General features: G+C 64.5%; 194 protein-coding genes, 1 other RNA gene and 2 pseudogenes (1 of these 197 only partly in view). 115 read left to right on the forward strand and 82 right to left on the reverse strand.

The genetic code is table 11. The features are described from left to right. The 10 genes from EN874_RS34395 to EN874_RS15500 form a co-directional block, all read right to left on the reverse strand. Positions 1–1,767: cadherin repeat domain-containing protein (locus tag EN874_RS34395; RefSeq protein WP_245513581.1), on the reverse strand; the 1,767-nt coding region annotated here is incomplete at its 3' end. A gap of 160 nt (positions 1,768–1,927) precedes the next feature. Then, positions 1,928–3,433 (reverse strand): lipopolysaccharide biosynthesis protein, encoded by a 1,506-nt coding sequence (locus tag EN874_RS15460; protein ID WP_245513582.1) that lies wholly within the window; start codon positions 3,431–3,433, stop codon positions 1,928–1,930. 74 nt (positions 3,434–3,507) lie between these two features. Then, positions 3,508–4,455 (reverse strand): sulfotransferase, encoded by a 948-nt coding sequence (locus tag EN874_RS15465; protein ID WP_127425518.1) that lies wholly within the window; start codon positions 4,453–4,455, stop codon positions 3,508–3,510. A gap of 68 nt (positions 4,456–4,523) precedes the next feature. After that, positions 4,524–5,843 carry an HlyD family type I secretion periplasmic adaptor subunit gene (locus EN874_RS15470; protein ID WP_127425519.1) on the reverse strand — a complete coding sequence of 440 codons (1,320 nt, stop codon included), beginning with the start codon at positions 5,841–5,843 and terminating at the stop codon, positions 4,524–4,526. Then, entirely contained in the window at positions 5,840–7,702 is a 1,863-nt protein-coding gene (locus EN874_RS15475) for a type I secretion system permease/ATPase (protein WP_127425810.1), read from the reverse strand. The genes EN874_RS15470 and EN874_RS15475 overlap by 4 nt, the downstream gene beginning before the upstream one ends. A 391-nt stretch (positions 7,703–8,093) precedes the next feature. Continuing rightward, entirely contained in the window at positions 8,094–9,455 is a 1,362-nt protein-coding gene (locus EN874_RS15480) for a polysaccharide biosynthesis/export family protein (protein WP_245513583.1), read from the reverse strand. A gap of 139 nt (positions 9,456–9,594) precedes the next feature. Further along, complete coding sequence (locus EN874_RS15485) at positions 9,595–10,815, reverse strand: glycosyltransferase (protein WP_127425520.1); 1,221 nt, start codon at positions 10,813–10,815, stop codon at positions 9,595–9,597. A 169-nt stretch (positions 10,816–10,984) separates the two neighbouring features. Continuing rightward, positions 10,985–12,541 carry a hypothetical protein gene (locus EN874_RS15490; protein WP_245513584.1) on the reverse strand — a complete coding sequence of 519 codons (1,557 nt, stop codon included), beginning with the start codon at positions 12,539–12,541 and terminating at the stop codon, positions 10,985–10,987. 457 nt (positions 12,542–12,998) lie between these two features. Further along, entirely contained in the window at positions 12,999–13,562 is a 564-nt protein-coding gene (locus tag EN874_RS15495; RefSeq protein WP_127425521.1) for a transcription termination/antitermination NusG family protein, read from the reverse strand. Between the two features lie 21 nt (positions 13,563–13,583). Next, positions 13,584–15,674, reverse strand: a complete 2,091-nt coding sequence (locus EN874_RS15500; RefSeq protein ID WP_127425522.1) for a polysaccharide biosynthesis tyrosine autokinase — start codon at positions 15,672–15,674, stop codon at positions 13,584–13,586. Positions 15,675–16,086: 412 nt separating this feature from the next. Between EN874_RS15500 and EN874_RS15505 the strand changes: the two genes are divergently transcribed. Both EN874_RS15505 and EN874_RS15510 read left to right on the forward strand, forming a co-directional pair. Next, a complete protein-coding gene (locus EN874_RS15505; RefSeq protein WP_127425523.1) occupies positions 16,087–16,716 on the forward strand; it encodes a hypothetical protein in 630 nt (209 codons plus the stop codon). 502 nt (positions 16,717–17,218) lie between these two features. Then, entirely contained in the window at positions 17,219–17,833 is a 615-nt protein-coding gene (locus tag EN874_RS15510) for a Crp/Fnr family transcriptional regulator (RefSeq protein ID WP_168247501.1), read from the forward strand. Positions 17,834–17,999: 166 nt separating this feature from the next. Here the strand turns inward: EN874_RS15510 and EN874_RS15515 are convergent, their stop codons facing one another. Beyond that, positions 18,000–19,151, reverse strand: a complete 1,152-nt coding sequence (locus EN874_RS15515) for an NAD(P)/FAD-dependent oxidoreductase (protein WP_127425525.1) — start codon at positions 19,149–19,151, stop codon at positions 18,000–18,002. 226 nt (positions 19,152–19,377) lie between these two features. Here EN874_RS15515 and EN874_RS15520 point away from each other — a divergent pair, with 226 nt between their 5' ends. Together EN874_RS15520 and EN874_RS15525 are read left to right on the forward strand one after the other, a co-directional pair. Then, complete coding sequence (locus EN874_RS15520) at positions 19,378–20,754, forward strand: aspartate aminotransferase family protein (protein WP_127425526.1); 1,377 nt, start codon at positions 19,378–19,380, stop codon at positions 20,752–20,754. Positions 20,755–21,003: 249 nt separating this feature from the next. Then, positions 21,004–21,987 (forward strand): GlxA family transcriptional regulator, encoded by a 984-nt coding sequence (locus EN874_RS15525; protein ID WP_127425527.1) that lies wholly within the window; start codon positions 21,004–21,006, stop codon positions 21,985–21,987. Positions 21,988–22,054: 67 nt separating this feature from the next. Here EN874_RS15525 and EN874_RS15530 read toward each other — a convergent pair whose 3' ends face one another. The 11 genes from EN874_RS15530 to EN874_RS15575 form a co-directional block, all read right to left on the reverse strand. Further along, complete coding sequence (locus tag EN874_RS15530) at positions 22,055–24,724, reverse strand: nitrate reductase (RefSeq protein WP_127425528.1); 2,670 nt, start codon at positions 24,722–24,724, stop codon at positions 22,055–22,057. 3 nt (positions 24,725–24,727) lie between these two features. Beyond that, positions 24,728–25,057 carry a nitrite reductase small subunit NirD gene (gene nirD, locus EN874_RS15535; protein ID WP_127425529.1) on the reverse strand — a complete coding sequence of 110 codons (330 nt, stop codon included), beginning with the start codon at positions 25,055–25,057 and terminating at the stop codon, positions 24,728–24,730. 20 nt (positions 25,058–25,077) lie between these two features. Beyond that, on the reverse strand, positions 25,078–27,528 hold the full coding sequence (gene nirB / locus EN874_RS15540; protein ID WP_127425530.1) for a nitrite reductase large subunit NirB: 2,451 nt from the start codon (positions 27,526–27,528) through the stop codon (positions 25,078–25,080). Positions 27,529–27,544: 16 nt separating this feature from the next. Continuing rightward, positions 27,545–28,846 carry a nitrate/nitrite transporter gene (locus tag EN874_RS15545; protein WP_127425531.1) on the reverse strand — a complete coding sequence of 434 codons (1,302 nt, stop codon included), beginning with the start codon at positions 28,844–28,846 and terminating at the stop codon, positions 27,545–27,547. Positions 28,847–28,908: 62 nt separating this feature from the next. Next, complete coding sequence (locus EN874_RS33700) at positions 28,909–29,073, reverse strand: hypothetical protein (RefSeq protein ID WP_168247502.1); 165 nt, start codon at positions 29,071–29,073, stop codon at positions 28,909–28,911. Between the two features lie 230 nt (positions 29,074–29,303). Then, positions 29,304–29,486 (reverse strand): hypothetical protein, encoded by a 183-nt coding sequence (locus EN874_RS15550; RefSeq protein WP_127425532.1) that lies wholly within the window; start codon positions 29,484–29,486, stop codon positions 29,304–29,306. Positions 29,487–29,490: 4 nt separating this feature from the next. Beyond that, the gene (locus EN874_RS15555; protein WP_127425533.1) at positions 29,491–30,288 is read right to left on the reverse strand and encodes an ABC transporter ATP-binding protein; all 798 of its coding nucleotides are present in this window, start codon (positions 30,286–30,288) and stop codon (positions 29,491–29,493) included. 10 nt (positions 30,289–30,298) lie between these two features. Continuing rightward, positions 30,299–31,189 (reverse strand): nitrate ABC transporter permease, encoded by an 891-nt coding sequence (gene ntrB, locus EN874_RS15560; RefSeq protein ID WP_127425534.1) that lies wholly within the window; start codon positions 31,187–31,189, stop codon positions 30,299–30,301. Between the two features lie 119 nt (positions 31,190–31,308). Further along, entirely contained in the window at positions 31,309–32,625 is a 1,317-nt protein-coding gene (locus EN874_RS15565) for a CmpA/NrtA family ABC transporter substrate-binding protein (RefSeq protein ID WP_127425535.1), read from the reverse strand. A 359-nt stretch (positions 32,626–32,984) separates the two neighbouring features. Continuing rightward, positions 32,985–34,208 carry a CmpA/NrtA family ABC transporter substrate-binding protein gene (locus EN874_RS15570; protein WP_168247510.1) on the reverse strand — a complete coding sequence of 408 codons (1,224 nt, stop codon included), beginning with the start codon at positions 34,206–34,208 and terminating at the stop codon, positions 32,985–32,987. Between the two features lie 2 nt (positions 34,209–34,210). Then, positions 34,211–34,813 (reverse strand): ANTAR domain-containing response regulator, encoded by a 603-nt coding sequence (locus tag EN874_RS15575; RefSeq protein ID WP_126088317.1) that lies wholly within the window; start codon positions 34,811–34,813, stop codon positions 34,211–34,213. 280 nt (positions 34,814–35,093) lie between these two features. Between EN874_RS15575 and EN874_RS15580 the strand changes: the two genes are divergently transcribed. From EN874_RS15580 to EN874_RS15610, 7 genes and pseudogenes are all read left to right on the forward strand, one after another. After that, positions 35,094–35,972 (forward strand): AraC family transcriptional regulator, encoded by an 879-nt coding sequence (locus EN874_RS15580; RefSeq protein WP_127425537.1) that lies wholly within the window; start codon positions 35,094–35,096, stop codon positions 35,970–35,972. 214 nt (positions 35,973–36,186) lie between these two features. After that, complete coding sequence (locus tag EN874_RS15585; RefSeq protein WP_127425538.1) at positions 36,187–37,254, forward strand: sugar ABC transporter substrate-binding protein; 1,068 nt, start codon at positions 36,187–36,189, stop codon at positions 37,252–37,254. 190 nt (positions 37,255–37,444) lie between these two features. After that, on the forward strand, positions 37,445–38,260 hold the full coding sequence (locus EN874_RS15590) for an ATP-binding cassette domain-containing protein (RefSeq protein ID WP_127425539.1): 816 nt from the start codon (positions 37,445–37,447) through the stop codon (positions 38,258–38,260). Continuing rightward, on the forward strand, positions 38,257–39,501 hold the full coding sequence (locus EN874_RS15595) for a sugar ABC transporter permease (protein ID WP_127425540.1): 1,245 nt from the start codon (positions 38,257–38,259) through the stop codon (positions 39,499–39,501). The genes EN874_RS15590 and EN874_RS15595 overlap by 4 nt, the downstream gene beginning before the upstream one ends. 38 nt (positions 39,502–39,539) lie before the next feature. Continuing rightward, on the forward strand, positions 39,540–40,268 hold the full coding sequence (locus tag EN874_RS15600; RefSeq protein ID WP_127425541.1) for an SDR family oxidoreductase: 729 nt from the start codon (positions 39,540–39,542) through the stop codon (positions 40,266–40,268). A 6-nt stretch (positions 40,269–40,274) separates the two neighbouring features. Beyond that, positions 40,275–40,661 (forward strand): annotated as a pseudogene (locus tag EN874_RS15605) (SDR family oxidoreductase); the annotation flags it as partial. Between the two features lie 39 nt (positions 40,662–40,700). Beyond that, positions 40,701–41,471, forward strand: a complete 771-nt coding sequence (locus EN874_RS15610) for an L-iditol 2-dehydrogenase (RefSeq protein WP_127425542.1) — start codon at positions 40,701–40,703, stop codon at positions 41,469–41,471. Between the two features lie 14 nt (positions 41,472–41,485). Here EN874_RS15610 and EN874_RS15615 read toward each other — a convergent pair whose 3' ends face one another. The 5 genes from EN874_RS15615 to EN874_RS15635 form a co-directional block, all read right to left on the reverse strand. Continuing rightward, positions 41,486–42,883 carry a hypothetical protein gene (locus EN874_RS15615; RefSeq protein ID WP_127425543.1) on the reverse strand — a complete coding sequence of 466 codons (1,398 nt, stop codon included), beginning with the start codon at positions 42,881–42,883 and terminating at the stop codon, positions 41,486–41,488. Then, positions 42,880–45,750 (reverse strand): peroxidase family protein, encoded by a 2,871-nt coding sequence (locus EN874_RS15620; protein WP_127425813.1) that lies wholly within the window; start codon positions 45,748–45,750, stop codon positions 42,880–42,882. Before EN874_RS15620 ends, EN874_RS15615 begins: the two co-directional genes overlap by 4 nt. Before the next feature lie 20 nt (positions 45,751–45,770). Then, entirely contained in the window at positions 45,771–47,480 is a 1,710-nt protein-coding gene (locus EN874_RS15625) for a thiamine pyrophosphate-binding protein (protein ID WP_127425544.1), read from the reverse strand. Positions 47,481–47,705: 225 nt separating this feature from the next. Then, positions 47,706–48,950: an FAD-dependent oxidoreductase gene (locus EN874_RS15630; RefSeq protein WP_127425545.1), complete on the reverse strand. Its 1,245-nt coding sequence runs from the start codon at positions 48,948–48,950 to the stop codon at positions 47,706–47,708. A gap of 9 nt (positions 48,951–48,959) precedes the next feature. After that, entirely contained in the window at positions 48,960–50,348 is a 1,389-nt protein-coding gene (locus tag EN874_RS15635; protein ID WP_127425546.1) for a PLP-dependent aminotransferase family protein, read from the reverse strand. A gap of 298 nt (positions 50,349–50,646) precedes the next feature. On the opposite strand from EN874_RS15635, the gene EN874_RS15640 reads away from it, so the two are divergent. The 8 genes from EN874_RS15640 (at position 50,647) to otsB (ending at position 61,067) form a co-directional block, all read left to right on the forward strand. Beyond that, positions 50,647–51,798, forward strand: coding sequence for an ABC transporter ATP-binding protein (locus EN874_RS15640; protein WP_127425547.1), 1,152 nt, complete (start codon positions 50,647–50,649; stop codon positions 51,796–51,798). Position 51,799: 1 nt separating this feature from the next. After that, positions 51,800–52,852 (forward strand): ABC transporter substrate-binding protein, encoded by a 1,053-nt coding sequence (locus tag EN874_RS15645; protein ID WP_127425548.1) that lies wholly within the window; start codon positions 51,800–51,802, stop codon positions 52,850–52,852. Between the two features lie 19 nt (positions 52,853–52,871). After that, the gene (locus EN874_RS15650) at positions 52,872–54,155 is read left to right on the forward strand and encodes an ABC transporter permease (RefSeq protein WP_127425549.1); all 1,284 of its coding nucleotides are present in this window, start codon (positions 52,872–52,874) and stop codon (positions 54,153–54,155) included. 2 nt (positions 54,156–54,157) lie between these two features. Next, on the forward strand, positions 54,158–54,976 hold the full coding sequence (locus tag EN874_RS15655; protein ID WP_127425550.1) for an ABC transporter permease: 819 nt from the start codon (positions 54,158–54,160) through the stop codon (positions 54,974–54,976). 105 nt (positions 54,977–55,081) lie between these two features. Then, a complete protein-coding gene (locus EN874_RS15660) occupies positions 55,082–56,140 on the forward strand; it encodes a glycosyltransferase family 4 protein (protein ID WP_127425551.1) in 1,059 nt (352 codons plus the stop codon). A gap of 42 nt (positions 56,141–56,182) precedes the next feature. Then, positions 56,183–58,345 carry an amylo-alpha-1,6-glucosidase gene (locus EN874_RS15665; protein WP_127425552.1) on the forward strand — a complete coding sequence of 721 codons (2,163 nt, stop codon included), beginning with the start codon at positions 56,183–56,185 and terminating at the stop codon, positions 58,343–58,345. Positions 58,346–58,494: 149 nt separating this feature from the next. Further along, positions 58,495–60,288 (forward strand): trehalose-6-phosphate synthase, encoded by a 1,794-nt coding sequence (locus tag EN874_RS15670; RefSeq protein ID WP_126088333.1) that lies wholly within the window; start codon positions 58,495–58,497, stop codon positions 60,286–60,288. After that, a complete protein-coding gene (gene otsB / locus EN874_RS15675; protein ID WP_127425553.1) occupies positions 60,285–61,067 on the forward strand; it encodes a trehalose-phosphatase in 783 nt (260 codons plus the stop codon). Before EN874_RS15670 ends, otsB begins: the two co-directional genes overlap by 4 nt. 76 nt (positions 61,068–61,143) lie before the next feature. On the opposite strand, the gene EN874_RS15680 is transcribed toward otsB, so the two are convergent. Further along, the gene (locus EN874_RS15680; protein ID WP_127425554.1) at positions 61,144–61,449 is read right to left on the reverse strand and encodes a hypothetical protein; all 306 of its coding nucleotides are present in this window, start codon (positions 61,447–61,449) and stop codon (positions 61,144–61,146) included. A 201-nt stretch (positions 61,450–61,650) separates the two neighbouring features. Then, positions 61,651–62,682 (reverse strand): hydroxyacid dehydrogenase, encoded by a 1,032-nt coding sequence (locus tag EN874_RS15685; protein ID WP_127425814.1) that lies wholly within the window; start codon positions 62,680–62,682, stop codon positions 61,651–61,653. Positions 62,683–62,826: 144 nt separating this feature from the next. On the opposite strand from EN874_RS15685, the gene EN874_RS15690 reads away from it, so the two are divergent. The 5 genes from EN874_RS15690 (at position 62,827) to EN874_RS15710 (ending at position 67,733) form a co-directional block, all read left to right on the forward strand. Then, positions 62,827–63,900 (forward strand): LacI family DNA-binding transcriptional regulator, encoded by a 1,074-nt coding sequence (locus EN874_RS15690; protein ID WP_127425555.1) that lies wholly within the window; start codon positions 62,827–62,829, stop codon positions 63,898–63,900. Positions 63,901–64,027: 127 nt separating this feature from the next. Further along, on the forward strand, positions 64,028–64,963 hold the full coding sequence (locus tag EN874_RS15695; RefSeq protein WP_210235996.1) for a substrate-binding domain-containing protein: 936 nt from the start codon (positions 64,028–64,030) through the stop codon (positions 64,961–64,963). Between the two features lie 147 nt (positions 64,964–65,110). Then, positions 65,111–66,103: an ABC transporter permease gene (locus tag EN874_RS15700; RefSeq protein ID WP_127425557.1), complete on the forward strand. Its 993-nt coding sequence runs from the start codon at positions 65,111–65,113 to the stop codon at positions 66,101–66,103. Beyond that, positions 66,100–66,882, forward strand: a complete 783-nt coding sequence (locus tag EN874_RS15705; RefSeq protein ID WP_127425558.1) for an ATP-binding cassette domain-containing protein — start codon at positions 66,100–66,102, stop codon at positions 66,880–66,882. The genes EN874_RS15700 and EN874_RS15705 overlap by 4 nt, the downstream gene beginning before the upstream one ends. Continuing rightward, positions 66,879–67,733, forward strand: coding sequence for a sugar phosphate isomerase/epimerase family protein (locus EN874_RS15710; RefSeq protein WP_127425559.1), 855 nt, complete (start codon positions 66,879–66,881; stop codon positions 67,731–67,733). Before EN874_RS15705 ends, EN874_RS15710 begins: the two co-directional genes overlap by 4 nt. A gap of 8 nt (positions 67,734–67,741) precedes the next feature. Here the strand turns inward: EN874_RS15710 and EN874_RS15715 are convergent, their stop codons facing one another. After that, positions 67,742–69,403 (reverse strand): sulfatase-like hydrolase/transferase, encoded by a 1,662-nt coding sequence (locus EN874_RS15715; protein WP_127425560.1) that lies wholly within the window; start codon positions 69,401–69,403, stop codon positions 67,742–67,744. Between the two features lie 125 nt (positions 69,404–69,528). Here EN874_RS15715 and pcaD point away from each other — a divergent pair, with 125 nt between their 5' ends. From pcaD to pobA, 6 genes are read left to right on the forward strand one after another with little or no spacing between them, the layout of a single operon-like run. Beyond that, positions 69,529–70,341, forward strand: coding sequence for a 3-oxoadipate enol-lactonase (pcaD, locus tag EN874_RS15720; RefSeq protein WP_127425561.1), 813 nt, complete (start codon positions 69,529–69,531; stop codon positions 70,339–70,341). Further along, positions 70,334–70,738, forward strand: a complete 405-nt coding sequence (gene pcaC / locus EN874_RS15725) for a 4-carboxymuconolactone decarboxylase (protein WP_127425562.1) — start codon at positions 70,334–70,336, stop codon at positions 70,736–70,738. The genes pcaD and pcaC overlap by 8 nt, the downstream gene beginning before the upstream one ends. Next, on the forward strand, positions 70,731–71,483 hold the full coding sequence (pcaH, locus tag EN874_RS15730) for a protocatechuate 3,4-dioxygenase subunit beta (RefSeq protein ID WP_127425563.1): 753 nt from the start codon (positions 70,731–70,733) through the stop codon (positions 71,481–71,483). Before pcaC ends, pcaH begins: the two co-directional genes overlap by 8 nt. After that, the gene (gene pcaG, locus EN874_RS15735) at positions 71,483–72,097 is read left to right on the forward strand and encodes a protocatechuate 3,4-dioxygenase subunit alpha (RefSeq protein ID WP_127425564.1); all 615 of its coding nucleotides are present in this window, start codon (positions 71,483–71,485) and stop codon (positions 72,095–72,097) included. Before pcaH ends, pcaG begins: the two co-directional genes overlap by 1 nt. Positions 72,098–72,108: 11 nt before the next feature. Beyond that, the gene (locus tag EN874_RS15740; protein WP_127425565.1) at positions 72,109–73,161 is read left to right on the forward strand and encodes a 3-carboxy-cis,cis-muconate cycloisomerase; all 1,053 of its coding nucleotides are present in this window, start codon (positions 72,109–72,111) and stop codon (positions 73,159–73,161) included. After that, positions 73,161–74,333, forward strand: coding sequence for a 4-hydroxybenzoate 3-monooxygenase (gene pobA / locus EN874_RS15745; protein ID WP_127425566.1), 1,173 nt, complete (start codon positions 73,161–73,163; stop codon positions 74,331–74,333). Before EN874_RS15740 ends, pobA begins: the two co-directional genes overlap by 1 nt. A 13-nt stretch (positions 74,334–74,346) precedes the next feature. Here the strand turns inward: pobA and pcaF are convergent, their stop codons facing one another. The 3 genes from pcaF to EN874_RS15760 are packed head-to-tail and all read right to left on the reverse strand — an operon-like array spanning position 74,347 to position 77,210. Beyond that, the gene (pcaF, locus tag EN874_RS15750) at positions 74,347–75,552 is read right to left on the reverse strand and encodes a 3-oxoadipyl-CoA thiolase (protein ID WP_127425567.1); all 1,206 of its coding nucleotides are present in this window, start codon (positions 75,550–75,552) and stop codon (positions 74,347–74,349) included. Further along, on the reverse strand, positions 75,553–76,356 hold the full coding sequence (locus tag EN874_RS15755) for a CoA-transferase subunit beta (protein WP_126088348.1): 804 nt from the start codon (positions 76,354–76,356) through the stop codon (positions 75,553–75,555). It lies immediately after the preceding gene. Beyond that, a complete protein-coding gene (locus EN874_RS15760; RefSeq protein ID WP_127425568.1) occupies positions 76,353–77,210 on the reverse strand; it encodes a CoA transferase subunit A in 858 nt (285 codons plus the stop codon). The genes EN874_RS15755 and EN874_RS15760 overlap by 4 nt, the downstream gene beginning before the upstream one ends. Positions 77,211–77,318: 108 nt before the next feature. Between EN874_RS15760 and EN874_RS15765 the strand changes: the two genes are divergently transcribed. From EN874_RS15765 to EN874_RS15830, 14 genes are all read left to right on the forward strand, one after another. After that, positions 77,319–78,089, forward strand: a complete 771-nt coding sequence (locus tag EN874_RS15765; protein ID WP_127425569.1) for an IclR family transcriptional regulator C-terminal domain-containing protein — start codon at positions 77,319–77,321, stop codon at positions 78,087–78,089. 111 nt (positions 78,090–78,200) lie between these two features. Beyond that, complete coding sequence (locus tag EN874_RS15770) at positions 78,201–79,394, forward strand: MFS transporter (RefSeq protein WP_127425570.1); 1,194 nt, start codon at positions 78,201–78,203, stop codon at positions 79,392–79,394. Between the two features lie 126 nt (positions 79,395–79,520). Then, the gene (locus EN874_RS15775; protein WP_127425571.1) at positions 79,521–80,246 is read left to right on the forward strand and encodes a GntR family transcriptional regulator; all 726 of its coding nucleotides are present in this window, start codon (positions 79,521–79,523) and stop codon (positions 80,244–80,246) included. 2 nt (positions 80,247–80,248) lie between these two features. Then, entirely contained in the window at positions 80,249–81,274 is a 1,026-nt protein-coding gene (locus tag EN874_RS15780; protein WP_127425572.1) for an ADP-ribosylglycohydrolase family protein, read from the forward strand. Then, the gene (locus EN874_RS15785) at positions 81,274–82,248 is read left to right on the forward strand and encodes a PfkB family carbohydrate kinase (protein ID WP_127425573.1); all 975 of its coding nucleotides are present in this window, start codon (positions 81,274–81,276) and stop codon (positions 82,246–82,248) included. The genes EN874_RS15780 and EN874_RS15785 overlap by 1 nt, the downstream gene beginning before the upstream one ends. Before the next feature lie 40 nt (positions 82,249–82,288). Continuing rightward, a complete protein-coding gene (locus tag EN874_RS15790; RefSeq protein ID WP_127425574.1) occupies positions 82,289–83,353 on the forward strand; it encodes an ABC transporter substrate-binding protein in 1,065 nt (354 codons plus the stop codon). A 31-nt stretch (positions 83,354–83,384) separates the two neighbouring features. Beyond that, positions 83,385–84,254, forward strand: coding sequence for an ABC transporter permease (locus EN874_RS15795; RefSeq protein ID WP_127425575.1), 870 nt, complete (start codon positions 83,385–83,387; stop codon positions 84,252–84,254). After that, on the forward strand, positions 84,254–85,042 hold the full coding sequence (locus EN874_RS15800) for an ABC transporter permease (protein WP_127425576.1): 789 nt from the start codon (positions 84,254–84,256) through the stop codon (positions 85,040–85,042). Before EN874_RS15795 ends, EN874_RS15800 begins: the two co-directional genes overlap by 1 nt. Next, on the forward strand, positions 85,042–86,109 hold the full coding sequence (locus tag EN874_RS15805) for an ABC transporter ATP-binding protein (RefSeq protein WP_127425577.1): 1,068 nt from the start codon (positions 85,042–85,044) through the stop codon (positions 86,107–86,109). The genes EN874_RS15800 and EN874_RS15805 overlap by 1 nt, the downstream gene beginning before the upstream one ends. 86 nt (positions 86,110–86,195) lie before the next feature. Beyond that, the gene (locus EN874_RS15810; protein ID WP_127425578.1) at positions 86,196–87,284 is read left to right on the forward strand and encodes a Gfo/Idh/MocA family oxidoreductase; all 1,089 of its coding nucleotides are present in this window, start codon (positions 86,196–86,198) and stop codon (positions 87,282–87,284) included. Positions 87,285–87,335: 51 nt separating this feature from the next. After that, on the forward strand, positions 87,336–88,250 hold the full coding sequence (locus EN874_RS15815; RefSeq protein WP_127425579.1) for a sugar phosphate isomerase/epimerase: 915 nt from the start codon (positions 87,336–87,338) through the stop codon (positions 88,248–88,250). 17 nt (positions 88,251–88,267) lie between these two features. Beyond that, positions 88,268–89,461: a fatty acid desaturase family protein gene (locus EN874_RS15820; protein ID WP_245513586.1), complete on the forward strand. Its 1,194-nt coding sequence runs from the start codon at positions 88,268–88,270 to the stop codon at positions 89,459–89,461. Further along, positions 89,407–89,721, forward strand: a complete 315-nt coding sequence (locus tag EN874_RS15825) for a MocE family 2Fe-2S type ferredoxin (protein ID WP_127425580.1) — start codon at positions 89,407–89,409, stop codon at positions 89,719–89,721. Before EN874_RS15820 ends, EN874_RS15825 begins: the two co-directional genes overlap by 55 nt. Positions 89,722–89,757: 36 nt before the next feature. Next, the gene (locus EN874_RS15830; protein WP_127425581.1) at positions 89,758–90,561 is read left to right on the forward strand and encodes a 3-methyl-2-oxobutanoate hydroxymethyltransferase; all 804 of its coding nucleotides are present in this window, start codon (positions 89,758–89,760) and stop codon (positions 90,559–90,561) included. Between the two features lie 98 nt (positions 90,562–90,659). Here EN874_RS15830 and hutH read toward each other — a convergent pair whose 3' ends face one another. Both hutH and EN874_RS15840 read right to left on the reverse strand, forming a co-directional pair. Continuing rightward, positions 90,660–92,165 carry a histidine ammonia-lyase gene (gene hutH / locus EN874_RS15835; RefSeq protein ID WP_127425582.1) on the reverse strand — a complete coding sequence of 502 codons (1,506 nt, stop codon included), beginning with the start codon at positions 92,163–92,165 and terminating at the stop codon, positions 90,660–90,662. After that, on the reverse strand, positions 92,162–93,163 hold the full coding sequence (locus tag EN874_RS15840) for an ornithine cyclodeaminase family protein (protein ID WP_127425583.1): 1,002 nt from the start codon (positions 93,161–93,163) through the stop codon (positions 92,162–92,164). The genes hutH and EN874_RS15840 overlap by 4 nt, the downstream gene beginning before the upstream one ends. 114 nt (positions 93,164–93,277) lie before the next feature. Here EN874_RS15840 and EN874_RS15845 point away from each other — a divergent pair, with 114 nt between their 5' ends. Together EN874_RS15845 and EN874_RS15850 are read left to right on the forward strand one after the other, a co-directional pair. After that, positions 93,278–94,720 (forward strand): DHA2 family efflux MFS transporter permease subunit, encoded by a 1,443-nt coding sequence (locus EN874_RS15845; RefSeq protein ID WP_127425815.1) that lies wholly within the window; start codon positions 93,278–93,280, stop codon positions 94,718–94,720. A gap of 115 nt (positions 94,721–94,835) precedes the next feature. Continuing rightward, complete coding sequence (locus tag EN874_RS15850; RefSeq protein WP_127425584.1) at positions 94,836–95,243, forward strand: carboxymuconolactone decarboxylase family protein; 408 nt, start codon at positions 94,836–94,838, stop codon at positions 95,241–95,243. Between the two features lie 42 nt (positions 95,244–95,285). On the opposite strand, the gene EN874_RS15855 is transcribed toward EN874_RS15850, so the two are convergent. The 11 genes from EN874_RS15855 to EN874_RS15905 all read right to left on the reverse strand — a co-directional run bounded on the left by EN874_RS15855 (position 95,286) and on the right by EN874_RS15905 (position 105,395). Then, positions 95,286–96,173, reverse strand: coding sequence for an amidohydrolase (locus tag EN874_RS15855; RefSeq protein ID WP_168247504.1), 888 nt, complete (start codon positions 96,171–96,173; stop codon positions 95,286–95,288). Beyond that, the gene (locus tag EN874_RS15860) at positions 96,173–97,291 is read right to left on the reverse strand and encodes a VWA domain-containing protein (RefSeq protein WP_245516060.1); all 1,119 of its coding nucleotides are present in this window, start codon (positions 97,289–97,291) and stop codon (positions 96,173–96,175) included. The genes EN874_RS15855 and EN874_RS15860 overlap by 1 nt, the downstream gene beginning before the upstream one ends. Before the next feature lie 146 nt (positions 97,292–97,437). Next, entirely contained in the window at positions 97,438–98,319 is an 882-nt protein-coding gene (locus tag EN874_RS15865) for a MoxR family ATPase (protein ID WP_127425586.1), read from the reverse strand. An 8-nt stretch (positions 98,320–98,327) separates the two neighbouring features. Continuing rightward, a complete protein-coding gene (locus EN874_RS34840) occupies positions 98,328–99,332 on the reverse strand; it encodes a molybdopterin cofactor-binding domain-containing protein (protein WP_127425587.1) in 1,005 nt (334 codons plus the stop codon). A 1-nt stretch (position 99,333) separates the two neighbouring features. After that, complete coding sequence (locus EN874_RS34845; protein WP_127425588.1) at positions 99,334–100,701, reverse strand: xanthine dehydrogenase family protein molybdopterin-binding subunit; 1,368 nt, start codon at positions 100,699–100,701, stop codon at positions 99,334–99,336. An 11-nt stretch (positions 100,702–100,712) separates the two neighbouring features. Further along, positions 100,713–101,195: a (2Fe-2S)-binding protein gene (locus EN874_RS15880; protein WP_127425589.1), complete on the reverse strand. Its 483-nt coding sequence runs from the start codon at positions 101,193–101,195 to the stop codon at positions 100,713–100,715. A gap of 59 nt (positions 101,196–101,254) precedes the next feature. After that, the gene (locus EN874_RS15885) at positions 101,255–102,049 is read right to left on the reverse strand and encodes an FAD binding domain-containing protein (RefSeq protein ID WP_127425590.1); all 795 of its coding nucleotides are present in this window, start codon (positions 102,047–102,049) and stop codon (positions 101,255–101,257) included. Positions 102,050–102,064: 15 nt separating this feature from the next. After that, on the reverse strand, positions 102,065–102,508 hold the full coding sequence (locus tag EN874_RS15890) for an SRPBCC family protein (RefSeq protein WP_127425591.1): 444 nt from the start codon (positions 102,506–102,508) through the stop codon (positions 102,065–102,067). A gap of 114 nt (positions 102,509–102,622) precedes the next feature. Continuing rightward, positions 102,623–103,450: an AraC family transcriptional regulator gene (locus tag EN874_RS15895; protein ID WP_127425592.1), complete on the reverse strand. Its 828-nt coding sequence runs from the start codon at positions 103,448–103,450 to the stop codon at positions 102,623–102,625. Positions 103,451–103,597: 147 nt separating this feature from the next. Continuing rightward, the gene (locus EN874_RS15900) at positions 103,598–104,596 is read right to left on the reverse strand and encodes an ABC transporter permease (RefSeq protein WP_127425593.1); all 999 of its coding nucleotides are present in this window, start codon (positions 104,594–104,596) and stop codon (positions 103,598–103,600) included. Positions 104,597–104,651: 55 nt separating this feature from the next. Further along, the gene (locus EN874_RS15905; RefSeq protein ID WP_126088378.1) at positions 104,652–105,395 is read right to left on the reverse strand and encodes an ATP-binding cassette domain-containing protein; all 744 of its coding nucleotides are present in this window, start codon (positions 105,393–105,395) and stop codon (positions 104,652–104,654) included. Between the two features lie 450 nt (positions 105,396–105,845). Here EN874_RS15905 and EN874_RS15910 point away from each other — a divergent pair, with 450 nt between their 5' ends. Both EN874_RS15910 and EN874_RS15915 read left to right on the forward strand, forming a co-directional pair. After that, positions 105,846–106,835: a sugar-binding protein gene (locus EN874_RS15910; RefSeq protein ID WP_127425594.1), complete on the forward strand. Its 990-nt coding sequence runs from the start codon at positions 105,846–105,848 to the stop codon at positions 106,833–106,835. 161 nt (positions 106,836–106,996) lie between these two features. After that, the gene (locus EN874_RS15915; protein ID WP_127425595.1) at positions 106,997–107,764 is read left to right on the forward strand and encodes a FadR/GntR family transcriptional regulator; all 768 of its coding nucleotides are present in this window, start codon (positions 106,997–106,999) and stop codon (positions 107,762–107,764) included. A 20-nt stretch (positions 107,765–107,784) separates the two neighbouring features. On the opposite strand, the gene EN874_RS15920 is transcribed toward EN874_RS15915, so the two are convergent. Beyond that, positions 107,785–108,855, reverse strand: coding sequence for an NAD(P)-dependent oxidoreductase (locus EN874_RS15920; RefSeq protein ID WP_348631730.1), 1,071 nt, complete (start codon positions 108,853–108,855; stop codon positions 107,785–107,787). Positions 108,856–108,881: 26 nt separating this feature from the next. Between EN874_RS15920 and EN874_RS15925 the strand changes: the two genes are divergently transcribed. Beyond that, positions 108,882–109,778, forward strand: coding sequence for an NAD(P)-dependent oxidoreductase (locus tag EN874_RS15925; RefSeq protein ID WP_127425596.1), 897 nt, complete (start codon positions 108,882–108,884; stop codon positions 109,776–109,778). 101 nt (positions 109,779–109,879) lie between these two features. Then, positions 109,880–110,659 (forward strand): FadR/GntR family transcriptional regulator, encoded by a 780-nt coding sequence (locus tag EN874_RS15930; protein ID WP_127425597.1) that lies wholly within the window; start codon positions 109,880–109,882, stop codon positions 110,657–110,659. On the opposite strand, the gene EN874_RS15935 is transcribed toward EN874_RS15930, so the two are convergent. Next, entirely contained in the window at positions 110,660–110,947 is a 288-nt protein-coding gene (locus EN874_RS15935) for a DUF3175 domain-containing protein (RefSeq protein WP_126088384.1), read from the reverse strand. It lies immediately after the preceding gene. A 218-nt stretch (positions 110,948–111,165) separates the two neighbouring features. Here EN874_RS15935 and EN874_RS15940 point away from each other — a divergent pair, with 218 nt between their 5' ends. From EN874_RS15940 to EN874_RS15985, 10 genes are all read left to right on the forward strand, one after another. Next, entirely contained in the window at positions 111,166–112,338 is a 1,173-nt protein-coding gene (locus tag EN874_RS15940) for an MFS transporter (protein ID WP_245513597.1), read from the forward strand. A 242-nt stretch (positions 112,339–112,580) separates the two neighbouring features. Continuing rightward, entirely contained in the window at positions 112,581–113,663 is a 1,083-nt protein-coding gene (locus tag EN874_RS15945; protein ID WP_127425599.1) for a substrate-binding domain-containing protein, read from the forward strand. Positions 113,664–113,740: 77 nt separating this feature from the next. Beyond that, the gene (locus EN874_RS15950) at positions 113,741–115,990 is read left to right on the forward strand and encodes an ABC transporter permease (protein ID WP_127425600.1); all 2,250 of its coding nucleotides are present in this window, start codon (positions 113,741–113,743) and stop codon (positions 115,988–115,990) included. Then, a complete protein-coding gene (locus EN874_RS15955) occupies positions 115,983–116,765 on the forward strand; it encodes an ATP-binding cassette domain-containing protein (RefSeq protein WP_127425601.1) in 783 nt (260 codons plus the stop codon). Before EN874_RS15950 ends, EN874_RS15955 begins: the two co-directional genes overlap by 8 nt. Before the next feature lie 192 nt (positions 116,766–116,957). Next, positions 116,958–117,986 carry a LacI family DNA-binding transcriptional regulator gene (locus EN874_RS15960; protein WP_127425602.1) on the forward strand — a complete coding sequence of 343 codons (1,029 nt, stop codon included), beginning with the start codon at positions 116,958–116,960 and terminating at the stop codon, positions 117,984–117,986. 294 nt (positions 117,987–118,280) lie between these two features. Next, a complete protein-coding gene (locus EN874_RS15965) occupies positions 118,281–119,405 on the forward strand; it encodes a sugar ABC transporter substrate-binding protein (protein ID WP_127425603.1) in 1,125 nt (374 codons plus the stop codon). A 78-nt stretch (positions 119,406–119,483) separates the two neighbouring features. After that, positions 119,484–121,031: a sugar ABC transporter ATP-binding protein gene (locus tag EN874_RS15970; protein ID WP_127425604.1), complete on the forward strand. Its 1,548-nt coding sequence runs from the start codon at positions 119,484–119,486 to the stop codon at positions 121,029–121,031. Beyond that, positions 121,028–122,008 carry an ABC transporter permease gene (locus EN874_RS15975; protein ID WP_127425605.1) on the forward strand — a complete coding sequence of 327 codons (981 nt, stop codon included), beginning with the start codon at positions 121,028–121,030 and terminating at the stop codon, positions 122,006–122,008. Before EN874_RS15970 ends, EN874_RS15975 begins: the two co-directional genes overlap by 4 nt. After that, the gene (locus EN874_RS15980) at positions 122,005–122,991 is read left to right on the forward strand and encodes an ABC transporter permease (RefSeq protein WP_126088392.1); all 987 of its coding nucleotides are present in this window, start codon (positions 122,005–122,007) and stop codon (positions 122,989–122,991) included. The genes EN874_RS15975 and EN874_RS15980 overlap by 4 nt, the downstream gene beginning before the upstream one ends. A gap of 14 nt (positions 122,992–123,005) precedes the next feature. Next, a complete protein-coding gene (locus tag EN874_RS15985; RefSeq protein ID WP_245513588.1) occupies positions 123,006–123,515 on the forward strand; it encodes a gluconokinase in 510 nt (169 codons plus the stop codon). A 69-nt stretch (positions 123,516–123,584) separates the two neighbouring features. Here the strand turns inward: EN874_RS15985 and EN874_RS15990 are convergent, their stop codons facing one another. From EN874_RS15990 to EN874_RS16035, 10 genes are all read right to left on the reverse strand, one after another. Continuing rightward, positions 123,585–124,736 carry a hypothetical protein gene (locus tag EN874_RS15990; protein ID WP_127425606.1) on the reverse strand — a complete coding sequence of 384 codons (1,152 nt, stop codon included), beginning with the start codon at positions 124,734–124,736 and terminating at the stop codon, positions 123,585–123,587. Between the two features lie 96 nt (positions 124,737–124,832). After that, complete coding sequence (locus tag EN874_RS15995; protein ID WP_126088394.1) at positions 124,833–125,282, reverse strand: Rrf2 family transcriptional regulator; 450 nt, start codon at positions 125,280–125,282, stop codon at positions 124,833–124,835. A 247-nt stretch (positions 125,283–125,529) separates the two neighbouring features. Continuing rightward, positions 125,530–126,516 (reverse strand): sulfate ABC transporter substrate-binding protein, encoded by a 987-nt coding sequence (locus EN874_RS16000; RefSeq protein WP_127425607.1) that lies wholly within the window; start codon positions 126,514–126,516, stop codon positions 125,530–125,532. A gap of 205 nt (positions 126,517–126,721) precedes the next feature. Beyond that, positions 126,722–127,762: a sulfate/molybdate ABC transporter ATP-binding protein gene (locus tag EN874_RS16005; RefSeq protein ID WP_127425608.1), complete on the reverse strand. Its 1,041-nt coding sequence runs from the start codon at positions 127,760–127,762 to the stop codon at positions 126,722–126,724. 13 nt (positions 127,763–127,775) lie between these two features. Next, the gene (gene cysW / locus EN874_RS16010) at positions 127,776–128,660 is read right to left on the reverse strand and encodes a sulfate ABC transporter permease subunit CysW (protein WP_127425609.1); all 885 of its coding nucleotides are present in this window, start codon (positions 128,658–128,660) and stop codon (positions 127,776–127,778) included. Further along, positions 128,653–129,504: a sulfate ABC transporter permease subunit CysT gene (gene cysT, locus EN874_RS16015; protein ID WP_127425610.1), complete on the reverse strand. Its 852-nt coding sequence runs from the start codon at positions 129,502–129,504 to the stop codon at positions 128,653–128,655. Before cysT ends, cysW begins: the two co-directional genes overlap by 8 nt. A 110-nt stretch (positions 129,505–129,614) precedes the next feature. Further along, positions 129,615–130,643: a sulfate ABC transporter substrate-binding protein gene (locus tag EN874_RS16020; RefSeq protein ID WP_127425611.1), complete on the reverse strand. Its 1,029-nt coding sequence runs from the start codon at positions 130,641–130,643 to the stop codon at positions 129,615–129,617. A 236-nt stretch (positions 130,644–130,879) separates the two neighbouring features. Then, complete coding sequence (locus EN874_RS16025; protein ID WP_245513589.1) at positions 130,880–131,536, reverse strand: M15 family metallopeptidase; 657 nt, start codon at positions 131,534–131,536, stop codon at positions 130,880–130,882. Positions 131,537–131,603: 67 nt separating this feature from the next. Further along, positions 131,604–133,694, reverse strand: a complete 2,091-nt coding sequence (gene pbpC / locus EN874_RS16030) for a penicillin-binding protein 1C (protein WP_245513590.1) — start codon at positions 133,692–133,694, stop codon at positions 131,604–131,606. Positions 133,695–133,827: 133 nt separating this feature from the next. Continuing rightward, the gene (locus tag EN874_RS16035; protein ID WP_127425614.1) at positions 133,828–139,320 is read right to left on the reverse strand and encodes an alpha-2-macroglobulin family protein; all 5,493 of its coding nucleotides are present in this window, start codon (positions 139,318–139,320) and stop codon (positions 133,828–133,830) included. A 278-nt stretch (positions 139,321–139,598) separates the two neighbouring features. On the opposite strand from EN874_RS16035, the gene EN874_RS16040 reads away from it, so the two are divergent. From EN874_RS16040 to EN874_RS16065, 6 genes are all read left to right on the forward strand, one after another. Beyond that, positions 139,599–141,527, forward strand: a complete 1,929-nt coding sequence (locus EN874_RS16040; RefSeq protein WP_127425615.1) for an autotransporter assembly complex family protein — start codon at positions 139,599–139,601, stop codon at positions 141,525–141,527. Positions 141,528–141,529: 2 nt separating this feature from the next. Then, positions 141,530–147,577 (forward strand): translocation/assembly module TamB domain-containing protein, encoded by a 6,048-nt coding sequence (locus tag EN874_RS16045; RefSeq protein WP_127425616.1) that lies wholly within the window; start codon positions 141,530–141,532, stop codon positions 147,575–147,577. A gap of 274 nt (positions 147,578–147,851) precedes the next feature. Then, positions 147,852–149,507: an ABC transporter substrate-binding protein gene (locus EN874_RS16050; protein WP_127425617.1), complete on the forward strand. Its 1,656-nt coding sequence runs from the start codon at positions 147,852–147,854 to the stop codon at positions 149,505–149,507. Between the two features lie 224 nt (positions 149,508–149,731). Next, positions 149,732–150,766: an ABC transporter permease gene (locus EN874_RS16055; protein ID WP_127425618.1), complete on the forward strand. Its 1,035-nt coding sequence runs from the start codon at positions 149,732–149,734 to the stop codon at positions 150,764–150,766. A gap of 12 nt (positions 150,767–150,778) precedes the next feature. Next, positions 150,779–151,936, forward strand: coding sequence for an ABC transporter permease (locus tag EN874_RS16060; protein WP_127425619.1), 1,158 nt, complete (start codon positions 150,779–150,781; stop codon positions 151,934–151,936). 47 nt (positions 151,937–151,983) lie between these two features. Then, complete coding sequence (locus EN874_RS16065; RefSeq protein ID WP_127425620.1) at positions 151,984–154,194, forward strand: ABC transporter ATP-binding protein; 2,211 nt, start codon at positions 151,984–151,986, stop codon at positions 154,192–154,194. A 95-nt stretch (positions 154,195–154,289) separates the two neighbouring features. On the opposite strand, the gene EN874_RS16070 is transcribed toward EN874_RS16065, so the two are convergent. Continuing rightward, positions 154,290–154,880: a transglycosylase SLT domain-containing protein gene (locus EN874_RS16070; protein WP_126088409.1), complete on the reverse strand. Its 591-nt coding sequence runs from the start codon at positions 154,878–154,880 to the stop codon at positions 154,290–154,292. Positions 154,881–155,091: 211 nt separating this feature from the next. On the opposite strand from EN874_RS16070, the gene EN874_RS16075 reads away from it, so the two are divergent. Both EN874_RS16075 and EN874_RS16080 read left to right on the forward strand, forming a co-directional pair. Beyond that, positions 155,092–156,630, forward strand: a complete 1,539-nt coding sequence (locus EN874_RS16075) for a trimethylamine methyltransferase family protein (protein ID WP_127425818.1) — start codon at positions 155,092–155,094, stop codon at positions 156,628–156,630. A 64-nt stretch (positions 156,631–156,694) separates the two neighbouring features. After that, complete coding sequence (locus tag EN874_RS16080; RefSeq protein ID WP_127425621.1) at positions 156,695–159,121, forward strand: FAD-dependent oxidoreductase; 2,427 nt, start codon at positions 156,695–156,697, stop codon at positions 159,119–159,121. 21 nt (positions 159,122–159,142) lie between these two features. On the opposite strand, the gene EN874_RS16085 is transcribed toward EN874_RS16080, so the two are convergent. After that, positions 159,143–159,541, reverse strand: a complete 399-nt coding sequence (locus tag EN874_RS16085; RefSeq protein ID WP_127425622.1) for a DoxX family protein — start codon at positions 159,539–159,541, stop codon at positions 159,143–159,145. A gap of 184 nt (positions 159,542–159,725) precedes the next feature. Here EN874_RS16085 and EN874_RS16090 point away from each other — a divergent pair, with 184 nt between their 5' ends. Continuing rightward, positions 159,726–160,232, forward strand: coding sequence for a hypothetical protein (locus tag EN874_RS16090; RefSeq protein WP_127425623.1), 507 nt, complete (start codon positions 159,726–159,728; stop codon positions 160,230–160,232). Between the two features lie 143 nt (positions 160,233–160,375). Here EN874_RS16090 and EN874_RS16095 read toward each other — a convergent pair whose 3' ends face one another. Further along, on the reverse strand, positions 160,376–161,152 hold the full coding sequence (locus EN874_RS16095; RefSeq protein ID WP_127425624.1) for a VOC family protein: 777 nt from the start codon (positions 161,150–161,152) through the stop codon (positions 160,376–160,378). A 178-nt stretch (positions 161,153–161,330) separates the two neighbouring features. On the opposite strand from EN874_RS16095, the gene EN874_RS16100 reads away from it, so the two are divergent. From EN874_RS16100 to EN874_RS16130, 7 genes are all read left to right on the forward strand, one after another. Then, entirely contained in the window at positions 161,331–162,065 is a 735-nt protein-coding gene (locus EN874_RS16100; protein ID WP_127425625.1) for a gamma-glutamylcyclotransferase, read from the forward strand. A gap of 114 nt (positions 162,066–162,179) precedes the next feature. Then, positions 162,180–163,544 (forward strand): NAD(P)-dependent oxidoreductase, encoded by a 1,365-nt coding sequence (locus tag EN874_RS16105; RefSeq protein ID WP_127425626.1) that lies wholly within the window; start codon positions 162,180–162,182, stop codon positions 163,542–163,544. Between the two features lie 2 nt (positions 163,545–163,546). After that, the gene (gene preA, locus EN874_RS16110; RefSeq protein ID WP_127425819.1) at positions 163,547–164,860 is read left to right on the forward strand and encodes an NAD-dependent dihydropyrimidine dehydrogenase subunit PreA; all 1,314 of its coding nucleotides are present in this window, start codon (positions 163,547–163,549) and stop codon (positions 164,858–164,860) included. 108 nt (positions 164,861–164,968) lie between these two features. After that, positions 164,969–165,487, forward strand: a complete 519-nt coding sequence (locus EN874_RS16115) for an Rrf2 family transcriptional regulator (RefSeq protein ID WP_127425627.1) — start codon at positions 164,969–164,971, stop codon at positions 165,485–165,487. A gap of 39 nt (positions 165,488–165,526) precedes the next feature. Then, positions 165,527–165,985: a carboxymuconolactone decarboxylase family protein gene (locus EN874_RS16120; protein WP_127425628.1), complete on the forward strand. Its 459-nt coding sequence runs from the start codon at positions 165,527–165,529 to the stop codon at positions 165,983–165,985. A 64-nt stretch (positions 165,986–166,049) separates the two neighbouring features. Beyond that, the gene (locus EN874_RS16125; RefSeq protein ID WP_127425629.1) at positions 166,050–166,427 is read left to right on the forward strand and encodes a DoxX family protein; all 378 of its coding nucleotides are present in this window, start codon (positions 166,050–166,052) and stop codon (positions 166,425–166,427) included. A gap of 99 nt (positions 166,428–166,526) precedes the next feature. Further along, entirely contained in the window at positions 166,527–167,021 is a 495-nt protein-coding gene (locus EN874_RS16130) for a DUF3592 domain-containing protein (protein ID WP_127425630.1), read from the forward strand. A 4-nt stretch (positions 167,022–167,025) separates the two neighbouring features. On the opposite strand, the gene EN874_RS16135 is transcribed toward EN874_RS16130, so the two are convergent. Together EN874_RS16135 and EN874_RS16140 are read right to left on the reverse strand one after the other, a co-directional pair. Beyond that, entirely contained in the window at positions 167,026–167,748 is a 723-nt protein-coding gene (locus EN874_RS16135) for an SDR family oxidoreductase (protein WP_127425631.1), read from the reverse strand. Then, positions 167,745–168,590, reverse strand: a complete 846-nt coding sequence (locus EN874_RS16140; RefSeq protein WP_127425632.1) for an SDR family oxidoreductase — start codon at positions 168,588–168,590, stop codon at positions 167,745–167,747. The genes EN874_RS16135 and EN874_RS16140 overlap by 4 nt, the downstream gene beginning before the upstream one ends. A 102-nt stretch (positions 168,591–168,692) precedes the next feature. Between EN874_RS16140 and EN874_RS16145 the strand changes: the two genes are divergently transcribed. Further along, a complete protein-coding gene (locus tag EN874_RS16145) occupies positions 168,693–169,565 on the forward strand; it encodes a helix-turn-helix transcriptional regulator (protein WP_127425633.1) in 873 nt (290 codons plus the stop codon). Between the two features lie 11 nt (positions 169,566–169,576). On the opposite strand, the gene EN874_RS16150 is transcribed toward EN874_RS16145, so the two are convergent. Continuing rightward, positions 169,577–170,206, reverse strand: a complete 630-nt coding sequence (locus EN874_RS16150; RefSeq protein ID WP_127425634.1) for a TetR family transcriptional regulator C-terminal domain-containing protein — start codon at positions 170,204–170,206, stop codon at positions 169,577–169,579. Between the two features lie 239 nt (positions 170,207–170,445). On the opposite strand from EN874_RS16150, the gene EN874_RS16155 reads away from it, so the two are divergent. The 4 genes from EN874_RS16155 (at position 170,446) to EN874_RS16170 (ending at position 174,994) form a co-directional block, all read left to right on the forward strand. Next, on the forward strand, positions 170,446–171,774 hold the full coding sequence (locus EN874_RS16155) for an aspartate aminotransferase family protein (RefSeq protein WP_127425635.1): 1,329 nt from the start codon (positions 170,446–170,448) through the stop codon (positions 171,772–171,774). Between the two features lie 70 nt (positions 171,775–171,844). Beyond that, on the forward strand, positions 171,845–173,095 hold the full coding sequence (locus EN874_RS16160) for a Zn-dependent hydrolase (RefSeq protein ID WP_127425636.1): 1,251 nt from the start codon (positions 171,845–171,847) through the stop codon (positions 173,093–173,095). Positions 173,096–173,162: 67 nt separating this feature from the next. After that, entirely contained in the window at positions 173,163–174,614 is a 1,452-nt protein-coding gene (hydA, locus tag EN874_RS16165; protein ID WP_127425637.1) for a dihydropyrimidinase, read from the forward strand. A gap of 2 nt (positions 174,615–174,616) precedes the next feature. Next, entirely contained in the window at positions 174,617–174,994 is a 378-nt protein-coding gene (locus tag EN874_RS16170) for a hypothetical protein (protein WP_127425638.1), read from the forward strand. A 17-nt stretch (positions 174,995–175,011) separates the two neighbouring features. Here the strand turns inward: EN874_RS16170 and EN874_RS16175 are convergent, their stop codons facing one another. Beyond that, on the reverse strand, positions 175,012–175,422 hold the full coding sequence (locus EN874_RS16175; protein WP_189343863.1) for a cupin domain-containing protein: 411 nt from the start codon (positions 175,420–175,422) through the stop codon (positions 175,012–175,014). A gap of 110 nt (positions 175,423–175,532) precedes the next feature. Between EN874_RS16175 and EN874_RS16180 the strand changes: the two genes are divergently transcribed. The 4 genes from EN874_RS16180 (at position 175,533) to EN874_RS16200 (ending at position 179,758) form a co-directional block, all read left to right on the forward strand. Beyond that, entirely contained in the window at positions 175,533–176,324 is a 792-nt protein-coding gene (locus tag EN874_RS16180; RefSeq protein ID WP_127425639.1) for an ABC transporter ATP-binding protein, read from the forward strand. A gap of 391 nt (positions 176,325–176,715) precedes the next feature. Then, positions 176,716–177,594 carry an ABC transporter permease gene (locus EN874_RS16190; protein ID WP_127425640.1) on the forward strand — a complete coding sequence of 293 codons (879 nt, stop codon included), beginning with the start codon at positions 176,716–176,718 and terminating at the stop codon, positions 177,592–177,594. Next, entirely contained in the window at positions 177,591–178,745 is a 1,155-nt protein-coding gene (locus tag EN874_RS16195) for an ABC transporter permease (protein ID WP_127425641.1), read from the forward strand. The genes EN874_RS16190 and EN874_RS16195 overlap by 4 nt, the downstream gene beginning before the upstream one ends. A gap of 41 nt (positions 178,746–178,786) precedes the next feature. Beyond that, positions 178,787–179,758, forward strand: coding sequence for an ABC transporter substrate-binding protein (locus EN874_RS16200; RefSeq protein WP_127425642.1), 972 nt, complete (start codon positions 178,787–178,789; stop codon positions 179,756–179,758). Positions 179,759–179,796: 38 nt separating this feature from the next. On the opposite strand, the gene EN874_RS16205 is transcribed toward EN874_RS16200, so the two are convergent. Then, the gene (locus EN874_RS16205; protein ID WP_126088435.1) at positions 179,797–180,255 is read right to left on the reverse strand and encodes an Lrp/AsnC family transcriptional regulator; all 459 of its coding nucleotides are present in this window, start codon (positions 180,253–180,255) and stop codon (positions 179,797–179,799) included. 123 nt (positions 180,256–180,378) lie between these two features. Between EN874_RS16205 and EN874_RS16210 the strand changes: the two genes are divergently transcribed. Beyond that, entirely contained in the window at positions 180,379–181,662 is a 1,284-nt protein-coding gene (locus EN874_RS16210) for a cystathionine gamma-synthase family protein (RefSeq protein ID WP_127425643.1), read from the forward strand. Positions 181,663–181,825: 163 nt separating this feature from the next. Further along, positions 181,826–182,272, forward strand: coding sequence for a CHRD domain-containing protein (locus EN874_RS16215; RefSeq protein ID WP_126088437.1), 447 nt, complete (start codon positions 181,826–181,828; stop codon positions 182,270–182,272). A gap of 50 nt (positions 182,273–182,322) precedes the next feature. Here EN874_RS16215 and EN874_RS16220 read toward each other — a convergent pair whose 3' ends face one another. The 3 genes from EN874_RS16220 to EN874_RS16230 form a co-directional block, all read right to left on the reverse strand. After that, positions 182,323–183,972, reverse strand: a complete 1,650-nt coding sequence (locus tag EN874_RS16220) for a thiamine pyrophosphate-binding protein (protein WP_127425644.1) — start codon at positions 183,970–183,972, stop codon at positions 182,323–182,325. Then, the gene (locus tag EN874_RS16225) at positions 183,969–185,144 is read right to left on the reverse strand and encodes a CaiB/BaiF CoA-transferase family protein (RefSeq protein ID WP_127425645.1); all 1,176 of its coding nucleotides are present in this window, start codon (positions 185,142–185,144) and stop codon (positions 183,969–183,971) included. Before EN874_RS16225 ends, EN874_RS16220 begins: the two co-directional genes overlap by 4 nt. A gap of 82 nt (positions 185,145–185,226) precedes the next feature. Then, positions 185,227–186,159 carry an alpha/beta hydrolase gene (locus EN874_RS16230; protein WP_127425646.1) on the reverse strand — a complete coding sequence of 311 codons (933 nt, stop codon included), beginning with the start codon at positions 186,157–186,159 and terminating at the stop codon, positions 185,227–185,229. 200 nt (positions 186,160–186,359) lie between these two features. Between EN874_RS16230 and EN874_RS16235 the strand changes: the two genes are divergently transcribed. Beyond that, positions 186,360–187,370, forward strand: coding sequence for a ribonuclease (locus EN874_RS16235; RefSeq protein ID WP_127425647.1), 1,011 nt, complete (start codon positions 186,360–186,362; stop codon positions 187,368–187,370). 30 nt (positions 187,371–187,400) lie between these two features. Here the strand turns inward: EN874_RS16235 and EN874_RS16240 are convergent, their stop codons facing one another. Next, entirely contained in the window at positions 187,401–188,678 is a 1,278-nt protein-coding gene (locus tag EN874_RS16240; RefSeq protein WP_127425648.1) for a GGDEF domain-containing protein, read from the reverse strand. A 266-nt stretch (positions 188,679–188,944) separates the two neighbouring features. On the opposite strand from EN874_RS16240, the gene ettA reads away from it, so the two are divergent. The 3 genes from ettA to EN874_RS16255 all read left to right on the forward strand — a co-directional run bounded on the left by ettA (position 188,945) and on the right by EN874_RS16255 (position 192,676). After that, positions 188,945–190,594, forward strand: coding sequence for an energy-dependent translational throttle protein EttA (gene ettA, locus EN874_RS16245; protein WP_127425649.1), 1,650 nt, complete (start codon positions 188,945–188,947; stop codon positions 190,592–190,594). Between the two features lie 46 nt (positions 190,595–190,640). Beyond that, positions 190,641–191,408, forward strand: coding sequence for a trans-aconitate 2-methyltransferase (gene tam, locus EN874_RS16250; RefSeq protein ID WP_127425650.1), 768 nt, complete (start codon positions 190,641–190,643; stop codon positions 191,406–191,408). Positions 191,409–191,554: 146 nt separating this feature from the next. Next, positions 191,555–192,676 carry a beta-ketoacyl-ACP synthase III gene (locus EN874_RS16255; RefSeq protein ID WP_127425651.1) on the forward strand — a complete coding sequence of 374 codons (1,122 nt, stop codon included), beginning with the start codon at positions 191,555–191,557 and terminating at the stop codon, positions 192,674–192,676. On the opposite strand, the gene EN874_RS16260 is transcribed toward EN874_RS16255, so the two are convergent. Then, the gene (locus tag EN874_RS16260; protein WP_245513591.1) at positions 192,640–193,098 is read right to left on the reverse strand and encodes an isoprenylcysteine carboxylmethyltransferase family protein; all 459 of its coding nucleotides are present in this window, start codon (positions 193,096–193,098) and stop codon (positions 192,640–192,642) included. The genes EN874_RS16255 and EN874_RS16260 overlap by 37 nt on opposite strands. Before the next feature lie 360 nt (positions 193,099–193,458). Between EN874_RS16260 and EN874_RS33705 the strand changes: the two genes are divergently transcribed. Next, on the forward strand, positions 193,459–193,605 hold the full coding sequence (locus EN874_RS33705) for a hypothetical protein (protein WP_168247492.1): 147 nt from the start codon (positions 193,459–193,461) through the stop codon (positions 193,603–193,605). Between the two features lie 4 nt (positions 193,606–193,609). Beyond that, the gene (locus EN874_RS16265; RefSeq protein WP_127425652.1) at positions 193,610–194,227 is read left to right on the forward strand and encodes an MOSC domain-containing protein; all 618 of its coding nucleotides are present in this window, start codon (positions 193,610–193,612) and stop codon (positions 194,225–194,227) included. Between the two features lie 138 nt (positions 194,228–194,365). On the opposite strand, the gene EN874_RS16270 is transcribed toward EN874_RS16265, so the two are convergent. The 3 genes from EN874_RS16270 to tsaA form a co-directional block, all read right to left on the reverse strand. Then, positions 194,366–195,208: an SDR family oxidoreductase gene (locus EN874_RS16270; protein WP_127425653.1), complete on the reverse strand. Its 843-nt coding sequence runs from the start codon at positions 195,206–195,208 to the stop codon at positions 194,366–194,368. Positions 195,209–195,358: 150 nt separating this feature from the next. After that, positions 195,359–195,673: a DUF2293 domain-containing protein gene (locus EN874_RS16275; protein WP_127425654.1), complete on the reverse strand. Its 315-nt coding sequence runs from the start codon at positions 195,671–195,673 to the stop codon at positions 195,359–195,361. After that, entirely contained in the window at positions 195,670–196,176 is a 507-nt protein-coding gene (gene tsaA, locus EN874_RS16280; protein WP_127425655.1) for a tRNA (N6-threonylcarbamoyladenosine(37)-N6)-methyltransferase TrmO, read from the reverse strand. The genes EN874_RS16275 and tsaA overlap by 4 nt, the downstream gene beginning before the upstream one ends. Before the next feature lie 136 nt (positions 196,177–196,312). Between tsaA and EN874_RS16285 the strand changes: the two genes are divergently transcribed. Both EN874_RS16285 and metF read left to right on the forward strand, forming a co-directional pair. Continuing rightward, on the forward strand, positions 196,313–197,335 hold the full coding sequence (locus EN874_RS16285) for a metalloregulator ArsR/SmtB family transcription factor (protein ID WP_126088451.1): 1,023 nt from the start codon (positions 196,313–196,315) through the stop codon (positions 197,333–197,335). Then, positions 197,335–198,252 (forward strand): methylenetetrahydrofolate reductase [NAD(P)H], encoded by a 918-nt coding sequence (gene metF, locus EN874_RS16290; RefSeq protein WP_127425656.1) that lies wholly within the window; start codon positions 197,335–197,337, stop codon positions 198,250–198,252. The genes EN874_RS16285 and metF overlap by 1 nt, the downstream gene beginning before the upstream one ends. 423 nt (positions 198,253–198,675) lie before the next feature. Here metF and EN874_RS16295 read toward each other — a convergent pair whose 3' ends face one another. Then, positions 198,676–199,596 carry a DMT family transporter gene (locus EN874_RS16295; protein WP_127425657.1) on the reverse strand — a complete coding sequence of 307 codons (921 nt, stop codon included), beginning with the start codon at positions 199,594–199,596 and terminating at the stop codon, positions 198,676–198,678. A 211-nt stretch (positions 199,597–199,807) separates the two neighbouring features. Here EN874_RS16295 and EN874_RS16300 point away from each other — a divergent pair, with 211 nt between their 5' ends. Next, positions 199,808–201,028, forward strand: a complete 1,221-nt coding sequence (locus tag EN874_RS16300; RefSeq protein ID WP_127425658.1) for an alanine racemase — start codon at positions 199,808–199,810, stop codon at positions 201,026–201,028. On the opposite strand, the gene EN874_RS16305 is transcribed toward EN874_RS16300, so the two are convergent. Beyond that, the gene (locus EN874_RS16305; RefSeq protein ID WP_210235997.1) at positions 201,025–201,696 is read right to left on the reverse strand and encodes an SDR family oxidoreductase; all 672 of its coding nucleotides are present in this window, start codon (positions 201,694–201,696) and stop codon (positions 201,025–201,027) included. The two genes, EN874_RS16300 and EN874_RS16305, sit on opposite strands and share 4 nt — an antisense overlap. 181 nt (positions 201,697–201,877) lie before the next feature. Here EN874_RS16305 and EN874_RS16310 point away from each other — a divergent pair, with 181 nt between their 5' ends. Next, positions 201,878–202,774 (forward strand): LysR family transcriptional regulator, encoded by an 897-nt coding sequence (locus EN874_RS16310; protein WP_127425659.1) that lies wholly within the window; start codon positions 201,878–201,880, stop codon positions 202,772–202,774. Between the two features lie 17 nt (positions 202,775–202,791). On the opposite strand, the gene EN874_RS16315 is transcribed toward EN874_RS16310, so the two are convergent. Beyond that, a complete protein-coding gene (locus EN874_RS16315; protein WP_127425660.1) occupies positions 202,792–203,970 on the reverse strand; it encodes a lytic murein transglycosylase in 1,179 nt (392 codons plus the stop codon). A 173-nt stretch (positions 203,971–204,143) separates the two neighbouring features. Further along, on the reverse strand, positions 204,144–204,935 hold the full coding sequence (locus EN874_RS16320; RefSeq protein ID WP_127425661.1) for a GH25 family lysozyme: 792 nt from the start codon (positions 204,933–204,935) through the stop codon (positions 204,144–204,146). A gap of 280 nt (positions 204,936–205,215) precedes the next feature. On the opposite strand from EN874_RS16320, the pseudogene EN874_RS16325 reads away from it, so the two are divergent. Then, positions 205,216–206,585, forward strand: a pseudogene (locus tag EN874_RS16325) (serine hydrolase). 6 nt (positions 206,586–206,591) lie between these two features. On the opposite strand, the gene EN874_RS16330 reads toward EN874_RS16325, so the two are convergent. The 3 genes from EN874_RS16330 to EN874_RS16340 are packed head-to-tail and all read right to left on the reverse strand — an operon-like array spanning position 206,592 to position 212,196. Further along, positions 206,592–207,257, reverse strand: coding sequence for a class I SAM-dependent methyltransferase (locus tag EN874_RS16330; RefSeq protein WP_127425662.1), 666 nt, complete (start codon positions 207,255–207,257; stop codon positions 206,592–206,594). After that, positions 207,254–208,552: a DUF3419 family protein gene (locus tag EN874_RS16335; protein ID WP_127425663.1), complete on the reverse strand. Its 1,299-nt coding sequence runs from the start codon at positions 208,550–208,552 to the stop codon at positions 207,254–207,256. Before EN874_RS16335 ends, EN874_RS16330 begins: the two co-directional genes overlap by 4 nt. 32 nt (positions 208,553–208,584) lie before the next feature. Further along, on the reverse strand, positions 208,585–212,196 hold the full coding sequence (locus tag EN874_RS16340) for a hydantoinase B/oxoprolinase family protein (RefSeq protein ID WP_127425820.1): 3,612 nt from the start codon (positions 212,194–212,196) through the stop codon (positions 208,585–208,587). Between the two features lie 188 nt (positions 212,197–212,384). Between EN874_RS16340 and EN874_RS16345 the strand changes: the two genes are divergently transcribed. The 5 genes from EN874_RS16345 (at position 212,385) to rnpB (ending at position 215,621) form a co-directional block, all read left to right on the forward strand. Then, positions 212,385–212,591 carry a hypothetical protein gene (locus tag EN874_RS16345; RefSeq protein WP_126088462.1) on the forward strand — a complete coding sequence of 69 codons (207 nt, stop codon included), beginning with the start codon at positions 212,385–212,387 and terminating at the stop codon, positions 212,589–212,591. Positions 212,592–212,728: 137 nt separating this feature from the next. Further along, a complete protein-coding gene (locus EN874_RS16350; protein ID WP_127425664.1) occupies positions 212,729–213,448 on the forward strand; it encodes a DnaJ family molecular chaperone in 720 nt (239 codons plus the stop codon). Further along, complete coding sequence (locus EN874_RS16355; RefSeq protein ID WP_127425665.1) at positions 213,445–214,212, forward strand: N-acetylmuramoyl-L-alanine amidase; 768 nt, start codon at positions 213,445–213,447, stop codon at positions 214,210–214,212. The genes EN874_RS16350 and EN874_RS16355 overlap by 4 nt, the downstream gene beginning before the upstream one ends. 185 nt (positions 214,213–214,397) lie before the next feature. Beyond that, positions 214,398–215,108 carry a transglycosylase SLT domain-containing protein gene (locus EN874_RS16360; RefSeq protein ID WP_127425666.1) on the forward strand — a complete coding sequence of 237 codons (711 nt, stop codon included), beginning with the start codon at positions 214,398–214,400 and terminating at the stop codon, positions 215,106–215,108. A gap of 112 nt (positions 215,109–215,220) precedes the next feature. Then, an RNA gene (gene rnpB / locus EN874_RS16365) (RNase P RNA component class A) lies at positions 215,221–215,621 on the forward strand. Between the two features lie 100 nt (positions 215,622–215,721). Here the strand turns inward: rnpB and EN874_RS16370 are convergent. After that, complete coding sequence (locus tag EN874_RS16370) at positions 215,722–216,837, reverse strand: cystathionine gamma-lyase (RefSeq protein WP_127425667.1); 1,116 nt, start codon at positions 216,835–216,837, stop codon at positions 215,722–215,724. Between the two features lie 391 nt (positions 216,838–217,228). On the opposite strand from EN874_RS16370, the gene mraZ reads away from it, so the two are divergent. The 12 genes in view from mraZ to murB are tightly spaced (at most 54 nt apart) and all read left to right on the forward strand, a layout consistent with a single transcriptional unit that may run on beyond the window. Then, on the forward strand, positions 217,229–217,687 hold the full coding sequence (mraZ, locus tag EN874_RS16375; RefSeq protein WP_126088468.1) for a division/cell wall cluster transcriptional repressor MraZ: 459 nt from the start codon (positions 217,229–217,231) through the stop codon (positions 217,685–217,687). After that, positions 217,684–218,700, forward strand: a complete 1,017-nt coding sequence (gene rsmH, locus EN874_RS16380) for a 16S rRNA (cytosine(1402)-N(4))-methyltransferase RsmH (RefSeq protein ID WP_127425668.1) — start codon at positions 217,684–217,686, stop codon at positions 218,698–218,700. The genes mraZ and rsmH overlap by 4 nt, the downstream gene beginning before the upstream one ends. 4 nt (positions 218,701–218,704) lie before the next feature. Beyond that, complete coding sequence (locus EN874_RS16385) at positions 218,705–219,100, forward strand: hypothetical protein (protein ID WP_126088470.1); 396 nt, start codon at positions 218,705–218,707, stop codon at positions 219,098–219,100. Then, on the forward strand, positions 219,097–220,821 hold the full coding sequence (locus EN874_RS16390) for a penicillin-binding protein 2 (RefSeq protein WP_127425669.1): 1,725 nt from the start codon (positions 219,097–219,099) through the stop codon (positions 220,819–220,821). Before EN874_RS16385 ends, EN874_RS16390 begins: the two co-directional genes overlap by 4 nt. A 54-nt stretch (positions 220,822–220,875) precedes the next feature. Continuing rightward, positions 220,876–222,330, forward strand: a complete 1,455-nt coding sequence (locus EN874_RS16395; protein ID WP_127425670.1) for a UDP-N-acetylmuramoyl-L-alanyl-D-glutamate--2,6-diaminopimelate ligase — start codon at positions 220,876–220,878, stop codon at positions 222,328–222,330. After that, positions 222,327–223,760, forward strand: a complete 1,434-nt coding sequence (locus EN874_RS16400) for a UDP-N-acetylmuramoylalanyl-D-glutamyl-2,6-diaminopimelate--D-alanyl-D-alanine ligase (protein ID WP_127425671.1) — start codon at positions 222,327–222,329, stop codon at positions 223,758–223,760. The genes EN874_RS16395 and EN874_RS16400 overlap by 4 nt, the downstream gene beginning before the upstream one ends. A 26-nt stretch (positions 223,761–223,786) precedes the next feature. Beyond that, the gene (gene mraY, locus EN874_RS16405; RefSeq protein ID WP_095812511.1) at positions 223,787–224,869 is read left to right on the forward strand and encodes a phospho-N-acetylmuramoyl-pentapeptide-transferase; all 1,083 of its coding nucleotides are present in this window, start codon (positions 223,787–223,789) and stop codon (positions 224,867–224,869) included. An 8-nt stretch (positions 224,870–224,877) separates the two neighbouring features. After that, positions 224,878–226,278 carry a UDP-N-acetylmuramoyl-L-alanine--D-glutamate ligase gene (gene murD / locus EN874_RS16410; protein ID WP_127425672.1) on the forward strand — a complete coding sequence of 467 codons (1,401 nt, stop codon included), beginning with the start codon at positions 224,878–224,880 and terminating at the stop codon, positions 226,276–226,278. Continuing rightward, the gene (ftsW, locus tag EN874_RS16415; protein WP_127425673.1) at positions 226,278–227,429 is read left to right on the forward strand and encodes a putative lipid II flippase FtsW; all 1,152 of its coding nucleotides are present in this window, start codon (positions 226,278–226,280) and stop codon (positions 227,427–227,429) included. The genes murD and ftsW overlap by 1 nt, the downstream gene beginning before the upstream one ends. 6 nt (positions 227,430–227,435) lie before the next feature. After that, a complete protein-coding gene (gene murG, locus EN874_RS16420; protein ID WP_127425674.1) occupies positions 227,436–228,560 on the forward strand; it encodes an undecaprenyldiphospho-muramoylpentapeptide beta-N-acetylglucosaminyltransferase in 1,125 nt (374 codons plus the stop codon). Further along, complete coding sequence (murC, locus tag EN874_RS16425; protein WP_127425675.1) at positions 228,557–229,963, forward strand: UDP-N-acetylmuramate--L-alanine ligase; 1,407 nt, start codon at positions 228,557–228,559, stop codon at positions 229,961–229,963. The genes murG and murC overlap by 4 nt, the downstream gene beginning before the upstream one ends. Next, positions 229,960–230,686 carry the 5' portion of a UDP-N-acetylmuramate dehydrogenase gene (gene murB, locus EN874_RS16430; protein WP_127425676.1) on the forward strand. 239 nt of this gene lie beyond the right edge of the window, so the window shows 727 of its 966 coding nt (coding positions 1–727); it begins with the start codon at positions 229,960–229,962; its stop codon lies beyond the right edge, outside the window. Before murC ends, murB begins: the two co-directional genes overlap by 4 nt.

A 230,686-nucleotide genomic window follows, 5' to 3' on the forward strand; every position in this document is an offset into this window, starting at 1 on the left:
GACGGTGAAGGCATGAGTGTCGGTGCTGCCGTCGGACGAGGTCGCTGTGACGTGGAGATTGATCGTCGGCTCGGACTGGGCATTGAGCGTGCCGGTGCCCGATCGCGTGATGACGCCGGTGCTGGAATTGATGGCAAAGCGCGAGTCGTCGATCGTGTAGGCGACCGTCGAGCCGGCATCGGGATCCTTGGCCGAGGCGGTGATGCCGACGGCAGTACCGGCGGCGGCATTCTGGAAAATCTGGTTGGCCGCGGTGTTGGCATCCGGCGAAGTGTTGAACTTTACCGGCTCCGGGCTGTCGAGGACGGCGAGCGTGAAGCTCTTGTTGGCGGTGCTGCCGTCCGACGAGGTCGCCGTCACCGTCAGGTTGATCGACGGCTGGGTCTCGAAGTCGAGCGTGCCGACGGCCGAGCGCGTGACGACACCGGTGCTGGAATTGATGGCAAAGCGCGCATCGTTGATGCTGTAGGTGACGCTCGATCCGGCATCGGGATCGGTGGCCGAGGCGGTGATCCCGGTTGCGGCACCAGCCGCGGCGAGCTCGGCGATCTGGTTGGCGCCAGGGTTGGAGTCGGGCGGAGTGTTGAAGGTCACCGGCAACTGGCTGGCCGTGACGCTGACGGTGAAGGCATGAGTGTCGGTGCTGCCGTCGGACGAGGTCGCTGTGACGTGGAGATTGATCGTCGGCTCGGACTGGGCATTGAGCGTGCCGGTGCCCGATCGCGTGATGACGCCGGTGCTGGAATTGATGGCAAAGCGCGTGTCGTCGATCGTGTAGGCGACCGTCGAGCCGGCATCGGGATCCGAGGCCGAGGCGGTGATGCCGACGGCAGTACCGGCGGCGGCATTCTGGAGGATCTGATTGGCCGCGGTGTTGGCATCGGGCGGAGTGTCGAACTTTACCGGCTCCGGGCTGTCGAGGACGGCGAGCGTGAAGCTCTTGTTGGCGGTGCTGCCGTCCGAAGAGGTCGCCGTCACCGTCAGGTTGATCGACGGCTGGGTCTCGAAGTCGAGCGTGCCGACGGCCGAGCGCGTGACGACACCGGTGCTGGAATTGATGGCAAAGCGCGCATCGTTGATGCTGTAGGTGACGCTCGATCCGGCATCGGGATCGGTGGCCGAGGCGGTGATCCCTGTAGGGTCGCCGGCCGCGGCGAGCTCGGCGATCTGGTTGGTGTCGGAATTGGCATCGGGCGGTGTGTTGAAGGCCACCGGATTTCCGGATCCGGGCAGGACATATTCGATGTGCAGCAGCGGTGCGCTGGCGGGGTTGTATTCGTATGAATCGGCCGTGCGCGTGCCGGTGCCGGTGATGACAAACGCCATGTCGTTGAGCGCGGCCCAGCCCGAGCGGTTGACGATCTCCTGGACGATCGCGGAGAGGTCGGGCGTGCGCTCGGCCAGCCCCTGTTCGCCTATCGTGGTCCAGGGGTCGGGGACCCAGGCTGTGGATGCAGAGGTCCTGGGAAGGGATGACACGTTGAAGGCCGCGGCGGTGAAGGGGCTGGCATCGTCGGTGTCGTCGCCCTGGATCAGCAGCGAGGCCGCGTCGATCTTCACCTCGTTGGCCTGGAACTGGATGTAGGCGCTGGTGATGATGGCGCCTTGCGGGATGTCGATGCCGGTGAAGCGGATGCCGACCGTCTGGCGGGTGCTGCTGTCATAGCCCAGCTCCAGGTCGTTGATGTTGGTTCCGATCGTGCCGGAGCCCTTCTCCTCGACATCGTCGCCTGCTGTCGCCACTCTCGTTTCGAATAGTTCAGCCATGACAGGTCTCCCTTTCCGCATTTTCCTCGATTGATGACGGAATCCCTACGCGCCCGACCGGGCATCACCGCCGATCCCATGAACGAGCACGGCAGCGATGACGTTGCGAGTGAAGAACATGAAATCCATGGCCGGACGACCGGGCGAGTTGCGTCCTTGGTCAGTCTGTTGCCTGCTTCATCCTTGGCCACGTGGGCACCACTGCCGCGAGCAAGCGCAGCAGCGACAGGCCTTCGCGCCCAAGGAACAGCGACGGCAGGAGCCAGCACAGCAGCAGGCCCCCCACAGACGCCAGCAACGCCGTATCGATGAGCAGCGGAAGAGGAGATAGCTGGAAGGCGCGCAGCCATTCCACGAATGCCCAGGCGCCGGTTCCGACAACGCCCGTGAGCGCGAGGCCGGGTAGGTGCGCCAGGAAGAAATCCGCCCAAGTCATCCCGGTCACGCGGAGGCTCAACTGTCCCATGAGGAAGAAGTTGGCACCGAATGCCAGGCCGACACCGAACGCCACCCCTTCCACGCCCCAGCGTTGCCCTACGAAGGCTCCGACGAAGACACCGACGGTGAAAACGGCTTGGCGCCAGGCTCGTGCGTACACCGTTCCGGTTGCCCGCGAGACGGAGTCGCTAAGCTTGTAGCTCGTGCGGAACAGCATGCTGAACGCCAGGATCTGGAGCGGGGCGACTACACCTTCCCATCCCCGTCCGAGAATGACCCGAACCAATTCGGGCGCGACGATCGCCACCACCACGCTGGCCGGCAGGACGAGCAGGGCGCAACCGGCAACCGCGCTGCGGTAGGCGCGAGCAAGCCGCACGGGCTCTTCCTGGACCAGCGCCATGGTCGGGAACAGCACGCGATCGAGGACCTGGCCGACGATGACCGCCGGAGTTGTCATGAGCTGGGACGACAAGCCGTAGACGCCGAGCGCATCGGCGCCCAGGTAGCGGCCCACGACAAGCCTGTCCACCTGAGTGGCGAGGTAGTTGCAGACCCGCGCAATGGTGAAGCCGCTTCCGAAATAGAGCAGTTCGAAAATCGCGCTCCGCTCGAGCAACGGCCGCATCGGGTGTCGCTGGCCGGCGAGAAGCACGATCGTGCGGAACAACTGCTGGACCAGGAGCGCTGCGACAAGCGCCCAGATGCCGAAGCCGAGCCAAGCCAGCACCGGACCGACGACCACATAACCGATCGCGAAAGCGACCGCGTCGACGACAGCGAGCCAACGGAACCGCAATGCACGCTGGGCCGAGGCCAACGCCACCATGGAGGCTCCCTGGAAAAGAAAGATGAAGCAGACCGCGCGCACGATCGGTGTGAGATCGGCGAGGCGAAGAAGGCTGGCAATCGCGGGTGCCATCGCCCATACCAGAGCAGACACGGTAAGACCGAGGAGGAGCGACAAGGTATACCCGACACGAAGGTGCCGTTCCTCGAGCACCGGCCGCTGCACGATCGCAGGCGTAATGCCAAGCCCCTGGAAAATGGCCGAAAACTTGATGACGATCAGCGCCGCAGAGTAAAGGCCGAACTCATTGGGTGAGAGCAGCCGGGCCAGCAGGAGGAGAGCGAAAAGCTCAGCAACCGCCAACGCGCCCATGGACAGGCCCGTCCAGAACATGCCCACGACACTGCGTTTCGCCAGTCCGCGCCGGATGTCGCCCACGCCAATCTCCACTTGCTCCGTTGCTTACTCGACCGACCAAAAGCCGGCAGCCAATGCGTCTTCCCTGAAGCCGCTCAGCGGGAGGACCGGATATCCGGATGGCCGTGCTGAAACGCCAATGGAGCCCGCGTCGGCCGCGAGCCGTGTTCAACGAGAAGGGAGGGGATCTCGTAGCGGTAAAACGCCATCTCATCCCGGACCTCCGGGACGATGGCCGCCAATTCGCCAGGATCCAGGCGGAGCCACTTCTGCTGGCGGCCGGGATCAATCATCTGCTTGGCGGTGCGAACGATCTCGCCGCTGCAATTCAGCCCGCAATGCTCAAAGATGCGCTGCAAGACCAGCTCGGGATCCTGGATTAGATCCTCATAGCGGAACGAGAGTACACGGCCGTTGCCCAGCCTGGCGAGATCTTCTCGAGCCATTCGATTGCCGCGCGCCCACTGACGCGCGATCACTGTCAATTTTTCATGCTGCTGCAAATCGCGATCTATTCCCCTGTAGCGTGGCCCGTAGATCGATGTATATTTTCTTCGCAGTATCCTTTTAGTGACTATCTGCCTTATGACATCTCCGGCATAATAGTGAACTTGCGTGATCGGTGTCTCTCTCAAGAGTCGCAGCATACCTTTAAAGCTCTTTGCACGCTGCCACTTAAGCTCCATGGAGCTTATATAGGAGAATGGATTTCTCGTGATATATAGAAATATGGCTTCCGGGAAGATCTGATGGATAAATGGCACGCGCAAGACGTTGGCGGGCGTGTTTTCCATGATTTGCCGGTTGCCATGCCGTAGCTGATATTCGAGGAATCGGTTGCGAATGTAACGGATGACCTTTTCGGTGGCGTCGGCTTCGACAAATTCGTCATGTCGCCGCGCTGGATCGGCATAGAGCCACAATGTTTTCGGTTCGTACCAGGTAACGACATCCGGGTGCAGCCCGATCAATTTCTGCGTTATGGTGGTGCCCGAACGATAGTTGCCGATCAGGAAGATCGGAGGTTTCAGTTCTGTTGCCATCTTGATGGGTCTCCCTTGCCACAGGTGAGAAGACTGCGCCGACCCGCGCGACGAGCTGCAGCGCGTAGCTACTGGTCCCTGAACGCGCGCATCATCTGGTCCGTCAAAGGCTTCATCAGGTATGAGAGAACCTTGCGGTCGCCAGTCCGTATGAACGCTTCCACGGGCATGCCGGGAATGAGCGAGACAGGGCCGAGTCTCTTAAAGTCCTTCGGGTCGGGCGTGATGCGCACCGCGTAGTAGATTTCGTTGGTATGCTGATCGCGCGTCACGTCGGCCGCGATCATGGAGACCACACCTTCCGTTTCGGGCGTGGTGCGGACGTTGAAGGCGGTGAAGCGAAGAAGCGCGCGCTGACCGATCAAGAGCTGGTCGATGTCCTGGGGCGCAGCCTTCACCTCGACCGCGAGAGCATCTGTGTCGGGCACGATCAGCATGATCGGCTCCCCCGCGCCGATCACGCCACCAACGGTATGGATCGAGGATTGGTGGACCGTGCCGCTGGCGGGGGCGCGAATATCGATGTGCGACAGCTGGTCCTCGGCGGTGACCTTTTTCTCCTCGAACTCGGCGATCTTGGCTTCGACCTCCCGCAGTTCGCTCCCGGTCTCGCTGGCGAACTCCTTGTCGAGCTGCAGGATCTGGATCTCGATTTCGGCGATCGCCCCCTTTGCCTGCGCCATGCTCGACAAAAGTTGCGCCCGTTCACCCGCGATCCGTGTCGCCTCGCGCTCATATTCGGTCAGCTTCGACTTGAGGGTGAGCCTCATTTCGACAAGACTGCGGATGTCGGCGAGCTCGTCATTGATCAGCTCGATCTCCTTCGTCTTTGCCGATTCCTGCGCCGAATAGCCTTCGATCTGCTTCCCGAGTTGCTCGATGCGTTCGCGCAATCGCGCCTTGTTGCCCGACACCTCGGTTCGACGAAGCTCGAACAGCCGTTGTTCGCTGGCCACCGTGGCAGCTATCTCAGGGTCGTTCATTCCCGCGGCAAGCACCGGAGCAAGCGTCATGCGGTCGCTGCCGTCACGCTCGGCCTCGAGCCGGGACTTTCGCGCATAGAGCTCATCCAGGTTCTTCGTCACGTAAGCCAGGCTGGCGCGCGGAACGGTGTCGCTGAGCTGGACCAGAATATCTCCGGCCCTGACGCGGTCGCCGTCGCGCACGAAGATCTTGCCGACCACGCCGCCGGTCGGGTGTTGAACTTTCTTCTCGCTGCTGTCGACGACCACCGCGCCGCGTGAAATCACTGCTCCCGAAATGTCCACCGTCCCGGCCCAGACTCCCATTCCGCCGACGAGCAATGCGACGATGGTCATTCCGCCCAGCAGATTGCGGCGGATGGATCGCCGGTTGGAAAGCGACCTGTTCGAAAGGGCAGCCGTCATTTCCCCGTTTCCATGTCCGGGGTGTTCATCAACTCGGCGGTCGGGGTGAGCTTGAAAACCGGCTGCAGGCCCGCGGTGGCGACCTGTGGCACAGGCATGAGTTTCGACAGCACGCTTTCCCTCGTGCCGAACATCTGCATCTGGCCCTCTTTCATCACGAGCAGGAAATCCACCGTGCCGAGAATGTTGGGCCGATGCGCCACGATCGCTACGATGCCGCCGCGCGCCTTGGTTGCAAGGATGGCCCCGGCAAGCGCGATCTCACCTTCGCTGTCGAGATTCGAGTTGGGTTCGTCCAGGACCACCAGGAACGGATCGCCATAGAGCGCGCGTGCGAGGGCAACGCGCTGGCGCTGGCCGGCCGAGAGCGCGGTTCCGCCCTCTCCGATCTGCGTCTCGTAGCCGTTGGGAAGACCGATGATGAGCTGATGGACGCCCGCGGCGCGGGCGGCGGCGACAATGGCCTGCGGATCCGCCCCAGGATCGAAGCGGGCAATATTGGCGGCAACCGTTCCCGCAAACAGTTCGACGTCCTGCGGAAGGTAGCCGATGTAGCGGCCAAGGCGCTCCGACGACCACTGATCCAGCGCGGCGCCGTCCAGCTTGATGCGGCCTGCCAGCGGTCGCCAGGCGCCGACCAGCCCGCGAACGAGACTCGATTTGCCGGAACCGCTTGGTCCTATGATGCCGAGCACCGAGCCGGCGTCCAGGCTGAATTCCATACCTTGCACGATGATGCGTTGCGAGCCCGGCGCACCGATCGCGATGCGCTCCACCGTCAGAGTCGAGCCGGGCACCGGAAGCGCCATCGGCAGAGCGTCTTGCGGCAATCGGGCGAGCAATTTCGCCAGCCTGCTCCAGCTCTGGCGCGCGGCGACGAAGTTGCGCCAATGGGCGATGGCAAGATCGACGGGCGCCAGCGCACGGCCTGCAAGTATGGAGCCGGCGATGATGATCCCCGAGGTGGCTTCGCCCTGGATCACAAGCCAGGCGCCCACGCCCAGCATTGCCGACTGCAGCATCAGCCGCAAGGCGCGGGCGAAGCTGCCGAAGCCGCCAACGATATCGCTGACACGCTGCTGCTGCGTAAGATGTTCGCGGCTCGCTTCGCGCCAGTGGTCGTGCAGGCGTTTGCCCATGCCCATCGCCGCAAGCACCTCCGCGTTGCGGCGGCTGGCCTCGGCCAAGCTGTTGCGCCTCACGCCGCTTAGTGACGCGGCGCCCATCGGTCTGCGCGAAAGGATCTCGGTCGCGACCGTCAGCGTCACCAGCACGAACGCGCCACAGGCGGCAGTCGTCCCGAGGGTTGGATGAAGGCTCCAGATGATCGCCAGATAGAAGGGCAGCCACGGAAGATCGAATAGCGTGCCGGGCCCGGCACTCGACAGAAAAGTACGGATGCTGTCGAGATCGCGTTGCGGCTGCAATCCATCGCCCTGCTGGCCGATGTACAAGGGCAGCCTCGAAACGGCGGTGAATACGCGTCCCCCGACGGCTTCGTCCAGTTCCGCGCCGATACGGATCATGATGCGGCCACGCACGAGGTCGATGACGGCCTGCCCGACAAACAAAACGCCGGCCAATATCGCCATGGCTACCAGGGTCGGGACACTGCGGCTCGGCAGCACGCGGTCGTAGACCTGCAGCATGAACATCGCGCCGGTCAGCATGAGGATGTTGCTGACGCCGCTGAAAACCGCGACGCCCGCGAACGCCGCCTTGCAGGAGCGCAACGCGCAGGCCAGTTCCGAGCCGGGCGCCGGCTCCGGCTCCGGGGCCGAGGAACGGGCGCCGGCGTTCGCGAACGCAGCTCGCAAGTCGCCTCTTCGTCTCCGCCTTGCGCCGCGGAGGGCTGCCATGAGCAAGCCCAGGGCCGCGCCCGCCGCGAAAACAGGGAGAGCACCCGGACCGGCCAGCCAGGCCAGCGGACCGGAAAAATAGCGCCAGCCGGCCTCGAGGACCGTCCAGGGTTGCGTCTGCGAGACCCCGGCCGGATCAAGGCGCGGCAGGAACGCCGCTCCCGCAAGGGCAGCGGCGAGGAGGAGCAGGATCGCAGCTGGAATGCGCGATCGGACGATGAGACGGCGGCGCGGTGTCCGGCGCGACGTTTTGCGGCGCGCCGGCGCGCGGACGAGGTCCGGCCGCATCCGCTTCTTTTCGATATGGGAATGCGCCCGGTGAGGACGGGTTCCAAAGGCCGTCAATGCTGCGCCAAGGATCACGATCGAAGTTCCGAAGATCGGCGTCGTGCTATTGGCCGACGGCGCCGGACTGGATGGCGGGATTTTGCGCATTGGTGGACGCTCCCGAATCCGGAGCGTAGAAGCCCTTGTTGGCCACAACGGAAACCTCGATCACGTCGCCGGCTCTCACTTCCGTATTTTCATCAGCGACGATGTCGTGGGCTGCCTTCTGGTCGCGTCTGAAAATCGAAATCTTCACCGAGCCCTGCAGGTCATCGAAGGTTCTCTGCTCGCCATAGGTGAAGATGAAAAGAAGCTTGTCGGCAACGTATCTTATTTGACTTTGAGTTTTTCCAAGCTCGACCTGCGTGTCCTGGGTCTGGGCGATCAAGTCCATTTCATGACTTTGGTGCTTCTTTCGCAGCTCGCTTTCCGCGTTCAGCATCGCCTGCTGCGCCTGTTGCTGCTGCAGTTCCGTCTGAGCCAGTTCGGCTCGATAGCTGGTATGCGCCCTTTCCGCCGTCATGACATTCGAGTTCGTCACCAAACCCTTTTCACGCAGAGACCGGGCAGACTGCAGTTCTTCCAATTGAATGTTCGCGGTCTTTTCCCGTTCTTCACGGCTGGCGGCAACCATGGTTGCTTCCTTCTTCGCCCGATCAAGCGAAGCCTCGAGGTAGGAAATGTCGTCCCGGTACGCGGCCAGCCGCGCGTCCAACTGGGCTTGTTCGGACGCGATGATGTCGGCAATCAACTTTCCGCCGAACTCGACCGGCGGATCCGGCGGCGCAACGAAGGATTTATTTTGGCTTTCCGCTTGGAGCCGGGCGAGCCGAACCTTCAGGCGATATTCTTCGATCGCCAGATTCGCGCGTATGCTTCGCAGATCGGCTATTTCCAGGGCCGGCTCCGTGTTTCCCACGGCAGTGGCGCGAAACCCGCCTGCTATGGCAAGCGCGTGGCGAACCGTTATTCCCGGTTGAAATGGGTAGGATCCAGGGTGAGCCACCGTTCCGGAGATAAAGAACGGCCGGTACTGGCCGATCTCAACCTTCACGAATGGCTTGAGGATGAGCTTCTGCTGCTGAAATGCGTGTTGAATGGCCTGTGAGAGGGCAACGGTCGTGAGGCCGCGCGCTTGAATATCGCCCAACATTGGAAGCGATATCGAGCCCCGATCATCGACCACGACCTCCAGCGGATAGGATTCCTCGCCGATCACCGACACGCGCAGGATGTCACCGGTGTCGAAGGTATATCCATCCGCACGGGAGGCGCCCGCAGCAAGCAGGACAAAGACAACGGCGAGAGTGCCGATTGTCGCGAGGATGCGGCCGACCGCGGGTTCGCGTTTGGAAAACAGCCGTCGGCACCAGTCCTTCATTGGCAAGGGCCTGGAAGGAAATTGCTGGTCTGCACGCATACGCATCGTCGGTACTCCGGTTGTCCAGCCTGCCGCCGTCGGGACCGATCGACATTCGTCGGCCGGCGCGTGACAGGCGGATATCTGTTCAGTTTGAGAGGTAAGCCTTGGAATTCCGCGCATCGTCGAAGGAGCGGGACGACGGTCAAAAACCGTGCAGCCCGAAGGTTTGCCCGGCGAGGCGGTCGCGAATTCGCGCCTTGTCCGGCCTTTCAGGCGAAACGGCGGACTCCAGCACGGATTGATAAATCTGCTCGACACTCTCGCACATGGACTCCAGGCCCCAGGACGACAGGTCTGTGCGTTTCGCGCCATCGGCCAGCCGAGCGCGATGGTGCTGGTTCTCGAGGAGATCGGCGACGGCTGCCGCGGCGGCGCCCACATCCTCGGCCGGCGTCACAATTCCGTTCACGCCATGCTGGACAACCTCTTCCACGCCGGGCAAGTGCGAGACCACGCTGGCTCGACCACCCGCCAGATACTGCATCATGACGCGAGGCAATCCTTCTCGCATCGACGTCAGCACGCACACGTCCGCCAGGCTGATCAGTCGTTCGGGCTCGCTGTGGTAGCCGATCATGCGAACGTTGTTCGCGTACCGGGATCGTTCAATCGCCGATTCAACGTCCGATCGCGCCGGTCCGTCGCCGGCAAGCAGCAGTCGCACGTCCGGAATTCGGTCGACGACCTGCCCGAATGCTTCAATGAACTCGACGTGGCGTTTTCTCGGCTCCAGCGCGGCCAGCATCAGGACCACCGGCGGCTTTGGCTCCCCGGCGGCCGTCCCCAGCAGCAGATGCGGCTCTTGCGGCCACCGCGCGCTCGCGAAGCGTGCCAGATCGAAGCCGGAGTGGACGACATGGTGCTGGTCGGGGCTGCCCAAATGATTGGCGATGCAGATGTCGCGCATAGCCTGGCTGACATCGATGAAAGCGCGCGTGAACCTCGCGGCCAGGCGTTCGGCGGCGAGGAACATCAGCCTCTGCCCGCTGCCCACATGCACGAAAGGCAGGATGTGCACGCCATGTACGATGCCAGGGACATCGGCTTCCCTGGCAGCCAGGCGGCCGACGATGCCGGCTTTGCTTTGATGCGTGTGCACGATGTCGGGCCGCCAATCACGCATAAGGCGGGTGAGTCGCCCGAAGGCAGAAATGTCGCGGGACGGCGAAATCGGGTTGATGAGTTTTTCCAGGGTCACCACTCGAAGGGCTCCGGTAAGGGATGCCCGTAGCTTCGGGTCGTATTCGGCGCCATGAACCAGGAGCACTTCGTGGCCATGCCGCGCCTGAGCGAGACAGCAGGCCAACGTATTCTCCTCGGAGCCGGCCCGAAGCAGTCTGGTAAGCACATGGACGATCTTCATTTGCTTGTACCTCAGGGACATGAAATCCGGGGGCGGCGCATTCGGGAGATCGAGCGCATCGAGCGGGAGCGTCCGAACTCCTTCCGGGGCTTTTCGGGCGCGGGCCGGGATCGCGGGAAAACTGAAAGCTCGGGATGATGCGAGGCGGATCGACCGCCTGTTTTGCCTCTCAGAGAGACAGCCAGATATGCCTGAACAGTTCGCGGCCGACCGCGTCTATGCCGGCGCTTGCGTCAACGGTTCGGATTTCCTTGTCCTGCGCCCGCAGTTCCGCCATCAGCGACAGCCGCGCATCGAACGCTTCTTTCCTGAGGTCCCCGGGCTTTCGCTGTTCGGAGACGGCAAAATCTGAAACGAGGTGCAAAACGAGGTGTGGGCGGCGTTCCGCCATCTTCCGATAGAGTCGCTGCTCAAGCCGGGCGAGGGCGGACAAGCCTGGGACCGAGAACAGGCGAGCGGGGATGGTCGGTCCGTCCAGATATCCCCTGCAGAGCGCCTGCGGCCACCTGTCGCAAATGACAATCAGGCCGCGCGTCGCCCATCGATGTGCACGGTTCACGACTATGTATCGCTCAAACGCGATCAGGACTGCCCATAGCGCCAACGCGGCAGCGACAACTCCTCCCTTCGACCAAGCTCGGCCGGAGGCATCTTTTCCATCGTTCTCGGCCAGGGACTTCAGGCGGCGCCTATAGGGAAAGACCACGCTCTGCAGCGCCTTGCGAAGCCACCATCCATTGCCGTCGCCGGTTCCCACATAGGCTTGCGCGCACCCGAACTTCCAGCCGAATGTCTGCCTCAGCCGGCCAGCCTGAGTGCTCTTGCCCATGCCATCGGGACCTATCAGGGCGACAACGAATCCACCAGCGGCGGGCCGTCGCTTTGGTGGCAGGCGCCCCGGCATCCAGCGCTGAAGGAGCCTCAGGGAGAGATAGCAGGCCTTGCGTGCCAGATGGACCGCAGCATCGGCGATTGCGAAGCGTCCCGTGTAACCGCACATTTCGCGGATCGAACGCCGGAGCGTGGCCAAGTCGCCGCGGTGGGCGGCCAAACCCTCGGCGCTCTGCCGGAACCTGCAGCGCACCGTTTCTGTGCCGCCAAATGTGCACCCCACGACTTGCAAACCTTGCTCGTCGCACGGCAACGGCAGTCGTGTAAAATGTTGCTTCCAACCATCGTCGACGGCGATCCATTGCTTCCACGGCAGGGCCCAGGCCCGGAACGCGAAACGGGCAATCGCTATTCGAAGCTCGTCTTCGGGGGAGACCACCGGAACCGACAAGCCGTCGATACAAATCGACTCCCAGCGCGTGATCGCCGCGTAGTCGAAGGCCGGATAGCGCTTGCGAAACTCCCGGCCGACCCGGGCTCCGATGTGCATGTCGAGATGGAGATACCGGCCACGCGAGAAATCAGGCACGAACCAGTCCTCTCTGCCGGCGCAGACATTGTCGTAGCAGGAGAGGCTCACGCTGCGCCGACCGTGCAATCGGCACACGATCGAGCAGAAGGCCGGGTAGTCATGCTTGTCCAAAAGGACATCGAGATCGTCCCAGCCGGCAAATCCGTCATGCAGGGACGCGAGATCCTGAATTATCCCGTACTTCAGGCCGGCTTCATTGAATGCCCGAAACAGTTCGCCGGCAATCGGCAGTGCCGTTTCGATCGGCCTGAATGGAGCGTGTCCGTCGGTTTGATACGCTGCCGCATCCGATTGGCTGTCCAACGCGCCCGCGCCAAGCGTCTTGGCCGAGGCTGAACCATTCGCTCCCGGCGCCGACGTTTCCGCCAGGATCCCTGCCTTGGCCTCTGGCGCCCAGCGGCGATACTGTTGCGGCTGCAGACGATCCGGAAGGTCTCCGGGCCCGGCCGGACGGGAGGCTGCCGATGTGGACTTGTGTGGAGTTTGCAAGGGATTTCCCGTGATTGATCGCCGGCGAGCGTCATTCGTTCGTCGCCGCCGCAAACGTCATGGAATTGGCGTGAGATCAGTCCAACCCCTCGGTGGGCCGATGTCTCTGAGATATTGCAAGCTCAATCGTCTCAATGCCGGGCCGCAGGTTCTGACGGCGCCTTCGCAGGCTGCCGCACCGCGGGTGAATTGGTTGCCAACTCATCGCTCCCAGCCGAATGGTTTCGGCATCTTCCGGAATAAAAAGGTCAGTGAAACCCACCAAGTAATTTCAAGAAACTATGGACAATTTGTCCCTATCAATAGTGATAGGAATCGATCGGTTCATAATGTCGAGAAGAATTCTGACCGCGCCAGCGCTTCCGACATGATCAAGAATTCCAAGCTGGTCCGAAAACGGGCCATCTATGATCCTGATCCTCTGGCCCGGCCTCAACAGGATGTCCGGGTGCAAAATCCCGTCGTCGTCGGTTACCGATATCAATGACTCAACCACGCCGTAAGGCGCCGGTATCGGCATTCCCTTGCTCATGACCAGCCTTCGGACGCCGACCGTCGAGTTGATCGGGTACCAGCTCTGCTGATGCACAGCCAGTGAGACGAACAGATAGCAGTCGAAATACGCGCTTGAGACGGTCCTGACGCTGCGGGCGTGGCGGACGGTTCGCCTGCGTTTGGGCAGATAGGTGCGGAAGTTCTGTGACAGCAGGTGCCGCTCGGCCAGGCTCTCGGAATGCTGGTGCGTCTGGACCACGCACCAGCGCGCAGCTTCGCCGTCGTGACTTTTTCCCACCGTCTCCGGAAAGCGATTGTCGTATAGGTCAGGGCGCAACATGGCGAAATACTGCCTGCTCCTCTAATTGAGATAGTAACTGTCCGAGACGCTGCTTTCGAGCGACGTGTAACGGCCGTATCTCGGCAGTTTTGGTTCGTCCACCATCGTCAGGGCAATGCCGGCAAGCTTGGACCGATCGCCAAGGTGTCGAATTCCTTCGGCAACGGCCTCACGCGAGGTTTCCCGCCACCTCACTACGAAGACGACCTTGTCGACGTGCCTCGCCAGGATCGAGGCATCGGCCGCGGGTCCGACAGGCGGTGCGTCAATGATCACCGTGTCGAATTTCCCCCGAACCTCATCGAGCAGCGAGCGCATTCTGGCCGAAGCAAGAAGGGCAGGCGGGTTGCGGGTCCTTGCTCCTGCCGGCAACAGCGAGATCCCCGAGCGTTCGTCCAGGTGGATTGCGTTTGCGGCCTTCACCGGCAACGTCAGAAGATCGACCAATCCGACCTTGTCAGCCATGCCGAAGAAGGCCGTGGTGGCCGAAAGGCGCAGGTCCGCGTCGATGACCAGAACCCGTTCGCCGTCGGCAGCGGCCGAGCAGGCCAGGCTCAATACCAGGGTTGTCTTGCCTTCGCCGGGCATCGCCGACGTCACGAGCATCAGGCGCGGCGAAGGGTCCAGTTCCGACGTTGTCTGGATACCGAGGCGAAGCCGCCGCACCGCTTCGCTGTACCTGGATAGCGGTTTGCGCTCGAGATAGGCCACAGGCTGGGCCCGAACGTCCTTCGACCAGCCCGACATCCTTGGCATCGACGCAAGAACCGGAACGGCCAGTTCGTCCTCGATCTGCTTCTTTGCCATGAAGCCGGCAGCAAAAAGCTCACGCAGAACGGCTCCGGCGCCCCCGAAGAAGATGCCGAAGACCAGACCCAAAGCCGCAAAAAGAGGCCTGTTCGGGAAGCTTGGCGAACCCGGGATACTGGCATCGGTGATCACGCGGACGCCGCTGTTGAGGAGAGTGGATTTCTCCTCGGTAAGCTTGGCGCGTGAGAGGAACGTCTCAAAGAGTTCCTTGTTCGCGGCGGCGATCCTCTCCAGATCGCGCAGCTGGACGCCAACCTGACCTTCGACTTCGGATCGGTTGGACACCGAGTCCAAGGCGCGAGTGAGAGAAGCTTCCCGGGCTTCGGCGGAGTCGACCTCATTCTTCAGATTGCCGATGAGGCGCTGGACTTCGGCGGCGATCTGTCCCTCGATGTCGCGACGTTCGGCCTGAGCCGACAGGACATCGGGGTGACGTTCGCCATATTTCAATTGAAGGTCGGCTTCCCGCCGGGTCACTCCAGAGAGCTGAGCGCGAAGTGCATTGATCACGACGGACTGCAACACGTCCGGTATCGACTGGATGTCGCCTCCAGCAGCCTGCAACTTTTCAACCTGTTGATACTGTGCCCGTTTCGCCGACAGTTCGGCGCGAGCATTGATCAAGGCGACGTTCAATTCGGACAGTTGCTGGTCAGTCAGGCTGCCTGCCGGCGTCGCCAGTAGGTTGTGATCGATCCGAAACTTCTGGACAGCCTGTTCGGAACGGCTGAGTTCCGCTCGCAGATACGCGGCTCTGTCGCTAAGCCATGTAGAGGCCTTTTGGACCCCTTCGTAACGAGACTTTAGTCGATCGGCGACGTAGGCCTGGGCAATCGCATTCGCGAGCGATGCTGCCTTTTGGGGATCGTATACGCTGACATCGATCTCGATGACATTTCCAAGCCCGACGCGCGAGACCCCCAAAGCGCTCTGGAGCCATATCAGTGCCGCCGGCCCGATCTTGGGATCCTGCGTCAGCTTCTCGCTGTCGACGACCTGCAGAAGGAGCGAGGCAGACCTCAAGACAGCAATCTGACTTTCAATAAATGTTGGATTGTCGGCAAAGTCGGAATTGGAATAATCTTGCGGAGTCATGTAGTCGATCGGGGCATCGAGCAATATTTGTGAGACGCCTGTGTAAGACGGCGGGATAACATAGGCAGCGGCGATAAATAGGCAGAAGGTGATGACAGCAATTCCGCTTACCAGCTTCCATCGGCGGAGAAAGAAATCGAAGACCTCCCTGACATCGAGCGGCAGGAATTCCCGAATCATCATCGGATTGTCGGTTGGACTTGCCATTTCCCAGTCCTTACGATGGCAACGCAACGCCCACCCCCTCAGCATCGGCTGAGCGGCCTTGACTTCGAAAAGGGTTCGGGCAGTTAGCTGTCAAGCGCGCTTAAACGCATGAAACGTAAGGCTTTAGTGCCCCCGCCGGCATGTCCAAATCGCTCTTTGCGCCCACTGACCGATCGCGTCACCGGTTAAGTCCAGAAACATATCAGCTTCGCGGACATCGCCGCCATTACCATTATTGAGTAGTAATTCGGCTAAAGGTCGATCTGGTCTACCCGGTATGCCTTTCAGAGCTTTAGGGCGTCGCCGGGACACCTTCCTCTCGCGCTGCAGGGAGGTCTACCATAACGCTACGATCATCAGGGGTGCTCCTGACGGTGAGAGAGCGACTGGCCTCGGCGATTCCGAGGTGGACATGGACACTTACAGCGAAATCGTTCCGCCGTTTATAGGTTGGGCGCTCAGTCCCGGAGTCATTCTTATGCTGGCGGCAACCCTGCCACTGATGCTTCTTCTTAAGGGCCGGCTGCTGGGCTACGGTACCATTGCGATCCTCATCGGGGCTGTCGCGCTGATACTGTTCGGTATCGAGAATTGGGCGGGATCGGTGACCGCCATTCTTGCATACTGTGTGCTGGTTTCATTTGCGCTGCTTTCCACCTGGAGGCGTTTGAAGCAAATCGAGGACCGCCTCGCACTAGTCCTGTCGGCAATAGAAGGCCTGGAAGTCGCCGAGGAAAGGCGGCAGACTTACAGCGCCAAGCGTTCGCGCCGGAAGCCGGCAGCCGGAGCAATCGAGCAAACCGTTTCGGCCGCTGCGACGGACAACGCAGGAAAAGAGACCCGATATATTCCCGGACCGCCTTGGCAAGAGCTGCAACCGCTCGCTCCACGACCGGAATCAGCACCTCCGGCATCAATGAGACCGGCAGGGTCCAATTTTTCTTTGTCGTCGGGTCGAAGCCCTAACGACGAGTTCGAAGACAAGGACCTTCGGCTTGCTGGCGGCAGGTCCTCGGGCAACGTGTCCGAGACGAGTCGATAGGTGAGTTGCAAGGACCTGCATCGCCGGCCTGGAAGACGAACAGCCCGGTTCGACTTTTCATTGCGCCCGCACCGTCGCATGCGCACCGTGGTTGCTTCGACGAGATGGCGCCGCACGTGCAAGATCGATACAGCCAGTGCTTGCGCATCGATGGCATGCCGGTGCGCACGACGTGTTGCCCGCGTCGGCGTCGCACGACGATATGTTCTGGAGCCATCGTGGCCCTGAAGGCAATCTCTGGGGCCTGGGGTGCGTTCCAGTCCGTCAAGGGTGGTACAGCCTAGTCCAAAGGTGGTAGACTGCGGCACTGTTCAGATGAACAGATAGATGGAACTTTTTGCCTAGTCGATAGTTTGCAGCTTCAGGTTGACCCGGGGGGCGAACGCGGTCTGGGGGTTATTCAGGAGAGATGAGCTTATCAAAGCAGGCTCTTGGATTGGCAAGGGGACCTACGCTTGCTGACGCAAGTTGGGAAAGGGGGATTTCTGTACTGCCGGGAGCCGTGCGCCGCACCTATCCGGCCAACACGACCATCGCAGGCGAATATCAGGCCAAACCCTTCATCCTGATTGTGATCGTCGGCTGGGCTGCATTCGCCAAGACATTGCCGAATGGCTCGCGTCTCATCGTCGATTTTGCGCTTCCTCACGAAATTGCCCTGGTCGAGTTCGCCGGAGACGCGGGCGAGACGGTAACGGCCCTGTCGGACGTTACCGCGATTGAGTTGGCCGGTCCTGTCCATACATGTTTTTTGCGCTATCCGCAGTCCGTCTGCGAAGCCATCCTGCGGGCTCAGACGCTTCGATATTCAAGGGTTGCGGAACATCTCGCTAGCGTCAGCAGAAGGGGGGCCGTTGAGCGCACGGCGCATTTGCTTCTCGAACTGGCCTGCCGCTCGCAGCGATCGGCAACGAGTTATCCGGATCGCTTTGAATGCCCCCTGACCCAGGCTGAACTGGGGGACGCATTGGGGCTCTCGGCTGTGCATGTGAGTCGCGTGCTGAAAACGTTGCGAGAGACCTCCCTGGCCTCTTTCCGCAATGGCGTCGTCGAGCTGCACGACCATGCTGGGCTTATCAAAACAGCCGGATTTGATCGGTCCTACATTTCGAGCTGACGCAGGCTGCTCCGCGGAAGACCGCACGCGGCAAGCGAGGGCCAGAAAGCTTGCGCTCGTCAGAATGGCCCTGACGCTTCGGCCGCACCATCTTGCCGGCGCGCCATACACCGCTGAGCACTTTTGGGCGAAAGGGAACCGGTTCGGCATGCGCAAAATCAGAGATTTAGAGCGCATGGAGTGAATCGGAAAGATCGCGATGCGCTTCAGGCGCAAGGATGCGCGCCACGTGTTCGGCGACAGCCAGGCTGGACGTCAGGCCGGGGCTCTCGATGCCGAACAGATTGACCAGGCCCTGGATACCGTAGGCCGCGGCATCCTGAATGACGAAATCGCTGCTGGCTTCGCCCGGACCGGAAAGTTTCGGCCGGATGCCGCTGTAGGCCGGCTGCAGGCTGCCATCGGCCAGCTCCGGCCAGTATTTGCGGATGGCAGCGTAGAAGCGCTCGCCGCGCGCCGGATCGACGCGGTAGTCGAGGACATCGGTCCATTCGACGTCAGGGCCTAAGCGAGCGGCACCGCCGAGATCGAGGGTCAGATGGACACCAAGCCCGCCGGGTTCGGGCACCGGATAGACAAGCCGCGAGAACGGGGCGCGGCCAGCCACCGAGAAGTAATTGCCTTTGGCGTAGCGAAGCGTGGGCAACAGTTGCCGGTCGAGGCCTTCGAGCGAGCCGGCCAGCGCAACGGCGCCGAGGCCGGCCGCGTTGACGAGACGCGACGTGGCGATCTCGAAATTTTCGCCGCTCGCTGTGTTCACCGTCTGGAGCACGATGCGGTGGGCTTCGATGCGGCCCGAAACGATGCGCGTGTTGAGCGACAGCATTGCGCCGCTGTCCTCGGCGTCGCCGAGCAGGGCGAGCATCAGCGCGTGGCTGTCGATGATGCCGGTTGAAGGCGAGAGCAGCGCCTTCGTGCAATGAAGCGCCGGCTCCAGTGCCTGCGCTTCGGCGGCGGAAAGGAAACGCAGGTCGCCGACGCCGCAGGCGATCGCATTGGCGTGGATCGTGGCCAGCACCGGCCCCTGCGCCTCGTCGGTCGCAACGATCAGCTTGCCCGAGCGCCGGTGCGGGATCGAGCGCTCCGTCGCATAGCGATAGAGCATATCGCGTCCGGCCACGCAGAGCCGTGCCTTCAGCGAGCCTTCAAGGTAATAGATGCCGGCGTGGATGACTTCCGAATTGCGCGAGCTCGTCTCGGTGCCGATGGCGTCCGCCGCTTCGAGGATCAGCGTATCGAGGCCTCGCGCCGCCAGGCTCCGCGCGACCGCAAGGCCAATGACGCCGGCCCCGGCGACTATGCAGTCGACCTGTTCCATTTTGCGTCTCTTCGGTTGCGCATGCCGTGCTCCACAGTCCGCGAAGACTTACACCGTCTCCGTCCGCCTTGGAAATCTCATGGCGCTATCGATTGTGACACAGCGGCTCTTGCAGCCGCATCCCGCCGTGATGCATCAAGCAGCAGACGCGAGGCGGATTTTCCGGATGTTCTCAACAGGAAAACGGATCCTATTTCCGCCTAGACGGCCGCAGACAGGAGCCATCATGGACGCCAGACCGAATTCCCCTGAAGCCCGCGATATCCGCTACCATCTGCATGCCTATACCAATGCCCGCAAGCATCAGGAGACGGGCCCGCTGGTCATCGAGAAGGGCGACGGCGTCTATGTCGAGGACATTGCCGGCAACCGCTACATCGAGGCAATGGCTGGCCTGTGGAGCGTCGCCGTCGGCTTCTCGGAAAAGCGGTTGGTCGAGGCGGCCACAAGACAGATGTCGAAGCTGCCCTTCTATCACGATTTCGGCTCGAAGGCGCATTCGCCGCTGATCGACCTCGCCGAAAAGCTGGTGCAGATGGCGCCGGTGCCGATGAGCAAGGCCTATTTCACCAATTCCGGTTCCGAAGCCAACGACACGGCGATCAAGATGATCTGGTACTGGTCGAATGCGCTCGGCCAGCCGGGCCGCAAGAAGATCATCAGCCGCAAGCGCGGCTACCATGGCGTCACCATTGCCGCGGCGAGCCTGACCGGCCTGCCGAACAATCATCTCTCCTTCGACCTGCCGATCGCCAATATCCTGCACACCTCGACGCCGCACTATTGGCGCGACGCCGAGCCCGGCGAAAGCGAGGAGCAGTTCTCTAGCCGGCTCGCCGACGACCTGGAAAAACTGATCCTCGCCGAGGGGCCTGAAACCATTGCCGCCTTTATCGGCGAGCCGATCATGGGCGCCGGCGGCGTCGTCGTTCCGCCGGCCGGCTATTGGCAAAAAATCCAGGCGGTGCTGTCGAAATACGACATACTTTTGGTGGCCGACGAGGTGATCTGCGGCTTCGGCCGGACCGGCGAGATGTTCGGCTCGCAGACCTTCGCCATCAACCCCGACATCATGGTGCTGTCCAAGCAGATCTCGTCGTCCTACCTGCCGATCTCGGCGCTCATCATCAACGACAAGGTCTTCGAGCCGATCGCCGACGAGAGCGACCGCATCGGCACCTTCGGCCACGGCTTCACCGGCGGCGGCCATCCGGTCGCCGCGGCTGTCGCGCTGGAGAACATCAAGCTGATCGAGGAGCGCGACCTCGTCGGCAATGCGCGCAAGGTCGGCGCGCATCTGCAGGCGCGGCTGCGCAAGCTGGATTCCCATCCGCTGGTGGGCGAGGTGCGCGGCGTCGGCCTGATCGCCGCCGTCGAGCTGGTCGCCGACAAGGCTTCCAAGGCACCATGGGGCAAGCCCGCCGCTGTCGGTGCGCTGGTCAACGGCTTGTTGCAGCAGAACGGCGTCATCTCGCGCAACATGGGCGACGCCATCGCCTTCTGTCCGCCGCTGATCATCACCGAGGCCCAGGTCGACGCTGTGGTCGACGCGTTCGAGCGGTCGCTCGACGCCGCGCTGCCGCAGGTCCGGCCACAGGGCTGAACCGGTCCATCACCGCGCCGCCAGGACCGCCACGCTTGCGCCAGCCGGCGCTGACTTCCGGCCGGCGCGACGGTTCGGCCTCTACGGAGCGTCTCCATCCGAGACGGCCAAGTCGTTCATGGACTATCCCGGGGCGACGGCGGCTGGCATCCTGCCATGCGCGAAAAGCGCGTTGACGACGAGGTCGGTGCTGGTTGGGAAGCAACGCTTCCGAGCGCGCATTGTCCGGCAACAGAGCGTGAGGCAGGCATGAAAAAAGCTGTCGCGGAGACCAGCCGGCTGAAGATCGGCTTCATTCTTTCCCGCTCCTTCACGCTTTCGGCGTTTGCATTGTTCGTCGACACGCTGCGCCTGGCCAGCGACGAGGCAGACAGGTCCGGCAGGGTCTTTGCCGACTGGCAGGTTCTGGCGAGCACCAGGCATCTGATCACCGCCAGCTGCGGCGTGCAGGTCGCCCCGACATCGGATTTCGTGGATCCCGGGCTGTTCGACTACATCGTCGTGGTCGGCGGCCTGTTGAACAATGAGTTCCCGGTCGACGACGAAACCGTCCGCTACCTCAAGCGAGCCGCGGCAGCCAAGGTTCCGCTGATCGGGGTTTGCACGGGCACTTTCATCCTGGCGGATGCCGGCCTGATGAAGCACCACCGGACCTGCGTCAGCTGGCTGCACTATCAGGCGTTCCGTCAGCGTTTCCCGGGCCACGAAGTCAGGGCCGACCGAATCTTCAATCTCGATCGGACGCGGGGATCATGCGCCGGCGGCAGCAGCGCGGCGGACATGGCTGCCTCGATCGTCAGGCGCCACATCAGCGAACGTGCGGAGCGAAACGCGCTCGAAGTGCTGCAGATCGACAAGGCACGCTCGGCTTTGCACATCCAGCCGCGCAGGCCACTTGCCATCGAATGCGACGACCCGCGGCTCCAGGCGGCGCTCATCATGATGGAGAGCCATATCGAGAACACCATCTCGATTCCCGAACTGGCGGCATCGGTCGGGCTGTCGCGAAGGCAACTGGAGCGTCTGTTCATGGAGAAGACGAAGAGCTCTCCGGCGCTCGTGTACAAGAGAGTGCGTCTCGAGCGGGCGAAGCAGCTGCTGCTCGAGACCAGCGTTCCGATGGTCGAGATAGCCATCGAGGTCGGCTTCGAGAACGCCTCGCATTTCTCCAGGGCCTTTCGCGAGACGTTCGGCCTGCCGCCCAGCAAGGTCAGGTCGGTAGTTCCGAACTGACTTGCGGGTGGGGAAGCTTGCACAAGCTTGCCGTCGCCCATCTGGGCGGCGTCGAACCCGCGGCGGCTCACTCGGCCTCCTGAACCTGCCGGGCTTCGATGATTGCCCTGATCTCGGAACGGCACGAGCCGCAGTTGGTGCCGGCGCGCAGCGTCGAGCCGATCGCCTCCAGACTGTCGCATCCGGAAGCAACTGCCGATGCGAGCTGGTTGACGCCGACATGAAAGCACGAGCACACGATCCGGCCGATGGCGGGCATGGGCACAGGCGAGCGGCCGGACAGGAGCGCGTGACGATCGGCGGTCGATAGCGGCTGGCGCGTAGCCAGCAACGACACCAGCCAATCCAGCATCGGCAACTGGTCCGGAGCGGCGACCAGCAGGGCCTCGGCCATGGCGCCGCTTTCGTCGACGGCGGCGGCGCGATAGGCGAGGCCGTGGCGATCCATGTACTCCAGAAGCTGATCCTGCTGACGCACGCCGAGCAGCTTGCGCGCCAGAAGAATGCCCTGGTCCGGCGGCTCGGTTCCGGTGAGCTTGTAGACCCAGCCGCCCTCGACCGCGTAGCGGCTCCAGTGGACGAAACCGGTCGGCCTCAGATCGCGCTGCGTGATGAGCACGCCCGCCCATCCGGTGTTCTCGCGCACGATCCTCGCCGGAACATGCTTGAGCTCCGGCTGGCCGGAATGCGGATCGGTGACCGGCGAGGACAGAAGGCCGGCCGCGGCCCTGGCCGCGAACTGGCCGCTCCAATGCATCGGCATGAAGGCCTGGCCGCGCCGCTGCGCTTCCGACAGGCGCACTCTGGCGCGGACGAAACCGAAACGTGTCGACAGATGGGCGAGGTCGCCATCCTTCAGCTGATGTGCAGCCGCGTCCGCCGGATTGAGATCGACTGCGGGCTCCGGCGCGTTCGCCATCAGGCGCGGCACGTTACCGGTGCGCGTCATGGTGTGCCACTGGTCGCGCAGCCGGCCGGTGTTGAGAGCAAGCGGATAGTCCGCATCTACCGTGAAGGCCGTTGCCTCCTGCCGCACCGGCACGAAACGTGCGCGGCCGTCGGGTGTCGGGAAACGGCCGTCGGCAAACAGCCTTGTCTGGCGCTCGTCGCGATCCGGCGCAGGCCAGTGGCGCGGCGCGAAGGCGACGTAGTCCGTGTCGCTGAGATCGGCGAGGCCGCCTAGGTCGAACAGGCGCTGGCCATCGTTCTCGAAAGTGGAGAGTGCGGCATGCTCGCGGAAGATCTCGGCAGGCGTCTGGTAGGCGAACGCATCGCCAAAGCCCATGCGTGCTGCGGCCTCGCAGATGATGCGCCAGTCGGCCATCGCTTCGCCCGGCGGCGGCACGAACGGCCGCTGGCGCGAGACGCGCCGTTCCGAGTTGGTGACCGTGCCGTCCTTCTCGCCCCAGCCGGCGGCCGGCAGCAGCACGTCGGCATAGCGCGTGGTGTCCGTGCGGGTCACATCCGACACCACGACGAAATCGCATTTGGACAAGGCGGTGCGCACGCGCGACGCGTCGGGCATGCTGACGGCCGGGTTTGTGCCCATGACCCACAGCGCCTTGATGCGGCCGTCGGCGACCGCCTGGAACATGTCAACGGCCTTCAGGCCGGCACGGCGCGCGTTGTTGGGCGCGTTCCAAAAACGGGAGACCCGGTCGATAGCGGACGGATCGGCGAAGTCCATATGCGCGGCAAGCTGGTTGGCCAGACCGCCTACCTCGCGGCCGCCCATCGCGTTCGGCTGCCCGGTGACCGAGAACGGCCCCATGCCGGGTTTGCCGATGCGGCCGGTGGCGAGATGGCAATTGATGATGGCGTTGACCTTATCGGTTCCATGCGCCGACTGGTTGACGCCCTGGCTGTAGACGGTGACGGTACGCTCGATCTCGGCGAAGAGATCGTAGAAGGCCTGGACATCCGCTGCGGCCAGGCCGCAGCCTTTCGCGACACGCGCGATCGACGACACATCGGCGCCGGCCAGCGCGGCCGCGGCGTCGAAGCCGGACGTAGAATCGCGGATGAAATCGGCATCGATCTTTCCAGCCTGGACGAGATGCGCGAGCAGCCCATTGAACAAGAGCACGTCCGTGCCCGGATCGAGCGCCAGGTGCAGGTCGCACTCGTCGGCGGTGGCGGTGCGGCGCGGATCGATGACGACGATCCTGGTGCCGCGCTCGCTGCGCGCCGCAAGCATGCGCTGGTAGAGCACCGGATGGCACCATGCGGTGTTGGAGCCGGTGAGCACAACAAGGTCGGCGCGTTCGAAATCCTCGTAGACGCCGGGAACGATGTCCTCGCCGAAAGCGCGGCGGTGGCCAGCGACGGACGAGGCCATGCAGAGCCGCGAATTGGTGTCGATGTTGGCCGAGCCGATGAAGCCCTTCATCAGCTTGTTGGCGACGTAATAATCCTCGGTGAGCAACTGGCCGGAGACATAGAAGGCGACCGAGTCGGGCCCATGCTCGGCAATCGTCTGCGAGAATTTCGCGGCCACCAGGTCGAGCGCTTCGTCCCAACTCGTCTGCCTGTCTTGGATTTCCGGCTGGAGCAGACGGCCTTCGAGGCCGAGCGTCTCGGCAAGGGCTGAACCCTTCGAGCAGAGCCGGCCAAAATTGGCCGGGTGCTCGGGATCGCCGCGGACGGTTGTCTTGCCGTCCGCGGCGACCTCGGCCAGCACGCCGCAGCCCACCCCGCAATAGGGGCAGGTGGTCCTCACCTCGCGTGCTTCTTCCATGCCTCAGGCCGCTTTCGAGGCCAGCGCTTCGAGCGCAATGAAGAGCCGTTCGGCCTCGATCTTGACCGGTATCGTCCGCACCGAGCCTTCGTCGGCGCCGAGCGCCTTGCCGGTCTCAAGCGAGATCACCCAATTGTGCAGCGGGCAGGTCACCGCCGCGCCGTGAACGATGCCCTGGCTGAGCGGGCCGCCCTTGTGCGGGCAGTGGTCGTCAATGGCGAAGACCCGGTCGTCGGCGGTGCGGAAGACGGCGATCTTGCCCTGCGGTGTCGCAACACAACGCGCGCCGCGCAGCGGAATGTCGGTGATGGAGCCGATGGCGATCCAGTTCATGTTGGCTCGTTCCTGTCGGCTCACTCGGCCGCCTCCGCAAAACCCACCGATGCCATCGGCCGGAACTCATGCTTGTCCTTGCCGGAGACGCGTTCGGACCACGGATCGACCTGCGCGAATTTCTGCGAAAAGACGAAGCGGTCGAAGAGCGCCCTGCGCCGCTCGGCGTCGTCGAGGATCTGCCGTTTGATCTCGGCGGTGCCGATGCGCTTGGCCCATTTGTAGATGCGCTCCAGATAGCGGGCCTGCTCGCGATACATCTGGACGAGCGCCACGATCACCTCCAGCGCCTCGTCCTCGGTCTTCACGAGGCCCAGCACTTCGGTGCCCTTGATGTCGAGGCCGGCGGCGCCGGCGAAGTGGATCTCGTAGCCAGAGTCGACGCAGACCACGCCGACATCCTTGCAGGTCGCTTCCGCGCAATTGCGCGGGCATCCCGACACCGCCATCTTCACCTTGGCCGGCGTCCAGGATCCCCACATGAACTTCTCGATGCGGATGCCGAGCCCGGTCGAATCCTGCGTGCCGAACCGGCACCAGTCGGAGCCGACACAGGTCTTAACCGTGCGCAGGCCCTTGGCATAGGCATGGCCGGAGACGAAGCCGGCCTTGCCGAGATCGGCCCATACCGCCGGCAAGTCTTCCTTGCGGATGCCCAGCATGTCGATACGCTGGCCGCCGGTCACCTTCACGGTCGGGATGCGGAACTTGTCGACCACGTCGGCGATGGCGCGCAACTCGTTGGCGCTGGTGACACCGCCCCACATGCGCGGCACGACCGAATAGGTGCCGTCCTTCTGGATGTTGGCATGCACGCGCTCGTTGATGAAGCGCGACTGGTAATCGTCGGCATATTGGTCCGGCCAGTCGCAGATCAGATAGTAGTTGAGCGCCGGCCGGCACTTGGCGCAGCCGCAGGAGGTCTTCCATTCGAGCTCCTGCATGACGGCGGGTATCGTCTTCAGGCCTTTCGCCTTGATCAGGCGGCGCACATCGTCGTGGCCGAGGCTCGTGCAGCCGCACATCGGCTGCACCGCCGCGGGATTGTAGGCCTCGCCGAGCGTGAGTTTCAGGAGCTGTTCGACCAGACCCGTGCACGATCCGCACGAGGCCGAGGCCTTGGTGTGGGCGCGTACGTCGTCGAGGCCGGTCAGCCCCTTGGTCGTGATCGCGCCGGTGATCTTGCCCTTGCAGACGCCGTTGCAGCCGCAGATTTCCGCATCATCCGCCAGTGCCGCAACGGCCGCCAAAGGGTCCGAGGAAACGCCTCCCTGGAACGCCTGGCCGAAGATCAGCGTGTCGCGCATCTCCGAGATGTCGGTCGCCTTCTTCTTGAGATCGTTGAACCAGGCGCCGTCGGCCGTCTCGCCGAACAACACCGTGCCGATGATGCGGTTGTCCTGCAGCACGACGCGCTTGTAGATGCCGGCGGATGCATCGCGCAGGATGATTTCCTCGCGATCCTCGCCGTCGGCGAAGTCGCCGAGCGAATAGAGGTCGATGCCGGTGACCTTGAGCTTGGTCGGCGTGTCGGAGTGGATGAAGCGCTTGTCTTCGCCGTCCGAGAGCCCGGCTGCCGCGACCCGCGCCATCTCATAGAGCGGGGCGACCAGCCCGTAGACATGGCCGCCGACCTCGGCGCATTCGCCGAGCGCCATGATCGCCGGATCGGAGGTGCGCATGCGGTCGTCGACGACGATGCCGCGATTGACCTCGAGCCCGGCCTCCTTGGCCAGCGCGGTGCTGGGGCGAATGCCGACCGCCATCACGACCAGCGTCGCCGGGATGACCGTGCCGTCCATAAGCTCGACGCCCTCGACCTTGCCGTTGCCGACAATGGCCTTGGTGTTGGCCTTGGTCATGACCTTGATGCCGCGCGCCTCGACGGCCTTCTGCAGCAGGTAGCCGGCGGCCGGGTCGAGCTGGCGCTCCATCAGCGTCGGCATGACATGGAGCACGGTGACATCCATGCCTCGTTCCTTCAGCCCGGCGGCGGCCTCGAGCCCGAGCAGGCCGCCGCCGATGACGATCGCCTTGGCGCGCGACTGCGCGGCAAGCAGCATGGCGTTGACGTCGTCGAGGTCGCGGTAGCTGAGCACGCCGGGCATGTCCTTGCCGGGCACCGGGATGATGAAGGGCACCGAGCCGGTGGCGATGACGAGCCTGTCGTAGCTCTCGGTCACGCCGTGGTCCGAGGTGACGGTCTTCGCGTCCCGGTCGATGGCGACGATCCGGTGGCCCTTGTAAAGGGTAATGCCGTGCTTGATGTACCAGCCGTCGCCATGGATGACGATTTCCTCGAATGCCTTCTCGCCCGAAAGCACCGGCGAGAGCATGATACGGTCGTAGTTCACGCGCGGCTCGGCGTTGAAGATGGTGACGGCGTAGCGGTCATGCGCTGCTTCCAGCAGATGCTCCAGCATCCTGCCGGGAGCCATGCCGTTGCCGATGATGACGAGTTTTTCGCTCATGTCTGTCTGCTCCGATCTATTCGGCGGCATAGGAGAGGGACGCGGTCTCGACCTCGGCCGCCCGCTCCATCCGACGGATGGAGAGGTGCATCCAAAGCAGGCACGAGACGACGAGCAGGAAAAGCAGCATGAAGCAGCTCGACCAGACGCCGGTGAGGTCGTTCAGCGCGCCGAAGGCGATCGGCAGGATGAAGCCGCCAAGACCGCCGATCATGCCCACCATGCCGCCGACCGCGCCGACGCTTTGCGGATAGTAGACCGGGATGTGCTTGTAGACGGCCGCCTTGCCGAGGCTCATGAAGAAGCCGAGCACGAAGGCGACGGCGATGAAGGCGAGCGGACCGATCTCGAAATGGAACGGGATCGGCCCGCTGATGCCGCGCACGACATAGTCTGCCGAGGGGAGAGACAGAACGAGGGTCGCGACGGCACAGACGGTGAAGGTCGAGTAGAGCACGGTGCGGGCGCCGACGCGGTCGGAAAGCACGCCGCCATAGGCACGGAAGACGCTTGCAGGAATTGAATAGGCAGCGCCGATCATGCCGGCGGTGGCGATGTTGAAGCCGTAGACACCGATCAGGTAGCGCGGCAGCCACAGCGACAGCGCCACGAACGCGCCGAAGGCGAAGAAGTAGTAGAAGGCGAAGCGCCAGACCTGCAGGTTTTTCAGCGGCGCGAATTCCTGCCAGAAGCTTCTCGCGGGTGCGGCCTTGCCGGCACGGCGCTCGCGGATGACCGGATCGTCGCCAGTGGTGAACCAGAACACGCCGGCCATGACGACAAGTGCCGCCGCCCAGATCAGCGCGACCGACTGCCAGCCCCAGGAAAGGAGCACGAAGGGCGCCAGGAACTTGGTGACCGCGGCGCCGACATTGCCGACGCCGAAAATACCGAGCGCCGTCCCTTGCTTGCCGGCGGGGAAGAAGCGCGAGACATAGGCGACGCCGACGGCGAAGGAGCCGCCGGCAAGCCCGACGCCGAGGGCGGCGATCAGCATCTGCTGATAGGTGTGGGCGAAAGCGAGCAGGAAGGTCGCGACCGCTGCCGCAAGCATGGTGGCGGTGTAGACCAGGCGGCCGCCGTAGCGGTCGGTCCAGACGCCGAGCACGATGCGCACCAGCGATCCGGTGAGGATCGGCGTGCCGACCAGCAGGCCGAACGCAGTCTCGCTCAGGCCGAGCTCCTGCTTTATGCGCACGCCGATGATGGAGAAGATCGTCCACGCCGCGAAGCAGACGGTGAAGGCGATGGTGGACATGACAAGCGCCTGCCGGGGAGCACTGTCCTGGCTGAAGGCGGCTGGGATGTTTGCGGTCATGGTTGGCTCCGGTTGCGGTGTGGGAGGCGCCGCGTGTCGTGTTGATCGAGAGGCGCGGTCGGTCAGCGCATCTGTAGGGTCGCTTCGGGGCGCTTACCCTCGGTCTTGGTACTGGTCGGGAACAGCAGGAGCGCCGCGGTGAACAGCACCGCCGTCAGCACGCTGCTCGCCAGGAAATCGCGGCGGGTGAAATCCTTGAGGGATGTTGCTCCGATCCGTTTCGTCATCGTCGTCTCCGGTTGGGCACCGCCTGGGATCGGCGCCCGCGATTGTGTTTTCGGTCAAAAACAAAAAAGCTGCCGTCCAGGCCTTCGCGTCCGTACATCCGGGATCGCGTGGTGACCTGAGCGGCAGCTTTGCCTGTGGCGCCCGCCATTGGACGCCTGTTCCATTGCCCTGCAAGGGGCTCGACTATTTCAAAGCACGAAGCGTGCCAGTTTTGCGCTGATGGTGATTTTCAAGTAAAATCAATGCGGTATGCGCCCGTCGCGCCGACCGGGGCAAGCGGCGATGCGGTCAAACATTGATCAATGGGGTGAGCAGGACGCATAAATTTTGTGCAATGCACAAGAATGGCGCGCAAATAATCAGGCGCGTTTCTGGCCATGCCATTGCCGATGATGAAGAGTTTCTCGGTCATGACGTTACTCCGCGGCTTCGACGAAGTGGTGGCGTTCGTAGAGGAATTTCAGCACCGCCTCGCGGCAGCACAGGAAAGTGCGATCCGACGCCAGCTCGATGCGCCGGCGCGGCCGCGCCAGCGGCACCGAAAGCACGTCGCCGATGGTTGCCGCCGGGCCGTTGGTCATCATCACGATGCGGTCGGAGAGCAGCACCGCCTCGTCGACGTCGTGGGTGATCATGATCATCGTCGAGCCCAGCCGCGAATGAATGTCCATCACCGCGTCCTGGAGGTGGGCGCGGGTGAGCGCGTCGAGCGCGCCAAACGGCTCGTCGAGAAGCAGGATCTTCGGCTCCATGGCGAGCGCGCGCGCGATGCCGACGCGCTGCTTCATGCCGCCGGAAATCTCTGCCGGGCGCTTGTTCCTTGCATGCGCCATCTGCACGAGGTCGAGGTTGCGCATGATCCAGTGATGCCGCTCGGCCTTGCCCTTGCTGCGGCCGAAGACTTTCGACACCGCAAGGTTGACGTTCTCGTAGACCGTGAGCCAGGGCAGCAGCGAGTGGTTCTGGAACACCACGGCGCGCTCCGGTCCGGGGCTGTCGACCTCCTTGTCCTCGAGCAGCACGGCGCCCGAGGAAACCTTGGTCAGGCCGGCGATCAGGTTAAGCAAGGTCGACTTGCCGCAGCCGGAATGGCCGATGATGGAGACGAATTCGCCCTTGTCGATGGTGAGCCTGATGTCCTTCAGCACCTCGCTGACCTGGCCGCCGCGGGTGAAGGATTTGTCGATATGGTCGAGCTTCAGATAGGCCGTCATGGCGCTCTCCTCACTTTGCCGTTGTGCCGCGGGTGACGAAGGCGCCGACCGCCGCGACCAGGCGGTCAAGGCAGAAGCCGGTGACGCCGATATAGGCGAGCGCGACGATGATGTCGGGCAGCCTGGACGAGTTCCACGCGTCCCAGATGAAGAAGCCGATGCCGACGCCGCCGGTCAGCATCTCGGCGGCGACGATGGCCAGCCAGGAGAGCCCGATGCCGATCCTCAAGCCGGTGAAGATGTAGGGCGCGGCGGCCGGCACCATGATCTTGAAGAAGAACTCCAACTGGTTGAGCCGCAGGATGCGGGCGACGTTGCGGTAGTCCTCGGGGATGTTGCGCACGCCGACGGCGGTGTTGATGATCACTGGCCAGATCGAGGTGATGAAGATCACGAACAGCGCCGACGGATTGGAGTCGCGGAAGGCGGCGAGCGACAGCGGCAGCCAGGCGAGCGGCGGCACCGTGCGCAGGATCTGGAACACCGGGTCGAGGCCGCGCATCACCCAAACCGACTGGCCGACGAGCGCGCCCAGGGCCACGCCGACGACCGCCGCCATGCCGAAGCCGATGGCGACGCGCTGCAGCGAGATCAGCACCCGCCAGGCAAGGCCGATATCCTGCGGGCCGTTGTCGAAGAAGGGATGCGCGATCAGGTCATAGGCCTCGTTCCACACCTGGCTCGGCGGCGGCAGGCTGGCGGTGGGCGACGAGCAGGCCACCTGCCAGACGACGAGCAGGATGGCGATAACGACGGCCGGCGGGATGAGCGCCGTCGCCAGCCGGCCGGCGATGGCCAGAGTATCGATGCGGCGCCTCGCCTTGGCGGTGAAGGCGATCACCTTGCCGGGCTTTGCCGGAAATGCCTTCACCTTGGTGTCCTCGATGGTTTGGATGGACATGTCTTCGCAAAACTCCGTGGGCAGTCCGGTGGAGCGACAACGGCGCGAGCGCCGTTGCGCTTGGGTTGCGCTGGCGACGACGGCGCGAAGGCGCCGTCGCGCTTTGGCGCCATTTGCGCTTAAGCCGATGCCTTGATCTTCAGGCTGTCGAGATAGGCGGACGGGTTGGCCGGATCGAAGATCTTGCCGTCGAAGAAGGTCTCGACGCCGCGCGAGGAGGAGGCCGGGATGTCGCTTGCAGCGACACCCAGATCCTTCGCCGCCTCGCGCCAGAGGTCCTCGCGGTTGACCTGGTCGACCAGCGCCCTGACGTCGGTGGTCGGAGCGAATTTGCCCCAACGGATGTTCTCGGCAAGGAACCAGCTGTCATGGCTCTTGAAGGGATAGGAAACCCCACCCTTCCAGAACTTCATGTAGAGGTCGGTTCCCTTGGCGACACGGTCGTTGCCGTAGTTGATGTCGCCCTTGAGGCGGCCGATGATGTCGGCGGCGGGCACGTTCATCCATTGCCGCTTGCCGATGATCGAGGCCATCTCCTCCTTGTTCTCCATGGCATCGCACCATTGCTGGGCTTCCATCACGGCCATCAGGATCGCCTTGGTGGCGTTGGGGTATTTCTCGATGAAGGCGGCGCGCAGCCCGAGCGCCTTTTCCGGATGGCCCTTCCACAGCTCGCCCGTGGTGGCGGCGGTGAAGCCGATGCCCTGGTGGACGAGCTGTTCGTTCCACGGCTCGCCGACGCAGAACACGTCCATGTTGCCGACCTTCATGTTGGCCACCATCTGCGGCGGCGGCACGACGATGGTCGAGATGTCCTTGTCGGGATCGATGCCGCCGGCGGCGAGCCAGTAGCGTATCCAGAGGTCATGCGTGCCGCCCGGAAAGGTCATGGCGGCCTTGACCTCCTTGCCGGCGGCCTTCTTGGCGGCGAAGACCTCCTTCAGCTTGGAGGCGTCGAGGCCGACGCCGGTGGCGGCATATTCCTGAGCGACCGAAATGCCCTGGCAGTCGTAGTTCAGCCGAGCAACGATCGCCATCGGCAGCGGCTGCTTGTTCTGCGTCACCTTGCCAGTGTGCATGAGATAGGGCATCGGTGTCAGGATGTGGGCGCCGTCGATACCGTTGGCTTCGCCGCCGAGCACCAGATTGTCGCGCGTCGCGCCCCAGGAGGCCTGCTTCAGCACCTCGACATCGGGCATGCCGTATTTGGCGAACAGACCTTTCTCCTTGGCAATCATCAGCGGCGCAGCATCGGTGAGCGCGATGAAGCCGAGCTTGGCGCCAGTCACCTCGGGTGCAGCCGTGGCGGCATAGGCCCCCGAGGGGAGGAGCTTGCGAGCCGCCACGAACAGCCCCACCGTCAGCGCACTCGTTGCGAGGAAATCGCGACGCGTCATGCCCTTGAGTGCCGTTCCAGTTCCGATCCGTTTCGTCATCGTCTTCTCCCGTTGGGGCGCTGCTTGGGATCAGCGCCGTCGATTGCGTGTTCGGTCAAAACAAAAAAGCCGCCGGCCAGGCCGCGCGCGTCCGTCCATCCGGGATCGCGCGTTGACCTGAGCGGCAGCTTTGCCTGTGGCGCCCGCCATTGGACGCCTTTTCCGTGGCTCGCGAAGAGCCTGTTCGTTACGAAGCAGGAACCGTGCCAGTTTCGGGCGTTGCTAATAACGTCAATGAAATCAATTATATGCTGTGATGCCCAGCGCGTCCGCCCGCAAAGCGCGCAGGCCAAGGATTGTTCATTGGCGCAAACGCACGCATAATTATTGTGCAATGCACAAGATTGGCGCGAAAATAATCAGGCCGGTTGCTGGCCGGCGATGTATGCATCTATCCGGTCGGGATCAAAGATCTGGCCGTCGAAGAAACCATCGGGTCCAAGGACAAGGCTTGCACCGGCCGAACCGACCGGGGTCGCGACTTTCAGCGCGCCCTCGACCTTGGCATTGGCGCCGGGCAGGGCGACCCCATGCGGCTTCAGCGCCGAGCGGTAGAGGTCGGGCCGATAGCAGTCGCGGGCGATGGCCAGGTTCTCGGGCGTGTGCGCCAACTGCCCCCAGCGCACCATCTGCGTGTAGAACCACAGCGCATGGCTCTTCCAGGGAAAGTTCGCGGCCTTGTCGAAGGGCACGAAGAAATCCTCGACCGTCCGCTCCACGCCGCCGCCGAGCTCGAGATGTCCGGTAAGGACCGGCATCTGGATTTTCGCCGGCTGGCCGAGGAAGCGGGCGTCCGCCATCAGCGCCGCCAGTTCGCCGCGGTTCTGCGCAGCCTGGCACCAGCGGGCGGCATGGTGCAGCGCCCTCAGCAGCGCCGCCAGCGCCTCCGGCTGCTCTTCGGCCCACGCCTTGCGCGCGCCGATGACCTTTTCGGGGCTGTTGCGCCAAAGCAACGCCTTGACGGTGACGATGCGGCCGGTGCCGGCAGCGACGGCAGCGCTGTTCCAGGGCTCGCCGACACAATAGCCATCGATGCGCCCGGCGGCGAGCGCGTCGGCCATGAAGGGCGGCGGCACGATGACGATCTCGACGTCGCGGTCGGGGTCGATGCCGCAGGCGGCGAGCCAATAGCGCAGCTCGTAGTTATGACCGGAATGTGGGTGCACGACGGCGAAGCGCAGCGGCTCGCGGCCGGCCGTCCGCTCGCGGATCAGCGCGCCAAGCGCGGCTCCGGCGCGCTCAGGGTCGAGATCAGGCGCGGCGCCATGCGCCGCCATGCCTTCCCACACGGCGTTGGAGACCGTGACGCAGTTGCCGCCGAGCCCGAGCGAGAAGGGCACGATGGTTTCGGAGGCCAGCGGCGTGAGGCCGAGGCTGCAGGCGAGCGGCATCGGTCCCAGCATATGGGCGACATCGAAATGGCCGATGGCGATGCGGTCGCGGATGTTGGCCCAGGAGGTCTCGCGATGCAGCTTGAGCTCGATGCCCTCGCGGGCGGCAAAGCCCATCTCGCCGGCCGCGACCAGGACGGCGCTGTCGAAGAGCGGCATGAAGCCGGCGGTGATCTGGTGCGCGGCAGTCATGCTCATTCGCCCTCCAGCGGGCCCAGCAGCCCCGCCGCGGTCACCAGGCTCTGGGCGATCTCGGCGATCTTGCGGTTCTGGTTCATCGCGGTCTTGCGCAGAAGCGCGTAGGCAGCCTCCTCGCTCAAGCCGCGCGACTTCATCAATATGCCCTTGGCCCGGTCGATGACCTTGCGGTTCTCGAGCTCGCTGCGCGCTTCCTCCAGTTCGCGCGCCATGCGCGAGAAGGCGTTGAAGCGGCTGATCGCCATGTCGAGGATCGGCTTGATGCGTTCCTTCTTCAGCCCGTCGACGACATAGGCGGATACGCCGGCTTCTACGGCCGCCTCGATCGAGGCCTGGTCGGAGCGGTCGACGAACATGGCGATCGGCCGTTTCACCGCGCGCGAAAGCTGGAACATGTTCTCCAGCATGTCGCGGTTTGGATTTTCGAGATCGATGACGATGACATCCGGCTCGATCTCGGCGATCCGCCTTGCGATGCCGGCGACGTCATGGACCACGGTGACGTGGCGATGGCCGGCGTCCCGCAATCCGGCCTCGATGATCGAGGCGCGGATGCGGTTCTCGTCGATAACAAGGATGGTCAACGAACCGGCGGACATGCGCCCTATTGTGCAGCCGGACCGGAATTGTGCAATGCGGCAGCGTGGTCCGAAGCGAACTTTCCAAGGCTCATGGGCCGTCCGCCGACCCCCTCATGTTCGAAGCGGCTAATTTTTCGAACTCCGTCCTTCGCTGGCCCAAAATGGTCAAAAACGTATCAGTCGGCGTGGCGTGGCGAGGTGGCGGCCGTCCTTGGCCGCCATTATCCTGACCCTAGATGAGCCAAACAAACGGCCGCGGTTCGAAGGCTGAAACACCCGACAGCCTCCGGGAGGAAGCATGGGACCCGATCTGGAAGTCATACAGATAAGGCCTGGCGAGTCATTCGCGGTGAAATGGCACGGCTGTCCGTACCATACGGTGCGCTGGCATTTTCATCCCGAATACGAACTGCACCAGATCGTCGCGACCACGGGCCGCTATTTCGTCGGCGACTTCATCGGCGAATTCGAGACCGGCAATCTGGTGCTCACCGGTCCCAACCTGCCACACAACTGGATCAGCGAGGTTCCGGAGACCGTTCCGCTGCGCTGCCGGCTGATCCAGTTCAGCGAGGAATTCATCGGCGGCGCGATCACCACTTTTCCCGAGCTTGGCGCCGTTTCCCCGCTGCTCGACCTCTCGCGGCGCGGCGTGCTGTTCGGCAAGAGCGTGAGCAGGCAGGTCATGCCGTTGCTGGCGGAGATCACGCATGCATACGGCGTGCATCGGATCAGCCTGTTCATGTCGATCATGGAAGCGCTGAGCCGCGAGACTTCGCCGCGCGTGCTCGCCAGCGAAAACTATCTGCCGGATCCGTCGGGATATGTATCGGCCGGCATGAACCAGGCGCTCGCCTATATCCGCGAGAACCTGACCCAGCAATTCAACGAAGGCGACCTCGCCGCGATCGCAGGACAGACGCCGAGCGCCTTCTCGCGCTCGTTCCGCAAGCACACCGGCATGTCGCTGCTGCAATACATCAAGCGCCTGCGCATCAACCTCGCCTGTCAGATCCTGATGAGCAACGAAGAGGCGCAGATTTCGGACATCTGCTTCGAGGTCGGCTTCAACAACCTGTCCAATTTCAACCGCCAGTTCCTGGCCGAGAAAGGCATGCCGCCATCGCAGTTCAGACGATTGGTTGCGGACAATTTCGCGGCCGCGCGCGCCGCATAGAAAGGAGTTCGGGAGGAAAAACAAGCCTTAAACAAGAACCAAGATCAAACGGTGGATCGCGCAAGCGAACCAGCGACGGATGAGTATTGCCTCGTGTCATGCCAGCGGGAGGAAGCCGTAAGGCTGCTGCACGAGTTCGTTAGACTTCCGATCGGACAGCGCAAGCAGACATCGGGGGTCCGTTACACCAAACAACGGGAATGGAGAAGACCTTATGTCCAGATACATGTCCAGACTGACTGCGGCCGCGTTGGCCGTCTCGGGCCTCGCTCTCGGCGCGACGTTCGCCAATGCGCAGGATATCGCCGGCTCCACGGTCGCGTTCCTGATGCCCGACCAGGGCTCGACGCGCTACGAGGAGCACGATCATCCAGGTTTCGTCGCCGAAATGAAGAAGCTCTGCGACAGCTGCAAGGTGCTTTACCTCAACGCCGACGCCGACGTCACCAAGCAGCAGCAGCAGTTCAACTCGGTCATCACCCAGGGCGCCAAGGTGGTCGTGCTGGATCCGGTGGACTCCGCTGCGGCGGCATCGCTGGTGCACAACGCGCAGGCGCAAGGGGTCAAGGTCATCGCCTATGACCGTCCGATCCCCACCGCCAAGGCCGATTTCTACGTTTCGTTCGACAACAAGGCCATCGGCAAGGCGATCGCCGCCTCGCTGGTCGAGCATCTCAAGGCCAAGGGCGTGTCGAGCGACGGCGATGTCGGCGTGCTGCAGATCAACGGCTCTCCGACCGACGCCGCCGCCGGCCTGATCAAGGACGGTATCCATGAGGGCCTCAAGACCGGCAGCTACAAGACGCTCGCCGAGTTCGACACGCCGAACTGGGCGCCGTCGAATGCCCAGCAATGGGCGGCGGGGCAGATCTCGCGCTTCGGCAACAAGATCGTCGGCGTGGTCGCCGCCAATGACGGCACCGGCGGCGGCGCCATCGCCGCGTTCAAGGCCGCCGGCGTCGATCCGGTGCCGACGGTGACCGGCAACGACGCCACGATCGCCGCCTTGCAGCTCATCATTGCCGGCGACCAGTACAACACTATCTCCAAGCCCAGCGAAATCGTCGCCGCGGCCGCGGCAAACGTCGCGGTACAGCTTCTGAAGGGAGAGACTCCGAAAGCCGAGACGACACTTTACGACACGCCGTCGCAGCTCTTCGTGCCGGCGGTGGTGACGCAGGAGAACCTCAAGGCCGAGATCATCGACAAGAAGATCCAGACCGCCGCCCAGCTCTGCACCGACCGCTACGCCGAAGGCTGCAAGAAGCTCGGCATTGAATAAGGAGCGAAGCGGCGCAAGCCGCATCGTCTCCAGGAGCAATGCCGCTTGCGGCATTGTCTCCAGGGCGATGCGGCCATCCGCATCGCCAGCGGTATACTCGGCGCGTCGCCCAGGCGACAGCCGGACGTGTCCGGCCGCTACCTCCTGGCGGCCGGACATATCGACCAGAACGCGGGAACAGAGACAGGTCATGGCAATACCCGACACTCCGTCCACGACAAGCCGGCCACCGGTGCTCAGCCTGCGCGGCATCTCGAAGAATTTCGGCGCGGTGTCAGCCCTCACCGATGTCGATCTCGACATCAATGCCGGCGAGATCGTGGCCCTGGTCGGCGACAACGGCGCCGGCAAGTCGACGCTGGTGAAGATCCTTGCCGGCGCGCACATGCCGAGCTCGGGCTCGATCACCTTCGATGGCCAGCCTGTGACGCTTGCCAATCCCGCCGCGGCGCTGAAGCTCGGCATCGCGACGGTCTTCCAGGATCTGGCGCTCTGCGAAAACCTCGACGTGGTAGCCAACATCTTCCTCGGCCGCGAGCTTCATCCGCTTCGCCTCGACGAAGTCTCGATGGAGGTCCGCGCCTGGACCCTGCTCAAGGAATTGTCCGCCCGGATCCCCAGCGTGCGCGAGCCGGTGGCGTCGCTGTCGGGCGGCCAGCGGCAGACGGTCGCGATCGCCCGCTCGCTGCTGATGGAGCCGAGGGTCATTCTGCTCGACGAGCCGACCGCGGCGCTCGGGGTCGCCCAGACCGCCGAGGTGCTGAACCTCATCGAGCGTGTGCGCGACCGTGGGCTCGGCGTCGTCATGATCAGCCACAACATGGAGGATGTGCGCGCCGTGGCCGACCGCATCGTGGTGCTGAGGCTCGGCCGCAACAACGGCATCTTCCTGCCCGGCGCCTCCAACCAGGAACTGGTGACCGCGATAACCGGGGCTGACGATAACGCGGTCTCACGGCGCGGCAGGCGCACGGCCGAGGCGAGGGCTGAGGGAGATCAGCCATGACGACGGCTTCCGACCGCAATCTGCTCGACCGCAGCGACGAACGGCTCGAGGATCGCAGCGGCGCGCAGGGCGCCATCAAGGGCTTTCTCGACCGCGTCCGCTCCGGCGATCTGGGATCGCTGCCCGTCGTCGTCGGGCTGGTGCTGATCTGCACGATCTTCCAGACGCTCAACCCGGTCTTCCTGTCGCCGAACAACCTGGTCAACCTGTTGTTTGATTGCTCGACGGTCGGCATCATCTCGCTCGGCATCGTCTGCGTGCTGATGGTCGGCGAGATCGACCTGTCCGTCGGCTCCGTCAGCGGCCTGTCCTCGGCGCTGCTCGGGGTGCTGTGGGTGCAGTGGGGCTGGCCGGTCGCGCTGGCCATCCTCGCGGCCATGGCGGTCGGGTTCGTGACAGGCTGCGTCTACGCGCTGCTGCTCAACCGGCTGGGCATGCCGAGCTTCGTGTCGACGCTTTCGGGCTTGCTCGCTTTCCTCGGGCTGCAGCTCTACATCCTCGGCCCGACCGGCTCGATCAACCTGCCCTACGATTCGCCGCTGGTGAATTTCGGCCAGCTCCTGGTGATGCCGCATTGGGTGTCGTACGCGCTGGCAGCGGTGCCCGGCGTGCTCGCTTTGCTGCTCGGCTACCGCAAGGCTCAACGACGCCAGGTCGCCGGGCTTTCGTCGCGTTCGTTCGGCGGGCTCTTGCTCCAGGCTGTCGCGATCACGATCGCGCTCGAACTGGCGGCTTACTACCTCAACCTGTCGCGCGGCGTGCCCTGGATGTTCGCGCTGTTCGTCGGCTTGGTCGTGGCGATGAACTATGCGCTGAAGCGAACCCAGTGGGGCCGCTCGATGACCGCTGTCGGCGGCAACCGCGAGGCGGCGCGCCGCGCCGGCATCAATGTGCGGCTGATCTACGCCAGCGCCTTCGCGCTCTGCGCCACGCTGGCTGCCACCGGCGGGCTGCTGTCGGCGGCACGGCTCGCAACCGCCAGCCAGCAGGCCGGCACCGGCGACGTCAACCTCAACGCCATCGCGGCGGCCGTCATCGGCGGCACCAGCCTGTTCGGCGGCCGCGGCAGCGCCTATTCGGCGCTGCTCGGCATCATCGTCATCCAATCCATCGCAAGCGGCCTGACGCTGCTCGATCTGTCATCCTCGCTCCGGTACATGATCACCGGCTGCGTGCTGGCGGTCGCGGTCATCGTCGATTCTCTCGCCCGCCGCTCGCGTGTCTCACACGGCCGCGCCTGACGGCTCATCAAGAAGACGGCTCATCGAAGAGGATCGCAATGTCTGAAAGTCTCTCCGGCAAGGTTGCCGCAATCACTGGTGCTGCCTCCGGCATCGGGCTGGAATGCGCCCGCGCCATGCTCGCCGCCGACGCCAAGGTCGTCCTGGTCGATCGGGCCGAGGACCGGCTTAAGGCGCTTGTCGCCGAGCTCGGCGACAACGCCTCGGCCGTGGTCACCGACCTGCTCGACCCGGCGAGCGTCGATCGCATGATGCCTGAGATCCTCGAGAAGGCGGGGAAGCTCGACATCTTGCACGCCAATGCCGGCGCCTATGTCGGAGGCGAGGTGGCGTCCGGCGACCCCGACCAATGGGACAAGATGCTCAACCTCAACATCAACGCCGTCTTCCGCACCGTGCACGCCGTGCTGCCGCATATGATCGAGAGGAAGAGCGGCGACATCATCGTCACCAGCTCCGTGGCCGGCTTCGTTCCCGTGGTCTGGGAGCCGATCTACACCGCCTCGAAATTCGCCGTGCAGGCCTTCGTGCACACGGTTCGCCGCCAGGTGTTGAAGCACGGCATCCGCGTCGGCGCCGTCGCGCCCGGTCCCGTGGTCACGGCGCTGCTCAGCGACTGGCCCAAGGCCAAGATGGAAGAAGCGCTGGCCGCCGGCAGCCTGATGGAGGCGAAGGAGGTGGCAGACGCCGTGCTCTTCATGCTGACGCGGCCGCGCAACGTCACCGTCCGCGACCTCGTGATCCTGCCGCAGAGCGTCGACATCTGAGCCATCCTTTCAACGCCGATGCGGCGCCAGGGCGGCGGCGCAATCCTCAATGTCGGCTCGATCTCCGGCATCGTCTCCAACGTTCCGCAGAACCAGGTCGCCTACAACAGCTCCACGGCGGCAGTGCACATGATGACCAAGAGCTTGGCCAGTGAGGTTGCGGCCGAGAACATCCGCGTCAACGCCGTCGCGCCCGGCTATGTCGAGACGGACATGTCGCGCGGCGGCATCGAAAATCCGGAATGGTTCCCGATCTGGCGCGGCATGACGCCGATGGGCCGCGCCGGCCGGCCGGAAGAGGTTGCGGCGGCGGCGCTTTTCCTGTGCTCTCCTGCTTCCAGCTATATGACCGGCGAAGTGCTGGTCATCGATGGCGGCTATACTACCCGCTGAGACCGGCTGCTGAGATAGGCGCTGAGACAGGAGAATGCCATGAAACTCAAGGACAAGGTCGCCGTCGTCACCGGCGGCGCGCAGGGCATCGGGGCGGCCATCGTGCGCGGCTTCGCCGCCGAAGGCGCTCATGTCGTCATTGCCGATATGGCGATCGACAAGGCGGAAGCGGTGGCGCGCGAGCTCGGCGGCAGGGCCACCGCTCTCCAGCTCGACGTGCGCGACCTCGCCTCGATCGAGGCGACGGTCGATACCGTGACAAGGACGCATGGCGGCATCGACATCCTGGTCAACAATGCCGCCGTCTTCGACATGGGGCCGCTTTTGGAGATCTCGGAAAAGAGCTTCGACCTGCAATTCTCGGTCAATGTGAGAGGCCTGTTGTTCACGCTGCAGGCGGTGGCCAGGCGCATGGTCGCGCAAGGCCGCCGCGGCAAGATCATCAACATGGCCTCGCAGGCGGGCCGGCGCGGCGAGGCGTTGGTCGCCGTCTACTGCGCGACCAAGGCCGCGGTGATCAGCATCACGCAGTCGGCCGGCCTTGCGCTTATCAAGCACGGCATCAACGTGAACGGCATCGCGCCGGGCGTGGTCGACACGCCGATGTGGGACCAGGTCGACGCGCTGTTCGCGCGCTACGAGAACCTGCCGATCGGCGAGAAGAAGCGGCAGGTCGGGCTGGCGGTGCCGGCCGGCCGCATGGGCGATCCGGACGACTATCGGGGCGCTGCCGTCTTCCTGGCGTCGAGCGATGCCGACTATGTGGTGGCGCAGACGCTCAATGTCGACGGCGGCAACTGGATGAGCTGATCAACGCTCGCCGGTCAGTGCCAATCGCGCGCGTGGTTGAGATGCGCATCGGTCAGGCCGTTGCGGAAGAAGCGCTGGTAGTAGCCGACATCGACGTGGTGCACCTGCAGCCAGATGCCGGGCACGTGGATGGCGTCGCAATGCGCCGGGAAGCGCCCGTGCGTCTCGTAGATGTAGGTGCAGATGTCGCTCACGCAGTCGATGACGTCCGGCGTGTAGACCGCCGCCTCGTTGAGATAGCGGTGGCCGTAGTCGCCTTTGTAGATTTCGGCAAACAGCTTCTCGTCCGAGTAAAGGCCGTTCTTGCCGAACTTCGCCCCGATCACTTCGGCGACGGCGTCGGCCATCGAGTCGTAATAGGGCGGCGTCATGCCCTTGATCAGGTCCTCGCCCTTGAAGCGCAGGCCGATCGGGTTGCTGCGCAGGTTGGCGTATTTGGGCAGCGGAATGTGCCAGCGCAACAGGTCCATCAGGCGCCAGCGCGGCACGGCCACGTCGAAGCCGAGCATGGGGCCATAGGTCTTTGAGAATTTCGGATCGCCGAGCAGCACCGCCGGGCTGATCGAGCCGTGGATCCAGGCGCCGAGCCCCATGGCGTCGGCGACGAGGAAGATGTTCTGCAGCAAGAGATCGGCCTCGATCTGCGTGCGTAGCGAGCCGATCGCGCCGAGCGGGATCTTCAGGTCCTTGTTGAGGAAGCCGTTCTTGACCCAGCGCTTGACGCCGGCCGAGCGATAGAAATTGCGGTCGTCGACGATGTGGGGCCGTGCGCAGTCGGGCTGGGTCAGCAGGTACATCAGCCCGTTGATGTACTGGCGCGAGAGATCGACGACCGGCAAAAGGATCGTCGTGCCCGGCAGGTTCGAGAGAAAACGATTGGAATCGAGATAGGCCGGAAAGTCGCGCCGGCCTTCGGCGACGTCGAGCCGGTGATCGAGGATCTTCACCTTGGCTTCGCGCGCTCGCTCCAACAGCCGCTCTGGCGTGAAAGGGGTGTTGCCGTCGGCGGGCGGCGGCAGCTTGCGCAGGAAATAGGTGCCGCTGTCGTTGATCAGGAAAAAATGCGTGCCTTGCGCGTTGTCGGGGCTGCCCGCGGTGCGGCCGGCCATGGTGAGGTTGGGCTTGGCCATCACCGGCTGCTTCGTCGCCGGGTCCTCGAAGGGCCGGTCCGGCATGGTGAGGCCGGTGCAGCCGGTCATGGCGATCAGCACCGCTTCCTCGAGCTCCGACAGCGGCTCGCGCGGCTGGTCGGACTGATAGCTCATACTGCCGGCAAGCACCGAGCTGCCCTGGCTGACGCGGTGCGTGCGGCGGCGGAAGATCGTCTCGACCAGCGGCCGTTTCAAAAGCACGTCGAGCCCGGAGGCGATGCTGCCATTCGCGGTCGCGCTCGGCTTGATCGGCGCCGTCATGGCTTCGCTCCCGCCATGGCCGGATCGGTGCTTGCGGGCACGATCGGGCGCCACGGCGCGAAGGCGCTCTGCGTCCTCGGCAGCACCGAGGCGAGGTCGGGGCAGTGGCGCAGGATGAGGCTGGTCATGCCGTTGTTGGCGATCCAGTCGATGCCGAAAGGCGAATAGATCTCCGGCCTGTAGTCGACGGTCAGGAAACGGTCGCTCTGCAGCCGCCGCGACGCCATCAGGATGAAGATGCGGAAGGCGGTGTCGCTGAAGCCGAAGCCCGCCGGGGCGGGCTCGGAGAGCAGGCCGACCACGGTATCGATCTTGTCGACGTCGCCGTAGATCTGCTCGAGCAGCCGCGCGTCCTCGGGGCTCGCGGTGACCTCCTCGAAGCTCCTGATCCGCGGCCGGTGCAGCCCGGTACGAAAATCATTGTAGCGCGGCACGCCGCGCCGCCTGGTGCGAACGATGTCGACCACCGAGAGATCGATGATCTCGTTGTCCCGCTCAAGCTTCAGCAGCGACCTTGGGAAGTTGTGCAAGGCAATGGCGCCCGGATGCGCGACGCCGAAGGAATAGAGCGTGTTGCGCAGGCCGAAGGAGCGCATGATGTCGTCGGCACTGGCGCCCTGTATGTCGAGAAAACCCTTCTCGGCGATCTTCTCGCCGGACCGGTGGTGATAGAAGCAATAGTCGTCGGGCAAGAGCGGGTGCATACGGTAGACGGTGGTGAAATCCTCGGTCAGCGAATAGGCTGCCGTGTGGTGGTCCGGCATCGTCTTCGGGATGCCGGTCGACGCATGCTCGTCGAGCAGCCACAGGCCGAATTTGGTCACCCAGTCATTGGCCGGCGGACCGCTCCAGTTGCTGGACAGGCCGACCTCGATCGCCCGCGTGGCGAGGATCGCCGGCGTCCATTCCACGGTGTGGATCTTGGCGATGAGCGCCGACACGATGAGCCGGGCGGTCTGATAGATGCGCTCGTCGTCCCAGTTCCTGTAGCGGAGCCGCAATTCGTCGCAGAGCAGATTGTGCTCGCGCGCGAACAGCGTGTGCATGGCGCTGAGGCCGAGCCACCAGCTCTCGTTGAAGCCGGTGACCTCGAAGCCCTTGATGTCGACCGGCAGGTGGTTGTCGACCAGCCTGATCTTGGCGCCTTCGCGCAGCATGTTCGCCTTGGCGCTGTTCGGACCATAGACTTCCGATCCGTCCCACCAGTGCGAGGCGGCATTGCTGAAATAGACCGGCGGCCAGCCAGGGCCGTGGTCCAGCGCCTGGTTGCCGGCAATGCGCATGATCTCTTCCGGCTTGCCGCCGACCGAATTCGTCCACTTCATGCCGGGAGGCAGCGGCACAACGATGTCGTTCTTGCCGAGCGGATTGCGGGCATGGTTCACCCAGTCATGCACCTGGAACTGGATCCAGGCCGCGGCAAGGATGTTGAGCGAGCGTGCCGGAATGAACGTCTCGCGATGCAGCAGCTTTTCCGCGACAACGACCGGATTGGGTGTGTCGAACAGGTCGGGCGCGTAGGCCGGTTTCAGGTTGCGGCCGAAGGCGGCGCCGACCGCGCCCATCTTTGGCGCTGACAGGTCGTTGTAGGTGCCGTCATAGGTGCGCGTCTGCCGCACCACCTCGGCGATCGGCGATTGCGGCTCCGGCCGCGCCTGCGGCGGCGCCTCGATCGCTTCCGTGCCGATCAGGTTCCTTTGCCGCAGCACATGGCGGAAGGCGTCGAGGTTGAGCAGGCTGAGGCGCAGCGGCAGCTTGTGCCATTCGACGAAGCGATTGATGGCGACGAAGGCCTGGCGTGCGACGGCGCCCAGCACGCGGTTGCGCAGCGGCGCTTCGGTGCGCCAGCGATAGGCCAGCCGATGCGCGGCACTCGCGTCATAGACGACTTTGCGCGCCCGGTTGAGATTGCCGAGCGGACGGAATTCGTCGGTGGTGTTCCACGGGTTGAAGGCAAGCTCGTCGATCACCCTCGTGTTGGTGAAGGCTTCGGCGGTGCCGGCCGACGGCTGGGTGATGGTGAGCTCCGCCACCTTCATCGGCGGCGAGACGGTTTCGGTCCACTCGACCGCGGTGTCCTCGATCGGCGTCGAGCGCTCGTCGATGAAGGGCTGGAGGCAGAGCTCGAAACGGATGTCGCCAGTTGCCAGCCGCGCGGCGAATTCGTTCGACAGATAATTCGCATCCGTCGTGGACGGATCCGGCGCGGGTGCTGCGCTCGGCACCGGCCGTAGCAGATAGCGCACCGCAAGCGTTTCGCCCCAGCGGATGGCGCCGCGGCTCCAGTAGGTCTCCAGCGCGACGCTGCGCACCTTGCGTTTGCGCCCCTTGGAGATGTTTCCCAGCATGCGGATCACCTCGGCCGGACCGAAGCGGAAGGCGAGGCCGGCAAGACCGACGATCTTGCCGACCGTGCCGCCGGCGGTCGCCTTGGCGAAGGCGACGAACTGCGTGGCGTCGCGGGCGTGCGAAACCGGGAAGTTGGTGGCTAAAAGATCGTGCTGCTCCTGGTCCGAAACCTTGACGCGCAGCGCCACGCCGCGCAGATCTGGCTTGTAGTCGGCCTGGCCCGAGCCGTTCGCGTTGGAGAAGCGCACGATCGCCGGATAGGATTTTCCGGGCTGGGCGAAGCCGGCGCGGAAGTCAGCGGGAAGATCGTCATTGAAGCGCAGCGTCGCATCGATCGAGGCGAAGATCGGCTTGGCGTGGAAAGCGCGCTGGATGCCTGCCGCCTTGGAGCACCGCCTGGTCGTCAGCTGGACATGCATCATGTCCTGCGCCAGCCGCTCGAACAGCAGGCGCTCATCCTCCGCTGAACCTTGCGGTATCTCGCGCCAAATCGCCGTTGCCTGCCGGCCTGCTTGCATCAGCACCGCGTGCCTCCTCGTCAGTTCGAGCGGATGCGTTCCGCGATCATTTCGGCGACGCCCGCGACCACGCCTTCGGGCGAAGCGCTGTAATGCGGCAGCGCTAGGCGCGTGATGTGGGCGTCGATGATTGCGGGCTTGCCGAGCGCCAGCGCCTCGTCGAGCGCGGCGTCGAATTCTTCGAGAGTATCGACGCGATAGCCCTTGGCGCCGCAGGATTGGGCGAAGCCGACGTAGTCGGGATTGCCGAAATCGACCAATCCGTATTCGTGATAGGATTGCAACTGGTAGAGCTTGATCAGTTGGAACTCGGCGTTGTTGAAGACGATCCAGATCACCGGGATGTCATATTGGACGGCGGTGAGCAGCTCGAAGCCCGAAAGCAGGTAGCAGCCGTCGCCGCAGCCGACGATCACCGGTCGCTCCGGGTGAGCAAGCTTGACGCCGAGCGCGCCGTTGACGTTGCCGGCCATCGGGCCGAAGCCGCCCGGCTTGCGGAAATTCTGGCCCGGCGCGATCTGCAGATAGTAGCCGAGCCATGCGAGATGCGCGCCGGCATCGGCGAGAACGACGGCATTGTCCGGCAGGCGCCTGGATAGCGCCTGCGCCATCTGGCCGGGGTGGATCTTGCCGGTGACGTGGAGGATGTGCTCGTCGCTGTAGTCGGTCGCCTCGCGGTCCGCCGGGGTGCTCGGCTCGAGCATGTCCGACACTCTGGCGAGGAGGGCGCCGACCGCCAGTTTCGCGTCGGCGATGATGGCGCCGTCGGCCCTGTAGACCTTGTCGATCTCGCCGCTGTCGATGTTGATGTGGATCAGCCTACGGTTGGCGAACAGGTCGTCGCGGAAGCCGAAGGTGGCGTGCTGGGCAAAGGAATTGCCGACGGCGAGAACGAGATCGGCATCGAGGAAAGCCTCCCAGGCGGCGCTGTGGCCGCTGTCGCAGAAGACGCCGAGACACAGCGGATGGCGCTCGGAAATGATGCCCTTGCCGTCGAGGGTGGTGGCGAACGGGATCTGGTAGCGCTCGACGAGCTCCTTCAGCTCGTGGCCGGCGCCGCTCTTCACCGCGCCGAAGCCGATGAGGGCCAGGACCTTCTTGCCTTTCTCCAGCGCCTCCACAAGTGTTTCGGCCGCGTCCCGCACCCGCGCCGGGTCCGGCAGGACAGGCTTCACCTGGAGCTCGATCGGGCGGAAATTGTCGACCGAGATGCCGTGATCGGTGAGGTCTTCCGGGACATGGATATGGACGGGGCCCGGCCTGCCTTCGAAGGCGACATTGACGGCTTCTTCCAGCACATCGCAGGTTTTCGAGGCATCGGTGAGCAGGAAGGATTTCTTCGTCGTCGCGGCAAACATCGCCTGCGAATCCGGCGTGCGGCTCACGCCCGACGTCTCGTTCAGCGCGCCCTTGCCGGTCCATCTGCGCGAGGCGAAGCCGGAGATCGCAAGCACCGGGTAGGAATCCGACATCGCGACGGCAAGGCCGGAGAACAGGTTGAAGGCGCCGGGGCCGGCGGTGGCGAAGCAGACGCCGAGGCGGCCCGAGAACATGGCATAGCCGCAGGCCATGAAGGAGGCTGCCTGCTCATGCCGGGTAACCACCGGCCGGATCGACTTGGAGTGCTTCAGCGCCAGCATCAGTCCGGCGGCGTTCTCGCCCGCGCCGCCGAACGCGGCACCGACGCCGATCCCCTCCAGCCCTTTGACGATCGCCTCGTAGACCCGCATCCGCATCGCCCCCGATTGCGCTTCCGGCCTGCGCGATCTAACGGGTCCGATGGCGCGAGGCGGAATGGGCAGAAGTATTTACAAATGGAATCAATAGACGCCGCAGTTTCTGCTTCTGATCGTGCGCTGACTGTGAAGCAGCTAACACTCTTGATGCTGACATTCACGGAGAATGGAGACGAAGCTCAAGGCACAAAGCCAAGTATTCCCAATGCGAGGCGCTGCTTAGGAGAAACGCGCGGCGGCGAAATCAGCGGCCAATGGATTCTCGCGGCCGGCGACGAAGCTGGCGACCCAGCGGGCCGTCACCGCCGCGAGCGTCAGCCCGAGATGGCCGTGGCCGAAGGCATAGATCACGTCCGGCGATTTGGGCGAGGGCCCGATGACCGGCCGCGAATCCGGCAGCGAGGGCCTGAAGCCCAGCCATTGTGAGGAGGATCTGCCCGGGTCTGGGAAGAACTGCCGTACGCCGCGGTCGAGCAGCGCCAGCCGGCGCGGATTGGGCGGGGCGGCAAGGCCGCCCAGCTCGACGGTGCCGGCAACCCGCAGCCGGCCGGCCATCGGCGTCATGTAGAAGCCGAGATCGACGGGGCAGACCGGACGCGTCAGCAAGGGCGTCCCAGTCGGAAATTCCAGGTGATAGCCGCGCTCCGTCTCCAGCGGGATCCGGTCGCCGGCCTGCGCGGCGAGCGGGCGCGAGAAGGCGCCGGCCGCGATCACGACCTTCCTGGCTACGACGCCGAAGCCGGGACCGCTTAACCGCACGCTGCCGGTGCTTGTTTCGAGGCCGGTGACTTTCGCCTGACACAGGACGACACCGCGCGCTGTCGCCGCGTCGACCAGCCGGCGCATCACAAGCGACGGATCGGTGAGGTTGAGCGAGTCCGGAAAATAGAGGCCGCCGCCCGCGACCGGCGGCAGCTTGGGTTCAAGCGCGGCGACCTCGTTTGGCGTCAGCACCTGCTGATGGATGCCGAAGCTGGCGCGCGCTTCCCGGCTGGCAGCCGAGCCGATGAGATCGGCTGGGCTGCGGTAGAGATAGAGGCAGCCGTTGCGGCGCAGCAGATCGGCGGCCTTGGCCTCGCCGGCCATCTCCTCCCAGGCGGGCAGCGCATCGGCGAGCAGGCCGGCCAGCGCGGCTGCATTGGCGCGGGTCGCCGCCGGCAGCGACTGGCGAACGAAGCGTGTGAGCCAGGGCGCCAGCTGGAACAGCGCTGCCCAGCGCAGCGAGAACGGGCTGTCCGGATCGAGCAGTAGTTTCGGCAGGGCACGCAGCACCGCCGGCGTGCCGACGGGCATGCAGGCATATTCGGCGAGCGTTCCGGCGTTACCGAAAGAGGCGCCCGAGCCCGGCTCGTTCGGATCGATGAGCATGACCTCGCGGCCCTCGGCGGCCAGCCGCAAGGCTGTCGCCAGCCCGACCACGCCCGCCCCGACAACGGCAATCTCGATCCGATCAGAGGCTGGCACTTATCGCTCCTAGACGAAGCCGGGCAACTGCAGATGGCCCGCCGACAACAGCTCGGCCATGGTGGTGAGAGCGCTGCGCAGGTCCTCCTGCGAGCGCGCCGCGCCGACATTGATGCGCACGCCATGCTGAACCGGCTCGCGGCCGACGGCGAAGGCGTCGCCCGGCAGCACGGCGACGCCGCGTTCCAGGCAGGTGCGGGCAAAGCCCGCGCCGCGCCACGGCTCCGGCAGGCGCAGCCAGGCATGGGTCGATGTCGGATGCGCCTGGATGTCGAAGCGGCCGAGGATCTCGCTCAGGATCGCTTGCCGCTGGCGCAGTTCCTGTTTCTGGATGTCGATGATGCGGGCGGCGGCGCCTTCCTCGATCAGCCTGGCGCCGATCAGCGCCGTCAGCGGGCTGATGCTCCAGCAGTTGATGCGCAGTGCCGCCGCGACCTGGCCGGCGATCACCCGCGGCGCAATCACGAAGCCGAGGCGCAAGCCGGGAGCCAGGCATTTCGACAGGGCGCCGATATGCACCGTCAGCTCCGGCTCGAAGCTGGCGAAGGAGGGCGGCGGGTCGTCGGCCAGCGGGCGATAGACGTCGTCCTCGATGATCAGCACGTTGTGCCGCCTGGCGACCGCCGCCAGCTCGTGCCGCCGTTCCTCGCTCAGCGTGATCGTCGTTGGATTGTGCAGCGTCGGCACCAGGAACACCGCGCGCGGGCGCAGCTGCGCGCAGGCAGCGTCGAAGGCGTCCGGGCGCATGCCGCCGCGATCCATGGCGACGCCCCTGAGATCCAGCCCGTGCACGCGGCAAAGCGCGTTGATGCCCTGATAGGTGACCTCGTCGGCAAGCACGACCTCGCCCTGCCTGGTCACCGCGCTGAGCACGCCGTCCAGCCCGTGCTGGGCGCCGGCGGCAAGCACGACGCGGCCGGGGTCGCCGTCACCGGCTACGGATTTCAGCCATTCGGCAACGGCGGCGCGGCCCCAGAGCGGTCCCTCAGGCGGGTGATAGTCCTGCAGCGCGGCATAGTGTTTGTCCTTCGGCAGGCGTGGCAGAAGCGCCGCGACGGCGTCGAGGTAGGCCGGCGTGGGCGGCCGGTTGACGGAGAGATCGATGATGCCGGTTTCGTCGCTCGGCGCCGAGACGAAGCCCGGCCGCTCGGCCTGTTCGCGGGCAGCGACCGTCGTGCCGCGCCCCGGCCGCGCTTCCAGCAGGCCGCGCTCCTGCAGTGTCGAGAGGGCGCGCGTCACAGTGGTGACGTTGATGCCCAAAGCGCGAGCGATCTCGCGCTGCGGCGGCAGCCTTTCGCCGACGGCGAGGCGGCCGGTGGCGATGCGCTCGGCGATCGCATCGGCGAGACGGCGATAGACCGGATTTTCATCCTCGGTAAGGCGAAGATCTTGGAGCATGCGGATAGAGTTCGGCTACGTCGTTGTCAGCGTCTAGCATAAGACATTGTCCCGGACAACACCGATTGTGTGATCATACATCCGGCGTGTGAAGCGTGAAATTATCACACATTCGCCGTAAAAACACGCTTGACGGCCAAAGTTGTATGCATCTATGGTCGAATTCAGGTGAATTGTGTGAGCATACAAGTTTGGATGGCCAGCCGAGCGCTGGCTGATTCCGACGGGATGGAGACATGCATCGCAAGCCGAACATTATAGTCTGCTGCCTGTCCGGTGCCTTTCGGAATTGCCCACGATGAGCGCCGGTCAGGCCGCTCTGTCTGCGTCACCGGCGCCCCTCACCAGCCCGGGCTTCGTCGAGTTCAACGAAGTCGAAAAATCCTATGACGGGCGGACATTCGCGGTGACGCGGATGAACCTCACCGTCGCACGCGGCGAGTTCCTGACGCTGCTCGGGCCTTCCGGCTCCGGCAAGACGACGACGCTCAACATGCTTGCCGGCTTCGAGAGGCCGACCCACGGCACGATCACGCTGGAAGGGCAGGCGGTCGACCGGCTGCCGCCGTACCAGCGCAACATCGGCATGGTGTTCCAGAACTATGCGCTGTTTCCGCATATGAGCGTTGCCGACAATGTCGGCTTCCCGCTCTCAGTGAGGCAGGTCAGCAAGGCCGACATCGCAGCCCGGGTGGCGCGCGCGCTCGACATGGTGCGGCTGAAGCAATTCAGCGACCGCCGGCCGACACAGCTTTCCGGCGGCCAACAGCAGCGCGTGGCGCTGGCGCGCGCATTGGTGTTCGAGCCGCGCCTGGTCCTGATGGACGAGCCGCTCGGCGCGCTCGACAAGAAACTGCGCGAGCACATGCAGCTCGAGATCAAGCAGATCCACACCATGCTCGGCGTCACCATCGTCTATGTGACGCACGACCAGAGCGAGGCGCTGACCATGTCTGACCGTGTCGCGGTCTTCAACAATGGCGCGATCGCTCAGCTCGGTTCCCCCGACGATCTCTACAACACGCCGCAAAGCTCCTTCGTGGCGAGCTTCATCGGCGAGAACAACACGCTGGACGGCGTGGTCGATCGCGTGTTGGGACAGGAATGCCGGGTCCGACTGAACGGCGGCGGCGAGATCACGGCTCTCGCCGTCGGCGTCGCGCAGGGCGTCCCTTGTCATGTCGCCGTGCGGCCCGAGCGTCTGAGCCTTTCGGCAGCCGCCAATGGCGGCAATTCGCTGCCGGCCACGGTAGATGGCCGGATCTATCTCGGCGACCACCTGCGCCTGCTGGCCAGGCTCGCCAACAACCAGGTGCTGACCGTCAAGGTCGGTCCCGAAGCGACGATGGCAAGCGGCGAGACAGTGACGGTCTCCTGCGCGCCCAACGATTGCCGTGCCTTTCCGGTCGACGCCGGGACAGACGGCGCCATTCCAAAACAGGGGAAATAACATGAAACATGTGAGGAAGAATTTGCTCGCGCTCGCGGCCGCCACTGCGTGCATGTCGATTGGTCACGCGGCTTTCGCCGAAGAACTCTCCATAATGGCGAGCGGCGGCGCCTGGCAGGACGCACAGCGCAAGGCATGGTTTGAGCCGTTCAGCAAGGAAACCGGCGTCAAGATCCTCGAGCAGGAATATCTCGGCGACCTCGGCAAGGTGAAGGCCATGGTCGATACCGGCAACGTGCCGATCGACCTGGTGACGGTCGAGACGGCGACCGTGCTGCAGGGCTGCGACGCCGGCATATTGGAGCGGCTCGACTATGCTAAGATCGGCCCGCGCGACAAGTTCATCGAGGGCTCGGCGCTCGATTGCGGCGTCGGACTCGATGCTTACGGCGATATCCTCGCCTATGATCCGACCGTGCTGAAGGAAGCGCCGACCTCGGTGCTCGACCTCTTCGACACGACGAAATTCCCGGGCAAGCGCGCCATGCGCAAGTTCCCGGCACAAAATCTCGAATGGGCGCTGATGGCCGACGGCGTGGCGCCAGCTGACGTCTACCAGGTGCTCGCCACGCCGGAAGGCGTCGACCGCGCCTTCAAGAAGCTCGATACGATCAAGAAGGACATCGTCTGGTGGGATGCCGGCGCGCAGCCGGCGCAGCTTCTGGCATCCAAGGAAGTCGTCATGACCACTGCCTGGAACGGCCGCATTCAGAATGCGATCGATAATGACGGCAAACCGTTCAAGATCGTCTGGAACAACCAGATCCTGGAATACGACATGATCGCCATTCCGAAGGGCGCCAAGAGCCCGGATCTCGCCTACAAATACCTCGCTTATATCAGCGAGCCGAAAAACAACGCCAAGCTAGCCAGCTTCATCACCTACGGACCGGTGCGCACCGACGCGGCGTCCTTCGTCGCGGCCGACGCGCTGCCGAAGCTGCCCAACGCTCCGGACCATCTGAGCGGTGCTTACCTCGTCGCCGACACCGAGTTCTGGGGCGACTATGGCGAGGACCTCGTCAAGCGCTTCAACGCCTGGCTCGCCCAATAGGCGGCAGGGGCAGGCGACGATGTCGGCGCTCCAGCCCAGCGATCTCAACCGGCCCGCGCTGGCCCGCGGCCGGTCAGCAGCCGCCGACGCGGATCTGAAGTCCGTGTCGGCGGCGCTCCGGCGCGCCGAGTTCGGCGACCGGCTGCGCTCGCTGGCGCTGGCTGCGCCGCTGCTTCTGCTTCTGGCGCTGAGCTTCGGCATCCCGATCGTGCTCTTGCTCTCTCGCGCCGTCTATGACCCGACAATCGCGGATGCCTTGCCCAAGACGACCGCGGCCCTGGCCGACTGGAACGGCCAGGGCCTGCCCGGCGACGCGGCGCTTGCCGCGCTCGCCGCGGACCTCAGCGAGAACCAGGCCAAGGGCACGGCCTACGAGCTCGCCAAGAGCATCAACGCCCGGCTGCCGGGCGCCCGCAGCCAGGTCTTGAAGACCGTGCGCAAGCTCGAGAACGCGGGCGCCCAGCCGCCGCTCGACGTCATGAAATCGGTGCCGTTCTGGACGGCGCCCGGCACGTGGCCGGCGATCGCCAGCGGCACGCACCGGCTGACCTCGTTTTATCTGCTCAGCGCGCTCGACCTGCGCTGGAACACCGACGGCAGCATCGAGCGGGTGCCGCCGGAACAGGCGATCTTCCTGCAGGTGTTCATGCGCACCTTCTTCGTCGCCGCCGCGGTGACGCTCGCAACGCTGCTGCTCGGCTTTCCGCTCGCCTATCTGATTTCGAGCGTGCCAAAGGGACTGGCGGCCATTCTGATCGTCGCGGTGCTCCTGCCGTTCTGGACCTCGATCCTGGTTCGCACCGCCGCCTGGACCGTGCTTTTGCAGAAATTCGGGCTGGTCAATGACATGTTGCTCTGGCTTGGCGTCACCAACGACCGGCTCGACCTGATGTACAGCCGCATGGGGCTGATCATCGCCATGACCCATATACAGCTGCCGTTCACGCTGCTGCCGATCTACAGCGTCATGCGCACGATCCAGCCTTCGCAGATGAAGGCGGCATATTCACTGGGAGCAAAACCTTTCACAGCGTTTCGGCGCGTCTACCTTCCGCAGGTCCTTCCCGGCGTGATGGCCGGCTGCCTGCTCACCTTCATCCTGTGCCTCGGCTATTACATCACGCCGGCGCTGATCGGTGGCGCCAGCGACCAGCTGATCAGCAACTTCATCGCCAACTACGTCAATGTCGAACTGAACTGGGAGATGGCTGCGGCGCTGAGCTTGATCCTGCTCGTCTTCACGCTGGCGCTGTTCGGCATCTTCGCCCGTATCCTCGGCTTTGACCGCCTGAAGCTGGTGTAGCCATGCTCCTGTCTCCTTATCCGACCGCCGGCGAACGCATCCGCATCACGCTGCTCTGGATATGGTGCGGGCTGGTCATCCTCTTCCTGCTGGTGCCGATTCTCATCCCGGTGCCGCTCTCCTTCAACAGCGGCGCCTTCTTCATCTTCCCGTTGGAGGGGGTCTCGACGCGCTGGTACGAGGTTGTGCTGGGCACGCAGCGCTGGCAATCGGCGATCGGCAACAGCCTGATCGTCGCCTGCGGCACGACCTTCATTGCAACCGTGCTCGGCACGCTGACGGCGATCGCGCTCTCCGACGAGAAATTTCCGGGGCGGCGCATCGTCATGCCGCTGTTGCTCTCGCCGCTGATCGTACCTGTGGTGATCACGGCCGTCGGCTCGTATCTGTTCTATGCGCGGATTGGACTTGCCAGCACCTATGCCGGCATCATCCTGGCGCATACGGCTCTGGCCAGCCCGTTCGTCGTGGTGACGGTGGCCGCGAGCCTTACCGGTTTCGACCGCAATCTGATGCGTGCCGCCGCGATCTCCGGCGCCAGGCCGCTGACCGCTTTTTTCCGGGTGATGCTGCCGCTGATCCTGCCCGGCGTGCTCTCTGGCGCCGCCTTCGCCTTCGTCACCTCTTTCGACGAGGTGGTGGTGGTGCAGTTCCTCGCCAGCGCCAGCCAGCGCACCATGCCGCTCGAAATGTTCATAGGCCTGCGCGAGAAGCTCAGCCCGGCGATCACGGCGGCGGCGACGCTGATGATGGCGCTCTCCATCCTGCTGCTGCTGGTCGCGAATATCCTTTCGCGGCGCGGCCGGAAGGCTTCCGTCTAGCTGACGGCCCCTCCAGCACCGTGCCCAACCCGCCACATGCTGCCGATTGAGAGGAACGATCTCGCGGCTGATGCATTTTGCTTCCCTCAACAGTTGAGGGAACCCATGCGCATTGCCCATGTCGCGCCGCTCTATGAATCCGTCCCCCCGAGATTTTATGGCGGCACGGAGCGGATCGTCTCCTATCTCACCGAAGCGCTGGTGGAACTGGGGCACGACGTGACGCTGTTCGCGAGCGGCGACAGCGAGACCTCGGCACGGCTGGTGCCCGGCCGCGACCAGGCTATACGCCTCGACCCGCGGCCGAAGAAATCGGAGATCGCGGCGCATCTGGCAATGCTCTGCGATGTGCGCGAACGCGCCGGCGAGTTCGACGTCATTCACTTCCATCTCAGCCATTTCGTGCATTTTCCCTTCTTCGAGCACATGGCGGGGCGGACGGTGACGACGCCGCATGGCAGGCTCGACTATGTCGACCTGGCGCCGGCCTACGCGCGCTTTCCGCGCTTTCCGATGATCTCCATCTCGCACAGCCAGAAGCGGGGACTACCCGATGCCAACTGGCTGGCGACAATCCACCACGGCATCCCGGTCGACGCCTATCCGCCGACCTATGAGAAGCCGGCCGGGGAGCCCTATCTCGCCTTTCTCGGACGCCTGTCGCGCGACAAGCGGCCGGACCGCGCGATCGAGATCGCGCGGCTTTCGGGATTGAAGCTGAAGCTGGCGGCCAAGATCGGCGACGACGACCGCGCCTATTTCCACGACCGTATCGAGGCGCTCATCGACGGCGATCGCGTCGATTATGTCGGCGAGATCGCGGAAGACGAGAAGGCCGAGTTTCTCGGCAACGCCGCGGGCCTGCTGTTTCCCATCGACTGGCCGGAGCCGTTCGGCCTGGCCCCGATCGAGGCCATGGCCTGCGGCACGCCGGTGATCGCCTGGAACTGCGGCGCCTTGCCAGAGATCATCGACCAGGGCGTGACCGGTTTCGTCGTCGACACGGTCGAAGACGCGGCCGCTGCGATGCCGGCGCTTCTCGAACTTGATCGACGGCAGGTGAGGGCGGTCTTCGAAAAGCGGTTTTCGGTCACCAGGATGGCGCGCGACTACCTTGCCGCCTATATGCGTCTGATCGGTGCTCATGCGGTGAAGGCTTCGTGAACCATATGCCTTAGGGGGGCGCAGCTAGCGAAGAGGTTTAGAATGATGGAACTCGACGAGCGCAAGCTCGATCCCGCCGTGGCCCTTGCCTCGCTGGACGAAACCGCGCCACGGGAACCACATCGGCTGTTCGCGCTCAAACAGGGCGACTGTTTTGTCGTCGCGGACGCCTATGGCGAAATCAGGGGCGCCGGCGACGGTTTCTTTCGCGATGACACCCGCGTCCTGTCCGAATTCCGCCTGACTGTCGGCGGCAGGCAAATGTCGCTGCTCGGTGCCTCGCTCAGCCAGGACAACGTTCTGTTCACCAGCAACCTGACCAACCTGCCTATCCAGAGCGCCGCCGGCCGCGACATTCCGCAAGGCGCGATCCACATCGAGCGCGTCAGACTGATCTGGCAGGACAGGCTGTTCGAGCGCATCACGCTTTCCAACTACAGCCGCGAGCACTCGACCATTGCGGTCTCGCTGCATTTCGCCGCCGATTTCCGCGACATGTTCGAGGTGCGCGGCTCGACGCGGTCACGGCGCGGCACGGTCCATGTCGCCAAGACCGACAAGGCGTCGGTGCTGCTCGGCTATGACGGCCTCGACGGCTTGCCGCGCCTGTCGGCCGTCTCCTTCTCGCAAGCTCCCGACCAGTTGCACAACAATCGCGCCGACTTCCTGATCGCGGTCACCAAGCGCAGCAGCAAGGTGCTCTATGTCGAGGTCGGTCCCGAGATCGCCGACACGCCCGGGCGCGACCGCTTCCGCGCCGCCGCTGCGCGCGCGCGTTTCGGCATGCGCGCCAAGCGCCGGCATGGCGCCACGGTGCGCAGTTCCGGCCGTGTCTTCAACGACTGGGTCGAGCGTGCCCGCGCCGATGTCGCACTGCTCACCACGGAGCTCGCGACCGGTCCCTATCCCTATGCCGGCATCCCGTGGTTCTCGACGGCCTTCGGCCGCGACGGCGTGATCTCCGGCTTGCAGATGCTGTGGCTCAATCCCGGCCTTGCGCGCGGTGTGCTGGCCTTTCTCGCCGAGCATCAGGCGACGGAGACCTCGCCCTTCAGCGATTCCCAGCCGGGCAAGATCATGCACGAGACGCGCAAGGGCGAGATGGCGGCGCTGCGCGAGCTTCCCTTCGGCCGCTATTACGGCGGCGTCGACACGACGCCGCTCTACATTCATCTTGCCTGCGCCTATGCCGACCGCACCGGCGACATGGCCTTCATCGATACGCTCTGGCCATCGCTCAAGGCGGCCGCCGAATGGACGGAGGAGGCAAGCCGGGCGACGGGTTTCGTCACTTACCAGCGCGCCGCCGAGTCCGGCCTGGCCAACCAGGGCTGGAAGGACAGTATCGATTCGGTCTTCCACGCCGATGGACGCATTCCCAAAGGGCCGATCGCCCTGGTCGAGGTGCAGGGCTATGTCTTTGCGGCCTACCGGGGACTCGCGGCGCTGGCGCGCCGCCGCGGCGAGTACGCCGAAGCCGAGCATTGGGAAAACCGCGCCGAAGAAATGCGGGTTGCCGTCGAGCGCGATTTCTGGATAGACGACCTCAATTTCTACGCCCTGGCCATCGACGGCGAGGGCAAGCCCTGCGAGGTCCGCACGTCCAACGTCGGCCATCTCCTCTATGTCGGGCTGCCGCGGCCGGAGCGCGCCAAGATGGTCGCCGACCAACTGCTCTCGGCCTCTTTCCATTCCGGCTGGGGATTAAGGACGCTCGCCGACGACGCGGTGTTCTTCAACCCGATGTCCTACCATAACGGCTCGATCTGGCCGCACGACACCGCGCTCTGCGGCGTCGGGCTGGCGCGCTACGGCGAACGCGACAGCGTGGTGCGGCTGATGAGCGGCACTTTCGAGTCGGCCGTGCACTTCAACATGCGGCTACCGGAGTTGTTCTGCGGCTTCATCCGGGCGCCGGGCGAAGCGCCGATCGCCTATCCTGTCGCCTGCCTGCCGCAGGCCTGGTCGGCAGGTTCCACCTTCATGCTGATGCAAGCCTGCCTCGGCCTGGAAATCGATGGATGGGAAGGCGAGTTGCACGTCACACGCCCAAGGCTGCCGATCGGCATCGACACACTCACGCTCCGGCATCTGACCGTCGGCGACAAATCCGTCGACCTGACCTTCCAGCGCGTCGGCGACCGGGTCGTCGCCTTCCTTGCCGACCGTCACGAGGGCATGGTGCCGCTCATCGTGCGAACCTAGAACAAAGGCCGGCAAGGTTACGCCCGGAAACCGAAAAATGTCGGAACCGATCCCAACTTTGTGCGTTGCAAACCCGTACCGGCCTACCGGTCCGCAGCCGGCAAGAACGAAAACAAATCAGCGGACAGCCGGAGGCAACCTGGCATTCAATGACACAGTACGGCGTCGACCTCTTGTGGGTCCTTATCTTGGCGAGTCTCGGACTTTCGGCTCTCGCGATCTTCGTTTCAGTATCCAGGCACCGTCATCAGCATCCAATGGCTGTGAACTCGCCCGCTTCGGGTGACGACGTCGCTTCGGATGCCGCGCGCAACGTGTTGCGGGAATTCGAGAAGAACGGGCAGTCGGTCGACGCGGCGCTGGTCACCTGGTCGCCGGAGACGCTGCGCAAGATTCTTGCCGAGGATCTGCCGGACGCACAGGTCATCGTCGTTTCCAACCGCGAGCCTTACATCCACAACGAGGACAAGAACGGCGATGTCGAACTCGTCGTTCCGGCGAGCGGACTGGTCTCGGCGCTGGAGCCGATCACGCGCGCCTGCGCCGGCACCTGGATCGCCTATGGCGGCGGAAGCGCGGATCGCCAGGTGGTCGACAACGACGACCGGGTGCAGGTGCCGCCTGAAAATCCATCCTATGCGCTGCGCCGGGTCTGGCTGACTGAAGACGAATACCAGGGCTATTATCTCGGCTTCGCCAATGAAGGGCTGTGGCCGCTCTGCCATATCGCCTTCACCCGACCGATCTTCCGCGAGTCGGACTGGGAGGCCTATGAGGCCGTCAACCGCAAATTCGCCGATACGGTGGTTGCCGAGGCCCGCAACGAACGACCGATCGTGCTGGTCCAGGATTATCATTTCGCGCTACTGCCGCGCATGATCCGCGAGCGCCTGCCCGAGGCGATCGTCATCACCTTCTGGCACATTCCGTGGCCGAACTCGGAAGTGTTCAGCATCTGTCCGTGGCGCGAGCGCATCCTGGACGGGCTGCTGGGCAGCTCGATCATCGGCTTCCACACCCAGTTCCATGCCAACAACTTCACCGAGAGCGTCGACCGCTTCATGGAAAGCCGGATCGAACGTGCAGATGCCGCGGTGTCCTATGGCGGCCAGACGACCTTGGTCCACGCCTATCCGATCTCCATCGAATGGCCTGTCCAACTCCTGAAGAGCCTGCCGCCGGTCGAGGAATGCCGCGCCCACATCCGCGAGCGCTTCGGGATTCCTGCCGACGCAAAACTGTGCGTCGGCGTCGAGCGCCTCGACTACACCAAGGGGATTCTCGACCGCTTCCATGCGCTGGAGGAACTGTTCATCCGCTACCCCGAAATGATCGGCAAGGCGGTGTTCCTGCAGATCGCCGCACCGAGCCGGGGCACGTTGCCGGCCTACAGACAACTGCATGAGGAGTGCCAGCGCCTCGCCGAGGAGCTCAACGAGCGCTATGGCAGCGGCAGCTATCGGCCGGTCGTGCTCGTGGCCGAGCATCACTCGCAGAAGGACGTCTACAAGATCTACCGGGCGGCCGACATCTGCCTGGTCACCAGCCTGCATGACGGCATGAACCTGGTGGCCAAGGAATTCGTCGCCGCACGCGACGACGAAGAGGGCGTACTTCTGCTCAGCACGTTTGCCGGCGCTTCGCGCGAATTGCTGGAAGCGCTGATCGTCAACCCTTACGACGCGGCGATGATGAGCGAAGCCATGCGGCAGGCGCTGGTCATGGGGCCCGACGAGCAGCGCGAGCGCATGCGGCGCATGCGCGAGATCGTGCGCGACAACAATGTCTATCGCTGGGCCGGCAGCATGCTGCTCGACGCGGCGCGGCTGAGGAAGCGCGGCGAGCTCGACCGGGTCACCGCATTATCCGAACGGCCGGCGGTCGCCAACGGCGACAATGTCGTCTCCATATTCGAACGCAAACAGGCAGCCGGATACCGATGAATATTCAGACAGATTTGACGCCGCGCCTTCCAGACGGCCGGTGGGCGCTCTTCCTCGACATTGACGGCACGTTGCTCGAGCATGCCGCGCATCCGGACAGCGTGTCGGTCAGTGACGACCTGCGGCTCCTCCTGGAGACGGTGGAGCGCCGGCTGGACGGCGCGCTCGCCTTCATCACCGGCCGTTCGATCGCGGCCGTCGACGGACTGTTCGATCCCTTGAAGCTGCGGATCGCCGGCCTCTACGGGCTGGAGCACAGGCTGACACCGGACGGGCAAATCGAGGCTGCCGACGAGCCGGCGGATATGGCAGCGCTTGCCGACGAGATCGAGCTGGAGCTGGCAAGCCAGGCCGTCTATGTCGAGCGCAAGGGCCCGGTGCTGGCCATTCACACAAGGGCGGCGCCGCATTTGCTCACCCGCGCGACGGAGCTGGTCGAGGCGGCGCTCGCCCGCCTGCCGAAAGGCTACCGCGTGATCGCCGGCAATGCAGGTGTCGAGCTGATGCCGCTGGAGGCGGCCAAAGGCGCCGCGATCCGGCGCTTCATGCAGCTCGATCCGTTCAGCGGCAGGCGGCCGGTGTTCCTCGGTGACGACACGTCCGATGAAAACGGTTTTGAGACCGTCAATGCCGCGGGGGGGATCTCGATCCGCGTGAAGCCGCAGGGCGAGACCACGGCACATTTCGCCATTGCCGATGTCGCCGGCGCGATCGCCTGGCTCGAGGCGAATTTCAGTGACGGCGTCGAAGAGGCGGCCCACGGCGATCTCACCGCCTGATCAAACTCGGAAAAGTCAGTGACGCGAAAAAAACGGCCCCGCACGAGGCCGTCTTACGTATGGTTGCGCCGACCGCCTACTTGCTGCCGCCGTTCTCCTTGACGCTGCTGCAGAACTCCGGATGAGAGTTGGCTGCGTTGGCGTTCTTGGCCTCATCCGCACACGCGGTCATCATCGCCGTTTGATCCTCGGGCGAAAGTGCCTTCCACGCCTTTGTGAAGGCGTCCTTGCTGACCATCGTCTTCATGCTGGAGTCGGTATAGAAGGGCTGCATCTTGGCCGGATCGTCGAGTGCCGACGTACCGGTCTGGCCGGCGGCGAGAGCCGAGCCGGCGATCATCGAAAGCGCCATGGCGCCGAAGCAGATCATCTTGATGTTCACGATATAATCCTCCTGTTGCTTTCGATCGTCGAAGCAACGATCGGAAACCAACGGAAGGTTTGGATGAAAGTTCCGGGTTTTCGCTGATCCACGCGAAAATATTGCCGCAGGGGACTGGAAACCTTGCATGATTTTCCCGTACTGCGGCGAAAAATGCCCGAGCCAATTGTTAGGGGATTTGCCGCCTTCGTCTCTAAGTCCTCAGTTCCTGTCGACCGGCTTGGAGCGCATCCGGGAAACGGTCTCGCGTTCGGCGCGCTTGGAGCGCATCGGCGGCAGGCCGCGATCGACAAGGTCCATGTCTTCCAGCACCATGTCGCCCATGCGCTTGAAGGCGACGTCGAGCGCGCCGGCGCGGTGGGCCGAGCGCAGAAAGCCGGGGAGGGCGCGCACCGGATGCTTTTTCGCCAGCGGCTCTTCCGGAAACACGTCGCTTGCGGCAACGATATGGCCGCTTCGCACGGCCTCCATCAAGGCCGGGAAATCGACGACGCCGGCGCGGCTGAGCAGGATGAAGGCTGCCCTTTTGCGCATTTTCGCGAAGGCGTCGGCGCCGAGAAAACCCTGGTTCTCGCTGGTCACCGAGGCGACGACGAAGACGAAATCGCTTTGCGACAGCACCGTGTCGAGCGAGGCCGGCTCGACGCCATGCTCCACCAGCACGGAAGGCGGCAGCCACGGATCGAAGACCCGGGTGCGGGTGCGAAAGCCGGTCAGCAGGCGATTGAGCGCGCGGCCGAGATCGCCGAAGCCGATGATGCCGACATCGGAACCGGAAAGCAGACGTGCGCTCTGGTTGCCGTCGCCGCCCCAGAGTTCCTTGCCTTGCCGGAAGGCGAGGTCGGCATCGACGATGCCGCGCGCCAGGTTGAGCGCCATGGCGAGCCCGAGTTCGGCGACCGGCTCGGCAAAGACCAGGCCGGTGGTGACGACATGGATGCCGCGGGCAAACAGCGTCTCATAGGGCATGTTGTTGATGAGATTGGTCTCGACATTGAAGATGCAGCGCAGCGCCGTCATCTTTTGCAGCGTCTGCGGAGCGATCGGCGGCTGGCCGACGATGTAGCGCGCGTCGGCAAGCACATCCGACGGCAACTCCGCGACGCCTTCGGGCGTTGTCTCGACTATGCGATATTTGCTGCGAAACAGCGTCAACTGCGCCGGCGTGAAGATCAGGTCGAGCGTGCGCGGTTCGGGTGCGCTGATGACCAGCGGCAAGGCCTTGTCGGACATCATTTTTTTCTCCCGGCGCGATTGGATCGCGTCAATCACATCTGCGTTTTTACTCCGGATGAAACGATTTACAACAGCGAAAAATCGATTTATCGATTACATTGATAAGAAGGCGGGCGGCCGCTTGCCTTCGGGAGAAAATTGATGGCGCAACAGGAAACCCAGCAGCGGCGCCCGTCGATCCACGACGTGGCAAGCCATGCCGGCGTGTCCGCCGCGACCGTCTCCAAGGTGCTTGCCGGCGTCACCACGGTGAAGCCGGAAAACGCGCAGCGCGTCCTCGACGCCGTCGAGCTTCTGGGCTACCGCGTCGACCCGCTCGCTTCCGACATGCGGCGGGCCAGGCGCCGCATCATCGGCGCCATCATGCCGGAATTCGAAAGCGAGTTCTTCGGCCAGATGGTGAGCGAGCTCGAAGGCCTCGCCGAGCAGCGCGGCTACACGCTCGTCGCCGCCTCCAGCCGTGAATCGGAAGCGCGCGAAAAGGAGATCCTCGCCCGCATGCATGACTGGCGCGTCGCCGGCGTCGTGCTGGCGCCGGTGCGCAACGAGCACGGACCCGCGGCCGGTTTCATGAAGGCGAACGGGATGACGGGCGTGCTGATCGACCGCGTGCTTGCCGACGATGCTTTCGACACGGTTTCGGCCGATAGCGCCGCGGCAAGCGCTGAAGTGGCGCGCGCGCTCGTCGGGCACGGCCATCGCCACGTCCTTGTCGTCGGCCTCGGCCAGCAGGCGGCGACGGTACGCGCCCGCCTCGAGGGGTTCCGCAAAACTGCGCTTGAGCTTGCGCCGGACATCCGCATCGACGTCGTGCTCTGCGAAAGCGACGTCGAGCCATTGCGGACGCTGCTTCGCGACTATTTCAGCAAGCGGGAAGCCGGGAACGACCGGCCGACGGCGGTTTATTCGCTCTTCCTCAAGGGTACGCTGGTGGCGCTGTCGGAGTTCCGGCGGCGCGGCTGGCATTGCCCGAACGACATCTCGCTGATCGGCTTCGACGACGCCGAATGGATGCAGGTGACGTGGCCGGCGATCGCCGCCGTGGTGCAGCCGGTCCGCGAGATCGCCGGCAACGCGATGGAGGTCTTGTTTCGCAGGATCGAAGGCGAGGACGGCCCGCCAAGAGCGCGGCTCGAGCCTTGCAAGGTGTTGATGCGGGAATCCGTTGGCTCGCCAGGCAGCGTCCCGCATTCCGGGGGAGGAGACCGACAATAGCCCCCATTGTCGAAACTGAGTGGCGCCACACCTGGCTTTGGCTCGTGGCGCTGACATCAACAGGGAGGAAGACATGGTAGCATTCGTTCCAAAGATAAATCGATTTACGATGGCCTTGGGCATCGCTATGGCGATATCGGCCATCGGCGCGGCCAAAGCCGAGGACGGCGAATACGGCGTGCTGATGAAGACGCTGGCCAATCCGTTCTGGGGTGCGATGGCCCAGGGCGTCGCGGACGGCGCCAAGGAAGCCGGCGTGAAGTATTTCCAGCAGGCGGCCGAAAGCGACCAGGCGGCCGAGCCGCAGCTCAACCTCTGCAACACGATGCTGGAGCGCAAGCCGGTGGCGATGATCACCGCCGCGATCAACTCGACCAACCTTTTGCCCTGCCTGAAGTCGGCGCAGGACGCCGGCATCAAGATCGTCGACCTCGACAACAATCTCGACCAGGCCGTGCTCGACAAGGAGGGCGTCAAGGTGACCTTCCATATCGGCTCCGACAATGTCGCGGCCGGCGCGCAAGGGGCCGAATATCTCGTTTCCAAGCTCGGCAAGGACGCCAAGGGTCCGGTGCTGGTGATCGAAGGCCTGTCGGGCAACATCACCGGCCAGAAGCGCGCCAAGGGCTTCGCCGACAAGCTCAAGGAACTGGCGCCGGGGCTGGAGATTGTGGCTTCGCTGCCCGGCGACTGGGATCGCGGCAAGGCGGCCTCGATCGCTACCGACACGCTGACCGCGCATCCCGATCTCGTCGCCATCTTTTGCGCCAATGACACTATGGCGCTGGGCGCCGTGGAATCGGTCTACGCGGCGGGCAAGGGCCAGCAGGTGACGATGATCGGCGTCGACGGCAATGTCGATGCGGTGAAGTCGATCAAGGAAGGCCGCCTCAACGCTTCCGTCGCGCAGCTTCCCTATCTCGTCGGCAAGCAGGCGGTGGAGAACGTCAAGAAGGCGCTCGCCGGCGAGAAGGTCGAGGAAAGCATCGCCGTGCCCACCCTGGTGCTGACCAAGGAAATGCTCGACGCCGGCAAGGAACCGATGCTGCAATATGTGAAGTGAGGAAGGAGGGGAGTAAGGGAGTAAGGGAGTAAGGGGGTAGGTGGGCGACGGGTTTGCACTTCTCCGATCTGGCCCCTGCCACCTTGCTTTCCCCCTACTCCCCTACTGACTTACTCCCCCTACTCCCCTACCCGAAGGGTGAAAAACATGGCTTCCGAAACGGCGCAGCCCGGGTTTTGGGCTCGGGTGCAGCGCGCATCCGTCGAGAGACTCCACATCAGGCTGGAGTCGCTGCTGGTGCTTGTGCTGCTGAGCGCGGCGATGGCGCTGCTGTCGCCCTTCTTTCTGTCGCTCAGCAATTTCCTCAACATCCTGTTGGCGACATCGACGATCGGCGTGCTGGCGATCGCCGCCACCTTTGTCATCGGCTCGGGCGGGCTCGATCTGTCGCTCGGTTCGGTCATGGGCCTATCCGGCGTGGCGGGCGCGTTCGTTGCCGTCAATCTCGGCTGGCCGTCGGTGTTCGCGGTGCTCGCCTGCATTCTGGCTGGAAGTATCGCCGGTTACATCAACGGGCAGCTCGTCACCCGCGCCTTCGTGCCGGCCTTCATCGTCACGCTCGGCATGCTTGGCCTGGCGCGCGGGCTGGCGCTCGTCATCTCGCAGGGCAGGGCGATCTACGGCCTGCCGGCCGAGATCGTCTATATCGGGCAAGGGAGGCCGCTCGGCATTCCGATGCCGGTCTTCATCTTCGTGCTCACTGCGATCATTGCGCATGCGGTGCTCGCCTACACGCGCTTCGGTCGCCACACGCTGGCGCTGGGGGATAGTGAGGGTGCTGCCCGCGCGGCCGGCATCCGCGTCGAGCATCACCGCCGCATCATCTACACGCTCTCCGGCGCACTGGCCGGCCTCGCCGGCCTGCTCTTCACCGCCCGCGTCAACGCCGGCGACCCGACGGCCGGCATCAACTACGAGCTTACCGCGATCACGGCGGCGATCATCGGCGGCACCAATCTGTTCGGCGGTCGCGCTTCGATCCTCGGCACGATGATCGGCGCGCTGATAATGGGCGTCCTGCAGAACGGGCTGACGCTGCTTGCCGTGCAGTCCTACTACCAGCAGATGGCGATCGGCGCGGTGCTGATCCTCGCGGTCTTCATCGATCAGTACCAGGTGCGGAAGGAGTCGCGCGTATGACGCTCCTTTCGCTCCACGGCATCCGCAAGAGTTTTGGCGCGGTCGATGTGCTGCATGGCGTCGACCTGTCGGTCGCGGCTGGCGAGGTGGTCGGGCTGGTCGGCGACAACGGCGCCGGCAAGTCGACGCTGATGAAGACCATCACCGGCATCTATCGCGCCGACACCGGCTCGATCGAGTTCGACGGCAAGGACATCCTTGCCCTCGACCCCGGTCAGCGCCGGCGGCTCGGCATCGAGATGATCTACCAGGATCTTTCGCTGGCCAAGCAGCAGGACGTGGCCTCCAACATCTTCCTCGGCCGCGAGCCGACGAAAAGGCTGTTCGGCCTGTTCCCGGGTTTCGTTGACAAAGCCGAGATGGACCGCCAGGCGGCGCGGATGGTCGAGCGGCTCGGCGCGCATCTGCCGTCGATCAACCGGTCCGTCGGCTCGTTCTCCGGCGGCCAGCAGCAGACGGTGGCGATTGCGCGCGCGCTCACCTTCAACCCGAAGCTCGTCATCATGGACGAGCCGACGGCGGCGCTCGCCGTGCGCGAGGTGCAAAGCGTGCTTGACCTGATCCGGCGGCTGAAGTCGGAAGGCATCGCGGTCATTTTGATCTCGCACCGGCTGAACGACGTGCTGTCGGTCACCGACCGCATCGTCGTGCTGCGCCACGGCAGGGCGGATGCCGATCTCGTTACCGCCAGGACCAACATGAACGAAGTCGTCAGCCGCATCGTCGGCGGCGGCGATACGGCCGCAGCGGCGGCCCACGAGCAACGAGGCCTGACATGAACACCTTTGGACTGCACACTTTCGCCATCGCCCCGGTCTGGGACCTCGCCCGCATCGAGCCGCAGATGGACCGGCTGAAGGAGCTCGGCATCGGCCTGATGGAAATCCCGCTGCTCAGACCCGAGGAGATCGACACCAAGCGTGCGCGCGGTTTCGCCAACCACTATGGCGTGCAACTCATCCCCTCGCTCGGCTTGCCGCGCGCGCTCGATGTCGTCGAACGGCCCGATGAAGCGCTCGACTTCCTGCAGCCGGCCTTCAAGGTGTGCAATGAGGTGGGAAGCGAGGCGCTCGGCGGCGTCACCTACGGAACGATCGGTAAGACCACAGGCAGGGCGCCGACGCAGAGGGAGATCGACGGCATCTGCCGCTTCCTCGAACGCGCCGCGAAATCCGCCAAATCGCGCAGCCTGAAGCTCGGCATCGAGCCTTGCAATCGCTACGAGACGCATCTCATCAACCGCGGCATCGACGCGGCGCGGATCATCGAGCGCATCGGCGCCGACAACATCTTCATCCATCTCGACACCTATCACATGCATATCGAGGAGGAGAGCTTTGCTTCCGGCTTCGAGGCGGCGGCGCCCTTCCTCGGCTATGTGCATGTGTCGGAGGCCAATCGCGGCGTGCCGGGGCGCGGCATGCTCAACTGGGCAGCCTGCATGAAGGCGATCGCCGACATCGGCTATGAGGGCGCGATCACGCTCGAAAGCATGAACCATGTCGATGTCGACATTGCCGGCGGGCTCGCCGTGTGGCGCCCGGTGGCGGAAGACCCGCGCGACGTCATCGAAGTGGGCCTGCCGTTCCTGCGCGAGGAGGCGAAGAAGGCAGGGCTCACTCTGGGATAGCGGGAGTCTTACTTTCGGGCGCGACTTGCCAGCCAGCGGCGGCGTGCCTCCTGCTGTTCGCCAAGCTCGGCCTCATCCCAGTAGCCGATGAGCACGCCCGAGCCGACGATCGGGTCGAAATGGCCGATCTTGTCGTCGATTTCGGTCAGCCATTCGTCGGGGACAGTGATGCGGTTGTTGGGTAGCGCCAGCCAGCGCATCAGCATTTTCCGCAGCCGCTCGATGTCGGCGGCCGCCGACGGTTCGCGGCCGAGATCGCGCAATTCGCCGGGATCGTTCCGAAGGTCGAAGAGCATCGGCTCGACACCTTCGCCATGCATGAGTTTGAAGCGGCCGTCGGTGATCATGTAGAGCTTGCAGTCCGAAACCGGCATGGCGAGCTTCAGCCGCGCCGCGTCGCCGCTGTAGTCGTATTCGCTGACGGCATAGTTGCGCAGACTTGTCTGTTCGCCAGCAGTGAGCGGCAGCAGCGAGCGGCCCTCGAGGATATGCGGCCTGGCCCTGCCGCCGAAATAGTCGAGGAAGGTCGGCGCGAGGTCGATCATCTCGACCAGTGCGTCGGATATGGTTCCGCGCGTCGCATCGGCCTCCGGGCGCGGATCGTAGACGATCATCGGCACCTTCGCCGCGACGTCGTGGAACAGATACTTTTCGCCGAGCCAATGGTCGCCGAGATAGTCGCCGTGGTCCGAGGTGAAGACGATCAACGTGTTCTCGAACAGGCCGCGCTTCTCCATGAAGTCGAACAGGTGGCCGAGCTGGTCGTCAATCTGCTTGATCAGGCCCATGTAGCAGGGGATGACCGTCTCGCGGACCTCGTCGCGCGAGAAGTTCTTCGAATAGCGCTCGTGCTGGAAGGCCTCGAAGATCGGATTTGGCGAGGCGCGCTCGGCTTCGCTGCGGATCGGCGGCTGGATATCGGCCTTGCCGTACATGTCGTGGTAAGGCGCGGGCGCGATATAGGGCCAGTGCGGCTTGATATAGGAAAGATGCGCGCACCAGGCCTCGCCCTTGGCTTCCGCCTCCTCGATGAAGCGCATGGCGCGGCGCGTCATGTAGGGCGTTTCGGAATGCTCCTCCGGGATGCGCGCCGGCTTGTCGGCATGGACGAGCAGCCAGCCGTTGAAGTTCTCGCCATTGTCGCCTTCACCGGAATTCGCCCAATGCTCCCACGGATTTTCGGCGTCGAAGCCATGCTCGCGTAGATAGGTGTCGTAGGCCGGATCGGGGTCATAGCTGGTCGAGGGATGCAGGCCGTCGTCGCGCTCGAACGGCTCGAAGCCGCATTCGGCGATACGCACGCCGATGATGGAATCCCTGGCGATGCCGAGGCGTTCCATGCCTTCCTCGTCGGCTCGCATATGCGTCTTGCCGATGAGCGCGCAGCGCACGCCGACTTCGCGCAGGTGATCGCCAAGCGTCGGCTCGCCGACCCTCAGCGGCACGCCGTTATGCGTCGAGCCGTGCGAGCGGACATAGCGGCCGGTATAGGCGCTCATGCGCGACGGGCCGCAGACCGTCGACTGCACATAGGCGTTGGTGAAGCGCACGGCCCGGCCGGCGAGCCGGTCGATGTTCGGCGTCCTCAGGCTTTTGTGGCCGGCGCAGCCCAGATAGTCGAACCGCAGCTGGTCGCACATGATGAAAAGGATGTTGCGCTTTGAGGTCATAGCTATCCGCCGGAATGGCTCTCGGACGAGCGGTAATGCCAGAACAGCCAGGTTAATGAAACGCGGCCAAAGATCATTTTCTTGAGCCACCAACTGGTGCAATGTGGCTTCGGAGGATCGAAACCGTGCCATTCGTCAGCATCGGCGGCGTCACGCTGCACTGTCGCTCGATCGAGGCGACCGGCACTTCGCGCCCGATCATCTTCATCAACTCGCTCGGCACCGACTTCCGGATCTGGGACGACGTCGTCGCGCGGCTAGCCGGCGAAATGCCGATGCTCGTCTACGACAAGCGCGGCCACGGGCTTTCCGATATCGGCGGCGGCGTGCGTTCGATCGACGACCATGCCGACGATCTGAGCGCGCTGATCGATCATTTTGGCTTCGACAAGGTGATACTCTTCGGCCTGTCGGTCGGCGGCATGGTGGCGCAGCGGCTCCATGCCCGCCGGCCAAAGATCGTCGAAGCCCTGATATTGAGCGACACCGCGCACAAGATCGGCACCGACGAAAGCTGGAACAGCCGCATCGCCACGGTCGAGCGCGACGGCATCGAGGCGATCGCCGACGGCATCATGAAGGTGTGGTTCACGCCGGATTTCCATGCCAACCGCGCGGCCGAGCTTGCCGGCTGCCGCAACATGCTGACTAGGCAGGCGCTGCCCGGCTATATCGGCACATGCATTGCGGTGCGCGACGCCGACTTCACCGATAGCGCGCGCCGCATCGCGGCGCCGACGCTCTGCATCGTCGGCGACCAGGACGGCTCGACGCCGCCCGATCTCGTCCGTTCGCTGGCCGATCTCATTCCCGGGGCACGCTTCGAGGTGGTCCGCGGCGCCGGACACATTCTCTGCATCGAGCAGCCCGACGCGCTCGTCAGATTGATCCGCGACTTCGTCGCCTCGTTGCCTGAGGGAAAGCATGCCCATGGATGACGATCCCAAGAACACCAGCCGCTACCGGACCGGCCTCGCGGTCCGTCGCTCCGTGCTCGGCGATCAGCATGTCGACCGCGCCGTGGACGCGGCAACCGATTTCGACCGGCCGTTCCAGCAGCTGATCACCGAGGCCGCCTGGGGAACGGTGTGGGCGCGCCCCGGCCTGTCGAAACGCGAGCGCTCGATTGTGACGCTGGCGCTGCTTGCGGCACTCGGTCATGACGAGGAGGTGGCAATGCATGTGCGCGCCACCGCCAATACCGGCGCTTCGCGCGACGACATCCGCGAGGCCTTCCTGCATGTCGCGATCTATGCCGGCGTGCCGGCCGCGAACCGCGCCTTCAAGATCGCCAAGGAGGTGTTCGCGCAGATGGACGGAGCCCCCCATGGCTGAGTCCCGCTCCAACCGGACGGCGGAAACCGGCGCCTTCTTCCAGCGCGACCGCCAATGGCATCCGCCGGCCTTCACGCCTCCTTACAAAAGCTCGGTGCTGCGCTCGCCGCAAAAGGCGCTGGTCGCCTTCGACAACACGCTGTCGGAACTCACCGGCCCGGTGTTCGGGCACGCGCTGCTCGGTGAGCTCGACAACGACCTGATCCACAATTTCGCCAGGCCGGGCGAAAGCGCCATCGGCGAGCGCATCATCGTCCACGGACGCGTGCTCGACGAGCGCGGCAGGGGCGTTCCCGGCGTGCTGCTCGAGTTCTGGCAGGCCAATGCCGGCGGCCGCTACCGTCACAAGAAGGATGGCTATCTGGCGCCGCTCGATCCGAATTTCGGCGGCTGCGGCCGCACCATCACCAGCGAGGAGGGCGGCTACGCCTTTCGCACGGTCAGGCCCGGGCCCTATCCCTGGCCGAACGGCCCGAACGACTGGCGGCCGGCGCATATCCATTTTTCGGTGTTCGGCCATGGTTTCGCGCAGCGGCTGATCACGCAGATGTATTTTGAAGGCGATCCGCTGATCTGGCGCTGCCCGATCGTCGGCGGCATTTCCAACAAGGCCGCCGTCGAAGCGCTGATCGCCGCGCTCGACATGCGGTCGACGATCCCGATGGACGCGCTCGCCTACCAGTTCGACATCGTGCTGCGCGGGCGGCGCTCGACGCTGTTCGAGAACAGGCCGGAGGGCAATTGATGGCGCAGTCGCTCGACCGGCTGAAGGAGAGCCCTTCGCAGACCGCCGGACCCTATGTCCATATCGGGCTGACGCCCAATTTCTGCGGCATCGGCGGCGTCTACGACAACGACCTTGGCTCGACCATGGTCAACAAGCAGACTAGGGGCGAGCGCATCGAGCTGCGTATCCGGGTGCTCGACGGCACCGGCACGCCGCTCAAGGACGCGCTGGTCGAGATCTGGCAGGCGGACGCCGACGGGTTCTACAATTCGCCCGCCGAATTGCGCGGCACCGCCGATCCGGACTTTTTGGGCTGGGGCCGCCAGCCGACCGACATGCAAACGGGCGTCTGCCTGTTCCAAACGATCAAGCCCGGACGCGTGCCGCTCCGCGACGGCCGGCTGATGGCGCCGCATATCACGCTGTGGATCGTGGCGCGCGGCATCAATATCGGCCTCAACACGCGGCTCTATTTCTCCGACGAGGAGAAGGCCAATGCCGAGGATCCGATCCTTGCCCGCATCGAGCATCGCGCGCGGGTGCCTACGTTGATCGCCGAGCGCCAGGGCGACACTTACATCTTCGATGTGCACCTCCAGGGCGAGAAGGAGACGGTCTTCTTCGACAGCTGACCGTGGCCGACATGACTGTTTCGCCTTTCGATCATCCGCTGCTTTCCGGCCTGCTCGGCGACGAGGAGGCGGCGAGACATTTTTCCGTGGAAGCCGATATCGCCGCGATGCTTGCCTTCGAAAGGGTGCTGGCCGAGGCGGAAGCCGAATGCGGCGTGGTTTCGCGGGAGGCGGAGGCTGCGATCGTCAAGGCGATGGCCGCATTCCGGCCCGACACAGCCAAGCTGAGAGCAGGGGTCGCCAGGGACGGCGTCGTGGTGCCGGAACTGGTACGCCAGATCAGGGCGGCGGTCGGCGGCCAGCACAGCGAATTTGTGCATTTCGGCGCGACCAGCCAGGATGTGATCGACACCTCGCTGGTGCTGCGGCTGAGCGGCGCGGTCGACCATATCGGCCTGTTGCTCAGCGAAAACATCGTGCGGCTTGCGGGCCTCGAACAGGATTTCGGGGGCAGGGCGCTGATGGCGATGACGCGCATGCAGCCGGCAATCCCGATCACGGTTGGAGATCGGATTGCCTCATGGCGGGCGCCGCTCGAGCGCCACCAACTCAGGCTGAAGGAACAGTCCGCGCGCCTTCTCGTCGTCCAGTTCGGCGGCGCGGCCGGCACGCTCGAAAAACTCGGCGACAAAGCGCCGGCCGTGCGGGCGGCACTTGCCGCGAAGCTCGGCCTCGGTGATGCGCCGCAATGGCATAGCCAGCGCGACGCGCTGGCCGAATTCGCCGGCTGGCTGTCGCTCGTCACCGGCAACCTCGGCAAGTTCGGCCAGGATGTCGCGCTGATGGCGCTGGCGGGAACCGACATCAAGCTGTCGGGCAGAGGCGGCTCGTCGGCCATGCCGCACAAGCAGAACCCGGTGAAAGCCGAGGCGCTGGTGGCACTTGCCCGCTTCAACGCCACGCAGCTTGCCGGCATGCACCAGGCGCTGGTGCATGAGCAGGAACGCTCGGGCGCGGCCTGGACGCTGGAGTGGCTCATGCTGCCGCAGATGGTGGTGGCGATGGCGGCCGCGCTGAGGCTTGCCGCCGAACTCGCCGGGCAGATCGAAAGCCTCGGCCACTGATGCGGACGAAAGTCGTCATCGTCGGCTCGGGGCCGTCAGGCCTGCTGCTCGGCCAGTTGCTCGCCACCATCGGCGTCGAGACCATCATCCTCGAGCGGTCGAGCCGCGAGCATGTGCTCGGACGGGTGCGCGCCGGCGTGCTCGAGCAGGGCACGGTCGATCTGCTTGGCGAGGCAGGCGCCGCGGACAGACTCCATACCGAAGGTTTGCCGCATTCAGGCATCTCGCTTGCCTTCGATGGGCGTATGCACCGCATAGACCTCACTGGCCTGACCGGCGGCAAGCACGTCACCGTCTACGGCCAGACCGAGGTGACGCATGATTTGATGGACAAGCGCGAAGGGGCGGGGCTCGTCACCGTCTACGAGGCCTCGAACGTGGCGCTGCACGATTTTGCCGGCGCATCGCCTTTCGTCACTTACGACAAGGACGGCGTCACGCATCGCGTCGACTGCGACTTCATCGCCGGCTGCGACGGCTATCACGGCGTCAGCCGCGGGTCGGTGCCGGAGGGCGCGCTGAAGACGTTCGAGCGGCAATATCCGTTCGGCTGGCTGGGCGTGCTGGCGGAGGTGCAGCCGGCCGACCATGAGCTGATCTACGCCAATCACGAGCGGGGTTTTGCGCTGTGCTCGATGCGCTCGCCGCGCCGCAGCCGCTACTATGTGCAGGTCTCTGCCGATGAGCGCGTCGAGGCCTGGTCCGACGATCGCTTTTGGGACGAGCTCAGACGCCGGCTGCCGTCGCAGACCGCTGCTGCCGTCACCATCGGCCCGTCCTTCGAAAAGTCGATCGCGCCGCTGCGGTCCTTCGTCGCCGAGCCGATGCGTTTCGGCCGGCTGTTCCTGGTCGGCGACGCCGCCCATATCGTGCCGCCCACCGGCGCGAAAGGCATCAACCTCGCTGCCAGCGACGTGCGCTATCTCTTTGCCGGGCTTCGCGAATTCTATCGCGAGGGGTCTGAAGCCGAGCTCGATGCTTACTCAGCCAAGGCGTTGGCGCGCGTCTGGAAAGCGGTGCGCTTCTCCTGGTGGATGACGACGATCCTGCACCGCTTTCCCGAAACCGGCGAGTTCGGCCAGCGCATCCAGGAAGCCGAGCTCGACTATCTTGTGCATTCGAAGGCTGCTTCTACGGCGTTGGCGGAGAACTACGTCGGCCTTCCCTATTGATTAGTGGAAGCGGTCAAACCCGCTCCAGCGCGATCGCAATGCCCTGGCCGACGCCGATGCACATGGTCGCAAGCGCATAACGCCCGCCGCGCTCGCGCAGCTCCAGCGCCGCCGTGCCGGTGATGCGCGCGCCCGACATGCCGAGCGGATGGCCGAGCGCGATCGCGCCGCCGTTCGGATTGACGTGCGCGGCGTCCTCGGCGATGCCGAGCTGGCGGAGCACCGCGATGCCTTGGGAGGCAAAGGCTTCGTTGAGCTCGACGACATCGAACCGATCCGGCGACAAACCAAGGCGGGCGCAGAGCTTCTTCGTGGCCGGCGCCGGGCCGATGCCCATGATGCGCGGGGCAACGCCAGCGGCGGCACCCCCAAGGATACGCGCGATCGGCGTCAAGCCATGTTTCTTCGCCGCCGCTTCCGAAGCGACGATGAGGGCGGCCGCGCCGTCGTTGACGCCGGAGGCATTTCCTGCCGTTACCGTGCCGCCCAGGCGAAACGGCGTCGGCAATTTGGCCAGCGCCTCGATGATCGTGCCGGCGCGGGGATGTTCGTCCTTCGCCACCACGACCGGATCGCCCTTCCTCTGCGGGATCGTCACTGGCGTGATTTCTTTCGCCAGCCGGCCACTCTCTTGCGCCGCGACCGCCTTGTCCTGGCTGCGCACGGCAAAGGCGTCCTGGTCGGCTCTGCCGACGGAAAAATCCTCGGCGACGTTCTCGCCCGTTTCCGGCATGGAATCGACGCCGTACTGCTTCTTCATCAGCGGGTTGATGAAGCGCCAGCCGATGGTGGTGTCGTGGATCTCGGCATTGCGCGAGAAGGCGGTGTCCGCCTTGGGCATGACGAACGGCGCGCGGCTCATCGATTCCACGCCGCCGGCAATCATCAGCTCGGCCTCGCCGGCCTTGATGGCGCGCGCGGCGATGGTGACGGCATCCATGCCGGAGCCGCAGAGCCGGTTGACGGTGGAGCCCGGGATGTCCTGCGGCAGGCCGGCGAGCAGCAGCGCCATGCGCGCGACGTTGCGGTTGTCCTCGCCGGCCTGGTTGGCGCAGCCATAGACGACGTCGTCGACAGCGGCCCAGTCGACGCCCTGATTGCGTTCCACGAGCGCGCGCAACGGGATGGCGCCGAGATCGTCGGCGCGCACCGAGGACAACGAACCGCCAAAGCGGCCGATCGGGGTGCGGATGTAATCGCAGATAAAGGCTTCGGCCATTTATGCAGCTTTCCCTTTGGCGGTTCCCGCATGCGCCGCCTTGGTGCGGGCCTGCAGGTCGCGCAGTGTTTTCAGCTCGAGTTCTGTCGGCGCCGGCGTCTCGTCAAGCGCCTCGGCAAATCTTACGACCCAGCCGCAGGTCGCCTGCACCTCTTCGCGCGTGACGCCGGCATGCAGCGATACCACGGTGAATTCCTTGGTCACCGGGTCCGGCTTCCAGACCGCCAGATCGGTGATCAGCAAGGTCGGCCCGGCGGTGTCGATGCCGAGGCGCCTGCGGTGGTCGCCGCCTTCGCCGTGGCCGAAGGAGGTGAAGAAGTCGATCTTTTCGACCATGCCGCGTTTCGACTGCGCCATGGTGATGTAGATCTCCTTCGACGACGTCGCGATTTCCGGCGCGCCGCCGCCGCCGGGCAGGCGGGTCTTGGGATGCATATAGTCGCCGATCACCGTGGTGTTGATGTTGCCGAACTTGTCGACCTGGGCGGCGCCGAGGAAACCGATCGAGATGCGGCCGCCCTGCAGCCAGTAGCGGAACATTTCCGGCACCGCGACCGTGGTGACCGCCGTCTCGCATAATTCGCCGTCGCCGATCGACAACGGCAGCACGTCCGGAGCGGTGCCGATGGTGCCGCTCTCGTAGATCAGCGTGATGTCGGGCGCATGCGTCAGCCGGGCGACGTTGCAGGCGGCCGACGGCGCGCCGATGCCGACGAAGCAGACATCGTCGTTCTTCAGCGCGCGGCTGGCGGCGATCGTCATCATCTCGTTGGGGGTGAAGCCCAAATCCCTGGTTTCGCTCATGCGGTCTTCCTCAGATGCCCGACGCGGGCGGCAAAGTCACCTGCCTTGGCCTCGAGGACGTTCTTCTGCATCCAGGCCTGGAAACGGTCGCGGTCGGCGGCGATCTCGTCCCATTCGAGATACGCCGCGTTGTCGCGCTCGTAATAGCCATGCGTGTAGGAGGGATGAGAGCCGCCGGGCACGACCGAGATCGCGGCGATCGTCCAGCCCGGCAGCACGGTGAGGTTGGGGTGGAGGTCGTCGAAATTGTCGACCACTTCCTCGACGGTCACCACCGCGCGCCTGGCGGCGAGCACGGCCTCCTTCTGAATGCCGATGATGCCTTCGACCAGGACATTACCCTTCCTGTCGGCCTTTTGTGCGTGGATGAAGGTGACGTCAGGCCGGATCGCCGGAACGGCGGCAAGCACTTCGCCGGTGAACGGGCAAGTGACGGATTTGATGTTCGGATTGACCGCGGCAAGGCCGGCGCCGCGATAGCCGCGAAACACCGCGCAAGGCAGGCCGGCCGCACCCGCCTCATAGGCGTTGGCCATGCCGGCGTGGCTGTGCTCCTCGACCTCGATCGATCGCGGAAAGCCGTTTTCGATGGCGTCGCGGGCGCGCCTGAGCAGGCCGACGCCGGGATTGCCGACATAGGAGAAGACGATCTTCTTCGCCATGCCCATGCCGATCATCTGGTCGTAGACCAGGTCGGGCGTCATGCGGACCAGCGTCAGGTCGCGAAAGCCCTGGCGGATCGCCTCATGCGCGGCGGCGGTCGGGATCAGATGGGTGAAGCCTTCGAAGGCGACGATATCGCCATCATGCAAATTCTCCGCGACGGCCTCTTTCAGCGGCAGGAACTTGACCATCGTGACGGCTCCCGAGATGCGAAAAGTTCGCATTGCGAACATAAGTTTTCTATGTGATATTCTTATCGTGGCGCCCTGCCCAGAGTCAACGCCAGCCTGGTACGTCCCTTGGAAGACGAAGCAACATCGCGCGACCATGTTGGCTCGCTGGAACGCGGGCTGGCGGTGATGGAGATCCTCGCCCGCCATCCCGCCGGCATGACGCTGACCGAGATGGCAGAGGAGGCGGGCCTGACCCGCGCCGGCGCCCGGCGCTTCCTGCTGACGCTGAGCGCCACCGGCTATGCGACGCAATCGGGCCGCTTGTTTTCGCTCTCGCCGCGCCTACTGACTGTCGCCCGGACATGGCTCGGCGGCGCTTCGCTGTGGACTTTTGCCACGCCCATCATGCGCGAGGTGGCGGGGCGGTTCGACGAGGCCTGCAACGCGGCGGTGCTGTCGGGTGAGGACGTCGTCTATGTCGCGCGCATTCCCGGCCGCCGGATCTTGAGCGTTGCGCTCGACGTCGGCACGAGGCTGCCGGCCTACTGTACCTCGATGGGGCGCGTGCTGCTCTCCGGCCTGGCGGCGGACGAAGTGAAGTCCTTCCTTGTGGAAGCCAAGATCGAGCGGCGGACGGCAAAGACGATCACCGGCCGTGCCGCGCTGGGCAAGGCCATCGAGAAGGCTAAGGCGGATGGCTTCGCGATCGTCGACGAGGAGTTGGAACCCGGCCTGCGCTCGATCGCTGTGCCGATCAACGACCGCGCCGGCCGCACCGTTGCCGCCATCAACGTGTCGACCCAGTCGGCCCGCTTCTCGGTCGAAGCTATGGAGCGCGAGATCCTGCCGGCGCTGCTGAGCGCCAAGCGGCGCGTCGAGGAATTCTTCTTCGTTTAGCGACGATCAATCTCGTCGGCTTGCACTCCCGGCATGATATCGTCACTCCAGCCAAGAGCTAGGCTGCGAAGCTACGTCGCTGCTGGCTACAATTGTAGAAAGACCAGACCGGTGCAGCCGATTCATCCGGCGATTTATCTCTTTGGCGCCCGCGCCCTGCGGGACTTCGGCGACGGCTTCGTCGCGGTGCTGTTGCCGGTCTACCTGCTCGCCCTTGGATTTACTCCCCTGCAGGTCGGCGTCATCGCGACAGCGTCGCTGCTCGGTTCAGCGCTGCTGACAATCTGTGTCGGACTTCTCGGCGCCCGGCACGATCGTCGCCAGCTCCTGCTGGCCGGCGCCGGCCTGATGATTGCCACCGGCGTGGCCTTCGCCGTGATCGATGACTACGCGCTGCTTCTGGTCGTTGCGCTCGCCGGCACGATCAACCCTTCGGCCGGCAGCGTCAGTGTATTCGTACCTTTGGAGCATGCCGTGCTTGCGCGCGAGGTCACCGAGCGTGAGCGCACCGGGATGTTTGCTCGCTACAGTGTCGCGGGCGCGCTCGCGGCCGCCGCGGGTGGACTGGCTTCCGCGCTGCCTGACCATTTGGCCCCGGTTGGCCTGGACCGGCTTGCAGGCATCAAGGCCATGTTCGTCCTTTATTCGCTTCTCGGTCTGCTGGGCGGCTCGCTTTACGCGTCGATCCCGCGCCGTCCGCCGCCGGCCCCCGAGAAAGCCGCCGCGCTAGGTCCTTCGCGTCATATTGTGTTCAAGCTCGCGGCCCTGTTCAGTCTCGATGCCTTTGCAGGGGGTTTCGTCGTTCAATCGCTGCTTGCACTTTGGCTGTTCGAGCAATTCAACCTTTCGCTTTCGGCCGCAGGTGCCTTCTTCTTCTGGTCGGGGGTGCTGTCGGCATTCTCGTTTCCAGTGGCCGCCCGGCTGTCGCGACGTATCGGTCTGGTCAACACGATGGTGTTCACGCACATTCCGTCCAGCATCGCCCTGATGCTGGCGGCGCTGGCGCCCAAGCTGCCCCTGGTGCTTGGCTTCTTATTGATCCGGGCCGCGCTGTCGCAGATGGATGTGCCGACGCGCTCGTCTTACGTGATGGCCGTCGTTACCGAGGCGGAGCGAGCGGCCGCCGCGAGCTTCACGTCGGTGCCGCGCAGTCTTGCCGCCGCGGTAAGCCCTGTCCTGGCGGGGGCTCTCTTCGCCGCCTCGTTTCGGGCGTGGCCACTGCTCATCTGCGGTGCACTGAAGATCGTCTACGACTTCCTGCTGCTGATGCAGTTCCGGCAGCTGAAGCCGCCGGAGGAGCGCTGACGCGACCCTGGCCCAAAGTTTGGCAACACTCGCGGACTTTTTCACCGCAGACGCTTCCGCGATTGACCGCACCTTTCAGATACGCTATTGAACAGGATTATACAGGTTCAATGAACAGGTATCGATATGGCTCGCCGCGCGATGCAAATCACCCCCGGCACGGGCAAGCCCGAGCAGATCGCGACCGTGCTGGAGCATGAGATCCGCTCCGGCGTGCTCGGCTTCGGCGACCGGCTGCAGAGCGAGAACGAGCTCGTGCAGCGCTTCTCGGTCAGCCGCAACACGGTCCGCAAAGGGCTGGAGGAGCTTTCCAGTCGGGGGCTCATCACCACCAAGGTCGGCATCGGTTCCTTTGTCACCTTCGACGGCATGCCGGTCGATGATGCGATCGGCTGGTCGCGCGCGCTTGCCAATGCGGGCGCCAATGCCGAGACCCGGACGCTGCGGCTCGAGATCATCGAGGATGCCGCGCTCGCGGCCAAACTCGGTGTCGAGAGCCCATCCTTCATCGCCGTCGATCGCGTCCGCACCAATGCCGATGACGGCCATGCCATCTCGATCGAGCGCAGCCGCCTGCCGCTGTCGCCGGAGCTCGAAGATGTGCCGCTGCGCGGCCTGCGAGAAGGCTCGCTGCACCAGACGCTGCGCGGGGCAGGGCTGGTTCCCGACCATGGCGAGGAATGGGCCGACATCGAGATGCTGAGTGCCGCCGATGCCGCGATCCTCGACTGCGCGCCGGGCACGCCGTTCCTGCGCACGCGGCGCCTGACGCGCGCCGCCGACGGCCGCGCCATCGAATTCGTCACCAGCCTGCTCAACCCGGCGCATTTCGCGCTGCATCTGGAGTTTTGAGCATGGCGGCCGACGCGCTGGACCGGGCAATGGGCGCGCTGATCGGCGGCGCGCTGGGCGATGCGCTGGGCATGCCGACGCAGCTTTTGTCGCCCGCCCGCATCGCCGAGCTCTACGGCCGTGTCGAGGGCTTCGTGGCGCCTGTCGCCGACCATCCGGTGTCGAAAGGGCTGCCGGCCGGCGCCGTCACCGACGACACCGAACAGGCGCTCTTGCTTGGGCGCATCCTGGTCAGCTCCGGTGAGCGCTTCGACCACACGCGCTGGGTGAACGCGCTGCTCGACTGGGAGCGCGACGTCAAGGCGCGCGGCAGCTACGACCTGCTTGGACCGTCGACCAAGCGCGCCATCGACGCGATCAACAACGGTGTGCCGGCCGAAGACGCTGGACGCGGCGGCGACACCAACGGCGCCGCGATGCGCATCGCGCCGGTCGGCGTCCTGATGCCGCCGGAGCCGCTCGACGCGCTGGTTGCGAAAGTCGCGGAAACCTGCCGGGCTACGCACAATACGTCGATTGCGATCGCCTCAGCCGCCGCGGTCGCTGCCGCGGTCAGTCTCGGTGTTTCGGGCGGCGACTGGCGCGCCGCTTCCGGCCATGCCGTCGCGGCGGCAAAGCTTGGTGCCGCGCTCGGCCATTGGGTCACCGGCGGCGACATCGCCCGGCGCATCCTCTGGGCGCAGGAACTCGTCCGCGGCAAGCCGGAGAAAGAGGCGATCGGGCTGATCGTCGATCTGATCGGAACCGGCGTCGCGAGCCAGGAATCGGTTCCGGTGGCGTTCGCCGTGCTGGAGGTGGCGCAAGGCGATGCGTGGCGGGCGGCCGTCATCAGCGCCAATCTCGGCGGCGACACCGACACGATTGGCGCCATCGCCGCCGGCATGGCGGGCGCCTGCGCCGGCCTGGCGCGGCTACCGCAGGATCGGATCGCGAGCCTGAAGGGCATCGACCTCGGCGAGGTCCGCACGCTGGCCGGCGATCTCGTCGCGGCGCGGGTCGCGGGCGGTTCCCGGAAGGAGGTTGCCTGATGGGCGGGCGCCTCGTTCATGTCGGCAGCGCGGTGGTGGATTACGTCTATCGCGTCGATGCCTTGCCGGCGCCCGGCACCGAGAAGACCGCGTCGAGCTACGCGCGCGTCCCCGGCGGCGGCTTCAACATGATGGTCGCGGCGAGCCGTACCGGCATGAAGGTGGTGTTCGGTGGCCAGTTGGGAACGGGACCTGACGGCGACTTCCTGCGCGCCGCTTTCGCAGCCGAAGGCATCGAGACGCTGACGCCGCCGTCACCCTTGATGGACAGCGGCAATTGCGTCGCCATGATCAGCGGCGACGCCGAGCGGACTTTCGTCTCCTGGCCGGGAGCCGAAAGCCGGCTCACGCCCGATATGATGGCTCCCGTCAAAGTCGGCCCCGGCGACTGGGTTTTCGCGTCAGGCTACACGCTGAGCTATCCCGGCAGCCGCGATGCGCTCGCCGACTGGATCGAGGAGCTGCCGGCGGAAATTCCTTTCGTCTTCGACCCGACGCCGGTCATCGCCGAGATCCCGCGGCCGATCCTGGATCGGGTGCTCACGCGCGCGACATGGCTGAGCTGCAACACCGATGAGGCCGCCGAAATCGCCGGCGCCGGCGATGCCCAGACCATCGCCATCCGCTTGCTCTCCGAGCACTGCTCCGCAGCTAAAGGTGTCGTCATCCGGGCCGGCGCGCATGGTTGCCTGGTTCGCCTGGCCGACGGCGGCACGCGCGCCATTCCCGGTTTCGAGGTCACCGCCGTCGATACCAACGGCGCCGGCGATGCGCATATCGGCGCCTTCGTCAGCGCTTTGTCGCGCGGTCTGTCGCCCTGCGAGGCCGCTCGCTACGCCAACGCGGCGGCGGCGCTTTCGGTCACCCGCCATGGCGGGTCGGCGGCGCCGACCGACAACGAAATCCAGGAATTCCTTGCTCAGCGCGATCAAGCGACGGCCGAGCAGGGCAAGGAGCAAGAGGCCACGATTTAACAAGCCCGCAAACCGGGTGAACAATGAGAGGAAAGAAACCATGCGCATGCCCAGACTGACCGCTTTACTGACGGCGACCGCGGTCGTCGTTTCAGCATTCACGATTGCGGCTCGGGCCGCCGAAGAAGTGCATGTGCTCAACTGGAAGGGCTATGGCGCCGACGAACCCTGGGCTGTCGCCAATTTCGAGAAGGCGACGGGCTTCAAGGTCGTCAACGACTTCTTCAACTCCGAGCAGGAGATGCTGACCAAGCTCAGGACCAATCCCGGCCTTTACGACGTCGTGATGATCAATGCCGCCTTCAACGACCAGGCGATGGCCGGCAAGCTGATCCAGCCGATCGATGCCTCGAAGCTTTCCAACTATGCCGACATCGCAAAGGACAAGGCCGGCTCGCCGATGCTCAACCATGACGGCAAGGTCTATGGCGTGCCGTGGGTCTGGGGCCTGACCGCTGTCGCCATCAACGAAAAATCCTTCGACAAGCCGCCGACGAGCATCGCCGAGATGTGGGATCCGGCGCACAAGGGCCGCGTCATCATCCGCGACGATGCCGTCGAGGCGGTGCAGTTCGGGGCAATCGCCAGCGGCCAGAACATCAACGATATCAAGGACATGGACGCGGTCAAGACCAAGCTCACCTCGCTGATGCCGCAGATCAAGACCTTCTGGAGCTCGGAGAACGACTGGAACCAGATGGTCGCCTCCAACCAGATCGACATCGGCACCTATTGGAGCGGCTCGGCCGACCGCGCCAAGACGCATTTCAAGCTGCCGGTCTCGCTGGTCATCCCGCAGGAAGGCGCCGTCGCCTGGCTCGACGCCTTCTCGATCCCAGCCGGCTCCAAGAACGTCGCCGGCGCCGAGGCTTTCATCAACTACATGATTGACCCGAAATTCTACGTCGAATGGGTCACCAAGGTCGGCGCGCCGGTCTCGGCCAACACCAAGGCGGTCGAGGCGCTGCCCGAGGACGCCTTCAACCGCAAGGTCATGGGCAGCCCGGAGGTCGCCAAGCGCATCCAGTTCCAGGCGCCGATCACCGACGAGCAGCGCGAGAAGTACCTGGCGCTGTGGCAGGAGCTGAAGGTCAACGTGAAGTAGCCGGCGTCCTTCGGGGAGGAGAGGCAATAAAATGGCTGACCAGCTTGCGATGGGTTCGCGCCGCGGCCTCAGGCCGGCCCTGCCGCTTCTCCTTCCCGCCTATCTGTGGCTGACGGTGGCGATCTTCCTGCCGCTGTCGGCCATGGTCTTCTTCTCCTTCATGACCGACCTGCCGCTGGCCGGGAAGGAATGGGCGTTCACGCTCGGCAACTACGCGGCCTTCTTCTCGCAAAGCCTTTATCTGACGCTTCTTCTGGCTTCGCTGCGCCTCGGCCTGGAGGTCACGCTGTGGTGTGTCGTCATCGGCTATCCGGCGGCCTATGTGCTGGCGAAAGTGCTCAAAGGCCGCAGCCGCGAGGCGATCTTCCTGCTGGTCATCCTGCCGTTCTGGTCGAATGGGCTGGTGCGCATCTTCTCCTGGGCGATGGTGCTGCGCGAGGGCGGCATCCTCGACACGGCGCTGAACGCCGTGCTGCCATTCAAGATCAACATCGACCTGATGTATTCCTATCCGGCGGTCCTCATCGGCCTGGTGCACTCCTATGTGCCCTACATGGTGCTGACCTGCTACCTCACGCTGCAGGCGATCGACGACTCGCTGATCGAGGCCGGCCGCTCGCTCGGCGCCTCGCGCCTGCAGGTGCTCAAGCGGGTGATCATCCCGCTGTCGATGCCCGGCCTGATCGCGGGCGCGGCGCTGATCTTCGTGCCGGTCGTCGGCTCCTTCATGGAGCCGCGCATCCTCGGCGGCCGCACCGGCACCTTCTACGGAACCATCATCGAGGACCAGTTCGTCGCCGTCTTCAACTGGCCGCTGGGCGCGGCGCTGTCCTTCATCCTGCTCGCTGTCGTGCTGATCATCCTGGCACTCGCGGCGCCGGTCCTGCGGAGGGCCGCCTGATGGCGACGACGCGCATCCTCGAATGGTTCGGGCGCTTCTACATCGTGCTGCTGCTCGCCTTCCTCTATCTGCCGATCATCATCATGGCGCTGATGTCGTTCAACGCCTCGCCCTTCTACCAGCTGCCGTTCGAGTGGACGACGGACTGGTATCAATCGCTCTGGCAGAACGACCAGCTGATCGCGGCGACCTGGAACAGCATCGAGATCGCGGTCATCACCACCATCATCTCGACGGTGCTGGGGTCGATGGCGTCGCTCGCGCTCTTTCGCTACGAGTTCCGCGGCAAGAAATTCCTGCAGGTGCTGCTCTTCCCGCCGATCGCCATACCGTGGCTGATCACCGGCACGGCGATGCTGATCTTCTTCTTCGGCATTGGCATCGGCCGCGGCCTCGTCGCCATCCTGCTCGGCCATGTCGCGCTGGCGCTGCCTTACGTGATCGTCGTCGTGTCCGCGCGGCTGCAGACCTTCGCGCCGGAGCTGGAGGAGGCGGCGCGCTCGCTCGGCGCCAACCAGTGGCAGGTGACCAACCGTGTCACGCTGCCCTGGATCATGCCCGGCGTCATTGCCGGCGGGCTGTTCGCATTCGCCGTGTCGTTCGACCAGTTCGTGGTTTCGTATTTCCTCTCGACGCCTGGCCAGACGACTTTGCCGGTCGAAATCTACGCCGCGATCCGCAAGGGATTCACGCCCGAGATCAACGCGGTGTCGACGATCATCATCGTGGTGTCGATGGCCCTGATGCTGCTTACGGCGCGTTTCTTCAAATTCGGCGGAGAGAAATAATGGCAGGCGTCCAGGTAGCGAACGTCTCCCGCAGTTTTGGTGCGCACAAGGCGCTGGACGACGTCTCGATCGATTTCGCGGACGGCGGCTTCTATGCGCTGCTTGGGCCGTCCGGCAGCGGCAAGACCACGCTGCTCAGGCAGATCGCCGGCTTCGACTTTCCCGATGCCGGCCGCATCGCCATCGGCGGCGAAAGCGTCGAGCGCGTGCCGGTCGAGAAGCGGCGCATCGGCATGGTGTTCCAGAACTATGCGCTGTTTCCCAACATGAGCGTCGCCGACAACATCGCCTTCGGCCTGTCGGTGCGCGGCGAAGCGAAGGCGACGATCGCAGCGGAAGTGCAGCGCGCGCTCAACCTCGTGCAACTCGGCAAGCTCGGCAGCCGCCGGCCGCATCAGCTCTCCGGCGGCCAGCGCCAACGCGTGGCGCTGGCCCGTGCCATCGTCACCAAGCCGCGCGTGCTTCTGCTCGACGAGCCGCTCGGCGCGCTCGACAAGGCGCTGCGCGTCGACATGCAGATCGAATTGAAGCGCATCCAGCGCGAGATCGGCATAACCACCATCTTCGTCACCCACGACCAGGAAGAAGCGCTGACGATGAGCGACCGCATCGGCATCCTGCGTGACGGCAGGCTGGTGCAGGAGGGGCCGCCGGAGGAGATCTACGACCGGCCGCAAAGCGAGTTCGCCGCGACCTTCCTCGGCGACGCCAACATCTTTCGCGGCGATGCCACCGGCAATGGCATCAGGTTGCCGGATGGCACAGCCATCGCCGCCGCTTCGGGCGCGCCTGTCGCAGCCGGCGCCAGGGCGAGCTGCGCCGTGCGGCCGGAGCGCATCCAGATCTCGACCGGCCCGGCAAAGCCCGACACCGGCAATGCCAACACGCTCAAAGGGCAGGTCTCGAAACGCATCTTCGCCGGCAACAACAGCACCTATTTCGTGGAGCGAGACGGTCAGACGCTGAAGGTCATCGTCCAGAACACCGGCGCCGACAGGCTGGCCGAGGGCGAGCCCGTGGTGCTCAGCTGGTCGCCGGAAAGCACGGTGCTGATCGCGGCGAACTGATGTAACTGCTGATGGGAAATGATGGCGCGGGCCTTGGCCGAGGCCCGGACCATGGCGTTATACCCAGTCCTCGACGGGAGGAATGGATGGCTGACGTGGGTTTCGAGCCCGACGTAAAGATCCGGGTCAAGGACTACCGGATCGGCTGCATCGGCGCCGGCATGATCATGGCCGAATGCCATCTCGCCGCCTACAAGGAAGCCGGGTTTCCCGTCGTCGCAATTGCTTCGCGCACCAGGGCGAATGCCGAGAAGGTCGCCGCCCGCTGGGGCATTTCGACCGTCCACGACACGCCGGAGCAATTGATCGAGCACAACAGCGTCGAGATCGTCGATCTTGCCTTCCCGCCGGATCAGCAGCCGGCGCTGATCCGTCATGCGCTGAGACAACCGCACGTCAAGGCGATCCTGGCGCAGAAGCCGCTGGCGCTGTCGGTCGAGGAGGCGGTGAAGCTGCGCGACGAGGCGGCCAAGTCCGGCAAGATCCTCTCGGTCAACCAGAACATGCGCTACGACCAGTCGATGCGCGTCCTGAAGCAGATCATCGACAGCGGGTCGCTGGGCGAGATCGTCTTTGCCGAGATCGACATGCACGCGATCCCGCATTGGCAAACCTTCCTTGCCGGTTACGACCGGCTGACGCTCGCCAATATGAGCGTGCACCATCTCGACGTGCTGCGCTTCCTGTTCGGCGATCCGGACGAGATCACCACGCTGACGCGCAAGGATCCGCGCACGCGATTTGAGCATTTCGACGGCATCACGGTGTCGACGCTCGGATTTCCCTCCGGCGTGCTCGCCGTGTCGCTGGAAGATGTCTGGTCCGGCCCGCGTCAGCAAGGTTATCAGGACGACCAGCACATCAACTGGCGCGTCGACGGCACCAAGGGCGTTGCCAAGGGCACGATCGGCTGGCCGAAAGGCATAGCCTCGACGCTGACCTACGCCTCGACCGAGACGACCGGCGGCAAATGGGTCAGCCCAGGCTGGGAGACGATGTGGTTCCCGCATGCTTTCATCGGCGTGATGGAGCAACTGCAATATGCGCTCAAGACCGGCACGCCGCCGGCGCTTTCGGTTGCCGACAACGTCAAGACCATGGCGCTCGTCGAGGCCGGCTACCGCTCAATGGCGGAAGGCCGGACCATCAGGCTCTCCGAAGTCCCTGTCGACTGAGGCAGGCAAAAGACACGACGACAGAACCCCTTACCCGGAGGACTTCACCTCATGATGCAGGCAGGGATCTTTACAGGCTATTTCCCCTACGAGCTCGAGGAGGTCGCCAGGCGCATCCGCGCGCTCGATTTCAACACGGTGCAGCTCGACCTGCATTTCAAGGATATCGATCTGTCGGCCGGGCGGATCACCAGGGACAAGGCGCGGAAGGTGCGCGATGCATTTCGCGACCATAACCTGCCGGTCTGCTGCGTGTCCGGCTACACCAACATCATTCATCCGGACAAGGCCGAGCGCGAGCGGCGGCTGGCGTATCTGAAGGAGATCATCCGCAACGCGCGCGAATTCGGCAGCCCTTACGTGATCTCGGAGACCGGCACCTACAACACCGAATCCGACTGGGTGCACCATCCGAAGAACAAGACCGAGGAGGGGTTCGAGGAATGCCGCAAAGTGATTTCCGACCTTGCCCAGACGGCTTACGACCATGGCGCGGTGTTCCTGCTCGAAACCTATGTCAACAACGTCGTCGGGTCGGTCGAGGAGACGGTCGGGATGTTCGCTCAGGTCGACCATCCCGGCCTCGGCCTGCTGATGGATCCGACCAATTATTTCGAGGCGCACAACATCGACCGGATGGACCAGGTGCTGAACCAGGTGTTCGACACGCTGACCGACAAGATCAAGATCGCGCACGCCAAGGACGTCAAGCGCTCGGACAGCGACAAGACGGAAAAGCATGCCGATATCGGCGACGCGGATGCTCATGAAGGGCTGACGTTCCGTGGCGTAGGCGAGATCGAACTGCCGGCGCCCGGGCTCGGCTCGCTGAACTACGACCTCTATCTCAGGAGGCTCAGCGAGAAGCATCCGAACATGCCGGTGATCATCGAGCATCTCTCTGAGGACGACGTGCCGCGGGCGAAGAAATTCCTCGACGGGAAATTCCGCGCCAACGGGCTTTGACGGCCGGGGAGGTGACGATGACGGCCGCCGGGACGAAGCGCGATTACAGCCTTGTCGGTGAGAGCGCGCGCAAGGCGATCGAGACCGGCCTTGCCTCGGCCGAGTGGTACCACACCGACGTGGCGCGCAAGACCATCAAGGAGCTGATGCAGCGTTCCGATGGGCCGGCGATCCGCGACACCATCATCTGGATTGTCGCGATCCTGGGCTCCGCCGCCGGCATCGTCTGGTTCTGGGGCACATGGCGGGTCGTGCCGTTCCTGTTCGTCTACGGCGTGCTCTACGGCTCGTCGAGCGACTCGCGCTGGCACGAATGCGGCCACGGCACCGCCTTCCGCACGCGCTGGATGAACGACGTCGTCTACCACATCGCCTCCTTCATGCTGATGCGCAATCCGGTGCAGTGGCGCTGGAGCCACGCGCGGCACCACACCGACACCATCATCGTCGGCCGCGATGCCGAGATCGCGGTGATGCGGCCGCCGGATCTCATCAAGGCGGCGCTCGCCTTCACCGGCATCCTCGACTTCCGCTATTCGCTGCCGACGCTGGTGCGCCAGGCCTTCGGCGAGCTGTCGGACGACGAGAAGAGCTACATCCCTCAGATGGAACAGCATAAGGCGGTGATTGCCGCGCGCTGGCACATGTTCGTGTATGCCGCGACGATCGCCGTCGCGATCGCGCTTGGGTCATGGATACCGCTGGTGCTGATCGGCCTGCCGCGCCTTTACGGCACCTGGCACATGGTGATGACCGGGCTTTTGCAACATATCGGGCTCGCCGACAACGTCACCGACCACCGGCTCAACACGCGCACCGTCTACATGAACCCGGTCAGCCGGTTCATCTACTGGAACATGAACTACCATGTGGAGCATCACATGTTCCCGATGGTGCCCTATCACGCGCTGCCGAAGCTGCACGAGCTGATCAAGCACGATCTGCCGGAACCGAACCCGTCGATATGGCATGCCTATCGCGAGGTCTGGCCGGTGCTGCTCAGGCAGCTGAAATACGAGGACTATTACCTCAAGCGCGAGCTGCCGCCGACGGCCAAGCCTTATCGCGGTGAGTTCCACGAGGTCGACATGACGACACGGCCGCCGAATAGGCGTCGCGCAGCAATCCCGAGGAAGATGATGACCGGAGAGAGACGATGGCGGACTGGGTCGAAGCTTGCGCGGTGGACGACGTGGATGAGGAGGACGTGATCCGCTTCGACCATGGCGGCCGCAGCTTCGCGATCTTTCGCTCGCCTGACGACGAGTTCTTCGCCACCGATGGTTTCTGCACGCATGAAAAGGCGCATCTGGCCGACGGGCTGGTGATGAACGACATCATCGAATGCCCCAAGCACAATGGCCGCTTCAACTACAAGACCGGCCAGGCCAAGGGCGCGCCGGTCTGCGTCAACCTCAGGACCTATCCGGTCAAGGTCGAGGCCGGTAGGGTCTTGATCGAAATCGGCTGAGCCGCCAAACGCCCGAAGAATGAGGAACACCAATCGATGAGCCTAAAGAGACCGACCGTTGCCGATCTGCGCGCCATGAAGGGTAAGCGGCAGCTGACCATGTTGCGCGTGTTGACGCTCGATGAGGCCGAAGCCGCCGAGCGCGCCGGCATCGACATCGTCTCGGTGCCGCCGGAGCTGGTGCTCAATCCTGAGTACCGTGATGCCGCACCCAGCCTCTTCACCATGCCGGGCGAGAACTTCTTCGAGATCGGCACGGCTGACGATTTCCTGCGCTGGGCCTTCCGGCTCTACAAGGCCGGAGCCGATGCGGTCTATTGCAGCGCCGGCTATGCCACTATCAAGCGGATGGCAGACGACGCCATTCCGGTCATCGGCCATGTCGGCCTGATCCCGTCGCGCGCGACCTGGACCGGCGGGTTCAAGGCCGTCGGCAAGACCGCCGACACGGCAATCAAGGTGTTCGAGGCGGTGAAACAGCTGGAAGCCGCCGGCGCGATCGGCGCCGAGATCGAGGTGGTGCCGGTCGAGGTGGCGAAGGCGATCTCCGAGCGCACCTCGCTGATCATGCTGTCGATGGGCGCGGGCACGGGCTGCGATGCGCAATACCTGTTCGCCGAAGATGTTCTCGGCGCCAATCGCGGTCACATGCCGCGCCATTCGAAAGTCTATCGCAACTTCGCCGCCGAATACGACCGGCTGCAGGCGGAGCGGATCGCGGCGTTCTCCGAATACGCCGCGGACGTCAACAGCGGCGCCTATCCGGAAGACCGGCATGTCGTTCATATGGATCCGGACGAGCTCACTCTCTTCATGAGGAAGGTGGACGAAAAAGCCTAAAACGCGTCGCGATCTTTCAGATTCACGATGCGTTTTAGGTTTTTGATTTGCGCACGTCTTTGTCCCGAAAACCGGTTCCCACTTTCGGGAGACATGCTCTAAGCAAGCAGTATCTGGTGCACCGCAGGGCGCCAATAGCCATCGGCGAGCACGGCGTGGAGCGCGTCGGCATTGGGTCCCAGCGGCCGGTCTTCCTTGAGCGTCGGCACATGGGCGCGGACGGCCGCGTGGATCGTGCCGGTGGCGGGCGCCAGCGTCAGCCCTTCGCGCAGGTCGATCGCCTGCGCCGCTGCCATCAGCTCGAGGGCGATCAGGCGCCGCCACAGCACGATCATCTCGGCGCATTTGGCGACGGCAAGCGGCGTCTGCGTGGCGTGGTCCTCAACGCCCTCGGACACGGGCAGGACGTCGAGCATCACCGGATTGGCCTTGTGGCGGATGGCGGCCAGGATCGCCGTCACCGTCTTCTGCAGCGGCACGAAGCCGGCGGAAGCGCCGCCAACCGGCGACAGGTATTTCGGCAGGCCGTGGCGGGTTGAGCCGGTGAGCTGGATGAAGCGGGCGGCGGAAGCCGCCGCACATTGGGCGATCGCGAGGCCCAGTGTCTCGAAGGCCAGCGACAGCGAGGCGGTGTGGAAATTGCCGGTCGACAGCACCAGCGCGTCTTCGGCAAGGACCAGCGGGTTGTCGGCGGACGCGTTGAGCTCGATCTCGACGGCGAGCCTGGCATGGTCGATCGCCTGGATCAGCGCCCCGTGGATCGAGGGCATGCAGCGGATCGACAGCGGATCCTGAAGCGCGGTCGGCGGCGCTACCTCGTCCCGGGCAAGCAGGTCGCGCAACGCCTTTGCCGCCACCTGCTGGCAGGCGGCCGGCCGCGCCAGATGCAGGCGCGCGTCAAGGATGGTGCGGTTGGCGCCCAGCGCCTCCATGGTGAGCGCGCCGGCTTGTTGTTGCTGTTCCAGTGCCGAGAGCGCATCGGTCAGCGCCAGCGCGCCGGCGCCGGTGGAGATAGCGGAAGCGTTGATCAGCGACAGGCCGTCCTTGGGAGCCAGGCCGACCGGCGCAAGGCGCGCCATCATCAGCGCCTTTGCCGAGGGCATGCGCCTGCCCTGATAGTCGGCGTCGCCTTCGCCGATCAGCGTATGAGCGATCGCCGTCATCAGCACCAGATCGCCGGCGCCGATCGAGCCAAGCGAGGGCATCACCGGATGGACGCCGGCGTTGAGCAGATCGATGAGCGCGGTGAAGACATGCGGCGACAGACCGGAGCCGCCTGCCGCGAGCATGGCGATACGGGCGAACATTGCGGCGCGCACGAGCTGCGCAGACAGTGCGTTTCCCACCGCGGCGCCGCGTCCGTCGAGAAGCTGGCGCTGGAAGGCGCCGGCATCGCCTTCGACTGTCGTGCCGAGATTGGCGCCCAGCCCGGTGTTGAGCCCATAGATCTGCTGGCCACCGGCCGCAGCGGCGTCGAGGACCTCGCGCGCCTTGGCCAGTCTTTCGATGACGGCAGGCGTGACTTCGATCTTGCCCGCGTTGCGCGCGACGGCGGCCACGTCCTCGATGCTGACACCGGCGCCGGTGAGAACGAGCGGGGTCATGCGAAGCGCAGCCTCTGGCCGATGCCGTGTTCCGCGGCTTTGGCCAGCATCGCCTTGCCGAGCGCGATGTCGGAGAGCGAGAGGCCGCGATGCCAGAACAGGATCGTCTCGCCGTCGCTTTGCCGGCCCGCTTTGCGGCCGGCCGCGATCTGGCCGAGCTCGGCATGCAGCGTCGCCTCGCTCAGCCGACCCGTCTCGACATGGGCGCGCAGCGCGCCGAACTTGCCGCCCTTGCACTGGCCCCAGTCGTCGACGACGATCTTCTGCATGATGTCGGTGAGCGAAAGCTCCACCGCGCTCATCGTGCCGTAAGGCACCACAAGCGCGCCCCGCTTGATCCATTCGGTCTTGAGCAGCGGCTGCGGTTCCGGCAGCCGCGAGGCCTCGACGACGATGTCGGCGCCTTCGACGCAGCTCTTCCAGTCGGCCACGGTCATGACGGGTTTGCCGAGATCGGCGGCAAGCTTCGCGGCGAAGGCGTCGCGGCTCTCCGGCCGGCGCGAATGAACGCGGATCTCGTCGAAGTCGAAGAGGTGGTCGAGCAGGCGCACGTTCCAGTAGGCGGTGCCGCGCGCGCCGATGTGGCCTAGCACCTTCGACGACTTCTTCGCCAGATGCCTGGCGCCGATGGCGGTGACGGCGCCGGTGCGCATATCGGTGATGACGGTGGCGTCGAGGATGGCTCGCGGCGCGCCGGTGCGCGGGTCGAAGAGGTTGAGGATGCCGAATTCGGACGGCAGCCCGTGCAGGTAGTTGTCGACATAATCGCCGACGATCTTCACGCCGGCCGCATCGAGCGGCGCCACATAGCCCCGCAGCACGTTGAAATGACCATGGAAAGACGGGTCCGGCTCGAGATGGACGCGCGGCTCGATCACCGTCTGGCCGTTGCCCTGAGCGACGAGCCCGGCTTCGACGGCGGCGATGATCTCGGCATCGGTCATGGCAAGGGCTTCGATGTCGAGAGCATTGAGGTAGTCGATATAGATGGGCTTCATGCATTTCCCTCGGCCGGCCCGCGCTCTCATCCATAACAGGCGACGGGCCGACACGAAAGTTTGTTGGATAAACACCTGGACTGGTTCGGCCTTATGCTGTTCAACCAGCGCGTCATGACCAGCATTCCCGACAACGAGGCCGTGTTCCAGCCGGCGACTTCCGCCCGGCGTTCACGGCGCGTGGCGCTGATCGTCGTGGTTGCCTTCTTCATGCAGCTGCTCGATTCGACCATCATCTCGACGTCGCTGCCGCAGATGGGGCAGTCCTTCGGCGTGCCGGCGGTGGCGATGAGCATCGATATCACCGCCTACATGCTGACCATGGCGGTGTTCGTGCCGCTGTCGGCCTGGCTCGCCGACCGGTTTGGCCCGCGCAACGTCTTCCTCGTCGCGATTGCGCTGTTCACGCTGGCGTCGATCGCCTGTGGCCTCTCGCAAAGCCTGACCGGCTTTGTCGGCGCCCGCATCGTGCAGGGGCTCGGCAGCGCGCTGATGACGCCGGTCGGGCGCATCCTGGTGCTGCGCAACGCCGCCAAATCCGAACTGCTCAATGCCACGGCGCTGATCACCTGGCCGGCTTTGTTCGCGCCGGTGCTCGGACCGGTGCTCGGCGGTTTCATCACCACCTATCTCTCCTGGCACTGGAACTTCTTCATCAACGTCCCTCTGGGGTTGGCCGGCCTGCTGCTGGTCGCCCGCTTCGTGCCGGGCGATCGCGATTCGAAAGCGAGGCCGCTCGACTGGCCGGGCTTCTTCTTCACCTCGCTCGGCCTCGCAGTGATGCTCTATGGCCTGGAGCGGCTTGCGAATCCCGAGGACGGCATTCTGCCGACAGTTGCCCTCATTGCCACCAGCGTTGCGATCGGCTGGATCGCCGTGCGTCACCTGTTGCGCACGCCGCATCCCTTGCTCGATCTCTCCGCTTTCAAGGTCCTGACCTTCGCCGTCTCGACATTGTCGGCAGGCACGATCTTCCGCGTTGCGATCAATGCAACGCCCTTCCTTTTGCCGCTGCTCTTCCAGGTCGGCTTCGGGATGCGGCCGGTCGATGCCGGCTTCCTGATCCTGGCCTATTTCCTCGGCAATCTCGGCATGAAGGCGGTGACCACGCCGACGCTCAGGCGCTTCGGCTTCCGCCGCGTGCTGATCGTCAACGGGCTGATCGCCTCGCTGGCGATCATGGCCTGCGGAGCGATCTCGCCGCAGACGCCGTCGGCGCTGACGGTGGTGCTGATGCTGGTCGCCGGTCTCACACGGTCGATGCAGTTCACGGCGCTCAACACGCTTGCCTTCGCCGATATCGGCGAGGCCCAGCGGAGCTCGGCCGCGACGCTCTCCAGCATGCTGCAGCAGCTCTCGATGCTGTTCGGCGTGGCGGTCGCGGCGGCGATCCTCAACCTGTCGCAGATCGCCAGGGGTGAAGCGACGCCCGACCTCGCCGACTTCAGAATCGCGTATGCAGCCATCGGCCTGATCGGGCTCGCGGCGTCGTTCCGCTTCATGGCCCTGCCGCGATCCGCCGGCGCCGAGGTCTCGGGCCACTCCCAGGAGAATTGATACCGGCAACATCGCTTCGGCGCCGAAAATTTGAATCCGGCAAACGGATTGGCTGCAGTAGTTGAGGACCCGATTCAGAAAGCTTGCGCAGCGATTCAACCGAAAGGACCACACCATGGCCACCACAAGACTTCTCAGCGATGCCGAGGTGGAGAAGATCCCGGCGGTGAAGGCGGTGTTCGACGACATCCGCGCGACGCGCAAATCCGACTTCGTCAACAATTTCTGGCGCGGGCTCGCCAACGATCCGGCGGCGCTGAAGCGGGTGTGGGAACAACTCAAGGCGGTGATGTTCGCCGATAGCGCCATCGATCCGCTGACCAAGGAGATGATCTATATCGCTGTCTCGACGGCCAATGGCTGTTCCTATTGCATTCACTCGCATACGGCGGCCGCCAGGGCCAAGGGCATGACCGACGCGCAGCATGGCGAGCTGGTTTCGATCATTGGGCTCGCGGGACAGACCAACCATCTGGTCACGGCGATGCAGATTCCTGTCGATCCACAGTTCGAGGTGAAGTGAACTCTTCGCCCCTCGCTCCCTGCGGGAGAAGGGGAGATTGCGCTACACCGGCCGATAGACCCTTTCCGCCGTGTTCCAGAAGATATCAGCCTCGGCTTCCGACCCGTGCCTGGCGACCGCGGCGCGGTGCGCCTTGATCAGCTCGGTGTGGCTGGTCCACAGCTTCTCGATCGGGAAGTTCGAGCCGAACATCAGCCGGTCGCTGCCCAGTATCCCGACCGCGTTGTCGACGATGTAGGCGATCAGCTCCGGATCGTTGCGATGCTCGAAAGTGCCGAGCCCCGACAGCTTGGCGTAGAAGTTGGGCGCCGTCGAAAGCGTGCGCAGGCCTGCCTTCCACGCTTCGGTGGTTTCCGGCTCCATGTCGGTCAGCATGCCGGCATGGGTGAGGATGAAGTTCGTTTCCGGGTTTTCGCCGACCAGCGTCAGCCCGTCCTTCATCTGCGCCGGAAAAAGCTGCAGGTCGAAGGAGAGGCCGTAGTCCTTCAGGCGGGCGACATTGGCGCGCACCCTGGGATCGATCACCTGGTCGGCCGAAGCGGCGAAGCGGAAGGCGGGTGTCTCGTGCCAGTGCAACTGCATGCGCACGCCACGCAGCAGCTTGTATTTCATCAGGCGGTCGATCTGCGGCCGGACGTCGTCGACCGTCATGTCGGCATAGCCGACGATCGCATGCGGCCAGCCGGTTTCCTCCGCGGTCTTCTGCAGGAAGGCGACCTCCTTCTCGAAATCCTCCTTGGCCCAGTTGGTCTGGACATAGACGGCCTTCTCGACGCCCGAACCATTCTGATCTTCGAGGAATTCCGTGATCGGGTAGTCGCGGCGGATCGGCTCATAGGGGCCGAAGATGCGCGGCACCATCGGTCCGACCAGCCAGGGCTGGTCCCGCTGGCGCCAGATGTGGAAATGCGCGTCGATCGCTTTCTGCATCACGATACCCTTTTCCAGATGACTTCGGCCGCCGGAGCGGGGCGGGCGAGCGACAGGATGAAATCGGAGAGACTTCTGACCGACGAGCCGTCGACCAGATCGTCGAGCACCGGCAGGATGGCGCTGAGTGCCGCGGTTGCCGGCCGGAAGCGCGGGTCGCCGGCGAGCGGCGTCGCCAGCGACAGCCGGAAGGCGCGGGCGCTGAGCCGGCGCATCGCGGTTTCAAGGTCGGCATGGTCGCCGCGCTCGAGCGCGTCCGACAGGATCACCACCGCCGCGCCGCGCGCAAAGGCCGCGAAGCGTGGCACCGAAAGAAAGGCAAGCAGTGTCGGCCCCATGCGAGTGCCGCCATCCCAGTCGTCGACCAGTGCGGCGGTGCGCGCGAGCGCCTGGCCGCAGTCGCGGATACGCAACGCCGAGGTGATGCGGGTGAGGCGCGTACCGAAGGTGAAGACTTCCGCGCGGGCTGCGCCTTGCACTGCCGCATGCGCAATCTTCAGGTAGTCGGCGGTGTGCAGCTTCATCGAGCCGGAGACGTCGATGAGCAAAAGCAGCTTGCGCGGCACGGTCTGCCGGCGGCGCAGCAGCGGCGAGGGGATGTCGCCATCGGCACTGACGATTTCGCTCAACGAGCGGCGCAGGTCGAGCGTGCCGCGCGAACGGGTGCGCATGGTGCGGAAGGAGCGGCGCGCGGGCAGGGCGGAGGCCAGCCGGCCGCGGAACGGGCCTAGGCTGTCGGGGTCGAGCTGGAGATCGCGGCGGCTCAGTTGCTCGAGCGCCGAGGACAACTCGCCGCCTTTCTCCTGGCGGACAGCCTGGCTTTCTTCGTCGCGCGAGCCGCAATCGTCCTTGATCCGGGTTTCATCGTCCCCTTCGCCTTCGGTCGAAGGCCTGGCGTCGCCGTAGAAGTAACCGCGGAAGTGTGCGTCGAATTCGCTGCGGCGGTCGGGTGAGGGCGCAAGCGTCGCCAGCGCTGCCTCGCGGATGTCGTTCATGGAGCGCGGCCCAAGCAGCGTCACCGCCTGCATGAAGCTGGTCACCTGTTCGGGCGCGATTGCGAAGGCGTGGCGGCGCAATAGCTGCGCGAAGCCGAGGAAGGGTTCGGCGGCGCGGGGCAAGCTCTCCTCCCGGTCGCGGGGAGAGGATGCCGGCAGGCAGGTGAGGGGCGGCGCCAGCTTCTGCCCATCACGGCGCTGCCTCTCATCCATCCCTTCGGGGCATCTTTTCCCCGTGAACGGGGAGAAGGGGTTGTCGAGGTCGCGCATCACGCCAGCGCCTCCTCGACGATCCTCCCGAGCTCCGGCGCGATTGCGGACAGGTCCTCCTCGTCCTTGATCAGCATGCCGATGGCGCGGCGGAAGGCTTCAGGCCACGGGCTGCCGCCTTTTTCAAGGATGGTCGCGGCATTCGCCCATTCGACGGCTTCGGCAATGCCCGGCGGCTTGGCCAGCGGACGCGCGCGGATCTGCTGCACGGCATTCGCCACCGCTCGCGCGGTCGCTTTCGCCACGTCGCCGGCGCGCAGCATGATGATCTCGGCCTCGCGAGCCGCATCTGGGTATCCGATCCAGTGGTAGATGCAGCGCCGCCGCAGCGCCTCGGCAAGCTCGCGGGTGCGGTTCGAGGTCAGCATGACGATCGGCTGCGTCGCCGCGCGGATCGTGCCGCGCTCGGGAATGCTGATCTGGAAGTCGGAGAGGAATTCGAGCAGCAGCGCTTCGAATTCGTGGTCGGAGCGGTCGATCTCGTCGACCAGCAGCACGCGCTGCTCCGGCGCGCGCAGAACCTGCAGCAGCGGCCGCGCGATCAGGAAGCGGTCGTCATAGATATCGATCTCGTGCTCGCCGGCGTGGCGGATGGCGAGGAGCTGCCGCTGGTAGTTCCATTCGTAGAGCGCATGCGCGGCATCGATGCCTTCATAGCATTGCAGGCGCACCAATTCGCGGCCGAGCAATTCGGCGGTCGCCTTGGCGGCTTCGGTCTTGCCAACGCCAGGCGCGCCTTCGAGCAGCAGCGGCTTGCCCAGACGGATCGCGAGGAAGATCGCGGTCGCAAGGCCGTCGTCCGCCAGGTAACGCGACGCGGCGAGGCGCGCGGCCACCGCCTCCGGTGAGGCAGCAGTCTGCTCGGCATCGGCGCGGGCCATCTTCTTGCTCAGCCCGCCACTTGCGCCTTCAGCGCGCGCAGGATGCGCTCGGGCGTGATCGGCAACGTGTCGATGCGCACGCCGACGGCGTCGAAGACGGCATTGGCGACGGCCGGAATCTGCGGGTTGGCGCACATCTCGCCCGGTCCCTTGGCACCGAACGGGCCATCGGCGGACGGGCGCTCCAGCACGATGATCTCGGTCTCGGCGAGGTCGCCAGGACCCGGCATCAGATACTGGTTGAAGTCGGTGCCGCCATGGTCGCGGTTCGGATAATAGGGCTCGGTCGTCTCATAGAGCGCGTGGCTGATGCCCATCCAGGAGCCGCCGACCAACTGCTGCTCGACCATCTTAGGGTTCAGCGCGCGGCCGATCTCGAAGACGTTCTTCACGCTAAGCACCGTCACCTCGCCGGTTTCGTCGTCGACCTCGACCTCGGCCACCGTGCAGGCGTGGGCATAGCAGGTCGAGGGCTTCATCGCGCCGGTCTCCTTCTCCGGATAGGAGCGCGGGATCAGGAACATGCCGCGGCCGGAGATCGAGCGGCCGCGCTTGAAATGCGCCGACAGCGCGACGTCGAAGATCGAGATCGATTTCTGCGGCGCGCCCTTCACCAATATGTTGCCCTGGCCGTCGGTTTCGAGGTCGGAAGCGTTGACCTCCAGCTCTTCGGCCGCCACTTCCAGCATCACCTGGCGGGCTTCCCTGGCCGCCTGGATGACGGCATTGCCGGCGCGGTGCGTGCCGCGCGAGGCGAAGGTGCCCATGCAGTGCGGGCCGGTGTCGGTGTCGGCGGTGTCGACGATGACGCGGTCGGTCGGCACGCCGATCGTCTCGGCGCAGATCTGCGCCATGATCTGCTTCATGCCCTGGCCCAGATCGACGCTCGACAGCGTCACCATGAAATTGCCGGTCGGCGTCGAGTGAACCAGCGCCTGGGTCGGGTCGCCGCCGAGATTCATGCCCGTCGGATAGTTGATCGCGGCGACGCCGCGTCCACGCCGGATCGCCATCTCAGGCTCCCTTCCTGTAGGAGGACATCGCCATGTATTTATCCGCCACCGGCCAGTTTGCGGCGCGCGAGGCTTCCTGCATGCATTCGATCAGCGCCGCGCCCTCGGTCGGCTGGCGATGCGCCTTCATGTCGCCGTCGCGGTAGGCGTTGATGAAGCGGAACTCGAGCGGATCCATGCCGATCAGCCGCGCCAGCTTATCCATCTGTACCTCCAGCGCGAAGTCGCCGATGGTGACGCCGAAGCCGCGCATGGCGGAGGAGGGGGTGCGGTTGGTGTAGACGCAGTGGGTGTCGATCCAGACATTGGGAATCGTGTAAGGGCCCGGGTAGTGCGCCGCCCCTTTCTGCGCGCCGTAAGGCGAATGGCGCGAATAGGCGCCGGCATCGGTGTAGCCGGTCACCTTGCGGGCGACGATGCGGCCGTCCTTCTTGACGCCGTCCTTGATGACGACCTTCTCGGCAGCGCGCGGCGAGGAGATCTGCATCTCCTCCTCGCGGCTGTAGATGAATGAGACCGGACGTCCGGTTAGCTTGGCTGCCAGGATGGCGATAGGTTCGACGATGACGTCGACCTTGCCGCCAAAACCGCCGCCGACGGTGCCGCCGACGAAATGCAGCTTGCTGCCAGGCATCTGCAGGATGATCGAGGCGTTGTCGAGCGTGAAGAACATCGCCTGGGTGTTGGTATAGCAGGCGAAGCGGTCGTTGCCCTCGGGCGCCACAATGCAGCCGGTCGTCTCGGTCGGCGCATGCTCGATGGGCGAGGACTGGTACGTCTGCTCGAGGATGTGGTCGGCCTCGGCAAAACCCGCCTCGACATCGCCGAAGCGCACCTTGCGGCAGTCGCCGCTGTCATAGAGGTAGTAGTTGCGGCCGTGATATTCGTTGACGATCGGCGCGCCGGGCTTCAGCGCTTCCTCCATGTCGAAGACGGCGGGCAGCACCTCGTAGTCGACCTTGACCTTGGCGGCGGCTTCCTGCGCATCGCGCTCGGTCTCGGCCAGCACCGCCACCACGGCCTCGCCCTTCCAGCGCACCTTGCCGTCGGCGAGCACCGTTTCGTCCTCCGGGCCGATCTGGATCAGGATCAGGATGGTGTAGACGTTGTGCGGCACGTCCTTGGCGGTCAGCACGCGCACGACGCCCGGATGTTTCTCCGCCTCTGAAGTGTCGATGGAACGGATGCGGGCGTGATGATGCGGGCTGCGCACCATCTTCAGATGCAGCATGCCGGGGAAATTGCGATCGGCGAAATAGGCGGTCTTGCCGGTGACATGGCCGGGGGAATCGAGTCGCGGCCGCGGTTGGCCGATCTCGTGCAGGCCGTCCTTGCGGACATCGGCGAAATAGTCCTTGCGCAGTTCCATGGCTCGTTCCCTCAGGCGGCGTTCTGCGAATTGGCGCGCGCGGCGGTCAGCACCGCCTGGATGATCGGCTCGTAGCCGGTGCAGCGGCAGATGTTGCCGGACAGCGCCTCGACCACATCCTCGCGGCTCGGATTCGGCGTGCGGTCGAGCAGCACCTTGGCGGCCATGATCATGCCCGGCGTGCAGAAGCCGCATTGGGTGGCGAAGGCATCGAGGAAGGCGCGCTGCAGCGGATGCAGCACGCCGCCTTCGGCGAGGCCGGCAGTGGTCGCGATGTCGGCGCCGTTGCAGGTCTCGGCCAATGTCAGGCAGGACAGCCTCAACTCGCCGTCGATGATGACCGAGCAAGCGCCGCAGGTGCCCTGGTGGCAACCGCCTTTCGGCGATGTGTCGCCGATCTTGTCGCGCAGCGCGTGGAGCAGCGTCGTGCCGCTCTCGATGAATTCGGCCTTCTCGGAGCCGTTGAGCGTGAATTGGACAGGTACCTTTGCCATTTTTTCTCCCTGCGCGCCTGCCCGGATGAACCGGACAGACGCGAGTCCCCCACGGTTGGTCAGCTCAGCAGCAATCGCCCGAGATGGACCGGCAGCACCTCAGCGCGATACCAGGCGCTGGCGATCGGGTCGGTGATCGGCGAGATGCCTTCGCCAGCCGCGGCCAGCGCCGGCGCGATCTCCTGCGGCGTCAGCTTGCAGCCGAGCAGCGCCTTCTCCGCCGCCTTGGCCCGTATCGGCCGATCGGCCATGCAGCCAAGCGCGATGCGTGCGGAGGTCACGGTGCCGTCTGCCGTGCGCTGCAAAAGCGCCGCGATGCTCAGCACCGAGACCCCTTTCGGCTTGACTCGCGACACTTTGAGGAAGCGGAAACTTTCCGCCTCGGGCAGCGAAAAGCCGACAGCGGTGACGACGGCGCGGCTGGTGTCGCGACTCGCCAGGAAAGTCTCGACCGGCATTTCGCCGGCCTCGGCGGCGACGGTGGCGTCCAGCGCCAGCAGCGCCACGGCGAAATCGCCGTAAGGAGCGGAGGCGAACAGATTGCCGCCGACGGTCGCCATGTTGCGGATCGCCGGCCCGCCGACGGCGCGCGCGGCCGGCGCGAGCGCGGCAAGCTCGGCATGGCGGGCGATCGCCGCCATGGTGACGGAAGCGCCGAGCCGGACCTTGCCGCCGGAAACGGCGATCTGCGAAAGCCCGGGGTCGGTGACGCGTACGAGGCTGGAGACGGAAACGTCGCCCTCATTGGCGGCGCGAACGACCAGCGTGCCGCCGCCGAGATAGCGGGTGCCCGCCGCCTGCAGGGCCGATAGGGCATCTTTCACGGATGAGAAGGTCTGCAGCGCAAGCGGCATGGCGCGCTTCCTGATTTAGCCGTTGCCGGCGAAATGGCTCTTCAGGGCATTGAAGCCGCCCTGGAAGACGTTGGCGCCCATGCCTTCGGCCAGCTTGTCGCCTTCTTCGGGCGCGGCGTCGAAGCTCGCGGTCCATTCGGCATAGGTGCGGTTGCCGTCGGTGACGCGTCGCAACTGCAGCGTCGCCTTGTGGTTGGTAATCGGCTGCGGGGTCTCGAGGATCGCGTAGCTGACCAGGAAATTCTCGTCGGAGAAGTCGAGTAGCTTCTCGCGCAGGCGGGCGCCGCTGATGAGCTGGAAGTTGCGCACGCAGCCGATCATGGCGGCGTCCTTGCCGTCCTCGATGTGGCTTTCGACCATGCGCGGATGCCAGCCCGGCAGGCCGTTGAAGTCGCGGATGCGCGCCCACACCTGTTCGACCGGCGCGTCGATGACGCTGGAGATGGTGACTTTCGCCATGAACTCGTTCCCCTGCAAAGATGGCAAGGAGGCTAGGGCGGAGGCCCGGGTTGCGCTTATCAACGGGTCTTGCGCGCCTATCAATCAGTCTGAAAAACAGCGACTTCTGGCTATTTAAGACATCGCCCGCGCCGCTTCGCGGTAGAGCGTCGGCGGCACGCCGACATGGTCGCGGAAGAAGCGCGAGAAATTGCCCTGGGTGGTGAAGCCGAGATTGCAGGCGACCGAGATCAACGGCTCCTGCGACCATTGCAGCTGGCGCACGGCTTCCTCCATGCGCAGCGTGTTCCAGTAGACGTTCGGCGTCAGGTTGGTCTGTTCCTTGAACAAAGCGAAGAAATGCGGCCTGGACAAGCCGACGCTGCGCGCCACGTCGTCGAAGGAGATGCGCTCGCAGACGTTGGCCTTCATCAGCTGGATCGCCTTGCGGACGCGGAAATCCAGCATCGTGTTGATGCGCGCGCGTACCACCTGCGGTGCCGAAGCGTCCGCGGCGTCGAGCACGCTGTCGATGAAGCGCTCGATCTCATAGTTGGCAACGTCGTCGATGCTTTCATTGTCGGCAAGGTGATCGAGCAGGTTCGCCGCCGCCTGATGCAGCCACGGCTCCAGCGTGATTGCGGCTTGCGCAAACAGCGGCGCCGAAGCTGGCAGGTCGCGGCGTCGGCGCGCCCAGTCGGGATCGATGTAGAAAGCGAGGAACAGGCCGGGCCTGCCGTCGTGGGAAAGCGCGTGGCTGTGCGGCTGGAAGGAATTGATGCCGGCGGCGGTCTCAGGTCCCAGCCCCACCGTCTCGCGGCCGATGGTCATTTCGCCAGCCGTGCCTTCCAGCCAGATGATGAGATGCGCCTCGCCATGGGCATGAGTGACGAAGTCGTTGGCGACATTCAGGACAGAGACATGTCCGAACCGGCCCCAATAGAGCCTGATCGCGTCCGTCATGGGTATAGTTCCTCCCGCAGGCGACTGGCCTCCCTTCGCCTGCCCGGGGATTGTGCGACCGACGTCCGCCCTGCGTCAAGGCACAGGGGGACGACGCCCGCTTCGCAGTGGCTGCCCGGGCGGATTTTCAGACTGAACGATAGGAGCTCAATCGCTGCGCCGGAAGTTGCGGATGCGGTCGAACAGCACGGCGAGCAGGATTGCGCCGCCGATGAAGGTGCCTTGCCAGAAGGCGTTGATGCCGAGCAGGCCGAGGCTGTTGCGGATCACCTCGATCAAGGCGGCGCCGACGATGGCGCCGAATGCGGTGCCGACGCCGCCGGCGAGATTGGCGCCGCCGATGACGGTGGCCGCGATCACCTGCAGCTCCATGCCGGTGCCAATATTGGTGGTGACAGCGCCCAGCCAACCGGTCTCGATGATGCCCGCCAGACCCGCCGAGAGCGCCGAGATCATATAGACCGCGACCTTGATCTGGCGCACCGGAACACCGGTCAGCGTCGCCGCATGCTCGTTGCCGCCGATGGCAAAGATGTGCCGGCCGAACTTGGTCCAGCGCAGGATGAAACCGGTGATCAGCGCCAGGATGATCATGTAGAGCACCGGGTTGGCGATGCCGAACAGCCAGGCGCCGCCACCCAGCGACAGAAGCTTTTCGTGGTCCGGCCCGAACTGGAAGACGACGGTGTTGTTGGAGGCCACCATGGCGAGGCTGCGGGCGACCGAGAGCATGCCGAGCGTCACCACGAAGGGCGGGAAGCCCAGATAGGCGATGAGCACACCGTTGAAGGCGCCGATGGCGAGCGCGGTGACGATTGTGGCCAGGATGCCGACCTCGATCGAATAGCCGGCATGCATGGTGACGGCCAGCACCATCGAGCACAGGCACAGCACTGAGCCGACCGACAGGTCGATGCCACCGGTGATGATGACGAAGGTCATGCCGAGCGCGACGATGGCGACGAAGGTGATGTTGCGGGTAATGTTGTAGAGGTTCTTCTGCGTGGCGAAGGCGTCGGTGGCGAAGGAGAGGAACAGACAGGCGAGGATGACCGCGATCACCACCCAGAAGGTCTGGCTGGACAACATGCGCGACAGGAAAGTGTGCTGCTTCTGCGCGATCGTCTGGTCAAGGGTGACTGCCATTATCGACCTTTCATGCCGGCGGTGAGACGCACGGGCGTCACTGGTTTCGGCGCTGTCATGCTACCTGTTCGATGGCGCCGGTAATCAGCCCGGTGACTTCCTCGGGCGAGCTCGAGGCGATTTTCTTGTCGGCGACCTTCCTGCCGCGCCGCATGACGATGACGCGGTCGGCGACGTCGAAGACGTCGGGCATGCGGTGGCTGATCAGCACCACGGCGATGCCCTGGTCGCGCAGATGGCGAATCAGGTTCAGTACCTCGGCGACCTGCCTGACCGAGATCGCCGCCGTCGGCTCGTCCATCAGCACGATCTTGGCCTGCGACAGCATGGTGCGGGCGATCGCCACCGCCTGGCGCTGGCCGCCCGACATCTGCTTGACGAGGTCGCGCGGGCGCGTCTCGGATTTCAGCTCGGCGAAGAGCTGGCCGGCGCGCTTGTACATGGCGGCGTAGTCGAGAATGCGGAAGGGTCCAACGCCCTTGCGAAGCTCGCGGCCAAGATAGACGTTGGCGGCGGCCGTCAGATTGTTGCAGAGCGCCAGATCCTGGTGAACGATCTCGATGCCATGCTGGCGGGCTTCCGCCGGCTTGTGCAGGATCAGCTCCTTGCCGTCCATGCGCATCGTGCCGTGGCTCGGGTGGAAGTTGCCGGCGATCATCTTGACCAGCGTCGACTTGCCGGCGCCGTTGTCGCCCATCAGGCCAACGACTTCACCGGCCTCCAGCGTGAACGAAACGTCGTTCACCGCCTGAATGGCGCCGAAATGCTTCGAAATGTTGGCGAGTTCGAGAACCGACACCAGCCTTAAGCCTCCCCATTTTCGCCTTGCGACTGCTTCGCTATCGACGCCGGCGCTCGCATTGGCCTCGCACCTCCAGCTCCTCCCGAGCCGGTGCGACAGACCCATTTAGGCAAATGCGGACATGGGCGTCAATCAACTGTCGGGCGATTTATTTCGGAACTCGTCGAAAAATCGGTTTTGTAGGACAAATAGGAATTGACGTCGGCGGCGAGCCGATATTAGCTAGCGTCGGAGGAACAACCGGCCCGCGCAAATAGCCGTTCGGCGGAAGCGAGGGGCAGGGGATTTGATCCGGCAACCCCAGCGTTCATTCGACCTGGAACGGATCGGCAAATGCTTATCGGCCCGGCCAGGACACGGACGTTGGAGGCAATCCCCGTGTCCTTGCATCCGGACCGATCGGTGTGGCGGGCACGCCGTGTCCGTCTTTTTCAAGGGAGGAACGTTATGAGGAAATCACTTTTGCTCGCCGCCGTCGCCGCCATGGCGCTGGGCGCCGGGCCGGCTTTGGCCAAGAAGCAGCTTGTCATTGTCGTGAAGGGTCTCGACAACCCGTTCTTCGAAGCCATCCACCAGGGCTGCGAGAAGTGGAACAAGGAGAACGCCAGCTCCGAATATGAATGCTTCTACACCGGTCCGGCATCGACCTCGGACGAGGCCGGCGAAGCCCAGATCGTGCAGGACATGCTGAGCAAGCCGGACACGGTGGCGATGGCGATCTCGCCGTCCAACGCGCCGCTGATCGCGCAGACGATCAAGAGCGCCAATCCGTCGATCCCGATCATGACCGTCGACGCCGACCTTGCCAAGGAGGACGCCGCCCTTCGCAAGACCTATCTCGGCACCGACAACTATCTGATGGGCAAGCGCATCGGCGAATACATCAAGAAGGCCAAGCCGAATGGCGGCACGATCTGCACCATCGAAGGCAATCCGGCCGCCGACAACATCCTGCGCCGCGCGCAGGGCATGCGCGATGCGCTGTCGGGCAAGGATGGCCTGTCGGCGCTCGCCGGCGAAGGCGGCTGGACCGAGGTGGCCGGCTGCCCGGTGTTCACCAATGACGACGGCGCCAAGGGTGTGCAGGCGATGACGGACATCCTCGCCGCCAATCCGAAGCTCGACGCGTTCGGCATCATGGGCGGCTGGCCGCTGTTCGGCGCTCCGCAGCCCTATCGCGACCTGTTCAAGCCGATGGCCGACAAGATCGCCAAGAACGAGTTCGTCATCGGCGCCGCCGACACCATCGGCGACGAGGTGGCGATCGCCAGGGACGGCCTGGTGACCGCGCTGGTCGGCCAGCGGCCGTTCGAAATGGGCTACAAGGCGCCTTCGGTGATGATCGACCTGATCGAAGGCAAGAAGGTCGACGATCCGGTCTTCACCGGCCTCGACGAATGCACCAAGGACACGGTCGATACCTGCATCCAGAAGTAGGCTTCGATCCGGGGCGCCTTTTACGGGCGCCCCTTCACCTTTCCCTCGGACGCTGAACGCGGCCTTTGCCCCGGCAGGAGGCGACAGGCTTCGCGCGTCCGAATTTCTGGCGGATGTTTCGCGGGCAACTTCCGCCCGCGACGGGAGGCACCGGAACGCGGATGCCACGGGAAAAGTCAGGCAAGCGCCTAGCCGAGCCGGCGCAGCCGGCCACGATCCGCAGGTCCGAGGCGACGCGGATTGCCGGTCTCAGCGTGCATGCTTCGCTGGCCGGCGAGATCGGCCTCAGGATCGTGCGCGGCGACTATCCGCCAGGCGCCATCCTGCCCAACGAAGCCAAATGGTCGGAAACCTTCAATGTCAGCCGCTCGGCGGTGCGCGAGGCCATCAAGATGCTGATGGCCAAGAGCCTGCTTGCGTCGCGCCCGAAGATCGGCAGCTGGGTCGAGCCGAGGGAACGCTGGAACCTGCTCGACCGCGACGTGCTCGCCTGGTACGCGACCTCGCCGGACCGCGAGGTGTTCCTGAGGACAGTGCAGGAGTTCCGCCACATCATCGAACCGGAAGCGGCCGCCTTCGCGGCGATGCGGCGCTCCGACGAGCAGATGGTCGAGATCAGCCAGGCCTGCCGCGAGATGGGAGAGGCGGCGCATATCCAGGAGCGCACGCGCGCCGATACGCGGTTCCATCTCGCCATTCTGCGCGCCTCCGGCAACGAGCTCCTGGTGCCGCTCGGCGTGCTGATCGAATCGGCGCTCGACCATCTCTTCGTCTTCGTCACGCGCGAGCACAGCGACCAGCGGCGGGCCCAGTCGCTGCACGAGGCGATCGAGCGGAACATCCGCCTGCAGCGTCCGGCCGCCGCCAGGGCCGCGGTGCACAGGCTGCTCGCCAACACCGACGAGGTGATCGAGCGGTCGCGGCGCTGAGAACCCTTGCGCCGGCGGCGTCAGATCTTCTGCTTCACGCCATCCTTCGACGGCATCAGGTCGACGCCGTTGAGCTTGCCGATATGGGTGGCCAGCATCGGCACATACTGTTCGGCCGGCCCCGCGGCGAAGGCGGTCGCGAACGAGTTCTTGGTGGCGTTGCCGAGCGGGTTGGCAATGCCGGCCGCGCCCGCCATCGATTCCAGATAGGTAAGGTCCTTGAAGGCATTGGCGATGGAGAATTTGTGGGCGTCGCGGTCGCCGTCCAGCGTCCAGCGCATGAAGGTCTGGTAGAAGCCGCAATCCATGCGGCCGTTGCGGATCACGCTGTCGAAGCGCGGCGGCGAGATGCCGACCTTCTCGGCCAGCGCCAGCGCCTCCGAATAGATCGCCGCGTAGCCCAGCGAGATGAAATTGTTGAGCAGCTTCATGCGGTGGCCGTCGCCGGTGTCGCCGATATGCACGATGCGGCCGGCCCAGGTTTCGATCACCGGCTTCAGCCGGGCGAACACCGCATCGGGCGCGCCGACCATGGCGTCGAGCGTGCCTTCCCAGGCCTCCTTCGGCGTGCGGCTGAGCGGCGCGTCGACATAGTCGACGCCGAGCGCCTTGAGCTCGGCGGCCAAGGCAACGGTGGATGTCGGGTCGGCCGTCGAGCAATCGACCACCACGGAGCCTTTCCGCAAGCCCTCCTTCAGCCCGCCGGGACCGCGGATGATCGCCTCCACCTCGCGCGAGCCGGTGACGCAGATGAAGACGATGTCGGAGGCGGCCGCCACCTCTTTGGACGTGGCCGCTTCCTTTGCGCCGCGACCGAGCAGGTCTTCCGCCGGCTTGCGGTTCTTGCGGCCGAGGAAGGTGAGCGGATAGCCCTTGTCGACGATGTTCTTGGCGATGCCGTGCCCCATCAGGCCGAGGCCGATGAAACCGATGTTTTCGCGGGCAGCGGTGGTGGTCATGTCGTTTCGTCCCTGTCTTTGTTGATGATCGGCGCCGGGCGCGACCGGCCGGCGGGCGATTGCTTGAGAAGCTTTTCGCCGATCGCGCTTGGCAGGCGATTGCGCAGCCCCATATTGTCTGACAATACACATAATTCCCGAGCGATGTGGAGAGCAAAATGACGAAGCGGATCATGTTTACCGGCGGCAGCGGCAAGGCCGGCCGTCACGTCGTGCAGTATCTGGTCGAGCATGGCTGCCAGGTGCTCAACATCGACACCAGGCCGCTCGACAACCCGAAGGTGCGCACTTTGATCACCGACATCACCGACAGCGGCCAGGTTTTCAATGCGCTGTCGAGCTATGCGGGGCTGCATGAATTCGACCCGTCACTGCGGGCGCAGCCGGTCGACGCCGTGGTGCATTTCGCCGCCATCCCGCGCATCATGATCACGCCCGACAACGAGGTGTTCCGCATCAATGCGATGGGCACCTACAATGTGATCGAGGCGGCGGTGAAGCTCGGCATCCGCAAGGTGATCATCGCCTCCAGCGAGACGACCTACGGCCTGGTCTTCGCCAACGAACCGCGCAACCCGACACATTTTCCGCTGGATGAGGACTATGATGTCGATCCGATGGACTCTTACGCGCTGTCGAAGATCGTCAACGAGAAGACCGCACGCGCCTTTGCGCTGCGCAGCGGCTTCGACATCTATGCGCTGCGCATCGGCAACGTCATCGAGCCGCATGAATATGCGCTTTTCCCAAAATGGTTCGCCGATCCAGGTTTTCGCAAGCGCATCGCCTGGAGCTATATCGATGCCCGCGATCTCGGCCAGATCACCTTGCGCGCCATCGAGAAGGACGGACTGGGCTATCAGGTGTTCAACGCTGCCAATGACGACACCTCGTCCGACCAGCCGACGGCCGAACTCCTAAAACGCTTTTATCCAGGCGTGCCGGTGAAGGCCGAACTCGGTGAATTCGAGACGCTGCTGTCGAACCGCAAGGCGCGGGACGTGCTGGGCTTCCGGCCCGAACATAGCTGGCGCAAATACGTCAAAAACGCGTGAGCGGCGACAAACACAGGTTGAGCTGTGCACATCCTGGCACCTTGAGGCAAAGCGGGCTTTGCCGTGCTTGACAGCTTCTGAAAACCGGACTTTCTGGATATATGCGCGACGCAAAGCCGAATAACGAAAAAAAGCCGCCGGCGAAAACGGCGTTCGCCGAGCGTCTGGCGGGCGTTCGGCGGCCCGATGCGCCGCGCATCCCCGGCGCCAGCGTGCACACCTCGCTGGCGAGCGAAATCGGTCTCAGGATCGTGCGCGGCGACTATCCGCCCGGCACCATCCTGCCCAACGAAGCGAAATGGTCTGAAACCTTCGACGTCAGTCGCTCGGCGGTGCGCGAGGCGATCAAGATGCTGATGGCCAAGAGCCTTTTGTCATCGCGGCCCAAGATCGGCAGCTGGGTCGAACCGAAAGAGCGCTGGAACCTGCTCGACCGCGACGTGCTCGCCTGGTACGCGACCTCGCCCGACCGCGAGGTGTTCCTCAAGACGGTGCAGGAGTTCCGCCACATCATCGAGCCGGAGGCGACGGCGTTTGCCGCAATGCGGCGCACCGACGAGCAGATGGCCGAGATCAGCCAGGCCTGCCGCGAGATGGGCGAGGCGACCAACCTGCAGGAGCGCACCCGCGCCGACACGCGCTTTCATCTCGCCATCCTCCGGGCCTCCGGCAATGACCTCCTGGTGCCGCTGGGCGTCCTGATCGAGTCTGCCTTCGATCATCTCTTCGCCTATACGACCCGCGAGCTGGACGACCTGCAGCACGCCCAGAAGCTGCACGAGGCGATCGAGAGGAATATCCGGCTGAAACGGCCGGATGCCGCGCGCAATGCGGTGCGCAAGCTGCTTGCCAATACCGACGACGTCATCCGCTCCCGGTAGTCAATCTTCCTTGTCGCGTCCGAAGGCGACGCGCAGCTCGTCCTTCGCTTTTTCCAGCACCCGCTTTCGCTCCTCCGGCAGGTTCCTGCCGGCGCGGTTGATGTAGAAATTCAGCATCGACATCGCGGACCGAAACGGCTCTGCCTTGCGGCGATGGCTGTGCTCGGCCGAGCGCTTCAACGAGGCGGCGATCTTCCTGGCGTCGTCGGATTCGAAGACGTGCTCCTCGAGATCCAGCGCATCGCTGTGCTCCGTGACTTCGGCCGACCATTTCTTGCTGGCGGTCATGGCGAAACTCCTTCCCTGGGTGCACAACTCCGGGCGGCATGGCCGGTTCCCGATTGCTGGAGCCACCGATTTGTCCCTTGTGGCGCTGCTCGGTACAGGAAATGCGCCGATACTGGACGAGACCGCCCGATCACAAGGACGCGCGGACAGGAAACGCCGTGACGACAACCGTCTCCAGCCGCGCGGGTGGCCCCAGCATAGACAGCGCCTACGCATGGATGCGGCTCGGCATCTCGATGCTCTTGTCGACGATCGGCGGCGCCGGCATGTGGGCGGTGGTCGTGGTTCTGCCCGCCGTGCAGGCCGAGTTCGGCGTCGATCGGGCCGCGGCCTCAATGCCCTACACCGCGACCATGGTCGGCTTCGCCGCCGGCAACGTGCTGGTCGGACGCGCTATCGACCGCATGGGCTACTGGATCCCGGCGCTCGTCTCGGCGGTGGCGCTCGGCGCGGGCTTCCTGCTCGCCTCGCTGACCACCTCGATCCTTGCCTTCAGCCTTATCCAGGGACTTCTGATCGGCCTCGGCACATCGGCGATCTTCGGCCCGCTGATCGCCGACATCTCGCACTGGTTCAACCGCCGCCGCGGCGTCGCGGTGACGGCGGCTGCATCCGGCAGCTACCTTGCCGGAGCCGTCTGGCCGACGGCGATGCCCTATGTCATGCAAGGCGAAGGCTGGCGCTTCACCTATGCCGCGATCGGCATCTTCTGCCTCGCCACGATGGTGCCGCTGGTGCTGATGCTGCGGCGCGGCGCGCCGCGCGAGGCCGCCCAAGGCTCGCCGGGAAGCCGGCCGGTGCAGCCGATCTCGCTGTCGCCGGCGGCGCTGCAGATGCTGCTGGTGATTGCCGGCTTCGGCTGCTGCATGGCGATGTCGATGCCGCAGGTGCATATCGTCGCCTATTGCATGGATCTCGGCTACGGCGTCGCGCGCGGCGCCGACATGCTGTCGATCATGCTGGCGGCGGGCGTCGTCAGCCGCATCGGTTCAGGCTTCCTCGCCGATCGCATCGGCGCGGTGAAAACCTTGATCATCGGTTCGGCGCTGCAATGCCTGTCGCTGCTGTTCTACATTCCCTTCGACGGGCTGGCCTCGCTCTACGTCGTCTCGCTGGTGTTCGGCTTGTCGCAAGGCGGCATCGTGCCCTGCTACGCGATCATCGTGCGCGACTACATGCCGGCCAAGGAAGCCGGCCAGCGGGTCGGCATCGTCTTGATGGCGACGATCTTCGGCATGGCGGTCGGCGGCTGGATGTCGGGCTGGATCTACGATCTCAGCGGCTCCTACGCCGCCGCGTTCCTCAACGGCATCGCCTGGAACCTGGTCAATCTCGCGGCGATCTTGCTGCTCATATGGAAGGCAAGGCGGAGCGCCGAGGCGCTGGCCTGAAGTCCGCCGGCAACTTGGCTGTTGCAAGGTTGTCTACCGGCGCAAAGGGAGGGGCCAGGTGGGGCGGCGGCACTCGTCCGTGCTCTTTCGCTTGACGTCGCGCCCGAATACTGGATGCAGCAGGCTATTTACTTGGACAGGCTTTGGGCGGAAAATTGCGAAGTGGGAGGAAGCACTCGGAAAATCTCCTGAATAAATGCGCTCGAACGGCTTCCGCCCGTTGAATGCAAGGGAGGATAATCATGAGACGTACTTGCCTGCTCGCGGCATCCGCCGCGGCGTTGTTGCTCGGCGTGCCCTCCGCCTTCGCGCAGTCCGGCGGCGTCGAGAAAGCAGTCGGCGGCTACAGCTTCGAGGAAGCCGCAAAGGAAGCCCCCACCACCAAGGATTTCCATTCGGCCGATGGCCATCTCACCTTCGCCATCGTCACACATACGGCCGGCAACGGCTTCTTCGACCCGGTCTATGTCGGCGCAACCGCTGCCGGCAATCTGATCGGCGCCAAGATACTGCTGCTCGGCTCGGAATCTCCGACTGACGACCCGGCCCGCGAGATCGAAATCCTGAATCAGATCGTGCAGGATCCGACGATCGACGGGCTGATCATGACAACGCCCCAGGTCGGCGCCTATAACGACATCGTCAAGGCCGCCGAGGCCAAGGGCATACCGGTAGCAACGACCAATTCCTTCGACGGCACGATCCTCGACCGCAGCGGCATCAGCCATACCGGCCAGGACGCCTCCGCCGCGGCGATCGCCGGCGAGGCGCTCGTCAAGTGCCTGGCGGACAAGGGCATCGAGAAGGGCTCGATCGTCTTCCCGTCTTCGACCGCAATGGGCAACATCGAGGTAAACAATCGCGTCACCTCGGCGTTCAACGCGGTCGTCAAAGGCCTGAAGGCCGCCGGCAAGCTCGAGGCCTTCAAGGTCGACGCAGGTCCCGAGAACACAGGTATCGACACCAATCCCAACGATCCGGTAAACGGCATCGTGACGCTGTTCGAATCGCGCGGTGACGTCGTCGGCGCCTTCGCCGGCAACAACGTTTTCACGCCGGCGTTGGTTAAGGCCGTCGCCCAGACCGGAAAGACCGGAAAAATCTGTGCCTATGGCTTCGACCTCGGTCCGGCCCAGCAGGATGCGTTGAAGAGCGGCGACCTGACCGGCGCGCTCGGACAGCAGCCCTTCCTGCAGGGCTTCTATCCGGTCATGCAGCTCTATCTGCAGATCGACCGTGGCATCTCAGCCGCCAATCTTGATACGCGCGCTCAGCTCGTGACGCAGGAGACTGTTGGAAAGATCGGCAAGCGTTTCGAGAACTGAATGTCGAAGCGATCCTGAACCCGGCGCGGGAGGATTTCTCCCGCGCATTTTGGCCTTCGGAACCCTTCATCAAGAAGATGCCCGCTGAAGCTCTCGCTCGTCCCCTTCCACCCCAGCTCGTCGGCGGCTGGGAAATGGGATTGCTTGCCCTGCTGGCGCTGATCTATCTCGGCGGCGCTGCTGTCAATCCGACGTTCTTCGGCTCGCCCGAGGCGTTCCATGCGTTGCTTCGCGATACCTCGCGGGTCGCCATCATCGCCGTCGGAATGACCTACGTCATCATCAACAATGACCTCGACCTTTCGGTCGGCTCCATCTACGGCCTTGTGGCCGTCGTTTTTGCCAGGCTGTTCGCGCCAAGCTTCGCCGATCTCGACATCGTCACGTCGGTGGTCGTCTGCGTCCTGCTTGGCATGGCGATCGGCCTCGTCAACGGCGTGCTCGTCACCATCCTAAAAGTGCCGGCGTTCATCGCCACCTTGACCACGCTTTTGATCGGCCGCGGCTTCGTCCTCGCCCTGACGCATGGTCAGGCGATCTACTATCCAGGCAAGGCGAAGGAGGCGCCGCTGTTCTTCCATCTCGGCGAGACGAATGTCTTCGGGTTCAACAATCAGATCGCGATCTGCGCGGTCGTTGCCGTGATCGGCGCCTACGTGCTCGCCAACACCCGCTGGGGCTACGAGACCTTTGCGACGGGCGGCAACGAGCAGGCAGCGGTCTATGCCGGCATTCCGACGAACTGGGTGCGCATCCGTGCCTATCTGCTCTCGTCGCTCTGCGCCACCGTTGCCGGCCTCCTGTCGGCCGCTCAGGACAAGGGTGTGACCCCGCTTTACGGCGTCAGCGGCGAACTGACCGTCATCGCAGCGGTGATCATCGGCGGGGCTTCCATTCTCGGCGGTCGCGGCCGCGTCGCCGGGTCCTGCCTCGGCGCCACGCTGGTCGTTCTGCTCGACAAAGTGCTGCGCGAGGGTTTGCCGATCACGCGCACCATCAAGATCGGCGAGGAGGAGGTGACGGTCAACGCCGTCTACTCCCTGCCGGTGGGCGCGGTACCAGTCTTTCTCGGGCTGCTGCTCGTCATCGCCGTGCTGATCGAGCCCTATCTGATCCGCCGCCAGGTCGCGGCGCGGCTCTGGGCATGGCTGCGCGGAAGGCCGCCGCCGCCCGCCTTCGAGATCGGCGGAGTCGCGCTCGAGGGCGTCGTGACCAAGGGCGCGATGGCGACTGACATCGCGCTGTCGGCAACCGGGTTCGGCAAGTTCCTCGCCCGGCGCGATGCCCTCGCCGTCATCCTGACGGTGGTGCTGTGGCTCACGGGTCTGTTCCTCAGGCCGGATTACTGGTGGAATCTGTCCAACACTTTCGCGATCCTGCTCAACTATACCGAGCTGGCGCTGATCACGGTGGGACTCACCTACGTCATCGCGGCTGGCGACATCGACCTCTCCGTCGGAGCGGTGCTGGCGCTCGCCGGCAGCGCCGCGGCCTATTTCCTGAAGGTTCTGGACGCCGACCCCGTCACTGCCGTCGCGATGGGCCTGCTTGCGGGAATGATCGCCGGCCTCGTCAACGCCGTCGTCGCCGTCGGCTTGAAGCTGCCCGCCTTCATCGCCACGCTTGGCATGTTCTACATCGCCCGCGGCCTCGCTGCATGGTTCGTCGCCGGCCAGCAGCTTACGGGCTGGCCGGAAGGCTACAACCTGCTAGGCCGCAAGGTGAACGACATCCTGCTTCACTTCGGCATCCTGCTTCCCGACGGCATCCTCAGGACGGTAGCGGAGGTGGTCAGCGTGCAGACAATCTGGATGGCCTTCGTCGCCCTCATTGCCGGCATCGTGCTCGCCTACACGCCGTTCGGGCAAAAGGTCTATGCAACCGGCGGCAACATGCGCGCCGCCGCCTATGCCGGCATCAACACCAATCGGGCGCGCTTCATCTCGCTCATGCTGGCGGCGTTCTGCGCGACGATGGCCGGGATCATCAACGTCGCCTATTTCCGAAGCTTCAACCCCGTTGCAGGCCAGTTCCGCGAACTCGACGCCATCGCGTCGGTGATCATCGGCGGCGGGTCGATCTTCGGCGGCTACGGCACCATGCTGGGTTCTCTGGCCGGTGCAGCCGTGATCACTCTGGTTAGGGCGCTCCTGCAGCTCAATGTCCAGGGCTTCAGCATGCCGCAGCATTGGATCAACGTCTTCATCGGCGTCATCCTCATTGCCGCGGTGCTGATCGACATCTGGGTGCGCCAGGCCAACCTCTTCGGTCGCCTGCGAGCCCGCCTCGCGCGACGCGCACGAACCCGGGAAACCGTCGATGCCTGATGCTGCCCTGCCTCAACCGATCGTGGAAATGCGGGGCATCGAAAAAGCCTTCGGCGCCGTTCAGGCGCTTCGGAAAGTCGATCTGGTGCTCTATCCCGGAGAGATCCTTGGGCTGGTCGGCGACAACTCGGCCGGCAAGTCGACGCTCATGAAGATACTGACCGGCGCCTATCAGCGCGACGCCGGCGAAATTCTCGTCGCCGGCCAACCGGTGCACTTCAAGAGCCCGCATGAGAGCCGCGATGCGGGCATCGAGATGATCTACCAGGATTTCGCTCTTTGCGGAAACATGGATGTCGGCCAGAACATCTTTCTCGGCCGCTGGCCGCGCAAAGGCCCTTTTGTCAATCGCCGCAAGATGTACGCGGAAGCCGACAGCGTGCTGAAGCGACTGAAGGTGGACGTGAACTCCGTTTTCCAGAAGGTCGAGAGCCTGTCGGGCGGCCGCCAGCAATCCGTGGCGATTGCCCGCGCGATTTCGTTCGAGCCACGCGTCGTGATCCTTGACGAACCGACCGCCAATCTCTCGGTGATGGCGACCGAGCGGCTCCTCGAGACCATGCTGGAACTGAAAAGGCAGGGTGTCGCCCAGATCATCATCTCGCATCGGCTGGTCGACATTTTCGCCGTAGGCGACCGTGTCATGGTGCTCAAGCGCGGCGAGAATGTCGGCGACCGTCACGTCAGGAACACCGACGAGCACGAGGTCCTTGAAATCATAGTCTCCGGCACGCGGGAGCAGGCGCTTACGGCCGATCAGGCGAGGGCGGTCTGACCACCGAAGCGTTGGCCTGAGGGCTCATCGCCTCTACCGGGGTGGGCTGAACCAATATTCGTCGGCTTGACAATGGCCATGGCCTGCGCGACCCAGACCGGAATGGGACGGACTGCGAAACATGGCTGCTGTGGCTAAGCTGTTGATCCTCAACTCGCCGCTGCGCTCCTTTCGTGCAAAAAGGGCAAGGCGGTGACGAGGCCGCGCTCGCGGCGCGGCGGCGGCCGGCCAACAATTGCCGACGTCGCGCGCAAGGCCGGCGTCGGCGCAATCACCGTGTCGCGCGCCCTGCGCGAGCCTGGGCGGGTTTCGGAAGATCTGCGCCGGCAGATACAGGCTGCCGTCGACGAGCTCGGCTATGTGCCGGATCCGAATGCGCGGGCCCTGGCCTCGGCGCGCGCGGAGGTCTTCGGCGTGCTGGTGCCGTCGCTCACCAACAACGTCTTCGCCGAAGTGGTGCGCGGCATCTATGACAGCCTGTCGGACGGCCCGTTCCGCGTCCAACTCGGCAACACGCACTATTCGGGGCTGGAAGAAGAGCGGCTGCTGCAGGTGTTCGCGCCGCAGCGCCCGGCGGCGCTGATCGTTGCCGGCATCGACCAGACGTCGCTGTCGCGAAAGCTCCTGGAGACGGCTGGCTGCCCGGTGGTGCAGGTGATGGAGACCGGGCCCGATCCGGTCGACATGCTGGTCGGCTTCTCGCATTTCGACGGCGGCCGGACGGCGACCGAGCATCTCATTGAAGCGGGCTATCGGCGCATCGGCTTCATCGGCGCGCGCATGGATCCGCGCTCGCAGCGGCGCCTTGCCGGATATCGCGCGGCGATGGACGCGGCCGGCCTGTTCGATCCCCGCTTGGTGACCACCACGCCGCTATTGTCCAGCGTGACGCTCGGCCGCGAGCTCCTGCGCGACGCGCTGGCCAAGATGCCGTCGCTCGATGGCGTCTTCTGCAACAATGACGACATCGCGCTCGGCGTGCTGTTCGAATGCCACCGCGCTGCGATCGCGGTGCCGAAGACCATCGGCATTATCGGCTTCAACGACCTCGACATGATGCAGGCGGCTTTCCCGTCGGTCACCAGCATTCGCACGCATCGCTACGAAATCGGCCGCCGGGCCGTGGCGATGGCGCTCGCCGCGATCGCCGGACAGCGGCCGCAGCAACGGGTTGTCGACCTCGGTTTCGAGCTCATACGCCGCGAGAGCACCGCGCGTTGAAACACGCAGAGGCGACTGTGCGAATGCCGGTTTACACCTAAATATGGTAGCGCTACCATATTTTCCGCCAAGTATGACATCGGCGAAACAGGGCTGTTTATTATACATAAGCAACAGCTCATGCTTGTTTATTATGTATAATATGATAGTTTTGTGAGCCGCCTGGAGGGACGGAAGGGGGAAGAAGAGGGACGGCGCAAGCCACCTCGAAAACGCATCGGGCTGGCGGGAGGGTGCTGGCCGACGGTGTCGGGACTGCATCAACAAGCAGAACTGCAACTGGGAGGAATACCGATGATCAAGTCACTCGTTGGCGGCGTCATTGCCGCCACTGCATTCGTCATGCTGAGCTCTTCGGCGATCGCCGATCCGGAAATCGTCAAGGGCCCGTCGGCAGAGCCGGACTGCTTCGCGCCGTGGGCGGCCGACACGCAGTTCTTCAAGTTTCCGAAGAAAGACGGGCCATATCGCATCGCGCTCGCCAACGGCTATATCGCCAATACCTGGCGCATCCAGATGATCCAGACTGCCAAGGCCTATGCCGCGCAGCCGGACGTCGCCAAGAAGTTGAAGGAATTCAAAGTGGTGTCGACCGGCGAGGACGTGCCGGCGCAGATTTCGGCGATCAACAACTTCATCGATTCCGGCTTTGATGCGATCGTCGTCAACGCCCAGAATCCGACTGCCTTCGGGCCGGTCATCAAGCGTGCCAAGGAAGCCGGCGTCATTCTCGTCGCCTTCGACAACATCCTCGACACCAAGGACGCCATCAACGTCAACGTCGACCAGAAAGGCCTCGGCGAGTTGTGGGGCAAGTGGCTGGTCTCGCACGTGCCGAATGGCGGCAAGGTGCTCGAGGTGCGCGGCGTTGCCGGTACCTCCGTCGACACCGACCGCCACAACGGCATCCATGAGGTGCTCGACGGGTCCGGCAAGAAGTGGGATGTCACCGAAGTCGTCGGCAAATGGGATGACGGCGTGGCGCAAAAGGCCACCGCCGACGCGATCGCCACCAGCGGGCCGTTCGTCGGCATCACCGGACAGGGCGGCGACACCGGCATCGTGCAGGCGATGATCGACGCCAAGCATCCGTTCGTGCCGTTCGGCGGCGAGACGGAAAACGGCTTCCGCAAGTTCTGCGCGGCGCACGCCGGCGATGGGCTGAAATGCTCTTCGGCCGGCACCGGCCCGGCCCAGGTCGCGGTCGCCATCAAGACGGCCATCGCAGCCCTCGAAGGCAATGTCGTGCCGCAGTCGGTCAAGCTGCCTTTGGCCATCGTCGAGGATCCGAACTTCAAGGCGGGGCAGGATTTCTTCCCCGACCAGTCCGACAATTTCTTCGTCGGCAATTCCTTCCCGACCTGCGGCATCAATTTCACCGCGCAGGAAATCATGGGCCAGACCAAGGAAAACAAGTAGCCTGATCAACCGGCGCCGCGGGGAAACCGCGGCGCCGGCTGCCTTGAAGCCAATCGCAAACCGGCCTGGGGAGGGCTGATGGACGGCGCGGCTCCGCTTTTCCATATGGAAGGCATATCCAAGCGCTTTGGCGGCGTACGGGCCCTGGAAAAGGCCGACCTCACGGTGACGGCCGGCAGCATCCACGCCATCCTCGGCGAAAACGGCGCCGGCAAGTCGACGCTGATCAAGGTGATGGCGGGCGTCGTGGCGCCCGACGAAGGCCGCATGACGCTCGAGGGCCGCGACGTGACCTTCGCATCGCCGGCGGCCGCGAACCACGCCGGCATCGTCTGCATCTTCCAGGAGCTGTCGCTCATCCCGGAGCTCAGCGTCGCCGACAACATCGTCATTTCCGATCCGCCTAAACGCTTCGGCATGATCGACCGCAAGGCGCAGCGGCGCATCGCGGAAGAGGCGCTGGCGCGCGCCGGCGCTTCCGACATCCATCCGCTGGCGCTGGTCAAGGATCTGCCGCTGTCGCGCCGGCAGATGGTCGAGATCGCCAAGGCGCTGGCCAGGAAGCCGCGCATCCTGATCCTCGACGAAGCGACCTCGGCGCTGACGGCGGCCGATGTCGCCAAGATATTCGGCGTGCTCAAGCGCCTGCGCGAGGAAGGGCTGGCGCTGCTCTACATCTCGCATCGCATGAACGAGATCGCCGAGCTTGCCGACCAGTGCACGGTGTTCCGCAACGGCCGCAATGTGGCCAGCTACGCGGCTGGCTCGAAGAGCGACAACGAAGTCGTCGAGCTGATGATCGGCCGCGAATACAGCCACATCTTCCCGTCGAAGCCAGCCCGGTCTCAGGCGGGCACCGTCCCGGTGCTGGAGGCGCGCAACCTCTCGTGGAGCGACCGGCTGGACAACGTCTCGTTGTCGATCGCGGCCGGAGAGGTGGTCGGGCTCGGCGGTCTCGACGGCCAGGGCCAGCGCGAACTGCTGCTCGCCTTCTTCGGCGTGCTGCGCGGTCTTTCCGGGCAGATGCTGGTCGACGGCAAGCCGGTTTCGATCGCCAGCCCTTCCGCTGCGAGCGACGACCGCGTCGGCATGGCGCTGATCCCGGAAGATCGCAAGACCGAAGGGCTGATGCTGCCGATGACGGTGCGCGAGAACCTGTCCTTCGCGGCGCTCGACCGGCTGTCGAAAGCGGGCGTCATCGACCGCGGCGCCGAGCAGCGGCTGATCGACGACATGGTCGGGCTGCTGGCCATCAAGACGGCGGGCCTCGACATTCCGGTCGGCGCGCTGTCCGGCGGCAACCAGCAGAAGGTGGTGATCGCCAAATGGCTGATGCGGCAGCCGCGCATCATCCTGCTCAACGATCCGACACGCGGCATCGATGTCGGCACCAAGCAGGAGCTCTACCAGTTGATGCGCAAGCTGGCCGACGCCGGCGCCGCAATCCTGTTCTATTCGACCGACTATGACGAACTGATCGGCTGCTGCGACCGCGTGCTGGTGCTCTATGACGGCGCGGTCAAACGCGAACTGGTCGGCGCCGACATCACCGAGCGCGCTCTGATCGCCAGCGCGCTGAACATCCACGGCGATGACGCCCGCGTGGGACAGGGAGAGGGCGCGTGAAAGACTGGCGCTACTGGCTTGCCGAGCAGCGCGGAACATTGCTCGCGTTCGGCATCTTCATGGTCATGTTCGCCATCTACAGCGGTAACCACCCGGCCGGCTTTACCGCCAATGTCGTGCAGACGGCAGCCAACAAGGGGGTGCTGCTTGCCTTTGTCGCCATGGCGCAGACGCTGGTGGTGATCACCGCCGGCATCGATCTCTCGGTCGGCATGATCTTCACGCTGACCAACTGCATGGCTTCCTGGCTGGTGATCGGCACCGGCCTCGAAACCGCGCTCGGCGTGGTGGCCGTGCTGGGCACCGGGCTCATCTGCGGCGCTGTCAACGGCGCGATCGTCATCTACGGCCGTTTGCAGCCGATCGTCGCGACAATTGCCACAAGTGCCGTCTATTTCGGCCTTGCCTTGCTGCTGCGGCCGGTTCCCGGCGGTTCGGTCAATGAAGACCTCGCCGATTTCCTGACCGGGCGCTTCTTCGGCGTCGTGCCGGCGAGCCTGGTGGCGCTGTTCGTCGTCGTGCTCATCGTCTGGGTGCCGTTCAGCCGCTCCGAACTCGGCCGCGCCGCATACGCGGCGGGCTCGTCGGAGACAGCGGCCTATATGTCGGGCGTGCCGATCCGCAGGGGCAAGTTCCTTGCCTACACGCTGGCCGGGCTGCTCGCCGCGATCGGCGGATTGTTCCTCACCTTCTTCACTTATACGGGCGAGGCGGCCTATGCGAGCGGCAACGCCTACACGCTGTTCTCGATCGCAGCCGTCGTGCTCGGCGGCGTGTCGCTGTTCGGCGGCAAGGGCAGCGCCATCGGCGCGATCTTCGGCGCGCTTGCCTTCCGCACCATCGGCGACCTGCTGTTCGTCTTCGACTTCGATCCGCTCTGGCAGCCTCTGTTCCAGGGCGTTATTCTGTTGATCGCGGTCAGCCTCGGCGCCTTCGCGCTGTTCAGGGTGCGCAACCGGCTGGAGTGGTTCCTGTGAGCGAAACGACGCTTGGCGGCATCGCCGGCCGCATGCCGAAATTTATCCGACGCGCCGACCCCGCGGTGGTCACCGCCTTTGCCTGCATCGTGATCCTGCTTTTGGTGGGCAGCCTCTATTCGCGCAGTTTTCTTTCGCCGGAATATCTCCTGCAGCAGCTGAAGGTCGCCTCGTTCCTCGGCGTGATCGCCACCGGCATGATGCTGGTGATCCTGCTCGGGCAGATCGACCTGTCGGTGCCGTGGTCCGTGGCGACTGGCGCGATGATGGCCTGCGCGGCCGCTGCCTACGGGCCGGTCGGCGTCGCGCTCGCCATCCCGTTCGGCATCCTGTGCGGCGTTGCCATCGGCATCGTCAACGGCGTCGGCGTCGCTTATCTGCGCATTCCCTCGATGATCATCACCTTGGCCACCAACGCCGTCGCGCAAGGGCTGATGGTGGTCTATACCGGCGGGTTCTCGCCGCAGGATGCGGCGACGGCAGCGATGCGCTACCTCGCGACCGGTTTTGCCATTCCGGCGGTGCCGAACGCCGTGATCATCTGGGCGCTGATAGGGGCCGCGATGGTCTTCGTGCTGACACGCACCAGCTTCGGCCGCGCCGTCTACGGCATCGGCAATCGCGAGCGCGCCGCCTATCTTTCCGGCATCGACACGCGCCGCGTCGTGCTGATCGCCTTTGCCGTGTCCGGCGGACTGTCGGCCTTCGGGGGCGTCCTGCTTGCGGGCTACGCCTCGAAGGCCGCGCAGTCGATGGGCGACGCCTATCTCTTGCCGTCGATCGCCGCGGTGGTGCTGGGCGGCACCTCGATCCTCGGCGGCCGCGGCTCCTATCTCGGCACCGTCGCCGGCGTGATCCTGATCACGCTGCTGCAATCGATCCTGTCGGTCATGCAGATGCCGGAGGCGGGACGCCAGATCATCTACGGCGTCGTGATCGTCGCCATGCTTCTGCTCTATGGCCGCGCGCCGGCAAGTCGCTGACCGTGGTTGAAAGAATGAACGACATCCGGTCAGCGCCGGCCATCGTCGTGATGGGGGTGGCCGGCTGCGGCAAGACGGCCGTCGGCGAGGCGCTGGCCAAAGAGCTGCGCGCGATCTTCATCGAAGGCGACCGACTGCATCCGCCGGAAAACGTGGCGCGGATGGCGCGCGGCGAGCCGCTGACGGATGCGTTGCGAGAGGGCTGGCTCGACGCCATCGGCGGGCGCATCGCCGCCGCCGTCGCCGACGGACAGAAGGCGGTGGCGGCCTGCTCGGCGCTGAAGCGCAGCTACCGCGAGCGGCTGCGCGGCTTCTGCCCCGGCGTCGTGTTCCTCTATCTGAAGATCGATCGCGAGACCGCCTGGCGGCGGGTCGCGCGCCGCAAGGGCCACTTCATGCCGGCAAGCCTGGTCGACAACCAGTTCGCGACCCTGGAAGAGCCGGGCCCGGACGAGCCGGCGGTGACTGCGGAAGCGACGCGGACCGTGACCGGGATCGTAAAGGACGCGCTCGCTAAACGGTGAACCGCTTTATCCTCTTTGCTTTGACGCAATTCCGGACGGAAAACCGTCACATACTTTCCTGGAATTGCTTCAGGCAGCGTCGCCGCCGATCGCGGGTTGATCCTGCTGGCCTGTGAGCCGGGAAGCGCCGGACCAGGCCATCATCTGCTCGGGGTATAGTTTGACAACCTCTAGCAGGCGGTCGCGCTTTAGCAGGATGTAGCCCGCCTGCAGGACCAGGTTCTTTGCCGCCACTTCCTTTGCCGGCAGGGATGCGGATCGGGTGGCGTCGGGCCTCAGTTCCGGGCTGACGATCGCCCGGTACTCACGAAAAGGCGCCGCCTCCAGGGTCGACATGGCAAACAGTGCTGCACCTGCGCGGGCCGCGAAATTCGCCGGCGCCGAGGCAAGGTGCGTCCAGCCACGATCGCCCATGGCGATCTCGGTGAAGGTGGAGCCGGCGTGGATGGTGTTGGTCATCAACACGACGCCGTTCTCCTTCAGCGTCTTCTGGATGCGGGCCGTGACCTGGTAGGCGTCGGCGCGCTCGAAGACGATGCGGCTTTTCAGGAAGCGGTTTTCGACCTCGACCAGCGGCCTGTTGATCACATGCAGGCCGAATTTGCTTTCCGAGAAGCCGTGGAAGTTGACGCTCACCTGGTGCGCTTCGATGCCGGCTTCGAAGAGGGCGCGCTTGCCGATGATGGTCTGGGCGATGAACTGATCGCACCAGACGATGGCGCCGCGGCCGCGCTGCAAGGCTTCGCGCAAGCCGTCGAGCCCGTCCAGCCGGATAGCCGGCGACCAGCGCCTGCCAGGCACCAGATGAGCGGCAAGCATCAGGCGGCGGCGATGCGCGGCGGCGAGATGGCCCCTGAACAGGCTTCGCGTGTCGACGTCATCGCCAAGCACTGCTTTGATCGCGACGTCATAGCGCGCGAATTCCTTGCGAAAATGGCGCTTGCGCCGAAGCGTCGAAACCCAATCGCAGATCGGCGCCCACCAGGCGACCGGCAGGAACGCCGCCACGCCGAGATAGAACAGGGAAAGCAGGCTTTCGCGCAGATCCTTGTTGGAGACGCTGCGCAACTTGCCGGGGCGGACGAGCTTGCGGCTGAAGAAGCGGACGGTCTCGCCGCGGTCCGGCACTGACACGTCGGCGATGACCTCGGTATGGTAGATGCTGGCGGATGACGGTTGCCGTTTGGCCCTGCGGGACTTGCCAAGCCAAGGCAGCCTCATGCGTCGGATACCCCCAGGATCTTCTTCCATCCGTCAGCCGCTTTACTGCGTCCGTCGCAGATAGACAACCACGGCATGGCAGCGCGGCCTGGTCGATCAGATCTGCGACGTCAGCTCTGCAGGGAAATCGTCGTTGTCGGCGTCACGCATGGCAGCGAGGCTGCGATTGTCGAGCACCTCGGCGATCGCCTGGCGCACTTCCAGCATCATGTGGCGGACCTGGCAGGTCGCCTCGTCGCAATCCTCGCAGCGCTGGTATTGCGTGCGGCTGGCGCACGGGATCGGCGCCAGCGGTCCGTCGAGCACGCGCACGACATGGCCGATCTTGATCTCGGAAGCGGGCCTGGCGAGGCGGTAGCCGCCTTCCTTGCCCTTGCGGCTCTGCACGAAACCGGCATTGCGCAGTTCGCCGAGGATGGCATCCAGGAACTTCTTCGGGATGTTGTTGGCGACCGCAATGTCGTTGACGAATGCAAGCTGGCCAGCCGGCAGGGTGGAAAGATGCACGAGGGCCTTGAGGCCGTATTTGCCTTTTTTGGTCAGCATGCCCGATTCAGTTCATCAAACCCCAATCGCCCTGCATCTGGCGGTTGTTTGTGTGCAAATCATGACAGTCTGGCCGCGCGAGGCGATTTGGCACAACAATTCGTCAACGCAGGTTTAGGCACAAACGCGTTGATTCTTCGTAACGTTTTTCACATTGGCCGCGATGATTTCGCCGGCGGAAGCGACGCCGGCTCCAGATAAGAAGAAAGCCGGCGAAGCCGGCTTTCCAGTACTTGCCTGTCGAGGCTTATCGGCTGCCATAGGCCTGATCGAGCAGGCCGCCTGCCGCGAAATGCTCTTTCTGCACCTTGTCCCAACCGCCGAAGACGTCCTGCACCGTCAGCAGGCGGACGTCGGGGAAGTCGGCCTTGTACTTGGCGGCGACCGACGTGTCGCGCACCCGCAGGCCATCGCGGGCGGCAATGTCCTGGCCCTCGGCCGAATAGAGAAAGTCGAGATAGGTCTTGGCGAGATCGCGGCTGCCGTGCTCGTCGGCGACTTTGTCGACGATCGCCACCGGGAATTCGGCCAGCAGGCTGACCGAGGGCGTGACCTGCTCGAACTTGCTGTCGCCATATTCCTTGCGGATCCCGCGCGTTTCGGATTCGAAGGTGATCAGCACGTCGCCGATCTCGTGCTGCACGAAGGTGGTGGTGGAGGCACGGCCGCCGGTGTCGAAGATCGGAACGTTGTTGAACAGCTTGGCGATGAACTCCTTTACCTTGGCGTCGTCGCCCTTGAAGGCCTCCTTGGCGTAGGCGGTGGCGGCGAGATAGGTGTAGCGCGCATTGCCCGAGGTTCTCGGATTGGGGAAGATAACCTGCACGTCGTCGCGGACAAGATCGTTCCAGTCCTTGATGTGCTTGGGATTGCCGGCGCGGACCAGAAAGGACGGCAGCGAATAGAAGGGCGAGGCGTTGTCGGGGAAATCCTTCTGCCAGTCGGCGGAAACGAGGCCCTTCTTGACCAGGAAATCGACGTCGGTGACCTGGTTGAGAGTGACGACATCGGCACCCAGGCCGTCGGCGACGGCGCGCGCCTGAGCCGAGGCGCCGGCATGGGACTGATCGATCGTCACGCCGGGATGCTGGGCGATGAAGGCCTTGTTGATATCGGCGAACAATTCGCGGCCAACGTCGTAGGACGCGTTCAGGAGCCTGTCGGCTGACCAGGCCTGGGCGGAAGCGAGAACGAGGCCGACGAAAGCGGTGACGCCAAGCAATAAGCGCTTCATGGAGCGAGTCTCCTTCGGAATAATCAGAAACTATGATGCGACCATAATAAGGAAAGCCTGGTCCGACGAGGCACGCACTCCGAGTGGATGGCGGGAGCGAGGAAAAAAGGCGCCGCCCGAACAGCTGTTTGGCTGGATTTTTTTCCAGGCGGATTCATCGCGACGCCTGGCGGGCGCCACAGGAAAGCGCAGGCGCAAAGATGCGTCAGGAAGCCGGGAAAAGCTTCCAGCGTCCCGGCCTGAACGCCACCCGGCTCTTCTGCGCCGCGGGATGATCGATGGGCAGCTCGATCTCGACGCGCTGGCGCTCGCCGCCGACCTCGAGCTCGACCCGTCTGGTGCCGGCGACGCGCCGGCTGGCGGCGACCGTGCCGGCGATGCAGCCGCTGCAGCCGTCAAGCAGCTCGACATCGTGCGGACGGAAATAGAGCAGTGCCTCGCCGGGGGCAGCGTTCGGCGCCGGCAAGCCGATCGGCCGGTCGGCGAGCCAGATCTCGCCGTTGTCGACCTTGACCGGCAGCGAGCTCGATTCACCGATGAAGGAGTAGACGAAGGGCGAGTTCGGTGCGTCGTAAATCTCGTCGGCCGAGCCGACCTGCTCGATGCGGCCCTGGCTCATCACGACGACACGGTCGGCGAGTTCCAGCGCTTCCTCCTGGTCGTGCGTGACGAAGACCGTGGTATGCCCGGTGGCGTCGTGGATCTCGCGCAGCCAGCGGCGCAACTCGCGACGCACTTGCGCGTCGAGGGCGCCGAACGGCTCGTCGAGCAACAGCACCTTGGGCTCGATCGCCATGGCGCGCGCAAGCGCCACGCGTTGGCGCTGACCGCCGGAAAGCTGCGCCGGGTAGCGCTTCTCCAGCCCCGACAGCTGGACGAGGTCGAGCAGTTCCGACGCCCGGCGACGGATCTCTTTTCCAGACGGCCTTGCGGTTCCATGCCGGACCTTCAGGCCGAAGCCGATATTGTCGGCAACCGTCATGTGGCGGAACAGCGCGTAATGCTGGAAGACGAAACCGACATTGCGCTCCTGGATCGACTTCTGGGAGGCGTCCTCGTCGCCGAAGAAGACGGCCCCTTTGGTCGGCCGTTCCAGGCCGGCGATCAGCCGCAGAAGCGTCGTCTTGCCGGAGCCGGACGGTCCAAGCAGCGCGATGAGCTCGCCCGACCTGATGTCGAGCGACACGTCATGGAGCGCCGGAAACCGCTCAAACTCCTTGCGCACGTTGACAACGCGAACTTCCATAGAATGACCTCTATCAATGTCCGCGCGACGCGGCGATCTCGGCGCCGTAGCGCATCTCGAGAAGTGTTTTCAAGACCAGCGTCACCAGTGCCAGGCCGGCCAGCAGCGAGGCGACCGCGAAGGCGCCCACGGCGTTGTACTCGTTGTAGAGGATTTCCACGTGCAGCGGCATGGTGTTGGTGAGGCCGCGAATGTGGCCTGAGACAACGGACACTGCGCCGAACTCGCCCATGGCGCGAGCGTTGCAGAGAAGCACGCCATAGAGCAGCCCCCATTTGACGTTGGGCAGCGTCACATACCAGAAGGTCTGCCAGCCATTGGCGCCCAACGAAAGCGCCGCCTCCTCGTCGCCATTGCCCTGTTCCTGCATCAGCGGGATGAGCTCCCGGGCGACGAACGGAAAGGTGACGAAGACCGTGGCCAGCACGATGCCGGGCACAGCGAACAAAATCTGGATGCCATGCGCCTTGAGCCATTCGCCGAGCAGTCCTTGCGCGCCGAAGACCAGCACATAGACCAGGCCGGAAATGACGGGCGACACCGAGAAGGGCAGGTCGATGAGCGTGGTCAGAAACGCCTTGCCCTTGAACTCGAATTTGGCGATCGCCCAGGCGGCCGAGATGCCGAAAATGACGTTGAGCGGCACCGAGATCGCCGCCACCAGCAGCGTCAGGCGGATCGCCGAGCGCGTGTCGGTACTGGAAAGGGCCCCCGAGTAGGAGCCGATGCCCTTGGCAAGCGCCTCGTGGAAGACGACGATCAGCGGCAAGAGCAGGAAGACGGCGAGGAAGGCGAAGGCGATTGCCATCAGCACGGCCTTGACTTGCCGGCTTTCGGTCACCGCCGCCGATAGGCTCTCGTGGTGCGGTTCGTAGGATTTGATCTCGGGGTCAGCCATAGCGCTTGCGGCTCCAAGTCTGCACGAGATTGACGACCAGAAGCATCAGGAAGGACAGCGCCAGCATGATCGCGGCGATCGCGGTCGCCGCCTCGTAATTGTATTCCTCGAGCCGGATCACGATCAGAAGCGGCGCGATCTCGGACTTGAAGGGCAGGTTGCCGGCGATGAAGATGACCGAGCCGTATTCGCCGACGCCGCGCGCGAAGGCGAGCGAAAATCCGGTGATGATGGCCGGCGCCAGGCCGGGAAAGAGCACGCGGGTAATGATCTGGAAGCGGCTGGCGCCTAATGTGGCCGCAGCCTCCTCGACCTCCCTGTCGATCTCTTCCATGATCGGCTGCACGGTGCGCACGACGAAAGGCAGCCCGATGAAGACGAGCGCCACGACAATGCCGAGCGGCGTGTAGGCGACCTTGATGCCGAGCGGCATCAGAAGCTGGCCGACCCAGCCATTCGGCGCATAGAGCGTGGTGAGCGCGATGCCGGCGACCGCCGTGGGCAACGCGAAGGGCAGGTCGACCATCGCATCGGCGACGCGGCGGCCGGGGAAACGGTAGCGAACCAGCACCCAGGCGACGATCGTGCCGAACACGACGTTGACGACCGCAGCCAGGAAGGCGGTGCCGAAGCTGATCTTCAGGGCATTCAGGGTGCGGCGGTCGGTAGCGATCGCCCAGAAATCGGTCCAGCCAAGTGCTGCCGAACGCCAGACCAGCCCCGAGAGCGGGATGAGGATGATGAGCGTGAGGTAGGCAAGCGAGAAGCCGAGCGTCAATCCGAAGCCCGGAATGACGCTCGGCTGTCTGAACCGCCACCCCGCTTTAGCGGGTGTTGTGGTCATGGAATTCCGGCTTGTCCCTTCTTACTCAGAACCAGACTGCCCATCGCCTCGGCTCGGGCACTCGTACAATAGACCCAATCAGGTTCATCCGGCCTAATGGCCACCATGCTTCATTGGGCGGGCTTGTAAATCTGGTCGAATATACCACCGTCGCCGAAATGATAAGGCTGAGCCTTCTTCCAACCGCCGAATTGCGGATCGTCGATGGTGACGAGCTTGATCGCCGGCAGCTTGGCGAGATCCTCGGCGGGCACCAGGTCGGGCTTGGCCGGACGATAGTGGTTCTTGGCGATGATTGTCTGGGCTTCCTTGGAATAGAGCCAGCCCAGATAGGCTTCGGCGACCTTGCGTGTGCCCTTGGCGTCGACGTTGGCGTCGACGACCGCGACCGGCGGCTCGGCCAGGATAGAGGTCGGCGGATAGACGATGTCGAAATTGTCGGCGCCGAATTCGTCGAGCGCGAGATAGGCTTCATTCTCCCAGGCAATCAGCACGTCGCCCAGCCCTTTCTGCGCGAAGGTCACCGTCGAGCCACGGGCGCCGGTATCGAGCACCGGGACATGCTGATAGAGCTTGCCGACGAATTCCTTGGTCTTGGCCTCGTCATTGCCGTCATTGGCGTTGGCATAGGCCCAGGCGGCAAGATAGTTCCAGCGCGCGCCGCCGGAAGTCTTCGGGTTCGGCGTGATCACCTGGACGCCGTCCTTGATCAGGTCATTCCAGTCGTGGATGCCCTTGGGATTGCCCTTGCGCACCAGGAAGATGATGGTCGAGGTGTAGGGGGCCGAGTTGTTCTCGAATTTGGTGCGCCAGTCCGGTTTGATCTTCTTCGTCTTCGAGACGATGGCGTTGATGTCGCCTTCGAGCGCCAGCGTCACGACATCGGCGTCGAGGCCGTCGATCACCGCCCGGGCCTGCGCGCCCGATCCGCCATGCGACTGCTGGATGGTGACGGTTTCGCCGGTCTCTGCCTTCCAGTGCGCGGCGAAGGCCTCGTCATAGGCCTTGTAGAGCTCACGTGTCGGGTCGTAGGACACGTTCAGAATGGTCGTATCGGCAAACGCGAAACCGAGCGTGCCGAACTGGACAGATGTGGCGACCAGCGCGCCGAGCAGTTTCCTGAAATGAGGGTTGGTCATTTCCGCCTCCGTTGATGACGGCCGAACTCTAGCGAATTTATAGAAATTAGATGCATTGAATGTTGCCTTTTTCACCTCCTTGCAGCAATTTTTCGCCGACAGCCGGCATATTCGGGAAACATTTTCCTCATATTAGCCCGGAGCAGACTCTGCGCCTGTCCGACTGCCATCTAGAGACGGCTGGCGCCGCGGCAAGGTCGGAGCAACGTGAGATTTGCGTTGGGTCGATCCGCCCTTTATGGCGCGGTGACGGGAAAGTCGAAACGCTGCATGGCGAACGGTTCGTTTTGGAGCGTGAAGTGCCACCATTCGCGGGCATAGTTGCGGAAGCCGGCGGAGCGCATGACGGAAAGCAGCATCTCGCGGTTCGCCGCCGCTTTGACGGGAAGAGGGCGGTGGGCCATCTCGCTCATCGGATCGAAACAGTCGAAGCCGGTGCCGAAGTCGAGCGTGACCGCCTCGGGTGCCCCGCAAGCGGGATGTGCCGCGCTTGTCTTGTCCATCTCGGCGATCGCCAGATCGACGGTCGAGCCGCGCGAATGGCTGGACAACTCGCCGACGTAACCCTTGGCGATGAGGTGGCCACGCTCGACCGTCGGGTACCATCGCGGGTCGGGTGGGCCGCCTTGCCGCGTCCATTGCCCCATATCGGCAACGGCGCGCGCCGGGCGGTAGCAGTCGAAGACGACCAATGTCAGGCTCTTCGCGGCGATCGCTTTCTGGACGCTGGAAAGCGCCTTCGCCGCCTGTTCGGTCAGAATGCAGACCGGCGCTTCATAGCCTTCGACCTTGCGGTGCAGGAAGTTTTGGGATCCGGCATAGCGGATGTCCTTGCGGATGGTCGGATCGATATCGGCCAGCCGGACGAAACCGGCGGGGAGGGGATCGGCCACTGCAGGAAAGATCGCTAAGGCGGAAAACAAGGCGCAAAACGCAATCCGCTGAATCGCTTGGTGCATATTATTCAACGAAAACCTTCACGCTGGCCGCGCGTCCGGCGGCGTCGATCACGGTCAGCGTCGAATAGCCGGTGCCGTCGGGCTGCCAGGTCGCCGTGCGGCGGCGGTCTATGCCGGCGAGCGGCTTGCCATTGGCGAGCCAGCGGAACGGTGCGCGGCCGCCTTGCAGCTTCAGCACCAGCGGCGTGGCGTCGGCCGAATTTGCGCCGAGATCGACGCGGGCGCCGTCCGGCGGGAAGACGATGGTCGGCGCCGGCTCGGTCGCCCTTGCCTGCACCAGCCCGTCCGATCCGGCGCCGAAGCGGGCGAGGGTCACCGGCAGTTCCTCGCGCTTGGGGTTGAAGACGCCCGGCGGCCGACCGGACAGCGGCACGCTGGCCAGACCCGAGCGGACGAAGCCTTCGAACAGGATCGGCGCGGCCGAGACGTAGCCGGAGAGGCCCGGGATGGGGCCGGCGTCGGCGCGGCCGACCCAGACGCCCAGCACGTAGCGGCCGTCGAAACCGACCGACCAGGCGTCGCGATAGCCGTAGGAGGTGCCGGTTTTATAAGCGATGCCGCGCTGGGCAGCGCCTTCCGGCGGCTTCACGCCGGACAGGATGTCGTCGATCTGCCAGGCGGCCTGGTCGTCGAGGATGGTGGCGGTGGTGCGCTCGGCATTGGCCGGCTCGGTGCCGTCATGCAGCGTGTGCATCTTGCCGCCATTGGCGAGGCCCGTATAGAGCTGCACGAGATCGCGCAGCGTCACGCCGGCGCCGCCGAGGCCGATCGCCAGGCCGGGCGCCTCGTTGAGCGGCAGGACCAGGTTGACGCCGGCCTGGCGGAAGCGCGCCGTGAGCCGCGCGGGACCGACAGCGTCCAGCACCCGGATCGCCGGCACGTTGAGCGACAATTGCAGCGCCTGCCTGATGCTGACGTCGCCCTGGTAGCCCATGTCGAAATTCTTCGGCCGATAGCCGCCGAAATCGGCGGGGCTGTCCTCGATGATCGTCTCCTGCGCCACCAGGCCTTGCTCGAAGGCCAGCCCGTAGATGAATGGCTTCAGCGTCGAACCGGGCGAGCGCACGACCTTGGTCATGTCGATCCAGCCGGAGCGGCTGGCGTCGAAGAAATCGGCCGATCCGACCTCGCCAAGAATGTCGCCGGTGCGGGCATCGGCCATCACCATGGCAATGGAGAGTTTCGGCCCGAGCTTCCTGGCGGCCTCCCTTGCCACCTGTTCCAGCCCCTGCTGGACGCTTCTGCGGATGGTGAGCTGCAGCGGCTTGCCGGGCTCCGCCTTGGGCAGCATGGCGTAGGAGGCATGCGCGGCCAGCGCCGGCAGCTTGCGGCGCAGGCCGGAGACGTCGTCGAGGGCGGCGCGCGCGGCCTCGCTTTCGCCAAGCAGGCGGGCCGACACCATGCGGGTGAGAACGCGATCGCGCGCGGCATGCGCGATGTCGAGGTTGCGGTCCGGCCGCCGTGTTTCCGGCAGTTGCGGCAGCGCGACGAGCAGCGCTGCCTCCGAGACCGTCAATCGCTTCGGCTCCTTGCCGAAATAGGCGAGCGAGGCGGCGCGCACGCCCTCGAGATTGCCGCCATAGGGCGCCAGCGTCAGGTAGCGTTCGAGGATTTCGCGCTTGGACAGCCGCCGCTCGATCTGGATGGCGCGCAGGATCTGCTTGAGCTTGGAGCCGAGAGTGCGGCTGTCGCGCGGCTCGATCAGCCGGGCAAGCTGCATCGACAAGGTCGAGCCGCCTGAGACGATATGGCCGCTGGTGGCGAACTGGCCGGCGGCACGGCAAAGCGCCAGCAGGTCGACGCCGCGGTGGTCCCAGAAGCGCTTGTCCTCATAGGCGACGAGCATGTCGACGAACTCTCTGTCGACCTGGTCGAGCCGGGTCCCGAGCCGCCAGTAGCCGTCCGGCGTCGCGAAGGCGCGCAAGAGCTGGCCGTCGCGGTCCTGCACCTCGGTCGAGACCGTCAGCGTTGCCGGCAAAGGCGGCGGGAAGGCGCGGTCGAGCTCCCAGAGGGCGGCGATGGAGGCGGCCGCAAGACAGGCAAGCGAAATGCCCGCGATGGCGGTTCGTCGGAGGAGTTTCCTGGAGAGCATGGCGCTGCCCCTCATCCGCCTGCCCGTCCTTCGCAGCAGCTACGCTGCAGCTTCGGAGGGTGAACCGGCACCTTCTCCCCATGTAGCGACAGGGAGAAGGGAGACACCGGCAGCGCTGGCGACTTCTTCATCGTTACTCCGCCTTGACCTCCATCATGCCGGAGGCGGTGCGGGCCGAATATTGCGGCCGGTACATGTCCTCCACCGTCGCCGCCGGATGGGCATAGGTGCCCGGCGTCACGGCGCGCACGACATAGGCCAGCGTGATGTTGCGGTCGCCGTCGCCTTCATTGGGATTGAAGGCGGCGACGAAGCGGTCGTCGCGGAACTCCAGATGCGCGGCATCCGTCTGCGCCAGCCACGAGAAGTTCGACAATTGCGCGCTGGACACCAGGCTCGGATTGTCGATCTCGAAGCCAGCCGGCAGCAAGTCGGTGACCAGGACGCGCGAGGGCCATTTGTTCTGCTCATAGATCTTGAGCACGACCACATAGCGTTCGTTCTGCCTGGCCTTGGTGACGTTGGCCTCGGTGCCGTCGAGCCTGTAGTAGGTGCGATCGATGGTGAAGCCGTCCCCGCCTGCCGGCAGCGGTTCGACCGGCGCCGCCACGGCGGTGACCACCGCCTGCAGCGGCGTCTTGCCGGTGTTGGCGATGGTGAGCGGGCTTTCCTCGAGGTCGCTGCCGGAGACACGGTCCGAATAGCCGCCCGAATGCGGCGCGCCGTTGACGGAAAGCGTGATGGAATCATTGCCTTCCTTCAGCGCCCGAGCAGCCAGCAGCATCCAGGATTCGTCCTGCGTGCTCATCCAGCCGGCGTCGGCACGTTCCCTGGCCACCAGCTTGACCAGCTGCGGCACGATGCTCGGCACCGGCTTCGATTCCGCGGCCAGCGCCAGCATCGCGGCACCGTCGCGGAGCGGCGAACCGTAGTCGGAGCGGTAGTAGTCGTACTCGGTGCTGCCTTGCGCCAGCCGCAGCGCCGTCTGGAAGGTCGATTCCGAGCGCTGCGTGTCGCCATAGAGTGCCAGGCTCGCCGCGAGCTGCGCGACCGCCATCGGGCTGGAGAAGGCTTCGAGCTGCGTGTCGGCGTAATAGCGCAGATCGCCGATCGAGGCCTTCTTGTTGCGGGCGAGCACATAGAGCGCATAGGCGATCTCGCTGCCGCGATCCTGGACGTCCTGGTCGTAGCCCAGCGAGTTCTGCAGGTTGTTCAGCGCCTGGTTCATCGCCTGCGCCGGCACGTCGTATTTCTGCTCGCGCGCCCGGGTCAGGAACTCCGTCACATAGGCGTCGAGCCAGAGATCGCCGGAGCCCGGACCCCAAAGACCGAAGCTGCCGCTGGAAGCCTGGTAGCTCAGCACCTTGTAGACGGCGTCCTGGATGCGCCCGTGCAAGTCAGGATCGCTCTCCATACCGATGCTGGTGGCCATGTCGTTGACATAGAGCAGCGGCATGGCGCGGCTGGTGGTCTGCTCGGCGCAGCCATAGGGATAGCGGTCAAGCGTCATCAGCAGAGAAGGCACGTCGAAGGCTGCCGCCTGCGTGACGCCGACGCTGACCGAGGCGCCGTCGAGCACGCTTGCCGCAAGCAACTCCCTGTCGACGCGAAGCGCGCCGCCATTGGGCTTCAGGTCGACCACCATGCGGTTGGTGACCGGAAGCTGCGCCGGGCGCACCGGCAGATAGAGCGTCTGCTCGACCTCGGTGCCGCTGTCATGCGCGAGCTTGACGGTGATCGAAGCGTCGCCCGCCGTCCGCGCGATCAGCGGGAAGGAGAGCGACTGCCGCTTGCCCTGGGCGAGCGTCAGCTTCTCGGGCAGGGGCTTGTCGCCGGTCGAGAGATCCCCGGTCGTGGTGACCGAGAGCTTGTAGTCGCCGGCGGGACCATCGGTGTCGGCGATGTCGAGGCGCATGGTCGCGGCATCGCCGGGTGCCAGGAAGCGCGGCAGGCCGGCGGTGACCACCACCGGATCGCGCACGATGACGTCGCTCTCGGCATGGCCGACCGCCTCCTTTGTCCAGGCGACGGCCATGACGCGCACGGTGCCGTTGAACTGCGGGATGTCGAAATCGACCCGCGCCTTGCCGTTGGCATCGAGCTCAACCGGGCCGGAGAAGAAGGCGACCAGCTTTTCGGTCGGCGGGCTGCCTTGCGACTGCATGTTGGCGCCGTCGCCGCCGGTCCTGAGCTTGCCGGTGGTGCCGAGCGAGCCGTCGATCAGGCGGCCATAGAGGTCGCGGATCTCGAGGCCCAGCATGCGCTGCCCGAAGAACCAGTTTTCCGGATCGGGCGCCTTGTAGTTGGTCAGGTTGAGGATGCCGACGTCGACGGCCGCGACCATGACATAGGCGTTGCTGCCGGATTGCGCGCCGCTGACGGCGACCGGGATCGAAAGCTGCTGGCGCGGCGCGGTCTTTTCCGGCGGCGTCAGCGTGACGGCGAGCTTCTTCGAGCCCGGATCGACGGTCAGCCATTTGACGCCGATGGCGCGGGCCGGCATGCGCGATTGCTCGGCATCGCCCGGCCTGAACAAAGTCGCCGTGACATAGGCCCCGGCGCCCCAGTCGTCGCCGACCGGGATGTCGACGGTGCTGCCGCCGGCCGGCACCGAAGCGGTGACGGTCTTCAAGAGTTTGTCGGCGCCGATGGTGACGAGCAGTTCGCCGGCAAAATGCGGCGAGACCTTCAGCCTGGCGACTTCGCCGGCAGCGTAAGTGTCCTTGTCGAGCGCGATCTCCAGGCCGTCGGGCGTCTCGGTGGTGGTCGAGGCGACGTACCAGCCGGCGTCGAATTCGTAACTGGTCGCCGGACCGTCGGGGTCTGCCGTCTCGACCTCGAGCCGGTAGCGGCCCCAGTCGACTGGAAGCGATACGGTTGCCTCGCCGTCGGCATTCAGGTCGATCTGGCCGTTGGCGACCGCCTTGGTGAGGTTCACCGCTTCATAGTTCCAGTAGTTGTTCGAGCGGTACCATTGGTAATTGCGCTCGACCTTGACCAGCGACCACTGGGCGCCTTTCAGCTCCTCGCGCTTGCCGTTCGGATCGACAGCGATGATGCTGAACTTCGCCGTCCCGCCTTGCGGCACCTCATCGCCTTCGAAATCCGGACGGACGCCGATCATCTCCTTCTCGGGATGGACGGCGATGTCGAGCGAGCGCTCGACGGCGCGGCCGCCGGCTTCCCGCATGCGGACAGTGACCTTGGCGTTGACCAGCTTGGTGGTCGAAGGCAACTGGTCGATCGAGACCGGGAAGGTGGCCTTGCCGTCATCGCCGACGACGGGAAGGTTGGCCAAAGGCGTCACCGTCGGCTCGGCCGACTGCTCGTCGGCGAGGCCGAAGGTGAAGCCCTTGAACCGGTCCCAGCTGCTTGTGGTCGACAGCGTCATCTCGCCTTCGAGCGCGAGGCCCACGGCCGGCGCGCCGTAGAGGAAGCGGCCGTCGACGCTGGCATTGGCGGTCTCGCCCTGGGCGATCTCCCTCTTGTCGGCCGTCAGGTCGAACTCGATGCGATCCGGGACGAAGTCTTCGACCAGGAACATCTGGCTCGCCACCGGTGACTGCTTGGGATCGGTATAGATCGACACCGTCCAGGTGCCGCGCATGGCGTTGCCCTCGAGCGCCAGGTCGACGGCATGGCCACCAGCGGACGCGCCGTCGCTGACGATGCGGCGGTTCTCGACGCCGTCAGGACGGGTGAAGATGAAGGTCAGCGGCAGGTTGTCGACCGCCTTGGCCGCGCCGTCGCGGGCAAGGGCCGCGACATGGACGTCCTCGCCCGCGCGGTAGATACCGCGCTCGGTCCAGGCGTAGACTTCGAGAGCGCCGGGCGCGGCACGCCCGGCAACGCCACGGTCCGACAGATCGAAGCCGGCAGGACCCATGTCGAGGAAGACGAAGTCGTTGTCGCCCTGCTTGGCCATCAGCACGGCCGGCACCATGCCGCCTTCGCCGCGCGTCAGGCCCGGGTTGAAGACGGCGCGGCCCTCGGCGTCGGAAGTCGCGGTGCCGAGGATCTCATTGTTCTTGGCAAGCAGCGTCAGTTCGGCGCCGGCGATCGGCTTGGCGGAGCCGAGCGATCGGGCAAAGACGTTGAGACCGTCCTCGCCGGTATAGGTGGAGAGGCCGATGTCGGAGACGACGAACCACTGCGTGGCGCGCGAACCATAGTCGTCGTCCTTGTCGTCGACCGGCTGGGCAGTCAGCACATAGACGCCGGGTTTGCGCTGCGGGATCGCCTCGTCCACCGGAAACGAGGTGGTGACCTCTTTGTTGAGGTCGTTGGCGATGTCCAGCGTGCCTTCCCAGACGGGCTCGCCCATCTGGTCGGAAATGGTGGAAATGTCGTAGCCGTCGAGCTGGTGCAGGAATTGGTAGCCGGACAGAAGCTGCGCCAGCGAACGATCGCCGATGCGATAAAGCTTCATCTCGGCGGCGTTCATATTGACGGTGACGACGGGAATGCCGCGGCGGGCGCCGGAAGGCAGCACGAAGCTGTCGCCGGTGAAGCGGGCCGACGGGGCGCGGTCCTGGACATAGATCGACAGCACGACCGGGGCGGCGATCGTCTCGCCGATCGCCGCCGGCAGGCCGGCGCGGAAGGTCACGTCATAGTGCTGGCCGTGCTCGAGCCCCTCGACGCAGATCTGCTTGTCCTTGGCCTCGACGGCCTTGGGCGCGGCGTTGTCGACGGTGACGAACTGCGAATAGTCGACGCCGGTCTTGACCAGTTCCTCGGAAAACTGGGCGCAGATGCGCGGCGTGCTGGAATCGGCATCGACCGAGTGGTCGATGACGCGGAAACCCTTGCGCGCCTTGAGGTCGGCATAGTCGGCCTGCACGGCGGGTGAGCTCACCAGCGCTAGGCTCGCCTCATAGGCTTGGATCGCAGGCCGGAAGAGGTCGCGCTTATCGAGGCCGGCGGCAAGCAGCGCCAGCGCCTCGGCGCGGGTCTTTGCGGTGCGCACCAGCTTATAGGCGTTGAAGGCGGCCGAAGTGACGTTTGCCGGCAAGGTCGAGGATTCGGAGGTATTGGAAGCCGGCTGCACGCCGAGCGTCTCGCGCGCCAGCGCCAGCCAGAGCGCGCCGTCGTCGGGCAGGACGGACAGCGTCGCCTGGTATTTCTGCATGGCGAGGCGATGGTCGCCGGTCAGCGCCGCCTGCTCGGCAGCGGCCTGAAGCGCCGCCAGCCCTTCGGTCGGCTTGTCATAGGCCGGATCGGTCAGCTTGTTGCGGAACTGCTGGGCCTGGTCGGCCATCCAGTTGGGGAAGAAGGCAAGCGCCGGCGGAGCGCCGATATCGGGGTCGCCATCGACATTGGCGATCTTGCCGGCGACTGCGCCGCTGAAGGGTTTCAGCTGATTATAGTCGGATTTGAGAAAGCACCATTTGGCCTTGGTGTTGTAGGTGAAGGCGCGGCAGGCGGGATCGCCGAGGCATGTGGTCTTGCATTGGTCGAGGCTGACATTCTGGTCCGACCTGAGATCGAAACCGAAATAGTCGGAATTGGCGGTCGTTATGATTCGCCGGGCTTCGGCCGCAAGTGCCGCGCTCGATGCGAGGAAGACAGGAGCGAAAAAGAGAAGGAGAAGGAAAGAGAGACCACGAGCCGCGCGCATTGCCACATCACCCTCCAGACATTGCCAGCGTCCGGGCATGATCAAGCATCAAGCGGGCTTGTCAACGCCGGAACGCTGCAGGTTTTTCAACCCGCCAACGGTTTCCAAGCCGGCCAAAGGCCGGTATTTCGACAGAACCTCTATGAGATGGATCACACATTCTTGCGAAGATGCAAAAGGTGTGAATTCCAAGCCCGGTCTATTTCAGACAATTGGATTGTGGCCCCTTTACGAGCGTTTCAGAACTTCATTCCAATTTTAGTTTTGTCGACTAGGTTGTGTTAATGCCGGCGTATGAAACGCAGATGTCAGGAGGGATCGCGCCAGGGCGCGGGCTTCCGCGCGCCCTGCTTTTCGCGCTCGCCTGCTCCGCAATGATCGCCTTCGAAGCGCGGCCGGCGGTTGCTTTCGAGATTTTCGGCATCAAGCTCTGGGGCTCGTCCAGCGACGAGGACGCCGATATCGTCGATCCGCTGCGCTATTCGGTGACCATCGATGCGCCCGACGCCGACAAGGATCTGGTCGAGAAGCTGGAGAATGCCTCGACGCTCAAGAGCGACGAGGAGCATCCGGTTTCGGGGTCGCTCGGCCTGATGGCCAAGGCGCGCAGCGACCGCGAACAGCTTGTGGCCGCCCTTTACGCCGACGCCCGCTACGAAGGCGTGGTCACCATCACCATCCAGGGCAAGTCCATAGACGAACTGCCGCCGGATGCCGAATTCAAGGGGCCGCAGCCCATCCCGGTGGTCGTCAGCATCGCCGCCGGGCCGAAATTCACGCTTGGCGACATCAGGCTGAAGGGCGACGCGGCCGGCCTGGCGAGCGCCGATTTCGGCCTGATCGCCGGCGGCGACGCGGGATCGGGCGCGGTGCTCAAGGCCGAAGCGGCGATCGTGCGCGCCCTCAAGGAAGAGGGCAGGCCGCTCGCCAAGGTGACGGACCGCGAGATCGTCGCCGACCACAACAGCTCGACACTCGACGTGACGCTGACGGTGGCGGCCGGTCCGGTCGCCGGCTATGGCGACACCACGGTCGAGGGCACCGAGAAGGTCGACCGCGACTTCACCGAATACATGACCGGCTTGAAGCGGGGCCAGCAATATTCGCCGCAAGAGATTGACGATGCCCGCGATCGGCTGCTCGGGCTCGAGGTCTTCAACAGCGTGACCATCAAGGAGGGCGACAGCCTCGACACCCAGGGCAATATCCCGATCGACGTCCAGGTGAGCGAGCGCAAGCCGCGCTTTTTCGGCATCGGCGGCACGTTTTCGAACACGGAAGGACTGGGGCTCGAAGGCTATTGGGGCCACCGCAACCTGTTCGGCCGGGCGGAGAAGCTGCGCATCGACGGTTCCATCAGCGGCATCGGCAGCAACAGCATTTCGGCGCTCAACTACAATGCCGGCATCATGTTCGAGAAGCCGGGCGTGCTCGGGCCGACCTCGAAGTTCTTCACCGGCATCAAGACCGTGTTCGAGCACCCCGACGCCTATGATCATTTCTCGGTCAAGGGCAATATCGGCGTGTCCTACGATCTCGACAAGAAACAGAGGGTTTCGGCGGAATTCGCGCTCGACTATTCGCGGATCACCGACGTCTTCGGCAAGCACACCTATCTGATCGCCAGCATTCCGCTGCAATATGTTTATGACAGCCGCGACAACAAGCTCAATCCGACCAGGGGTTTCCGGGCGCTCGCCTATGCCGAGCCGAGCTACGACATCCTGAACGGCGCGACCTTCCTCAAGCTGAAGGGCGAAGGCTCCGCCTATCAGTCGCTCGACACGGCGAGCAAGTTCGTGCTGGCCGAACGCGCCGTGCTCGGCTCGATCGTCGGCACCGGTTTGCAGAACGTGCCCGCCGACCGGCGTTTCTATTCCGGCGGCGGCGGCTCGGTGCGCGGCTATGCCTATCAGGGCATCGGCCCGAAGGACATCGACGGCCAGCCGATCGGCGGCCTGTCCTTCTTCGAGACGTCGATCGAGATGCGTATCGCCGTCACCGACACGATCGGCATCGTGCCCTTTGTCGATGCCGGCACGGTCTCGACGAAATCCTTCCCGGATTTCTCGGACGTCAAGGTCGGCGCCGGCGTCGGCTTGCGCTATCTTACGCCATTCGGGCCGCTGCGCATCGATGCCGCCGTGCCGCTCAACCGCGATCCGAGCGATCCGCATTTCGGCATCTATGCCGGCATCGGCCAGGCGTTCTGACGATGAAGATATTCTGGCGCATCCTTCGCATCTGTCTTTACGCACTGCTCCTGCTGCTCGTGCTGGCGATCGGCGCGCTCGTCGTGCTGACCGGGACCGAAGGCGGCCGGCAAAATCTTGCCGGCCTGATCTCGAAGTTGGCCTCGACCGACGACCGCAAGGTCACTGTCAGCGGCATTGAAGGCATATGGTCCGGCGCGTTGCGGCTGGACCATGTCGTGCTGGAGGATCGCGCCGGACCCTGGCTGGTGGCGCGCAAGGTGGCGCTCGACTGGTCGCCGACGGCGCTCCTGTCGCGCAATTTCAATGCCGATCGCATCGCCGCCGAGCGCATCGAGCTGGCGCGGCTGCCGCAAGCCGGCCAGCAGCCTTCGCAGAGCGGCTCGACCGGCTTGCCGGTCTCGATCGACGTGAAGCAGATCGACCTGCCGGAGATCGCGCTTGGGCAGGAACTGGCTGGCAGCGGCATTGCGGAACTAGCCGCCAAGGGCTCGCTCAAGGCCGATCCGTCGCCGCTGGCGATCGACACGGTGCTCAACGTCGCCCGCCACGACGGCAGAGAAGGCAATATCGACGCCAAGGTCCATTTCGCGCCGGCCGACAACAAGCTCGACCTCGATCTCAAGGCCTCGGAGCCGGCCGGCGGCATCATCGCCAACCTGCTCAAGCTCCCCGATGCGCCGCCGGTCGATATCGTCGTTTCGGGAACCGGGCCGCTCGCCAATTGGAGCGGCATCGGCACCTTCGTCGTCGACCGCCAGATCGTCACCCAGCTCACCGGCCGGCATCAGCTCAGCGACAAGGGGCATTATATGGAAGCAAAGGGCGACGGCGAATTCGAGCGCTTCCTGCCGGAGAAGTTCAAGTCGCTGTTTATCGGCAAGACGAGCTTCGACCTGGCCGGGACGGCGATCACGAGCGGCGGAGTCGATATCGAGCGCGCCACCATCGAGAGCGACGCGGTCCACGGCACGGCCACCGGCAATGTCGACCCGAAGGGCGCCAGCGACCTTGCCGTCGAGCTCTCGGCCAAGGAAAAGCCGGTCACCATCGATGTCGGCACCAGCGCGGTGCCGATCCTGGTCTCGATCGACAAGGCGACGGCGCGCGCCTTTGGCGATGGCAAGGCGCCGATGGTCGACATCGGCACTGCGTTGGCCTCGATCGCCGTCGGCGGCACGCAGCTCAACAACGTGACGGGGGAAATCCACTCCGACGGCTTCGACGTTGAAAACCGAAGCGGTCCGGTCAGCATCAAGCTCGCCGCCGCCGGCCTAAAGACCGACGTGGCGACGCTGGCGCCGCTGGTGACGGGCAAGCTCGCCGCCGATCTCTCCGGTTCGATCAGCCGCGAGACCGTGACCGTCGACAAGGGCACGCTGCGAAGCGACGCGCTGAATGCCGCGCTGACCGCCGGCGTGTCGCTCGCCGATCTGTCGATGACGCTGAAGATGAACGCCGACGCCGTGTCGAAGGCGCTGCCGCCGCAGATCAGCTCGCTGCTCGGTGAGCGGGTGAAATTCTCGGCCACCGCCACTCGCGATCCGGAAGGCGCCTTCGCGGCCAACGAGCTGGAACTCACGTCCGGCTCGCTTAGCGCCAGCGGCACCGCCAGCGCCCAAGGCTCGGACATCCAGGCCAACGTCAAGGGAACGCTGGGCGATGTATCGGCGCTGTCGTCGCTGGCAGGCACGCCGCTCGCCGGCGGGATCAATTTCGCGCTGAGCGCAAGCGGACCGCGCTGGGCGCCGGACTTCTCGGTCTCGGCCGACAGCGCCAGCCTGACGGCGGCCGGCCGCACGGTGAAGGACATCAAGCTCTCGGCAAAGGGCAAGGCCGACATCGCCAACCCGTCGGCCGACGTTTCGCTGACCGGCAGCGCCGAGGAGCAGCCGCTCGACATCAGGGCCTCGCTGGTGACCGCCGACGGCAAGCGCTCGATCAGGGGGCTCAGCCTCGCGCTCGGCGACAACAAGGTTTCGGGCGATCTTGCACTCGACGATCAGTTCCTGCCGATCGGCACGCTGACGCTTGCCGTGCCGGACATCGCGCCGCTTGCGGCACTCGGTAACCAGAGCGCGACCGGCGATATCAACGGCACGATCGTCTTCGCCAAGGACGGCGCGGCGCCGAACGTCACCATCAATGCGGCAAGCACCTCGATCGCGCGCGGCGAGCTGGCGGCAAAGACGATCACCGTCGACGCGCTGATCGCCAATTACCTCAAGGGTCCGGCGATCTCGGGCACGATCAAGGCCGACAGCGTGACTTCCGGCAGCACGGTGATCAGCGGTATCGGCATCGATTTGAAGCGCGACGGCGACTGGACCAATTTTTCCGGCGGCGCGACGGCATCGGGCATTCCGGCCACCGCAACCGGTCGCGTGAAGATCGCCGACGGCAAGACCAGCGTCGAGATCGCGTCGGGCGAAGCGACCGTGCGCGGCATCAAGGCGGCTATCGCCGAGCCTTCCAGCCTCTCGATCGCCAATGGCGTCACCAGCATCGAAAAGCTGGCGCTCAATCTCGGCGGCGGCACGGCGACGGTTTCCGGCAGCGCCGGCCAGACGCTCGACCTTACCGCCAATTTCGCCAGCCTGCCGGCGGCGCTCGCCAATGATTTCGTGCCCGGCCTCGACGCAGCCGGAACGCTGGAAGGCGCGGCGCATGTCACGGGTCCTTCGTCCAGCCCCGATGTCCAGTTCAACGCCAAGCTCGCCGGCGCCGAGACCAGCCAGACCCGGCAGGCGGGACTCGGGCCGCTCAATCTCGATGCCGCCGGCAGCTATACGCTGGCGGGCGGCGTGGCCCTCGACCACGCAAGGCTTTCGGGCGACAAGATTTCCGGCAACGCCGCCGGCACCATAAATCCGAACGGCGTCAGCGACTTTTCGCTTGATCTCACATCATCCGGACCCAGCCTGCCGGTGACGATCGGCAGCGCCGAGAGCCCGGTCAAGGTCGAGGTCCAGTCCTTGTCGGCAAAGATGGCGGGCGAAAGCACGCAAGCCCGCCTTGATGTTTCCGGAATCCTGCCTTCCGTTGCCGCCAGCCAGGCGAAGGTGGACGGTCTTGCCGTGGCGCTGCATTCGGATGCGTTCGATCTCAAGGGGCGTGCGGGGCCGGTTTCCGGCACGGTGTCGGTCGACAGGATCGGTCTCGACAACCCCATGATCGCGCCGTTGATTGCCGGCAAGGTCACGGCCGCGGTCAACGGCCGATTGACGGCCGATGCCGTTGCCGTCAGCAGCGGCTCGTTCAAGAGCGATGCGCTCAACAGCCAGGTCGCCGGCCGGATATCGCTGCGCGACGGCGCCATCGACCTCAATATGAAAGCCAATGTTGCTTCGTCCGCCTTGCCGGCCGCGGTGCGCGGCATGCTTGGCGAGAGCGCGCAGTTGAGCGCCGCGCTGAAACGCGACGCCAATGGCAACGTCAATGTCGACGGCCTGAAGGTCAACTCGGGCGCGCTGAGCGCCGACGGGCAGGCGAGCCTTGCCGACAACAAGCTTGCCGCCGACGTCAGGGGCGCGCTGAGCGACGTTTCGCTGCTGTCGAAAGACGCCAAGGGCGCCATCGCTTTTGCCCTGAATGCGCAAGGTCCGATCATGGCGCCAGACCTGTCTCTGACCGTCAACAGCGACCGGCTTTCGGTCGCGGCGCGCGAGATCACCGGGCTGAAGCTGACCGCGACAGGCAAGGCGGATGCCGCCAATCCGGCGGCCATTGTGCAATTGACCGGCAATGTCGCCGGGCAGCCGCTGCAGGGCAATGCCGTCCTTGCCACCACCGGCGGGAAGAGCGCGATCAACGGGCTTCTTCTGTCGCTAGGATCGAACAGGATTTCCGGCGATCTCGCGTTGGACGAGGCCTTCGTGCCGGTGGGCACGGTGTCGCTCGACCTGCCCGACATCGGGCCGCTGGCCGCGCTCGCGCTGGAAAAGGCGGAAGGCGACGTCCGCGGCACGATCGCCTTCTCGAAAGCTGAGAACGGCCCGAACGTCGCCGTCAAGGCGACCACGGCGGCGATCAGGCGCGGCGACCTTTCCGCCAAGAACGTCGCCATCGACGCGCAGATCGCCAACTATCGGGCGGCACCTGTCATCTCGGGCAAGGTTCGCGCCGAAAGCGTGACCTCCGGCGGCACTGCCGTCACCGGCATCGATGTCGACCTGAAGCGCGACGGCGACTGGACCGGCTTCTCCGGCGGCGCCACGGTCAAGAACATCCCGGCAAGGGCAGCCGGCCGGGTTAAAGTGGCCAACGGCACGACGACCGTCGAGTTGGCGTCGGGCCAGGCGACGGTCCAGGGCATCAAGGCCGCGATCGCGCAGGCCTCGACGGTGACCATCGCCAACGGCACGACAACGCTCGACCGGCTGGTGCTCAATCTCGGCGGCGGCACGGCGACGGTGACAGGCAAGGCCGCGCAGGCGCTCGAGATCAACGCCAATCTGGCCCGGGTGCCGGTCTCGCTCGCCAATAGCTTCTCGCGCGGCCTCGATGCGGCAGGCTCGATCTCGGGGACGGTCAAGGTCACCGGCGCGCCGGCGACCCCGTCGGTCGCCTTCAAAGTCGACGCTTCCGGCGTGCAGACCTCGCAGACGCGAGGCGCCGGCCTCGGCGGCATGAACATATCGTCGTCGGGAACCTTCGCCGGCAACAAGCTCGTCTTCGACGCCAATATCAGCGACGGCGCCGGCCTCGGCCTCAAAGGCGGCGGCACGGTGACAACGGCGGGCACGCCGGCCCTGGCGCTCGACTTCAACGGCAATGTGCCGTTCTCCTTCCTTGCCGCCAAGCTCGCGGCACAAGGCCTGGGACTTACCGGCACGGCGAATGTAAGCGTGCAGGTGCGCGGCCCGGCGTCCTCGCCGGTGATTGGTGGCCAAGTCACCACGTCCGGCGCACGTCTCATCGACGCGCGTTCCGGGCTTGCGGTCAACGACATCGCGGCCGAGGTGTCGATCGGCGGCGTCGCCAGGATCAATCGCCTGACCGGCACACTGTCGACGCGCGGCAGCCTTTCAGCCAGCGGCACCGTCGGCATCACGCCGGCGCAAGGCTTCCCGGCCGACCTGTCGATAAAACTCACCGACGGCCGCTACACCGACGGCAGGGTGGTGACCGCCAACCTCGGCGGCGACCTGACCATCAAGGGGCCGCTCGTTTCGGCGCCGGTGATCGCCGGCACCATCAACCTGGCGAGGACGGTTATCACCGTGCCGGAAAAGCTGCCGGGCTCGCTCTCGGCGCTGGATGTGAAGCACAAGAACGCGCCGCGCGCGGTGCGCGCGCAGGACAGGGCGCTGAACCCGCCGACATCCGGTGGCGGCAATGGCGGCGGCGGTCTTACCCTTGACGTGACTGTCAACGCGCCGAACCAGATCTTCATCCAGGGCAGGGGCGTCGACGCCGAGCTCGGCGGCTCGCTCAAGCTGACCGGCCCGGCGTCTGCGCCGCAGGCGGTCGGCACCTTCACCTTGCAGCGCGGGCGGCTGACGATCCTGGCCAAGCGGCTGACCTTCACCGAGGGCACGGTCGGCTTCCAGGGGTCGCTGGTGCCCTACCTCAACCTGACGGCGACGACGACGACCAGCAGCGCTACCGTAACCATTGTCGTCTCCGGAGAGGCGACCAATCCCAAATTCAACTTCTCCTCGGTGCCGGCGCTGCCCGAGGACGAGGTGCTGGCGCAGCTGATCTTCGGCCGCTCGATGTCTAACCTGTCGCCGCTGCAAATCGCCCAGCTTGCAGATGCGGCCGCGCAACTGGCGGGTGCCGGCGGCTCGACCTCGCTGCTCGACAATCTGCGCAGCGCAATCGGCGTCGACGATCTCGATGTGACGACGGACGAAAAGGGTGGCACCGCCGTTTCGGCCGGCAAGTACCTCAACGACCGCACCTATGTGACGATCCAGAAAGGTGACAAACCGGGTTCCGGCAAGGCGACGATCGATCTCAATGTCGGGCGCGGCGTCAAGCTGCGCGGCGAGGCCAACGACGCCGGCGAGGCCAAGGGCGGCGTCTTCTACGAACGCGAGTATTGACGGCGTGATGTTCGTCTCCGGTCGGCCCAAGAAGGCTTTAGCCGCATGCGCAAGGTCGTTATCCACCTAAAATGGCTTGATTTAATCGCCTGTCGATTTCTTGGGAAATGTGCGGCGCACTAGCAAATTTGCGTCAAGACTGTCGCTATCACGCGAACCGGCCTCATTCCAAAGTTGCACATTCCCTTGCATGTTCCCATCCCACATCGTCTTTTGACATCACGGCCTGGATGCGGAATGTTAAAGGCGGAAAGCCAAACAATGGGAGTTAGTCATGGCAATCTATAAGAGTAATAGCGACCGCGTTCCGGACCACATCCTGGCGATGGCCGAGGAGGCCAAGGCAGGCCGGGTGGACCGCCGCGAATTCCTTGCCCTCGCCAGCGTATTCGGAGCCTCGACGGCGATGGCCTACGGAATGCTTGGCCTTGCGGTGCCGACCGAGGCGCGCGCCGAAGATGCACCCAAGAAGGGTGGCATCCTTAAGGTCGCACAGTGGGTCAAGGATCCCAAAGATCCGCGCAAATCCGACTGGTCGGAAATCGCCAATGCCGAGCGCCAGGCGCTCGAGCCGCTGGTCAAATACACCACCGAATACACGTTCCGCCCGTATCTGCTCGAGAGCTGGGACGTGAATGACGATGCCACCGAGTACGTGCTGCATGTGCGCAAAGGGGTGACCTGGCACAACGGTGATGCGTTCACCGCCGATGACGTGGTGCACAACTTCAACCGCTGGGGCGAGAAGAGCGCCGAGGGCAATTCCATGCCTGGCCGTCTCGGCACGCTGTTTGATGACAAGACCGGCAAGCTTCGCGAAGGCGCGGTCACCAAGGTTGACGACATGACCGTCAAGCTGTCGTTGACCAAGCCAGACATCTCAATCATTCCCGGTATTTGCGACTACGTTGCTCTCGTCGTTCACAAGACCTTCGACGAAAAGGGCGGCGATTTCAAAGCCTGCCCGATCGGCACCGGTCCGTTCGAACTCGTCTCCTACGACGTTGGCCAGAAGGTGGTCTACAAGCGTCGCGAAGACAACAAATGGTGGGACGGCGAGGTCTATCTCGACGGCATCGAGTTCATCGACTACGGCACTGATCCGGCGGCCATGGTCAGCGCCTTCGAGGCAGGTGAGGTGCACACCAATTTCGAAACGTCGGCAGACTATGTTTCAATTCTTGACGGCATGAAGCTGGTCAAGTCCGAAGTCGTTACCGCCTCGACCATCGTTTGCCGCACCAACGTCACCAACAAGCCTTATGACAACCAGAAAGTGCGTCAGGCACTGCAGCTCGCGGTCGACAACAACATCGTCCTCCAGCTCGGCTACGGCAATGCCGGTTCGGTCGCGGAAAACCATCATGTCTGCCAGATCCACCCGGAATATTACGAGCTGCCGAAGATCAGCCGCGATCCGGCCAAGGCGAAGGCCTTGATGGCGGAGGCCGGCCAGGCCGATTTCGAGCATGAGCTGATCACGGTCGATGAGGACTGGCACAAGAACACCGGCGATGCTATCGCCGCGCAGATGCGCGACGCCGGCATCAAGGTGAAGCGCACGGTGCTGCCGGGCTCGACCTTCTGGAACGACTGGCTGAAGTATCCGCTGTCGATGACCAACTGGAACATGCGGCCACTGGGTGTCCAGGTTCTCGCGCTGGCCTATCGCACCGGCGAGGCCTGGAATGAGTGTGGGTGGTCGAACCCTGACTGGGACGCCAAACTCAATGCCGCGCTTTCGGTCTCTGATGCGGCCAAGCGCAAGGACATGATGAAGGACATCGAGCAGATCCTGCAGGATTCCGGCATCATCATCCAGCCGTATTGGCGCAAGCTCTACAGCCATTCGGTTGAAGCCGTAAAGAACTACAAGATGCACCCGACGTTCGAGCGGGACTACGGCAAGATCTGGCTCGACCAGGCCTGATCCGGACGATTGGGGGAAGGGGGCGGCTCGCCCCTTTCCCACGCTCTTGCATGCTTTCAAAACCGGAAGTCGACGCAGCAAAAAGTTGCGGACTCGTCGGACATGGTCGTGCAATAAAACAGCGTTGATCGCATCCGAGAGTCTGTTCGACAGCCAGCTTGCCGTTGTGGCCTAGCTTGGTTGCCAGCAGGCTCCAACCCCAACCAGACTGGCAGGGGACCGCCATGCTTTCTTTTGTTATCAGGCGTCTCGGCACCATGGCATTGACGATGCTGTGCCTGACGTTGATCGTCTTCTTCCTGATCAATCTAGACCCGAATCTCAAGAAGCTGGCGATCAGCCAGACTGAAATGCATACCTCGGCCGAGCAGCTGGAAAACTGGCTGGCCGGACATGGTTACCGCCAGAATTTCTTCGTCCGGTATGGGCAATGGCTGGGCCTGCTGCCCAAACAGCCGGCGACCGATCCAGCGACGGGCAAGCCGGCGCAGCGCTTTGCCTTCTGCAACGACCCGGTCGTGCCGACCTTCTCCGGCGTGCTGCAAGGTGACTTCGGCTGCTCGACCAAGTTCAAAACGACTGTAGCCTCGAAACTTTTCCCGGCGCTCGGCGCCACCGGGCTGCTGATGTTCTGGGTGCTGGCGGTCATGGTGCCGATCTCGCTGCTCATCGGCATCCTTGCCGGCATGCGCGAAGGTTCGCGCACCGATCGCACGCTCTCGGTCGCCTCTATCGCCTCGACGGCGACGCCAGAATATGTGTCGGGCGTCATCTTCACCGTCATCTTCGCCTCGTGGCTCGGCTGGCTGAACGGCTCGGCGGCCTCGGCAAGCCAGGGCCTTACCTTCTACAACTTCACGCTGCCGGTGATGACGCTGGCGATCTACGGCACCGGCTACATTGCGCGCATGACGCGCGCCTCGATGGTCGAGGTGATGACACAGCAATATATCCGCACCGCCCGCCTCAAGGGTCTGTCGTTCGGCGGCGTGGTGGTCAAACATGCGTTGCGCAACGCGCTGATTGCGCCTTTCACCGTCATCATGCTGCAGTTTCCCTGGCTGCTCACCGGCGTGGTCATCGTCGAGGTGATGTTCCGCTACCAGGGGTTCGGCTACACGCTGGTCGAAGCCGCTGGCAACAACGACATCGACCTTTTGCTTGGCTGCTCGCTGGTCTCGGTGTTCATCGTGCTGATCACGCAGCTCATCTCCGATGTCGGCTACGCGTTTCTCAATCCGCGTATCAGGGTTCAATAAGGGGCAGGGCGGATGCAGATCGAATATGTCAGCGCTTTCGAGGTCGTTATCGGTGTGCTTGGGCGTTTCTGGCCGGTGTGGATCGCGCTTGTCCTGGTGCTAGGTGTAAGCTTCGCCTTCAAGAAGAAGCTCGGTCTCTACGGCCAGCTGTTCGACAGCGGCGTCGGCATTGCCGGCGTCGGCATCTGCCTGTTCTGGCTGTTCACGGCAATCTTCGCTTCGACGATCTCGCCTTTCGATCCGCTGGCGCAGGTGTCGATCATGAAGGACTCGCTGCCCGGCGCGATCGAACCGACGTCGAAGCTCATCTACTATTTCGGCGGCGACAAGCTTGCGCGCGACGTGTTTTCGCGCATGGTCTATGGCAGCCAGATCGTGCTGATCATCGCGCCGGCGGCGACCGGTTTCGCGCTGATGGTCGGCATCACGCTTGGCCTGCCGGCGGGCTACTATGGCGGCAAGATCGACACGCTGCTGTCGTTCCTGGCCAATCTTGTGCTGGCCTTCCCGGTTATCCTCCTGTTCTACCTGCTGGTGACGCCCGGCATCATGGACACGCCGATCCCCTATGCCATGGCAGGGTTGTTCTTCCTGTTCCCGATCATCTTCTTCAGTGTGCTGTTCTGGACCCGTTTCAAGAACCGACCGGACCGCCTCTATATCCTCCTCGGCCTGACGCTGGTCATCGGCGGATGGATCTATGCCGGGCTCGTGTTTGACGCCGATCCGCTGAAGATCGTCCACATCGATCCGAACCAGCTCAATATCTTCGTGGCGGTGGTGTTCGCTTCCAGCCCCGGCGTGTTCCGCATCGTGCGCGGGCTGACCATGGACATCAAGACGCGCGACTATGTGGCGGCGGCGCAGACGCGCGGTGAATCGCCCTGGTACATCATGCTGTGGGAAATCCTGCCGAATGCGCGCGGACCGCTGATCGTCGATGCCTGTCTGCGCATCGGCTACACGACGATTCTGCTCGGCACGCTCGGTTATTTCGGCCTGGGGCTGGCGCCCGAAAGTCCCGACTGGGGCACCGCGATCAAGGATGCGAGCCGCCTGCTGCGCTCCTTCATCCATCCGGCGCTGCCGCCGACGATCGCGCTGATGTCGTTCGTGCTGGGGCTGAACCTGCTGGCGGACTCGCTGCGCGAACAGTCGATGAAGGATTGATGGAAGGGTCTTCGGCCCTACTTTGAAAACAAGGATTGGAGCGACCCATGAACGAGGCAGTTCGAGATCCAGCCAAGTCGACCAATGGGCCGATCATCGAGATTGAGAACCTCTCGATCTCCTTCTTCACCCGCAAGGGCGAGATCCCGGCGGTGATGGACTTTTCCTGCACGGTCATGCCCGGCGAGGCGATGGGCATCGTCGGCGAATCCGGCTGCGGCAAGTCGACCGTGTCGCTCGGCATCATGCGCGACCTCTCCAACATCGGAAAGATCGTCGGCGGCCGCATCAAGTTCCAGGGCAGGGACATGGGCGAGATGTCCCAGGAGGAGCTTCGCGCCATCCGCGGCAACAAGATCGCCATGATCTACCAGGAGCCGATGGCGAGCCTCAATCCGGCGATGAAGATCGGCCAGCAATTGATGGAAGTGCCGCTGATCCACGACAAGGTGTCGAAGGACGAGGCCTACAAGCGCGCGCTGGAGATGGTGCGGGCGGTGAAGCTGCCCGATCCGGAGCGCATGATGCGCTCCTATCCGCACCAGCTTTCCGGCGGCCAGCAGCAGCGCATCGTCATTGCCATGGCGCTCTTGTCGAAGCCGGCGCTGCTGTTGCTCGACGAGCCGACGACGGCGCTCGACGTCACCGTCGAGGCCGGCATCGTCGAACTGGTCAAGGGGCTGGGCCAGAAGTTCGGCACCTCGATGATCTTCGTGTCGCACAATCTCGGCCTGATCCTCGAGACTTGCGACAAGATCACGGTGATGTATTCCGGCGAGGCGGTCGAGACCGGCAAGATCGAGGACGTCTTCGACCGGATGCGCCACCCCTATACACAAGGGCTGTTCCGCTCGATCCCGCTGCCCGGCGCCGACAAGAATTCGCGGCCGCTGATCTCCATTCCCGGGCAGCTGCCATTGCCGCATGAGCGGCCGAAGGGATGCAATTTCGGCCCGCGCTGCCACCATTTCGTCGAGGGCGTCTGCAACGCCGCCGAAATCCCGATGGTTCCCGTCGAAGGGCATGAGGGCCATTTCTCGCGCTGCGTGCGCTTCAACGAGATCGACTGGGAAGCGCTGCCGCCGGGCGCCAAGAAGGTCAACGAAAAGGTCGAGCCCGGCGCGCCGGTGCTCAAGATCGACGACCTCAAGAAATACTACAAGGTCGGCGGCAGCGAGGTGTTCGGCTCCAGCGAGGGCCGCGTCGTCAAGGCCAACGAGACGATCTCGTTCACCGCGCGCGAGTCGGAGACGGTCGCGATCGTCGGCGAATCGGGCTGCGGAAAGTCGACGCTCGCCAAGGTGCTGCTCGGACTCGAGACCGCAAGCTCGGGCACGGTGACGCTCGGCAACAAGGAGATCCAGTCGACCGGCATCGAGAACCGCAATGTCGAGACCGTGTCGTCGATCCAGATGGTGTTCCAGAATCCGTTCGACACGCTGAACCCCAGCCATACGGTCGGCTCGCAGATCATCCGCACGCTGGAGAAGTTCAATGTCGGCAAAACGGTTGCCGAGCGGCGCAAGCGCATGCTGGAACTGCTCGACCTGGTGAAGCTGCCGCGGGCCTTCGAGACCCGCAAGCCGCGCCAGCTCTCAGGCGGGCAGAAGCAGCGCATCGGCGTGGCGCGCGCCTTCGCCGGCGATGCCAAGGTGGTGGTGGCCGACGAGCCGGTCTCGGCGCTCGACGTCTCGGTGCAGGCGGCGGTGACCGAGCTGCTGATGGACATCCAGCGCAAGAACAAGACGACGATGCTGTTCATCAGCCACGACCTGTCGGTGGTGCGCTACATCGCCGACCGGGTCGTCGTCATGTATCTCGGCTATATCGTCGAGCAGGGCACGACGGACCAGATCTTCTCGCCGCCCTATCATCCCTACACGGAGGCGCTACTGTCGGCGATCCCGATCGCCGACACCAGCGTCGTCAAGAAGCACATCGTGCTCGAGGGCGACATCCCGTCGGCGATGAACCCGCCGACCGGATGCCCGTTCCAGACGCGCTGCGGCTACAAGAAGCTGGTGCCGGACAATCTCTGCGAGACGAAGGTGCCGCCGGTCAAGAATCTCGGCGACGGCCATATGAGCCTGTGCTGGCTCGCCGACGACGTGCTGGCGAAGATGGAGCAGGTCATCAAGTTCGACAAGGAGCATGCGGCGCATGAGGGTGTGCCGGACGATGCACCCCACGTGCCTGGCCCGGGCTTTGCCGGCACACCGCCGAAGCGTCCGAGCGGCAAGAAGCCGAAACCGAACTAAGTCCGGTGATATTCAGGTGAGGCCGGCCTGCGCGATTTTCGGCTCGGCCTGACCTGAATCTCAACAGATCTGGGAGGCAGCGTGGCGTCGTGCCATCAGCTGCCACACTGCCGCAGCTGCGCGGCGTAGTCGCGGGCCATCTGGTCGGTGGCGCGCGCGTAGCTCTGCACGCCTGAGTCCCCGCGATTGCCGCGGCCGTAGGCCGACCAGCCAAGGTAATAAGCGAGATAGAGATTGTAAGTGTCGTTGCGGGCGACGCCGAACGTGTCGACGGTCTTGGAATGATACCAGCCGACGAAATCGATGGCGTCGGCGAAACGGCTGCGCCGCGCCGCCCAGTTGCCGGTCTCCATCTGGTATTGCGACCAGGTGCCGTCGAGCGCCTGCGAGTAACCCGCGGCAGTGGAGACATGCTTCCAGGGAATGAAGCCGAGCAGCTTGGTGCGCGGCGGCCGGGCATTGCTCTTGAAGCCGGATTCCTTGCGCACCGTCGCCATCAGCACCGGAACGGGAATGCCGTACTTCTGCTCGGTGCGCTCGGCGGCGGACTGCCAATTGTCGAACCAGCCGTCATTCTGGTCGAAGACGGCGCAGACATTGTTGATGTGGCTGGGCGCCGTCGCGCAGGCCGAAAGCGCCAGCAGCACAGACACAGCGACAATTTTACTAAAACTCGACCTACGCATCGGAGGACGAATAGGCGCAAATCATAAAAGGAGTCTTTCGAGCTTCCTTAACGCCGGCCGTGACGGGCCGATCATCGATCTATCGATATTTCGACCGGATGTGTCGCATTTCTTTTCATCGATTTGAGAAAATGCCGCCGTGGCTAAAATCACGCCGGCAAATGGCGAATTCCTGACAGCTGCCGCGCCCGGCCGGCGCTCTGATGCGCGCATGACCGAACCAAGACGAAAACGCGGCGCCGAGCGAACCAGCAACCGGGGGCCGTCCGCCATTCCGCAGTTGCCGCTCAGGCGGGTGATGAATCCTTATCCGCCGATGGCGCTGCTTTCGGCCGACCAGATCGAGGCAATTCATCATGCTTCGATGCATATCCTGGAAAATTTCGGCATCGAGGTGATGAGCCTGCGGGCGCTTGCCCTGTTCGAACGCGCCGGCGCCAGGGTCGACCACAGCTCGATGAACGTGCGCGTCGATCGCGGCATGGTCGACGAGGCGCTGAAGACGACGCGGCCTTCCTACACGCTTACCCCGCGCAATCCAGCCCGCGCCATCCATCTCGGCGGCAACACCATCAACTTCACGCTGGTCGCCGGGCCGCCCAATGTGCACGACATGGAACGCGGCCGCCGCGCCGGCAATCTCGCCGACTACTGCGACCTCGTCCGGCTGGCGCAGCATTTCAACTGCATCCACATGCTGGGCAACCAGGTCTGCGCGCCGATCGAATTGCCGGCGAATTCGCGCCATCTCGACACCTATTTTGCCAACATCACACTGACCGACAAATGCTTCCATGTCTCGGCGATCGGTCGGGGCAGGGCGCTCGACGGCATCGAGATGATGGCGATTGCGCGTGGCTTGACGCTCGACCAGATCGGCCAGGATCCCGGCGTCACCACCATCATCTCGGTCAACTCGCCGCGCCGCTTCGACGAGATGATGGCCGAGGGGCTGATGACCATGGCCGAATACGGCCAGTCGGTGGCGGTGACGCCGTTCACGCTGATGGGGGCGATGAGCCCGGTGACGCTGGCCGGCGCGCTGGCGCAGCAGAATGCCGAGGCGCTGTTCGGAATCGTGCTGACGCAGCTCGTGCGCCCCGGCGCACCGGTGATGTACGGCGCCTTCACCTCCAACGTCGACATGAAGTCCGGCGCGCCGGCCTTCGGCACACCCGAAAACACCAAGGCCAACATCGCCTCCGGGCAATTGGCGCGGCGCTACAACCTGCCGTACCGCACCACGCCGGGCTCGGCCTCGAACGCCGCCGACGCGCAAGGCGCTTATGAGACGTTGATGGCGCTGTGGGGCGCCGTGCTCGGCCACGGCAATCTCGTCTACCACGCCGCCGGCTGGCAGGAGGGCGGGCTGACGGCATCGTTCGAGAAGCTCATTATCGATGTCGAGATGATGCAGCACATGATGGAGTTCCTGCGGCCGATCGTGGTCGATGAGGCCGAGCTTGCGGTGGAGGCGCTGGGGGCGGTGTCGACCGGCGGCCACTTCTTCGGCGAGCCGCATACGCTGGAACGATATGCCACCGCCTTCTACCAGCCGATGCTCTCCAACTGGCAGAACTACGAAGCCTGGCAGGAGGCCGGCGCGCTTGACACGACGGCGCGCGCGACGCGGCTGTGGAAAAAGGCGCTGGAGGAATATGTTGAGCCGGCCGTGGACTCCGCCGTGCGCGAGGCGCTCGAAGCCTATATCGCGCGCCGCAAGGAAGCGATCGGGCAGGGAGAGCCGTGAGGGAACAGCTTTCCATCCTGATTCATTTCATTCTCTCAACTCACTGAAATAACGAGAAGAACCCATGAAGTCGCATGCAAAGGTCGTGGTCATTGGCGGCGGTGTCGTCGGATGCTCGGTGCTGTTCCATCTCGCCCGCCACGGCTGGACAGATGTCGTGCTGCTGGAGCGTGATGAGCTGACCTCGGGCTCGACCTGGCACGCGGCCGGCGGCATGCATACCATCAACGGCGATCCCAACGTCGCCAAGCTGCAGAAATACACGATCTCGCTCTACAAGGAGATTGAGGAACTTTCCGGCCAGGCGACCGGCGTGCATCTCACCGGCGGCGTCTTGTTGGCGGCGACCGAGGCGCGGCTCGACTGGCTGCGCGGCGTGGTCTCGAAGGGCCGCTATCTCGGCATCGACCTCGAAGTGATCTCGGCAAATGAAGCGGCCGAGCTGATGCCGCTCATCGACCCAAAGCAATTCGTCGGCGCGGTGCGCAACAAGGAGGACGGCCATCTCGATCCGTCGGGCGTCACGCATGCCTATGCCAAGGCGGCGCGGAAGCTCGGCGCCGAGGTCGAGCGCTTCACCAAGGTCGAGGACATCGTGCGCCGGGCCGACGGCCTGTGGCGCGTCATCACCAACAAGGGCGAGGTGGTGGCCGAGCATGTCGTGAATGCCGGCGGGCTATGGGCGCGCGAAGTCGGCCGCATGGTCGGGCTGGAGCTGCCGGTGCTCGCCATGGAGCACATGTACCTGATCACCGAGGACATGCCGGAGGTCGCCGACTGGAACCGTAAGACCGGCACCGAGATCATCCATGCGGTCGATTTCGACGGCGAGCTCTATCTGCGCCAGGAGCGCGGCGGCATGTTGATGGGCACCTACGAGAGGGCCAACAAGGTCTGGTCCGAGTTCTCCACACCGTGGAACTTCGGCCATGAGCTGCTGGAGCCGGACATCGACCGCATCGCGCCGTCGCTGGAGGTCGGCTTCCGCCATTTTCCGGCCTTCCAGAAGACCGGCATCAAGCAGATCATCAACGGCCCGTTCACCTTCGCCCCGGACGGCAATCCGCTGGTCGGCCCGGTGCGCGGCCTGCCGGGCTACTGGGTCGCCTGCGGCGTCATGGCGGGGTTTTCTCAAGGCGGCGGCGTCGGGCTGGCGCTCTCCAACTGGATGATCGAGGGCGACCCCGGCGCCGACATCTGGGCGATGGACGTGGCGCGCTACGGCGACTGGGCGACGATGGCCTACACCAACGCCAAGGTGCGCGAGAATTATTCGCGGCGCTTCTCGATCCGCTTTCCGAATGAAGAACTGCCCGCCGGCCGTCCGCTCAAGACGACACCGGTCTACGACACTTTGTCGGCCAAGGGCGCGCAATGGGGCGTGGCTTACGGGCTGGAGGTGCCGCTCTGGTATGCGCCCGAAGGCGTCAGCGACGAGTTCTCGTGGCGGCGTTCGACCGACTTCGATCATGTCGCGAAGGAGGTTGCCGCCGTTCGCAATGGCGTTGGCTTGGCGGAGATTTCAAGCTTCGCCAAATACAGGGTGACGGGCGAGGGGGCGGCCGCCTGGCTCGACCGCATCCTCGCCTGCAAGCTGCCCAAGCCTGGCCGCATGACGCTGGCGCCGATGCTGAAGCAGGACGGCAAGCTGATCGGCGATTTCACGCTGGCCAATTGCGGAGAGGGCGAGTGGTTCATCGCCGGTTCCGGCGTCGCCGAGCAGTACCACATGCGCTGGTTCGAGACGCATCTGCCAAAGGATGGCTCGGTGCGCATCGAGGCGTTGGGACAGAAGCACACCGGCCTCGCCATCGCAGGGCCGAGGGCGAAGGAGGTGCTGGCCAAGGTCACCCGTGCCGACGTCTCCAGCGCTGCCTTTCCGTTCATGGCTTTTGCAAGAATGGATATCGGCATGGCGCCGTGCCTGGTCGGCCGGGTCAGCTATACCGGCGATCTCGGCTACGAGATCTGGGTGGCGCCGGAATATCAGCGCGCCGCCTACCAGGCGCTGATCAACGCAGGCGAGGCGTTCGGCATCGGCCTGTTCGGCTCGCGCGCGCTCAATGCGCTCAGGCTCGAGAAGAACTACGGCTCATGGGCGCGCGAATACCGCCCGATCTACGGGCCGGTCGAGGCGGGGCTCGACCGTTTCGTCGCCTATGGCAAGGAAGCCGACTTCATCGGCAAGGAAGCGGCGCTCGCCGAGCGCAAGCAGGGCGGCAAGCTCAGGCTGCGCGCCTTCATCGTCGACGCCGCCGATGCCGATGTCATCGGCGACGAGGCGATCTGGCATGACGGCGCCGTGCGCGGCTGGGTTACGTCCGGCGGCTACGCTCATCATTCGAAGAAATCGGTCGCAATGGGTTATGTGCCGAAGGAGATCGCCGACGAGCCGGACGGCTTCGAGATCGAGATCCTCGGCAAGCGCCATGCGGCGCGGGTCCAGCCGGCGCCTCTGTTCGACGCCAAATTCGAGCGGATGCGCGCCTGAAGCGAGGCGCGCATGCTGCCATCACGCTTTGGCGGTGCCGCGATTGTCCAGCGCGAACGAGCCAGGACCGGCAAAGAACAGGTAGAGAAAAATGAAGCAGAACAGGATGGCTGCGTCGCCGCCGTTGTTGACGGGGAAGAAGTTGCGCGGCATGTGGGCCATGAAATAGGTAATCGCCATCTCGCCGCAGAGCAGCAATGCCACCGGGCGCGTGAAAAGCCCCAGTGCCAACAGCACGCCGCCGGCAAATTCGAGGATCCCGGTCGTCAGCGCAAGGCCGGTCAGCGCCTCGGCATGGGCGCCAGCAGGAAAATTGAACAGTTTCTGGGTGCCGTGCTCGATGAACTGCAACGCCGTCATGATACGGAGCACGCCCAGCACCTGCGGGCGGTATAGGGCGAGGCTTTCGAAAAGCTTCATGCAAACTCCATTTACCCGTCCGCACCGGCCACATAATTATCGTGCGGCAGCGGACCACTCAGTTCCCATGGCCTGCCATCAACAATCGGTGACCGGAAATCGTTTCAGTTTCGTCCCGGATTTTCTCTCTCTATGGTTGCATTAGTATCTCTATGGTTGTATTGATGTGCGGAGACATCAAACCATGCGGGTTGCCTTTGCCATGAAAAAAGTCGTCATCAGCCTCTTCGCACTCCTTGCAGGCACGAGCTTCGCCATGGCCGGCGGCGCCGATTGTGACGCATTCAAATGGCCGGTGACACGCGAGCAGGCCCTCTTTCCGGCGGCGCCCGCGGCGCAGTCCGGCGCTGACCTGACAGTCGGTCAAGCGATGGATTTCGCACTTGTGGCTGTCGATACGATCAGCTTTGAGGTGCCGCCGGCGCGCGCGCCGGCGGCCGGCACCTTCGGCGCGACGGCAAGCGTCATCGTGCCCGCTGAAGGCGAACTCCAGCTCAGCCTGTCCGACGAGGCCTGGATCGATGTCGTGCAGAACGGCCGGGCCGTGAAGTCGACGGGTTTCAGCGGCGTGAAGACCTGCCCGGGAATTCGCAAGAGCGTGCGCTTCAAGCTGTCCGCCGGCCCGGCCACCGTGCAGCTCAGTGGCGCGAAGAAGGCCGATCTCAAGGTGGCGGTGCTGACGCCGGAGTAATCTCAACAGCCAAAGGTCGGCGAGACAACGTCCCTATATGTCCTGCCGGCTTTCGTCGGATGGAAAGCCAAGCAATTGGCTTTCCATCCGCTTCCCACTGCGACGAGGACGAGGTCGGCTGTTGCCGCCGGCTTCGCCATTTGTCACCGCACCGGAGCCAGCAGCGCGAAATGCGCGCCTTGCGGGTCCTGGCACTGGACCACCCATTGCGCGCTCGGCACCTCCATCGGCCCCATCAGCACCTTGCCGCCATTGTCGGTGACGCGCTTGGCGGCGGCGTCGATGGCATCGACGTTGAAGTAGAACAGCCAGACCGGGACCGAAATCTGCGGCGGCTTGTTCATCATGCCGCCGCCCGATTCCGGGCCGGCGCCGAAGGTCTGGTAGATGCCCATCTCGCCCATGTCGAATTGGCCGGCGCTCTCCCAGCCGAACTGGCCTGAATAGAAGTCGAAAGCCGCCTTCCAGTCCGAAGTGTAGAGTTCGTGCCAGCCGATATGGCCGGGCGTGGTGGCAGGCACCGGCGGCTGCTCGGGCTGGTTGGGCTGCAGGAACATGAAGGTCGCCCCTTGAGGATCGGCGACGACGGCGAAGCGGCCGACGCCGGGAATGTCGTCCGGCGCGCGGTGGACAGCGCCGCCCGCCTCCTGCAAAGCCTTCGTCGAGGCGTCGACATCCCTGGTGTAGATATAGCCGAGCCAGGCCGGCGGCATGCCCATCTTGGCGGCGTCTTCCGGCAGCGTCATCAGCCCGCCGACGCCGCGCACGCTGGAATTCATCACGATGTAGCGCGGCATGCCCGGCGCCTGGTCGAAGGGCTCGGCCCTCCAGCCGACGACGGCGGTGTAAAAGGTCTCGGCGGCGTCGAGGTCGGTGGTCAAAAGTTCATACCAGAAGAAAGGTTGCGGGGATTTCGGCATGGTCGGTCTCCTTACCGGTTCAGGCAGCAATCGCGGTTCGATCCATCCTAGGACGATCTCGGCGACAGAAATCCGACATCTGGACCAGAAATCGCGAACGGCAAGGCGTAGGAAACCTTGATCTTGCGTGTCATGCGATTTTCGATTTTGCTGGCGTCAAAGAGGGGTTCTTTTTCCATTGCGTCGAATGTCGCTCACGCCGGAGCTTGTCGCGCTGTGCCACCGGGAGGAGGTCGATCCTGGCCCCGACGGCAGCTGGGCGCAGTTGGACGACGATGATTTCGGAGTGCTCGCCTCGCGCCTGTCCGGCGAAGCCGACGAAGGTCCGCTGTGGGTGTTCGCCTATGGCTCATTGATCTGGAAACCGGCCTTCGAGTCCGTCGAGCAGCGGCGTGCCGCCGCGCATGGCTGGCACCGTTCATTCTGCCTCGACATACAACGCTGGCGCGGCAGCCGCGAGCAGCCTGGATTGATGATGGCGCTGGAACGGGGCGGCCGATGCGATGGCGTCATCTACCGCCTGCCGGACGGCGAAAAGACCGCCCAGATCGAAAGGCTGCTGCGGCGTGAGATCGACGACCACGAGGCCGTCAGCTCGGTCAGATGGGTTCCGGTGCGCACGACGCAGGGATCCTTGCGAGCGCTTGGTTTCTGGGTCGGCGTGACCGGCAGGGGCACGTCGCTCAGGCAGCCGCTGGAAAGGGTGGCAAAGATACTGGCGCGCGCCTGCGGCCATGTCGGCTCGGGCGCCGAATATCTCTACAACACCGTCAGCCACCTCGAGACGTTCGGCATCCATGACCGCAATCTGTGGCGATTGCAGGAACTGGTCGCCGACGAGATCAGGTCGATCCATGGCCACAGGATCGCAGTCAGCGAGCCGTCGGCTGTCGCAGTCGGCGCTATAACATGAGTATAACAATCATGTTTTTATCGAGCCATTCCAGTGGTTTGGCCGAAAATTGACCAATTGATAAAAAAATAAAACGTGCTAGCCTTCCCCAAAACGACAACAAGGGGAACTGGAATGGCGACTGGTCATTTCATCGAAGGCATCGCCGGCGGCCGGCTGTCTTCCGAGCAATATGCCGACAATTTCTCCGATCTGCATCCGCCGCTCGACCATCACGAGGCGCTGGTCGAGGCCGATCGCTGCTATTTCTGCCACGACGCCCCGTGCATGAATGCCTGCCCGACGTCGATCGACATCCCGCTGTTCATCCGGCAGATCGCGACAGGCAATCCGCTCGGCTCGGCCAAGACGATCTTCGACCAGAACATCCTCGGCGGCATGTGCGCCCGCGTCTGCCCGACCGAGACGCTCTGCGAAGAGGTTTGCGTGCGCGAGGTTGCGGAAGGTAAGCCGGTGCAGATCGGCCGGCTGCAGCGCTACGCCACCGATGTCGCGATGGACGAGGACAAGCAGTTCTACAAGCGCGCCGAACCGACTGGAAAAACGGTCGCGGTGGTCGGCGCCGGGCCTGCGGGTCTCGCGGCGGCGCATCGTCTTGCCCGCCACGGCCATGACGTGACGATCCTCGAGGCGCGGCCCAAGGCGGGAGGTCTCAACGAATATGGCATCGCGGCCTATAAGAGCGTCGACGATTTCGCCCAGGCGGAAGTCGACTATGTCACCTCGATCGGCGGCATCGACATCCAGAACGGCAAGGCGCTCGGCCGCGACTTCCAGCTCTCCGACCTGATCCGCAACTACGACGCGGTGTTCCTCGGCCTCGGCCTTGGCGGCATCAATGCGCTGCGCGCCGACGGCGAGGAGGCGTCCGGTGTCGCCAACGCCGTCGAGTTCATCGCCGAACTCAGGCAGGCGAGCGATCTCGGCAGCCTGCCGGTCGGCCGGCGCGTCGTCGTCATCGGCGGCGGCATGACGGCGATCGACGCCGCGGTGCAGTCGAAACTGCTCGGCGCCGAAGAGGTGACGATCTGCTACCGGCGCGGGCAGGAGCACATGAACGCCTCCGGCTTCGAGCAGGATCTCGCCGCCGCCAACGGCGTCACCATCCGCCACTGGCTGCAGCCGAAGCGCGTCATTGCCGAGAACGGCAAGGTGTCGGCAATCGAGCTCGAATACACCGCGATCGACGGCGACAAGCTTGCCGGCACCGGCGAGACGCTGACGCTCGCCGCCGATCAGGTGTTCAAGGCGATCGGCCAGAGTTTCACGTCCGCGGTGCTCAACGGCAGCGTCGCCTCGATCGAGCTCGAGGCCGGCCGCATCAAGGTCGACGCCGAAGGCCGCACCTCGCTGGCCAAAGTCTGGGCGGGCGGCGACTGCATCTTCGGCGGCGACGACCTGACGGTCTCGGCCGTGGCGCAAGGGCGCGACGCCGCCGAGAGCATCCACCGGGCGCTGACCTCTAACGGGAGGGCATGAGCATGGCAGACATCCGCAACACTTTCGTCGGCATCAAGTCGCCCAATCCGTTCTGGCTGGCCTCGGCGCCGCCGACCGACAAGGCCTACAATGTCGAGCGCGCCTTCAAGGCGGGCTGGGGCGGCGTGGTGTGGAAGACGCTGGGCGAAGAAGGCCCGCCGGTCGTCAACGTCAACGGCCCGCGCTACGGCGCGATCTGGGGCGCCGACCGCCGCCTGCTCGGCCTTAACAACATCGAGCTGATCACCGACCGCGACCTGCAGACCAATCTGCGCGAGATGAAGCAGGTGAAGATGAACTGGCCGGATCGGGCGCTGGTCGCCTCGATCATGGTGCCTTGCGTCGAGGAGAGCTGGAAAGCGATCCTGCCGCTGGTCGAGGAGACCGGCGCCGACGGCATCGAGCTCAATTTCGGCTGTCCGCACGGCATGAGCGAGCGCGGCATGGGCTCGGCGGTCGGCCAGGTGCCGGAATATATCGAGATGGTGGTGCGCTGGTGCAAGCAGTACACGCGCATGCCGGTCATCACCAAGCTGACGCCCAACATCACCGATATCCGCAAGCCGGCCCGCGCGGCGAAGGCCGGCGGCACCGACGCGGTGTCGCTGATCAACACCATCAATTCGATCACCGGCGTCGACCTCGACAGCTTCGCGCCGCAGCCGACCATCGACGGCAAGGGCTCGCATGGCGGCTATTGCGGCCCGGCGGTGAAGCCGATCGCCATGAACATGGTGGCCGAGATCGCGCGCGATACAGAAACGCACGGTCTGCCGATCTCCGGCATCGGCGGCATCACCACCTGGCGCGACGCCGCCGAATTCATGGCGCTCGGCGCCGGCAACGTGCAGGTCTGCACGGCGGCGATGACCTACGGCTTTAAGATCGTGCAGGAAATGATCGCCGGCCTAGAGAACTGGATGGACGAGAAGGGCCATGCCTCGCTCTCCGACATCATCGGCCGCGCCACGCCCAACGTCACCGACTGGCAGTATCTCAACCTCAACTATGTCGCCAAGGCGCATATCGACCAGGATGCCTGCATCAAGTGCGGCCGCTGCCACATCGCCTGCGAGGACACCTCGCACCAGGCGATCACCTCGATGGTCGACGGTCTCCGGCATTTCGAGGTGATCGAGGCCGAATGCGTCGGCTGCAACCTCTGCGTCAATGTCTGCCCGGTGGAAGGCTGCATCACCATGGAGCCGCTGGCGGCGGGCTCGATGGACCAGCGCACCGGCAAGCCGGTGTCGCCGACCTACGCCAACTGGACGACGCACCCGAACAATCCGATGGCCAAGGCGGCGGCGGAGTAGGGCAGGCATTCAAAGGAAGCGGCGCTTTCCGGCGCCGTTTTTCGCTCTCACTATTGCGGATAAAAAATATCCATGATAAAAACTATCCATGAATACGAGTGACAGAGCATGAAGCTGGGAGAGGGCGTCGAAGCGGCGATCCATTGTGCCGCCATGCTTGCCGGCATCGACGATAACAGTACCATGTCGGGCGCCGCGATGGCCGAAGCCTTCGGCCTGTCGCCGAGCTATCTGTTGAAACATCTCAATCAGCTCACGACGGCGCGTATCCTGGAATCGGTGCCGGGGCCGGCGGGCGGTTACAGGCTGGCGCGAGCGGCAGAACAAATCACGCTGCTTGATATCGTGCTGGCCGTCGAGGGACGGGAGCCTGCTTTTCGTTGCGGCGAAATCCGCCAGCGTGGCCCGGTCAAGCTCGATGCGTCGGCTTACGTGAAGCCCTGCGGCATCAATGCGGCGATGCTGAAGGCGGAGCGCGCCTATCGCGCAGCCCTCGCCGAGGCAAGGCTTTCCGACATCGTTGCCGATTTCATGAACGACGCTGATCCGCGCACGATCGCCGCAAGCTGCGCCTTCGTCGAGCGCCACCAGCGGCCGCAGAAATCCGGTCCGCCCAAGCAGATCTGAACCCAACTCCAAACCCACCCAAACCTGGAAGGAAAGACGATGAAATCGAGACTGCAATTTTTCGCCAAGGCGCCAGAGATCATGAAGGCGGTGTCGGCGCTCAACAAGGCCGTCGACGAATGCGGGCTGGAAGTGAGCCTGCTGCACCTGATCAAGCTTAGGGCCTCGCAGATCAATGGCTGCTCGTATTGCGTCGAGATGCACAGCCGTGAGGCGCGGCGCGACGGCGAGAGCGAAACCCGGCTCTATCTCGTCGCCGCCTGGAAGGAATCGCCGCTGTTTTCCGAGCGCGAGCGCGCCGCCTTCGCCTGGACCGAGGCCGTGACGCTGATTGCCGACAACGGCGTATCGGACGAACTCTACGCCCGCACGCTCGAGCATTTTTCGGAAGAGGAACTGGTCAAGCTCTCGGTCGCGCTCGGCATGATCAACACCTGGAACCGGCTGTGCATCCCATTCCACGCCATCCATCCGATGCCGGCCGCCAAGGCTGCCTGAGTTTATCTATCGACAGCGTGGGCCTTTCGAAGGCCCACGCTTTTTCATTTTTGGGATCAATGGCATGTTTGAGAATTTTCAGAATGAGATTCTGGTCGGAGCGCGGCTGCTGCTTGGCGGCGCTTTCGTTTTTGCCGGCCTGCGCAACATCCAGAACAGAAAGCTGGTCGCATCGTTGATGGCTGCGCGCGGTGTGCCACAGGCCGGGCTTGCCCTGTGTCTGGGCATTGCGCTGCAGGTCGTCGCCGGTGCGCTGGTGATTGCCGGCATATGGACGGCGCCTGCGGCAGCAGCCCTGATCCTGTTCCTCGTTGTCGCGACGCCGATGTTCCACAATTTCTGGGACCATCAGGGACCGGATCGTGCATCCCGCATCAATGGCGTCGTCAGCAATGTTGCTTTGGCCGGCGGGTTCCTGGCGCTGATCGCGCGCTTTCTGTGACCACCGGCTGTCCGGTTCGGCGTAATTTGCGGCCGCGCGTAATCGCTCTGTCGCGATTGTGCTGTATGAAAGCTGGGGGTTGGCGCGGGTAGGGCGGCTATGGAGCAGAGCTGGACTGCATTCTGGGCACGCGTTTCGGAAGCCTTCCATCAGGCGCTGTTTCCGTTCCGGGCAATTGCCGAAGCCTTTGGCGGGCACCCAAGCGACATCCAGATCTGGTGTTTCCTGTGCGGCCTCTTCTTCCTGGTGCTGGTCGCCATACAGACCTATGGCGACATCGTGCTCAAGCGTCGCGGCGCCTTTGCCACAGGCAAGGTGATAAGCATCGACAAGTCGAGCGACGGGCCGGACACGCCGGTCATCGAATTCGCCGACCGACAGGGTAAGGCGTGGCGTTTCGAGTCGCATCTGCCCGTCAACAGAACGACCAGGAATGTCGGCGCGCCGGTCAACGTGATGTACGATCCGCTTCGCCCGAAGCGGGCACGCGAAGTGGGCCGCCCGCTGATGAAGGCGATCCACCTGATTGTCTGGTATGCGGTTGTCGCCGGGCTGATGGTGCTGGCCTTCTTGCCCGGCCTGATTTCCAATTAACTATTCAGGCGGCAAAGCGCAGGCCGCCGTCGCAGGTCAGGACCTGGCCGGTCATGAAGCCGTTGGAGACCAGGAAGGCTATTGCCGCGGCGACGTCCTCGGCGCGGCCTATGCGACCGACTGGCGTCTTGCCCGCGTACTCGGCAAAGACAGCCTGCCGCTGCTCGTCCGGCAGAAAATCCCACCAGGGCGTATCGATCACACCCGGCGCCACGACATTAACGCGCAGCGGCTTCAGCTCGACCGCCAGGATCGGCGCTACGGTGAGCAGCATTCCGTTGATGGCGCCGATGCCGGCGATGCCGGGCGCCGCGAGCTGTGCCGAGACGGCTGAAATGAAGGTGACCGATCCGGCTATGTTCAAGGTCGGCAGCGCCGCCTGCAGGCAGGCCAGCTGCGGCCGGACCTTTTCGTCGACGCCGCTGCCGATATCGGTGAGGTCCAGCGTTGCGAATGGCCCCAGACCCTTGCCGCCGCTTGCCGCAAGCACGAGATGATCGAATGGGCCGAGATCGGTGAAGAAGCGCCGCACCTCGTCCGGTTCGGTCGCGTCGAATGCAGCCTTGCCGACGGTGCCGCCAAGGCTCTTCCAGGCGCTCTTCAGCTTTTCCTCGTTGCGGCCGGTGATCGTCACTTTCATTGTGGGGCTGACCAGCCGCTTTGCCGTGGCAAGGCCGATGCCGGACGAGCCGCCGATGATCACGCAGTGTTCGATAGTCTCGCTCATGAGTGCTGTTTCCTGGACTTCGTGGAGGATTGTCCGGTCACGTCGAGGCTGAGGTCCCGCAACCGGCGGCGGGCCTTTTCGTCATAGGCCTGTGCATCGGCGCGCGATTCCCGCTGGCCGTCGAAATAGAGGCCGCTGCGGCCTTCGAGCGCCGGTGAGGCGGCGAGGTTGACAATGGCGTCGGCGCCGGTCTCCACCGAGCTCCATGGCGTGACGCCTGCTTGCCGGACCATCGTCGTGTCCATGTAGCTTGCCGGATGGAGCGCGTTGACGGTGACGCCGGAGCCCTCGAGCTGTTCGGCCAGGTCGATAGTGAACAGGATCTGCGCCAGCTTGCTCTGGCAATAGGCGCGCACGCCGCTATAGCCATGGGTCAGCATGACGTCGTCGAAGTCGATCGCCTGCTGGCCGGCCGAGGCGACATTGACGATGCGCGCCGGGGCGCTGGCCTTGAGCAGCGACAGCAACTCGGAAGTCAGCAGGAAGCCGGCGAGATAGTTGACGGCGAAGCGCAGCTCATAGCCGTCGGCGCTCACCTGCCTTTTGGCGCCCTGGCCGCCGGTGCCGACGCCGGCATTGTTGATCAAAACATCGAGCCGGTCGGTTCTTTCGCGCACGGCTTCGGCAAGGCCGCGCACTTCGGCAAGCGAAGCGAGGTCGGCGGCGAGAAATTCGGCCTTGCCGCCCTTTGCTACGATGGCGGCCACCACATCCTTGCCCCGGCCTTCGTCGCGGCCGTGCACCAGCACGCGGGCGCCGGCGGCGCCGAGTCTTTCGGCGACCACGCGGCCGACGCCGTCGGTCGAGCCGGTGACGAGAACGGTTTTGTCCTTGGGTTCCATGTTCAGAGCCTCCTTGTGTTGCTCTGAACGCAAGATGGGGCGCGGCGCGCATCCCAAACAGTTCAAACTTTATCCTGGTATCAATACTGCTATAATAATGTCATGGATGCCGTGACCCAATCCCCCGATGACAGCCGCCGCCACGAGCTCGGCGCCTTCCTGCGCTCGCGCCGCGAGAGGCTGTCGCCCGCCGACATCGGCATCGCGACCGGCGCCAGGCGGCGCACGCCCGGGCTGAGGCGCGAGGAAGTGGCGATGATCGCCGGTGTCGGCACCACCTGGTACACCTGGCTGGAGCAGGGCAGGGACGTGCGGCCCTCGGCGGAAGTGCTGACGGCGCTCTCGGAGGCATTGCGCCTCGACGCCATCGAGAAGCGGCATCTGTTCATCCTCGCCGGTCGACAGCAGCCCGAGCGGCGCGCGGCGTCGCCCGAAAAAGTCGACGGGACGCTGCTGCACATGCTGGAGAACCTCGTCCTGCAGCCGGCCTATGTCGTTGGCCGGCGCTGGGACGTGCTGGCCTGGAACGATGCGGCGGCGGCCGTGTTCGGCGACTATGGCCTCTTGGAGGGCGATGCGCGCAACATCGTGCACCTGGTGTTCACCAGCACGCACCACCGCCGGCTGCTGGTCGACTGGGAAGCGCGCGCGCGCGTGGTGCTCGCTTCTTTTCGCGCCGAGAGCGCCAAATATGTCGGCGATCCGGATTTCGAGCGGCTGATCGCGCTGATGATGCGCTCAAGCCCGGAGTTCCGGGATTGGTGGCCAAGGCGGGACGTGGCGCGAAGGCTGACGGGGGTGAAGCATGTCCGCCATCCCAGCGCCGGCGCGATGGCATTCGAGCATATGAGCCTGTCGATCGACGACGGCTCGGACATGCGGCTGATCGTCTACACGCCGTTGCCCGAGCAGAATTCGGTCGCCAAGCTGAAGAAGCTGCTCGAAGCGCAGCCTGTCAAGAAGCGCAGCGCCTGACGGGTTCCGGCTCAGCCCTTCGGCTTCAGCCCGTCGAGGAACAGTTGCTCCAGGAAGCGCGCGGCGTCCTCGAAGCGGCCTTCGCCGCCGCGATCGGGGCCGAGCACGGCGCGGACCTGGACATCGAAATCGGCATAATGCTGCGTCGTCGCCCAGATCGAGAAGATCAGGTGCCAGGGGTCGGTGCGGGCGATCTTGCCGGCGCGCATCCATCCCTTGATGACGGCGGCCTTCTCGTCGACCAGCGTCTTCAACTCGCCCTCCAGCATCGGCATGATGCGCGGCGCGCCCTGCAGGATCTCGTTGGCGAAGAGCCGGCTTTCGCGCGGAAAATCGCGCGCCATTTCGAGCTTGCGGCGGATATAGCTTTTAAGTTCGGTCATCGGGTCGCCGATGTCGTCGAGTTCGCGCAGCGGCGCCAGCCAGGTGTCGAGCAGCCGCTGCATCAGCGTCTCGTGAATGTCTTCCTTGCGGCGGAAGTAATAGAGAAGGTTCGGCTTCGACATGCCGGCGGCCTCGGCGATCTGGTCGATGGTCGAGCCGCGGAAACCGTTGGTTGAGAAGACTTCGAGCGCGGCTTCCAGGATCAGCTCGCGCTTTTCCTGCTGGATGCGGGTGCGGCGGGGCGCTGAACCTTCCATCGTCGCCGTCACCCCCGCAAAACTTTGCCGTGCGCGCGATCTGGACCAATTCTCTGGACCAGTTTTTCCTTGGCCTGTGGAGCGCGCTTCCGATGCCGCATTTCCGTTAGTAATCCCTTGACCGCCCACATGGCGGTGCTAACGTTTGTCCAATCGGTCAAAAATTTGCGTAGCACGAAAACGCAGCGAAGACCAAGCGTTGGCCTCACCGAAACAGGTTACAAGGGGAAGTCTTGGTCATGTCCAACCGGCTGAAAGTCACGCCGAACGATCTCAGCGCATTCTGGATGCCGTTCACGGCAAACCGGCAGTTCAAGCAGGCGCCACGCATGTTTGTGTCCGCGAAGGACATGCATTACACGACAAGCGACGGCCGCAAGGTGCTCGACGGCACCGCCGGCCTGTGGTGCGTGAACGCCGGCCACTGCCGGCCGAAGATCACCGAAGCGATCCAGAGCCAGGCGGCGGAGCTCGACTATGCGCCGGCCTTCCAGATGGGCCACCCGATCGTGTTCGAGCTGGCGAATCGTCTGGTCGACATCGCGCCGAAGGGCATGGACCATGTCTTCTTCACCAATTCCGGCTCGGAATCGGTCGAGACCGCGCTCAAGATGGCGATCGCCTATCACCGCGCCAGGGGCGAGGGCTCGCGCACCCGGCTGATCGGCCGCGAGCGCGGCTATCACGGCGTCAATTTCGGCGGCATCTCGGTCGGCGGCATCGTCAGCAACCGCAAGATGTTCGGCACGCTGCTCGGCGGCGTCGACCACTTGCCGCACACGCACCTGCCGGAGAAGAATGCCTTCTCGAAGGGCGTGCCGGAACATGGCGCGGAGCTGGCGAACGAGCTGGAACGCCTCGTCGCGCTGCATGATGCTTCGACCATCGCCGCCGTCATCGTCGAGCCGGTCGCGGGTTCCACCGGCGTCATCCTGCCGCCGAAGGGCTATCTGCAGAAACTTCGGGAAATCTGCACGAAGCACGGCATATTATTGATTTTCGATGAAGTGATCACCGGCTTCGGCCGTCTCGGCGCGCCGTTCGCGGCGGATTATTTCGGCGTCACGCCGGATATCATGACCACGGCAAAGGGCGTTTCCAACGGCGTAATACCGATGGGCGCGGTGTTCGTGAAGAAGGAGATCCACGACGCCTTCATGACCGGTCCGGAACACATGATCGAGTTCTTCCACGGCTACACCTATTCGGGCAATCCGATCGCCTGCGCCGCGGCGTTGGGCACTTTGGACACCTACAAGGAAGAAGGCCTGCTGACGCGTGGCGAAGAACTCGCGCCTTACTGGGAAGACGCGCTGCATTCGCTGAAGGGCGAGCCGCATGTCATCGATGTCAGAAACATCGGCCTGATCGGCGCGATCGAGCTGGCGCCGATCCCCGGTAGCCCGACCAAGCGGGCCTTCTCGGCCTTCGTCAAGGCATTCGAGCGCGGCGCGCTGATCCGCACCACCGGCGACATCATCGCGCTGTCGCCGCCGCTGATCATCACCAAGGGCCAGATCAACGAACTGATCGACCATGTTCGGGACGTTCTGCGCTCGATAGACTAAACTGCTTCAACCGGTCGGGCGGCGTCGGGAACCGCCGTCCGATCGGTGACATGAAATGAGAGGACTTTGAATGGCCGCCCCCGGCGAGAATCTGCGAGTGAATTCAGACCGTTTGTGGGATTCCATCATGGAGATGGCGAAGATCGGCCCCGGCATTGCCGGCGGCAACAATCGCCAGACGCTCACCGATTCCGATAAGCAGGGCCGCGAGCTGTTCAAGTCCTGGTGCGACGAGGCCGGGCTCACCATGGGCGTGGACCAGATGGGCACCATGTTCATGACGCGACCCGGCACCGATCCGGACGCGCTGCCGGTCTATGTCGGCTCCCACCTCGATACCCAGCCGACCGGCGGCAAATATGACGGCGTGCTCGGCGTGCTCTCCGGCCTGGAGGTGGTGCGCTCGCTCAACGATCTCGGCATCAAGACGAAGCATCCGATCGTCGTCACCAACTGGACGAACGAGGAAGGCGCCCGTTTCGCGCCGGCCATGCTTGCGTCGGGCGTGTTCGCAGGCGTGCATACCCAGGACTACGCCTATGCCCGCAAGGACCTCGACGGCCTAACCTTCGGCGACGAGCTGAGGCGGATCGGCTGGGTCGGCGACGAGAAGGTCGGCGCGCGCAAGATGCACGCCTATTTCGAGTACCACATCGAGCAGGGACCGATCCTCGAAGCCGAGAACAAGCAGATCGGCGTGGTTACGCACTGCCAGGGCCTGTGGTGGCTCGAGTTCACGCTGACCGGCAGGGAAGCGCATACCGGCTCGACGCCGATGAACATGCGCGTCAATGCCGGTCTCGCCATGGCGCGCATCCTGGAAATGGTGCAGACGGTCGCCATGGAAAACCAGCCGGGCGCCGTCGGCGGCGTCGGGCAGGTGAAGTTCTCGCCCAATTCGCGCAATGTTTTACCGGGCACGGTGATCTTCACCGTCGACATCCGCTCGCCGGACCAGGCGAAGCTCGACGGCATGCGCGCCCGCATCGAGAAGGAAGCGCCGAAGATCTGCGAGCCGCTCGGCGTCAAATGCTCGGTCGAGGCCGTCGGCCATTTCGATCCGGTGACCTTCGATCCGACGCTGGTAGGGCGCGTGCGCACTGCGGCCGAAAAACTGGGCTACAGCCACATGAACCTCATTTCCGGCGCCGGCCACGACGCCTGCTGGGCGGCCAAGGTCGCGCCGGCGACCATGGTCATGTGCCCCTGCGTCGGCGGTCTCAGCCACAACGAGGCCGAGGACATCTCCAAGGAATGGGCGGCGGCAGGCGCCGACGTGCTGTTCCACGCGGTGGTCGAGACGGCGGGAATCGTTGAATGACCGGATAGATCCGCCATCTCGCAACACCGCTCGCAAAGAAGCGCGAAAAGATCAGGGGAACAAGAGAATGACCAAAGTCATCAAGAACGGCACCGTCGTCACCGCCGACCGGACGTGGAAGGCCGACGTGGTGTTCAGCCACGGCAAGATCATCGCCATCGGCTCGGACCTGCACGGCGATCATGAGTTCGACGCCACGGGCTGCTACGTCATGCCGGGCGGCATCGATCCGCACACCCATCTCGAAATGCCTTTCATGGGCACCTATTCGGCCGACGATTTCGAATCCGGCACGCGCGCGGCGCTCTCCGGCGGCACGACGATGGTGGTCGACTTCTGCCTGCCGGCGCCGCAGCAGTCGCTGCTCGAGGCCTTGCAGATGTGGGACAACAAGACCTCGAAGGCTGCCTGCGACTATTCCTTCCACATGGCGATCACCTGGTGGGGCAAGCAGGTGTTCGACGAGATGGCGACCGTCGTCGACCGGGGCATCACCTCGTTCAAGCACTTCATGGCCTATAAGGGCGCATTGATGGTCGACGACGACGAGATGTATGCGTCGTTCCAGCGCTGCGCCGATCTCGGCGCGCTGCCGCTGGTCCACGCCGAGAATGGCGACGTGGTCGCTGCCCTCTCGCAAAAACTGCTTGCCGCCGGCAACAACGGGCCGGAAGGCCATGCCTATTCGCGCCCGCCGGAGGTGGAGGGCGAAGCGACCAATCGCGCCATCATGATCGCCGACATGGCCGGCGTGCCGCTCTACGTCGTGCACGTCTCCTGCGAGCAGAGCCACGAGGCCATCCGCCGCGCTCGCCAGAAGGGCATGCGGGTGTTCGGCGAGCCGCTGATCCAGCACCTGACGCTCGATGAGACCGAATATTTCAACAAGGACTGGGACCATGCGGCGCGGCGTGTGATGAGCCCGCCCTTCCGCAGCAAGTGGCATCAGGATTCGCTGTGGGCGGGCCTGCAGGCCGGCTCGCTGCAGGTGGTGGCGACCGACCACTGCTCCTTCACCACCAAGCAGAAGCGCAACGGCGTGGGCGACTTCACCAAGATCCCGAACGGGACCGGCGGGCTCGAGGACCGCTTGCCTATTCTTTGGACCACCGGCGTCAACACCGGCCGGCTGACGATGAACGAGTTCGTGGCGGTGACCTCGACCAACATCGCCAAGATCCTCAACATGTATCCGAAGAAAGGCGCGATCGTCGAAGGCGCCGACGCCGACATCGTCGTCTGGGATCCGAAGCGCAAGAAGAAGATCTCGGCAAAGAAGCAGCAGTCGGTGATCGACTACAATGTCTTCGAAGGTTTCGAGGTGACCGGCCTGCCGCGCTTCGTCTTCTCGCGCGGCGAGCTCTCGATCGAAGAGGCTGATATCAAGGCCAAGATCGGCCATGGCGAGTTCGTCGCCCGCGAGCCGAACGCCGCGGTCAACCGGGCGCTGTCGACCTGGAAGGAGATTTCCGCGCCACGCCAGGTGGAGCGCACCGGCATTCCGGCGACGGGAGTTTGAGCGTGCGGGCTCCCTATCTTGCAATCGCGGCTGCCTCGCTGCTGACCGCAGGCTCGGCCTTTGCTGCCGGCATCGACCTCAGCAAGCCTTACGGCGACAAGTATGGCTGCATCAACAGGAACGGCCAGGAAGTCGCCGCCGATCAGATGCTGCTTGTGACCGACCAGGAGCTGATCACTGCGGCCAGCGCCTGCACCTTCAGCGACAAGCAGGTGCAGGCCGATGGTTCGCTTGTGGTGACAGCAAAATGTGAGGCGGAAGGCGAAGAGGGGCAGTCGCCGACAAAGTTCATCATCAAGCGCAGCAAAAAGAATGCGAAGAAGCTGGTGGTGACCGACCAGGACGGCAATGCAATGGGAGAAGTCTCCCGGTGCAAATGACGGCAATACCGTCGACCTCAGGCAACCAAGGCATCCAGTTCCGGCAGCAGGACAACGCTCTCCTGCTCGTTGGGATCGGTGCGGGCAATGACGGCCGAGGAAGGCGCGCCGCTCAGATTGGCGGGCAGATGCGGCACGCCAGCGGGGATGTAGAAGAGGTCGCCGGCCTTGACGACGATATGATGCTCGAGTCGGTCGCCGTACCAGGTGTGGACCTCGCCGGAGAGCACATAGATCGCCGTCTCGTGGTTCTCATGCATATGCGCCTTTGCGCGGGCGCCGGGTGGCATGGTGAGAAGATGCATGCAGATGCCGGAAGAGCCGACGGTCTCGGCGGCGATTCCGGCGAAATAGCTCAGCCCCTGCTTGCCTTCATAAGTGCTTTCAGGGCGAATAAGATGACAAGTGGGTTTAGGCGACATCGGCAAAGCTCCGGGCGTCGATCGAATGGGACTGGACGAGTGGAAAACAACATCAACGCAAAAGCAACGGGATTTCATCCTGCGCGGCAGCGGCTGCGAAAGGCAGGTTTCTGCCAATGATCGGACAGTCGCCAGCCGTCGTTTCGGCAAGCAAGCTCGGCCTCACCTTCCAGACCAATGACGGTCCGGTGCAGGCGCTGTCCAATGTCGATCTCACCATAGGCAAGGGCGAATTCGTCTCCTTCATCGGCCCCTCCGGCTGCGGCAAGACGACCTTGCTCAGGGTCATCGCCGATCTGGAGAAGCCAACCTCGGGAGCGATCTCAGTCAACGGCATGACGCCGGAGCAGGCGCGCGAGAAACGCGCCTATGGCTATGTCTTCCAGGCAGCCGCCCTTTTCCCGTGGCGCACGATCGAGCGCAATGTGGCGCTGCCGCTGGAGATCATCGGCCTCTCCAAGGCAGAGCAGGTGGAGCGCATCAAGCGCACGCTGGAACTGGTCAACCTCGCCGGTTTCGAGAAGAAATACCCCTGGCAACTTTCCGGCGGCATGCAGCAGCGCGCCTCGATCGCCCGCGCGCTCGCTTTCGACGCCGATTTGCTCCTGATGGACGAACCGTTCGGCGCGCTCGACGAGATCGTGCGCGACCATTTGAACGAGCAGCTTCTGGAATTGTGGGAGCGGACCAACAAGACGATCTGCTTCGTCACCCATTCAATCCCCGAGGCGGTCTATCTGTCGACGCGCATCGTGGTGATGTCGCCGCGGCCGGGCCGCGTCACCGACGTCATCGAATCGACGCTGCCCAGGAAGCGGCCGCTCGACATCCGCGAGACGCCTGAATTCCTGGCGATCGCAGCACGCGTGCGCGATGGGTTGAGGGCCGGGCACAGCTATGATGATTGAGCGCCGTCAGGAGCGAGCGCCTGCCCGCGCCTTCGTCGTCCCAGGGCGGAGCGCCCGCGATGCGGCGTGCGTGAAGGGAGCGGCCAACCACGCCTTCGTCATCCTAGGGCGAAGCACGCGCGAAGCGGCGTGCGCAGACCCTAGGATCCATGCCGTGACGTCGACCGAAAGGTCAAAGCGGTCGAGAAGAAGACCTGCCTATGCGAGCACGGGCGCAGGAACCATATTCTGCACCGCTGCGGAGCGGTTAGGTAACGGTATGGATCCTAGGGTCTGCGCCGCGTCGCTCCGCTCCTTGCTTCGCCCTAGGATGACGAAGAGGAAGGCGCCCGGCCTTCGCTTCGCTCCGGCCACCCTCTCCCCGGTGGGGAGAGGAGAAGGGCGGCGCTAGATGGACTCCTTCCGTTCCAAGATCATCCCCGTCACCACCATCCTCGCCGGCCTGGTGGTGATCTGGTACGTCTTCGCCGTTATCCTCAACGCGCCCTTCCAGCGCGATCTCGACCAGAGGGCCAACGAGACCCCCGGCACCGTCGAATTCGTCGGCAAGACGCTGTCGCAGCCGAAGCCGACGCTGCCGGCGCCGCATCAGGTGGCGGTGAACTTCTTCGAGAACACCTTCCTGCGGTCGATCACCTCGAACCGCAGCCTCGTCTACAATGCCTGGGTGACGCTGTCCTCGACGCTGCTCGGCTTTGCCTTCGGCACGGCGCTGGGCGTCGTCATCGCGGTCGGCATCGTGCATGTGGCGACGCTCGACCGCAGCCTGATGCCGTGGATCATCGCCTCGCAGACCGTCCCGATCCTGGCGGTGGCGCCGATGATCATCGTGGTGCTGGCGGCGATCGGCATCACCGGCCTGGTCCCGAAGGCGCTGATCTCGACCTATCTCTCTTTCTTCCCCGTTGCTGTCGGCATGGTGAAGGGCCTGCGCTCGCCCGAGCTCATGCATCTCGACCTGATGCACACCTACAACGCCTCCCGCTCGCAGACCTTCTGGAAGCTGAGGGTGCCGGCTTCGGTGCCGTTCCTGTTCACCTCGATGAAGGTGGCGGTGGCGGCAAGCCTGGTCGGCGCCATCGTCGGCGAACTGCCGACCGGCGCGGTCGCCGGCATCGGGGCCAAGCTCTTGTCCGGCGCCTATTACAGCCAGACGATCGACATCTGGTCGGCGCTGGTCGCTGGTTCCGTGGTCGCTGCGCTGCTGGTGATGGTGGTCGGCATTGCCGGCCGCCTGGTCGACCGCGCCATGGGCGGGAGGCCGGCATGAACTGGCTGAAACCATCCTGGCAAGCGATGCTTGCGATCGTCTTTTGCCTCATCGCCTTCGCGCTCGGCGCGATGTCGAAGCCGGAAGCGGCCGCGCTGGCCCAGCCCGCCGCGACGATCGCCTACCCGTATTGGGGCACAAAGGGCCTGATCCTCGCGCTGCTGCTGATCGCCGCGCTTGTTTCCACCGTGAGACTCGCGCCGGTTGTCGAGGCCGCCGTGCTGTTCATCGGCGCCCATTTCGCTGCCTGGCTGCTGATCAAGGGCATAGGCGGCTTCGAGGGTACTGCGTTGGCGCCTTACTTTTTGACTCTCGCAGCCGCCTGGTTGCTTGCCTGGCGCTGTGTGGCCCTCCTATCTTCGCTAAGACCCGCGGCCAACGGGGCGAAGACCGCGCTGCGCCTCATCATCCCCGCGATCTTCGGCGCCTGGATCCTGATCATCTGGGAAGCGGTGACGCGGGGCGCCGGCATCCCGTTCATCCTTTTGCCGCCGCCAAGCGCCATCGGCGCGCGCATCGCCAACTCGCTGCCGATCCTGGGGTCGGATGTGCGGCAGACCATCTTCAAGGCGGTGCTGGTCGGCTATATCGTCGGCAACCTCGCCGGCTTTATCGTCGCCATCCTCGCCGACCGCGTGCCGTTCCTGCGGCGAGGGCTGCTGCCGATCGGCAACATGGTGTCGGCGCTGCCGATCATCGGTGTAGCGCCGATCATGGTGATGTGGTTTGGCTTCGACTGGCCGTCCAAGGCCGCGGTCGTCATCATCATGACCTTCTTCCCGATGCTGGTGAACACGGTCGCCGGGCTTGCCGCCTCCGGCCATATGGAGCGCGACCTGATGCGCACCTATGCGTCGGGCTACTGGCCGACCTTGCTGAAGCTCAGGCTGCCGGCGGCAATGCCGTTCATCTTCAACGCGCTGAAGATCAACTCGACGCTGGCGCTGATCGGCGCCATCGTCGCGGAGTTCTTCGGCACCCCGGTGGTGGGCATGGGATTCCGCATTTCGACGGAAGTCGGGCGGATGAACATCGACATGGTGTGGGCCGAAATCGCAGTTGCAGCACTGGCGGGTTCGGTCTTTTATGGCGTGGTCGCTCTAGTCGAGAGAGCCGTCACGTTTTGGCATCCCTCTGTCCGTGGTGGATAGGGGCGGTGGGTTCAAGGGTGCTAACTTCAGAGGGTAAAAACATGAAAAGACTTGTAATTTCTGCCTTGGCCGGGGCGATGTCGCTGGCCGCTTTCCAGGCGATGGCCGCCGACAAGCTGACGCTGCAGCTGAAATGGGTCACCCAGGCCCAGTTCGCCGGCTACTATGTCGCCAAAGCGAAGGGCTTCTATGATGCCGAGGGCCTCGACGTCGACATCAAGCCGGGCGGTCCCGACATCGCGCCCGAGCAGGTGATCGCCGGCGGCGGCGCCGACGTGATCGTCGACTGGATGGGCGGGGCGCTCGCCGCGCGCGAAAAGGGCGTGCCGCTGGTCAACATCGCCCAGCCGTTCAAGAAGGCGGGCATGGAGCTGGTCTGCCCGAAGGACGGCCCGATCAAGACCGAGGCCGATTTCAAGGGCCATACGCTGGGCGTCTGGTTCTTCGGCAACGAATATCCGTTCTACGCCTGGATGAACAAGCTCGGCCTCAAGACCGAGGGCGGACCGGACGGCGTCACGGTGCTGAAGCAGAGCTTCGATGTGCAGCCGCTGATCCAGAAGCAGGCGGACTGCATCTCGGTCATGACCTATAACGAATACTGGCAGCTGATCGACGCCGGCTACAAGCCGGAGCAGCTCACCGTCTTCAACTATTCGGCGATGGGCAACGACCTGCTCGAGGACGGGCTCTACGCGCTGGAGGACAAGCTCAAGGATCCGGCCTTCGAGGACAAGATGGTGCGCTTCGTGCGCGCCTCGATGAAGGGCTGGAAATACGCCGTCGACAATTCGGATGAGGCGGCCGGCATCGTCATGGACAATGGCGGCCAGGACGAGAACCACCAGAAGCGCATGATGGGCGAAGTGGCCAAGCTGATCGACAATGCCGACGGCAAGCTCGATCCGGCGACCTATGAGCGCACCGCCAAGGCGCTGCTCGACCAGAAGATCATCGCCAAGGAGCCTTCCGGCGCCTACACGACGGCGATCACGGACAAAGCGATCAAGTAGGGCCTATCAAGCAATATTGCGATCTTGAGAACGGCGCCTCAGAGGCGCCGTTCCTTTATGGTGTTCATGACGAAGCTGGTCTCGATCGAAGCGACGCATTTCAGCCGCGCGATCTTTTCCTTGATGAAGCGCTCGTACTGTTCAAGGCTTCCTGCCACCACCTTCAGCACATAGTCGCGCGAGCCGGTGACGAGGTGGCATTCCAGGACCTCTTCCCAGCCGCGGATCGCGTCCTCGAACATGACGATCTCGTCCTCGTTCTGACGGCTGAGCCGGATGGTGGCGATGGCAACCATACCCCAGCCGAAGGCGGCCGGATCGACCAGCGCGGTGTAGCCTCTGATAACGCCGGCTTCCTCCAGCCGCCGCACGCGCCTCAGGCAGGGCGACGGCGACAGGCCGATCCGCTCGGCAAGCTCGTTGTTGGTGATGCGGGCGTCGGCCTGCAGCTCACGCAGGATCTTGCGGTCGAAATCGTCGGCTATTTTCTGCTGCATTTTCGGCCTCTCCTGGCAAGAGATTGCGATAACGCAGCCATGGGAGCCCAAAAATAGCAAGGACTGCATGATTGGGATCGCATAAATTGCGGTACGACACTCCTCGAAAAGCAGGAAAAAGCCATGACCGCGCCGCGCCCTTCGAAAACCCATATCGGCAACCACAAGCTCCACCCTGAGACGCTGATGCTGAGCTATGGCTTCGATCCCCAGCTCTCGGAGGGGGCGGTCAAGCCACCGGTGTTCCTCACCTCGACCTTCGTGTTCAAATCGGCGGAAGAGGGGCGCGACTTCTTCGACTACACCTCGGGCCGCAAGGAGCCGCCGAGCGGCACGGCTTCCGGTCTGGTCTATTCGCGCTTCAACCACCCCAACAGCGAGATCGTCGAGGATCGGCTGGCGATCTACGAGGGGACCGACGCCTGCATCCTGTTCTCGTCCGGCATGTCGGCGATCGCGACGACACTTTTCGCCTATGCTCGCCCGGGCGACGTCATCCTGCACTCACAGCCGCTCTATGGCGGCACCGAGACGCTTCTGACGCGTACGCTCGCCGGCTTCGGCATCGAGGCTGTCGGCTTCGCGGACGGTGTCGATGAGGCGGCGGTACGCGTGGCTGCCGACGCTGCCACGGCCAAGGGCCGCGTGTCGGTCATCCTGATCGAGACACCGTCAAATCCGACCAACAGCCTTGTCGACATTGCGCTGATGCGGAGGATCGCCGACGAGATCGGCGTCCGGCAAGGAACGACGCCGATCATCGTCTGCGACAACACCCTGCTCGGTCCGGTATTCCAGCGGCCTATCGAACACGGCGCCGATGTTTCCGTCTATTCGCTGACCAAATATGTCGGCGGCCATTCCGACCTGATCGCGGGTGCCGCCATGGGCAGCAAGGCGGTCACCAAGCCGATCAAGGCGCTGCGCGGCGCGATCGGCACGCAGCTCGACCCGCATTCCTGCTGGATGCTCGGCCGTTCGCTGGAAACGCTGTCGATCCGCATGGAACGGGCAAACGACAACGCGCGCCTGGTCGCCGAATTCCTGCGCGACCATCCCAAAATCGAGAGGGTGCACTATCTGCCGTTTCTGGACGAGGATACATCAGCGGGCCGCACCTACCGAGCACAATGCAGTGGCGCCGGTTCGACATTTTCCTTCGACATTCGCGGCGGCCAGAAGGCGGCTTTCGGATTTCTCAACAGCCTGCAGATCTTCAAGCTGGCGGTCAGCCTCGGCGGTACGGAATCGCTGGCCAGCCATCCGGCGGCCATGACCCATTCCGGGATTCCCTACGACGTGCGCCAGCGCATCGGCGTGCTTGAGACCACAGTCAGGCTGTCCATCGGCGTCGAGCATGCTGACGATCTGATCGCCGACCTGACACAGGCGCTGGCGGCCGTCTGATCATTACCGTCGTGGAATCTGAAAAAGGGGCGGGCGATCGCCCTTTTTTCGTGGCGCGGGTAAAATCTGCGTGTGCCGGGATACATCGGGCCACTCCGCCGTTGCAGTGATGCATCCGCGCGCCGGGGAGCCGCGGCGGAGCTGTACTCAACGGAGGTTCTTCATGCGCATCCAATCCTTGCCGCTGCTTTCGGCGCTAGCGGTTTCGACCGCCTTCCTGCTCGCATCGCCGGCCATGGCCGAGACGATGAAGTTCAAGGCGACGCTCGATGGCAGCCAGCAGACCCCGCCCGTCACCACCAAGGGCAAGGGAACTGCCACGTTCACATTCAACACCACCAGCAAGAAGCTTAGCTGGAACGTCAAATATTCCGGCCTCAGCGGCCCGGCGGCAGCCGCTCACATTCACGGTCCGGCCGCGATGGGGCAAAATGCCGATCCGGTAATCCCGTTCAAGAAGCTCAAGAGCCCGATCAAGGGGTCGGCGACCTTGACCGATGCGCAAGCGGCCGATCTGGAAGCCGGCAAGTATTACGTCAACGTCCACACCAAGGCGAACCCTGACGGCGAGATCCGTGGCCAGATCGAGAAGGCGGCGGCGTCGATGTAGCAGGGTTTGGTGGCCAAAAACGAGGCGGGCGCCCCGCCTCGTTTTTGGGGTCACGACTTGTCGCGGATCTGCGTCAGCGTGCGGGTCGGCGTGATCGCCTCGGGATCGAGCTTGATCTCGACGATCGCCGGCTTGCCGCTGGCGCGGGCGCGTTCGAAGGCAGGCGCGAAGTCTTCGGTCTTCTCGACCGTCTCGCCATGGCCGCCATAGGCGCGGGCAAGCGCGGCGAAGTCCGGGTTCTTGAGGTCAGTGGCGACGACCCGGCTCGGATATTCCCGCTCCTGATGCATGCGGATCGTGCCGTAAATGCCGTTGTTGACGACGATGACGATGATCGGCAGGTCGTATTGCGCGGCGGTCGCGAATTCCTGCCCGTTCATCAGGAAGCAGCCATCGCCGGCGAAGGCAACTACGATGCGATCCGGGAACAGCGCCTTGGCGGCGACCGCGGCCGGAGTGCCGTAGCCCATCGAGCCTGAGGTTGGTGCTGCCTGCGTGCCGAAGCGGCGGGAGCGGTAGAAGCGATGCACCCAGGTCGCGTAGTTGCCGGCGCCGTTGGTGAGGATGGCGTCCTCCGGGAGCGTCTCATTCAGATAGTCCATGATCGGCCCCATCTGGACCGCGCCCGGGCCGGTTTGCGGCGGCGTCGACCATTCGAGATAGGCGGCATGCGCCTTTTCCGTCTCTGGTGACCATGAAGGCTTGGCGGCAGGCTTGCGCCTGGCAAAGGCCTCGACGAAAGCGGCGGACGAGGCGTTGATGGCAATCGTCGGCCGGTAGACGCGGCCGAGCTCGCCGGCATCGGCATGGACATGGACCAGCGCCTGGTCGGGGTAGGGGCTCTTCAGCAGCGTGTAGTCGGAGGACGGCATCTCTCCCATGCGGCCGCCGATCAGCAGCACGACGTCGGCCGCCTTGATCTGCGCCGCAAGTTTCGGATTGATGCCGATGCCGACGTCGCCGGCGTAGTTCGCATGAAGATGGTCGAACAGCATCTGGCGGCGGAAGGAACAGCCGACGGGAAGCGACCATGCCTCGGCGATCGCGCGCATCCGCGCCACCGCCTGCTCGTCCCAGCGCGTGCCGCCGAGGATGACGAACGGGCCCTTGGCACCGGCGAGCAGCATTTCCAGCGCGTCGAGCTCGGCCTCGCCGGGACGCGTCTCCACCGGCGTATGCGGAAGCGCTTGCGGCGCCTCGACCTCGCTGGTCAGCATGTCCTCGGGCAGCGAGATGACGACCGGACCGGGGCGGCCGGATGTCGCCACCGCGAAAGCGCGAGTGACGAATTCCGGAATGCGCGCGGCATCGTCGATCTCGATCACCCATTTGGCGATGTCGCCGAAGAAGCGCTTGTAGTCGACCTCCTGGAAGGCTTCGCGCTGCTTGGCGTGGCTGGCGACCTGGCCGATGAACAGGATCAGCGGCACCGAATCCTGCATGGCGATGTGGATGCCGGCCGAGGCGTTGGTGGCGCCGGGGCCGCGGGTGACGAAGCAGATGCCGGGCTTGCCAGTCAGACGTCCCTGGCAATCGGCCATCATTGCCGCACCGCCTTCCTGGCGGCAGACAATGGTGCGGATCGACGAGTCATGCAGCGCATCGAGCACCGCCAGATAGGATTCGCCGGGCACGCAGAAGATGCGGTCGGTGCCGTTCGCTTCGAGCGCCTCGACGATCAGTTGTCCGCCGGTCTTCATTTTGCTGATCCCTCCAGTTCGGCGAGGATTTCCTCTGTGTGCTCGCCGAGCCGCGGCGACGGGCGCTCGTAGACGAGCGGCGTGCCCGACATCACCATCGGCGCGCGCACCGAAGGCAGAACGTTGCCGTGGCCGTCGTCGAGGTCGAGCCGCATGCCGCGCGCGATGGTCTGCGGGTCGGCGAACATCTGGCCGATCGTGTTGATCGGGCTTGCGGGCACGCCCGCCGCTTCGAGCTTGGCCAGCAGCCGATCGCGATCCCAAGTGCTCAGCGTCTCGATGATCAGCTCGCGCAGCTTGGCCCGATTGGCGACGCGCGCGGGATTGGTGGCGAAATCCGGATTGGCAGGCAGATCGGTGAGGCCAACAACGGCGCAGAACTTGCCGAACTGGCCGTCATTGCCGACCGCAAGGATGATGTGGCCATCCTTCACCGGCAGCACCTCGTAAGGCGCGATGTTCATATGGGCGTTGCCCATCTGCACCGGCGATTTGCCGGAAACGAGATAGTTGAGGTTCTGATTGCCGAGCGCCGAGATCTGGCTGTCGAAAAGCGCCATGTCGATATGCTGGCCTTCGCCGGTCTTCTCGGCGTGGCGCAGCGCCGCCTGGATGGCGATCACCGAATAGAGGCCGGTGAACAGATCGGAAATGGCGACGCCTGCCTTCTGCGGCTCGCGGCCGGCCTCGCCGGTGATCGACATCATGCCGGCCATCGCCTGGATGATGAAATCGTAGCCGGCGCGGGGCGCGTAGGGACCGTCCTGGCCGAAGCCGGTGATCGAGCAATAGATGAGGCGCGGGTTGACCTTCCTCAGGCTCTCATAGTCAAGGCCGTACTTCTTGAGCCCGCCGAGCTTGAAGTTCTCGATCAGCACGTCGGCGGTGGCGACGAGGCGACGCAGCGTGTCGGCGCCCTCGGGCTTGGCAAAATCGATGGCGATCGACCGCTTGCCGCGATTGCAGGAATGATAGTAGGCCGCCGACAGGTTCTCGCCGTCATGGCTCATGACGAAGGGCGGACCCCATTTGCGGGTGTCGTCGCCGCCGTCCGGGCTCTCGACCTTGATGACATCGGCGCCAAGATCGGCGAGCAACTGCCCGGCCCAGGGGCCCGCCAGGATGCGGGCGAGTTCGATAACGCGGATGCCTTTCAGCGGGGGTTCGGCCATGGATCACCGTGATGGGTCGAAAGCGCAGCCTCTATCAACAGCAGTCGTCCCTGTCACGGCTCTTGCAATGGGCCACGCCAGATCAGGATTGGAGCACGCTGTCTGCCCAGGCAGCGAAATCATTCATGACGGCGTCGCGGTTGACCTCGTTGAGGCTTTCGTGGCGGGTCTCGGCGTAAACCTTTGAAACCAGATTCGAAAAGCCCATTCGGTCCATGCGCCGGGCGAGATGATGAACCGCCTTGCCATAGTCGGACGCCGGGTCCTTCTCGCCACCGGCCAGGTGGACGGGGAGGTCGCGGCGCACGCCGGCAAAACTGGAATCCTTGCCGGCGTGGAGCGCCATGTTGACCACATCGCGCCACATCGAGATCGAGGCGTTCCAGCCGCAGAGCGGATCGGCGACGTATTTGTCGACCTCGGCCGGGTCGCGCGACAGCCAGTCGAACAAGGTCCGGTGGTTTGGCACGGCCTTGCCCCAAGCCTGGAAGGTCAGCCTGGGCAGCAGGCGGGACGGCACGTCGGAGCCCAGCCGCATCCGTTCCCAGCCGAGAATGCCCAGCGCCAGCTGGCCGAGCAGGCCTTGCGAGAAATTGCCGTTCCAGATCGCGGCGGCATGGATGCGCTGCGAGTGGCGCAGAACGAAGTTCAACGCGATCGAGGCGCCGAGCGAATGGCCGAAGACGATGACCGGCAATCCCGGGTGCTCGGCGGCGATCAGCTCGTGGGCGGCGCCGACATCCGCAATCACCTTGGCGATGCCGTCGACGCCGGCGAACCTGCCGGGCGGCGCATCGGGCGCCGTTGTCGCGCCATGACCGCGATGGTCATGGGCGTAGACGTGGAAGCCGCGCGGGGCGAGGAATTCGGCAAAGCGGGCATAGCGCCTCGTATGCTCGGCCAGGCCATGGTTGATCTGGATCACGGCGCGCGGGGTCGTCAGCGCCAGTTTCACGTAGATGTTGAGGTCGGCCCCGGTCGGTGAAGCCAGCCCGGTCTGTTTGTCGAATGGCATGTCTCGCTCCCTTCGCGACTGATGGGCGAGGGTTTCTGCGACGTCAAGAGCGCGCGTTCCTCCGCCCGGTATCGAGAGGCAAGCGCCTATCGCTCTCCTGGGGATTATTTCTGCGCAGTGAAAAAGATCGCAATTCTGACACGCCGCCTGTTCTAGGGTGACGAATTCAATATGGGTTCAATGATCGCCGGGAGAGTGGAATGCGGGTTTGGGCAGTTTGGGGTTCGGTTGTTCTTGCTCTGGTCGGCGCCGGGGCGGCGCGCGCCGATGTGAAGATGAGCGGGACCTTCGTGGCCGACAGCGCCTGTCCTGCGACACAAGCCATCAAGAGCGGCAAGAACCCCGGCAACGTGTCCACCCAGGCAGGACAAAGCTATCAGCTTCTGGCCGGCAACAAGGACGAGCCCACGCATTACCTCATCCAGGTTCCGGGCGCCGATCCCGAGCGGCGCTGGGTGAAGATCAGCTGCGGCCATGTCAGCGGCGGCAACGCGGCGACGGCCCCGGCGCCAGCCGGCCAGACCAAGCCGCCGTCGTCAGCCTCCGGGAAACCGGAATATGTCTTTGCGCTGAGTTGGCAGCCGGCTTTCTGCGAGACCAAGGCAAGCAAGCCGGAATGCAAGGCGCAGAACCCCAGCGAGTTCGATGCCTCGCACTTTACGCTGCATGGGCTGTGGCCGCAGCCGAACGGCAATTTCTATTGCCAGGTGTCGGCGGGCGACAAGGCCAACGACAATCCCGCGCATTGGGGGGATTTGCCGCCCGTCAATCTCGACGCCAATACGCGCGCCGAGCTCGACCAGGTGATGCCGGGCACGGCGTCCAAGCTGGAGCGCCACGAATGGATCAAGCACGGCACCTGCTACGGCAAGAGCCAGCAGGAGTATTTCTCCGACGCGCTCAATCTGATGCGCGCGGTGAACGCCTCGCCGGTGCGCGATCTCTTCACCAAGAGCGTCGGCAAGCAGCTGACATCGGAACAGATCCGCGATGCCTTCGACCAAGCCTTCGGCAAAGGCGCCGGCGAGCGCGTGCGCGTCTCCTGCCTTGTCGATCCGTCGAGCGGCCGGCGGCTGATCGGCGAGCTGACGCTCGGTCTCTCCGGTCCGATCAGTCCTGACAGCAAGCTCGCCGACCTGCTCATGGCCTCGGCGCCGACGGGCAAGGCCGGCTGCCCGAAGGGCACGGTCGACGCGATCGGATTCCAGTAAGAGCTTCCGGCAGCCGGGTTGGCTGCCGGATCAGGCGCTCTTTGGGGCAGCCTCGCGACCGCCGGCGTCGCTGCCCGGTTCGCCGATGACGCGGTCGCGGCCGCCCGCCTTGGCCTTATAGAGGCGCTGGTCGGCAAGTGCGAAGATATCTGCAAGGCAGCGTGTCGTCTCGCCGACGGTGGAGACGCCGGCGCTTACCGTGATGTTGAAGCGGCTGGTGTGCGCCGAGGTCTTGACCGCGTTCCTGATGCCTTCTCCGAGCAGCTTCGCCAGCGCATGCGGTTGCGGGCTCAAGATCGCGAACTCCTCGCCGCCGATCCTGAACACCTGTTTTTCAGTGCCGACGGTTTCGATCAACACGGCCGCGACCGATTTCAGCACCTTGTCGCCCTCGGCGTGGCCGAACCGGTCGTTGATCGATTTGAAGTGGTCGACGTCGACGATGAGCAGGCTGAGCGGTCTGGCGGTCCGGATGCCCGCCGCGACAGCTGCCTCGCCGTCGGCATCGAAGCTGCCGCGATGCAAGAGCCCCGTGAGCCCGTCGCGGCCGACATGCTTGACCAGCGCCTCGTAGCGTTCGCGATAGGTGAGGGTGTCGAAAATGTCGGAGAGGCCGCGCGGCAGCGCGATCTCGTGGTCTTCGACCCATCTGAGATAGGCGACAAGCATGCCGCTGTAGACGAGTGCGGCCGCCATCTTGGCGAACCAGCCGCCGAAGAAGACCTCGATCGGCGCGCCGGCGACGAAATGCAGCGCGGTGAAGAAGCCCGCCTGGTCGAATGTCAGCACGCAGGCCACCGAAGCCAGGATGCGGGTGAAAGGCATATGGCGCAGATAGGCGCCGAGCTTTTCGTAGAGCAGAATGATCAGGATGGCATCGACGAAGAGCAGCGAGGTGCCCCACACCATCAGCCAGCCCATCTCGTCGATGAAGCCGATGTCGGGCATCTTGCCGTCGGGAAGCGGCGAGATCGCATGCAGGCGCAGGATCAGCACGAGCCCGATCATCACCGCATTGCCGAGCAGCAGGCCGTAGATCGGCTGGCGGACGGTCGCCGCGTCCTCCTTCATGTAGAGCAGGAGCAGCATCACCAGCTTGCCTGAAAACATGACGGCCGAGCCCGGCGAGACCATGCCGAAAGGCAGCGCGACGTAGAAGACGCTCGCGAGATAGGTTTCGAGGAAGTGCATGACGCCGAGCGCGCAGACGAACACGCCAAGCCCGGTGCGGCGCCGGAAGCGGAAGAGCGTGACCATGGCGCCGAAGTAGAGAACCGCCTCGGCAAGGAGCAGGACAGCGTTCAGCACTGCGTCGATCCGATCTTTCCCGAAATCGCGCCCTCACGCGATTTTGCTCAACCTGCCATCGTTTTGACGGCGAATGGTTAACCGCTGCTTTCGTCAGCCGGGACGGAGCGACGAAAAGATCGATACCGGGGATGGATGTTTGAGCCCCGCGCAAGCTCCGGGACAAATTGCAGCATGCCGAAAGCGATTGCCGTTCGGCGCTTCATCGCCTACATAGCGCGCAACCCCCATTCAACCTGACACCTCAGTTTCCAGGGAAAGCGCGCGTGGCTCGCCAGTTCATCTATCACATGTCCGGCCTGTCGAAGGCCTACGGCACCAAGAAGGTGCTCGACAACATCCACCTGTCCTTCTATCCGGACGCCAAGATCGGCATTCTCGGCCCCAACGGCTCGGGCAAGTCGACCATCCTGCGCATCATGGCCGGGCTCGACAAGGAGTATCAGGGCGAGGCCTGGCTGGCCGAGGGCGCGACCGTTGGCTACCTGGCGCAGGAGCCGCAGCTCGACCCCAGCAAGACCGTGCGCGAAAACGTCATGGACGGCGTCGCCAGGAAAACCGCCATCATCGAGCGCTACAACGAGCTGATGATGAACTATTCCGACGAGACGGCCGACGAGTCCGCCAAGCTGCAGGACGAGATGGATCGCCTCAACCTTTGGGATCTCGAGCAGCAGGTCGAGATGGCGATGGACGCGCTGCAGTGCCCGCCGGCCGATTCCGAGGTGACCAACCTGTCGGGCGGCGAGCGCCGCCGTGTGGCGCTCTGCCGGCTGCTGCTGGAACAGCCCGACCTTTTGCTGCTCGACGAGCCGACCAACCATCTCGACGCCGAGACCACGCAATGGCTGGAGAAGCATCTGCGCGACTACCCAGGCTCGGTGCTGATCATCACCCACGACCGCTACTTCCTCGACAACGTCACCGGCTGGATCCTCGAGCTCGACCGCGGCCGCGGCATTCCCTACGAGGGCAACTACACCAGATATCTCGACGCCAAGGCCAAGCGCCTGATTCAGGAAGGCCGCGAGGACGACGCGCGCCAGAAGTCTATTTGGCGCGAGCGCGAATGGATCCAGTCCTCGCCGAAGGCGCGCCAGACCAAGTCCAAGGCGCGCATCAAGGCCTATGAGGAATTGGTCGAGCAGTCGCAGAACCGCAAGCCGACCGACACGCAGATCGTGATCCCGGCGAGCGAGCGCCTCGGCAATGTCGTCATCGAGGTCGAGGGCCTGAACAAGGGTTTTGCCGACGAGCTCCTGATCGAGGACCTGTCGTTCCGGCTGCCGCCGGGCGGCATCGTCGGCGTCATCGGCCCGAACGGCGCCGGCAAGACGACGCTGTTCAAGACCTTCACCGGTCAGGAGAAGCCGGATTCCGGTTCGATCCGCATCGGCGAGACAGTCAAGCTCGGCTATGTCGACCAGAGCCGCGACGCGCTCGACCCGAACAAGACGGTGTGGGAAGAGATCTCCGGCGGCGCCGAGGTGATCAAGCTCGGCAAGCACGAGGTCAACAGCCGCGCCTACTGCTCGTCCTTCAACTTCCGCGGCGGCGACCAGCAGCAGAAGGTCGGCAACCTTTCAGGCGGCCAGCGCAACCGCGTCCATCTGGCCAAGATGCTGAAGGGCGGCGGCAACGTGCTGCTCCTCGACGAGCCGACCAACGACCTCGACACCGAAACGCTGGGCGCGCTGGAAGACGCGCTGGAAGCCTATGCCGGCTGCGCGGTCATCATCAGCCACGACCGCATGTTCCTCGACCGCATGGCCACCCACATGCTCGCCTTCGAGGGCGACGCGCATGTCGAATGGTTCGAGGGCAATTTCGAGGAATACGAGAAGGACAAGCTCCGGCGCCTCGGCGCCGAAGCGGCCACCCCGCACCGCATGACCCATAAGCGGCTGACAAGGTAGGCCTGTTCGGGCGGCACGCCGGAGACACCACAAGAGGAGCCCTCACATGGCTGACTGGTCCGCCGCCCAATATCTGAAGTTCGAGGACGAGCGCACGCGGCCCGCGCGCGACCTGGCGGCGCAAGTGCCGGTCGACTTTCCGCGCCGCGTCGTCGATATCGGCTGCGGTCCGGGCAATTCGACTGAGCTTCTGGTCGCGCGCTGGCCGGATGCCGAGGTCAGCGGCTTCGACACTTCGCCCGACATGATCGAGAAGGCGAGGGCGCGGCTACCCAATGTCAATTTCGCGCTGGCGGATGCGGCCCAATGGCAGCCGGCACAGCCGGTCGACGTCATCTTCGCCAACGCCGTCTTCCAGTGGCTGCCGGAGCATCCGGCGGTGTTCCAGCGGCTGACGGGTCTGCTCGCGCCCGGGGGCGCCTTGGCCATTCAGATGCCCGACAATCTCGGCGAGCCTTCGCATCGGCTGATGCGCGACACGGCGGCCGAGATGCCGTTCTCGGCCAAGCTCGAGGGTGCCGCCCGCGCGCCGCTGCCGCCGGTTTCCTTCTACTACGATCTTCTGTCGCCGCTCGCCGACCGCGTCGATATCTGGCACACGATCTACAACCATCCGCTGGCCGACGCGGAGGCGATCGTCGAATGGGTCAAGGCGACGGGGCTGAAGCCGTTCCTCGATCCGCTCGACGCGGACGAGAAGAAGAGGTTCCTCGAATCCTATACCGCCAAGATCGCCAAGGCCTATCCGAAGACGGCGAACGGCAAGGTGCTGCTGCGTTTCCCGCGCATCTTCATCATCGCCAAGCGGGCTTGACCGGCCGCCGCTCAATTCGTCGCGATAACTGGGGCCAGCGGCCGGTTTAAGCTGGCATAAACCGGCCGAATGCGACATGGGTTGCGCCGGGCCGTGTCCGCGCCCACATCAGAGCCCGCAACGCCCGTGCCTCGGACGGATTGGACATGCATCGCGTCATCATCAGCGGCATCGGCGCCGAAATCCCCGAACCCGTCATCACCAATGAAGAGCTGGTCGAAAGCTTCAACAGCTGGGTCGACGCCGAGAACGCGCGCCGCGCCGTCACCGGCGAGACCCCACTGCAGAAGTCGGACAGCGACTTCATCGTCCATGCGTCGGGCGTGCAGACCCGCCATGTGATCGAGCGCGAGGGCATCCTCGATCCCACCCGCATGGCGCCGCGCATTCCGGCGCGGCCGGACGACGCGCTGTCGCTGCAGGCGGAATTCGGCATCGCATCCGCCAGAAAGGCGATCGCCCATGCGGGTGTCGATCCGTCGGGTATCGACCTGGTGATCTGCTCGGCCTCGCACCATCAGCGGCCGTATCCGGCGATCGCCATCGAGATGCAGCAGGCGCTTGGCACCAAGGGCGCCGGCTTCGACATGGGGCTGGGCTGCTCTTCCGCCGCGGCGGCGCTGCACATCGCGGTCAACATGGTCAGGGCAGGGGCGCACAAGCGCATCCTGGTGTCGACGCCCGAGATCATCACCGGCCATCTCAACTTCCGCGATCGGCAGACGCATTTCATCTTCGGCGACGCCTCGGTCGCCATGATCGTCGAAGGCCTCAGCCAGGGCGAGAAGCGGCCGGGGCGTTTCGAGGTGCTCGACACGCGCACGTGGACGCAGATGTCGAACAACATCCGCACCAATCTCGGCTATCACACCCGCACCGCCCAGGACGATCCCTACATGATCAACCTGGAGGGGAACCTCATCAAGCAGGTCGGCAACAAGGTGTTCAAGGAAGTCACCGTTGCCGGCCACAAATTCATCGTCGAGTTCCTGGCCGAGCATGGGCTGACGCCGCAGGGCATCCGCCGCTTCTGGCTCCATCAGGCCAATGCGCGCATGAACGCGATGATCCTGAAGCTCGCCTTCGGCCACGATGTCGGCCACGACCGCGCGCCGATGGTGCTGGAGCGGCTCGGCAACACGGCTGGCGCCGGCGCTATCGTGGCGCTGTCCGAAAACCATGCCGACATGAAGGCCGGCGATTTCGGCCTGCTCTGTGCTTTCGGGGCCGGTTATTCGATCGGCGGCGCGCTGTTGAAAATGCTGTGACCCCTCGTATCTATGCCGGTACGAAGGGCACCAGCATGGGCACGCGCCCTGGCATAGTCGTCATAGGCGGTGCCGAGCTCGCCGCGCAGGAAGCTCTCTTCCAGCCTGGCCTTCACGACGATGCCGATGATCAGCAGCGCTGCCCCGGCAATGCCCCAGACCGTGCCCTTGGCCGCCATGGTGGCGAGGATTGCCAGCAGCAGGCCGCTATAGATCGGGTGGCGGACCAACCCGTAAGGGCCGGCATCGACCACGCGGTGGTCGGCCTTGGCGGTGATGGTACCGGACCAAAGCCGGCCGAGATGCAGGCGCGCCCACCAGGAGAAGGCGATGCCGATGGCGATCAGGGCGACGCAGATCCATGCTTCTGTCAGCGTCGGCGTCCAAACTCGCAGCCGGCCGACATAGCCGTGCGCCGGCACGAACAGCAGGACGGTGCCGGCGAGCTACAGTACCCGGTAACGGGCCTCGGCCCTGAAGCCGGCGCGCTTTTGCACGGGATCGGCCCAGAGGGCAGCCAAACTCCACGATACGATCCAAGCCAACCACAAGGCAGCGATTGCGGGTCCGGGACGTATGACCAAGCCTCTTTCCGATCGCGGCATCGTCTAAGGGACGAGGCGCGGCAAAAGATAGTCGAGGCCGGTAAGAACGTCGTGATCACAAGCAGGAAAGATCGTTCTCCGCCGGATCACGGCGCGGCGGCCATCGCTGCCGCCACCAGCGCCTCGCCAGAATATTGCCGGCCTCCGATACCCCAGCCGCCGTCGGGCGCATTGAGGATGTTGATCCAGGTGACCGGCGTCGTGCGTGGAATGTCGATCCAGGCGCGGGACGGCGCTTCGGCTGAAGACCTCAGGGCTCTGGCCGAGACCGCTCTTGCCGCCTGGGCAGCCGAAGTGCGAAAAGTGGCCGACTCGAAAGGCTAAGCCGATGTCGGATCTTTTCTCCACGATTGAACCGCCCGTCGATATCGTGCCGGGCTGCAAGCTCGCCGCCAAGGCGGCAGCGCTCTACAGGGCGCCTTCCGATCATTTCGAGACAAGGCGGGTGGAGGAATTGCGGCTCGGCTTCGACGGCATCGAAGGGGATTTCCATGCCGGCGCGACGCGGCGTTCGGGCGGGCGCGAGCCCTGGTATTCGCGCGGCACCGAGATGCGCAACGAGCGGCAATTGTCGCTTGTCGCTGCTGACGAACTGGCCATCGTCGCCGAGCGCATGGGCGTCGCTGAAGTCAAGCCGGAGTGGATTGGCGCGAACCTGCTGATCGAAGGTGTGCCGCGCCTTTCCATGCTGCCGGCGGGATCTCTGCTGTTCTTCAAGGGAGGCGCGACCATCAAGGTCGATGCGCAGAACGGGCCTTGCCGCTTCTCCGGGCGTTCGGTCGCCGAGAATGCCGGCATGCCCGACCACGAGGCGGGAGCGCTGCTGTTCCCCAAGGCCGCCAAGCGGCTGCGCGGCCTCGTCGCCTGGGTCGAGAAGCCGGGCGTCATCAGGGCAGGCGAGGAGATCTCGGTGCGGGTGCCGGAGCAGTGGATCTACCGCGTATAGATCAAGGCCGCGCCACTTAGAGCGGTTCAGCTTTCACAAAGTCGCTGATCCGCTCTAAGCATTTGTTTTCACGCAATTCCGAACGGAAAACCGCTACGCTTTTCCTGGAATTGCCCTAGCAGCGCGGCCTTGACGCACTCAGGCAGCCTTGCGGTTCTTGTTCGCGCCCTGGGCCATGACCGAGATATCGTCCCACCTCTCCCAGGTAGCGATACGGTTGGCGTATTCCTGGCGGATCATCGGCAGGCCGCCGTCGCCAAAGAAGACCCGGAGCGGCGGCTCGGCGGCATCGACAATGGCCAGCATCGCCGGTCCGGTTGCTTCGGGATCACCGGCCACGGCGCGGCCGCGGCGCTCGGCCATCGCGGCGCGGGCGGGCGCATAAGCCTCGATCGCCTTCGACGTCCTGGCCGACGGGCCGGCCCAGTCGGTGGAGAAACCGCCAGGCTCGACCAGCGTGACATGGATGCCGAATTCGGCGACCTCCAGGCTGAGCGACTGGCTGAACGCCTCCAGCGCCCATTTCGAGGCATGATAGAGGCCAAGTGAGGCGAAGGCGTTGACGCCGCCGATCGACGAGATCTGGATGATGTGGCCTGAGCGTTGTTCCCGCATGATGGGGAGTGCGGCCTGCGTCACCCAGAGCGCGCCGAACAGGTTGGTCTCGATCTGGTCGCGGGCCTCCTGTTCCGTGACTTCCTCGATGGCGCCGAAATGGCCGTAGCCTGCATTGTTGATGACGACGTCGAGGCGGCCAAAACGCCTGTGCGTTTCGGCAATGGCGGCTTCGACCGCCTTCTTGTCGGTGACGTCGAGCGCGATGGCGGCGACCTTGTCGCCATATTTCTCGACAAGATCGGCGAGAGTGCCCGCGTCGCGAGCCGTGGCGGCGACACGGTCGCCACGAGCCAGCGCCGCTTCGGCCCAGACGCGGCCAAAGCCCTTCGACGATCCGGTGATGAACCAAACCTTATCAGTCATGATCTACGATCCTTGCCCTGTGGGCGTGAATTCTCGGGGGTAAAACGGAGGAAGCTCCGCTTATAGCATGTACGGCGCCGTCAGCGTTTTTCCAGAGGCGGCGCCGGAATTATTTGGCCGGTGCCGCGACCGAAGCGAGGGGCGGAACCCTCACTCGTCCTCGTCGTCTTCCTCCAGCAAGCGCGTCGCGCGCCAACGGGTCAGCACCGCGTTGGTCTGCTCGATGACGAAGAAGCGCGCCGAGTCCCGGTCATAGCCTTCGGCGAGCAATTTCTCGTAGTCCGTATGGGAGTGGCGGACATGGGCGATGGTTGCCAGCCATACCGCGATCGTCGGCGGCAAGGTCTTCATATGCACGGCGCCGGCATCGGCGCGGATCTTTTCCATGTCGGCATAGGGGGCGAACGGGAGGAGCGTGGTCAGCGCCTTGGCAAGGGCGCGGCGACGGCCGGTCGGCGCACTCATTTCTCGTCGCGTCCGACGATGGTCGCTTCGGGGAAGGCATCGGTCGAAGCGTAGTATGGCTTGATGTCGATGACCGCCGTGCCGTCGAGCAGGTCGATGGCGTCGATCCCGATCCGGCCGGCCTCGATGTCGACCGCGACAAGCTTCGCGACATGCAGGCCGACAGGGTTCGGTCGCGCAGGGGAGCGCAGCGAGAAAACGCCTTTCGGTTCAGCGGCATGGCGCGGTTTCTGCACGATGAGATTCCGCGGCGCATGATCGAGCCAGGACAGGACGACGACGTGGCTGGCGCGGTCGAGATTTTGCAATCCCTGGCGATAGGGCTCGTCGATCAGAACCGTTGCCGTGCGTCCGGTCTCGCGGGCGGCGCGCATGTTCTTCGGACAATCCTCGCGACTGGTCCAGGGCGAGACGATATGGCCGATGAAGACGATATGGCCGTCCGCCGGCATATCCGCCGGATCGATCTTCAAGAGCTTCTCGCCCTCGCGCGTCTCGAACATCGCTTCCGTCCGTTCAACCGTTCATGGCGCGCGGACCACGGGTGCGCCATTTTCTTGTCCGGAAGCGACATAGTGCTTGCCAGGGTTCCAAATTCGACATAAACATATCTTTATATCTTTCAGCGAGAAGCCGCTCATGCATGTCACGCTCGACACGATGGTAGATACATTGAAGGCGGCGGCCGAATCCAGCCGCCTGCGCATCCTGGTTCTGCTGTCGCGCGGGGATCTCACGGTCTCTGATCTTACCGAGATCCTCGGCCAGTCGCAGCCGCGCGTCTCTCGACACCTGAAGCTGCTGCTCGATGCCGGGCTGATCGGCCGCTACCAGGAAGGCTCCTGGGCCTTCTTCAGGCTGTCGGATACGGACAGCTCGCGCGATTTCGTACAGCGCCTCGTCTCCGGGGTGCGCGAGGCTGATCCGCAGGTGGTGCGCGATCTGGAGCGGCTGGCCGCGGTCAAGCGCAAGCGGCAGGACCGGGCCGCCGAATATTTCTCCGAGAACGCGGCGAGCTGGGATCGTATCCGCTCGCTGCATGTGCCCGATCGCGCGGTGGAAGCCGCATTGCTCAAGCTCGTCGGCAAGCGGCCGTTCCAGTCGATGCTCGACCTCGGCACCGGCACCGGCAGGCTGCTGGAGATCTTTGCGCCGCTCTACCGGCGCGGCGTCGGCATCGACATGTCGCGCGAGATGCTGACGGTGGCGCGCGCCAATCTCGACAAGGCGGGGATCGCCAACGCGCAGGTGCGCCAGGGCGACATCTTTTCACCGCCCGTCGAACGCAATGCCTTCGATCTCGTCACCATCCACCAGGTGCTGCACTATCTCGACGATCCGGCACGCGCCATCGGCGAAGCGGCGAGGCTGCTGCGTCCGGCCGGCAGGCTGGTCATCGTCGACTTCGCGCCCCATAATCTGGAGTTCCTGCGCGACCAGCACGCCCATATGCGTCTCGGCTTCTCGGACCGGCAGATCGCAGACTGGTTCGAGGAGGCAGGCATCGATCTCGAGGACAGCCAGGAATTCGAGCCGCGCGGGCAGGCCGAGGCCAGGCTCACCGTCAAGCTCTGGCTCGGCCGCGATCGCCGCCTTCTGATCGCGGACCCGTCCAACGACACGCTTCCAGCGAAAGCATATCCAATGGGGGAAACAGCCTGATGAACCAGTTCCGCTTTTCCCGCCGCCCCGACATTGGCGACAAGGTCCGGGTTTCGTTCGAGTTCTTCCCGCCGAAGACCGACGAGATGGAAGCAAGGCTCTGGGACACCGTCACCCGGCTGGAGCCGCTCAAGCCGAGATTCGTCTCGGTCACCTACGGCGCCGGCGGCTCGACCCGCGAGCGCACGGCGCGCACGGTCAAGCGCATCCTCAACGAGACGACGCTGACGCCGGCGGCGCATATGACCTGCGTCGACGCGCCCCGTGACCAGGTCGATGCCGTCATCCGGGAATTCGCCGACTTCGGCGTCACCCGTTTCGTCGCCCTGCGCGGCGATCCGGCCGCGGGCGTGGGCACCGCCTACCGACCGCACCCGGATGGCTATGCCAACGGCGCCGAACTGGTCGGAGCGCTGAAGAGCGTCGGCGATTTCGACATCTCGGTCTCGGCCTACCCCGAAAAGCATCCGGAAAGCCCGGATTTCGCCACCGACATAGACATGCTGAAGCGCAAGGTCGACAATGGCGCGACGCGGGCGATCACCCAGTTCTTCTTCGACAACGATCTCTACGAGCGTTATGTCGAGCGGGCGCGCCGCGCCGGGATCTACATCCCGATCGTGCCCGGCATCCTGCCGGTGCACAATTTCACCCAGGTCGCCAATTTCTCCTCGCGCTGCGGCGCGCTGGTGCCGGCTTGGCTGGCCGAGCGCTTCGAAGGGCTGGAGAACGACCCGCAGACGCATGCGCTGGTGGCATCCGCCGTGGCGGCCGAGCAGGTGCTCGACCTCGTCGAGCGCGGCGTCGGCGATTTTCATTTCTACACGATGAACCGGGCCGATCTGGTCTTTGCCGTCTGCCACATGATCGGTATCCGCTCGCATGAGGCGGAGGCGGCCGGCTCGGCGGCAGCCTGATGCATGTCGCCCAAAAGTGTGCAGCGGTTTTGGGAGAACGACATGGATCACAGTGAGGACTGAAACGGAAAAGGCCGGGTGAAACCCGGCCTTTTCGAACTGTTCGGACTACTCTCGGTGCTGGTCTTCCCGGCTTCGGCGGGTCAGGGAAGAACGCCTATGATAAGGGCACCGATGAATGCGAAAGCGGCACAAATCATCAAAGCGTTGATTGGCCTCGTCAGTCCCATGCCATAGCCTCCTCTTCAGAGCTATGGCCGGAATCTAGAGTCATTTGGGTCACAGGCAAGCGGAAAACGTGCTGCAATGCGACATGATTGTGGAATTTGCGACTTCGGATTTGCCGTTAGCCATTGAAACTCTTCGGCAAAAGCCGACTTGGGAGTTGTGAATAAATTGTGGCGGCGCTGTGGCATGACACCGCTACCATCGGCCGAACAGGCGGCCGTCGATGGTGATCAGGCCGAGTCCGATCAGCGCCATGCCGCCCATTTCGAAGAGCTGCAGACGCTCGCCGAGGAACAGGAATCCGAGCAGCACGGCGCTGACCGGCACGATCAAGGTGACCAGCGAGGCATTGGTGGCGCCGGCCGAGGCGACGAGGTTGAAATAGAGGATATAGGCAAAGGCCGTGGAGAGCAGCGCCAGCCCAAGCACGGCGGCCCAGACCGGGGGCGAAGCCGAAAGCAGCCGGGCCGGGCCGTAGGCAACCAGCACGACGGGGATCATGATGATGGTCGAGGCGGTCAGCTGCCAGGTGGCGATGACCGGCGAGGGCACCCCCTTGAAGCGTCGCGCGACCATCAGGGCGACCGCGTAGGAGAGCGAGGCGCCGATCAGGGCGAACTTGGCCCAGACCGGCCCGCCGAGGCCGGCTGCCAGGCCGGGACCGATCATGATAGCCGTCCCGGCAACGCCAAGCGCGATGCCGGCCAGCTTGTTCCATGAGAGCTTTTCGTCGGTGGTGAGCGCATTGGCGAAGATCAGCGTCCAGAACGGCGTCGTGGCGTTGAGCACCGAGGCGACGCCGGCGCCGAGCTCGGTCTGACCGGCGAAGATCAGCGAGAAAGGGACAACGTTGTTGGTCAGCGCCAGCAGGAAGAACAGGCCGGCGTAAGGAAAGGCGAGGCGGAAGGACGGGCCGCGGACGGCCAGATAGAGCTGAAGCGCGGCCGCGGCGATCGCGACGCGAAACAGCACCAGCGCCAGCGGATGGATCTCCGACACGGCAATGCGGGCAAAGAAGAAGGAGCCGCCCCAGATCGCGCCGAGCAGCAGGAGCTGCGCCCAGTCCTTGAGCGTCATCGGGCCGCGCGTCGCCGCGGCGCCAGCCGTAATCGTCATGTCGTCCACCCTCCCAGGCCGATCGCAATCTCAGCCGCCGAACAGCTTCAAATGATATCCGGTCTGGCGGCAAGGGCCACCCGAAACCTGACCGATGGTTTGGCGTTGGCGGAAAGGGTGCAGTCGGCCGAGCGCGAAGGCGAGACACAGAACTGTTTTCTTTGGCGGCTAGCTAGGATTAATTGTGCGCGCCCAGATCAAGGATTCCCCCATGCAGCGATTCGAAAATGCCCGCGAGGCGGCACTGGCGCTTCGTCCGGACGATCCGGTCTACTGCTTCCGCCCGCAGGTTCTCAGGGCCGACGCCCTGCAGTTCATGGGCATGTTTCCCGGCAAGACCGCCTATGCGGTCAAGACCAACGGCGAGCAGATCGTGCTGAGGACGCTGGTCGAGGCCGGCGTCAGCGCCTTCGATGTGGCCTCGCCCGGCGAGTTCGCCGCCGTGCGCGCCGTCTCGCCGGATGCCGAGATGCTCTACATGCATCCGGTCAAGGCGCAGTCGGACATCAAGCTGGCGCTGGAAAAATACGGCATCCGGGTGATTTCGCTCGACCATGAGGACGAGATCACCAAGCTGACGCGCGTGGTGCGGGCGCTCGACCTCGATCCGGGCGCTCTCACCGTCTTCGTGCGCATCCAGACCAAAGGCCATGCCGCTTACGAGCTGTCGAAGAAATTCGGCGCCGGGCCCGCCAACGCGGTCGAGCTTGCCGAGCGGCTCAACCGCACCGGCTACAAGGTCGGCCTGTGCTTCCATGTCGGCAGCCAGATCGAGGACCCGGACACCTATGAGCGGGCGCTGGCCTCGGCCGACTGGGTGCGCAACCGGCTGACTTTCGACATTGCCGGGCTCGATGTGGGCGGCGGCTTTCCGGCCGAATACGGCCACGATCCCAATCGCAAGCACATTAAGATGCCGTCACTCGGCCAGCTTATGTCGCGGCTCGCAGGCGACCTCAAGGAATACCAGTTTGACGAGATGCCGCTGGTGGCCGAACCCGGTCGCGTCATCGTGGCGCGTTGCCTGTCGCTGATCGTGCGCGTGCTGCTGCGCAAGGGCAAGCGGCTCTACATCAATGACGGCATCTGGGCTTCGCTCTCGGATTCATGGACCGGCAAGATCACGCTGCCGGCGCGCTTCATCCCGGATCCGGCGATCCGCACGCGCAATGGCGCCGAGAAGAACATCGTGCCGTTCAAGGTCTGCGGGGCGACCTGCGATTCCGTCGACATATTGTCCAGGCCGTTCTGGCTGCCGGAAACGGTCGACACCGGCGACTGGATCGAGATCGGCCATATCGGCGCCTATTCGCTGTCGCTGAGGACGCGCTTCAACGGCTTCTTCCCCGATACGTTCGTCGAGGTGGCGACGCCGTTCGACGAGGGCGATGCGCCGGAAGGGTTTGCGAGCTTGGAAACCATGGCAGACTAGGCAACTCCGCCGCCGGCCTGGATGTTCTCGCCGGTAAGCCAGCGGGCCGCGTCGCTGGCCAGGAAGACGGCGACATCGGCAACATCGCGTGGCGCGCCTATCCGGCCGAACGGCGACATGCCGGCTGCCACGGCGCGATCTCGCTCGGGCAGCAGGTCGGTGTCGGTGAAGCCCGGCGACAGCGCATTGACAGTGACGTCGCGCGGCCCCAGCTCGCGCGAGAGCACGCGAACGAACTGTTCGACGGCGCCCTTGCTGCCGAGATAGAGCGCGGTCTGCGTGAAGAACATCTTGGTGCCGCCGGTCGAGACGGCGATGATGCGGCCGCCGTCGCGGACACGCCTGGCCGCTTCCTGAAGCGTGAAGAACGTGCCCCTGGCATTGGTGCCGAAGACGAGATCGAAATCGGCCTCGCTTGCTTCGACGAGCGGCTTCATGACGGCGACGCCGACATTGGCAACGACAATGTCGATGGCGCCGAGTTGGTCCTCGGTTTCGTCGAAGAGCCTGCGGACATCGGCCGGAATGGAAATATCCGCTTGAATGGCCGCCGCTTTTCCGCCGTTGGCCAAGATGGTGGCGACCGCGTCATCGGCGGCTTTCCTGTTGCCGACATAGTTGACGACGACGGAGGCGCCCCTGGCGGCGAGACCCCTCGGCGATGGCACGGCCGATGCCGCGCGAACTGCCGGTGACGATTGCGTTTTTGCCCTGCAACGATTGAGACATGATCGACTTCCTTCAACTCTTCGCGGCTGCGCCGGCGGCCGGTGGGTTGAGAGATAGTGACATGCAATTGATCGAATAATTGCCTATTATCTGACTGTGTTGTTAATCCAGGAATACATAATGCGCGGGTCCGAATTCACCGAGCTCAAGGCGTTCGCGGCGATCGTGGAGGAAGGCAGTTTCGTTCGTGCGGCAGCGCGGTTGCGGGTGTCGCCGCCGGCGCTCAGCCAGTCGATCCGGCTGTTGGAGGCGCGTACCGGCGTGAGGTTGCTCAACCGCACGACGCGCAGCGTCTCGCCGACCGTGGCCGGCGAGAAGCTGTTCACGCGCCTTGGCGTTGCGTTCGGAGAACTGGAAGACGCCGTCGCTGAGGTTCAGGCCGCGCGCGACAGGCCGGGCGGCTCGCTGCGCATCAACGTTCCGCGCGTTGCCGCGATGCGCTTCGTCGCGCCGGTTCTCGGCGACTTCCAGCGCACCTATCCCGACATCGCGCTGACGGTCATCGTCGACGACATGCTGACCGACATTGTCGAGGGTCGTTTCGACGCCGGAATCCGCCTCGGTGAGCGGCTGGAAAAAGATAGGGTGGCAGTGAAGCTGAGTGAGGATCTGCAGATGGCAGCGGTGGCTGCTCCGGCCTATCTGGAAGGCCGCGCGGTCCCGCGTCATCCACGAGACCTGCACCAGCACCGCTGCATCAATTTCCAATGGCCCGGCGGGGGCAACATCTACCGATGGGAGTTTTCGCGCGGCAAGCGATCGCTGGAAATCGCGGTCAAGGGAAGTCTCACCGTCAACGACACGGAGCTGTTGCTCAACGCGGCGCTGGACGGGGCAGGCGTGGCCTACATGATTGATTATCAGGTCCAGCCATGGATCGAGAAGGGCAGGCTGGTCCGGTTTCTCGAACCGTGGTCGCCCCGCTTTCCGGGTTTCTATCTATACCATCCGAGCCGCCGGCTCGTGCCTCCGGCGCTGCGTGCATTCATCGATTTCGTGCGGTCGAGGCGAGGTTAGAGGAATCTCGCCGCCATTCACAATTTCGCCAGCAAGTCAGGCGTCGGCCATCCGTCCACCGGAAGGCCAAGCCGCATCTGTTCCTTGCGGATCGCCTCGCGGGTGTTTGTGCCCAGGATGCCGTCTACGGTGCCGACGTCGTAGCCCTTGGCCTCGAGCTTGGTCTGCAGCGCCTTCATCTGGTCGCCGCTGAGGCCTTGCTCCGGCGTGCGCGGGTCGAACTGCGGCGCGCCGGCGAGCCGGGTCGCAAGCACCGCCGCGGTGAGCGCGTAGGTGAAGGACTGGTTCCACTCCAGATAGACGTCGAAATTGTCGTAGGTCAGGAAGGCGGGGCCCTTGCGGCCCATCGGCAAGGCGAGCCCGGCCTTCAGGCCATTGTCGACCAGCGGCGTGCCGTCCGGATTGGTGACGCCCCACTGCGCCCATTGCGAGATCGGCAGCTTGTTGGTGCGGCCGGTCTGGTCCCAGGGCATGTCGTCGGGAACGCGCACTTCCTCGACCCAGGGCTGGTCACGCTTCCAGCCGCGCGACAGGATTTTGTCGGCCGTGGTCATGATCACATCGGGCGCACTGTTGCGGAGATCGACCTTGCCGTCGCCGTCGCCGTCGACGCCTCGGGCGAGGTAGTCGGTCGGCAGGATCTGCGTCTGGCCGATCTCGCCGGCCCAGGCGCCCTTGACGTCGGCCGGCAGCACGCCGCGGTCAATCAAGGTCAGCAGCGGCACCAGCTGCGGCCGGAAGAGCTGAGGCCGGCGGCAGTCATGCGAGAGGGTGACCAGCGCGTCCAGCGTATGGAAGTCGCCCTGCACGGCGCCGAAATCGGTCTCCAGTCCCCAGAATGCCGTGATGACGGCAGGTTGCACGCCGAATTCCTTGTCGGCGCGCGCGAAGACGTCGGCATACTTCTTGAGGTTGGCCGCGCCCTGCTTCAGCCGGTAGGCCGAGACCATGCGGTTCGAGAATTGGGTGAAGGTCTGGGCGAACACCCCTTGAGCGCGGTCGCGCGCCAGCACCTTCTCGTCGATGGTGGCATTTTCCAGCGCATCCAGGCCGGCGGCGCCGACGCCGGCTGCCTTGGCTTCCGCTGCCACGCCCTGTTTCCAGGCTTCGAAATCGCCGCCGCATTCCTGCGCCGCTACAGGCCAGGCGAAAGCGCCGACCAGCAGCGCCGCCAGGATTTCAACGCGCAATCGCATCGCTTCCCTTTCGAGACCGGCGCATGATCCGCGGCCCGGTGCGGCAGGACCATGCGTAGATTTCAAAATTCAGGAGCGCCGTTCGGCACCCCGGTGGGGTGCACCGCTCCGCATCACCAGCGGTTGCATATATCGCCGCCCGCCGTGTCGAAAAGCAGGCACGGGGGCCGATGTCAACGGGTGTTCTGCCGCAGCCACTTGTTCCAGGCGGCTTCCGAGCCGTTGAAAACGTTGATGTCGGACTTGCCGGTCATGCCGGGCACGATGCCGGTGCCGGTGTATTGCCAGAAGGTGAAAGGATGGCTGCCATACTTCTGGCGCGGATGGCCGGCGACCGAGCGCAGCCAGTAAGGATAGCCGCGGAACGTCGCCAGCTCGTTGTCGTCGAAGAAGTCGAGCGAGGTGTAGATGATCGGCTTCTTGCCGTAATGGCGCTCGACGATTTCGAGGAAGGTGCTCATTTCACTGCGCACGGTCGCGGGGTCGGGGCGCAGCCTGCAGGTCGGCGATTTCGGGTTCCATTCCATGTCGAGCACCGGGGGCATCGCCGACGGGTCCCTCGGGACATTGTCGATGAACCAGCGCGCCTGGGTGGCTGCCGGCGTGCAGAAATAGAAGAAATGATAGGCCGCGCGCGGGATTCCGGCGGCCTTGGTGCGCGACCAGTGCTCGTTGAAATAGTCATCGAAACGGTCGCCGCCCTCGGTCGCCTTGATGAAGGCGAAGGAGATGCCGCTGGCCTTGGCCGTCGGCCAATCGACCGAGGTCTGGTATTTGGAGACGTCGGTGCCGTGGATGGCATAGCTCCAGGGCGCGCCGCTGTCCCATTCATGCGGCTTGGAATCCTCGAAACGGGGCGCGCGCACCGCCACCGTCGGCGCTGACGGCGACAGCGGCGAAAGATCCTCGACGGTCGAGCACGCGCCCAACAGCGTAAGCATCAGGATGGCCGCAAGACGGCGCATGATATCCCCCGAGCCGGGATCAGCCGGCCGCTGATGGGTCATTCACTGATGGTGGTCGCTTACGCAGGCCCCCTTCGGGCAGCCACCCCACAGGGCCGCCCGCTCTTCACACAAGTCGTTGTCCCAAAGCAGCTTGGCACTTTTGGGCGACATCCCTCCGTGATCGCCGAACATGGTTGATAATCCATTGACGGCGATCGATATCAGACATGATTTTGCGGAAGCAATGGCGGCAAATCGATGACATAAAGCGAGCCGGAAATCCAAAGGGTGGGGAAAAATGCGAGCTGTCGTGAGGTTCGTCAAATGGCTGCTGGGCCTCGTGGTGCTGGCGGTGGTCGCGCTCTTCGCCTGGCTTTACCTTGCGCCGCCCGAGCTGATCCGTGTCGGCTCCGGCTATTCGGCCAAGATCGTCTGCTCCAACGTCTTCATCGCCGGCCGCGACCCGAATGAAGTGCTGGCCGTCGACGTGCAGGCGCCGGGCCACCCACTGCTCAAGCTGATGAAGGTATCCGTCGACAAGGAAAGGGGACTTGTCTCGGCGGGCCTGCTTTGGGTTCTGGGCAAGAGCGTCGCCGTCGAGCGCGACGGTGTCGGCTGCGCATCGGTTCCGGATGGCGACACCGGAACGGCGCGGCAGACCGTCCTGCGCGTGGCGCCGACCGCTGCGGCGGCGCTGCCGGACGCGCTCTGGCCCGACGGCGAGCGGGTGGATGCTTCGCAGAACCCCGAGGCTTCGAAGGTCGTCGACGATGCCGCCATGGCCGGGGCCGGCATGCGCGCGATCGTCGTGGTGAAGAACGGCCGCATCGTCGCGGAGCGCTATGGCGACGGCTTTTCGGCCAAGACGCCGCTGCTCGGCTGGTCGATGACCAAGACGGTGAATGCCGCGATCGTCGGCACGCTGGTGAAGGACGGCAAGATGGTGCTCGACAGCAAGGGCCTGTTCGCGCCGTGGAAGGCCGACGGCCGGGCGGCGATCAGCCTTGCCGACATGATGGCGATGTCGAGCGGGCTGGAATTCAACGAGGACTACGGCGACGTCGCCGACGTGACGCGCATGCTCTATCTCGAGCCGGACATGGCGGGCTTTGCCAACGGCAAGCCGCTCGCCGGCGAGGTCGGCAAGGTGTTTTCCTATTCGAGCGGCACGGCCGTCATGCTGTCGCGCCTGTGGCAGGACGCGGTTGGCGACAAGGCGAAGGCGCTGGCGTGGCCGCGCACGGCGCTGTTCGAGCCGCTCGGCATGAAGAGCGCCGTGCTCGAGACCGACGAACAGGGCACTTTCGTCGGCTCGTCCTATCTCTATGCCACGGCGCATGACTGGGCGCGCTTCGGCCAATTCCTGCTGCAGGGCGGCGTCTGGAACGGCGCGCAGATCCTGCGATGAGGCAGCCCGCGCCGGCCTCGAAAGTCTACGGCAAAGGCCAGGTCTGGATCGAGGGGCCGGGCGATGAAGAAAGTCCCGGCGCGGGCGCCGCCGCCGGCCTGCCCAAGGACACCTATTGGATGGAGGGCCATGACGGCCAGACCGTGGCCATCATCCCGTCGGAGCAACTGGTCGTGGTGCGGCTCGGGCTGACTCCGGCCAAGCTCAATTATCGACCGCAGACGATGGTGGCTGCACTGGTGAAAGCCTTACACCAGTAGCGCCGCCTATTTCGGAGCGGCGATCACCGCCAGCCAGGCATAGCCGCGATAAAGCGTTCTGAAACGGAAGGCTGCGCCGGTTCGCTCGGACTCCGATTCAAGGACGTCGCGCAGCGAGGCGCGCGGCTCGACATGGAATTTCCGCAGCCAGCCGCGCAGCAGGGCGCGGAACCAGCGCGGCAGGCCTTCCTGCTGGCCGAAATCGACGACATGCAGCGAGCCGCCAGGAGCAAGCGAAGCTAGCGCCGCCGAAACCGTCTTTTCCCAGCCGGGGATCATCGACAGCGAATAGGAGACGAAGACACGGTCGAAGCGCTCGACGCCGAAAAGCGCCTTGGCGTCGAAGTCGGTAGCGTCGCCGCGTGCCAGGCTGACGCGAGCCGCGAGACCTTCGCGGGCCATCGCGGCGTCCGCCGTCTCCAGCATCTCGGCCGAGATATCGAGGCCGAAGAAGCGTGCGTTGGGATAGCGGCGGGCGGCAAGCACGATGTTGCGGCCGGTGCCGCAACCGAGCTCGAGCACGCTGCCGCCTTGCGGCACGTCGAGCCCTGCGATTAGCCGGTCGCGGCCGAGCAGGTAGTATTTGCGGGTGAGATCATAAATGTGGCGCTGCCAACGATAGACGCCGTCCATCAGTTCGGCATGGCTGGCCGGCAGATCCGTCGTGCTCATACGGCGCGCTTCACATAGAGGTGGAAGCCGCCATAGATGGCCGAACGGTCCTTGGCCGAAAATTCGCGCGAGGCCTCGTTGTCGTAGTGCCACTGATCGAGCAAGGAGTTGGAGACGCGGCCTGGCAGCAGGCTGGGTTCGGCCGCGGTGCGGAAGATCACACGCGCGCCGACCGAGGCCGTGCGGGTGATCTCGGTCCACAGCGCGTTGAGCAGATCATCGGTCATCCAGTCCTGCGCATCGAGCAGGACGAAGCGGTCGACCGAGCCCGCGTCCTTGCCGGCCAGGAACTTGATCAGATTGGCATGATGGATGGTGACGCGATCGATGTTGGCGCGGATCACCTTGTAATTGCCCTGCTCGAGGTAGGCAGGGAGCGCGGCCTCGCCGGGCTCCGGGTAGCGGCGCGCAAAGGCCTGCCAGGCGAAATAGTTGTTCTTCAGCGGGAAATCGCAGGCGAGCTTTTCCAGCCGCGCCTTCAAGACGCTCGCCATCGAGCCGTCGCCGGAGGTGATCAGCGAGTCGTACTGCGCCGGCGGGATGCCGAGACCAAACAGCGAAGCCTTGCGCGACGTCGCCCAGCGCAGCAGCTTCCTGTCGAAGACCGGCGCCAGCTCCTCGTTGAAGAAGCGGCGCTGTTCGCCGATATTCTCGGCCTTCATGATGCCGGCCGGATCGACACCGAACAACTTGCCGACGCGATGGCCCAGGGCGATGAAAAGGCCAAGCAGGCCGGTTTGATAGAAGTTGCGGTCGAAGACCGAGATGCGGCGCCGGCCGCGCCAGTTCCTGCGCTCCCAATAGTGGCGGCTGACCGGATCGAGGTGCGGCGCGATGAAGCGGTCGTAGGCTTCCGAATTGTGGCTGGTGTCGGTGGCGCCGAAGAAACGGAACAGGTCGCCCTGCGAGGGCAGATGGCGAACCGCTTCCAGCTTCATGCGGTTCAGCGCGACGTGCGCGGCGTTGAGGTCGACGGCGTCGATCCGGGCCGGCGCGCGGGTCAGGTAAGCCAGAATGTTGCAGCCGCCTGACGCGATTGTGACGATCCGATGCCCGGCGCCGAGCTGCATGGCCTCCATGTCGACATCGGGGTCTTCCCAGATCTGCGGATAGACGAGGCCGGAGAACAGGAAGGCGAAAAGCCGCTCGGAAATGCCGTCCTTCGACAGTGCGCGGTTCTGATAGACCGCTTTTCCAACTTCCTTGCCACGGCGATAAACGAGTTCTCCCGAAACATCCGACATGGCAAGGTGATTCCCCGTTTGCGTTGGCGCAAGCGGGTAGCGCAGCGTCATGACAGGCAGGTGACAGGCTGTTGACGTTAAGTTTACGCCTTGCCGAACCCGCCAGGCGTCGGCGTGACGACGACGACGGCCTCGCCGGCATCGAGCGTCGTCTGGTCACAGGCCTTGAGCACGTCGACCGATCCATCGTTGCGCCTGACCCTGGTCGAACCCGCCTCGCCATCGCCGCCGCCTTCGAGACCCCGCGGCGGCCGGTTGCGGTGCGAGGAGAGGATGGCGCACTCCATCTTCTCCAGGAAACGGATGGTGCGCTTGGTGCCGTCGCCGGCGTTCCACTTGCCCTTGCCGCCGGAGCCCTCGCGGATGTGGAAGTCTTCCAGCACGACAGGGAAGCGCAATTCCAGCACCTCCGGATCGGTGAGCCGCGAATTGGTCATGTGCGTATGGACGCCGGAAGTGCCGGCAAAGCCGCGCCCCGAATTCATCCGGCCGGCCGGCGAGCCGGAGCAGATCGTCTCATAATACTGGTGTTGCTTGTTGCCGAAGGTGAGGTTGTTCATCGTGCCTTGCGCGTTGGCCATCGCGCCCATGGCGCCGAACAGCGCGTTGGTGACATGCTGCGAGGTCTCGACATTGCCGGCCACGACCGCGGCCGGGTAGGCGGGCTTCAGCATGCAGCCGTCGGGAATGACGATGTCGATCGGTCGCAGACATCCGGCATTCATCGGGATCATGTCCTCGACCATGACGCGGAATGCATAGAGCACGGCCGCTCGCGCCACTGGCTCCGGCGCGTTGAAATTGTTCTTCTCGACCTTCGAGGTGCCGGTGAAATCGACCGTCGCCTGGCGCTTTTCCCGGTTGACCGTGATCTTCACCTTGATCACCTGACCGGTGTCGGTGGGGTACTCGTATTCCGAAGCGTCTGGCAGCCGTTCCAGCACGCGGCGCACGCTTTCGGCGGCGTTGTCCTGGACATGGCCCATATAGGCCTCGACGACATCGAGGCCGAAATGCGCGACCATCTTGCGCAACTCCGCCACGCCCTTTTCGTTGGCGGCGATCTGCGCCTTGAGGTCGGCGATGTTCTGCGCGGGATTGCGGGCAGGGTAGGGATGGTCGGTCAGGAGCACCTCGAGCTCCATCTCGCGGAAGCGGCCGCGATCGACGATGCGGAAATTGTCGAACAGCACGCCTTCCTCGTCGACGGTGGTGGCCAAAGGCGTCATCGAGCCGGGCGCCGTGCCGCCGACATCGGCATGGTGCCCGCGCGAGGCTGCCCAGAACAGGATTTCCTTGCGCGCGTCATCGAACACGGGCGTCACCACGGTGATGTCGGGCAAATGCGTGCCGCCATTGTAAGGCGCGTTGAGCGCGAAGACGTCGCCCGGATGGATATCGCCCGAATTCAGCCGGATGACGGTATCGACCGAGCGATCCATCGAGCCCAGATGCACCGGCATGTGCGGCGCGTTGGCGACCAGCGCGCCGTGGCGGTCGAATACCGCGCAGGAAAAGTCCAGCCGTTCCTTGATGTTGACGGAATAGGCGGTGTTCTGCAACGTCACGCCCATCTGCTCCGCGATCGACATGAAAAGGTTGTTGAAGACCTCCAGCATCACCGGATCGGCCTCGGTGCCGAGCGCCGCCTGCCGGCGTTTTTTCTCGATGCGGCGCAGGAGCACATGGTTGAGGGCCGTGATCTCGGCCTGCCAGCCCGGTTCGACGACGATGGTCTGGTTCGGCTCGATCACGAGGGCGGGACCCGCCACCTTATGGCCGGGCTTCAAATCCTCGCGCCGGAAGATACCGGCATCGCGCCAGGCGCCGTCGGCGAAGAATTGCCGGGTCTGCCAGGGGCTTGCCGCCTTGTCTTCGCGGCTTGATTCACTTTCGTCGCGCGCAGCCGTTCCGACATCGCTGCCTTCGACGCCAACCGCCTCGATGATCATCGGCTTGTTTTCGTAGACGAAGCCGAACTGGGCCTTGTGGGCGGCCTCGAAATCGCTTCTGGCGCGGAAAATCGAGCCATGCTCGAAATTCACCGGCAAAGTCGTGTCGGTGCCGTCATAGCGGATCTGCAGGACCGGTCTCGAGGCGATTGCGGCTTCCGCAATGCCTTGCGCGGCAAGTTCGGCGACGACGTTTTGGCGCAAGCCCGCAATCAGTTCTTCGATCGAGGAACGGGACTCTTCGGCCAGCGGCTTCAATAGCGCCTGTTGGCGCGAGGCGAAAACCGTCGACAGTCCGATGCCGTAAGCCGAAAGCAGACCCGAGAAGGGATGGATGAGCACCGCTTCCATGCCGAGCGCATCCGCGACCAGGCAGGCATGCTGGCCGCCGGCGCCGCCGAAGCAGTTCAAGAGATATTCGGTGACATCGTAGCCGCGCTGCACCGAGATCTTCTTGATGGCGTTGGCCATGTTCTCGACGGCGATGGTGACGAAGCCCTCGGCCACGGCTTCTGGCGAGCGTCCATCGCCGATCTCGGCAGCGAGCGCGGTGAATTTTTCGCGCACGGTGCCGGCGTCGAGCGGCTGGTCCTGGCCGGGACCGAAGATCGCCGGGAAGACATCGGGCTGCAGCTTGCCGAGCATTACATTGGCGTCGGTGACGGCGAGCGGCCCGCCGCGCCTGTAGGCGGCGGGGCCGGGATTGGCGCCGGCCGAGTCCGGGCCGACGCGGAAACGACCAGCCTCGTAATGCAGGATCGAGCCGCCGCCGGCCGCTACGGTGTGGATGCGCATCATCGGCGCGCGGATGCGCACGCCGGCGACTTCGGTATCGAAGGCGCGCTCATAGTCGCCGTCATAATGCGCGACGTCGGTCGAGGTGCCGCCCATGTCGAAGCCGATGACCTTGTCGAAACCGGCGAGCTTCGCCGTCTCGACCATGCCGACGACGCCGCCGGCCGGACCCGACAGCAGCGCATCCTTGCCCTGGAACATGTCGGCGGCGGTCAGCCCGCCCGACGACATCATGAACATCAGGCGAGGGCCGGCACCCAACTCGCCCGCTACCTTCCGCACATAGCGCGACAGGATCGGCGACAGATAGGCGTCGACCACCGTGGTGTCGCCGCGACCGACCAGTTTGATGAGCGGCGAGACCTCATGGCTGACCGAGATCTGGCTGAAGCCGACCTTGCGGCAGACCTTGGCCACCGCTTTTTCGTGGTCCGGATATTTCCAGGCATGCATGAAGACGACGGCGACCGCGTCGATGCCGTCGGCCTTGGCCTGCTCTATGGCAGGGCGGCAGGCGGCGATGTCGAGCAGCCGTTCGACGCGGCCGTCGGCGCGCACGCGCTCGTCGATCTCGATCACGCGCTCGTAGAGTTGTTCCGGAAGGACGATTTCCTTGGCAAAGATATCCGGACGCGCCTGATAGGCGATGCGCAGCGCGTCGCGAAGGCCCTTGGTGATGAGCAGGAGCACCCGGTCGCCCTTCCGCTCGAGCAGCGCATTTGTGGCGACCGTGGTGCCCATTTTTATGTCGCCGATCCGGTCGGTGGGAATTGTCGCGCCGGTTTTCAGCCCCAGCAGATCGCGGATGCCCTGGATGGCGGCGTCGGCATAAACCTCGGGGTTCTCCGACAACAGCTTTCGGGGATGCAACTGCCCTTGCGGGTCACGGCCGATGACGTCGGTGAACGTCCCGCCCCGGTCGATCCAGAAATCCCATTTCTTGTTCACCGCGGCTGCCGTCATTCTGCCTATCCAATCGTACGAGCGTGTGCTCAGTTAGTTCGCCGTTTCGGCCGCGGCAATCACAAGTTGATGTTACATTTGGAAACGCAACGTTATGAAACCTGTGAGGCGCCCGATGCATTTCCCCTGCGGCCGTTCACCGAAACGTGAACGCTTGCTGAAGGAGAGATATAATGAAGAAGCTCATTCTGGCGTCTGTTTCGGCGCTCGCCCTGCTGGGGGTCGCGGCTTGCAGCGACAGCGGCACCGGCACAGACAACACGACCACCCAGAGCACCAACCCGCCGGCCAACGAGCAGCCGATGAAGCCAGCTACGCCTGACGCATCGAAGCCTGCTGAACCGGCTCCGGCAACACCTCCTGCTGCGCCCGCGCAGTAGAACTCAATCCAATGAAATCGGGAAGGCCGGCCTTGCGCCGGCCATCCTTTTTTTGGCGGAACTGCCGTCCACAGCCGTTGGACCTGCGGCATCGTCCCGGCTTGATAGCGGTGCCCGGTTCGCACTAAGAAGCCGGCATGTCGATTTGGGACCGCCTCGGCGACTTCATCGCTCGTGTTTCGTCGTCGACGTCCTCGGGCGTCGCCGATGTCGTCGAGGCCGTGCGGACCGTGTTTTCCGGCGATGCGGACCTGCGCCGGCGCGTTGCCTTCTCGGTGGCGATGATCGCGCTTTCGGCCAAGATGGCCAAGGCCGACGGCATCGTCACCCAGGACGAGGTGCGCGCTTTCCAGGAAATCTTCGAAGTGCCGCCCAGGGAAACACGCAACGTGGCGCGCCTCTACGACCTCGCCAAGCGTGACGTTGCCGGGTTCGAGATCTATGCCGAGCGCATGGCGCAGCTATGCGGTTCCGGCCATGCGAATTGCATGATGCTGGAAGACATAATCGACGGGCTGTTCCATATCGCCAAGGCCGACGGACTGATCCATGAGCGGGAAGGGCAATTCCTGCATCGAATCGCCGAGATTTTCCGGATCGACGAGGCGCACTACCAGGCGATCCTGTCGCGGCACGTCAATCTCGGCGCCGCCGATCCCTATGTTATTCTGGGCGTCGAGCGGGGCAAGCCGTTCGAGGAGGTCAGGAAGCGCTATCGCAAGCTGATCTCCGACAATCATCCCGACAGGCTCATCGCGCGCGGCCTGCCGCAGGAGTTCATCAAGATCGCCACGACCAGGGTCGCCGCGATCAATGCGGCCTATGAGATGATCGAACGGGGCCTCAGGCACGTATGAGCGGTTCTTTGCCCGATCAGCCGGGTGCCGAGGTCAGGGTGTCGCCAAATTTCGGTCCGCGGCGCGACACGCCCAGGCCCGACATGATCGTGCTGCACTATACCGGCATGGCGACGGGCGCCGGCGCCGAAGCGTGGCTGTGCGATCCGGCAAGCGAGGTGTCCGCGCATTATCTTGTCCATGAGGACGGCCGCATCGTGCAGATGGTGCGCGAGAGCGACCGCGCCTGGCATGCCGGCAAGAGTTCATGGTTCGGACGTGTCGACATCAACTCCTGCTCTGTCGGCATCGAGATCGTCAATCCCGGACATGCGCTGGGCTATAAAGCCTTCCCGAAGCGGCAGATCGACGCCGTGATCGGTTTATGCGAGGGGGTCGCCGGCCGGCATTCGATTCCACAGCAAAGGGTGCTCGCGCATTCCGATGTCGCGCCGGGACGCAAGGTCGATCCGGGCGAGAAGTTTCCCTGGAAAGCGCTCTTCGCGGCCGGCGTCGGCCATCTCGTTCCAGCGACCCCGATCAGGCATGGCGCGGCGCTGAAGGCGGGCGACAGCGGCGCTGACGTGGAGGCGCTGCAATCGATGCTGGCGCTTTACGGGTACGGCGTCGAAATATCGGGCGCCTTCGATCGCCAAACGGAGATTGTGGTGGCGGCATTTCAGCGGCATTTCCGCCGGCAACTCGTCGACGGCGTGGCGGACGACTCGACGATCCGCACACTGCAAAGGCTGCTGGCTTCCGTTAAGATCGCCTCGCCCAAATAGTCCCCCAAATCCTCTAAATTACAATTTGTCATACAAAGTGAATTGCCTCGCCTTCATTGGCGCCAATTCCCTCTCCAAACGCATCTCCCGCAAGTTGTCGGACATCTATCCTCCCGGGATGCTCCGATGTTGAGTTGGCCCAGCTGCGCGAAGTTCTTCGCGCGGTTCTAAAAGAACAGGACTACATGCAAAGATTGACCGTTGTAGCGGCAGCCGTTGCTGCCGGAGTGATGACTTTTACCTTCAGCTCGGCAAACAGTGCCCCGCTTAGCCTGCGGGCAGCAGACAATGGGTTCGCTGCCACCCCCGCGACGCCGAAGGCTGCCCCGGAGCCCAAAACCGCAAAAACTACGAAAGTCGCCCAGGCAAAGGTGCAGAAAGCCGCGGTAACGCGGTCGGCAAAATCAACGGTCAAGCGTAGTGCAAGGCGCGGCAGGAAGACCGTCGACCTGACGACCACGGCTTCCATCCATCCCGAAAAGCCCGCCCTGTCATCCGTCGCCACCGGCGGCGGCCAATATTCGGCGATCATCGCCCGCTATGCAGCGAGCTACGGCGTGCCGGTGTCGCTCGCCAAGGCCGTCATCAAGATCGAAAGCAACTATCGGCCGAATATGGTCGGCAGCGCCGGCGAGATCGGCCTGATGCAGATCAAGCCGGCGACGGCGCGGATGATGGGCTATACCGGTTCGGCCAAGGGGCTGTTCGATCCCGACACCAACATCAAATACGGCATGAAGTACCTGGCCATGGCGCAGGGCCTCGGCGGCGGCACGACTTGCGGCACGATCCTGAAGTACAATGCCGGCCATGGCGCGAGGCGGATGAATCCGGTTTCGGCCGCCTACTGCAGCAAGGTGAAGGTGCAGATGGCGGCGCTCGGCTCGCCCGCCTGAAGGCGATTTGCTTCTCTTGCATGTCGTTGTCCCAAACCGCTGCACACTTTGGGCGACATGCATTGGCTTTTTCGTTTGCGTTTTCCGGCGGGAATCCCTTTATACGCGCTTGCCAGCTGGCCGGGCGGCCGCGCCCGCAAGAGCCGAAAGGCTGCGGGTGAGGAAAGTCCGGGCTCCATGGAGACACGGTGCCGGCTAATGGCCGGCGGGGGCGACCCCAGGGAAAGTGCCACAGAAAGCAAACCGCCGCGGCGAATGCCGCGGCAAGGGTGAAAGGGTGGAGTAAGAGCCCACCGCGCGACTGGCAACAGGAGCGGCACGGCAAACCCCACCGGGAGCAAGACCGAATAGGGGCGGTGCGAAGGGAAACCTTCGAGGGCTGTTTCCGGCCCACCGCCCGGGTAGGTTGCGTGAGGCGTGTGGCGACACGCGCCCAAGATGAATGGCCGCCACGTTCTCGCGCCGCAAGGCGCGGGAGCCATACAGAACCCGGCTTACAGGCCAGCTGGCATTTTTCCGAGGACGCGATAGAAATCATCCGCATCCTGCATGGCCAGCGCAACATCGAAGCTGACGACCTGGATTCGTGATCGATCCGGCGGGTCGATCATGGTCAACCGCCAAGCCGGTCCAGCGACGCCTCTATCGCCCGCCAGAGCTCCTCGACCGGCTCGCAGCCGACCGACAGGCGCACGAAGCCGGGCGGCACGGCGTCGCCGCGTTTCGAGCGCCGCTCGGCCGACGTATGCACGCCGCCGAAGGAAGTCGCCGCTTCAATCAAAGCGCAATTGTCGATGAAAGTCTCGGCCGCCTCTTCCGACGCCAGCTCGAAGGAGATCAAAAAGCCGAAGCGCTCCATCTGGGCGCGCGCCAGATTGTGCGAGGCGTCGCCCTCGAGGCCTGGAAAACGCAGGCCGCTCACGGCGCGATGCGCCTTGAGGCGACGGGCGATCGTTTCGGCTGACGAGCACATGCGATCGAAACGCACCTCCAGCGTTTCGAGGCCGCGATGCACGAGCCAGGCCTCGAACGGTCCGGGAATGCCGCCTGCCGTTTCGCGCCAGTCCTTGACCCAGGCGACAATATCCGGATTGCGGCTGGCGACATGGCCGAACAGCACATCCGAGTGACCGTTGATCGCCTTGGTATCGGCCGACACCACGATATCGGCGCCGAGATCGAGCGGGCGCTGGCCGAAGGGCGTCATCGTCGTGTTGTCGACGACGAGGATCGCGCCTTGCTCGTGAGCCGCCTTGGCGACGGCGGCGATGTCGCAGATATCCAGCCGCGGGTTGGATGGGCTTTCAACGAAGACCAGTCGATAGCCTGCGAAGCCGCCATCGAGCATGCTCGATGTCGCCCTCACGTCATAAGTGACGCCGAGCGGTTTAAGGAAACGTTCCGCCAGCGCGCGTGTCGTGTGATAGCCGTCCGAGGGCAAGAGAATGCGGTCGCCCGATCTAACGAGTGAGAAAAACGCCGCCGAAATCGCTGCCATTCCCGACGGAAAAGCAACGCATTGCGCATCTTCCAAATGGCCGAGCGCATGCTCGACGGCATGCCATGTCGGATTGCTGAAACGGCCGTATTGATCGAAGCCCGTGGCGTCGCCCGGCGAATGAAAGATCGAAGCCATGATCAGCGGCAAGGGGATGGGATCGCCCTTGGCGAAATCGACGCTGCGCAGATGGGCAAGTGTCGCGGCGCGTGACTTCGCGGTTTCGGTCATGGGTTCATTCCTTGCTGAACAGGGGTTCGACGCTAGGCGCGCCGTAGGCTCGCAGCAAGCGGCGTCCTTTTGGGCCAGACGGTTCTAAACGCTTCGTTAGGCTTAATAGAGGATAAAGACGAGATGTGCCGTCAGCCTGCTCTTCCTGGTTGTGACGCGCGCGTTTGTGATGCCTGTTCCCGTTGACGCCCATAGTGCCCCATGATATCCCATTTAAATCAAGCCTTCGTTCCGCGTCAGGGTGAAGCGTGCGCCAATCGGGCAGTCGCGGCGGTTGCGCGTTTGCCGGTTTTCGCCTTGGTGAATGAAGCGGTTTGTCGCGAGGCGATGCGCGGCGGCGCGGAGAAAAACATGGGAAGGGGTGCGGCGGCGACAGCGGCTGTAACGTGTAGTGGACCGATTTCTGTCAAACGCAGTGAACAGGATCGATGCGAAGGGGCGGGTGTCCGTTCCGGCGCATTTCCGCGCGGTTGTGCAGAAGCGTGGCTATGGCGAGCTCTATGCGCTACGCTGCCTCGACCTTCCGGCGATGGACGTCGGCGGGCTCGACCTGCTCGACCGCTACGAGCAGCGGATCGCGCTGGAGGATCCCTTCCTGCAGACGGCGGACGACATGTCCTTCTTTTGCCATGGCGATGGTACGTTCCTGAAGCTCGACCAGGACGGTCGCATCACGATGACCGATTTCATCCGCGAGCATACGGGCATCTCGAACGAGGTGGCCTTTGTCGGCCGCGGCAATTTCTTTCAGATATGGGAGCCGGGCCGGCTTGCCGCCTATGGGGCGCAGGCGCGGGCCAGGCTCTTGCAGCTTCGGCAGGGGACGAAGCCCGGGGAGCGACCGGAATGATGGCTGGCCACGGCGATGATCCTCACGCCGTTGGCGGACTGGTCCGTCACATTCCGGTCCTCCTTGGCGAAGTGCTGGAGGCGCTTGAGCCCAAGGCGGGCGAGACTGTCGTCGACGGGACGTTCGGCGCCGGCGGCTACACCGGAGCCATTCTCGAGCGCGGAGCTTCGGTCGTGGCGATCGACCGCGATCCGGATGCGATCGCCGCGGGCAGGGCTCTGGAACAGCAGGCCGGCGGCAGGCTGAAACTCGTGCAGGCGCCGTTCTCGACGCTGGACAAGCATGTCGAGAGCGCCGACGGCGTTGTGCTCGACATCGGCGTTTCTTCCATGCAGCTCGACCAGGCCGAGCGCGGCTTTTCCTTTCGCGCCGATGGGCCGCTCGACATGCGCATGGCGCAGGCGGGCCTGAGCGCTGCAGACGTCGTCAACACCTTCAAGGCGGGCGACCTTGCCCGCATCTTCGGTTTCCTCGGCGAGGAACGGCATGCCGGCCGCATCGCCCGCATGATCGAGACCCGGCGCCAGAAACGGCCCTTCGAGCGCACGCTCGATCTGGCCGACGCCATCGCCACCCATATCGGACGCGCGCCGAAGGACAAGATCCATCCGGCCACCCGGGTCTTCCAGGCGCTGCGCATCTTCGTCAACGACGAGCTCGGCGAACTGGCCGGCGCGCTGTTCGCCGCCGAGCGTGTGCTGAAACCTGGCGGGCGGCTCACCGTCGTGACCTTCCATTCGCTGGAGGACCGCATCGTCAAGCGTTTCATCGCCGATCGCGCCGATGCGGCATCGGGTTCGCGCCACATGCCCGACGCGCCTGCGCGGCTGGCGACCTTCCGCAAGTCCGGCGGTGGGGTGACGCCGGGCGAGGCCGAGATCGCCGTCAATCCCCGCGCGCGTTCGGCCAGGCTGCGCGCGGCAATCCGCACCGACGTGCCGGCGCGCCCCGGCGACTTTTCGATTTTCGGCCTTCCAAAGCTTCCCGCCGTCGAGCGGCCGGGGGAGAGGTAAGCACGTGTTTCGTACCAGCGACATAGTCCTGATCGCCGTCATGGTCTCGGCGGCGGCGTTGACCTACAAGACCAAGCGCGAAGCCGAGGACCAGTTGGCGGCGGTGCAGAAGCTGCAGGCGCAGATCCGCTACGAGGAAGACACGATCGATCTTCTGAAGGCCGACTGGAGCCTGCTCACCCAGCCGGCGCGGCTGCAGAAGCTCGCCGAACTCTACAAGTCGCAGCTCGGGCTCGAGCCGCTCAACGCCCGGCAGATCGGCGGTCTCGACGACGTGCCCGTGAAACCTGTCAACATCGAGGACCTGTCGTCGCAGCGGCTTGGCGGCATGGCTGACAATTCCGGCAAAGAGCCCCCGGGCGGCAAGGATCCGGTGGTCACCGGGAGCACCGTGCAATGATCGGCAGGCTTCCAAAGATCGGTAACCTGCTGAAGCGTCGAATGAAGATGGCCGAGGACGGCTCGATCGTCGTCGATGCCGCCCGCAAGGCGACTGGCGGCAAGGCCAAGACGCGCATCGTCATGACGATGGCGGTGTTCTTCACCATCTATTCGACCATTGCCGGTAGGCTGGTCTATCTCGGCCTGCAGAACCCGGACATGTCGAGCGGTCCGCAAAGCCGGGTCACGGCCTCGCGGCCGGATATCGTCGACCGCAACGGCGAGGTGCTGGCGACCGACATCAAGACGGCGTCGCTGTTCGCCGAGCCGCGCCGCATCGTCGACGCCGACGAGGCGATCGAGAAGCTGTCGACCGTGCTTCCCGAGATCGATTATGAGCAGACCTATCACAAGCTGAAGAGCGGCGCCGGCTTCGTCTGGCTGCAGCGGCAGCTGACGCCGAAGCAGCAGGCCGACATCATGGCGCTCGGCATTCCGGGTCTCGGCTTCCGCACCGAAAAGCGGCGCTTCTATCCGAGCGGCGAGACGTCCTCCTACATTGTCGGTCTCACCAACATCGACAACCAGGGCATCTCCGGCATGGAGAAGTACATTGACGACCAGGGCCTGACCGACCTGCAGGCGTCGGGGCTGGCGGTAGCCCGGGATCTGAGGCCGGTAAAGTTGTCGATCGACCTGCGCGTCCAGCACGTGGTGCGCGACGAAGTCGCTACCGGGATGGAACGGTTCCATGCAATCGCGGCGGGCGCAGTGGTGCTCAACATCAAGACCGGCGAAGTGCTGGCCATGGCGTCGGTGCCGGATTTCGACCCCAACAATCCATACAACGCCCAGGAAAAGGACCGGCTGAACCGCATGTCGGCGGGCCTCTACGAGATGGGCTCGACCTTCAAGAGCTTCACCACCGGCATGGCGCTGGACTCCGGCAAGGTGACGCTGGAGAGCCGCTTCGACGCGTCCCGTCCGATCAGGATTGGCCGCCAGACCATTCACGACTTCCACAGCAAGGGCCGTGTGCTTTCGGTGCCTGAAGTGTTCATCTATTCATCCAACATCGGTTCGGCCAAGGAAGCCGAGGCTGTCGGCATCGAAGGGCATCGCGAGTTCCTGCATCGCCTGGGCGTGCTCGAAAAGATGCAGACGGAATTGCCAGAAGTGGCGCGTCCGACCGAGCCCAAGGTCTGGAAGCAGGTCAATTCGATCACGATCGCCTTCGGCCACGGCGTCTCGACGACGCCGCTGCAGACCGCCGTCGGCTGCGCGGCGTTGATGAGCGGCTATCTGATCGAGCCGACCTTTCTGCCGCGCACTGCAGAACAGGCAATGGAGGTCGCCAAAAAGGTGGTCAAAGACAAGACCGTGGAAGGGATGCGCTATCTCTACGCGCTCAACGCCGAGAAGGGCTCCGGCAAGAACGCCAAGGTTCCAGGCTATCGCGTCGGCGGCAAAACCGGCACGGCGGAAAAGGTCGTCAACGGCCGCTACTCGAAGGAGAAGAATTTCAACGCTTTCGTCGCGGCTTTCCCGATGGACGATCCACAATATATCGTGCTGACCATCGCCGACGAGCCGAAGCCGGAAAAGCCGGGCATGGGCGCCACTGCCGCCTCGAATGCCGGCATCATGGCGGGCAACATCATCAGGCGCGCGGCTTCCATGCTTGGCGTGAAGCCAGATTTCAGCCATGAAAATGGTGCAACGCTGGTTTCCTATCAGTGATTCTTGGGGCGCGCCGGCAACTGCGCGCTATTTTGTTGCGGTGAACGGGACTCAATGCATCTGAAAGATCTAGCCGGTATCCTGCCTGTCGAGGGAGCAGCTTCCCCCGATCTGGAGGTGACCGGTCTCTCCTCCGATTCCCGCCAGGTAAAGCCGGGCGTCGTCTTCTTCGCGCTCGCCGGCAGCAAGGCCGATGGCTCGACCTATGCCGCCGATGCCGTGGTGAGAGGTGCCGCTGCGATCGTGGCCGGCAAAGGCAATCCAATCTCCGACCTGTCGATACCCGTCATTGCCGTCGATGATCCTCGCCTGGCGCTGGCGCAGAGCGCGGCGCGCTTCTTCGGCAAGCAGCCCGAGACGATGGTCGCCGTCACCGGCACAAGCGGCAAGACATCGGTTGCCGCTTTCACCCGCCAAATCTGGGAGCAGGCCGGTTTTGCCGCCGCCTCGATCGGCACGACCGGCGTCGTGGCGCCCGGCCGCAACGAATATGGTTCGTTGACCACTCCGGATCCGGTGGCGCTGCACAGGCTGCTGAAGGAACTGGCGGAGGCCGGCGTTACCCACGCCTCGATGGAGGCCTCCAGCCACGGCCTCGACCAGCGCCGCCTCGACGGCGTGAAACTCGCCGCCGGCGGCTTCACCAATCTCGGCCGCGACCACATGGACTACCATCCGACGGTCGAGGACTATCATCGCGCCAAGCTGCGACTGTTCGACACGCTGCTGCCCAAGGGCGCGCCGGCGGTCATCTTCGCCGACGATCCATGGTCGGAGCCGACGATCAAAGCAGCGCGGGCCGCGGGCCTCAACGTGCTCACGGTCGGCCGCCACGGCGGATTCCTGACGCTGAAGCGCGTCGAGCACGAGCGGCGGCGGCAGCGTGCCGAGGTCGAGGCCGACGGCGTGCTTTACGAAATCGACCTGCCGCTGGCTGGTGATTTCCAGATCGCCAACGCGCTGGTTTCGGCAGGCCTCGCAATCTCGACTGGAACATCCGTCGGCCAAGCCTTGGCTGCATTGGAGAAACTCAAGGGCGCGCCGGGCCGGCTCGACCTTGTCGGCACGACGGCGGCCGGCGCTCCGGTCTATGTCGACTACGCGCACAAGCCCGATGCGCTGGAAAATGTGCTGACCTCGGTTCGCCCGTTCACCACGGGCCGGGTCGTTGTGGTGTTCGGCTGCGGCGGCGACCGCGATCGCGGCAAGCGGCCGATCATGGGCGAGATCGCCACTCGGCTCGCCGATGTCGTCATCGTCACCGACGACAATCCGCGCACGGAAATCCCCGAAACCATCCGCGCGGCCATCCTTGCCGAGGCGCCCGGCGCCATCGAGATCGGCGACCGCCGCAAGGCGATCCACGAGGCGGTGGCGATGCTTCATGCCGGCGATACGCTGATCGTCGCCGGAAAGGGGCATGAGGAGGGCCAGACCATCGGCACCGAAACCTTCCACTTCTCCGACCATGAGGAAGTGCGCGAGGCGCTTCAGGAGCGCGCCGCATGAGCCTGCTCTGGACGTCGGAAGCGCTCGTCGAGGCCGTGGGCGGCAGGCCGATCGGCTCGCTGCCCGAAGGCATCACCGGCATTTCCATAGACAGCCGCAGCCTCGAGCCCGGCAATGTCTTCTTCGCCATCAAGGGCGAGACCATGGACGGCCACGATTTCGCGACCGCGGCGGTGAAGGCGGGTGCTTCCGTGCTGGTCGTCGCCGAGGGCAAGCTGCCGTCGCTCGGCCGGCTGACGGCGCCGATGATCGTCGTCCAGGATGTGCTGGCGGCGCTCGAGAAGCTTGGCGTCGCGGCGCGCGCGCGCTCACGGGCCAAGATCATCGCGGTGACCGGCTCGGCAGGCAAGACGACCACCAAGGAGGCGCTGCGCCATGTGCTGTCGGCGGTCGGCAAGGTGCATGCCTCGGCGCAGTCGTTCAACAATCATTGGGGCGTGCCGCTGACCTTGGCCCGCATGCCGCAAGACTGCGACTACGCGGTCTTCGAGATCGGCATGAACCATCCAGGCGAGATCAGGCCGCTGGTCAAGATGGTCAGGCCGCATGTTGCGATCGTTACGCTGATTGCCGCCGCCCATCTCGGCTTCTTCAAGAATCTCGACGAGATCGCCATGGCCAAGGCCGAGATTTTCGAAGGGATCGAGCCTGGCGGCGCCGCGCTGCTCAACCGCGACGATCCGCGCTGGAAGCTGCTCGGGAAAATGGCGAGGGAGGCCGGCGTCGAGCATGTCTTCGGGTTCGGCGAAAATGCCCGCTCGGCTTTCCGCCTTGCCGGCTGCGAGCTCTACGCCGATCATTCCGATATCGCCGTCAAGATCGGCAAGAAGGACGTGACGGCCCGTGTCGGGGCGCCTGGCCGACACATCGTGCAGAATGTGCTGGCCGTGCTGGGCGCCGCTCAACTGGTCGGCGCCGATCTCGACAAGGTGGCGGCGGCGCTTGCGGATCTTTCGGCCGAGCGCGGGCGCGGCAGGCGCCACATCTTGCATCATCCAAGCGGCCCGATCACGCTGATCGACGAGAGCTACAATGCCAACCCGGCGTCGATGGCAGCAGCGATCGCGCTGCTCAACGCCACGCCGGTATCGGGCGAGGGCAGGCGCATCGCCGTGCTTGGCGACATGCTGGAGCTCGGCAGCCATTCGGCGAAGCTCCATGCGGCGCTTGCCGAACTCATCGTCGGCACGGAAACGCGCAACGTCTTTCTCGGCGGCCCCGAGATGCGGGCGCTGGCCGAGGTTTTGCCTTCCGACGTCGAAACCGAATACCGGTCAGGAGCGGAAGAGCTGAAGCCGGTCGTGATGTCGGCCATCAGGCCCGGCGACGTGGTGATGGTCAAGTCGTCGAAAGGCATCGGATTTTCAAAACTGGTCGAGGCATTGCTCGGCAAATTTCCGGCGGAAGCCACAACCATTGAACCGACCTAAGGTCGGGCTCCGGGGGACGGAAGCGCATGCTCACTTTACTCGTTGATTTCGCGGACAAGATCTCAGCCTTCAATGTCTTCCGCTACATCACCTTTCGCACCGGCGGCGCGCTGATCACCTCGGCGCTCATCGTTTTCATATTCGGACCGACCATCATCAACTCGCTGCGGCTTCGTCAGGGCAAGGGCCAGCCGATCCGCGCCGACGGGCCGCAGACGCATTTCAAGAAAGCGGGCACGCCGACCATGGGCGGGCTGATGATCCTTTGCGGCATCATCGGCTCATCGCTTTTGTGGGCGAACCTTTCCAGCATCTATGTCTGGGTTGTGATGCTGGTGACGCTAGGCTTCGGCTCGATCGGTTTCTACGACGACTATCTCAAGGTCACCAAACAGTCGCATCTGGGCTTTTCCGGCAAGGCGCGGCTGGCGATCGAATTCGTCGTCGCCGGCATCGCTGCCTGGGTGATCATGCACAACGGCCAGGCGCCGTTCTCGTCCTCGCTGACCTTTCCGTTCGCCAAGGAATTCCTCATCAATCTCGGTTGGTTCTTCGTGCCGTTCTCCTGCTTCGTCATCGTCGGCGCCGGCAATGCGGTGAACCTGACCGACGGCCTCGACGGCCTGGCGATCGTGCCGATCATGATCGCGGCGGCCTCCTTCGGCGTCATCGCCTATCTTTCGGGCAACGCGGTGTTCGCCGAATATCTGCAGATCCACTTCGTTCCCGGCACCGGCGAGCTGGCGGTCGTGCTCGGCGCGGTCATCGGCGCCGGTCTCGGCTTTCTCTGGTTCAACGCGCCGCCGGCGGCAATCTTCATGGGCGACACCGGCTCGCTGGCCATGGGCGGACTGATCGGCACCATCGCGGTCGCTACCAAGCACGAGATCGTGCTGGTCATCGTCGGCGGCCTGTTCGTAGTGGAGATTCTGTCGGTCATCATCCAGGTGGGCTACTTCAAGATGACCGGCAAGCGCGTCTTCCTGATGGCGCCGATCCATCACCATTTCGAGAAACTCGGCTGGACCGAGAGCCAGGTGGTGATCCGCTTCTGGATCATCGCCGTTATCCTGGCGCTGGTCGGCCTCTCCACCCTCAAGCTCAGATAGGACACCGCTTGATCCCCGCCGCTTCCTTCGCAGGCAAACGCGTTTCGCTCTTCGGGCTCGGCGGTTCGGGGATCGCGACAGCGCATGCGCTGATCGCCGGCGGCGCCGACATCCTCGCCTGGGACGACAATCCTGACAGCGTCGCCAAGGCGGCCGCCGCCGGCATTGCGACCGGCGACCTGCGCGCCGCCGACTGGTCGCGCTTCGCGGCCTTCGTCCTGTCGCCCGGCGTGCCGCTCACGCATCCTAAGCCGCATTGGACGGTGGAGCTGGCGCGCGGCGCCGGCGTGGAAGTGATCGGCGACATCGAGCTGTTCTGCCGCGAGCGCATCCAGCGCGCGCCGTCCTCGCCCTTCATCGCGATCACCGGAACCAACGGCAAGTCGACGACGACCGCATTGACGGCACATATCCTGAAATCGGCGGGGCGTGACACTGAGATGGGCGGCAATATCGGCCGGGCTATCATGACGCTCGATCCGCCAGCGCCCGAGCGGCATTGCGTGGTGGAGTGCTCTTCCTACCAGATCGACCTGGCGCCCTCGATCAACCCGACCGCGGGCATCCTGCTCAACCTGACGCCCGACCATCTCGACCGCCACGGCACGATGGCGCATTACGCCTCGATCAAGGAAAGGCTGGTCGCAGGCAGCGACACCGCGATCATCGGCGTCGACGATTCCTGGTGCGCCCAGATCGCGGACCGGCTGGAGCGTGCAGGCCAGCAGGTCATCCGCATCTCCAAGCGCCTGCCGCTCACCGACGGCTACTTCGCCGACGGCACCAGCCTGATGGAAGCCGTGGACGGCCGCTACAGCCGCGTCGCTTTCCTCGAGGGGATCGGCTCGCTGCGCGGCCAGCACAATGCGCAGAACGCGCTGGCCACCGTCGCCGCCTGCCTCAGGGTCGGGCTGGAACTCGGCGAGATCCAGGCGGGGCTCGAAAGCTTTCCGGGGCTGGCGCACCGCATGGAGCAGGTCGGCCGCAAGGACCATGTGCTGTTCGTCAACGATTCCAAGGCGACCAATGCGGATGCGGCGGCGCCGGCGCTGTCGAGTTTCAGCCGCATCTACTGGATCGCCGGCGGCCTGCCAAAGGAAGGCGGCATCGAGCCGCTGCGCGGCTTTTTCCCGCGCATCGCCAAGGCCTATCTGATCGGCGAGGCGGCGCCTGCCTTCTCGGCCACGCTCGGCGAGGCGGTGCCTTACGAAATATCCGGAACGCTGGCTGCCGCGGTCGAGCATGCCGCCCTCGACGCCGCGGGCGACGCCGGCGGCGAGGCGGTGGTGCTGCTTTCGCCGGCCTGCGCCAGTTTCGACCAGTTCAAGAATTTCGAGGTTCGCGGCGAAGCCTTCAGGCAAGCTGCGACTGCTATTGATGGGGTGAAACCCATCGGAGGGCCACGTTGATGCAAAGCCGTCTCGACAAAAGTCCAGTCGCAACCTGGTGGTGGACGATCGATCGCTGGTTCCTGGCGGCATTCCTGTCGCTGATGGGGCTGGGCATCGTTTTGTCCTTCGCTGCAAGCCCGGCGGTCGCCGAGCGCATCGGCCTCGACAGCTTCCACTTCGCCACGAGGCAGATCATCTTCACTGTCCCGGCTCTCATCGTGATGCTGGCGGTTTCCTTCCTCGAGGCGCGGCAAATAAGGCGCATGTCGCTGGTGATGCTCTGCATCATGCTCGTGCTGATGGTGGCTGTGCTCTACATCGGCGTCGAGGTGAAGGGCGCGCGGCGCTGGGTGTCGCTCGCCGGCCTCTCCATCCAGCCGTCCGAATTCCTGAAGCCTGCCTTCGTCATCATCTGCGCCTGGCTTTTTGCCGAGCACAAGCGCCAGCCCGACATTCCCGGCAATCTCTTCGCCATGCTGCTGCTCGCTTTGGTGATCTCTCTCCTGGTGGCGCAGCCGGATCTCGGCCAGACCATGCTGGTGCTTGGCACCTGGGGCGTGATGTTCTTCATGGCCGGCTTGCCCTGGCTCTGGATCATCGCGCTGGGCGCCGCCGGCGTCGGCGGCGTGTTCGCGGCCTATACGGTCTTCCCGCACGTCGCCGCCCGCATCGACAAGTTCCTCACCGGCGAAGGCGATACCTTCCAGGTCGACATGGGCCGCGAGGCGCTGATCAATGGCGGCTGGTTCGGCGTCGGCCCGGGCGAGGGTACGGTGAAGCGCGTCATTCCGGACAGCCATGCCGACTTCGTCTTCTCGGTCGCGGGCGAGGAGTTCGGGCTGATCATGTGCTTCTTCATCATGGCGATCTTCGCCTTCATCGTGCTGCGCGGATTGAGCATCGCGCTCAAGGAGCATGATGATTTCACCCGTTACGCCGTCGGCGGGCTCGTCACCATCTTCGGGCTGCAGTCGGCCATCAATATGTGCGTCAACCTGCAACTGATGCCCGCCAAGGGCATGACGCTGCCCTTCATCTCCTACGGCGGCTCCTCGCAGATCGCGATTGCCGTCTCGATGGGCATGGTGCTGGCGCTGACGCGCAGACATCCCGAAAAGCGCAAGCAGATGGGCTATGCTTTCTCGCAGCGCACTATCGCGGCGGAATAAGGCTGGATGTCGAAGGGCGTTGTCTTGCTTGCGGCTGGCGGAACGGGCGGGCATCTGTTCCCGGCCGAGGCGCTTGCGCATGAGCTGACCCGTCGCGGCTGGAAGGTGCATCTCGCCACCGATCACCGCGCCGAGCGCTATTCGCGCCAGTTTCCCGCTGTCGAAGTCCATTCGATCCCGTCGGCTACGCTAGGCTCGAAGAATCCGATCGCCATGCTCTCGGCCTTCTGGACGATCTGGCAGGGCGTGCGGCAAGCGGGGCGGGTGATAGCCAGGATCAGGCCGGAGGCCGTGGTCGGCTTCGGCGGCTATCCGACGCTGCCGCCGCTCTATGCGGCGACCCGCCGCAAGGTACCGACGCTGATCCATGAGCAGAATGCCGTCATGGGCCGCGCCAACAAGGCGCTGTCGGGCCGGGTCGACGCGATTGCCGGCGGCTTCCTGCCGGAAGGCGCAAATGCGGCCGGCGCCAAGACGGTGACCACCGGCAATCCGGTTAGGCCGCAGATACTCGAAGCGGCAAAAACCCCTTACACGGCATCCAGCGGTGGCGAGCCTTTCCGCTTTCTGGTGTTCGGCGGCAGCCAGGGCGCGCAATTCTTTTCCGATGCCGTGCCGGCGGCGATCGCGCTTTTGCCCGAGGAGCAGCGCAAACGGCTGGTGATCACCCAGCAGGCGCGCGCCGAAGACGTGGCGCGGGTGAAGGCCGCCTATGCCAATCTCGGCGTCGACGCGCAGGTCTCGCCCTTCTTCACCGATATGGCGGCGCGCATGGCGGCGGCCCATCTGGTGATGTCGCGCTCCGGCGCCTCGACCGTGTCGGAAATCGCCGTCATCGGCCGCCCCGCGCTGCTGGTGCCTTATCCGCATGCGCTCGACCATGACCAGGCAGCGAATGCCGCGGCGCTTGCCGCGGCCGGCGGGGCCGAGGTCCATCCGCAATCGACGCTTTCGGCCGAACGGATTGCCGCGCTGGTCGGCGGACTGATGGAGGACCCCGGCCGGCTTTCAGCGATGGCCGCGGCAGCCCGCTCGGCCGGAAAACCCGACGCCGCGCGGTTGCTCGCCGATCTGACAGAGGCTATTGCGTCCGGCAAAACGGTTTCGGACCACAGGAGGACGCGCGCATGAAGATGCCGCAGACGATCGGCCTCGTGCATTTCATCGGCATCGGCGGCATCGGCATGAGCGGCATCGCCGAGGTGCTGCACAATCTCGGCTACAAGGTGCAGGGTTCCGACCAGGCGGACGGCGCCAATGTGCAGCGGCTGCGCGACAAAGGCATCGAATGCTTCGTCGGCCACAAGGCCGAGAACATCGGCGACGCCGAAGTGGTCGTGGTGTCGACTGCCATCAAGAAATCCAATCCGGAACTCAAGGCGGCGCGCGAAAAGCTGCTGCCGGTCGTGCGCCGCGCCGAGATGCTCGCCGAATTGATGCGCTTCCGCCAGGCGGTCGCCATCGGCGGCACGCACGGCAAGACGACGACTACCTCGATGGTGGCGACGCTGCTCGAAGCCGGTGGGCTCGACCCGACCGTCATCAACGGCGGCATCATCAACGCCTATGGCACCAATGCCCGCATGGGCGACGGCGAGTGGATGGTGGTCGAGGCCGACGAAAGCGACGGCACCTTCCTCAAGCTGCCGGCCGATATCGCCGTCGTCACCAACATCGATCCGGAACACCTCGACCACTATGGCAGCTTCGACAAGGTGCGCGAGGCGTTCCGCCAATTCGTCGAGAACGTGCCGTTCTACGGCTTCGGCGTGATGTGCACCGACCATCCGGAAGTGCAGGCGCTGGTCGGCCGCATCGAGGACCGGCGCGTCATTACCTATGGCGAGAACGCGCAGGCCGACGTGCGCTCCACCAACCACCGTATGGACGGAGCCGTATCGGAATTCGATGTGGTGATCCGCGATCGCCAGGGCCGCGGCACGACGACGATCGCCAACCTGCGGCTGCCGATGCCCGGCCGGCACAATGTCTCCAATGCGACGGCGGCGATCGCGGTCGCGCATGAGCTCGGCCTGTCGGCCGAGGCGATCAAGAAAGGCCTGTCGTCCTTTGCCGGCGTCAAGCGTCGCTTCACCCACACCGGTTCCTGGAACGGCGTCGACGTGTTCGACGATTACGGTCATCACCCGGTCGAGATCGCGGCGGTGCTGAAGGCCGCGCGCGGGGCCACCAAGGGCCGCGTCATCGCGATCGCGCAGCCGCACCGCTTCACCCGGCTGCACGACCTGTTCGAAGAGTTCTCCGTCTGCTTCAACGATGCCGACACGGTCATGGTGGCTCCGGTCTATCCGGCCGGCGAGGAGCCGATCGAGGGCGTGACCTCGGACGCGCTGGTGTCGCGCATCCGTGCTGGCGGCCACCGCGACGCGCGCTATATCGAAGGTCCGGCGGCGGTCGCGCCGGCCATTCGCGAGCTTGCCAGGCCCGGCGACTTCGTCGTCTTCCTGGGCGCCGGCAACATCACGCAATGGGCCTATGCGCTGCCCAAGGAGCTTGGGGGAACGCCCTCATGATGCGCGGCCAGGACCTGATCGATAAGCTCGGCAACAAGCTCGCCGGCCTGCGCGGCCGCGTCACGCCCAATGCCGAGATGGACAAGATCACCTGGTTTCGCGCCGGCGGCCTGGCGGAGGCGCTGTTCCAGCCGGCCGACGAGGAGGACCTCGCGGCCTTCCTGCGCGCGGTGCCGGAGGAAATCCCGATCACCGTCGTCGGCGTCGGCTCGAACCTCCTGGTGCGCGACGGCGGCATTCCCGGTTTCGTGGTCAGGCTCTCCGCCAAGGGATTTGGCGAGGCCGAAGTCACCGGATCGACCACCATCAAGGCCGGCGCCGCGACGCCGGACAAGCGCCTGGCGGCGGTGGCTTATGAAGCCGGTATCGGCGGCTTCCACTTCTATCACGGCATCCCGGGCGCCGTCGGCGGGGCGCTGAGGATGAATGCCGGCGCCAATGGCGTCGAGACGCGCGAATGCGTGGCCGAGGTGCGGGCACTCGACCGCGCCGGCAATGTCCATACGCTCAGCAATGCCGACATGGGCTATGCCTATCGCCATTCGTCGGCGCCTGGCGGATTGATCTTCACCTCCGCCGTCTTCGAGGGCGTTCCGGAAGACAAGGCGGCGATCAAGGCGGCGATGGACGCCGTGCAGAACCATCGCGAGACGGTGCAGCCGATCCGCGAGAAGACCGGCGGTTCGACCTTCAAGAATCCAGAAGGCTCGTCGGCCTGGAAAG

It is taken from the genome of Mesorhizobium sp. M1D.F.Ca.ET.231.01.1.1, from assembly GCF_003999155.2.
In the GTDB taxonomy this organism is placed as follows: Bacteria; Pseudomonadota; Alphaproteobacteria; order Rhizobiales; family Rhizobiaceae; genus Mesorhizobium.

What these genes read in the sequence shown, in the direction of transcription:
- EN874_RS15465 (WP_127425518.1), bottom strand. Translation starts at nt 4,455, where the DNA reads ATGGCAACAGAACTGAAACCTCCGATCTTCCTGATCGGCAACTATCGT.
- EN874_RS15470 (WP_127425519.1), bottom strand. Translation starts at nt 5,843, where the DNA reads ATGACGGCTGCCCTTTCGAACAGGTCGCTTTCCAACCGGCGATCCATC.
- EN874_RS15475 (WP_127425810.1), bottom strand. Translation starts at nt 7,702, where the DNA reads ATGGCAGCCCTCCGCGGCGCAAGGCGGAGACGAAGAGGCGACTTGCGA.
- EN874_RS15480 (WP_245513583.1), bottom strand. Translation starts at nt 9,455, where the DNA reads ATGCGTATGCGTGCAGACCAGCAATTTCCTTCCAGGCCCTTGCCAATG.
- EN874_RS15485 (WP_127425520.1), bottom strand. Translation starts at nt 10,815, where the DNA reads ATGAAGATCGTCCATGTGCTTACCAGACTGCTTCGGGCCGGCTCCGAG.
- EN874_RS15495 (WP_127425521.1), bottom strand. Translation starts at nt 13,562, where the DNA reads ATGTTGCGCCCTGACCTATACGACAATCGCTTTCCGGAGACGGTGGGA.
- EN874_RS15500 (WP_127425522.1), bottom strand. Translation starts at nt 15,674, where the DNA reads ATGGCAAGTCCAACCGACAATCCGATGATGATTCGGGAATTCCTGCCG.
- EN874_RS15505 (WP_127425523.1), top strand. Translation starts at nt 16,087, where the DNA reads ATGGACACTTACAGCGAAATCGTTCCGCCGTTTATAGGTTGGGCGCTC.
- EN874_RS15515 (WP_127425525.1), bottom strand. Translation starts at nt 19,151, where the DNA reads ATGGAACAGGTCGACTGCATAGTCGCCGGGGCCGGCGTCATTGGCCTT.
- EN874_RS15520 (WP_127425526.1), top strand. Translation starts at nt 19,378, where the DNA reads ATGGACGCCAGACCGAATTCCCCTGAAGCCCGCGATATCCGCTACCAT.
- EN874_RS15525 (WP_127425527.1), top strand. Translation starts at nt 21,004, where the DNA reads ATGAAAAAAGCTGTCGCGGAGACCAGCCGGCTGAAGATCGGCTTCATT.
- EN874_RS15530 (WP_127425528.1), bottom strand. Translation starts at nt 24,724, where the DNA reads ATGGAAGAAGCACGCGAGGTGAGGACCACCTGCCCCTATTGCGGGGTG.
- nirD (WP_127425529.1), bottom strand. Translation starts at nt 25,057, where the DNA reads ATGAACTGGATCGCCATCGGCTCCATCACCGACATTCCGCTGCGCGGC.
- nirB (WP_127425530.1), bottom strand. Translation starts at nt 27,528, where the DNA reads ATGAGCGAAAAACTCGTCATCATCGGCAACGGCATGGCTCCCGGCAGG.
- EN874_RS15545 (WP_127425531.1), bottom strand. Translation starts at nt 28,846, where the DNA reads ATGACCGCAAACATCCCAGCCGCCTTCAGCCAGGACAGTGCTCCCCGG.
- EN874_RS33700 (WP_168247502.1), bottom strand. Translation starts at nt 29,073, where the DNA reads ATGACGAAACGGATCGGAGCAACATCCCTCAAGGATTTCACCCGCCGC.
- EN874_RS15550 (WP_127425532.1), bottom strand. Translation starts at nt 29,486, where the DNA reads ATGACCGAGAAACTCTTCATCATCGGCAATGGCATGGCCAGAAACGCG.
- EN874_RS15555 (WP_127425533.1), bottom strand. Translation starts at nt 30,288, where the DNA reads ATGACGGCCTATCTGAAGCTCGACCATATCGACAAATCCTTCACCCGC.
- ntrB (WP_127425534.1), bottom strand. Translation starts at nt 31,189, where the DNA reads ATGTCCATCCAAACCATCGAGGACACCAAGGTGAAGGCATTTCCGGCA.
- EN874_RS15565 (WP_127425535.1), bottom strand. Translation starts at nt 32,625, where the DNA reads ATGACGAAACGGATCGGAACTGGAACGGCACTCAAGGGCATGACGCGT.
- EN874_RS15570 (WP_168247510.1), bottom strand. Translation starts at nt 34,208, where the DNA reads ATGACTGCCGCGCACCAGATCACCGCCGGCTTCATGCCGCTCTTCGAC.
- EN874_RS15575 (WP_126088317.1), bottom strand. Translation starts at nt 34,813, where the DNA reads ATGTCCGCCGGTTCGTTGACCATCCTTGTTATCGACGAGAACCGCATC.
- EN874_RS15580 (WP_127425537.1), top strand. Translation starts at nt 35,094, where the DNA reads ATGGGACCCGATCTGGAAGTCATACAGATAAGGCCTGGCGAGTCATTC.
- EN874_RS15585 (WP_127425538.1), top strand. Translation starts at nt 36,187, where the DNA reads ATGTCCAGATACATGTCCAGACTGACTGCGGCCGCGTTGGCCGTCTCG.
- EN874_RS15590 (WP_127425539.1), top strand. Translation starts at nt 37,445, where the DNA reads ATGGCAATACCCGACACTCCGTCCACGACAAGCCGGCCACCGGTGCTC.
- EN874_RS15595 (WP_127425540.1), top strand. Translation starts at nt 38,257, where the DNA reads ATGACGACGGCTTCCGACCGCAATCTGCTCGACCGCAGCGACGAACGG.
- EN874_RS15600 (WP_127425541.1), top strand. Translation starts at nt 39,540, where the DNA reads ATGTCTGAAAGTCTCTCCGGCAAGGTTGCCGCAATCACTGGTGCTGCC.
- EN874_RS15610 (WP_127425542.1), top strand. Translation starts at nt 40,701, where the DNA reads ATGAAACTCAAGGACAAGGTCGCCGTCGTCACCGGCGGCGCGCAGGGC.
- EN874_RS15615 (WP_127425543.1), bottom strand. Translation starts at nt 42,883, where the DNA reads ATGACGGCGCCGATCAAGCCGAGCGCGACCGCGAATGGCAGCATCGCC.
- EN874_RS15620 (WP_127425813.1), bottom strand. Translation starts at nt 45,750, where the DNA reads ATGCAAGCAGGCCGGCAGGCAACGGCGATTTGGCGCGAGATACCGCAA.
- EN874_RS15625 (WP_127425544.1), bottom strand. Translation starts at nt 47,480, where the DNA reads ATGCGGGTCTACGAGGCGATCGTCAAAGGGCTGGAGGGGATCGGCGTC.
- EN874_RS15635 (WP_127425546.1), bottom strand. Translation starts at nt 50,348, where the DNA reads ATGCTCCAAGATCTTCGCCTTACCGAGGATGAAAATCCGGTCTATCGC.
- EN874_RS15640 (WP_127425547.1), top strand. Translation starts at nt 50,647, where the DNA reads ATGAGCGCCGGTCAGGCCGCTCTGTCTGCGTCACCGGCGCCCCTCACC.
- EN874_RS15645 (WP_127425548.1), top strand. Translation starts at nt 51,800, where the DNA reads ATGAAACATGTGAGGAAGAATTTGCTCGCGCTCGCGGCCGCCACTGCG.
- EN874_RS15650 (WP_127425549.1), top strand. Translation starts at nt 52,872, where the DNA reads ATGTCGGCGCTCCAGCCCAGCGATCTCAACCGGCCCGCGCTGGCCCGC.
- EN874_RS15655 (WP_127425550.1), top strand. Translation starts at nt 54,158, where the DNA reads ATGCTCCTGTCTCCTTATCCGACCGCCGGCGAACGCATCCGCATCACG.
- EN874_RS15660 (WP_127425551.1), top strand. Translation starts at nt 55,082, where the DNA reads ATGCGCATTGCCCATGTCGCGCCGCTCTATGAATCCGTCCCCCCGAGA.
- EN874_RS15665 (WP_127425552.1), top strand. Translation starts at nt 56,183, where the DNA reads ATGATGGAACTCGACGAGCGCAAGCTCGATCCCGCCGTGGCCCTTGCC.
- EN874_RS15670 (WP_126088333.1), top strand. Translation starts at nt 58,495, where the DNA reads ATGACACAGTACGGCGTCGACCTCTTGTGGGTCCTTATCTTGGCGAGT.
- otsB (WP_127425553.1), top strand. Translation starts at nt 60,285, where the DNA reads ATGAATATTCAGACAGATTTGACGCCGCGCCTTCCAGACGGCCGGTGG.
- EN874_RS15685 (WP_127425814.1), bottom strand. Translation starts at nt 62,682, where the DNA reads ATGTCCGACAAGGCCTTGCCGCTGGTCATCAGCGCACCCGAACCGCGC.
- EN874_RS15690 (WP_127425555.1), top strand. Translation starts at nt 62,827, where the DNA reads ATGGCGCAACAGGAAACCCAGCAGCGGCGCCCGTCGATCCACGACGTG.
- EN874_RS15695 (WP_210235996.1), top strand. Translation starts at nt 64,028, where the DNA reads ATGGCGATATCGGCCATCGGCGCGGCCAAAGCCGAGGACGGCGAATAC.
- EN874_RS15700 (WP_127425557.1), top strand. Translation starts at nt 65,111, where the DNA reads ATGGCTTCCGAAACGGCGCAGCCCGGGTTTTGGGCTCGGGTGCAGCGC.
- EN874_RS15705 (WP_127425558.1), top strand. Translation starts at nt 66,100, where the DNA reads ATGACGCTCCTTTCGCTCCACGGCATCCGCAAGAGTTTTGGCGCGGTC.
- EN874_RS15710 (WP_127425559.1), top strand. Translation starts at nt 66,879, where the DNA reads ATGAACACCTTTGGACTGCACACTTTCGCCATCGCCCCGGTCTGGGAC.
- EN874_RS15715 (WP_127425560.1), bottom strand. Translation starts at nt 69,403, where the DNA reads ATGACCTCAAAGCGCAACATCCTTTTCATCATGTGCGACCAGCTGCGG.
- pcaC (WP_127425562.1), top strand. Translation starts at nt 70,334, where the DNA reads ATGGATGACGATCCCAAGAACACCAGCCGCTACCGGACCGGCCTCGCG.
- pcaH (WP_127425563.1), top strand. Translation starts at nt 70,731, where the DNA reads ATGGCTGAGTCCCGCTCCAACCGGACGGCGGAAACCGGCGCCTTCTTC.
- pcaG (WP_127425564.1), top strand. Translation starts at nt 71,483, where the DNA reads ATGGCGCAGTCGCTCGACCGGCTGAAGGAGAGCCCTTCGCAGACCGCC.
- EN874_RS15740 (WP_127425565.1), top strand. Translation starts at nt 72,109, where the DNA reads ATGACTGTTTCGCCTTTCGATCATCCGCTGCTTTCCGGCCTGCTCGGC.
- pobA (WP_127425566.1), top strand. Translation starts at nt 73,161, where the DNA reads ATGCGGACGAAAGTCGTCATCGTCGGCTCGGGGCCGTCAGGCCTGCTG.
- pcaF (WP_127425567.1), bottom strand. Translation starts at nt 75,552, where the DNA reads ATGGCCGAAGCCTTTATCTGCGATTACATCCGCACCCCGATCGGCCGC.
- EN874_RS15755 (WP_126088348.1), bottom strand. Translation starts at nt 76,356, where the DNA reads ATGAGCGAAACCAGGGATTTGGGCTTCACCCCCAACGAGATGATGACG.
- EN874_RS15760 (WP_127425568.1), bottom strand. Translation starts at nt 77,210, where the DNA reads ATGGTCAAGTTCCTGCCGCTGAAAGAGGCCGTCGCGGAGAATTTGCAT.
- EN874_RS15775 (WP_127425571.1), top strand. Translation starts at nt 79,521, where the DNA reads ATGGCTCGCCGCGCGATGCAAATCACCCCCGGCACGGGCAAGCCCGAG.
- EN874_RS15780 (WP_127425572.1), top strand. Translation starts at nt 80,249, where the DNA reads ATGGCGGCCGACGCGCTGGACCGGGCAATGGGCGCGCTGATCGGCGGC.
- EN874_RS15785 (WP_127425573.1), top strand. Translation starts at nt 81,274, where the DNA reads ATGGGCGGGCGCCTCGTTCATGTCGGCAGCGCGGTGGTGGATTACGTC.
- EN874_RS15790 (WP_127425574.1), top strand. Translation starts at nt 82,289, where the DNA reads ATGCGCATGCCCAGACTGACCGCTTTACTGACGGCGACCGCGGTCGTC.
- EN874_RS15795 (WP_127425575.1), top strand. Translation starts at nt 83,385, where the DNA reads ATGGCTGACCAGCTTGCGATGGGTTCGCGCCGCGGCCTCAGGCCGGCC.
- EN874_RS15800 (WP_127425576.1), top strand. Translation starts at nt 84,254, where the DNA reads ATGGCGACGACGCGCATCCTCGAATGGTTCGGGCGCTTCTACATCGTG.
- EN874_RS15805 (WP_127425577.1), top strand. Translation starts at nt 85,042, where the DNA reads ATGGCAGGCGTCCAGGTAGCGAACGTCTCCCGCAGTTTTGGTGCGCAC.
- EN874_RS15810 (WP_127425578.1), top strand. Translation starts at nt 86,196, where the DNA reads ATGGCTGACGTGGGTTTCGAGCCCGACGTAAAGATCCGGGTCAAGGAC.
- EN874_RS15815 (WP_127425579.1), top strand. Translation starts at nt 87,336, where the DNA reads ATGATGCAGGCAGGGATCTTTACAGGCTATTTCCCCTACGAGCTCGAG.
- EN874_RS15820 (WP_245513586.1), top strand. Translation starts at nt 88,268, where the DNA reads ATGACGGCCGCCGGGACGAAGCGCGATTACAGCCTTGTCGGTGAGAGC.
- EN874_RS15825 (WP_127425580.1), top strand. Translation starts at nt 89,407, where the DNA reads ATGGCGGACTGGGTCGAAGCTTGCGCGGTGGACGACGTGGATGAGGAG.
- EN874_RS15830 (WP_127425581.1), top strand. Translation starts at nt 89,758, where the DNA reads ATGAGCCTAAAGAGACCGACCGTTGCCGATCTGCGCGCCATGAAGGGT.
- hutH (WP_127425582.1), bottom strand. Translation starts at nt 92,165, where the DNA reads ATGACCCCGCTCGTTCTCACCGGCGCCGGTGTCAGCATCGAGGACGTG.
- EN874_RS15840 (WP_127425583.1), bottom strand. Translation starts at nt 93,163, where the DNA reads ATGAAGCCCATCTATATCGACTACCTCAATGCTCTCGACATCGAAGCC.
- EN874_RS15845 (WP_127425815.1), top strand. Translation starts at nt 93,278, where the DNA reads ATGACCAGCATTCCCGACAACGAGGCCGTGTTCCAGCCGGCGACTTCC.
- EN874_RS15850 (WP_127425584.1), top strand. Translation starts at nt 94,836, where the DNA reads ATGGCCACCACAAGACTTCTCAGCGATGCCGAGGTGGAGAAGATCCCG.
- EN874_RS15855 (WP_168247504.1), bottom strand. Translation starts at nt 96,173, where the DNA reads ATGCAGAAAGCGATCGACGCGCATTTCCACATCTGGCGCCAGCGGGAC.
- EN874_RS15865 (WP_127425586.1), bottom strand. Translation starts at nt 98,319, where the DNA reads ATGGCCCGCGCCGATGCCGAGCAGACTGCTGCCTCACCGGAGGCGGTG.
- EN874_RS34840 (WP_127425587.1), bottom strand. Translation starts at nt 99,332, where the DNA reads ATGGCGATCCGGCGTGGACGCGGCGTCGCCGCGATCAACTATCCGACG.
- EN874_RS34845 (WP_127425588.1), bottom strand. Translation starts at nt 100,701, where the DNA reads ATGGAACTGCGCAAGGACTATTTCGCCGATGTCCGCAAGGACGGCCTG.
- EN874_RS15880 (WP_127425589.1), bottom strand. Translation starts at nt 101,195, where the DNA reads ATGGCAAAGGTACCTGTCCAATTCACGCTCAACGGCTCCGAGAAGGCC.
- EN874_RS15885 (WP_127425590.1), bottom strand. Translation starts at nt 102,049, where the DNA reads ATGCCGCTTGCGCTGCAGACCTTCTCATCCGTGAAAGATGCCCTATCG.
- EN874_RS15890 (WP_127425591.1), bottom strand. Translation starts at nt 102,508, where the DNA reads ATGGCGAAAGTCACCATCTCCAGCGTCATCGACGCGCCGGTCGAACAG.
- EN874_RS15895 (WP_127425592.1), bottom strand. Translation starts at nt 103,450, where the DNA reads ATGACGGACGCGATCAGGCTCTATTGGGGCCGGTTCGGACATGTCTCT.
- EN874_RS15900 (WP_127425593.1), bottom strand. Translation starts at nt 104,596, where the DNA reads ATGGCAGTCACCCTTGACCAGACGATCGCGCAGAAGCAGCACACTTTC.
- EN874_RS15910 (WP_127425594.1), top strand. Translation starts at nt 105,846, where the DNA reads ATGAGGAAATCACTTTTGCTCGCCGCCGTCGCCGCCATGGCGCTGGGC.
- EN874_RS15915 (WP_127425595.1), top strand. Translation starts at nt 106,997, where the DNA reads ATGCCACGGGAAAAGTCAGGCAAGCGCCTAGCCGAGCCGGCGCAGCCG.
- EN874_RS15920 (WP_348631730.1), bottom strand. Translation starts at nt 108,855, where the DNA reads ATGTGTATTGTCAGACAATATGGGGCTGCGCAATCGCCTGCCAAGCGC.
- EN874_RS15925 (WP_127425596.1), top strand. Translation starts at nt 108,882, where the DNA reads ATGACGAAGCGGATCATGTTTACCGGCGGCAGCGGCAAGGCCGGCCGT.
- EN874_RS15930 (WP_127425597.1), top strand. Translation starts at nt 109,880, where the DNA reads ATGCGCGACGCAAAGCCGAATAACGAAAAAAAGCCGCCGGCGAAAACG.
- EN874_RS15935 (WP_126088384.1), bottom strand. Translation starts at nt 110,947, where the DNA reads ATGACCGCCAGCAAGAAATGGTCGGCCGAAGTCACGGAGCACAGCGAT.
- EN874_RS15940 (WP_245513597.1), top strand. Translation starts at nt 111,166, where the DNA reads ATGCGGCTCGGCATCTCGATGCTCTTGTCGACGATCGGCGGCGCCGGC.
- EN874_RS15945 (WP_127425599.1), top strand. Translation starts at nt 112,581, where the DNA reads ATGAGACGTACTTGCCTGCTCGCGGCATCCGCCGCGGCGTTGTTGCTC.
- EN874_RS15950 (WP_127425600.1), top strand. Translation starts at nt 113,741, where the DNA reads ATGCCCGCTGAAGCTCTCGCTCGTCCCCTTCCACCCCAGCTCGTCGGC.
- EN874_RS15955 (WP_127425601.1), top strand. Translation starts at nt 115,983, where the DNA reads ATGCCTGATGCTGCCCTGCCTCAACCGATCGTGGAAATGCGGGGCATC.
- EN874_RS15965 (WP_127425603.1), top strand. Translation starts at nt 118,281, where the DNA reads ATGATCAAGTCACTCGTTGGCGGCGTCATTGCCGCCACTGCATTCGTC.
- EN874_RS15970 (WP_127425604.1), top strand. Translation starts at nt 119,484, where the DNA reads ATGGACGGCGCGGCTCCGCTTTTCCATATGGAAGGCATATCCAAGCGC.
- EN874_RS15985 (WP_245513588.1), top strand. Translation starts at nt 123,006, where the DNA reads ATGAACGACATCCGGTCAGCGCCGGCCATCGTCGTGATGGGGGTGGCC.
- EN874_RS15990 (WP_127425606.1), bottom strand. Translation starts at nt 124,736, where the DNA reads ATGAGGCTGCCTTGGCTTGGCAAGTCCCGCAGGGCCAAACGGCAACCG.
- EN874_RS15995 (WP_126088394.1), bottom strand. Translation starts at nt 125,282, where the DNA reads ATGCTGACCAAAAAAGGCAAATACGGCCTCAAGGCCCTCGTGCATCTT.
- EN874_RS16000 (WP_127425607.1), bottom strand. Translation starts at nt 126,516, where the DNA reads ATGAAGCGCTTATTGCTTGGCGTCACCGCTTTCGTCGGCCTCGTTCTC.
- EN874_RS16005 (WP_127425608.1), bottom strand. Translation starts at nt 127,762, where the DNA reads ATGGAAGTTCGCGTTGTCAACGTGCGCAAGGAGTTTGAGCGGTTTCCG.
- cysW (WP_127425609.1), bottom strand. Translation starts at nt 128,660, where the DNA reads ATGGCTGACCCCGAGATCAAATCCTACGAACCGCACCACGAGAGCCTA.
- cysT (WP_127425610.1), bottom strand. Translation starts at nt 129,504, where the DNA reads ATGACCACAACACCCGCTAAAGCGGGGTGGCGGTTCAGACAGCCGAGC.
- EN874_RS16020 (WP_127425611.1), bottom strand. Translation starts at nt 130,643, where the DNA reads ATGACCAACCCTCATTTCAGGAAACTGCTCGGCGCGCTGGTCGCCACA.
- pbpC (WP_245513590.1), bottom strand. Translation starts at nt 133,694, where the DNA reads ATGCTCTCCAGGAAACTCCTCCGACGAACCGCCATCGCGGGCATTTCG.
- EN874_RS16040 (WP_127425615.1), top strand. Translation starts at nt 139,599, where the DNA reads ATGCCGGCGTATGAAACGCAGATGTCAGGAGGGATCGCGCCAGGGCGC.
- EN874_RS16045 (WP_127425616.1), top strand. Translation starts at nt 141,530, where the DNA reads ATGAAGATATTCTGGCGCATCCTTCGCATCTGTCTTTACGCACTGCTC.
- EN874_RS16050 (WP_127425617.1), top strand. Translation starts at nt 147,852, where the DNA reads ATGGCAATCTATAAGAGTAATAGCGACCGCGTTCCGGACCACATCCTG.
- EN874_RS16055 (WP_127425618.1), top strand. Translation starts at nt 149,732, where the DNA reads ATGCTTTCTTTTGTTATCAGGCGTCTCGGCACCATGGCATTGACGATG.
- EN874_RS16060 (WP_127425619.1), top strand. Translation starts at nt 150,779, where the DNA reads ATGCAGATCGAATATGTCAGCGCTTTCGAGGTCGTTATCGGTGTGCTT.
- EN874_RS16065 (WP_127425620.1), top strand. Translation starts at nt 151,984, where the DNA reads ATGAACGAGGCAGTTCGAGATCCAGCCAAGTCGACCAATGGGCCGATC.
- EN874_RS16070 (WP_126088409.1), bottom strand. Translation starts at nt 154,880, where the DNA reads ATGCGTAGGTCGAGTTTTAGTAAAATTGTCGCTGTGTCTGTGCTGCTG.
- EN874_RS16075 (WP_127425818.1), top strand. Translation starts at nt 155,092, where the DNA reads ATGACCGAACCAAGACGAAAACGCGGCGCCGAGCGAACCAGCAACCGG.
- EN874_RS16080 (WP_127425621.1), top strand. Translation starts at nt 156,695, where the DNA reads ATGAAGTCGCATGCAAAGGTCGTGGTCATTGGCGGCGGTGTCGTCGGA.
- EN874_RS16085 (WP_127425622.1), bottom strand. Translation starts at nt 159,541, where the DNA reads ATGAAGCTTTTCGAAAGCCTCGCCCTATACCGCCCGCAGGTGCTGGGC.
- EN874_RS16090 (WP_127425623.1), top strand. Translation starts at nt 159,726, where the DNA reads ATGCGGGTTGCCTTTGCCATGAAAAAAGTCGTCATCAGCCTCTTCGCA.
- EN874_RS16095 (WP_127425624.1), bottom strand. Translation starts at nt 161,152, where the DNA reads ATGCCGAAATCCCCGCAACCTTTCTTCTGGTATGAACTTTTGACCACC.
- EN874_RS16105 (WP_127425626.1), top strand. Translation starts at nt 162,180, where the DNA reads ATGGCGACTGGTCATTTCATCGAAGGCATCGCCGGCGGCCGGCTGTCT.
- preA (WP_127425819.1), top strand. Translation starts at nt 163,547, where the DNA reads ATGGCAGACATCCGCAACACTTTCGTCGGCATCAAGTCGCCCAATCCG.
- EN874_RS16115 (WP_127425627.1), top strand. Translation starts at nt 164,969, where the DNA reads ATGAAGCTGGGAGAGGGCGTCGAAGCGGCGATCCATTGTGCCGCCATG.
- EN874_RS16120 (WP_127425628.1), top strand. Translation starts at nt 165,527, where the DNA reads ATGAAATCGAGACTGCAATTTTTCGCCAAGGCGCCAGAGATCATGAAG.
- EN874_RS16125 (WP_127425629.1), top strand. Translation starts at nt 166,050, where the DNA reads ATGTTTGAGAATTTTCAGAATGAGATTCTGGTCGGAGCGCGGCTGCTG.
- EN874_RS16130 (WP_127425630.1), top strand. Translation starts at nt 166,527, where the DNA reads ATGGAGCAGAGCTGGACTGCATTCTGGGCACGCGTTTCGGAAGCCTTC.
- EN874_RS16135 (WP_127425631.1), bottom strand. Translation starts at nt 167,748, where the DNA reads ATGAGCGAGACTATCGAACACTGCGTGATCATCGGCGGCTCGTCCGGC.
- EN874_RS16140 (WP_127425632.1), bottom strand. Translation starts at nt 168,590, where the DNA reads ATGGAACCCAAGGACAAAACCGTTCTCGTCACCGGCTCGACCGACGGC.
- EN874_RS16145 (WP_127425633.1), top strand. Translation starts at nt 168,693, where the DNA reads ATGGATGCCGTGACCCAATCCCCCGATGACAGCCGCCGCCACGAGCTC.
- EN874_RS16150 (WP_127425634.1), bottom strand. Translation starts at nt 170,206, where the DNA reads ATGGAAGGTTCAGCGCCCCGCCGCACCCGCATCCAGCAGGAAAAGCGC.
- EN874_RS16155 (WP_127425635.1), top strand. Translation starts at nt 170,446, where the DNA reads ATGTCCAACCGGCTGAAAGTCACGCCGAACGATCTCAGCGCATTCTGG.
- EN874_RS16160 (WP_127425636.1), top strand. Translation starts at nt 171,845, where the DNA reads ATGGCCGCCCCCGGCGAGAATCTGCGAGTGAATTCAGACCGTTTGTGG.
- hydA (WP_127425637.1), top strand. Translation starts at nt 173,163, where the DNA reads ATGACCAAAGTCATCAAGAACGGCACCGTCGTCACCGCCGACCGGACG.
- EN874_RS16180 (WP_127425639.1), top strand. Translation starts at nt 175,533, where the DNA reads ATGATCGGACAGTCGCCAGCCGTCGTTTCGGCAAGCAAGCTCGGCCTC.
- EN874_RS16190 (WP_127425640.1), top strand. Translation starts at nt 176,716, where the DNA reads ATGGACTCCTTCCGTTCCAAGATCATCCCCGTCACCACCATCCTCGCC.
- EN874_RS16195 (WP_127425641.1), top strand. Translation starts at nt 177,591, where the DNA reads ATGAACTGGCTGAAACCATCCTGGCAAGCGATGCTTGCGATCGTCTTT.
- EN874_RS16200 (WP_127425642.1), top strand. Translation starts at nt 178,787, where the DNA reads ATGAAAAGACTTGTAATTTCTGCCTTGGCCGGGGCGATGTCGCTGGCC.
- EN874_RS16205 (WP_126088435.1), bottom strand. Translation starts at nt 180,255, where the DNA reads ATGCAGCAGAAAATAGCCGACGATTTCGACCGCAAGATCCTGCGTGAG.
- EN874_RS16210 (WP_127425643.1), top strand. Translation starts at nt 180,379, where the DNA reads ATGACCGCGCCGCGCCCTTCGAAAACCCATATCGGCAACCACAAGCTC.
- EN874_RS16215 (WP_126088437.1), top strand. Translation starts at nt 181,826, where the DNA reads ATGCGCATCCAATCCTTGCCGCTGCTTTCGGCGCTAGCGGTTTCGACC.
- EN874_RS16220 (WP_127425644.1), bottom strand. Translation starts at nt 183,972, where the DNA reads ATGAAGACCGGCGGACAACTGATCGTCGAGGCGCTCGAAGCGAACGGC.
- EN874_RS16225 (WP_127425645.1), bottom strand. Translation starts at nt 185,144, where the DNA reads ATGGCCGAACCCCCGCTGAAAGGCATCCGCGTTATCGAACTCGCCCGC.
- EN874_RS16230 (WP_127425646.1), bottom strand. Translation starts at nt 186,159, where the DNA reads ATGCCATTCGACAAACAGACCGGGCTGGCTTCACCGACCGGGGCCGAC.
- EN874_RS16235 (WP_127425647.1), top strand. Translation starts at nt 186,360, where the DNA reads ATGCGGGTTTGGGCAGTTTGGGGTTCGGTTGTTCTTGCTCTGGTCGGC.
- tam (WP_127425650.1), top strand. Translation starts at nt 190,641, where the DNA reads ATGGCTGACTGGTCCGCCGCCCAATATCTGAAGTTCGAGGACGAGCGC.
- EN874_RS16255 (WP_127425651.1), top strand. Translation starts at nt 191,555, where the DNA reads ATGCATCGCGTCATCATCAGCGGCATCGGCGCCGAAATCCCCGAACCC.
- EN874_RS33705 (WP_168247492.1), top strand. Translation starts at nt 193,459, where the DNA reads ATGTTGATCCAGGTGACCGGCGTCGTGCGTGGAATGTCGATCCAGGCG.
- EN874_RS16265 (WP_127425652.1), top strand. Translation starts at nt 193,610, where the DNA reads ATGTCGGATCTTTTCTCCACGATTGAACCGCCCGTCGATATCGTGCCG.
- EN874_RS16270 (WP_127425653.1), bottom strand. Translation starts at nt 195,208, where the DNA reads ATGACTGATAAGGTTTGGTTCATCACCGGATCGTCGAAGGGCTTTGGC.
- EN874_RS16275 (WP_127425654.1), bottom strand. Translation starts at nt 195,673, where the DNA reads ATGAGTGCGCCGACCGGCCGTCGCCGCGCCCTTGCCAAGGCGCTGACC.
- tsaA (WP_127425655.1), bottom strand. Translation starts at nt 196,176, where the DNA reads ATGTTCGAGACGCGCGAGGGCGAGAAGCTCTTGAAGATCGATCCGGCG.
- EN874_RS16285 (WP_126088451.1), top strand. Translation starts at nt 196,313, where the DNA reads ATGCATGTCACGCTCGACACGATGGTAGATACATTGAAGGCGGCGGCC.
- metF (WP_127425656.1), top strand. Translation starts at nt 197,335, where the DNA reads ATGAACCAGTTCCGCTTTTCCCGCCGCCCCGACATTGGCGACAAGGTC.
- EN874_RS16295 (WP_127425657.1), bottom strand. Translation starts at nt 199,596, where the DNA reads ATGACGATTACGGCTGGCGCCGCGGCGACGCGCGGCCCGATGACGCTC.
- EN874_RS16300 (WP_127425658.1), top strand. Translation starts at nt 199,808, where the DNA reads ATGCAGCGATTCGAAAATGCCCGCGAGGCGGCACTGGCGCTTCGTCCG.
- EN874_RS16310 (WP_127425659.1), top strand. Translation starts at nt 201,878, where the DNA reads ATGCGCGGGTCCGAATTCACCGAGCTCAAGGCGTTCGCGGCGATCGTG.
- EN874_RS16315 (WP_127425660.1), bottom strand. Translation starts at nt 203,970, where the DNA reads ATGCGATTGCGCGTTGAAATCCTGGCGGCGCTGCTGGTCGGCGCTTTC.
- EN874_RS16320 (WP_127425661.1), bottom strand. Translation starts at nt 204,935, where the DNA reads ATGCGCCGTCTTGCGGCCATCCTGATGCTTACGCTGTTGGGCGCGTGC.
- EN874_RS16330 (WP_127425662.1), bottom strand. Translation starts at nt 207,257, where the DNA reads ATGAGCACGACGGATCTGCCGGCCAGCCATGCCGAACTGATGGACGGC.
- EN874_RS16335 (WP_127425663.1), bottom strand. Translation starts at nt 208,552, where the DNA reads ATGACGCTGCGCTACCCGCTTGCGCCAACGCAAACGGGGAATCACCTT.
- EN874_RS16345 (WP_126088462.1), top strand. Translation starts at nt 212,385, where the DNA reads ATGAAGAAGCTCATTCTGGCGTCTGTTTCGGCGCTCGCCCTGCTGGGG.
- EN874_RS16350 (WP_127425664.1), top strand. Translation starts at nt 212,729, where the DNA reads ATGTCGATTTGGGACCGCCTCGGCGACTTCATCGCTCGTGTTTCGTCG.
- EN874_RS16355 (WP_127425665.1), top strand. Translation starts at nt 213,445, where the DNA reads ATGAGCGGTTCTTTGCCCGATCAGCCGGGTGCCGAGGTCAGGGTGTCG.
- EN874_RS16360 (WP_127425666.1), top strand. Translation starts at nt 214,398, where the DNA reads ATGCAAAGATTGACCGTTGTAGCGGCAGCCGTTGCTGCCGGAGTGATG.
- EN874_RS16370 (WP_127425667.1), bottom strand. Translation starts at nt 216,837, where the DNA reads ATGACCGAAACCGCGAAGTCACGCGCCGCGACACTTGCCCATCTGCGC.
- rsmH (WP_127425668.1), top strand. Translation starts at nt 217,684, where the DNA reads ATGATGGCTGGCCACGGCGATGATCCTCACGCCGTTGGCGGACTGGTC.
- EN874_RS16390 (WP_127425669.1), top strand. Translation starts at nt 219,097, where the DNA reads ATGATCGGCAGGCTTCCAAAGATCGGTAACCTGCTGAAGCGTCGAATG.
- EN874_RS16395 (WP_127425670.1), top strand. Translation starts at nt 220,876, where the DNA reads ATGCATCTGAAAGATCTAGCCGGTATCCTGCCTGTCGAGGGAGCAGCT.
- EN874_RS16400 (WP_127425671.1), top strand. Translation starts at nt 222,327, where the DNA reads ATGAGCCTGCTCTGGACGTCGGAAGCGCTCGTCGAGGCCGTGGGCGGC.
- mraY (WP_095812511.1), top strand. Translation starts at nt 223,787, where the DNA reads ATGCTCACTTTACTCGTTGATTTCGCGGACAAGATCTCAGCCTTCAAT.
- ftsW (WP_127425673.1), top strand. Translation starts at nt 226,278, where the DNA reads ATGCAAAGCCGTCTCGACAAAAGTCCAGTCGCAACCTGGTGGTGGACG.
- murG (WP_127425674.1), top strand. Translation starts at nt 227,436, where the DNA reads ATGTCGAAGGGCGTTGTCTTGCTTGCGGCTGGCGGAACGGGCGGGCAT.
- murC (WP_127425675.1), top strand. Translation starts at nt 228,557, where the DNA reads ATGAAGATGCCGCAGACGATCGGCCTCGTGCATTTCATCGGCATCGGC.